Consider the following 230,686-nt stretch of genomic DNA (forward strand, 5'->3'; position numbering starts at 1 on the left):
ATGGTTAAGATTTTTGGAAGAAAGACACCATTGGAATTGAGTTATATGCAAGTGGAGAAAATTTAATTTGTTACGCATATATAGATTCGCCTAGCTTCCATAATTAGGCGAACGTAATTGTTTTAAATTGAACTATAACAATGGCAAAAGAAGTAAGTAAAGTAGTTAAGCTACAAGTTAGGGGAGGTGCAGCGAACCCATCGCCGCCGGTTGGACCCGCTTTAGGTGCTGCCGGAGTTAACATCATGGAGTTCTGTAAGCAGTTTAATGCTCGTACGCAGGACAAACAGGGTAAAGTTTTACCTGTTGTTATCACGGTTTATAGTGACAAGTCATTTGACTTTGTCGTAAAGACACCGCCAGCGGCAGTTCAGCTTTTGGAAGCGGCTAAGATTAAAAGTGGTTCAGGAGAGCCTAACCGTAAAAAGGTAGCAAAGATCACTTGGGATCAGGTGAAGACTATTGCAGAGGACAAAATGCAAGATTTAAATGCGTTTACTGTAGAGTCTGCTATGAGCATGGTTGCAGGTACTGCAAGATCTATGGGTATAACGGTAACAGGTGATAAGCCTTTTTAATCTTAAAAGAATCTAGAAATGGCAAAATTGACAAAAAAGCAAAAAGAAGCTTTAGCAAAAGTAGACAGAAGTAAATTATACTCTGTGGAAGAGGCTTCAGCTTTAGTTAAGGAAATCACTAATGTTAAGTTCGACGCATCTGTAGATTTAGCTGTTCGTTTAGGTGTAGATCCACGTAAAGCTAACCAAATGGTTAGGGGTGTTGTAACACTTCCACACGGAACAGGTAAAGATGTTAAGGTACTTGCGTTAGTAACTCCGGACAAAGAGGAGGAAGCTAAAGCAGCGGGAGCAGATTATGTAGGTTTAGATGAGTATCTACAAAAGATAAAAGACGGTTGGACAGATGTTGATGTAATTATCACTATGCCAAGCGTAATGGGTAAATTAGGTCCACTAGGTCGTATTTTAGGTCCTCGTGGTTTAATGCCTAACCCAAAAACAGGAACCGTTACTATGGATGTAGCTAAAGCGGTTAAAGAAGTTAAGGCTGGTAAGATCGATTTTAAAGTTGATAAGACTGGTATCGTTCATGCAGCTATTGGAAAAGCTTCTTTTTCACCAGAGCAAATTGCAGGTAACGCGAACGAATTAATTTCAACATTAATCAAATTGAAGCCAACTGCAGCTAAGGGAACTTATATCAAGAGTATTTATATCTCTAGTACTATGAGTCCTAGTGTACCGGTAGATCCGAAAGCAGTTTAATTGGTAGTTAGAAATTTTTTTCAAGCATGACAAGAGAAGAAAAATTAACAGTAATAGAAGATTTAACTGCACAGTTAGCTGATAACGCAAACATCTACCTAGCAGATATTTCAGGTTTAGATGCACAAACTACTTCTAATTTAAGAAGAGCTTGTTTTAAAGCGAATATTACGCTTGCAGTTGTAAAGAACACATTGCTTACTAAAGCAATGGAAGCTTCTGATAAAGATTTCGGAGATCTTCCTTCTGTATTAAAAGGGAATACTTCTTTAATGTTTTCTGAAACTGGTAATGGACCAGCTAAGCTTATCAAAGAGTTTAGAAAGAAATCTGAGAAGCCTTTATTGAAAGGTGCTTTTATTGAAGAGGCAGTTTATGTAGGGGATGACCAATTAGATGCCTTGGTTAGCATCAAGTCTAAGGAAGAAGTTATTGGAGATATCATTGGATTACTTCAGTCGCCTGCTAAGAACGTTATTAGCGGTCTTAAATCAGGTGGTGGTAAATTGGCTGGTATTCTTAAGACTTTATCAGAAAAAGAATAAGTACGCACTTAATAATATTTATATTTTAAAATTTTAAAACGATAGAAAAATGGCAGATTTAAAGGATTTTGCAGAAAAATTGGTTAACTTAACAGTTAAAGAAGTAAACGAGTTAGCTGATATCTTAAAAGAGGAATACGGTATAGAGCCTGCTGCTGCTGCTGTAGCTGTAGCTGGTGGTGCTGCTGGTGGAGATGCTGGTGCTGCTGAGGAGAAGTCTGAATTTGACGTAATTCTTAAGTCAGCAGGTGCTTCTAAGTTAGCAGTTGTTAAACTAGTTAAAGAATTAACTGGTTTAGGTCTTAAAGACGCTAAAGAGATGGTAGATGGCGCTCCAAAAGCTATCAAAGAAGGTGTAGCTAAAGATGAGGCTGAAGGTCTTAAGAAGTCTTTAGAAGAAGCCGGAGCTGAAGTAGAGCTTAAGTAAGCATACCAGGCTAAAAACTTACGGTTTAGGTCTTAGGAGAAATGTCCTCAAGACCTAAACCCTTTTGCGTATATAAATATATGCGTATATTACACTAAGGTACTTTAATCAAAATTTTGTCCATTGATGTTCACAAATCAGACTGATAGAATTAATTTCGCTTCTGCTAAGAATACTCCGGAATACCCGGATTTCTTAGACATTCAGATTAAATCGTTTCAAGATTTCTTTCAACTTGAGACTAAATCGGAAGCGAGAACCAATGAAGGATTGTATAACACCTTCATGGAGAACTTTCCCATAACTGATACCCGCAATCAATTTGTACTTGAATTTTTGGATTATTTTATTGATCCTCCTCGCTATAGTATCCAGGAATGTATTGAGAGAGGTCTTACATACAGTGTGCCATTAAAAGCACGTTTGAAACTGTACTGTACAGATCCGGAGCACGAAGATTTTGAAACTATAGTTCAAGATGTATATTTGGGGACCATCCCTTACATGACTCCTAGTGGTACTTTTGTTATCAATGGAGCTGAAAGAGTTGTGGTATCTCAATTACACCGTTCTCCAGGGGTATTCTTTGGGCAATCATTTCACGCAAACGGAACCAAGTTATATTCTGCAAGGGTAATACCATTTAAAGGTTCTTGGATAGAGTTTGCTACCGATATTAACAGCGTTATGTACGCTTATATCGACAGAAAGAAAAAGCTTCCTGTTACCACTTTATTCAGAGCAATCGGATTTGAAAGGGATAAGGATATTTTAGAGATATTCGATCTTGCTGAAGAAATTAAGGTTTCAAAAACAGGGCTTAAAAAATATTTAGGAAGAAAGTTAGCTGCTCGTGTTTTAAATACATGGCATGAAGATTTCGTTGATGAGGATACGGGAGAAGTAGTTTCAATTGAACGTAACGAAATCGTTTTGGACAGGGATACAGTTCTTGAAAAAGATCATATTGAACTCATACTTGAAGCGAATGTTAAGACTATTCTTTTACATAAAGAAGAAAGTTTAACGTCGGATTATGGGATCATTCACAATACATTACAAAAAGACCCTACCAACTCTGAAAAAGAGGCGGTAGAACACATTTACCGTCAGCTACGTAATGCTGAACCACCTGATGAGGAAACTGCCCGAGGTATCATCGACAAGTTATTCTTTTCAGATCAGCGTTATAACTTAGGTGGTGTAGGTCGTTACAGAATGAATAAGAAGTTAGGACTTGATATCTCTATGGATAAGCAGGTGTTAACTAAAGAAGATATCATTACGATCGTTAAGTATTTAATTGAGCTTATCAATTCAAAAGCGGAAGTTGATGATATCGATCACTTGTCAAACCGTCGTGTTCGTACTGTAGGTGAACAATTATCTACACAATTCGGAGTTGGTTTGGCGCGTATGGCACGTACTATTCGTGAGCGTATGAACGTTCGTGATAACGAGGTATTTACACCGATAGATTTGATTAATGCTAAAACGCTTTCTTCGGTTATAAACTCGTTCTTTGGTACGAACCAGTTATCTCAGTTTATGGATCAAACGAACCCATTAGCGGAGATTACACATAAACGTAGATTATCTGCATTAGGACCAGGGGGTCTTTCGAGAGAAAGAGCAGGATTCGAGGTTCGAGATGTTCACTATACACATTATGGTCGTTTGTGTCCAATCGAAACGCCTGAAGGTCCGAATATTGGATTGATTTCATCACTTGGGGTATTTGCTAAGGTGAATGCTATGGGATTCATTGAGACTCCATATAGAAAAGTGGCTGAAGGTAAGGTAGATCTTAGCGAGATCCTTTATTTAAGTGCAGAAGAAGAAGAAGAGAAGAAGATTGCTCAGGCGAATATTCCGCTTAAAGATGACGGAACTATAGACAAAGATCGTGTTATTGCACGTGAGGAAGGTGACTTCCCGGTTGTTGAGCCAACAGCAATTGACTATACTGACGTAGCGCCGAACCAAATAGCGTCTATATCAGCATCTTTAATTCCATTCTTAGAGCACGATGATGCGAACCGTGCCTTAATGGGATCAAACATGATGCGTCAGGCAGTACCATTACTTCGTCCTCAATCACCTATTGTTGGTACAGGATTGGAGCGTCAGGTAGCGTCTGATTCAAGAGTGTTGATTAATGCTGAAGGTTCTGGTGAGGTTGATTACGTTGATGCAACTAAAATTACCATCAAATACGACAGAACTGATGATCAACAATTAGTGAGTTTTGATGATGATTATAAGACCTATGATCTTGTAAAGTTCAGAAAGACGAACCAGGGGACTTCAATTAACTTAAAGCCTATCGTTAAGAAGGGTGATAAAGTTATTAAGAACCAGGTTTTATGTGAAGGATATGCTACACAGCAAGGAGAATTAGCACTTGGAAGAAACCTACAGGTGGCCTTTATGCCATGGAAAGGATATAACTTTGAGGATGCGATTGTTATTTCTGAAAAAGTAGTAAGAGAGGATATCTTTACATCAATTCATATCGATGAGTATTCATTAGAGGTTCGGGACACCAAATTAGGTGCTGAAGAATTGACTAATGATATACCGAATGTTTCTGAAGAGGCTACCAAAGACCTTGATGAGAATGGAATGATCAGAGTTGGTGCTGAAGTTAAACCTGGAGATATTCTAATCGGTAAGATTACTCCAAAAGGAGAGTCTGATCCGACTCCGGAAGAAAAATTATTAAGAGCTATTTTCGGTGATAAAGCGGGTGATGTTAAGGATGCTTCATTAAAAGCGTCTCCGTCATTAAGCGGTGTTGTTATCGATAAGAAATTGTTTTCACGTGCTGTTAAAGACAAGCGCAAGAGAGCAAAGGATAAAGAAGATATAGCAAGATTAGAGGCTGAATATGGAGCTAAGTTTGATGTCTTAAAAGACAGACTTATTGAAAAGTTATTCACGCTGGTAAATGGTAAGACCTGTCAGGGTGTATTTAATGACTTAGGTGAAGAAGTATTGCCAAAAGGTAAGAAGTATACACTTAAGATGTTAAATGGTGTTGATGATTTTGCACATTTAGTTAGTGGTGTTTGGACGACTGATGATAAGACCAATGAACTTGTTAATGATCTTCTTCACAACTATAAGATTAAATTAAACGACCTTCAGGGAGCGTTAAGAAGAGATAAGTTTACGATCTCTGTAGGAGATGAGCTTCCGTCTGGAATCATGAAACTAGCTAAGGTTTATATCGCTAAAAAGCGTAAACTTAAAGTTGGTGATAAGATGGCAGGTCGTCACGGTAACAAGGGTATTGTTGCAAGAATCGTTAGACAAGAAGATATGCCATTCCTTGAAGATGGAACACCTGTTGATATTGTATTGAATCCGCTAGGGGTACCATCTCGTATGAACATTGGTCAGATCTATGAAACCGTATTAGGATGGGCCGGATTAAAATTAGGAAAGAAATTTGCTACGCCTATTTTTGACGGTGCTACATTGGATGAGATCAATGAATTTACTGATGAGGCAGGTATACCTAGATTTGGACATACTTACCTTTACGATGGTGGTACGGGTCAGCGTTTTGACCAGGCTGCTACAGTAGGGGTGATCTACATGTTAAAATTAGGTCACATGGTAGATGATAAGATGCACGCTCGTTCTATTGGACCATACTCACTGATTACGCAACAGCCGCTTGGTGGTAAAGCCCAGTTTGGTGGTCAGCGTTTTGGAGAGATGGAGGTATGGGCACTTGAAGCTTATGGTGCATCAAGTACTTTACGAGAGATCTTAACAGTAAAATCTGATGATGTTATTGGTAGAGCTAAGACGTATGAAACTATTGTTAAAGGGGAAGCGATGCCAGAGCCAGGATTACCTGAATCGTTCAATGTATTAATGCATGAACTTAAGGGACTTGGATTAGACATCAGATTAGAGGAATAAACGTAGTGGGCTTTCATATGCCCACTACCATTTTTTTACATTAAATTACATTATCACCATTTATATCATGGCAAAGACAAAAGATAGGAATACTGTACAGAGGTTTAACAAGATCTCAATCGGTTTGGCTTCTCCAGAGTCAATTTTAGCAGAATCGCATGGTGAAGTTTTAAAGCCAGAAACCATCAACTATCGTACTCATAAACCAGAGCGCGATGGTCTTTTCTGTGAGCGTATTTTTGGACCTGTAAAGGACTACGAATGTGCTTGTGGAAAGTATAAAAGAATCCGATACAAGGGTATTGTTTGTGACCGATGTGGTGTTGAAGTTACCGAGAAAAAGGTACGTAGAGATAGAGTAGGACACATTAACTTAGTGGTGCCAATTGCGCATATTTGGTATTTCCGTTCGCTGCCTAACAAAATAGGATATCTTCTGGGACTTCCTTCTAAGAAACTCGATATGATTATTTACTACGAGCGTTATGTAGTAATTCAGCCGGGTATCGCTAAGGGACCAGAAGGAGAAGAACTTAACAAAATGGATTTCTTAACGGAAGAAGAATATCTAAACATTTTAGATACACTTCCTCAAGAGAACCTTTATTTAGATGATTCTGACCCGAATAAGTTTATTGCTAAAATGGGTGCAGAGTGTCTAATTGATATTTTAAACAGATTAGATTTAAACGAGTTATCATATCAGCTTCGTCATAAAGCTAATACAGAGACTTCAAAGCAACGTAAAACTGAAGCTTTAAAGCGTTTACAAGTTGTTGAAGCTTTCCGTGATGCACAGAAGAACAGAGAGAACAAGCCTGAATGGATGATCATGAAAGTGATTCCTGTAATTCCACCAGAATTACGTCCGTTGGTTCCTTTGGATGGTGGTCGTTTTGCTACCTCGGATTTGAACGATTTATACAGACGTGTTATTATTAGAAATAACCGTTTGAAGCGTTTAATTGAGATTAAAGCACCTGAGGTGATTTTACGTAATGAAAAGCGTATGCTTCAGGAAGCTGTTGATTCATTGTTTGATAACACCAGAAAATCTTCTGCTGTTAAAACTGAATCAAACAGACCGCTTAAATCTTTATCGGATTCATTAAAAGGTAAGCAAGGTCGTTTCCGTCAGAACTTACTAGGTAAGCGTGTGGATTATTCAGCACGTTCGGTAATTGTTGTTGGACCTGAACTTAAGTTATATGAGTGTGGTCTGCCTAAAGATATGGCGGCAGAGCTTTATAAGCCTTTTGTTATCCGTAAGTTGATAGAAAGAGGGATTGTAAAGACTGTTAAATCGGCTAAGAAAATTATAGATAGAAGAGAGCCGGTAGTTTGGGATATTCTTGATAATGTAATTAAAGGACATCCGGTACTACTTAACCGTGCTCCAACCCTTCACCGTTTGGGTATCCAGGCGTTCCAACCTAAATTAATCGAAGGTAAGGCGATTCAGCTTCACCCATTGACATGTACGGCATTTAACGCCGACTTTGATGGTGACCAGATGGCTGTTCACGTTCCACTAGGACCGGAGGCTATTTTAGAAGCGCAATTGTTAATGCTAGGGTCTCATAACATATTGAACCCTGCAAACGGGTCTCCTATTACGGTTCCATCTCAGGATATGGTATTGGGTCTTTACTACATGACTAAAGGTAGAGAGGCCACCCCTGAAAATGGAGTTAAGGGACAAGGAATGACTTTTTATTCTCCAGAGGAGGTAAATATAGCTTATAACGAGCAGCGCGTAACATTGAATGCTTACGTTAAGGTACGTACTAAGGACTTAGACGAAAATGGTGAGTTGGTAACGAAGATTATCGAAACAACTGTTGGTCGAGTATTGTTTAACGAAATGGTTCCTGAGCAAGCAGGTTATATCAACACTGTATTGACTAAAAAATCACTTCGTGACATTATTGGACACGTACTTAAAACTACCGATGTTCCTACCACTGCTGATTTCCTTGATAAGATCAAGAACATGGGATACAACTTTGCATTCCGTGGTGGATTATCATTCAGTTTAGGTGATATTATTATTCCTGATAAGAAATCGACTTTGATCGATGATGCCAATGAGCAGGTTGAAGGAATTATGATGAACTACAACATGGGTCTTATTACCAATAACGAACGTTATAATCAGGTAATTGACGTATGGACTTCTACCAACGCTATGTTGACCGAATTGGCAATGAAACGAATTCGTGAAGATCAACAAGGGTTTAACTCAGTATTTATGATGTTAGATTCTGGTGCGAGGGGTTCAAAAGAGCAGATTCGTCAGTTAACCGGTATGCGTGGTTTGATGGCAAAACCTAAAAAATCGACTGCCGGTGGTGGAGAGATTATTGAAAACCCTATTCTTTCAAACTTTAAAGAGGGTCTTTCAATTCTTGAATACTTTATCTCAACGCACGGTGCTCGTAAGGGTCTTGCGGATACGGCACTTAAAACGGCGGATGCGGGTTATTTAACGCGTCGTTTAGTAGATGTTTCGCAGGATGTTATTGTTAACATCGAAGATTGTGGTACGTTAAGAGGTCTTGAAGTAGAGCCATTGAAGAAGAATGAGGAGATTGTTGAATCTCTGGGAGAACGAATTCTTGGCCGTGTATCATTAAATGATGTTCATGATCCAATTAGTGGAGAATTATTAGTAGCTGCAGGAGAGGAGATATCTGAAGCTGTAGTTAAGAAAATAGATGCTTCCCCAGTGGAGAAAGTAGAAGTACGTTCTCCGTTAACTTGTGAGGCTAAACATGGTATTTGTTCTAAATGTTACGGTAGAAACCTTGCAACCGGTAAGATGGTTCAAAGAGGTGAGGCTGTTGGTGTAGTAGCTGCACAGTCGATTGGAGAACCGGGTACACAGTTAACACTTCGTACGTTCCACGTTGGGGGTATTGCTGGTAACATTTCAGAAGAGAATAAAGTTATTTCTAAATACGATTGTAGAGTTGAAATCGACGATCTTAAATTGGTAACCGGAGAAGATGCTGAAGGAAATGCTTCTGAGATTGTAATATCTCGTACTGCTGAAGTTAAATTCATCGATGAAAAATCTGGAATTACTTTAGGTACCAATAACATTCCTTACGGTTCTACCATTTTTGTTAAAGATGGTCAGAAGGTTTCTAAGGGTGATGCGATCTGTCAGTGGGATCCGTATAACGCGGTGATCATCTCTGAGTTCTCAGGTAAGATTGCTTACGAGAATATTGAGCAAGGTGTAACTTACCAGGTAGAGATCGATGAGCAGACAGGTTTCCAGGAAAAAGTGATTTCTGAATCAAGAAACAGAAAGCTTATTCCAACCTTATTGATCAAAGATGCTAAAGGTAATACATTACGTTCTTACAACTTACCAGTAGGTGCACACTTAATGGTTGATGATGGAGATAAGATCAAGGAAGGTAAGGTATTGGTTAAGATTCCTCGTAAGTCATCTAAAGCAGGTGATATTACCGGAGGTCTTCCACGTGTAACCGAGCTATTCGAAGCGCGTAACCCTTCGAATCCTGCGGTTGTATCTGAGATTGACGGTGTTGTGTCGTTTGGTAAAATCAAGCGTGGTAATCGTGAAATTATCGTTGAATCTAAATTAGGAGATGTTAAGAAGTATCTAGTTAAACTTTCTAACCAGATCTTAGTTCAGGAGAACGATTATGTTAGAGCGGGTATGCCACTTTCTGATGGTGCTATTACTCCGGAAGATATCCTTAAAATCAAAGGGCCTTCTGCAGTACAACAATACCTGGTAAATGAGGTACAGGAAGTATATCGTTTACAGGGTGTAAAAATTAACGATAAGCACTTCGAGGTTGTGGTTCGTCAGATGATGCGTAAAGTAATCATTAACGATCCGGGTGATACTAACTTCTTAGAAAATGAATTGATTCACAAATTCGATTTCATCGAAGAGAACGATCGTATTTTCGGTATGAAGGTAGTAGAGGATGCCGGGGAGTCTGAGAACTTACGTGCGGGACAAATCATTACGCCTCGCGAGTTGAGAGATGAGAACTCTATTCTAAGAAGAAATGATAAAGAGTTGGTAGTAGCAAGAGATGCGGTGCCTGCAGTAGCAACGCCGATCTTACAAGGTATTACCAGAGCATCACTTCAAACGAAGTCATTTATTTCTGCAGCATCGTTCCAGGAAACAACAAAAGTTCTGAATGAGGCGGCTGTAAATGGTAAGGTTGATACTTTAGAAGGATTAAAAGAAAATGTAATTGTTGGTCATAGAATTCCAGCCGGTACAGGTATGAGAGATTACGATAATATTATCGTAGGATCTAAGGAGGAATATAATGAGATAATGGCTGGCAAGGCTAAGGTGAATTTATAATTTGAATTCCAATAAAAAAACCCCGGGTAGCCCCGGGGTTTTGTTTTTTATAGTATATTTAGATTATGAGCGAAAAAGATAAAAATAAACAAGGACAGATTAATATTGAGCTCGATGATAATACAGCTCAAGGGACTTATTCGAATTTGGCAATAATCAACCACTCAGTTTCTGAGTTCGTTGTTGATTTTATTAGTGTAATGCCTGGGGTGCCTAAGGCAAAAGTAAAGAGTAGAATTGTTTTAACTCCTCAGCATGCCAAGCGCTTTCTAAAGGCTTTGCAGGATAATGTTGACAGGTTTGAGAAGGCCCATGGAGAAATCAAGGAATATGAACAACCTCCCATTCCAATGAATTTTGGTCCGACAGGAGAAGCATAAAAAAAGCCTCGCATTTGCGAGGCTTTTTTTATGGTCTATTTTGTTTGTACTACTTGTATTCTGAAACATAATGCAGTTTTACAGTAGGATACTTTTGTTTCATCATTTCAATAGAGAATGGGGAATCGGCCAGAAATACGAGCTGGTCGTGCTTGTCTTTGGCCAGGAATTTTTGCTTTACTCGTTTGAATTCAGCAAACTCTTCATTCTTTGGATCTTCAGGTTCTACCCAACAAGCTTTGTGTACGGGGAAGTTTTCATAGGTACATTTGGCTCCGTATTCATGCTCCAGTCTGTATTGAATAACTTCATATTGAAGTGCTCCTACGGTACCGATCACCTTTCTTCCGTTCATTTCCAGTGTAAATAACTGTGCTACTCCTTCATCCATTAACTGATCGATCCCTTTATTAAGCTGTTTTGCTTTCATTGGGTCGGCATTGTTAATATATCTAAAGTGCTCCGGCGAGAAGCTAGGGATTCCTTTAAAGTTTAGTTGTTCACCTTCGGTAAGTGTATCGCCGATTTTGAAGTTTCCGGTATCGTGCAGGCCTACAATATCGCCGGCATAGGACACATCAACGATTTCTTTTTTCTCAGCGAAAAATGCATTCGGACTGGAGAACTTTAATTTTTTATTATTTCTAACATGCAGGTACGGTTTATTTCTTTCAAAGGTACCTGATACAATTTTAATAAATGCCAAACGGTCTCTATGTTTGGGATCCATGTTTGCATGAATTTTAAATACGAATCCTGTAAAGGTATCTTCATTTGGTTTTACTTCACGCTCTTCAGCATTTTTTGGTCTTGGAGACGGTGCGATGTCAATGAAGCAATCTAATAATTCGCGTACTCCAAAGTTATTTAAGGCTGAACCGAAGAATACGGGTTGAAGTTCTCCTTTTTGATAAGCTTGAGCATCAAATTCCGGATATACTTCATAAACAAGTTCCAGTTCTTCTCTCAGGGTTTCAGCAGATTGATCTCCAATTAACTTTTCGAGTTCTGGGTTGTTTACATCATCGAATGCGATGGTATCTTCAATGCTTGTTTTGCTCTCTCCTGTAAAGAGGTTGATATTCTTTTCCCAAATATTGTATATTCCCTTAAAATCGAAGCCCATTCCGATAGGGAAACTTAATGGTGTAACCTTTAAACCGAGTTTCTGTTCAACCTCATCCAACAGATCAAAGGCGTCTTTACCCTCACGGTCCAGTTTGTTAATGAATACGATCATAGGAATGTTACGCATTCTACAAACTTCAACAAGTTTTTCTGTTTGTTCCTCAACACCTTTCGCTACATCAATCACTACAATAACGCTATCGACTGCGGTGAGTGTTCTGAATGTATCTTCTGCAAAGTCTTTGTGACCCGGCGTATCCAGAATATTGATTTTTTTGTCCTTATAGTTGAATGCTAAAACTGAGGTAGCAACGGAAATACCACGTTGACGTTCAATTTCCATGAAGTCACTGGTGGCTCCTTTTTTAATTTTATTGCTTTTAACAGCACCTGCCTCCTGAATGGCTCCACCAAAAAGTAGCAGTTTTTCTGTTAGCGTCGTTTTACCGGCATCGGGGTGAGAGATAATCCCAAAGGTTCTTCTTTTTGAAATCTCATTAATCAAACTCATATCTTAATCTTCGTGAGGTATTTAATCGGTTTGCAAAATTACTAATTCTGGAAGACTTATTCGCTAATAATATTTGCAATCTACCGTGAAACACTTTTAGGAAAGCATTAAGCTATTTCGTAGTTTTGTTTTCTATCTTTAAGCTATGCAGAAAGAACACGTAATCTTAGTAAACGAAAAGGACGAACCTATAGGTTCTATGGAAAAGATCGAAGCTCATGAAAAAGCTTTGTTACACAGGGCATTTTCCGTTTTTATTATGAATAAAAAAGGGGAAACCATGTTGCAGCAAAGGGCTTTGCATAAATATCATTCTCCCGGCTTGTGGACGAATACTTGTTGCAGCCATCAGCGTGATGGGGAAAGCAATATAGCGGCAGGTAAAAGACGATTGATGGAGGAGATGGGATTTACGGTCGATCATTTGGAAGAGATCTTTTCATTTATATACAAGGCCCCTTTTGATAATGGGTTGACAGAGCATGAATTTGATCATGTTATGATCGGTTATTACGATGAGGAACCCAATATTGTTCCTGATGAAGTTGCTGACTGGAAGTGGATGTCATTGGAGGATATTAAGTCTGACATGGCCTTAAACCCTGGTCACTATACGGAATGGTTTAAAATTATCTTCGATAAATTCTACAATCATCTTTTGCAAAACACTTCCAAATGAGAGTAAAAGTAAGCAGAAAGGCTCATTTTAATGCCGCCCATAGGTTGTACCGTAAAGATTGGAGCTTTGAAAAAAACGATCGTGTTTTTGGGAAGTGTAACAATCCGAATTATCATGGGCATAATTATGAATTGATTGTAAGTGTAACCGGGGCTATTGATCAGGAAACCGGTTATGTAATGGATATCAAGGATCTTAAAGATCTTATAGAAGTGGAAGTTGTATCTGCTTTTGATCATAAAAATTTAAATGAAGATTGTCCGGAGTTTGCTGAATTAAATCCAACTGCAGAGCATATTGCAGTTGTAATATGGAACAAGCTAAGAAATCGTATTAAAAGCGAATTAGACCTGGAGGTTGTTCTTTATGAAACTCCTCGAAATTTTGTTACCTACAGTGGTGGATAGGATGTGTTTTATTGCCTGTAGTGATATTTAAATAAAGGAATACAAATGGCCTGAAGCCATGATTTAAGTTAAAAAAGTAGTTTTAAAATTAAATAAAGTAATAGTTAGTTATAATGAATAATTTATATCCAATAAAGTTTACTCCCATATACAAGGAGCGCCTTTGGGGTGGTACTAAGTTGAAAGATGTTTTAGGTAAAGATGCAGAAGGCGATTTAGTTGGAGAAAGCTGGGAATTGAGTGATGTTGAAGGCGATGTTTCGGTTATCAGTAATGGTGCTATGGCAGGTAAAACCTTAACTGATGCTATTGAAACTATGGGGAAGGAATTGTTAGGACAGAGCGTGATCGATCGTTTTGGGTCTAAGTTTCCTATTCTAATTAAGTTTATAGATGCGAAACAGGATCTTTCGATTCAATTACATCCGAACGATGAATTGGCCCAAAAGCGTCATAATTCATTTGGAAAAACGGAGATGTGGCATGTTATGCAGGCGGATCCAGGTTCTAAACTAATTGTAGGTTTTAATAAGGATGTTGAAAAGGAGGAGTATGTCGAGCATCTTGAGAACAACACGCTATTAGATCTTCTGAACTACGAGGAGGTTGATACCGGAGATACTTTCTTTATTAATACGGGTAAGATACATGCTATTGGTGCCGGAATTTTGTTGGCAGAAATTCAACAAACTTCGGATGTAACCTATAGGGTTTATGATTTTAACCGAAAGGATAAAGACGGGAATACGAGAGAGCTGCACACTGAATTAGCTTTAGATGCTATTGATTATCGAGCCAAAGATGATTTTAAGGTAGCATATACCAAAGAAAAGAATGTTCCTAATAATATGGTAAGCTGTCCTTATTTTACTACGAGTTATATGGATGTTATCGGGGAGTTGGAGCATAAATTAGACAGAGATTCGTTTACTATTTATATGTGTGTCGACGGGGAAGTTGAAATCAGCATCGGAGATTTCAAGGAAACCGTTAAAAAAGGAGAAACTGTTTTAATTCCTGCAGCAATTAGTGAAGTAAATTTAAAAGCGAACAGCGCAAAACTTTTAGAAGTATATATTTAGAAATTAGCGTATTTTTGCAATCAATATAAAAACAAGCAGTTATGGCTAGCATTAGAGATTTAAAAAAGGATATTAATTATGTTTTAGGGGATATTATTGAAGCCGTTTACATTTGGGAGATCGCTTCTAATAAACCAAACTCTGAAGAGGGGGATGCAATTATCAACGAAGCGGTAGATTCTTTTGATGAACTTATCACGAAGATAAATGATAAGAGTGTTGAGGATAGAAAAGCTCATTTAAAGGCAGTTAACAAAGAGTTGGAAGCTAAGGCAAATTCTTTAGTTGAAAAAATTAATAAGCTTAGCTAAAAAAAATAAAAAAGCGTTTGCAAATATGAATTTCAGGTTTATATTTGCAGCCGCAATGCCGATGTAGCTCAGCTGGCTAGAGCAGCTGATTTGTAATCAGCAGGTCGTGGGTTCGAGTCCCTCTATCGGCTCAAGTAAAATGAAAGCTTCTCCAAAACGGGGAAGCTTTTTTTGTTTTACGTCATTACGAGTCTTGCGCTAGTAATGTGTGGCAATCTCATCAATAGTAGTGGCTAAACTTTAAATAGATTCCGTGACAAGTGGGGAGTGACACCTTCTGGTTCTGATTCCTTTTCGCATGGATTCCGTAATGAATACGGAATGACAAAGGTTGGATTCGACTTACTACTCCAGTGGATTCCGTAACAAGTACGGAATGACAGCGAGGGCGGAATAACAATGGACTGAATGCTCCGGTATTTAAATAGTTCAGTAATCTATTCATTTACATGTTATCCGGAGTTACTGCAGGTGGCACAATATTTCTTACCGGTTTGATACTTTTCAGGTACTTAAAAATAGCATGAATATCTTCATCTTTGAGATGTTTAAAGTCTTGCCATGGCATAGGAGGTAATAGCATTCTTCCATTATCTAAGCCTTTAAGTTTTCCTTCGGTAAATGCTTTTTTAAATTGACTTTCGGTCCAGGTTCCTATTCCGGTATCATCGGGAGTCAGGTTTGCTGCGAAAGAGACGCCCCATGGTCCTGCGGTGGCTGTCAGATCTGGATAGAAAATTGCAAATCCGGATTTTATTAGGGTATCATTAAACTTAACAATGGGGCGATCGGAGGGAAATCCTGAAAGCATTAATTCGGGAATCATTTCAGGTCCGTTGGGTCCCATTTTCTTTGGTGAATGACAATGGTTACATCCCATGGCATTTACCAGGTATGCTCCGCGTTCGATTATTTTTTCAGGACTTTCCTCATCGACAGCGAGGTATTCTTTTGCTTTTTTTTGGTTGTCTGCACATGAAATGATCGTGAGGGTACAGCTAATGACAAATAGGCTGATGAAGAATTTAATTGTTTTCATTGGTTTAATTGTTTGGTTGTTTTTACAATTTCATCTGACCAAAGGGGCCGAATGTAACGTTGGTTTTATTTTCAGGGATTCAGTTACAGTGCTGTATGCAATTGACTGAAAGACAATGAAATTAGTTTTTTTTCAGCGCTCTTTTGTTCTCAGTCGTTGAATGGTCATTATTTGCGATTTTTTGAAAGTTTTGATGGGGAATATTATCCGAAAGTCAGGGTGTGATTACCATTTATTTAATGTTTGGCCCTGAGAGTCAATTTATTGGACTGTTCAGGACACGCTAACTTTCTCGTTCACCCTTACTTTGTATTAGTAAAAATCAATACAATAGAAATCATGAGTGCTAAAAAGAAAGTAGTAGTATTAATCAGTAAGGGAATGGATGACGAAAGAGCATCTGTTGCCTGGAGTATTGCTAACGGTGGAATTAAATCAGGACTTGAAGTAAGTATTTTTTTGGTGAGTTCTGGAGTTGATTGGGTGCGGAAGGGAGCTTATAGCTTTGCGCATCTTAATCCAAAGGATCCAACTATGAAGGATATGATCGAAACGGTATTAGCGAATAAGTGTAGAATAATGGTGTGTCCTCCGTGTTCTGCTGTGCGCGGGTACACTGTAGATGATCTTATCGATGGTATTGAGTTAGTAGGGTCTATGGCCTTGCACCAACTCATTCTTGAGGGGGCAGAAACCATATCTATTTAAATAATTAAAATCTATCATCATGGAAAATTTAAAATCTAAGGTGCATTTCTCTAAAGAGGTTATAGCGCAAATAAGTTCGGAAACATTGAATGATATTATTGCTCAGGGGAGCTTTACACTTATCGACGTACGATCTCCCCAGGGGATTGAAAACCAAGGAGGTATTCCGGGAGCTGTTAATATTCCGCTTGAACAGGTTAAAAAGGAAATAGAGGAAAGGGAGTATCATCCTGAGTCGATCCTTAACAGCGACGGACCTTTCTTGTTTTGCTGTACCGGTGGGGTAATGTCTTATATGGCGGCCATTCACGCACAGGAACATGGTATGAAGAACGTACATAATTTAGAGGGTGGCCATTCAGCCTGGAAAAAATTAAATAATCAAAATTAAGGAACCTGGATCCAACATACATTGTTTTATTAATTTAGATTCATCATTACTTCATTTTGGTATTGATGAATCTTTATTAACTGGCAGCCGGTGTTTTTTGTATTCTCCATTTATTAGGTGTAATGCCGTAGGTGGATTTAAAGCTTCTTACAAAATGAGAATCACTTTCAAAACCGCAATCGTAACAAATTTGCTGAATGGTAAAATCTGTATTCAGCATTAGTTCACGAGCAAGATTAAGTCTTTTGGATAAGAGCCATTTTGACGGGGTGGTGTTATAGGCTTTTTTAAAATACCTTTTAAATGTGGAGAGGCTTTTGCCGCACAACCTTGCGTACTCTTCTATATTCAGGTTATAAAAATATTGTTCCTCCATGATCTGTTCTATCGGGTATTCGGATTGTTGAGCAAGGGTAAATAATACATTTTTAATGTTTTTGTTCTTTGGATTCAAACAAATGTTCATGAGCATTTCCCTGAACTTTAGTTCAACAATCTTTTGAGGTGTTTTATTGGGTTCTTTCAGGTAAGAGAAAAATGACTCATACAAGACCCGTAAACTTTCGGTAACATCGATACGGTATATTACCTCCGGGTGTTCCATTTTATGCAATTCGGTGGTTTCGTTACGGATATCATTTTCGATACATTTCTTAATAAAATCGTCTTTCATAAAGAACATCAGGACACAAAAGCTCTCTTCGAAGTACTGTTGATTTTTAAAGGCTCCTTTTCTGATAAAAATGGATTGATCGGCTTGAACGAGGTAATCATTGTCTGGAGTAATCCATTTTTTTTGTCCGTTCAACACGTAGACGATACTATGGCATTCGGACCATGCAGCAAACAGTTCTTCTTTTATAGGGCATTTGAATTCAACAATGAGATAATCCTCGCCTATAATTTTATGGTAGCCCGGTGTTTCAAGAAAGTGTTTGTATGAATCAAACATCTGATATACATGTATTTGTTATATACAAGTTACTAAAAATATAGGTTATTTCATATCCTTAAGGTTTTAGGATCGGTTGTCGATTTTTTATCTCTTTTGCGAATTCAGTCTCTTTGTTCCTCAATTTCTCCAGGAAATCCTGTGAACTTTCCCAGGGATCTTATGAAGGTTTTATTTTCTTATTGCTGATAGGTAAATCCACAGAATGAATAGTAATTGTAAAGGTATTCTAAACCACAGGTATGTTGGACCAGGGCCATTCAGGGTGCCTGTTTGGTAGTTTATCTGTTGGATCGCAGCTTTGATATTAGCGGGTACTATGAGTATAAAGAATACGATGAGGATCCATGCAGTCAGTTGTTGAAACTTTGGGAGTAACAGTGTGATAGCCAACACAATTTCCAGTATACCCGTGGCGATGACCATTTGTGATTTAAAGGGAATTGGATCTGGAATAATGGCCGTCATTCCTTTGGTAAACATAAAGTGTCCGATGGCAGTAAAGATGAGCATGCAAGACATGGAAATTCGAGCTGCAAGTTGGTAATCTATCTGTTTTTTGTTGAGTTTTATAGCAGCGAGTGAAATGATGAATGAAATGATTAAAATAATTAAGGGTTTCATGGTTTCAAATTTTTGGGTAAAATTCGCCATGTTCCCTTTATGAAGCAATGAACCTGGGTTAAGAAATTCGTTTACGGATTCTGCTTAATGCTTGTGGTGTTACTCCGATATAGGAGGCAATGTATTTCAGGGGGATTTCTTTTATGACTTCGGGTTTTTCCGAGAAGAGATCCAGATAGCGCTCTTCAGGTGATTTGTTTAGCAGGGATAATTCTCTTTCTGATTTTTTAATGAATAGTTCTTCGCTTGCTTTTCTACCGATTAGATTACCGATTTCAGTTTCTGCATAAACCGCTTGGAGGTCGTTATAACTAATACGCCAGAAGGAGGAGTCGGTTATTGTTTCGACCCTATATTTTGATGGTGACTGCGTAAGGAAAGAGTCGTAGGCACTAAAAAAATTATGATTGAAGACGAAGGCGAATGTAAGTTCATTTTCTTCTTTAGGTATGTAAAACCTAACCAATCCTGTTTCAATGAAAGAAAGGTAGTTTTCCACTTGTCCCTCCTGAAGGATTGTTTGCTTTTTGGGAAATTCATTATATTCCAGTTTAGAGGCGAAGACTTCCCAATCTCTGTCTGAGATATTAAAATTGTCTTTATAATATTTATGTATAAGTTCCAATGGTAGGGTTTTGAGGATTTAACTCGTTCATCGAGATTTATCTGTTCGTGCTTTTATGTCAGATAAAAGAAGGTGTATCGGTGTATGCTTTAGTAGATTCATCCAAGTTAACTGTCTACTTTGCCAGAAGTTGCCAAGTAGGTTTATGGTGTCCTTAGTATTTTATCCATTTTACGCCCTTTTGCCAATTCATCTACCAATTTATCAAGGTAGCGCACCTGTTTGGTTAGTGGGGTATTAATTTCTTCTATTCTATAGCCGCAGATAACTCCTTTAATGAATTCGGCATTGGGATTTAATGTAGCCTTTTGAAAAAAATCTTTAAAGGTTACTTTTTCCTCAATGAGTTTTTGGAGTTGTTTTTCATCATAGCCGGTAAGCCATTCGATAACTTGATGCAGCTCAGCTTTGGTTCTGCCTTTCTTTTCAACCTTGGTTATATAGTGTGGATATACAGAGGCGAATGTAAGATTGGCTATGCGCTCGTCGTGTTTACTAGTTGTGGTCATAGCTCAAAGTTAATATTTATAAATCAAATGGAACAGTCACAACTTTACAAAGGAAGCAATCTGATTCTTCCTGATGATTAAATTTGGATTACATACGATGCTATCGATTTTATTTTTAAACCTTTTGCGCTATTAAATTCGTAAAAGTCTGAAAACGCGTAAGTTTTTCCGTTTTGCATTTTCAAAACACCATTTACGGCTCCCGCTTTTCCGTGCGATACTATTTGATGAACTATTAATTCAGAAGCCAATTGGGTTTTCATTAGTTCTAATACTTCTGTAAATTTTTCCTTTCCTTCTATTTTTTTGTCACCTATTATACTCCAAGTAATGGTGTCAGTTACACTTTCGATTAGAAAATCGACACTTCCTTTTGCAAAAGCGATATTAAATTTTTTTAGAAATATCATTTTTGGTGAATTTCCACAATCTGGATTTACGGTGATTTTAGTCATTTGACAACTTTACCATTGAGACATTTTATTTGAGGGAATGAACACCAAACATATTTCCTTCAGTATCTGAAGCTAAAATCATATAGCCATATTGACCAAGGGATTGTTTTGATTTAAGTATTTTACCGCCTGCCTTTTCTATTCTGTTTTCTTCTATGGCACAATTTTCACTTCTAAAGTACACGAGTGTTGCATTTCCTCCGGCTTCAATTCCTTCCATTTTGACCAGAGCTCCACTTGCTCCATCTTTCTCCATGTCCATAGGAAAGGCTAACATTTGCATTTCTTCGTCAAGATCCTCAGGTGTTGGTAATTCACTTAATTGTAGGTCGAGAACTTCCTGGTAGAACTTCTGTGCTCGTTTTATGTCATTCACATATATTTCGAACCAAACTACTGGATTTTCAGGTTTCATATTTTTGATTTTTAAGATTATCTTTCTCAAAAGTAACAACCTAAATTAGGATTTTTCCTGTCATATGACAGGAAATTAATCGCTTCGTATTTCTTTTCTAATTCTGCTCAGGGAAGTATCTGTTATCCCTAAATATGATGCTACATGTTTAATGGGAGATTGTTGAATGATTTTGGGTTTATCTTTTATTAAGTTAAGATACCTTTCTGTGGCACTTTTGGTGTGAATATCTATTGAGCGTTGTTTTGAACTAAATAATTGTTTCGACATCCAGGCGCGGCCCCATTCCCGAAGACCTTCAATTTTATGAAATAGTTCCTGGAAAGATTGAAATTCTATTTTCCAGGCTACTCCATTGGTAAGCGCGACGATATTTTCGTTTGTTGGAATTCTTTGAAAAAGGGAAGAGACTTCTATTGAAATTTCATTTTCACCATGAAAATCCGTTGTGATTTCATTTCCATTTAAATCGTGAACAAATGCTCTTAACAGCCCGGATTCAATTAAGTAATATTCATTAGCCATTTTACCATTTTCCAGAAAGACGGTACCTTTTGAAAATCTGATCTTTTGGTGTTCACTTATGATGTCCTTTAAATCGATTTTACTAATTAATGGATGGTTATAGATGGATTGAAAAAAATCGACGTTCATTTTAGTGTTCTTTTAATATTTTGGGAAAGCACTTTCTTTATTTAATTCTACCAGAGTAACGTTTCCTATTACAGTTTGATATACCTGCCAGGTTTAAGATATCAAGATAGTAAAATTGAAAGTTTTTTCATATGTAAAAGTCAGAAATGAACCGGTGAAGGTTGATTGTCCTTAGGTAATGATGTTAATTTATAAAAAAGCCAGCTACTTTTTTTTATAATATGCTTGATCAAAGAAAAGTAGCTGGCCTGGTAGCAAATAAGCCAAAGGATTCACTATTGATACCGCTTAGCTTAAGCTTATTTTACATCAATAACGAATTCATCTCTTGGAATTCTTACTTTCTTCATGGGTTTGATCCAATCTTTTTCATCGTCAGCGTAACCGATATACATCAGGGATACACTTTTTAATCCTAATTTATCTAGTTCTAAAACCTCATCAACTACTTTATTGTCGAATCCTTCAGCAGGGCAGGTGTCTACTTTAAGTTCAGCCGCTTGTGCCAGGGCTAATCCTAATGCAATGTAGGTTTGTCTGGAGGTATGGGCAAAATTGATTTCTTCCGGAAGGTTTAGATATATTTCTTTCAGTTGGTTTGTATAACTACTAAATCGACCACGTGGAAGGTCTCTTTCATCTGTAGTAAAGTCATATACTTCGTCGATTCTTTCTTCTGTATAGTTATCCCAAGCGGCAAAAACCAATACATGAGAACAATCTCGCATAGACTCCGGATTTAATGCTCCGGGAATTAGTTTTTCTTTGATTTCCTGATTTGAAACCAAGATCACTCTAAATTGTTGTAAACCGGATGAGGTTGGAGCTAATCTAGCTGCTTCGATTATCTTTTCTACATTTTCCTCACTTACTTTTTTGTTTGGATCAAATGCTTTTACTGCATGTCTCCACTGGAGATTTTCGATCAATGACATCATATCTCTATTTTAATTTAATTATTTGTTGTATTAAGTTTTATCTCGATATTTCCTTTGGTTGCATTGGAGTATGGACATACTTGATGTGCTTTTTTGGTTAATGATCTGGCTTCATCCAATGAGATCTCAGGTATGTTTACATCCAGTTCTACTGCAAGACCAAAACCACCGCTATCAATCTGGCCAATGCTTACTTTTGCATTTACTGTGGTGGGGCCGGTATTTATTTTTGCTTTATTAATAACCAGGTTTAGTGCGCTGTCAAAACAAGCTGAATACCCTGCAGCAAATAACATTTCGGGATTAGCGTAATCATTGGTTGTTCCTCCCAGAGCTTTAGGGTATCTGATTTCCATATCCAAAACTCCATTTTCGCTTTTTACCCGACCGTTTCTTCCTCCTGATGCTTTGGCAGCTGTTGTATAGATAGTTTTCATTACTATTTATTAATTTGATTTAAGATATTTCCAATTACATTTTGCAATTGTTGTAATTCGTTTGTCGTCATCTTCAGAGATGCTACGATCTGATCTGGGACACAGCTTGCTTTTTCTCTTAGTTTTTTTCCATGCCCGGTTAAACTGATCGTCACGATACGTTCATCTATCTGGTTTCTTTTTCTTTGAATGAGTTTTTTTTGTTCCAGACGTTTTAGTAAAGGCGTCAGGGTACCACTATCTAAATGAAGCTTTGTGCCAATTTCAGAAACATTTTGCCTGCCTTCTTCCCATAATACGATCATGACCAAGTATTGGGGATAGGTTAGATCGAGGTCTTTTAGAATCGGACGATATAGGTTGATTACCTCTTTAGCCAATTGGTAAAGAGGAAAGCAAACCTGGTTCGTTAATTTTAGTTTATCTGACATGATGTATTAAAATAACACTGCAAATATATCACACGATTAAATCGTGCACAACTTAATTTTGAAAAATTTAACTATTGATATTTTTAGAAATGGCGGATCATGAAAGTTTTTGACCCAGCATTAGGGGGTAACATGCATAGCCAGTGAATAGGATTTACCTCATGTTAAGTTTAATTTTATGATCGTTAACAGTGCATATTCTTTTGGTGTTTACGAATGGAGGCTTTGGATAGCCCTGTTAGGTTGAGGCCTATTATTATTCAAGGATGTCTTTCCAATTTTCTTTTTCATTGATAAAGGCCATTACCCAGTCCCAGTATTTAATTCCATTTACCTGGTAGTCACGATTCCGAACACAGTGAGATTTCCCTTTTATTAAAAATCGTTTGAACTGGTCGGGGTATTTTGCATTCAGGTCGTCTGTAGTCTTAACGAGCAAGGATTTATAGTTTTCCGGGGTCATTTTCAGAAAATCACGACCAATAACCTGATCCATATATGACGAGTAGAGTCCGATTTTAATCCCAGGATCTTTCAGCATATCATCATACCAATAGATAAGTTGCCCTGCGCATGGATCACAATTTTTGGGCATGAGTTGACTAAGGTTCCAGGAAGCATCTACCATTTCCCAAAACTCATTATCGGGTTTAAGTAATCCCGGTCCACTTTCATTAAGCACATATATGGCAGCTTTGGGGTAAAGTTCCCTGAGAAGTCTGAGGTGAAGAATAGTTCCATATCCGCCTGCGCTGCAACCGGTAAGAAATATTTTTGAAGTATTCGGGAACTTCTTGTGCGTTAGTTTCAATGCTGCAACACTATTTTTTAGTCCGTTATGCCAATGATCAGTATTATCGTCATCATTATAATCTTGTTTTGTATCGCCCATAAAAACAGAGCCATCGCAATATGGGATTACGACTTGATTCCAATCTTCTGTCAGTCGATCATCGAGTTGGGTTGTAAAATCTGAAATCAGTACGTCCTCCTCTGAGGTATTTGGTTTGCAATGAATCATTCCCGGCCAACACGCACCGCCACCTTGCAGGGATATCATCAGGTTGTTGGATTGTGAAGGTGTTTCCTTAAGGGCTATATAGAATTCGTCACCATAAACACAGTTACAATCGGTTTTTGAGAAGTAGTAGTTTTGCCATCCATCAACTTTTGAGTTTTCCCGGGATGTGACGGGGGTAATATCTCCATACTTTTTCATGAGGGCTTTGTTAGAGGAGCAACCAGGGAGTATGAGCAACGACAAGGTCGTTAATATAAGGGTTAGGAATTTTTTTGACATAACGCAGTTTTTTTATTGTCACTAGTGGTTAGTGAGTGTATTGTTGTAAGGATGCGTTACTAAGTTAAGAAATTAAAAATGGAAGTCGTTAGTAATGAGTGTTTTATGGAGGGGGGATGATGGAGTTTTACAATCTCACAGAAGTTAGTGACTTCCTTTGGTGAGATTGCCACCTCTTGCTATCGCAAGTCTCGCAATGACGTGGTGTTTGCCAGGTGTTATATTCGTATGGTTAATTTTATTTAAACTGAATGGTATTCTTATAAATTTTCCCGTCTTTCATAATAAGTACAAAGTTCTTTGTCGGATCGATAATTAGATCTAGGTTTTGCAGAGGATTACCGTCTACAAGAATCATATCTGCCAGTGCACCTTCTTTAATTACACCTAATTCACCCGGATAGGGATCACGAGGCCCGCAAAATTTGAGCAATTGAGCATTGTTAAATGTTGCCATTTTCAGTACTTCGAATGGCGTATACCAGCGTTGGAGCTTGGCCAGCTGTTTTCCCTGTTTTGCAGCTAATTCTGCGTCGAATAGGACATCAGTACCGAATGCTGTTTTGATATTGTGTTTTTTGGCAAGTCGATAGGCATTTTCTGTCCCTGCTACCATCGCTAATTGCTTGGTTCGTTGGGGGGTTCCTTCCGGAAACGGAATAGCATCCTCATCATCTAAAAAAGGTTGTAAGCAAAGCCAGGCTCCTTTATCCGCTATCATTTTTGCTGTCTCTTCGTCCATCAACTGACCGTGTTCAATACTTTTTACCCCGGCCCGAGAGAGGTTTGTATGGCTTTTGGGGTATATGCGTGAACCATTACGTAGGTATTCCAGGTTTCGGCCACATCTACGGCAGCCTTTAATTCTTCAAAAGTATATTGAGTCACATCCAAGGGGTCGTAAATCGATGCAACGCCACCACCTGCACCCAACTTAACTTGTGTGGCTCCCATTCTGAGCACTGATCTGACACCTTTGATTATTTCTGGAACGCCGTCGGCTATTAACGCATGTCCACTACGTTCAATATAACTCAATGTGGCATTTGGATCATATGGGATTGAAGTTGAAGGTCGGTAGTCTGCATGCCCGGATGTCTGGCTGATCATCGGACCAGTTGGATAAATTCTGGGTCCTAAGTATAAACCCTGGTCAATGGCACATTTGAGGCTGATTGAATTTCCAGAAGCTTCTCGCAGGGAAGTGAAACCCTGCATTAGAAATTTTTCTGCTGTTTTCGCAGCAACCAGATTCAGGTATCCATCCTGGGATGTTAAGCCTGCCTGCTGACTAATGCCGGCGAACATTGGGTGAGCGTGAGCATCAATCAATCCCGGCATCAGTACTTTTCCTTGCGCATTCACCACCTGCGCTGTTTGTGGGATGTTAATTGTTTTTGCAATTTTTGCAATCTTGTTGCCTTCCACAAGAATGCTCATTCCCTCCTGCATCTTTTCGTTTTGCCCGTCAAAAACAGTGGCATTGATGATCAGGATAGTATTCTTTTCAGCTGTTTCCTGTGCTCTTCCTAAAAGGCCATACAGGAATAACATGCATGATAAATAAATTAATCTTTTCATCTGATTGAACTTGATATAATGTAATGCTTTTTCTGAAATCACATGCTCGCAACGGTTTGGCAAATGCATATTGTGTTCTTGTGTCTTTAAGTTATACAGTAAATCTGTTTATGTATTCTAACCAAAAGGCAGCTCATGATATAGAACTTTAGTTTTTGGAATAGAAAAAGTTAAACATATTTCTAAATTAGGTGAAAGTTTCTAGAAATACCATTGAAACGGTTGAATGTGAAATTCAATCGATTAAGTTGTTTGTAGGTAGTGTTTTAGCGAGAGTTTGTAAAATGCGTGACAATTTCATTGAGGCAGGTGACTCCCTTTGGTGAGATTGCCACGTCTTGCTGTCGCAAGTCTTGCAGTGATGTTATGTTTTCAGTTGTAGGTTTTGCAGTGACCATCTTTAGATGTTTAAAAACAAAAAACCGAGCTTGAGGGCTCGGTTTTGAAGTACTGTTATAAAAACGAATGCTATTCTTGTATGCTGTCGTTTTCTTTATTTTGTTCACGAATGGTTTTAATGTATTCGTCTAATTCTTTACCATATTTCGATTTCGCTACCTCTTCCGTCAGTGAATTGTTGATAGAGTCAAGGTATTTTAATCGGGCGTTATATGTTTCTGTCAGGGCTAAGTATGGTGCCAGGTATGAATCTTTGTTATTAAGAATAAAGTTTAAGGTATATAAATATCTTCTTTTGGCATTTTTATCAGATTCGTTTTGTAGTGAATCGAAGGTAGCCGAATCTCCTTTTTTACTGGCTTCTACGCTTTCTTTTAAATAATTTAAGTTTCGATCGTTGAACTTAGAGATCATATCACGGTATTCTTTATACCTTCTGTGTGACTCGGAGCCTTCTATTTTGGCTTCAGCTATAAAGTAGTTACGCGTGGTATTCACAGTCATTTCTCCTGGTTCAGCGAATATTTCGAGCAAGTCATTGTTTTTTATGCCATCTTCTTTTTCAAGTGCTAAATAGATCATTTGAGGACTTTCGATGAAAATGTTAAAGTCAAAATTAGCATCACCGTCAACCACCATGGAGTCTACGATAACAAAAGCACTGCTATCTATTTTTTGTAGATAGAGGGTACCTTTCTTTAATCCGTCTATATTTCCTGTAATATGCAGGTTCTTCTTTTCTTTACTACATGCAACCATTAAGATTATTGCAAAAACAGGCGCTAGTATCTTTTTCATATAATTTAGTTTTTCAACTATTTGTGGTTATAAAGTCTTAAAAAATTCTTAATTCATTGTCTAGCGACAAAAATATTAGAATTCTTCAGAAAACAGAATAGGGATAAAAACTATTTTTGCTTTATTGGACATTTTAATATAAAATTGCTTTAGAAACCCCGGGGGATTATCTATGAAAAATATTTTAGTTATTGAAGATGAGCAAAATGTAGCTGCCTTTATTAAAAAGGGACTCGAAGAAGAGGGCTATAATGTTTTTCTGGCTTATGATGGTACCACGGGCTTAGAACTACTCAAGCAGAGAAAAATTGATGCTGCCGTACTCGACATTATTCTGCCCGGAATTAATGGGTTAGAAATCGTTAAGGAGATTCGCCGGCGGGGATTTGCGGATGTACCTGTAGTGATGCTTACAGCATTGGGTACTACGGAGAATATAGTTACTGGCTTAGATGCCGGTGCTGATGATTACCTGATAAAGCCATTTAAGTTTAAGGAGCTTTTAGCGCGTTTACGTGCGTTGTCGAGAAGAAAGAACCTGTCTGTTGAAACCGATCAACTACTCTCGATCTCGGACCTTGAGTTGGATGTAAATGCGAAAACGGTTAAAAGGAATGGAAAAGAAATTAAGCTTACCTCTACCGAATACCGATTATTAGAGTATTTTTTGAATAACCAGGGAAGAGTATTGTCTCGTATTGACATTCTCGAGAGTGTTTGGGACATTGGTTTTAATATGGGGACCAATGTAGTGGATGTATATGTAAACTATCTTCGAAATAAAATTGAAAAGGGGTACAAATCGAAACTCATCCATACAGTAATCGGTATGGGGTATATAATGAAAGAGGATTATGAAGGTTCGTGATAAAATAACTCAAAATTTCACCATATTAACAAGTTTGCTTTTAATCAGTGTGTTTATACTGATCTACTTTTTTGCACAAAAATATACCCATAACGAGTTTTACCTTCGTTTAAGTCAGCGGGCTACCATCGCATCGCAGTTTCTATTTGAAGAAGATGCCTTAAATGCGAATATTTATAATGAGATCAGGTTAAAGCATTTGCAAATTTTGCCTGAAGAAGAAGAAAAGGTTTTAGCTGTTGATGTGATTAACAAGGTGGTTTTGGAAGAGAATGATTTGAACCTTCCGTCTACATTTTACGAGGTTGCTATAGAGCGGGGATTTGCCCGATATCACTATCACCCGAATGAAGTATTTTATTATGGATTGCTACGGAAATACAAGGGCAATCATTATCTCATTGTGCTCAGTGCGAAAGATATTTATGGAGAGGCTAAACTTACCAATCTTCGTAAAACCCTGGCTATTTGTTTTTTGATTGGGATTTTGCTGACCTATCTATTTGGGCGTTATTATGCTTCTAAAGTCATTAACCCAATTACCGAGATGATCAGGGAGGTGAATAAGATTACGGCCACGAATTTACACATGCGCCTGGAGGATAATGATAACAAAGATGAAATGGGGCAACTGGCGTCAACCTTCAATAATATGCTGGATCGCTTAGAAACTTCTTTTGATCTTCAAAGTAACTTTATAAGTAGTGCTTCTCATGAATTTAAAAATCCACTCACCGCTATTTTAGGAGAGATAGAAATTACGTTGAATCGTGAACGCAGTGGGGAAGAGTACAGGAATTCATTAATTAAGGTGGAAAAGGAAGCTATCAGGCTTGATATTCTGGTGAACGGGTTATTGAAATTAGCGCAGACTGAATTTGATGATAAGGGGTTGGTGATCGAGGAGGTCAGGATTGACGAGCTCGTTATCGGTGTACAAAGAGATTTTGATAATATACATCCGGAAAGTAAAATTATTTTTGACTTTTCGGAATTGCCATCGAATCCTGAAGATCTGGTGGTTCAGGGTAATAAGAGTTTACTTGGGGTTGCTTTTAATAATATATTAGACAACGCGGCAAAATTTTCAATGAATAAGGATGTTTCAGTGAAAATTACTGCCAGAGATCATAATGTGGTGGTCATTATAACTGATCAGGGGGTAGGGATTCCTCCTGACGAACTTAAAAATATCTTTGAGCCCTTCTTCCGGGCCTCAAACGTGAGGGGTGTTAAGGGATTTGGAGTAGGTTTGCCATTAACTTACAGAATTGTAAAATTGCATAGCGGACAATTAAATATTACCTCTGAGGTTGATTCCGGAACCCGGGTTGAGGTGGTGTTACCTCATAGAGATGAGCACATTATAGTAAGAAAATAATTTTTCTAATCTCGCTCTAATCTCCTTTTTAATTACTTCTTAATTCTTCTGGTTATCCTTGCCGTTCGAATTATTTTCTAATCACTTCATTGTGTGTGGATTCGAAAAAAATCAGAACGTGTAATAATAAAAATAAACTATGAAGAATTTTTTTGGAACCTATGTGAAGGCAGCTAAGTACGACATTCCGTCTAGTATTGTCGTTTTCCTGGTAGCTCTTCCTTTGTGTTTGGGGATTGCATTAGCATCCGGAGCTCCTTTATTCGCCGGACTTATTTCGGGTATAGTAGGGGGTATTGTAATTGGGTTGTTGAGTAAATCCAGCTTAAGTGTTAGTGGTCCTGCTGCAGGATTAGTGGTTATTGTTTTAAACGCTGTAGACAGCCTGGGTAGTTATGAGGCATTTTTAATGGCTGTTGTTTTAGCTGGGGTAATTCAGTTAGCACTTGGTTTTCTTAAGGCGGGAATTATCGGTTTGTATTTTCCTTCTTCGGTAATTAAAGGGATGCTGGCAGCTATTGGATTGATTTTAATTTTAAAGCAGTTTCCTTATCTGATTGGTTTCACCGCTGATGCTTTTGGGGATATGAAATTTCTACAATCAGACGGGAGTAATACATTCTCTGATTTCTTTGCTGCTTTTACCCATATGGAGGTAGGTAGCTTAATAATTGGTCTGTTCTCATTATTTTTAATGATTTTCTGGGATCGTCCAATCATCAAAAACAACGGCTTATTGAAGAGGATACCGGCAGGTGTTTTAGTGGTAGTTATGGCTATTGTACTTAACCAGGTATTTGGCTTGATAGCTCCTAACCTAGCAATTGATCCGGTTCATTTGGTTAGTCTTCCAATAATTTCTGAAATGGATTCAATTCAGGAGGTGTTTACTGCACCGAACTTTGGAGTACTTGGGAATCCAACGGTATATGTTACGGCTTTCACTTTAGCGATTGTGGCAAGTTTAGAGACTTTATTAAGCGTTGAAGCTATAGACAAACTGGATCCGTTAAAAAGAAGAACTCCGCAAAATGCTGAGCTAAAGGCCCAGGGGGTTGGTAATATTGTTTCTGGTTTGATTGGAGGACTTCCTATTACTGCAGTAATTGTAAGAAGTTCAGCAAACTTGGACTCAGGTGCCCGTACTAAGATGTCGGCTGTTTATCACGGTATTTTATTATTGGTTGCTGTAGCCGTTTTTCCTATGGTTATGAATATGATTCCATTGTCTGCGCTTGCAGCGATTTTAATCATGGTTGGTTTTAAACTTACTAAACCTTCATTATATAAAGCACAATATTTATTAGGTAAAGATAGATTCATTCCTTTCTTCGTTACTGTTGTTTGTATTTTATTCACGGATCTACTTGTTGGGATCCTGATCGGTATGTCAGTAGGTATCTTCTATGTATTAAGAGCGAACTATAAGGTACCATATTTCTTTAAAGAAGAAAAAGAGGAAAAGGAGAGCAAACCGCTTATCAGAATTGAATTGAGTGAGCATGTTTCATTCTTGAATAAGGCTAGTCTGCAGCTTACTTTTGAGCACCTTCCGGAAAACAGAGAAGTTTTAATAGACGGATCGAGCACCAAGGAGATTGATTATGATGCTTTGGAGGTGATATACAATTTTAAGAATACTGCGCATGAAAAGAATATTGTATGTCATTTCAAGAACATTCCTGAATTTGGTAAGAATGGAGAGATCATACAAAAGCCTAAACTTGAAGTACCTCACAAGAAGTTAGTTGGTAACTTTAAGAAGAGTGCCTAATTAGACGTGTACTAACTACAGGTAGCCGTAGCGGGTTGTTTTTTAAATCCATTATTAAAGGAATTTGCTCAAGGTAGTTAGGTTATAAATGTTACTTATTGAATAATAAAGTTAGTTTGATTAATAAATCGGCAGTTTATTAATTATATCTGCGAAGAGGATACTGTAGGGGGTTTTCCTCTTCGCTTCTTCCAAAAAGCTATTTCTTAAAAATAATATTTTTAAAAATGAAAAACATACTAATACCAATTACAGATAAAAAAATATCCATTACTGATTTAAAGAAAACTGTAGACCCGTATAGGAGTGAAGCGTTAAATGTGGTTTTATTATATATTTCTAAATGTAAAGACCGACCGACAGAATTAATGATCTCTGCTTTGAGGGATACTTTTGAAGATGATGCCCTTGCGGTGTTGATGCCTTTAAAAAGGGAGCTGCTAAAGGAATATAATTATCTCTCTGATTTTAGTGTGATTACTGAATCGAGCTATAAAAGTAAATATGACTCAATTGTAGAAGCCATAGATACTTATCAGGTAGATGTGGTGGCTTTAACACAAGATAAGAGTACAGCAGGTTTGAAGAAGCTATTGGGACTTAATGATAAGGACAGAATAGAAAGTAAATTGTCTGCTAATCCACATGTTGTTTTGGTTTAGAATTTCTTTTATTGAGTCGTCCTAATATAGGTTGACAGTTTTTAAAAAAGTTAAATCAAACCAGAGTAGTTCGCTTCTCTGGTTTTTTTATATGTACAAAATTAGGTGTTTTCATGTTAAGACTTAAATGTGGTCTTACATTATTGTAAGTATCAATAGACTCTTTAACCAGGAGTTCAAGTTCTTTCTTGTTATTGCATTGATAAATTAAAAATTCACTTTTTAAGATACCGTTTATTCTTTCGGCTAATGCATTTTGATAACAGTCATACCCTGTAGTCATGGAAGGTCTGATATTGTTTTTTCTCAATTCCGTTTGATAAACCTCGGAGCAATATTGTAGCCCTCTATCCGAATGATGGATGAGCTTAGTGTCGGTTACTCTATTGTTGATGGCCATTTTAAGAGCCTTGACCACATTATCACTATTCATGTTATCACTTAATTGATACCCCATTATCTTTCTACTGTAGGCGTCAGTAACTAACGATAGATAATGTGTGGCCTTCCTGGATTTCACATAAGTAATATCGCTTACAAAGTACTGTTCTGGCCTGTTGATTACTTGATCCTTCATAAGGTTGTCATGTTTTCTTAACCAGTGTTTGGAATCGGTTGTTTTTGTATAGTTCTTCTTTGGCTTAACAAGTAAGGCTTCTGATCTTAAGTAAGTAAATAGGGCATCTCTACCTATTTTTATACCCTGTAGCCTAAACTCGTCCCTTAGTAGATAATACAGCTTTCGCGTACCTATTCTTGGCATCTGCATACGCAATTGAAGTACTAATGCTTTTATTTTGGCAAGTTCCTTGGCTCGGGACTCCTGACGCTTTATGGACTGATAGAACCCTTGACGAGATATCTCAAACAACCGGCAACAACGTGATAGGCTCACTTCTTGTTCTTGCCTGATGCGTTGGATTGTTGAGATGAAAACTTTTTTCTGATTGAGGTACCATATTGACTGTCTGAGATATCAATCATCGTATTAAGAATCTTGTTCTTTAGTTTTTCATCATCTAACTCACGCTCTAAACGTTTAATTTTCTGTGCAGGTGTTTCTTTGGATTTCATAAATAGGTTTGGTTTGCTCCAGTCTAAGGTACCATGTTTTCTTAACCAAACCAAAACTGTGCTTCTACCTTGAATCCCGTAGTGTTTTTGAGCTTGCTTGTAGGTCATCTCGCCTTTTTCTACCTGCGAGACCACAGCTAATTTAAAGCCTAGGTTATAATCGCGCTGTGTGCGTTTGTTCCCTTTGTTCGTCTTGTCTTTCATAAATAAGTCGTTTTTGTGTCAACTTATATTAGGACGGGACATAATAAATAAAAAGGCCCTGTTTTTAACAGGGCCTTTTTATTTAGATTGAAATAAAGATGACACTAAATGATTTAGAACTCTCAATCAATAGCATCTATTTTTATTACCCATGCTTTCTGCTGCTGCAGTTTCTTACGATACTTTAATGGAATATCAACAATAAATCCATCACCGACTTTTTCCCATTTTAAGGACTCATTGGTGCCTAGTAAAGTAATGGTTGCATTTTGAGAAGGAGTAATAGAAGATAACCACATTTTTGAAGGCATTTGCTTTTCGTTTTCATCAGGGAGATAGATTGCGTACACCGATTTTGTATGACGATTTTGCGTGAGTGCTATTTTTCCTTCACGAAAGGGAGCAATAGCCCTCGATTCGTAAATAGCTTCACCATTGATGTTCATCCACGCTCCGATTCCTTCCATAAGTTCATAAGCTTCCGGATCCAATTCTCCTTCGGGATTCGGAGCTATATTTAAAAGGAAATTACCACCTTTGGCAACAATGTCTACCATGGTGTGAATAATTTTACCTAGTGGCTTATATTCCCGACTTTTTCTCCATGACCAACCATCCTTTGCACTCGTATAACAAGTCTCCCACGGAACCAGCATAGCATGATCAGGAACCCTGTTTTCTGGTGTAATATAGTTTTGGTATGGGCCCTCAACAGCTCTGTCCACCACGATTAATCCTGGTTGCTTATCTCTTGCTTTCTTTGCAATCTCAGCCATTCTTAAATCTTGACTCTGAAGGTTAAATTGCTTAAAACCTTTCATACTTCGGTAAGCCCATAATTCCTGTTCGGTATAGGGTTGTACCCATCCACCATCAAGCCATAGTATGTCAATATTACCATAGTTGGTCATTAACTCATCTATTTGGTTATGGGTATACTGAACAAATTTATCCCATCGCTCGGGATAACGCTCTATGCTATAATTTGGATTTCGATCGGCGGTTGCATTCTCTGGCCACCAAAAGTAAGGTGAGTGCCAGTCAGGTTTTGAAAAATAGGCACCGATCATAAAACCTTCATTTCCAAATTCTTTAAAAATTTCTTTGGTAACATCCGCTTTCGGATGCTTGTGAAAGGGAGTGTTGACTGAGGTTATTTTATAGTCAGAATATTGAGTGTCATACATGGCGAATCCATCGTGATGCTTTGTAGTAAACACAACGTACTTCATGCCAGCTTCCCTGGCTGCTTTTGCCCATTTCTTGGGATTAAACTTTACAGGGTTAAAAGTATGCTGTAGACCTTCATAGTCTTTTTTATATTGCTCGTAATTATCGTTGTTCCTAAAACGCTTAATCCATTCTTCATCCTCACCACAAATGGACCAGGATTCAATAATTCCCCATTGACTGTAGGTGCCCCAATGCATCATTAATCCAAATTTTAGATCTTGCCATTTCGTTAATTTTTCTGACACCTTTGGGTCCGTAACAGGAGTATATTTTTGGTTTTCTTCCTGAGAAAATGAATGCAGGGAAGTTAGTAATAAGAATGCAATTAGCAGTTTAGACGTAATTTGATGTAAATATTTAAGAAGCATATAGTACTATGATTTAAAGAAAGGAACAATATAAATTAAAAAATCAGAAATACAATCGTTTGTTTGATATTGTAAAGTAAATGATAATTTCTGTGAGTATTTACAAGGATTGAATGCGCATACGGTGGTGTCGCTGTAACAAAACGGGATATAGATTCCCGAAAATATTTATAATAGTCAGGAATAACCCCAGAAGTGCATAATTATGGAATATTAAAATTATAACCACAATTTGAATAATGATGAAAGATGCCAGGTGACTGAATTCTGATTGCTTGGTTTGGTAAACGAAACTCTGCAGTCCGGTTCGTTTACCATTAAAATACTTTTTCCTTTGTGTTTTATGCCCCCAGAAGAACAGTAATAATATTTTCTTGAAGAAAGCAATATTGAGGGTATCATATAATTTATTGGTCAATTTTTTGTTTTTAACCTTATAATAGGTTTCGGGAAGCATTTTGTGGGTTGCATAGGCAAATCCTGTAAAAGCAAATACCCCTGTAATGAATAGGGCTAATAATAAAGAAAGAATAAAAATTTCTGTAATCGAATAGTCTTGAGGATGGGTATTGATTAGATTCCTGATTAGATCAAAGGATCGATAAAGAAGAAATACGGAGAATAAAGGAAATAGAATTTTCTTTACAGTCATAGCCATTATTTCATATTTAGCAGTTGAATATACCCTTTTCTTATCTATATACCTATATCTGAAGGAATCCATTTGTGGAAAAGTCGTCTGTAAAGATATCTTGTTGATTTTAGTAACCTTATCAAAATAACCGGTAAAGTGAAGTTAGCAATTAATTAAGTAATTGATAAATATAACTTATTCATACTTAGTCGCTTTCTCTTTTAGATAGAATTCCGTAAATTAATCAGACGTTTATAATAATTATGATTTTATAGTTTTAATCTATTGAAATTAAAAATCGATAATTATTTTTTATGGTAAATTTGAATAGATAAGAAAGAAAAATATAGAACTCAAAAAACCTTAAAAAATGGAAAATAACAAACACATGAGTCATTCATCACATAATTCTAATGGCGAAAGTAAATGTCCGTTCTCTGGAGGGGCACCTAAAAAAGCTGCCGGTGGTGGAGCTAGAAATAGAGACTGGTGGCCCAATCAGTTAAAGGTCAATATCCTGAGGCAACACTCTTCATTATCAAATCCTATGGGTGATGATTTTGATTATGCAAAGGCATTCAAAAGTCTGGATTACGATGCGCTGAAAAAAGATTTAAATGATTTAATGACTGATTCACAAGACTGGTGGCCTGCCGATTTTGGACACTATGGTGGTTTGTTTATACGTATGGCATGGCACAGTGCTGGAACCTATAGAATAGGAGATGGTAGAGGAGGTGCTGGTGCTGGTCAACAAAGGTTTGCACCGCTCAATAGCTGGCCGGATAATGCCAGTTTAGATAAAGCACGCAGGTTGTTATGGCCTATTAAACAAAAATATGGTAAAAAGATCTCTTGGGCAGACTTGATGGTGTTAGCAGGAAATGTAGCTTTGGAGTCCATGGGCTTTAAAACTTTTGGATTTGCAGGAGGTCGTGAAGATGTTTGGGAGCCTGAAGAAGATGTATATTGGGGTTCCGAAACTAATTGGTTAGAAGATAAAAGATATTCAGGAGAACGTGATTTGGAAGATCCTTTGGCTGCGGTGGTAATGGGGTTGATATATGTTGACCCGGAAGGTCCTAACGCTAATGGTGATCCTGTGAGTGCTGCACGCGATATAAGAGAAACCTTCAAGAGAATGGCCATGAATGATGAAGAAACAGTAGCTTTGATTGCTGGAGGTCACTCTTTCGGAAAAACACATGGAGCTGCTGATCCAGGTCAGTATGTAGGTCCCGAGCCAGAAGCTGCTCCTATAGAAGAGCAAGGTTTTGGCTGGAGGAATAGCTATAAATCTGGAAAAGGACCTGATGCAATTACTGGAGGTCCGGAAGTTACCTGGACACAGACACCAACCCAATGGAGTAATTATTTCTTTGAAAACTTGTTTGGCTACGAATGGGAACGAACTAAAAGCCCGGCAGGTGCTATACAATGGGTGGCCAAAAATGCCGAGGCTGCCATACCGGATGCTTTTGACAATACAAAAAAGCACTTGCCAACAATGTTAACTACAGACCTGTCACTTAAATTCGATCCGGAATATGAAAAGATTTCAAGAAGATTCTATGAAAATCCTGATGAGTTTGCCGATGCCTTTGCACGTGCCTGGTTCAAGCTAACTCATCGAGATATGGGACCTAAGGCGAGATATCTCGGACCTGAAGTGCCAGCTGAAGATTTGATCTGGCAAGACCCAATCCCAGAGGTAAACCATGAGGTTGTTAATGCCGAGGATATAAAGTCACTTAAAAATATAATTTCAGAGAGTGGTTTATCGATATCGGAATTAGTGAGTACCGCCTGGGCTTCAGCTTCTACGTACCGGGGTTCAGATAAACGAGGTGGTGCTAATGGTGCCAGAATTCGGTTAACTCCCCAAAAAGATTGGGAAGTAAATAAACCGAAACAATTGGCCAAAGTACTTGAGGTGTTAGAGAATATTCAAAAAGACTTTAACAGTGGAAGTAAAAAGGTTTCAATGGCAGACCTTATTGTTTTAGGTGGTTGTGTAGGTGTTGAAAAGGCAGCTAAAAAAGCAGGTTACGATATTAGTGTTCCTTTTACACCTGGAAGAATGGATGCTTCTCAGGAACAAACGGAAATTGATTCTTTTGCATATTTGGAACCTGTGGCAGATGGATTCCGAAACTACCGTAAAACAAAGTTTCCTGTCTCTACAGAAGAATTATTGATCGATAAGGCTCAGCTATTAACCCTAACAGCTCCTGAGATGACAGTCCTAGTGGGTGGCTTACGGGTGTTAAACACCAATTTTGATGGTTTGGATCATGGAGTTTTTACAGAGCAGCCTGAAGTGCTGACCAATGATTTCTTCATAAACCTGTTAAGCATGGATACCACATGGAAACCAGTGACTGAAGATAATGAGATTTTTGAAGGTCGTGATCGTAACTCAGGAGCACTGAAATGGACAGGCTCGCGTGCCGATTTAATTTTCGGATCAAATTCCGAGTTGAGGGCAGTTGCAGAAGTTTACGGATGTTCAGATAGTAAAGATAAATTCGTACACGATTTTATTGCAGCGTGGAATAAGGTAATGAACCTCGATCGTTTCGATCTTGCCTAAGCAGATTATTAATACTTATAAAATCCTTTAAAGGTGGTCTTCGGACCACCTTTTTTATTAGACTAAAAAAAATATCCCTAAATGCCTATTCAACAAAATGGGCATTACATCACAAAACTACGACCCTTCACACCAAGCCCTGTTTTATAGTCCTTTAGTGCCTTTAAACTGAATAATTTTACCCTATTGAAAATTCATTCTAAAAACATTTTTATGAAAAAACAAATTTGGAAAACTATCTGGCTTTTTAGTTTTATTATAGGGACTTTTAGCCTTAACGGTTGTACAAAAGAAGAATTATTATCGCAGATTCAACATGAATCATTCTCCATCATTTCGGAATACACCAAAACCAAATATCGTATAAACATTATGTATCCCGAAAGATTCAATACGGAAAATAATTACCATACAATATTTCTTTTAGATGGAGATGATTATTTCAATGAAGCAGCGAATGTCATTGCCAGATTAAGTAAGGAAAAAATAGTCCTTGTTGGAATTGGATATGCAGATAAAAATCAGCGAGGTACAGATTATTCTTTTCCTGAAGATAAAGACTTCCCTGGTGATTCAGGTGGTGCTTTGGCATTTCTTAAATTTTTAAACAACGAACTCATTCCATGGGTCGAAATTAATATGGGCATTCATAGTAGTGATAAAACCCTGTTTGGTCATTCTTTGGGAGGGTATTTTGCGCTCTTTACCCTATTTCAGCAAAATCAGACAAATCCGTTCGATAATATCATTGCTGGCAGCTCCAACCTCATGTGGTACAATGCTTACCTATTCGATTTGGAACAGGATTATTATAATACCTTTAAAGGTTTGGAAATAAGATTGTTTCTTGCTGTGGGTGATCTCGAAGGAGCCTCCTTAAACTTGTTTCATGATGCGTTTGTTGAAAAATTAAGGAGTAGATCGTATTCAGGGTTCAGCTTAAATTTTGAACGACTTAAAAATACCTCGCATAGAAATAGTCCTATAGTCACCTTTGAAAACTCAGTTTCAATTTTATTTTAATAAAGTCCTCATGAAAAATCAACTATTCATCATAATAACCTTAATTACATTTAAAACCATTGGTCAAACCCAGTCTTCGGTTAAATACCCGGAGAAAAAAAAGTGGAGGTTGGAGCTTTTATTTACCCAGGATATTCTAAATACCAGCTATGGAGATAATTTTGGTTTCGTATTTAAAGTGAAAAAACCTGCTTTTCAAAAAAAGCATTTTGACCTTTATTATGGGGTTTGTTATCAAAATAGCTATATAGATGAAACCGATAATTTATTTACGAAGGGAATAGATGGCTATACCAAAGACAATGGACTATATATGGTATATGAACTACGCTACCAGCCTTTTCAAAAGAAAAAGTTTTATGTGTCTCTTGAGCCATTTATCGGATTAACCCATTTAAAATCAAAAGGAACTTTACGAATACCTGAACATGATGTCTACCAAAAATATAAGAAAAACTATACGTACTTTAATTATGGGTTGTCCCAATCAATTGGAATTAATATGAATGATTTTAGTATTAGTGGTTTTGCATGGGGATCCTTAAAAGGATTTTTAGACAATGGAAGAAGTCGCCCTGCAGATTTTGATTCACGACTTTTTCTGGGGATTGGCTTAGGCTATTCTTTATAAATATGAAATAGGGAGTATAAAATTATGAAGGTGTAATCTGAGTCCTGATTACACCTTTTCAGAAAGAAAAGCTTCCTTAAATACCTGAAACTTATTTCGTGAAACTGGAACCTCCTCCTTTACTCCATTAAAAATAATCCGATAATTTCGAGCATTTCCGGCAGTAGCCTTAATATTTTTAATATTTACAACATACGATCGATGGGTGCAAATGATAAAAGGAAATTTGTCTAAAGCGTTTTCTAAAGTTTGAATTCCAATTCGATAGGGTTTACAGGCCACCCCGTTAGTGCTTTTGGAATACAAGTCAATATAATTTCCATCGGCCTTTGCAAAGAGAAATTTATCAGTGTCGAGTTCTATTAATTCAGTTTTATTATTGGTTTGAATCCTAACAACATCACCTTCACTGTTTTTGGTAAAATCAATCCTACGCTGTAGTTCTTCATTGAATAAAGAAACTTCCTTTAAGTTTTGTTTTAAAATAAGGGTGTAATTAAACCAAACAATCAAAAATGTAGGTAGCGAGCCAACAGCAACGACATAAAAGGAAGCGTTTATAAACTTTAATAAAAGATTAGTGTTATGATGTTCTTTTTCAATAATATAAGCCATTATGTTATTGCAGACTGCAATAAAGAAAAGCAGAGAAACAATTAAAAGAAACTCTTTGCCGACGGTCCAATGCTCCCTTGTAATTGGATTGAAAAATAACCTGGGTACCAACTCTGTGATAAATAAAATACTGCAAAAACTGGATAAACCGGCCAGGGTGCAAACCTGTATTTTAGAAAGTATAAATTGGCTATTGACCTGATCAATATCCAAGGCAAACCAATTGATCATTGAAATAAGTAGTCCAATTGCAATAGCAACCCCCAAATTTCGTTTAAAATAAAACAAATACGGATAAGGCTTATTGATAATAGGAATTATGTATTGTTGTAACACTAAGTCTAATTTTAGGATCAAAGGTAAAACTTTTAAAAACCCAGAAATGATTTTTACAGGATAACAAAAGTTAAGTTTTTATCACCATTTTATTTTTTATACAATCATAGCCATGGGTGGCAAATTGCCTGAACCAGAATTGGTGTGTCAATTCCGCTTAAAATTCGACTGTTTAGAAATTTTAAAAAAAGTAATAATTGAGTAAAATCATACCATCTATACCTTAGCCGGATCAGTATAAAGAAACTTAAGGTGTTTTCTGAGTATTGAATTCAGCCATAACCGGATAATGGTCAGACAATAGACTTGTATCTTCTTGGTTAAAGAAAGTAACCTTCATACATTTTTTTGCCAACTCCGGATTCGCAAAAATATAATCAATCCGTTGTCGGTTTTTGATTATTGAATTAGCAGTATTGTTGTATTTCCCAATTAACGCCGGAGTAGGAAAAGTGAAATTTTTATTAGAAGGCATTATTGTATTAATACTAACATCAATAGCAGGAATGCTTAAAAACTTTGAAATTACAGCGTAGTCAAACTCTCCAAGTCTTAGGTTTGAGTATTTTTCATTGCTTTTTGATCTATCTTTAAGAGCCGGCTTTGATTCCATCCAGTAGGCATCAAAAGGGGAGAAGGCATTAAAATCACCTAAGATTAAGTAATTTTTATGAGTGTTCTCTGAAATAAGCTTAGTAATGTACTGTGCTTCTTTTAATCTGATATCAGCATCAGAAGGCGAAAGGTGAACTATATAAAAATCAATCCCATAAGTCTCACAATGTAATAAACCATGCCAGAAAGGTTTTTTTATTCGATCTTTTACAATGATGGGTTGATTTGAAGTTATTCCGGTAGGGTATCCTTCTGTCTTTAAAATTGCTACATACTCATGCCCCCATTTCAAAGCATCTTCCTTAAGTTGTTCTTCAGTATAACCACATAATTCCTGTAGTGCTAATACATCCGGATTTTGTGCTTTAACCCATGCCGTTAAATTCGATTTGCGCTCAATGTCTTTACCCCAGTCAAAACCATTCCAGATATTATAGGTCATTATCTTCAAGGAGGATTTCTCTTTTTGTTGAGAATGTCCGATTGTGGAAATACTTGAGATGAATAGGAGGGCAAGTATGAATTTGTTGAGGTTGAGCATCGATGTGTAGCCTTTAATAGTTTTTTGAACAATAGATAAAACTAAATATTTGATGGAAAATGAACAAGTTAAACATACTGGAAAATAAAATCAGGTTTATGAATAAGCAAAAAGCTTAGAGATTTTCAGAATCAATGTACTCGCTTTTCAAGCTTTAGAGACTCCGTCCCATTCGTAACTATAATCTCATAAGTGCCTTTTTTCAAGCCTAGATGGCCTGTCAGATTTCGATTCGTAACTTCGGTTACATCAATTGGAACCGCTAAATCTATGGGCTCTCCCTTTTTATAAGCTAGTAACATTACCGGAAATTCAATTGAAATATCTTTTAAGTTAATGGAAACATTTTTGTTTGCTCCTTGAAAGACCCAATGTGGCCGGTTATTAATATAGGAGGTTAAAGGATGTAAAACAATAAGATCAGCCCAGGCTTCCCTACGTTTATGAGGTAGAGCTTCACCTGTTGTCTTGTTAATAATAACAGAAGATTCATCAATATCAAAAGCTTTCCTGAATGGATGGTTGAATTTCACATCACTTCTTTCACTATAAATCACCTGATTTATAGTTAACGGATCTATTCCGGTATATTCAGTTAAACGTGAGGCCATGGCTTTTTCCCATGATTTATGTTTCCCTTCTAGGACGTGTTCAAAACCACAATGAATTAAAAACTTTTCATTGGGTTTGGTGCTCATATACTTTTGGATGTTCTGGGCTTGTGCGATCTCTCTCTCTTTACCATTTCCCTCACCCGTATTTTCATACGGAAAAAGCTCATAGCCAATAGCTAAAGCCTCACGAATCAAATTTCCGAATTGAGGATCCTTGGTGTAATACCCGGATTCGAGAATGGGATATTTCCTGATATTGATTTCTTTATCCAGGTAACCTCCATTCCCAAGAGCTTCAAGGCCAAGGTTTCTATATCCGAGATCATAGAGCTCTTTAAGAAGAGACTTTGTAAAAACACGGTGAAAAGAGTTGTGATGAGCCTCGTTAATAATAATTACATTGGTTTTCTTAGCTTCTTCAATAATATACTTTTTAGCATTTAGAGTGGCATACAAATCTTTTATAGAATCAATTTGAATGGAATTGTAATTTCGCTCCCTGGTACCCATAGCCAAATCCCATTCAATAAGGGCATTTCTATAATCGCCTTTGTTGGCATAGTTTGCAGCCGATAATTGATGCTTCCAGGGTACAGTGTCTTTAGCAACCTTATTGGCGATTGAAGAAGAAAATTGATAAGGTGTTTTAAAATCATTTTTTTCAGTGATATTTTTCGATGAATGACAATTTGAAAACATAATCATAATAAGACCCACTGAAAAAGTCTTAGAGAATTTTTTTAAATACATGTTGTTGGTTTTGATTGATAAAAACAAATATAACTAAATAATTAGTTTTAACTAATTATTTAGTTTAAATAAGGTGGTTTGAATCTTCAGTACTGTTGTTGAAGAGTTTCATAAACTTTAAGATCAAATTTGGTTTATCTCAAAATTTGAGAGGGTATTATAAGTGGAATATACCTTTCAAATGGTTATTCAGTACTGTCTGGATTGGTTCTTTTTCCAAGTTGGAGTATTTCTCCTGCGAATTTCTCGACGCGTTGCCAATCTGTATATTCTATGGGGTGTTCTGTGCTGGTTGGACCATTGGTGAATAACATAATAAGTTTAATCATTAACTTATCGGTAAATGAATATATGCTATAATCAAGCCTGCCAGCGAAAACTTCTAATAAATTGGGTGACCAATGAATTGACTTAATGAATTTTTGCATATATGGATTGGTATCCGGACTGTTTTTGTCGTTTTTACGAGCGACAAGATTCACAGAAAAAAAGGCCGTATTTATCTTATTTAATTGGTCTGTATGATTAACAACAAAATTTTCAATTAAAGGATGATGCTTCCCGTAGCGAATACTTGAGCCAATAACGAAAATTTCATAATCCGATAGGTGCTTTTGAAATTGGTCAATGGAACATAGGTCTACCTCAATTCCCTCCTGACGAATGATACTGGCCAATTTTTCACAGATTTTTCTGGTTTGACCATCAACTGACGAAAATACAATTCCTATGGGATTCATTTATAAGGTAACGAATTTAAGTGATCGAATCTTTTTTAAGTAAAAAGAAGAGGCGCTTTCCGTATGATCTGCCTGCTTTTTGTAATCGGTTTAGGAGCCAGGGAATTCATGAATCCTCTTAAATGTTCGTGTTACAGTACTGTCCGTATTTAAAAGCTGTAATGTAATTGTGTCTTTATTAATTTTCATATTCCAAAAATTTCGTTGAAGATGCGCACCATACGGTATCAACTCAACCTCAGGTTTATGTCCGTGAACATTATAAACCCCATTAATATTTACTGTACCAGAACTTATAACAAAGCGTTTGTCCCATCTGAAAAATATATAATCACCATCAATTATACGGTCAGGATCTTTAAAATAAGGTCCTGAACCAATTGCCTCATTTAATTTCCATAATCCAAATAATTCATCACCATGAGTCATGGGTAGTTTTAGAGCCTGCTCTAAAATTACTTCAACCATTTGTCCATTCTGAATTCGATTCCATGTCATGGATTTATTATCTATTTCAACCTTAAATGGTTCATTAGAATCATGGATTCCGTTGGTGTTAATAATAGTTAGGGACCCCGTATCTTTATCAAAGTTATAAGTGCCAAAAGAATGCTGCAACCACCCATTACCTGATTCTTGAGTGAAATCGGAATGAAAACGTACCCATCGTGCATCAGGAGTCATTTTTTCATTTCCAACGGTTACTGATTTTATAACCCATTGTCCTTCAATTTTCGATTCGTTTTGGCAACTGATCAGTGATAAAGTGGAGGTGAAGAAGATTAATAATTTCAATTTTATAGAAACATTCATTTCTGTATGATGCTTTTAATATTAGTTCAGGTTGGGTAATTTGGATAATAGTTACCCTGTCATAAATTTAAGAAACTCTAATGAATTTTAATGGGTTGAAAATCACAAGATGATTTTTTAAAATAAGATTCGACATACAAAAAATAGCTTTTCACTGCTCAAGCGTCAAAATCAGGCTGTAACCTTTCTTTTGGGTAGTAATGCAATTAAGCCAAGAACAGGTCCGATGGCTAATACAGCATAAATACTATTCGTGTCAGTCAGGGATCTGATAACATTTACTATTTGAATGCTTACTATGGTAATGCTAAAACCTATGCAGTTAACAATAGTCAGAGCCGTTCCTTTTATTTCAGGACGACTGTTTTGAGCGACTAAAGTAGAGAACAAAGGAGAATCAGCAATCACTACCATCCCCCAAAATAAAAGATAAGCTATAACAAAATCAGGAGCTTTAAGAGAGAAAATCAAGGGTGAGGCTAAGCAGCAGATACATGATAAAAGAAGGGCTGTAAATGCGGTCCGTTTGGTGCCAAGGGCTTCCGCAAGATATCCTCCAATGATGCAGGCCAACCCACCAATTCCAATAATCAGGAATGACAAAAATGGTATATTAAATGCTGCATTCGGATTTGCTAGAAGGTAGGTTTGAAGCATCAACGGTACAAAGGTCCAAAATGCGTAGAGTTCCCACATATGTCCAAAATAGCCAAAGGCAGCCGAACGAAAATCTCGTTGCCTGAATACTTTGAAAAAGGCCGAAAGATCCAATTGCTGACTCTGTTTGCGAAATGGACCATCAGGAACTAAAACCGACATCAAGACACCTCCGGCAATCGCAAGGGTTGAGGTGATCAACAACACAGATTTCCAGGGAAAGTTACCGGTCATGTCTTTCAGTAGATGAGGAAATGCCGTGCCTACCACAAGAGCACCAACGAGATAACCCAGAGACTTGCCAAGGCCTTTTTCAAAATAATCAGAAGCAATCTTCATCCCAACAGGGTAAATTCCAGCTAGAAAAAAACCGGTTAAAAAACGAAAACTCAATATACTGGTAAAACTATTTCCTTCCCAAACGATCCCAAGATTAAACAAAGCCCCCAAAAGCGCTGATGATAAAAACACCTTTGAAGGAGAAAATCGGTCAGCAATAGTTAAAATGGCAAAGATGAGCGTACCTATAATAAATCCGAATTGAACGGCAGAGGTTAAATGCCCTATAGCACTTTCGTTAAGATTGAAATTAATAACTAAATCACGCATTACACCATTTCCAGCAAACCATAAAGAGGTGCAGCAGAACTGTGAAATTACAATAACGGGAAGAATCCTTTTAGATGGTTTCATGGTGCGTTCCTATTTAAGATAGTAATGATCATGAGCTTTTGAACTGTTTTTGATGATTCACTTTTATGTTTCAACGGTCTAAAATATCAATTCACTTGTAAATACTTATAATTAATATACCCGTTCAAAGGTTTTACCATTAAATTTATAGATCCCGCTCGGATTCGCACCACAAAACCACAATGTTCCATTTATGGTTTTATAGATGGTCCAAACCTGACCTGAAGGGAATCCATCTTTTTCAGTGAAATTTGTCAATGAAATACCGTCAAATTTCCAAAGACCGGATTTTACCGTTCCAAACCAAATATTTCCTTTAGAATCTTCCCCTAAAGCAAAGACCCTGTCCAGTGTGTTACCCTTAAAATCATCTTTCTTTATTGATTGTTGCTTGCTGAAATGGATCGTTTTATTTCCATCATATTTGAAAACACCAATACCATTATTTCCAATCCATAAATTTCCATTACGATCCTCCATAATACTTCGAATATGTAAGGCAGCGTTAGCCTCATTCAAACCAAGGTAAGTGTTATCTATAATTTTAAAAGTTGAACCTGTATATCCTATAACAGCTCCGTAGGTACCAAACCATAGGGTCCCGTTTTTTGCCTTGATAAATGGCGTGGTCACTGAAAAGTAATTTTCCTCTCCACCTTTCGGCGCAATTGGGAATTTGCGAAAAGAAAGGGTGCTACCATCGTATTGGTAAACTCCGGGTTGCTCCTCACGTGCATTGTAACCTGTACTTAGATCTCCTTTAAACCACAGGTCATTAGAAGTTGGGGACCATTTATTTTTAAAATCATAGTTTCTTTGGTCATAGACAGTTATATGTTGACCATCATAAAAACTCAATCCCTTCCCACATTCAAACCATATGAGTCCATGTTGGTCTTCATAAATATTACGGACTTGATTGTCACTCAATCCATCAGCGATGGTGAAATATTTGAATTTCCCATTCCTGATCAAACAGACACCTTCGCTATGACTGCCAATCCAGGTGTTGCCTTTAGAATCCTCCAAAACAGAACGAATGCCAGAGGTATATTTGACAAAAGGTCTCGATTGGTTCGTTTGAATATTTTTTTGTGTAGTGTGAATTTTTGAATTAGGTTGACAAAAGCAAGGTAAACTAATGAGTATGAAAATAAGAACAAAAGCCTTTAATTTATATTCATGGGTGCTTTTCATAATGAGGTCAGGATATATTGGTCGTCTTGAAGTTGAAGTGTTTTAGTATTAAAGATAATTAAAAGGGAACAAATGTATTCCCAGCAATTTTTACAACTGGATAAGACGAATTTTAAAAGAAGCTTAAAAGATTGAATCCATGTAAATTGAGATTATTCATCTTTCTCCTGAATCGTGATTTTTCTATTTAATGCATCTACTAACTTGAATAAGGTTTTTTGGAAAGCCTCGAATTCATCTTTGGTAATTGATTCTTCATTAAAGGATGCTAAAATTTTATCAGGTATCTCCTGGGCGTTTTCCTTCATCTCAATCCCTGCATTCGTCAGTGAGATCAATACAGTGCGTTCATCCAAAGGTGAACGAGTTCTTCGTATCAGTTCTTTCTGCTCTAATCGTTTTAACAAAGGGGTAAGGGTGTTGGATTCCAAAAAAAGGCGTTGTCCAATTTCCTTCACACTTTGCTGGTCATATTGCCAGAGAGTTAACATGACTAAATATTGTGGGTATGTAATTCCTAAAATGTTTAAATAAGGAGTGTACATTTTCGTAGTAAAACGCGAAGCAGCATAAAGAGGGAAGCAAAGTTGATTCTCCAAAAACAGCGCTGGTACATCTTTTTTCATCATCATAATATTTTTATAATATCTTTCTCCATCTTTTCAGGAACCGTAGTTGGTGCATACCGCTTCACAGGATTCCCGTTTTTGTCAATTAAGAACTTGGTGAAATTCCATTTAATTTTTCGGCCAAAAATCCCACCCGAAAGTTCAGATTTTAAATATTTAAATAAAGGATGGGCGTTTTTACCATTCACCTCAATTTTTTCAAACATCGGAAAACTTACCCCATAATTGCGTTGACAGAATTCCTGAATTTCATCGGAACTTCCAGATTCCTGATTCGCAAATTGATTGCATGGAAATCCGAGGATTACCAACCCCTGGTCCTTATATTTTTGATATAATTTTTCTAACCCCTCATACTGAGGTGTAAGCCCACATTTACTGGCGGTATTAACTACGATAACAGTTTTATCTTTATAAGCATCTAAACGAATTTTTTCATCATTTAGTTTATCAGCTTCAAAGTCATAAAATGAAAATGTTTCCATATTATCCTTTTATTTTGTTGATGATATGTTTAAGTGCCTCTGTCGACCACAAGGCCCACAGTATAAGTACAGGCTGAAAAAAGAGTCTTATAAGCCTTTTTCGATCCGTATCCAGACCAAAAGCATTTATTTCATGGGTATATTGAGAAATATTACCGGGAAATATTAAAACGTAAAAAATGGCCAGTACAATCCCCACTTTAATCTTATGTTTCACTAAAAACACCATGGCAAGTCCCAGGCAAATCTCAATAATCCCTGAAGACAACACCACAAAATCCATTATTGCAGGATCATTAGATAACCACAATGGCACCTGGGCTAAAAATTCTTCTCTTTGAAAGCTAAGATGCCCTATACCTGCAAGTACCATGAGGGAACCGAGTAGTATTCTTAAGAAATTTTGAATAGATTTCATTTGGTGATCGTAAGTGATTAAATCGTTTGCGACATAAAGGTAAGGATTATTTTATATACTTGAATAAGTAGACTGCAAAACTATATTGATATCGAAATGACACACAAGGTAAACCAAGTTGTACATTACGATTTTATGTTAATTTCTTTGTCGAATAAATTTACTCCTCCTTTTACACCGAAGTCAAGTGTAGTAACAGGATATGCGATCGAAATGCCTTCTTGTTCAAATCGTTTTTTAATGCGAATAATCACAGCATTCATACCCTTACAATAGTCATCATTCGAATTAAACTGTACCCAATATCTGAGCATAAAATTATAAGTTGAATCACCAATGGCTGTAAAGTAAAAATCAATGCCCTCTTCGGGAAGTAGCTCTTCAATTTTCTTTACTTCATCCATGGCAACACTTTTTACCCGCTCAAGATCATCTCCATAAGACACACCACTTCTTAAAATGATTCGTCGCTTCCCCCATGTTGAATAATTTGTAAAGGTGCCATTGTAAATAATCTGATTGGGAATAAAAACCTCTTGCCCGGGCACGGTTTTTACCTTGGTGGTAAGCCAACTGATGTCTACAACCACACCATAATTTCCATCAATTTCTACCCAATCACCAATATTATAAGGCCTTTGTAGATCTACTAAAAGCCCGGAAAACATGTTAGATGCAATGTCCTTAAAGGCAAATCCGGCAACAATACCTACTATACCAGCTCCAGCTAATAATTTCTCCAAAGGTTTTTCCAGTCCTAAAATGTTGAGAGCAAGGAATATTCCCAAGGCAAAAAATAATACATAAAAAGTGGAGGCCAGTATGCGTTCAATATTCAGATAATGATTTTTAAAAACTTTTTTATAAATCCTTAAGCAAAGATTCTTGATCGTATTGGCAATCAGTGCAAAAATAAGGATTACAAGAATCGCCAGAATGAGCTTTGGGATATGATCAATGACGTTATTTTGGAATTCAATCCATACGTTGTTGATGTTTTTAATGATACGCTCCATGTTGCTGTTAATTTATATCAACCTTGTTAAAATGCCATTTGATGGGGTAAAGCATATTAGAATCAGAACCTCCTGAATTGAAGTGGGGTTGTTCTGTCTCTAAGATAATCAATAACATTTATCTTTCCTGATCTAATTTAATAACAGTGCGTATGTTATTCTTTAATTAAGATAAATAATAGTAGTATTACTTGACGTCGGAATGAATGAGGTGCTGAACCTGTACTACAAATTCTTGTGGTTCGTCAATATGAAAACCAATAACTTTATATTCCTTTTTAATACCATAAAGACCATTTAAGGTATGAACGTCTTTTAGATAGATAATTATGTTGTGACTCTCAAGAGCTCCCAATGGAGATAAAGTTCTGGTCAATGTGTCTTTTTTGAGGTCTTTGGTGAAAATGTGTATTGATTTGATGCAGGAATAAGGAATTCGGGTCTCATTCATAATGCCATATCGGAGGCTCATATGCCTACCGTCAAGAGATATAGGTCTTTGGGAAAGCGATTTTACAAACCCTAAAAACTGAATGGCCGTGTAAATACTCAGTCCTGTCAGAATCCAGGCAGCTATGTGACTCCATAAAACAATTAAAAAGTGCATGGCAACAGCTTCAATCAGTATTATAAAAATTAAAGCCCCCATGAGAGCTGGAGATCCACTTTTTAAATGATAACTAAATTCATTTTCTTTCAATGGTCTTCTTTTCCAGCAAATAAAACTATAGTAAAGCACCGCAACCTCTGTGGCAAAGGGTAAAACAAGTCTGCCGGGCAGCACATCATAACAGGTTCTTCTCAAAACATCATAAAAGTCAGGTGAATCACCTTTTAACGCCTTGAATTTTTTTATGGCACGACTAATTTTGATAATAATGAGACTAAAAACAGATAGTTCAATTACAGGTAAAGCCCAGGTTTTGAATAATATTAAATAGGTTTGTTTTTCAATGGGTAGAAAATAAGAACCTGCTAATAGCCCAAAAACTATGAATGGAATCACGGTGAGTTTAGAAACCTTTGTGTTACGAATAAGCAGATAATATATTGCTGGAATGGTGAGTAACAGGTCTGCGGAGATTGCCATACCTAATGTGTCGTTAATGATGATGGACGAAGACGTCATTAACAGAATAAGACTTCCTAGTAAAATTAAAGGGATTCCAAAATTTAAAAGGTTCCTGTTAAATATTTGCGAGCTGTTCATGTTCCGGATTTAATGCTTTTACATATTTTTAAATTATTGTCCAATCGATAGCTCCATCAGAATACGCCAGACATTCATAGGAAGCCATTCATCATAATTTTTTAGATGGTTATATGATGGTAATTTTACCGTATGAGGAATATCAAAAAAAGGAGTCCCTTTTTTGAGCTCCTGTTCTACACCGGCATACAGCGCCCTGAAATAATTTTGCATAAAGGTAACATCACTTCTGTCTCCTTGTACACGCACATGGGCCATATATACCTCTTTAAACTTAAGTTCCTGAATTTTTTCCAGACTTTTAACCCATGCTTTCGGACTGGCATCAGGTAGATAGGCATACAATACCCGATCGGGTACTACCAGATCCACCACAAAAATGGCGTTGTGTTCAGCAAATCGAAACACCGTCATTCCCGCACCATGGTTAGCTCCAAAATAATGTAATTCTAAAACCTGCCCATTTCCAAAATCATAAGACTTATATGCTCCTTCCCAGACTACTGTAGGAGTAATTACATCGGTATGTGGGGGTATATTATTTTTAGCCTCACGATGAGCAATATAAGTGGTTTCCGGATTTTTAAATACCTGGCCTCCACGAATATGATCCCAATGATTATGACTATAGAAAACTTTGGTAATAGGTTTTTGAGTTATTTCTCGAATTGCAGTTAATGTTGCTTCAGCTCTTGCAGAATCCAAAGGGTCAATTACAATAACCTCTTTATCGGTGATGTAGAAACAAGAGAAAGCCCTGTCACCTACAAAATAAAGGTTATCCTTGACCTTTATGGTTTTAATATCTTGAGCACATGTCACATGAGGGAATCCAAAACTAATAACCAGGATAAAAATTATTTTTTTGAGTTCAATCATCTTTTTTCTAATTCTATGGTCCGGTTTGTTTTTGAACTTTTTATAGCGGCATCTAAAATTTTCATAACGATCATGTTGTTTTCTAAGGAAGACGGATCATAGGGCTCAAGAGTTATTTCATTACGTATCACCGCTGCAAAATAGGAGAATGGATCATTCATAGGGGCTTCGTTTTCCGCCAACTCATACGATCTTTCCTGGTAACCATCATAACCTTCAGCTATGCGCATTCGGAGATTATGTCGGTTGTCAGCATAAATAACTCCGGTCAAACCATAGATTTCCATATCCTTTCGTCCTATTGGCCAATTCCAGGAAGCTTGAATTGTAGCATTCGCTTTGGCATAATTGAGTAATATGGTTGCGTCATCATCCACTTTGGGATTATTTTCAGGCTGCAGCTGTTGAGTGACAGCTGTAACAGTTAGTGGAATCTCACCTTGCATTAACCAAGTCATTAAATTCACCCCATAACAACCGAAATCGGTGATGGCACCGCCTCCATTTTCTTTCGGATCTGTCAACCATTCTAAAAACTCCTTATTAACACCTATTTTCTTGGGTCCTTTATGTCCGTCGCGAATGACAACTTTTCGAATAGCGCCAACAGAATCTTTACGTAAGAATTCCATGGCTTTATGATTGGTAGGATACCAGGTGGTTTCATAATTGGTAAGGAGATGAATTCGGTGCTTTTTAGCTAAGGATTGCATTCGTTGTGCATGGTCTAAACTTACAGCCAAAGGCTTTTCTACCATAACATGAATACCACGTGGAGCAGCTTTCTCAACAACCTCCAAATGGTCATATATGGTGCCAAATGCACATACGGCTTCTGGTTTTGTGGCCTCGATCATTTCTTCCATAGTACGATATACCATACTAATTGGAAAATTATTCAGGCGAGCATAACGTTCTGCTAATTCTCTATTGGGTTCAACAATCCCCACAATTTTAATAGTACCCATTTTTTCACTGTCAAAAATCCATTGTACATGTGAATGGGTAAGCCCAACTACACCAATGCTTACAGCCTTATTTTGTGAAAGAAGTTGTGAACTAATAAAAATAGATAGAAGGAGCGGGACTAGTTTTTTTAGGATCATTTAAAGCGTTCTAAGTTGTACAATAACAATAATTCTGAATTGTATAGTTGAATTAATACCTTACTAATTTAGCACATTATCACCGATTATTGTAATGGCTTTGGGTTAATTATAAAACCAATAATTAATTCGCGTCGTTAATTTCAATCCAATACCCATCCGGATCTTGTATAAAGGTTTGCCGCATACCATCAGGACTTTTTTGGGATAAGATGTTATATAACGGTTATGATTAACGATTAAATATTAAGTAGGAGGGGTAAAGCCTTCATCATAAATATACTAAAAAAAGAACCCTTTAAAAATAGTATACCTAATCAGTAGCCTGTCAGGTATAAAGAGACCATATGTTAGAACCCGGCAGGACTACACTGTAATAAAGATGCAGCTTAAGCTTGATAGGTAAGTCGATCCAAGGAAGCTGCTATAAAGAACATAGCCAATAATATCCCTACATAAGGTATCTATTCATTTTCGTTATTGAGAAATCTCAAACCGTTGTATAAGGCCAATAATGGGACCGAGCGATGGTTTTCATGTTCAAAGTACTCCAATTTAAATTGAAGCGGTTCATTAGATTTGCTGTTTAACAACGCATATAAACGATCATGTCTTTTTTTGTTTCGGGCATAATTAGCTTCCCCCTGATTAGCGGTGGCCATGTATATCTTTTTTTTTAAGCATGATGAGCTGACCATTTCAGTTTTCCTTTTCATGGTCTCCTCATCCCACCATATACTTGGGTCTATACAAAGAAAAGCGTCAAAGTTTCTGTGTTCGTCCATATAGGCATTTAAGGTGAGAAGGCCACCCAAAGAATGTCCTATAAGCGTTCTGTGAGGTAATGTTCGGTAACGTTGGTCAACATACGGAATGAGCTCTTTTTCTATGAAATCTAAAAAATTATTACCTCCACCCATCGTATTCGGACGTTTAGTTTTTAGTTTCGTTACAGTAAAATCACGCTCACGGTCAATATTTTCAATAGCGACAATTATAGTCTCCGGCATTAAATAATTTCTGTTGATCCTCGAGCTCATAAAATGAACAGTTCCAGTGGCCGTTTTAAAGAAGGTAGCACCATCTAAAAGAATTATCAGTGGATAGCTCATGTTGTTATGAGCATCATGATAAGAGTCAGGCAGACTTATTAAGCATGTTCTGTCTTCATTGAGAATAGTAGAATTAATGCTAAATTCCTTTACAGGTTGTATGGTGTTTTCGGACTGCCCAAAAAGTGATGATAAACAGCTGAGGTAAAACAAAGCCAGAAGCTTAACAGAGTACTTCATAAGGTGAGTGTTATCGGATGGTATTTAAAAATTGAAAATTATTTATCGTCCTGAGTAAATATAAATAAAACTGCCATAACTTATGATTTAAATGTGTCCTGCTAATTTCGAAGGAGAATAAATTTTTACGATAGTTATTGAACCCACGGTTCCTTTAAAGCAGCATTACTGATATTCTTTCCATCGTATAGACTTAGCCCATTCCAGGTACTAAACCAGATCTGCCCTTTTTTATCTTGGTAAATGCTTTGAATGCCATTGGTAGCTAACCCGTCTTTGGTTGTAAATAGAACAAACTGTTTGCCATCATAGCGATACACTCCGTGATTTTCTGCCGAAAACCAAATATTACCTTCGCTATCTTCCAAAAAGTTATAAGCTTCTATACCTTGAATAAGGCCGTCTTTCGTGAAATTAATAAACTTCCGACCGTCGTATTTGCTGACGCCACCATAATAGGTGCCGATCCAGATATTTCCTTCATGATCTTGTAGCAGATCCGCAACATGGTTATCGGGAAGTCCGTTATTTACTGTGAAAAATTCAAATCCTTTTCCATCATATTTGCTGATGCCATAACCATCAGTAACGAACCATATATGATCATTTAAATCGATAAGAATATCACTGATTCTGTTTTCAGACAACATCGGCTTTGGATCAGATACCTTCGCTTTGTCCACTTTAAAGGTTTCAAATTGATTTCCATCAAACGTGCTCACTCCTCCAACGGTTCCAACCCAAAGGGTGCCAGATTTATCAATGGCCAGGGTCCAGACTTCATCGTTGGCTAACCCATCGGTAACCGTATAGTTGGTAAATGATTTTCCGTTATAACTGGTGAGACCTTCCGATGTTCCCAACCATATAGTGCCTTCCTTATCCTCGATGATCGCTCTTACCGCACTGCCCCCAACTCCATGCTGGGAGGTAAATTGCCTAAGTAATTTATGATCGTAATACAGGACTCCATTATGATTCGTTCCAAACCAAAAATGCCCTTGGTTATCTTGATATATTTGCCAAACGAACTCAGTAATTACCCCATTAAAAGTTGCATGGGATAGCGTGTCTGTTGCTTCTTTTTCAAACATAAGAGGAAGCGAATTGTTGTGATCAGTGGTACTAGATTTTACAGGAGGAACTTCTGAAATTTTATTTGATGTATTATCCTTACATCCCAAAAAGAACAACCATAGGGGCAGGAAGCGTAATAATTTCATATTCAAAGTCATCATAGGATGGTTTATAAAAAATTCATAAATATCAGTTTTGAACCATAGTGCGACAACCCTTAAAAAGAAGATGAATTCGATATAAATGAAAAGATTATATACCAACACCATTTCATGCCTTAGCATAAAAATTAACACCATATTTTAATAGAAGTATGCAATGAATCCGGAAACATATAGTGAAGATACATTATTGGTTTTGAAGACACACTATTTTAAAAACTTTACCTGAGGTAGATAAAAGACATTTTTTTCATTATTAATTCGAATGGTATTGACGAGTATGAAAATTAAGTTGATAAGATATAAAAGTCCAAATGTCATAAAAAAGGTTCTTAAAGAAATAGTTTTCAGAACCCCAACCTTTGAATTGATAAGCAAAACGATAGGAAAGAAAAATAGAATCAGAGTCCATGTTATTTCAAAGTTGATTAGGTTTTTACCAATTTCATTGATGTCCTTGATTTTATCTTTTTTTGCGCTCCAAACTATAAAAGGTATTAATATTCCTAACATAGGGAATAGTAAAAAGCTCAGAGCGGACAAGTTCATAAATGTTAAGTATCTTTTGTCAACTATTATTGAGGAATCCATCAATTCATCCGGATTTACATTTAATCCTTTAATTAATCTGTTTAGAGATTCGCCCGTTGGTTTTGACTCCCCATTTTCAATCCGTTGAATGGTCCTTAAACTTAAACCGGATTTTTCAGCCAAAAGCTCCTGAGACATTCCTTTTTGGCTTCTTAATTCCTTTACTCTGTTGGCTAATAGGTCCTTATCCATTTTCTATAGTTTAATTCTTAATAACAGTTACTTTTTTACGCTGCATGACAATAATAGTAATGACTCCAACTAAATATCCGGGAATTATTTGAATAAATGAGCCATATACAATATGATTCAATAATGCTTGTCCAAAATTACTAAAGTATTGGCCATAATGAGTACCGATTCCCCAATGAGAATCAACCCACCAGGCAATAGCTACCGGAATCCTTGAAATAGGTGAAAGAATGCACAAACTAAATAAAAGAAGAACATAGTGCCTCCTTATCTTATACAATTTTATCCCCCAGTATATGGAAACCCCTATGGTAAACCATAAAAGTCCGATTAGGAAAATGATATTTTCAGAGAGTCCGGTTAATTCGAGGCAATAACGAATTGGAGTAATAGCAATGGCTATCAAGAGTGGGGGTTTTACAAGCTCTAATGCTTGCCGCAATAGAGATTTTTTAATTTTCATTTCCATTAACATATGAATTTAAATAACTGAAACAAAGTTATATAGTCTCCTAAGCATTGATGACGTCATCAATACGACATCTTTACGTCATCTATGCGGAAAACATATCCATACCCGGAAAGTGAATATTTTAGGGGTAAGGTGCCAATAAATAAATCGAGAAGATATGTGAAGTTTAACCTATTGATTCCTTGATAGAAGGGACAAAACTTCATAAAGTAGCCTCATGATAGGTGAGGAATTAATCGATCGGTCTTAGAAATAAAGATCGATAGTTTTTAAAATGCCATGGAATTAGAAATGTATTTCCTAAAACCATTGCTGAAGTAATAATAAGGTTGCCTTGCATATGTAGAGCTATAGAAATTAAAAATATATTGATCACCACAGGCATCATAAGTATACTGGAGATCACCACAAACCGGTTAAAGAATAGCAATACCCCGATAATTATTTGAAGATATCCAATAGCATTCCAATAAAAGCCGGTTTCATACATGGCATTAAAGTAGGCTCCAACCGGATTATCAATGGGCAGGGTCGTAAATTTTACACCTGGAAGTTTCCTGATGCCGGATATTATAAATGTGATTCCCATACCAATCCTTGCACACCAGTACAAAAAAATGAAAGCCTTATTCCGTTTGATTCTGTCAAGTGGATCCATAGAATACTGTTTTCATGTTAGACGATACAGTTCTGAATTTGCTACAATGGTTGAGAGGGATAACAATCTTGGCTATGATTGGAAGTATTTAATCAGAAATAGCCCAACAAAATTTAAACATCTCCGTAATTGTAACAGGAATTAGTCCCAATGTCTAACCATTTCTTTAGAAAATATTGTTTTTCTGAACTCGCCAGGCTTCTTTTCATTCATTAAACTCAAGGGGCCTTTCTCCTTAATTAATTCTTGAAAATGGATCTCTCTGCTGTCATATTGTTCTTTGTCGGTATAGGTGGTAATGAGAATTAAATGAAAAGGTGCCTCTTCAGTATATGGAGTTTCTAAAATTTCATAAGAATGAATATAACCTTTTTCTATAGCCATATTCCTGATTAATTTCCAATTGTTTTGATAGTAATGAATAGCCTCTTGATCGTTATTGTTTAAAATTTCAATAAAATCCATCGTTGAGATCAAGGTGTTTTGTTGGGCATAACTACCATAAAAGCTGAATGTTAATGTAATGAATAACAATAGGGTTTTCATGATTTTTTTATTAAAGTTTAAACAATATGCATATGATCTCACATTAAAATCTGAAATGTTACTAAAAGTAGGTAAATTTCATACTCATCAACCTTTCTGATTAATATACCTTGATAAGTTATTTGTCTATATCAAACAATTCAATGGTATAATCAAATAATGCAGAATCTCCCCATGTACCATGGCCTGGAATTACAATAGCCACCTTCGGGTACTTCAATTTAATTTTACGAATCGTTTCTGACCAGTCATTGACATTCGCATCTACCAGGTTTCCTTTGGATGCTCCAATACTTTTAATAAGACAGCCACCAAAAATAGCCTCATCAACAGGAAAATAGCCTATGATATTGTCTTTGGTATGACCTTCACCATAGTAAGCTGCATAAACTTTCTTATCTCCAATATCGACACTCAAACTATCATCAAATTCATTAATTGGGTTAGAAAACTTTTTCCCGCTTTTCTCAAGTAATTCTATGGTTTGATTACTGGCATAGATTGGTATATGATATTGCTCAAATACAGGAATCCCACCAACACAATCTTCGTGAAAATGAGTTGGGATCAATGCAATTGTTTTACTATGAAGGTCATCAGAAATAAAATTAATTAATTCCAATGAACTTGTGTTGTAGGTAGGGGTATCAAAAATTACAACCTCTTGTTCAATTACAACGAGCATACCATTACAAGCTACTTTTCCATAATCGTTAGTGTTCAAAAAAGAAATGTGTTTATATACGTGTTTTGAAAGTCTCTTAATAATCAAATTTTCAGTCCGATAAACAATTACGCTATCAGTCGAATCGCTGTGGGTGGTATTCGAACTCATTTCTTGTGCTGTCTGAGTGTGTTCAGCTGGTGATCCCTTGCATGAATTGAAGCCAGTTAAAGTAATTAGTGAAAAGGCTATAAATAATTTTGTCATATAGATGTTCTTCTATTTTTTATTTATTGAGGTTATAGGGTTCTTTAGCGAAATGTATATATGTGAATTTAATAAATTTTGTAGAACAATAAGTAGAACAAGAATTTTTGTTTTAAACTGTTGATTGTCAATGTTTTTTATCTTGTTTATTGATTGTATTTTCAGTAGTTTAGTAACTTCATTGGAGAATATTTATTCATTTAATCCCTTAAGTTATGAAACGAATTAAATCTTCTCCCCAAAATTCTTTCTTAACCTCATTTTTGTTAAAAAAATTCCTGAATCTTTTTCGTACTCACATCATCTTAGCTATAAGCTTAATGTTACTTCTTTTTGTTTCCTGCGGAGAAAATGTCAAGGAAAAGAAGGATGGTGAAAGTGATCTGGAATCAGGTTTAATGTTGAGTCATATCGATAGTACCGTAACACCGGGAGATGATTTTTCGGAATTTGCCAACGGTAAATGGTATAAAACTGCTGAAATGTATCCGGGAACTCCGTATAATGGGACCATGATAGAGGTAATCTACAGGGCCGAAGATCAGATAGGAGAAATTCTAAAAGAGGTCGTAAATGGAGGTGATTACCCATCCAATTCTCCTAAGGGACAAATTAAGGCTTTTTATAAAAGCTATATAGACACTTTAACTCGGAATGAACTTGGAGCAAAACCCTTAAAAGAAGGTTTAGATAAAATCTTCGGAACTAAATCAAGTACAGAATTAGCCGGAATGATGGGATTGCCAACCATTCCTTCTATTTTTAGTGGCCAGGTATTTTTAGATTCTAAGAATACGGCACGCTATATTTATTATCTGGAACAGGCAGACTTGGGAATTCCAAGTCAAGAATATTATCTAAAAAAAGATGCGCCTTTTCCGGCCATTCGACAAGCCTATAAAGAATATATAGAAAAGATATTTAGATTAGCAGGAATCGATCAACCTGAAAAACGAGCTAAAACCGTCTTGGATCTGGAATCCGCTATGGCACAGAAGCTTTGGACTAAAACAGAACAGCGTGATAAAAATAAAATGTATCACCTGATGACAGTTGAGGAATTAAAATCTTACGCCCCGGGATTTGATTGGGATGCTTTTTTTGAAGCTAAAAACACGGATAAAATTACAGAGTTGGTGGTACATACCGATACTGCTATTAAAGGAGTTTCAGAAATCTATGGGAATTGCCCATTAGCAGATCTGCAAACACTTACAGCGTTTTACTATATTAATGGTATGGCTTCCCTGCTTTCTGCTGATTTTGAAAATGCAAATTTTGAGTTTTTTAGTAAAACCCTAATGGGAATTCCGCAACAACGTCCATTAGAAACTAAAGCCAAAGCTGCCTCCAATCAGGTTTTGAACTGGCAGTTGGGGAAATTGTATTCTGATAAATATTTAACCCCGGAAATTGAAGAAAAGGCGAATATATTGGTAGATTTTATGAAAAAGGCTATCCTGGCAAAATTAGAGGCTAATGACTGGATGGATGAGCCTACCAAAAAAGAGGCCATTGAGAAATTTAAAAACATACATTGGAAAGTTGGTAAACCAGAGAGATTAATTGATCAGTCAAGTCTTGAATTCAAGGATAATGATTTGGTGGGCAATATTCAAAAAATAAATGTGTGGAAGGCAAATGATGAATTGAACCGTCTGACAGAACCTAAACGCGAATGGGAATGGCTTCGCGAAGAACAAGTTGTAAATGCGTATTATCAGGCAGAAATGAATGATGTGGTTATTCCTATTGGGATTTTACAACCACCTATTTTTGATCCAAAGGCAGATCCGGCCGCCAATTTTGGAGGAATCCTAGCGGTAGTTGGTCATGAGGTTAGTCATGCTTTTGATGATAAAGGAAGTAAGTCGGATGCTAACGGACTATTGCGAAATTGGTGGAGCGAAGAATCAAGGAATGAGTTTGAACGAAGAGCAAATATATTAGTCGATCAATATAATAAATATGAACCGATACCAGGTGTACATCTAAATGGTAATTTAACCTTAGGAGAAAATATTGGTGATATAGGAGGAGTGGCCTTAGCCTATAGCGCATACAGAGAATATGTCAATCAGGAACAAGGAGGTGAAGCCCCTATTATTGATGGACTAACAGGCGATCAGCGTTTTTTCATTGCGTATGCCCAACTATGGAGTTGGATAACTACTGATGCCTATGCACGTCAGGCAGCAATGACAGACCCACATAGCCCCGGTAAATTTCGTGCCAACGGAGTGGTGCGAAATATGGATGTATGGTATGATACATTCAAGGTGCAACCTGGAGATTCTTTATACCTTGCTCCGGATGATAGGGTGCAGATTTGGTAATAATAAACTCTTTAGAAACTTATAATTATAACGTAAAATGAAAAAATATATTAAAGGAATCGCTTTGATAGGCCTATTAATAGGATCATATTCATTAAGCCTGGCTCAGGATTGCGAAGGGTATTATCCGATGACAGAAGGTATACAGTTCGAAACAAAAAATTACGATAAAAAGAACAGATTAAAATCGACAAACCAACATGTAGTTAAAGAGGTTTTTGAAAAAGATGGACAAACCATAGCTGTTGTTCATACAATAACAACAGATGATAAAGGAGAAGAGTTAATAAATACGCAATATGAAGTTGTTTGTGAAGGAGGGAATATCACCGTCAACACCCTTAAAATATTAAAAGAAAAACTCACCGCTACCTTATCAGAGAATGATTCTGATGCCGAAGCCAATGTAACTGGTACAAATTCAGTGATGCCAAATAATATGAGGGTAGGACAAGAATTACCAGATTCAACTATGGAAATGGAAATCATGGCAGGGAGCGTTAAGATGGATTTTGGGGTGAAAAGCTTTAATAAAAAAGTGGTTGCCGAAGAAACCATTAATGTCCCGGCAGGCACCTATGATTGTATGGTAGTTACGGAACACACAGAAACAAAAATGATGATTACTAAAAAGACCACTTCTAAATTATGGTATGCCAAGGGAGTTGGCTTAGTTAAACAAGAAGAATATAATAAAAAGGGCGATCTGGTAGGCCTGACCGTATTGACTAATTTTAAAGATTAATACGCTGCCGATTCCTAATAATGGATTGTTGAAGATTATAAATAGTGACCTTTTCATGTAAAAAAAGCCCCTTCACCATCTTAAACCTTTCCTATGCTGAATTAAATAGATTGTTAATCGAAGGTATCTTTAGTACTGATTTTACAAAAATTAAGGTGATGATCGAAGGTGCAAAACCAATAAATAGTGAAAAGTAAGTTTGATAAGGTTCTTGTAATGCCATATTTCCAGTTTCCTGAAATAAAAGCTGTCCATAAGGTTGGGTATCATAAAAGAGGGTATTAATAAAATTCCAACCCAAATGAAAGCCTAACGGCATCAGTATAGATTTGGTTTTTGCATAGGTATAACCCCAAACATATCCTGTGAAACCAGTAGTGAGTAATACATACAATAAAACTATAATTCTGGAACCAAGGAGGCCATAAGAAAACCAGTGATATACACCAAAAGCCACCGCTGATAAAAAAATAGCCCGGTACATTCCCAATCGTTTAATTAAGAGATATAAAAGAGCTGCACGGAAAATAAGATCTTCCGTTAGAGCCGACTTTAAATGATACCAAAAAGAACCAAAAAGAGAGCGATAATCAAAAGATTGATTTAAGCTCCAGGAGATACCATTAACCTGGGTTTCAATTAGAATGAAAAGTAGTTTAAGAAAAATGATAAAACTTAATCCAATTATAAATTGCTGTAATCCATTCTTGACAGGGCGAAAACCTAAGACACCTAGGTTTTCTTTCTCAAAATAATGTAGCAATAACCACGATACACCAAGGATTATAAGAATACCGATCATATTATGAAACTTTTCCCTTCGACTGGGTTAGTAAACCTATCTTTTTATTTTTCCAGAGCTTGATTAAAATAACCCCCAACAATACATTTACAACAGAGTAATACATCAAAAGCTCAAAATCGGTTTCGGGGAATGTTTTTGATTGAGCGATATAGGCTGTCGCTATCAAAAGAATAATACATATTAGTAAAATCGAAATGGTGACCTCCCTGAAAAACGTTACTCTTTTTTTTGAACCATTAAGTTGATTGTTGTCCAAATCATCTAAGGTGAAATTCAAAAACTTTGAAAGAATTTTTAGCGTAGAAATTCTCGGGGTGACCTCTCCCTTTTCAATACGTTGAATGGAGCGTAGGCTAATATTGGAAATGTCCGCTAAATCCTTTTGTGTATAATTTAATTGAATCCTTTGTTCTTTTACGATTTTGGCTATCATTTGCTGTTTGTCTTTATACATCGTAAAATTATATTTAAAGGTTAAAGAATGAAGTGTCATAGGCACGACATTTATACGTCATTTAATAATTACGGCCATTTGACATGGTGCTAATCCAATTAAAATTAGTCGAAATATTATAAAAAACTAGTTACTTCCAGATAGACCTGAAACGTATAGAGATCAGTTGATTTAGTTGTGTAACAACAATATAAGCATTTTGGTTGGCATCACGACCAACCTCGATATACAAAAGAGTAAATTTCGAGTTTCAGATTTATTATTTCATAAAAGTACTACCACTTACCTCAATAGTCTAATTGGATAAATTTAAGTCTGCTCCAATTCCTGAACTATGGTTTGATGTCTAGCCTCGTTCTTAACTCCGATAAGATCTCAATGTCTTTAGTCCTTATTTTGCCTGATCTGTTTGGAGGACAGTTAAGGATCAGGATATTATCCTGTGCCGTAGCAACCTTATATAAATCAACCAGTTCATCTACAGATTTAAATAGGGTGTCATTCGTATTGTAAAACCAACGTTGACTTATGCAAATGGTAGATTCCCAGGGCATATAATAAGGCTTTCCATTATGGGTAAATACCTTTGGATCGTTCTTCCCCGGCAAATATGGATCCCCCAGTCTAAAATCACTAGGGAAATACCTGACCGGATATCCCTCTTTTTGGTCTTCGGGATACACAGGGTGATGATCCGGATCCTCCGGTAAACCAATAGACCAGTTAACCCCTATTTGGCATTCAGGCTCTCTCGATTTAATGGTTTGGTATATGTCTCCTAATGGCCAGCGATGATTTTCTTTTACCCAACCCCCGTCAAACCAGAATTCTACAATATTTACATGTTTCTGGGTAATGGCTAATAATTCATTTAATTGTTTGACCATATAGGAATTATAAGTGCTGTCCAGTTCGGTGTTTTTTACGTCACCATTTTTATTTCGATCCCATAATGAGTAGTATAAACCCAAGCCAACATCATACTTTTTACATGCTTTAGCTACCGCTTCTATCACATTGGTAGTATTTCCGGAGCTGGCCACATCATAGTCAGTATATTCACTATCCCAAAGACAAAATCCATCGTGATGCTTGGTAATTAAAATAACATATTTCATGCCGGCATCTTTAGCCGTTTTTACCCATTGATCAGCATCGATATCGGATGGTTTGTATGATGAAGCAGGTTTCGTGCCATCAGTCCACTCCATATCATGGAAGGTGTTGATCCCAAAATGAATGAACATCCCATATTGACGTTCAATTTGTTTGCGCTGTGCCTCACTTGGCGTTTCAGAAGAAACAGGTAGAATTTGTTTTTTGGTGTTCGAACATGAGCATAATATACTTGTTGTAAAAAAGACTAAAAATAGGTTTTTCATAAATCGTTTATAATGAACCTGAAATGGTTTGGTTGGATTTAGGTTTATTGAGGAACTAAACTACAAATTTTACTTATATTAAACTAATGAGTAAAAAAACATAAATGCCTAAATATTTATAGAAAGAGACAATCCTTTTTTTACAACCCGATAATTACCAAAAATTGAAGAGGCGAAATTTCTTGTAATTCAAGTTTCTCATTATCATAAAAAGCCTCTGAGGGGATGTAGTAAGACAGGTCACAAGGGATTTTAGTGAAGGTGGCTGTAAAATCTATATTAATGGCTTCGTAATCCTTCAGGTTTATGGTATACTGAAATTCCGATTCTCTGGGTATATATAGCGAAAGAGTATGATCAAAGGCTCGTATTTCCGCATCTGGACTAACATAATCTATAGCCGGAATGTATCGAAATCCCGCTCCGGAAAAATCACCTGTCACCGTAATGCTATCCGGGTCAATAGTGCCATTTTCAATGAGGTTGTTTCCTGCCTCATCTGTGATACGTATGTTTAATTCCGGAAATGCCGGATCAAAAAGTGAACAATCGATCCCATCATCTTTATTAGAACAACTAGCGATAAAGAGTACAAACAGGAGTAAACTTAAAATACACTTCATAAAGCTGTTTTCTAAAAGATGTTAATAGCAGCCATAGGTTGCGTCCAAAGTTATTCCATTAATGAGTAACATCCTGAGGTGTTCCAATTCAAATAAATATAGAATACTAAAAGGCTTAATGGGATACAACTTTCAACCCAACAATCGAACCAATTAAAGTGGTAAGGAATAGTAAACGAAAAAAGGATGCAGGCTCCTTAAAAACTGTAATACCAATGATAACAGTTCCTACAGCACCAATTCCTGTCCAAATAGCATAGGCAGTCCCGATGGGCAAATGTTGAGTTACTTTTATTAAAAGGGCCATACTTATTACTAACGTAATAATAAAACTTCCATACCATAGGTACATCTCATTTCCTGTAGCTTCTTTCGCCTTTCCTAAACAGAAAGCAAAAGCTACCTCAAATAAACCTGCAATAATCAAAAGAATCCAGTTCATCTCCTTAATTTTTTGGCAAAGGTCAGCAATGGAATTGAATAAAAATTTTACAAATGATAAAAAATGTAACCTTAATGCTTTTTCGCTCTTATTCTGCTTAAAGTGACCTGCGTAATGCCCAAATAAGAAGCAATATGCCCTAATTGGACCCGTCTTACTAAGTCGGGATTTTGGATCAAAAGATCTAGGTATCTTTCCTTGGCTGTCCGAAACTGTCTGGAAATAAGTCGCTCCTCTGTTTTTACAAGCTCTTGTTCAGCAAGTCTTCTTCCCCAATTGGCCAAGTGTATGTCTTTATCAAAAAGTTTTTGAAGGTCGGTTGTTTTTATTTGATACAATTCGCATGCTTCCAGTAATTCGATGTCTTCATACCCCTTTTTATTAGCAACATAACTATTCATTGATAGTACAGGATCACCCTCTTTACCAAACCAAAATGTAATGTCGTTATCAGGTGTTTTGGCATACGCTCGAACAATGCCTTTCTTGATAAAGTAAGCTGAATTTTCAACCGTATCAGCCCGAAGTAATATATGTCCCTTCGGAAAACTGACTTCATTAAAGTATTTTTTGAGTGTCTGCTTCGAGGATTCAGGAATCACATATATTTGGTCAAGAATATGGTCAATAGTCATCATATACGGTTGAGGTCTAATTTTTAAGGCTACTTTTTCTTACTTGATTTAGCTTTTGGGTTATATTTCAGGCACAATTGAATCCAATAATTCAGATCCTGATCCAAATCGATCCCTTCAGGTTCTACAAAAACAAAGCCCTTCATAGGGCGTCCCGTAAAGTCCATTTCGCGACAACCTTTTTCTTGTAAGGCCTTATCATAGATTTCCGGATCAATGCGTGCCATCAAATTGTCTTTAACAACTCCTACACACATTTTATCCTCAACCATAAAACAGAGCCCTCCCATCATTTTCTTTTCCTCAAAAGAGATATGCTTCTCTTTAAGGGAAAGCCTGATGCGATCTGCTAAAAAATTATCATATGCCATTTATCCCTATTTATTGTGATGGTTAGTTACTTCTAACAATTTCTAATGCCTTTTTAAATGATTTTACAGAAGTAGTGATATCATGTTCAGTGGTTGCCCAGGAGCAAATGCTAACCCTTATGACTCTTTTACCAGACCACAAAGAACCACCAAGCCAACACGTTCTTAGCTTTTGTATGGTACCTAAAACTCTTTCTGTAAGTTCATCGGTGTCACACCGAACGATTATTTGATTAAAAACCACATCATTTTCCACATAAAACCCCTTTATCTGTGTGATTTCATTCGCAAACTGTTTAGCTCGGTGATGCATGGTTAAAATCATTTCATCTACACCTTGTTTCCCAAGGTGCCTCAGTATGGCCCATAACTCAATAATCCTTGCTCTTCTCGACATTTCCGGAGTAAAGAACATACCATCTCTTTCTGAGCTTTCAATGATATAACTTCCAGACATGTGCAGCGCTGAGGTCATAGCTTCCGGGTCCGAGCATAAAACAATGCCACAGTCATAAGGAGTATTAAGCGTTTTGTGACCATCAACCGCCCATGAAGATGCATGCTCCATTCCTTTCGTTAAGTACTTCAATTCATTTACAGCCCCAGCCCATAATCCGAATGCCCCGTCAATATGTACCCATGCGCCCACTTTATTCGCTTTCTTGCAAATGCGGTCAAAGTCATCAAAAGCCCCACTGTTTACATTTCCCGCTTGAAGAATCAAAATGGTATTTGCGTCTAATTCCGGAATCGAATCATATAAGATCCTGCCTTGATCGTCGACATCTACCCACTCAATATTTTCTGTTCCCAAGCCTAATATTCCGATGGCTTTTAAAACGGTTGAATGTGCTTGTTTACCGGTTACAATTCTGATTTCTGGAGCATTCCTTAGTCCTTTTTTATTGATATCCCATTGATTTCTTTCCAGAATACGATATCTGGCGGCAGCCAAACCACACAAATTCGCGGAAGAGGTTCCACTTACAAAACCTGCAGAGGTATGCTGCGGCAAATTAAATAAATTAATTAGCCATTTTTCAACCACCGATTCTAATTTGCTTCCAATAGGGGAGAGCACATTCATGGCTGGTGCCTGATCCCAATAAGTGCCCAGGTTTTTGGCAGCCAATCCTACAGGAACAACACTACCACATACAAATCCAAAATACCTTCCTCCCAAAGTAGCGGTTGTCGCAGGACTCCCATAAGTGTTTAATTGTTCAATGACGCTGGAAGCCTCCGTAGGGTTTTCAGGGAGTTCTTCGTCGAAAGCAGACAAGTTCTTCAGCGCTGCCTCTGTCGGATAAACCTCCCGGTCAAAAATTCTTTCTAAATATTCATAGGAATACTGTTGGGCCTGGTTAAATATGTTCTTGTTCCTTAGGTCCAGAAACATTTTGTCTTGTAGCTTGCTCATTGTAGTATAATTAATGCGAAAGATGTTGCCTGAGGTTTGTCTTGATAAATGGTTTATAAAACCTTCCGATCAAACCTGTTTTTTATTAATATGAAGATAGCTAAATTTTGTGAGATCTTTCACGACGGAACCATGAAGGTGATTAAAACATATTTAATCACCTTCAGTTGGTTTTTAGTGCATGTTATTTATGCTGACTTCCCAAGCTTTCTACTTTTTTCAACCATTTTGATCTAAATTCATCTTTAGATAATCGTATAGGGCCTATAGCGGTGATACCGACTTTTTTAACGCCAATATAATGCAGGGTTCCTTTTTTCAGGGCATTATGACTCGGGCTGCCATAGTTCAACTTATAGTACCATCCGGGTTGGTCTAAGGTGCATATAAGACGTGCCGTCTTTCCCGTCAGACATTTATCGCTAAATAAGGAGTTTTCTCTTTTCTTAAAGGCAAATCCGGGAAGCAAAACCCGGTCGAGTAAACCTTTCATCATTGCAGGCACAGAACTCCACCAAACAGGATAAACCCAAACTAAATGTTCAGCCCATTTTAAATGGTCCTGAACCATTATCAGATCAGGCTCCAATTCGGTGCGCTTTCGATACCCGAATTGAAGATTAGGGTTAAAGTCTAGATCCCGGATATTTATTTCTTTGACTTCAGCGCCAGACTTTACAGCTCCGTTCTTATAAGCCTCTGCTAGGCCAAAATTAAAACTCTCCTTGTCAGGATGCCCGTTTATAATGAGTATTCTTTTCATAAGTGTATTTAATGTAGGTGAAGAATTAGAGGAATCTTTTTATTTGTGTTTCCAGAATGCTGCCGGTTAATCCCTCTTTTTCGAAGAATTTAAATAAGATAAAAGAGGTAGGAGCGGTTAAAAACGCAGTACAAATCAAGAAGGTAGCAAGCCCCCCAAGGATGGCTAAAACTTGTGTTGCCGTATCTCCAATATATGTGGTGATGCCGCCTTGAGAATGATGAATATAAAGGTAAACATCTATAGAGTAATTGTAAAAACGGCAGGAGGTTTCATAAATGAGCCAGGCTGGATAAAACCACCTTCTTACAGGTACCCACCAGGGGCCCCAAATTGATGTTAATTGTTTGTTGGTTGCTTCCATTTTTTAAATCTTTTTTCAAAGATCAGGGTAACCGAAGCCATATCATTTGATATAGATCAAATTCGTTTTTTAGGGGTTCTTATTCTACTCAAAGTCTCCAGGGTAATTCCCAAATAAGAAGCAATATGGGTTAGCGGAATCCGATTGATAATGTCGGGGTAAATGCTGAGCAGGTGAGTATACCTTTCTTCTGCCTTGTTAAACTGAATCGTATATAAGCGTTCACAGAGACCGAGCATGGTTTCAGTAACGACCTTGCTGATAAAACGTTCGAAGTCATGATGTTTCGCAGTGAGAAGATCCATGGTGTCTTTTGTAAATTCAAGTGCTATAGAATCTTCTACAAATTCGACATAATGAGGACTTGGCTGATCGCTGAAAAAGCTCACAATAGGGGCCATAAACTGTTTTTCGAAAGAAAACCAATCCGATATATCTTTCCCGTCTTTTAAATAATAGGCCCGCGCACAACCTTGTAAAATTAAATGAACCTTTTTGGAGTATTCTCCTTCACGTACTACAACATCTCGCTTTTGGAAGCTTTCAATGTTTGAATGAGCAATTAGTTCCTGGCGACATTCAGGAGATAAAGGAGTATAGATTGCTCCAAGTTCATCTAAGGTTTTTTCAATATTCATGGTTCTAATGGAACTACAATTATTTGGTTTATTTCATGCTATATTAAAGGAATGCAAGTATCGGTAATAGGGTATCATGAAAGCATCCTTCATTCAACTGTGGTGTTCGGATTATGTCCAATCTTAAAATTACAGGAATTAGCAATAAAACACATTTTATTAGCCTCTTCGTGCAATTCATTTGCCTTTTCGATGTTACTGGGATCAGTTATTTTCACCTGGGGGTTGAGCGTAACTGCGGTAAATTTTCCACTACCGTTGGCCATTTCCTCCATAACCCCCGTAGCATGATCCAGATATTCGGTCACCACGATTTTGTGTAAAGAGCATAGATGCAGATACCATAACATATGACAAGCCGATAGCGAGGACAGAAAAAGGTCTTCCGGATTATAGCGGGTCTTATCACCCATAAATGAAGGATCAGATGAACCCGAAATAGCATCGTATTTTCCCTCAGCTATAATGGTATGGTTACGATTATACGAATTGTAATTAAGGGTGCCTTTTCCTTCATTACCCGTCCATTCAACCTTGACTTGGTAGTTGTGTTGTTTCATGCTAGTTTATAAAATTATATTGTTTGCAGTCTTTGCCTGTAATGGGGTCTATCCCCCGAATAATGGCGTATTAAGACCCGGAGTACAACATTTGCATAACGGATCCCAAAGATAACAGCCTTCTTTTAAAAGATTGCAGCGATTCACTAATATTGTTTAAGGTAAGGCTCAACTGGCACCTTAATTGCCGGTGCCTTTATTGCGATAATAGTAATTAATGGCATCCGAATTACTTTCTATAATATCGGGTCTGTTGTCTTTATTCAAATCGGCGAGAATGATATCATAGGTATGAAGTGCTTCATCGCTCAGACTGATTTCCTTCCACGAAGCCCCTTTATTAAAATTCAGAAAGACCTTATTGGGTGACCCTGAATTGGCCACAACGATATCAATACTACCATTCCCGTCTATATCTCCAAGATCCAGAGAATAGGAAGGGTCGGAGGCAGGATCAAAAATCATTTTTCTACCATAGTTTATTTCTTTACTCCCGAAGTAAATAACGTTTGGCTCTTCGATATTCGCAGTAATAATATCCGGATAACCGTCCTGATCAATGTCTGCCACCCCTACAGATCGTGTTTCATCGGTTCCATTGCCAAAAGGAATCTTTTGATTAAAATGTAAACCACCATCATTCAGGTAAATGTAATTTTGTTGACCGTCACGATTGGCTAAAATTAAGTCTTGCTTACCATCCATATTTATGTCAGCTACTTCCACATCGATGGTTGAGTCATCTTTTATTCCGAAGTATACTGTTTCAGTGAACTTTCCTTTTCCATTATTTAAGCATATCTCGTTTTCTTTTCCCCGGTTGGTGATTAAAATATCAATATCCCCATCAGAATCAATATCCGCTGTTTTTAAGTTCCGGGTAGGGGAGTATGGGTTTCCAAAATGATCGGCCCTTATGAAATTTCCTTTGCCGTCATTTAAGTAAAGAGCATTGGGAGCCATATCATTACCAACGGCCACATCCAGATCACCGTCGCCATCAAAATCTGCCAATTCTGTTGCATAACTGGTTTCAGCGATATGGTCCAGTAACTTAGATACGGTAAATATCCCGTGCCCGCTGTTATAGAATACCTTATTATATTCAGGCCAATGCCGTCCGTTAGCAACAATAATATCTATATCCCCGTCATTATCAATATCACCGGCACTTACCGAAGCCGATTTTTTCATGTCGGTACCTAATACATATCTCGAACTTGAAACAAATTCAATTTCCTGACTTAAGATGAAGCATGGTAGCAGTGAGAAAACGTATAACAGATGTTTCATGGTTTTTGGATTGAATGTAATGTTTTGACTTAGATGTTGATATAAATATACTTAAAAGAGAGCAAGGTCTGTGAATTGAACTATGATCTAACTGATTTAAAGAGAATGTAGCTTACAGGGCTTTATTTCCAATTTTCATCGATGATTTGAAAGGTAATTGCTTTGCCCACTTCACTGCCTTCCGCTACCGAAGAAGCTACTCCGCTCCATCCCGTTCTGGCGTCTCCAATGATAAACAATCCTTTAATATCGGTTTCTTTGGAATCGTCAACTTTGTAAATCTCCATTCCCATAAACCCTTCTTCTTTGGGTACTCCCAAAGACTTGGCAAAATCCGTATACTCGGTCGATTTCGTATCAGGTATAAAACCGCCTTCCCTTTCGATGATTTGTCCGCCTTCGAGGGCTATAGATTGTAATATTCCATGGTTAGAATTCAACAGTATGATTTTTTCCTCCATGATGGGGATACCATTCAGTTTAAGATTTTCCACAATAGCCTCATCTAATACCGGTTCTCCATTGGTAAATACAATAACATCATTAGACCAATGCTTGATTTTTTTTGCGAACATAGTTGCCATTGCAGCATCACCGATTACAGCCAGTTTCTTATCTGCCATTTCAAAACCGTCACAAAATGGACAAGGGTAGACGGAGGAGCCATACACCTCTTTCAGGCCCTTAATCCCAATGCTTTCGATATTATCACGGTGTCCCGTTGCGATAATGACTCTTCTGGAATCGTATACAGCGTTTTCTGTTTCAACGCGGAATCCACTTTCATTAGATATTAGCTGCAACGCCTTTTCGTTTTTATAGACCACCGACGGGTACTTGGCCATTTGCTTTTTGGCAGTTTCAAAAATCTCCGTAGGATGTTTTCCATCTTGAGTCAAAAAGCCATGAGAATGTTTTGTAACCATATTTCTTGGTCTCTCCGTATTCAATACAAGTGTTTGTATTCTACTGCGACCTAATACAAGGGCGGCGCTCATTCCAGCAGGACCACCACCAATTATAATAACTTCAAGAGTCTTATTCATGTTTTTATTCTTTCGATTTAACTTGTAAACAACACTGTTCTGTAAGATTTATTACATGGTTTAAATAGCTAATTTAGCAAATGCTTAGCGATTAGGAAATTTATAACCTCTTAGAGAAATTGGGATTCATGAGGAGGCATGCGGTAGCCATTAACTTTTTATGGGGTAAGCCTCACATACTTTAAAAGAGTTCTGTAAATATCTCTTACTTCCGTTGTCCCGTTCTTGGTATCCGAGGTGTTGACAAATACGATAATACCCATATTATGTTCCCTTAAGAAATAAGCGTGAGTAAGAATACCAAAATCACTGCCACTATGACCAATTTTTTCTGAATCCACACTCCAAAAAATCCCTTTTCTAAAATCAGATGAAACCGGATCTTTCATCATTTCCTTGTAACTCTCAGCGGTTAATAAATTATCTTCACCTTCATACCCACGAATCATAGCATTTAAAAACTTACCATAATCAACCACGTTGGTCATGAAATTTCCATCAGGATACGTTATGAGATCGTATTCCGGAATCGGATGTCCATACCAATATAAGGTTGAAGCGTTCTTTGACTCATAACTTTTTCCTCGCCAGCCCGAATTATTCATTTCAAGCGGATTAAGGATATGTTTTTTTATGAAGCTGGTATAACTTTCTCCCGATACCTGTTCAATTATATATGCGGCAATATTAGCTCCCATATTACTGTATTTATAGGTGCTTCCAGGTTTGTTGGTGGAAAAGTTTTGCTTTTCATCATACCATATTTGTCCCCTCACATACTGTTTTTTAATAAATTCACTGAACGTCATCATCTCATTTGCATTGAGCAATTCAACCCATTTTTCTACTTCCAATTTTATATCCTTGTCAGCTAAATGGGTGTAAAACGGCGGGATCTTCTTTTTAAATACATACGTATTTAAATATGTTTCACCATCAAGAATACTGGAAGTGTGATTTGCAAGCTGTTGTATGGTTATGTTGTCACCTGGGAAATTCGGATTAACAATTTTAAACGGTAGGTGTTTATTGATAGGATCATTCAAATTCAATTTTCCAATTTCTTGAGCTTTCATTAAGGCAACGGCAAGCAAGGTTTTTGAAATAGAAGCAATGGGTTGCTCTGTATAACGAGTGTAGGCTATTTGGGATTTTAAATCAGCGTAACCAAAGCCCCCTGAATAGACAAGGCTATCGCTGTTTACAATCGCTACACCAAAGCCAACAACCGAACTTTTTTTACTTAACGCTGTTAACTCCGAAGTGATTGAATCTTTTATACTTTGTGATTTAACCGATACATTAGTAAGTAAGAATAATACAGGAATAATGGATTTGTACATTAAAACGACATTTTACGATAAAAGTAAGACGAGGAGATACTGATTATGTTACATCGTATTTTATTTATAGATATCGGTTTAAGCTATGAGTTGTTACTTATAGACCTTTTTTTTATTCTTGTTCGATTGAATTGATTTGGTCAGATAGTAGACTATAGGAATAAAAATAAGTCCCATCGATATGGGTAAAAACCAAATTCCTAGTCCGTCCGAAATACCGTTTGCGTTTTGAATGGTTCGATATACGATAAGTCCGAATATGATTAAAATCACCAATTTTAAAAGTCGTAGCAATCGGGTTGCAAGGGTATATTGTTGAGCGGCATTTTCTTCGTTAATGGTACCTGGATAATTAAAAAGATGTGGGTGTTTATTCAAAATCGTTAACCCGATGAATAAAAATGACGATATGATAGGTAAGGTCAGAATACTCCCTTTGGTCCCATATCCGTCTGCTTCTCCAGCCCCATTATAATGAATCGGAATAGTTTCTGGTAACGTACTATAATTTAGTAAGGTCAGGATCCAAATTCCTATCAATGCACTCCAACCAATAAATTCAATGACCTTATCAGCCGGCGTTAATGGCAGTTTTATTTTTGGTTGCATACTCATTCATTTACTCTTGATAGGCCCCTGAAGAATAGGTCAATTCATAACTATGGGTATATATTTCAAATACGATTCCAAATGGATCTTCGACATAAACCATTTTATATGGCTTTTCATTCGGATAATATGACCGTATAGGCATTCTTTGTTTTCCTCCGGCCTCAACAATCTTTTTTGTCAAATTTTCTATGTCAGGGTCCTGGACACAAAAATGAAAAAGTCCTGTGTTAAATGGATTGAATTCCGGTGCTTCTTTAATTCCATGTGGGAATGAAAAAAGTTCAATTCCAATGCCGTCAGATGTCGACATATGAGCAATTTCAAATTGCTCCCAATCCTCTCCAAATACATCAATACACATCTGTCCTATAGCAGTTTCCCTCTCTTTCTTAACAGTTGATGGAGGCATAATTACATACCATCCCATAACGCTCTCATAGAAATCAACCGCTTTATTAATATCCGGGACGGTTATTCCAATATGAGAAAAGGATTTTGGATACTTGATTTCTTTCATAATTGTATGTTTAAAATTGATTAAAGTATTAGTTTTTAAAAATTATTCAGGAGAAAAGCTCGGGTATCTTTTCAAATAAGGCTTTGAATTCATATAATATACAATGAGCAATTAAAGGACTTATATTTAGTTAGCGGGAATTTTTCCTTCTTTGTCGGTGGCCAATAAATCTTCAATTACTTTAATTTCATTCGTCGGCTTTTTCGATTTTTCCAGGAAATCAACAAATTCTTTTGAAAATGACTGTCTTCGGAATTGCCACCACTCCTGAATGCCATTCAGATAAAAATAAGAAACAATGGTGTTTTTATTACTTTGCCAGAGCCAAGGCTCAAGAACCTTCATTTTGTTTTGATAGTACAGATTTTCCCAAATACGAAAAAGTTGGATATACATATAATTCGAAGTTCGCTTATCATCTTCTTCTAATGTTTTCCATGATTTGGTTCCTTTCTCGAACAATTTCCCTAAATCATTATTGGCGATGAGTTGATTTAGAAACTCTCTGTTGGAATTCGCAAAAGAGTCGTAAAAGTTAGATCGCACAGCTTGTGTGTTTTTTTTAATTTCTATGGCGAGAAATATGACTGAGATAATGACGCCAATTGAAGTCAATAAACTGATTCCTGTTTCTAAAGTCATAATTTAAATTTTATCCAATGCGTGCCAGGGGTTCGTATAAGTGTCAGTAAACTAAAGTATTAAAGTTAATGTTTTTCGGCTTAGTATGCACGATAGAAAATCGAATTCAAGATCAGGGTTCTATAGATTAGCAAATTCAAACCAAATAGAAATCCCGAGAGGGGCGATAGCTATCGGGATTGTTTACATTTTTTTCCACAATAAAGAGTAAGAGATTATTGCCTAGGTTGGTGAAAGCTATCCTTTTTTGTTTATCCATTGCGATATGTCCCTCATTACTTGCATATCAATGGTTTCAGTAATTTCACCAACTTCTTCGGGTAATCCAGTCCTACAGTTCTGAAATAAATGATTTAGTCCTGGGTAAATTTTAAAAGTACTTTGTATGTTGTTATTGGACTCAAGAAGTGATTTTACACGATTAAAATCGTTTGGATAAACAACAAATAAATCTTTATCTCCTGTAATTGCAAAGACATCACAATTTAGTTTATTTAAAAAGTTCGCATCATTATAATTCCTCATTTCGTCAAGATTTATAGAGTTTACAAACCAATTTAAATTCTCTTCAACCTCTTTTTCAATTTCCTCTTCATTTTTATTGTTTATGTATATATAATCTTTAAGATTATTTTCAATTATTTTTTTAGCCTTTCCTCTTATTTGAGTAATATCCTCACTAGATTTAATTAATTCCCAGATTTGTGATTCAATATTTAATTGCTTTTGAATTTTTTCTTTTTCTACTCCTCTGGCTTCGAGCATAGCTTGGGTTTGAAGTAAAAGACCTTGGTCTGAAGGAAGAGCGTATGGAGACATTAATACTAAAAAGCTACAATCTTCATTTTTCAGGGCTGCCATAGAAGCTACTTTAGTACCTTCACTCTGACCAACGAAACCTACCTTACTTATTTTAACATTTGTTTTAAGATTCTTTAAAGCAGCCCTGGCATCAGAGGCAAAGCTCTTAAGGGTAGCCGTGTCAAATTCTCCAGTTGATTTTCCTACCCCTCTCTTGTCATACCTATACGAGGCAATTCCATTTTTCGCTAAATAATATGCCAGGACACTAAAAAATTTATGGCCTTGATACGTTTGGTCTCGATCCATTTCACCTGTTCCCGCAATTAAGACAACGCCTAAAAAAGGGCCATTCCCTTCAGGTAACGTTAAAGTTCCGGAGAGAACCACGCCTTCCAATTCATTTACGACATTAAGTTCTTTGGTTAAAGATGTTTGTGCATTTATTGCAATGCAAAAAAGGTAAGAAAGAATGGTAAGGTATAGTTTCATTTTCCTAATCGTTATAGTTTTATACAAGACATGGTCCACAAAATCTAAAGGATTCATTTATCTCTAATATAACTATTAATGTTTTATAAATAAAATCACATCGGATCTTATACAGGATGCATCAAATTATAAAATTCAAAGTACTTTCTATGATGAGAAACTTAAGAATGTGTGATGCACAATGTTGTTCCTTTAAATTTCCGCTAGCTCTTTAAGCTTATTTAAGGCTTTTGACCAGGTGGTGTTAAAATAATCATGATAGTCATCTGCGGCATCAGTTGATACGGCTACCGTTGTCACCCCGTTATCCTCATGGAATGAATAATTTTCAAGTCCGCCTGCCCATTCTTCAACCTCAGGACCTTCGGTAATTTCATTTTCACCATCTAAAATTCCGTAATGGCGAATAGAAACAAATCGGTAAGGAATATTGTCAGCAATTTCAGATATCATTCCAACCTTTTTACCATTTTTATCCGTTCCGATAAAGTAGATTTTTGAGCCTTTATCCCAACTTCCCTCATAGGTTGAGGTGGGATTAAATTCGGACGTCCATTGGTTATAGGTTTCAATATTGTTAATACCAAGCATAGTGTTATAAACCTTTTCAGCCGACGCGTTGATGTCTATCTTGAATTCTAGCTTTTTCATGATTTCTATTTTTGGTCTAAAGTTTGATTTTGTCTTTGTGCTATAGCGAATTGGATTTTTTTATGGAAACCCCAAAACCTAAATGGAATATAAAATGTGATTCTTCGTTTTTATATTTCAAGTTTATAAATGAATTCCTCTATTTCCATCTGTCGGGCATTAGCAAACCCTTTGTCGGAGCCTATTTTTATAAAACCACATTTTTCTAATACTTTCTGCGAACCATAATTATCAAAAGCCACTCGTCCGAAAATTGGTCTGGCAGTTTCATCATTAAGAAAGGATTTTAAGGCTGTGGTGGCAATGCCTTGTCCCCAAAAATTTCGATCAATCCAATAGGTGATTTCTGCTACATTGGCCATTACAAACTTAGCAATGCTTCCTACTATGATATTATTAACCGTGATGGTTTGATTATTAACTTCAGGGTCCCCCAACAATTTTGTGTATTTGCTGAGGTAGGCAACTTTGTCAGTCGAGTCTTCTGGCATGAATCCAGCCATGTATCCACCTTCTTCGTCAAGTTGGAATTCAAACAAAATATCTAAATCCGAAATCTTTGTGGGTCTAAGTATGATGTCAGGTTTATTCATTGTTTATTCAAAATTGTCATTGATTCCCAATGATTTTGTTTAGCCGTCAGTTATTTTACTAAAGTTAACGATTTTCAACTTAGATCGTACGTTAACAAATAGATTTCATTAACAGAGTACGATGAGTTAGCGGGCTAAGTTGGGGTTGTAGAATGTTCCAAACAATTATTCATTCCGTTTTAAATTCAGGACTTTTGAGGTGTTCAAAACAATCTGGTTTTGGTTGTTCAAATGGATTATTAAAGAAATCATTGGCAGCTTGCATCGCACATTGATTTCCCCAATTAGTTGTTGGGGTATGCTTCCAACCTTTAAAGACCAGGTGAAAGCTGTTTGTTAAATTAGTCATCATAGCCTCTGTCCATTTAACCGGGGTTTCATTGTCATATTCGCCACTTATGAGTAATACAGGAATATCACTTTTAACGGGTTGATTTTCGATGTCAGGTACTCTTTTTACACTCCAGATGTTACAGATTTCATCATCGAAAACAGCTGGTGATAATCCCTCAACCTGAGAATATTTTGAAGTTTCGGCTTTAATAATTTCCTGTGAGTTGAATGGATGTTCCTCCGAACACCAGACCGATAGCCGCATCCCGACTCCAGCACCATTGCCAGGCTCTTGAAATACATATAAAAGCTGTTCTTTCATGGAAGTTAAATCACCTCTGAGCAACCTGTTTATTTCCAATGGAATACTACTGACATCTCCAGTGGATGCAGAGGTAAATACCGTTATTAAATCCTTTCCTGTCAAATAAAAGGTTTCTGTTTTTCCATTCTTCGGGTTTTCAATAAGCACTTCCAACGGATTTTTGGTCTTCTCTGTTAGATATGTATAGAATCTTGTTTTTAGGTTAGGAAAGGCACTGTTACACTGCTTGTCAGCTTCACAATCCGAAAGAAGCATGTCCACAGATTCTAATAGGTTTTGAACGCTTTCTTCATCATAGTTCACTTCCAAAGGTAGAGGTGAATCCATCACCACGCTTCTAATCCGCTGTGCATAATCCCGCATTAATACCTGTGCGATCTTTGTACTGTAAGACATGGTGAGCAGATTGTACTGTTTGATCCCTAAAACAGTAACCAGATCATTGATGTCAGCAGCTATTTCGTTCGTGTTATACCCATTCAGGTCAACCCCTTTTTTAGTCAATCGATCTCTACAGCTTTTAGCCGCCTTCCTAAGAAGCGAACCGGATTTATTAGCATCAAAATCAGGGAGGTTTATGGTTTTAAGAGCCTGCGACCATTCAGGACAATTTAAAGAAGGACTCGCATAATAGTTCCCTCGTTGCTCTACCAATATAAAGTCTCGGTCGTCCAGATATTTATAATATTTCATATACTGGGCTGATGGCATCGTAGTAGAACCCGGACCCCCAACCGTATATATGATTGGATCAGGTTGAGGATGGTCGCTTCTGCTTTTAAAGATGTAGATGGGAATTTGGATGGTTTTGCTACTTGGGTTATTTCTGTTTTCCAATACCTCCAAATACCCAAAAGTATGCGCCTGTCCCTTGGGGATTTTATGAGTTGTCTTTTTTGATGTTTTAAATTTGGGTTTAAAATCTTGTATTCCCTGCCCGGTACAAACAACTGAAATCAATAAAAAAAGTAAGATGTTCCAAGATTTGATAATCATGTTGAGTGCTGTTTGTATTTCTTATTTCAGTTCGTCTAAGCGCAGTTATGTTATGTAATTTGAATTTCTTACGGTTAGGATACAGTATAAATGTAAGGATAATTCATTTGGGAATTATTTACAACTGCTATACTATTCTTGATCGTTTAGTTTAATCCATTTGAGACGGGTTTTTGGATATTTATTTGTCATTGGATTTAAAATCAGGGTGTCGCCTGAGAATAGATAGTTTCTTTTGGCAACGGTACCTGTCATCTTTTGAAAATTGGCTGATTCAATATGATGTTCAATAATTTTTAAGGAGTCATTTACTTTATATTTTCCAAAATAGACAAAATTGTCAGCCAAATGTCTTAAGTCATTAACCGTTAAGTTATCGAGTCCGCCACTTCCTTCAAAGATGTATTGATCATAGCCTTCCATCACGTGGTGCACACCCATTCCACCTTTTCCATCATAAAGAATAAACCCTTTTCGGTTTTTATAATGGTCTTGCCGGGGTATCCACAAGGAATTTGAATCGCCTTGGGATTCTACCAGGTAAAGCGCCCATCGACCCGTGAATTTATCAAAATCAGATGGTTTATTTTCTTGTTTGCAAGAAAATAACAATGTAATGATCAAGGTAACGTATAGATGTTTCAGACTCATATTTTTAATTATTACCAACGGTTTCGTATGCGAATGTTTACTAGGGTTCGCTCTTAACTTTTAAGTGAATACTTAACATATAATTTAGGTTTCCCGATTGCTGTTAAGATTCAAAATTAAGGCAGAACAGCGATTTCTTATTTCCAACTTTGAGAATAGTAGTTACCCTATCCTTGAGGGACGGAAGCATGAATTTGCACAATTTTCCAAACATTGTCTCGCTTTTCAAGCACTCCGGTAATTCTGACATTATTGATTTCGATGGTTTCGTTTTCAATAACGAGTTCCCAATTAGTTATATCCGCAAACCAGGCTACATTTCCATTCTTGCTAAGATATACATTTAAGTTGGTGGAGTTGATTGTAGCCCTATCAAAGGCTTTAAATTGCGCGATGTGATTTTCTTCCCATTCCGTCCAACTTTTATGAATATCAAACAGCGCTGTGCCAAAACTGAGCATACTATCATCATGTGCCATCACATCAGACATAAGATTGATGTCTTTCTCTTCAAAGGACTGGTAAAATGTATTAACTGTTTTTGTAACCTCCGATTTTTTAGTATCCGAATCTGTTTTAGGCGTACATGATAAGGTGAGACAAATTAGAGTCACAGCTATAAATAGCGTATTTTTTGTTTTCATAATTTGGTTGGTTTTAAATCAAGATTTAAATATAACAGGTTGCATTACCGTTAGTTGTGATTTTAAAGTTAATGATTTTAGCTTTATTCTGAATGTAAGCAAACCGGAGAACCAAAAGAATCTATTCAATTATCCTGAGAGATCTGTTTTTTAAGTGAGGAATCCAGCTTGTCCAGTGAATAGTCGTATCCTCTATGCTATTCCAGTGAACTGGTGCAAGCGAATCGAATTTATGAGATTCACGGGCTCATTTAGAAATTTTATTTTGCGAGCTAAATTTCATTGTAATAGCACCAATAGAATCTTAAACTTTGTTAAACAGGCTAGGTATTAGGTGTTTAATTTTGTCAATACCGAAAGAGAATTTATCTTTGCACCTTTATGAAAACTATTATTCTTCATATAGCAAACGCTCAGGAGTCGGTATAACTGACAGTAAATAGAATTAGATTTTAATTCATTACTGTCGATATTTCTCGTACAACCTATGCAACGGTGACCTTACCGGGACTGCTTGGGTGTAATCACTATTTATTTTATTGTTGGATTGTATTCTCATTTGGGGTCTACCATGATGCACTTGGTGCCAGATAACTTAATTGTAATTATACTTAACGGTTTTTGAAAAGGTCTGAAAGCACTTCTTAATTATATAATATTCAAATTGATAAAAATGAAACATTCATTATATAGAGGTGGTCGAGACAATGAGATCATCGCATTATTTAGACAAACTTTTACCGACTCGGAAAGTGAAAAGGAAGGTAATCACATTGGAACTTTAGTAAAACAGTTCCTTGAACATACACCTAATGAAGGCATACGAGTTTTTATAACCACAAAAGATGATCAAGTAGTTAGTGGGGTGATATTTTCAAAGTTAACTTTTGAAGATTGTAACATCTGTATCTGGCTTCTTTCACCAGCTGCAGTAGTGACTTCTATGCAGGGTAAAGGTGTAGGGCAGGGATTAATCCGTTTTGCACATGATTATCTGAAACAAGAAGGCGTTCAGCAATTGGTTACCTATGGAGATATTAATTTCTATTCAAAAGTGGGCTATAAGCCCATAACCGAAGAAATTATTCCTTCTCCATTAAAGCTTTCATATCCTGAAGGATGGCTTGCACAATCATTGGAAAGTGAACACATTAAGGCAATTTCAGGTAAAGTATATTGTGTTGAAGCAATCAATAGACCAGAGTTGTGGTAAAAATTGAAAATGGGGTAATGGGCAACTGTCATTTCATTTAAACACTAAATTTTATAGCAAATAACAATGAAAAAATACAATATCAAAGACTTAGGTTTTAATCAGGATTTGAGTAGATATAGAAGCGAGAATAACCTTAAATCCTTTAAAACAGGAAGAGTGGTTCTCGAGCATAAGGAGCGATATGCAGTACGAACAGAACAAGGCGAATTAGATTGTGAACTAATAGGTAACTTAAGGTTTACAGCTCAGAACAGGTCTGACTTACCAGCGGTTGGTGATTGGGTAGCGCTGAATGAATATGACACGGCAAAAGGCTTAATACATTCTGTTTATCCAAGAATGAATGTTTTGGAGAGACAGGCAGTAGGGAGAAATGGTGAAAGGCAAATAATAGCTTCAAATATTGACTATGGACTGATTGTACAGGCGGTTAATAGAGATTACAATATCAATCGATTAGAGCGATACCTCACTATTTGTCATTCAGCCAATATTGAGCCTGTTATTATTCTCAACAAGATTGATTTAATTGAGCAAGAACAAAGAAATCATATTCTTAATGAAGTAAGCCATCGTATTAAGGACATCCCGGTATTCACTGTTAGTAACCTTACAGGTGAAGGACTTAACCAAATAAAAACTATGATCAAGGCCGGGAAAACCTATTGTTTACTTGGTTCTTCAGGAGTTGGTAAGTCTACCTTGATGAATAACCTAATTGGTAACTCCATAATGAAAACAGGCGAAATAAGCGAGGCCATAGACAGGGGTAAACACGTTACCACGCACCGAGAGTTAATTGTTCTTGATTCAGGTGGAATTATCATAGATAATCCAGGAATGCGAGAAGTGGGTATAACAGCTAGCTCATCAGGATTAGAACTAACCTTTGAACAGCTTTATGAGTTAGCTGAGGATTGTAGGTTCAATGATTGTAGTCATCAAATTGAAAAGGGGTGTGCAATACTTGCAGCTATAGACTCAGGAGAGTTGAAAGAAGAAACATACCAGAACTTTATGAAACTCGAAAGAGAGCAAGCTCATTTTTCTGCTACAATTCATGAAAAACGGAAGAAGGAAAAAGCCTTTGGGAAAATGATCAAACAGATAGTTAAGCAGAAACATAAGAATAGAAATTAGTAGAAAGAAGGGACGGTCATTTATGACTGTTCCTTACCTTTAAGTCCAAGTTAATCTTGTCAACCTCTTCGCTCTGAACTGTGCCAATCCATTGCCCAATCAATATACATTAGGTTTTCGGCAAAACTCATTGATTCTGCTACGAGAATTAAATATATTTTTGAAGTTTCAAATTGTCCGAAATATTCTTTTATTAAATCATTTTCTTGGGCGATTAGTGATGTTGAAAATGAAAAATAAGAGGGTTGTCGGTATTAAGAGCTTTTCGATAGTACTCAATTATTTTTTGGGGTTTACATTACAGTTAAAAGTTTTTGAGCCTTCAACTTTCTGCTAACGTGATAGTTTTTGAATAGTTACTTGGACGAGTTACTAATTTAGCAAAAAGGGACGAACCAAAGGAAATTTCCATAGCAGTGAATTATAAACTTTGTTAATCCTTGTTATATTTTTTTATTTCGCTAACATACTTTTCCAGTTCAGGTTCATTATTCATTCTTGCGATCTGAATAGCTTGTTCATACCATTTTCTTGATTCTTTAAAATCACCTTTTATCCTGTAATAATTCCCTTTGGCAAAATGTAAAATGGATGCATTCGGAAATTTATGAAGACCTGATTCTATTATTTCAAGAGCATCGGTGAACCGGTTATTATCTGTATAAAAACCAGAAAATCTATTAAACCATCTGGCCTGACGATAGTAATTCTTAATAAAAGTTTTGCCATCGATTTCAGTCATTAACTCATCGAAGAGTATAAAATTATTTTCTTTAAGAGCTTGTAGCAGAAGATAGTGCTTGGTGTCGGAATGAATCTCATCTGAAATATGATATTTTTCACCCCTGGTTTGATAATGTTTTTTAAGACTATCAATACCTCCAAAATCTTTAAACTCCTGGACTGAATAAAACCTTAGTGGGCCATAGTCACTAAAAAATAATTTTAATCCCTCATTTATGGTGGTTAATGGAGTGGTATAATGATTCTCATTATCGGAAAGATTATATTCCCATAGTATATTTTTTACCGGATACTTTTGAAAAATAGAATCTAAAGAAGCCATGGATGCTGCAGCCCAATTTTCAACAGTTCCTAAGGTTGCATATAGTTGTATATCATCTTTAGGTGCTGATTTCAACATTTTGCCTGCCATTTCCAGGCGATCTTTAGAAATATGTGTCGGACTCGATAAAAGAAAGCCATTAAAAAGATGAGGTTTTTGGGCAAAGATTTGAATTCCCAGGCCGGCTGCCATTTCCCATCCAAAATAAATGCGCTCGTCGAGGGTATTAAACCTGGTATTTATTTTGGGAATCAATTCTTCTTCCATGAATTGAATAAATTTAGATGACTCCTTATAAAACAGGTTGCGTCTTTTTACCGGATCTGTATTTATTCCAACAACAATGAATTCAGGTGCCATTTCTTGCCATACAAGATTTTGCTGAAACACAATGCCATTTAAAAAATAACGTTGCCCATCCAGGACATAAAGAACTGGGTATTTATTTGAATTTTTTTCGTAGTCGGCAGGTAAGAAGATTTGGATTTCCCGTTCTTCCTGTAATACATCAGATTTTAAAACTATCGAATGATTAAATAATGTTCCTTCTTTTGTACTTTGAGATACGACTTGATTGAATGTTAAAAGAAGAAATAGTATGAAACAGACTTTTTTCATATCATTTTGGTGTTTAGTGCTAACGGTTTTATATATGATTTAGGAATGGAACAGTTCACAGGATTATTCCGTGAAAGGAATTAGGTTAAATGTATGTATTTCATTTGGTATTATTGGTACAAAACATATCTCGGCGGTTTTAGTCCATTGAGTCGCATATAAACAAGCATTTGTGCTCGGTGGTGGGTTATGTGATCGGCAAGCAATAATAAAATCTGTCTTTTTGTTCGGTCTGCTCCAAAATAGTCCAATCTTTCTTGTAGTCTATTCACGTCAAAATTTGAGATGTACTCTATTGTTTTGTCAAAAGTCTCACTGATTTTGGCAATCATTTCCTTTTTTGATTTGTTATCCACTTTGAGTTCCGTATCGGTATTCCAGTCTCTGGCTTCACGTCCTCCCATCAATGATTGACTATGCCAATCCATGGCCCAACCAATATGCATTAAGTTTTCCGCAAAACTCATTGAATCTGGTGTTGCTTTAAACTCATATTTATTTTCAGGCATAGATTCTGCTACGAGAATTAAATATGTTTTTGAAGTTTCAAGTCGTTCCAAATATTCTTTGATAAAATCATTTTCTTGGGCGATGAGCGATGGTGAAAATGAAAATAATAAAAGGGTTGTTAGCATTATGAGTTTTTTCATAGTAATCAATTTCTTAAAGATTTATAATTCCAAATAAAAATCCCTGATTCCAGATGACTTGCTGGATTCAGATATAGGCGAGAGCAAGCAATTATTTATAGTCATTGTTGTTTACAGGTATTTACCTTTAAAGAATTCTAATTCCCAAGAATTGATCAGCCATGATTAATATTGAACTAAAAAAAATTACTACTAGCAGAGTTAAAATATTAAACTTCCAATTCAGTTGGTGCTTCTTCGAAATTCGATACACTAAAAAAAATAAAATTGCGCTAACAATTATTGACAAGGTGAAAAGTCCCAAACCAAAAAAATCACTGACTCTTCCTTCATCATTAGGTTTAATGAAATTAAAAAAACCAGCCATGACTCTCATGTATAATGGAGTGAACAACAATGGATAGACCAGTTTATTCCAACCTTTTTTCAAAAGAAACATAAAAACAATTAAAGCTTGTAAAATTGTAATTAAAGGTCCAGAAGCGGATATGTAAATTTTATGCCAATCGGTCTGCTCTTGCCCGGTTAAAGGAGATACAGTATTGAGAGTCATAATTGCTTCATATCCCAGAGCTTCACTTGTAACCCAATGGGTAAATTCATGAATAAGCCATGTGAAGAGTACAGCCCCTGCGCTGGCTAATACGTATTTCGCAGTAATTTTTGTGTCAGTCATATTTTAATTGGTGTTCGTATGGTTTAGCTATGATTCTGTTACGTAAAAACCAAAGGAATCCATGAATACCTGATTAACCATCAATATTACATGAATAAAATCTTCGTGGATATTTCGCCGTAAACCGAAGATAGCAAATCTTTGAGATCTTTCCGAGAGGAAGGTTTGGAGCAATGAACTTTATACGATGTTGTGCATTCGCTTTTTTAGTTTTCGACGATTTCCTGGAGCAGTTTAACAAATTCCTCCGGAGAAGACCATTGAGGATTGTGGTCAGCTTCTAATTGCAAAACAATCCATCCCTTTTCCTTAGCACGTTCGGCTTGAGAGGCAAAATCATCATTTTTTGGTTCTTTACCTTTGTCAACCGTCAGGACATAGGTTGTTGGAAGTTTTATCCTCAAAGGGTTTTTAAGAATTATGGTGTCTGTGTAAGTTTTATACGGATGAGGCACATCCTTTGGTGGTTTTTGTCCTTCTGCAACCCAAGTTGGTATTAGATATCCATTTACATTTCTAAAAGGACCTTCATTTTTTATTTTGAAAATGGATGAAATACTCTCACCATTTTCAGGAATGACTGCATCAACATATACAAGTTTCTTTATCCTTTTTGGAATACTGTCAGCTACTCCGGTAATAACCATTCCACCATAGCTATGACCAACTAAAATAACATCATGAAGGTCTTCATAAAGAATTGTATTTACAATATCTGTGATATGTGTTTTTAATCCAATTTCAGGTGATGATAAATGAACTCTTTCACCTTGGCCGGTAAGAGTTGGTCTATAAACTATATTACCATTTTCACTAAGTAATGAGTCCACCTCTTTAAAAGCCCATCCACCACCCCAGGTCCCGTGAACTAAAACAAAAACCGATTTATTGCCGCTTTGGGAATATAAAGTTTGTAAGGATATGGTTAATACGATGCAGGTCAATAATATCCGACAATATTTCATAATACTTAAATTTTAAAAATCATACTTGTTTAAAGGTAACGCACAACGGCTCCGGCTATTAATAGTTGCGATTAATGACACTGTATTGGCTCAGAGTCAAAAACCCTGTAAAGTTTTGTGGTAAGCAGCGCTCTGCCCTGCATAGGAATCAGCTGTATTGGCGGTGTTGCTTAACAATGATAATTAGAACCTGTTATTTTATTAAAATTAGGAATTTAAATTTAGTTGGTTACTGAGAAATTTGTAACAGGCGTTGTTGGCCAATGTTAATTTTAATTTCTCAAATATCTGGAAGGTATTTTTAAGTTTTCAGATTCAATGGTCCATAAAAGACTAACAATCCACCAACGTTTTTGATAGTAAGTCAACTGATAACTATTTATACCCTTTTCTTCCAGTCCTTCAGAGTCCTTGCCATAGAAACTTTGAAATACCTGTGCTATTCCATTGTATTCATCGACAACTTTATAGATTTCCCTTTCAAGATATCCCTCTTCATAGTACGGATCTTTTAATAGTATTAAGAAGTCATCAATGGATACAGTTTCGGCATTTGAGGAATTGGCAACTGTGAGTATTGCTGAAGGATGAAATAAATTTCTAATTGCGGTAGTATCCATTTTTTCTCCCTTTTCAATTGTTATTTGATCAAGAAGTTCATTCACTATTCCATCAATTGAGGAAAGTTTATTTTCTTGCGCTAAAATAATTGTCGGAAATAGTAATAAATAAATTAAGGTTTTAAGATTATTCATGTAGTATTCATTAAGGTTTGCCAACGATTTTGTATATGTTTTGTTACCTTGGTTGAAGACTAAGATAAAAAAATAAGTCTTATAGTGTTTATCCTGAGTGGCTTATCTCTGGGAAAGTCAGTGGTGATGAACTATATGCGGTGTTGTGATTAGATTTTTATGGGACAACGTCAAATTTAGTTTTTACGTTTTTGTCGAATATTGTGGTCATAATTTCTGAATCGATTACTTAAACCTAGGTAATTAAACCTCATAACACCCATTTCTTAATTTTTCTGTTGAGCTTCTTCTCATTGTTCCCAAACCACTTCGCTACGATCGTACCTTCTTTATCAATCAGGAAAAAATACGGCCAGCCATCAATCTGATATACTTCACTGATCTTAGCCTTATCCTTCGCCTCCCATATAGAAGTACATTCAAAATCTATCTTCGCTTTCTCAGCCATTTTTTTCCAATGCGCTTTCGCATCGTCCCAATGAAATGAAATCACCTTTAATTCCTCGGCATACTTTTTCTGTACGCGATTCATTTGCTTATAGGTACCCCAGCAAGGTCCGCAATAGGTGGCGGTAAAATTCAATAATACATATTGCTTACCCCGATAGTCCTCTAAAGCGATCTCCTTACCTTCCTCGTCAATACCAATAAAATTATAGGCTTGATCCCCTTCATCTACCGTCAGATCCTCTTGAGCGTAAACACCCGTTGTAATCAGAAATAAACCAAATATTAAAAATAAAAGCCTTGAGGTCGGACTGCAAGAATAAGTCATAGGTGGAACTGTAATGTCAAATTTAATATGATCGACAATATAGTAAATTTATGATATAATTAGCGTAATAGCCTTACAGTTTGTTCTGGAATTTACACGATAAGAAGTGTTTTTCTTGTAGGACTTACTTCCGTCAGGGGGTACATCTAATAATTCCTCACAATAACGGCTATGAGGTCGATTATATCACCTCCTTAATTTTTGAATGCCCGGCTATTAAACTTTAAAATCAACAAACTGCAGGGCATAACTGTCTTTACCCTTTCGGTCATAGAAATTGTCTTCCGACTTTATAAGATCCTGGCAACACAAAATAACGAACCGCGAACGTTCCGGATGTTCCAATGGGTCACAGGTTAATACAATTTCCCCCATATCCGACTTCCCTTTCTGCACAACAACAGCATCACCGGTGTAAGCCATCGTTTCGTATGTATTTAGGTCGATTTCTACGACGATTACCATCAGTTCCAGGTGGGTAACCCGTTTCTTCAGTCGATCGGAGGGTTCAAGGTTCTTTATATGTAGACTGTTCGTTTCAGTAGCATACATTATTTCACCATGTAATTTCGTAGATAGGGGAGCGCCCGGATTCAGGGCGAAGTCTTTTAATAACTGAAAGCCTTTCCTGAAACCTAATCCCTTAATAAGGCTGCGCTCACCTGGTTCCGATAACGTATCCTCCTTAATGATCCTTGTGAACAACCCGGTTAGCTTTGCATACAACTTGTTTACAGAAGCCTGATAACTAAAATACTTAATTGCTGCATACACTGATTTGGCAGTCAAAGAAGCTTTTCCAAATTCTGAAACATTCTGCTTTACCTCCTTTAAACTAGGCAAGGTTTGGATCATATCCGCGGTGACGGTGACCGTCCTCCTCCTGGTAAAGGTTTTTCCATCCTTGTTGTAATAGGTGGTGTTTCCTATGCTTCCTGATAACCGAACCGGACCTTTTACTTCTCCCATAATCAATAAATTAGCGTTGATGAATAGTTTAATATAACCCTTAATTAAAACGAATCCATGAAATCTTATCTTTTTTCGACGAAAAACACTACATGAAATAGGTTTAATCCTACCGTTAAGGTAGTTTTGTACCCTCTAGGCCCGGTGCAAAGGCATAGATAAGTCATAGATAAGGCATGGATACCATAGGGTTAATATATACCTTCCATGGGGTATAAATAGATGATAATCATGTTGAACCAGGTAAATTATGCCATGAAATAGGGATATATTTGAAGAGAAAAGAATAAAAATCAATACTATTTAAAATATTTCTGCTTTTCGAACGACTATATAGTATAGCGCATCAACCAATTCATGAATCAAAAAGAAAAAAACAGTGTCATTCAACAACTTACCCGAAAGGAGGAAAGTCGCTTGGTGTACTTTTTAAAACAGTGGATTCCTAATAAGGAAGATGCCAAAGACATTGCGCAAGATGTGTTCTATAACCTGGTATTAGGGTTCGAAGAAATAAAAGATATCGATAAAATGACCTCTTGGCTTTATAGCACAGCGAGGTTTAAGGCCATCGACTTCTTACGTAAAAAGAAACCCACCCTGGCTTCGGATATGAACAGGAGCCATGATACTGAAGAACAAGCGAGCGACATCTTTGAATGGCTGCAAGACTACATCCCACCGCAACAAGAGATTGTGATGTGGCAGGAAGAGGTCTATGAAGTATTGGCAAATGCCTTGGCCCGATTACCGGTAGCTCAGCGTGATGCCTTTGTGTTACATGAAATGGAGGGGGTGCCAATGGCAGAAATAGCCAGACAGGAACAGGTATCGGTTAACACCATATTATCGCGTAAGCGTTATGCCGTTACAGCACTAAAAAAAGAATTACAACTATTGTATAACGAACTAAATGATTAAGAATATGAAAGCATTAAAAATTATCGGAGCCGTAATTCTGGGAGTTACACTCGTCGCTTTGTATGTGTTTGTGATTATGCACTTATGGAACTGGTTAATACCTGATATGTTTGGGGTTACCTCTATTACCTATTGGCAGGCAGCCGGACTGTTGCTCCTATTTAAACTATTATTCTTAGGAAACGGTTGGCGATGTAACAAAGATGAATCATCTAAGGATGACGAGGCTTATAAAGCCCACTGGAAGTCAAATTTCAGACAACGGTGGGAAGAAAAATGTAAAACTCAACAACAAAACAATGATGAATAACACTGCAACCACTTTAGATATTATGGTTTTTGCTACAGGTGTTACCTCTGTAGAACAGGCCAATATTATCCTCGAAAAACTCCTTTTACACGATGGAGTAAAACAAGCCAATTTCGATATGGAAGACGTAGACAACATCTTACGAGTAGTCTCCAGTGGCATAACCGAAAGAGAAGTAGAACAAATACTACTACAACAGCGATTGTGGTGCCGCACCCTCGCCTAAAAGGTAAGCCTTGGACAATGGATTCCTCAATATATGCGGAATGACAAAAAGCATGAGAAGCAATTTCTCCCATTTAGGGGTACAGGGGTAAGAAATTGAGATACGTCATTGCGAGCCTTTCGATAGAAAGTCGTGGCAATCTCTTTAATAATAGTAACTATCCTTCAAAAGATCGCCGCACTACACTTCGTTCCGTTCGCGATGACGGTTTGATTATAATGGTTTGAATTAATCCAGATTTTAAACCCTGCCCTAGGGTTTGGCAGGCGAGGATCCACTAATCGCAGTGAGCGTTAAAACCAGCCTTTGTCTGAGCTTCGTCTTGCGAAGTGAGTTTGGCTGGTTTAGTGAATGAGAATTAAGTGGATCGCCGAAAACCTAAGCCTAGCGTTTTTTGGTTCTTTTTTTGGCAATGCAAAAAAGAATGAAAGTGCTTTCTGGTTTTGCGCTAGCAAAAATACCTCTTGACGGGCATCCTTTCTTTTGATTCGTTTTCATTGGATGGGCAATTGCGTAGCAAATCATGAACTCTTAAATAAAGCAATAAGTAAATTGGTGAATAAAAATTCATCATGATTTCATGAAATCCACTTTAAAGCTTCATATATAAACCCTTTTCCCTTAAAAAAGATAACAACCTCTCCCAGGTAATGGTCGAATCCTTCCTTCAATAGATTCCGCAATAAATGCGGAATGACAAAAAGCATGAGAAGCAATTTCTCCCCTTTAGGTGTGCAGGGGTAAGAAATTGAGATACGTCATTGCGAGCCTTGCGATAGTAAGGCGTGGCAATCTCTTCAATGGTAGTTATCAGCCTTCAATAGATTCCGCAACAAGTACGGAATGACAAGGGACTTCGAATTCCTTCCTTCAATAGATTCCCCAATAAATGTGGAATAACATTAGAAAAATAATATTAAGAACCGAAAGTCGAAGGACTAATTCGACTTATTCTGAATCCCCTCATACAAAGAAATAACCTCCTTCATATCAGGCTCACTCCTCATAAATGGCAATCGCTCCTCTTGGGTCGGCATATAACGATACAACCAAGAAACACCCCATTTTTTATAATAAGTATCCTCTTGCTGATAAATCGAATCTGTCAGCGCTTCATCTAAGCTGATAAAACCGTAGCCCCTGTCTTTGAGCAACTTTACCAGTTGAGGTAAATAAGCAGCATTCAACGGATTGTCATGACAGAGGTAGATATGCTTTATATCACGGTTGTAGATCGTATCGCTTAGCTCCTCAAAAAACTCAAAATATTCGAGCGTCTTTTCCACGTAGGTCAAACCAATCGCTTTAGCTTTCTCCGGCTGATTATTATCGAGGTAATATTCATATATATAGTTGAACATCCAGTCCGAGCTTTCTATAGTGAATGGCGTGATCGTATAGTTGTTTGAAGAAAGAAATTCTGCTATCTGCTTGTGCTGTAAGCTGTCCTTCCCCAAGTCATTGAATGGAAACCGAAAATAGGAGAGTGACTTTTCGTATTTCTTAGAAAGTTCGCGGGTGATATAAGCCCCTTTTAAAATGTCTTCAGAAAAAGATTCAAATCCGGCTTCAGAATACCTTGAATGACTAAAGGAATGATTGGCAAGCGTAATATAAGATCTTTGACTCCAGGCATCGAGAAGGGCAAAATTCTTGGCAGTAGCACCTCCTTTATAGATTAATCCTTCGTTAATAAAAATTGCAATAGGAATTTTCAGCGAATCGAGCTGGTCCAGTAAAGGCGTTTGATAATTAGCTTTTTCGTAGGCTCTGGTATTCGGCACATCGTCGATGGTGATTGCCACCGACTTCTGCGCATGAGATTGACAAAAAGTAAGTAGTAGATAAAAAACAAAAAGACCTCTGAAATACATAAAGCATTGATTGTGAATGCTAAAATAACTTCTTTTTAATATTCTGAAAACGATAACTCCTGATAAATTTCCCTTCAGCCTCATTCACCATTAAAGGAGCTCCATTTCTTTTGGCTTGAAAATACCCTTTGAGATTGTGAATAAGCACCTTGGCTTTCTGTTGTTTTATAGCCATTTTAGCCGAAGCGATAACGGTTAGTAAAAAGCCATACCTCATTTTATACATAGCCTCCCCTTGCAATAACTTCGCTTTTTTATTGTATCCTTTCCCCGTCGGTCGTAGGTGTTTTACATTAAGCGATTCGTCTGTAAAAATGTCAAAACCGTGATAACGACATAAGAGCTCATCAACCGTATCCCATCCCATACTACTTTGTAATCCGCCAATTGCTTTAAAGCAGTCTTTGGAATAAGCCTTAAAAGCACCGCGAACATGATCTTTGTTCATAGGGTGGTTTAACAACCATTGTCCATCCGCCGCTTCCTCATAAACAAATCCTCCGGCCAGTCCCACCTTCTTATTTACAGAGAAGATAGCCGCAATACCTTCAAAATAATGAGGAGGTAAGATCAGGTCAGCATCTAGCTTTACGATAAAGTCATAGGCATCATCCAATACTTCCAGTCCTTTTTTAAAAGCATTTACAACTTTGCTACCCGGCATATGCAGCGTAGAAGAGGTCGTGTTTAGTTTCTCTATGAAATCATACTTAACAGTAAAACTGTCAATGATCTGCTCGGTACCATCTGTAGAGTGATCATTAACCACTACTACTTTTTCAGGGAGTAAGGATTGTTGGACTACAGAGTCAAGCGTTAGTTTAAGAAACGCTTCCTCGTTGTGAGCAGGGATAACTACATAATACTTCATGACGACAGTACCTTACTTTTTACGCTCAGCATAAACCATATAATAACGAGGGGTGAAACTACGTAATAGCGGACGAATACCGAGTTTTTTAACCGGATTGGTGAATTTTTCCCTCGCTTTTATTTCCCAGCCAGCCTTTTCTAACAGCCAATCAAACTGCCAGTCTTCGAACTCGTGGTAATGACGGTCCCACATATCAGTTTTACTGCGGTATGCAGGAGCAAACCATAATTTAAGCGGTATGCTGGCCACCAGTTTATCGGCTTTAATATCTTTTAAAACGTTTAAAGGCGCTAATAAATGTTCGAATATTTCGAAGGCTGTTACCACATCGTAGTCAGTGCCTTGAACCGCTTCCGTATGGAGGTCCAGATCTTCTCCTTTGGTGTTGGTAACATTGTACCCCTGTTGTTGCATAATATCGGAGAAGGGATTACTCACACCAAGATCTAAAATCTTGGCAGAAGTATCGATGTGTTCTTTTAAAAAGCTAATGGTGTGCTTATATCGTTTGTTCGGAAAACTGTTCTCGTACATGGTTTTTATCTATGGCTTACAAACATACATAATTTCTCTTCACCAGTATAGTTCTCTCATCAATCTATACAGATAAAGCCAATTACTCCGGTTGCTTCATTATATAGTCATAATCATAAAGGCTTACTTGTCTTTTTCGCCACATCGGACCTTCTAAAAATACAGGGTGGGGGAGTTGTACATCCCAATCACCTAGCTTTTTAAGAAGCGCTTTGGTTATGTCAAGACGCTCCAGTGCCAGGTCGTTTTCTTCAGTAACGTCAGTCGGTAAATGGTATAACTGTGGAAGTCGGTCCGGTAGCCTGATGAGTTTCCAGTCGCCCTCTCGGATAGCCGCACTAATGGTAAAACGCCATTTAAATTCACGTTCAGGAGTTGCATTTTTAGAACCCTGCAGAAAAGGGATAAGGTTTTCTCCCGAAAACGTATCGGCTTCTATGGTTTGTGATCCCCCGGCAAGGGCTACAAATGTGGGAGCCAGGTCTAAGGCCGATACCGGATTCTTATAGGTCTGATTCTTTTCCAAAAGACCGGGGTAACTCATAATAAATGGTACGTGAATACCACCTTCGAGCAGGATACCTTTTTGTCCCCGATACGGCGCATTATTCGACGCATTGGTGGTAACCGGTCCCCCGTTATCACTTATAAAGACAACCAGAGTCTGCTTATCGAGTTTTTCCTTTTTTAAAGTCTCCATGATCCTGCCGACATTCACATCTAAGCGATGTACCATGGCTGCATAAGTTCTACGCTTTTTATCAGCGATGTGCTTATACAATTCAAGATCCGCTTCAGTAGCCTGCATAGGCGTATGAGGGGCGTTGAAAGCAGCATATAAAAAGAAGGGATTATCGCGATGCCTTTTAATAAAGTCAATGCATTCATCACCTTTATCATCCGTTAGATAGGTAATGGCCTGTGGGGTCTTGAAATTACTTTCCAACGGTTCTTTATAACCTTTTCCATTAGGTAAGGCTTCAAAATAATCATGGCCGCCACCAGTATAACCCCAGAATTCATCAAACCCTCTTTTTAACGGATGAAATTGCGGGAGCTTCCCTAAATGCCACTTCCCGATAATACCCGTGGCGTAACCTAATGATTTGAGACGGTCGGCAATGGTGGTTTGACTGACAGGCATCCCGTTATATTCCGGATCAAAACCCGGTTGATTCCCGCCAAGGTTATTGTCATGTCCGAATTCAACCTGGTTCACACCCGTTAAAAGTCCGGCTCTCGACGGACTACAAACTGGGGCAGATACATAACCCTCCGTAAAACGTATGCCGTTTTTAGCCAGGGCATCAATGTATGGTGTCTTAATTTGTTTGCTCCCGTTTATACTTAAATCTCCAAATCCCAGATCGTCGGCTACAATAAGAATAATGTTAGGTTGTTGATCTTTTGTCTGGCCTTGTGCCACTGTTGGGAATATACCCATTAGAAGTATACAGATCATGAATAGTCTTGGCAGCCTCATTTCATAATTATTTAAAGTTTAGAGAATAGCTTAGTTGAGGTAAACATATAATATCTTGAAATGAATGCAAATAGTTTACTACCAGTTTCATGCAGTAACGGTACGAATGAGTCACCATTAATTTTTGCGAGACCGTGACTTTCTTTTGGTATTTTCTTTATTCTTTACATAAATGAGTTTATGACGACTTTTAGAAGTTTCCCGCTCTTCGATTTCAAAGGTTCCCGTCGATTTAATAAGTGGAGTAAGTTTCTGAAAACCGTAGTTTCTGGAATCGAAACTCGGTCTCTTTTTCTGAATAAGATTTCCGACATCACCCAAAAATGCCCAGCCACTCTCGTCCGATAGATCCTCGATTGAAGTTGCTATGAGTTTAATTTCTTTAGACGTCAGCTTGTCGAATGAATCTTTTGCGCTGCTTTTGTCCTCTTCAGTCTCTTTTTTGTTGTTGGTTTTTAATACCTCTACATAGATGAACTTGTCGCAAGCTACTATAAAAGGATCCGGTGTCTTTTTCTCCCCAATACCTAATACATGCATTCCGGCTTCTCTTAACCTGGTGGCCAGTCGGGTGAAGTCACTATCGCTGGAAACCAGGCAAAATCCATTCACCTTTCCGGAATAGAGGATGTCCATAGCGTCGATGATCATAGCTGAATCTGTCGCATTCTTTCCACTCGTATAACTGTATTGTTGTATGGGAGTGATGGCATTTTCCAATAGCATGTTTTTCCATTTGCCAAGTCTGGGGGATGTCCAGTCACCATAGATACGTTTAATGGTCGGATTCCCGTATTTGGCAATCTCTTCCATCATTTCTTTTACATAAGCAGAGGGGATGTTGTCTCCGTCGATAAGGACGGCAATATTTAAATCCATAAACGTTTTATTTATTTGAGTACATGCCTAAGAAAGACATGATTTTCCTCTAAGATACTATTAATTGATGATTTGATATGGAATTCTTCGGATTAACCTCAAATACGGGGATTTTATAATTTTCCTAAGGGAAATAAAGACGTCGGCATTAATGCAAAAACTGACTCCGGCTGCCTTTTACAAAAGCATACGCATCGTCTATTTCAGACACATCAAAATAACGTTCTTGTCTGCCCTTGCTGGCACGCTCAAAAAACAGATTATCTATAGGTACGAGGGCTTTTAAGATTTTTGAATGCGCTACAATGGCAATATGCCCCATATGCTGATAGTTTCTTAAAGACCATAATACATCTTCAAAGAAAGCTTTGGTGCTTGTCTTGGATAATTTCATCTCATCCAGTTTGATCATAACATTGATACTGTCGAAACCTGCATCCCTTTTTTGCTGGAAAAATTTTTGACAAAGCTTTTCGTCGTTCTCTGTAAACCCGTCAATAACCTCCAGGGCCAACACGTTGTTGGTAAATGTTTTTAACTGCTCTACCATTTGATGCTACTTTAAATTATACTTGATTATGAATCTCAGTTACAAGTTAATAGATATAACGTTAGGGAACAAATTATCAGGGCAGACCTTATTATGAATGCCTCAATAATTGATTTTGTCACCTGGCTCATTAATCTTTTAAATATTTAATTCTTCTGCCTATTTCCATGTCTTTAGCCACCGCAGGTTGTAATTTATCACTATCGATGTTAAAGTCATATGTATAAGGAGCATCATGCATCAGGGTAATGGAATTCATGATTAACAAGGCTTCCACCGGATCGGTGCTTTCATAAAGAGCTTTCGTCATTACTGGTGCTGGATCTTCGGATTTCGTAAGGCCCAAAAATTCGGCAGCTCTTACTTTATTGATAAGTTCAGGGTCGGTGCTTAGAATGTTCTCTATAGTTCCGGCCAGTGAAAGAGCCTCCGCTCCAAAAGCACTGCAACTGATTAATGCCCAGTATCTTTTCCATGGGTCCTTAGCTTTCAAAGCCGTTTGAAGTTGCGATTTGACTTCTTCAAAAGGATTTAACGAATAGTCCGCGATGGCAATATAAGTTTCAATGTCACTTTGATGTTTCTTCCCGAAAGCCACCGGATTATCAAATGCTTTTTGCCTTAAATAGAATTCAGGAAAGAAAGAAAGGTCAGGCGTTCTGGTGACCCATTTCTTTAAGCCTTTTCTCAGCGTTAAAAGGGTGTCCTGATAAGCAGAGTCGTTAGCCAGGTTCTTGGTTTCATAGGGGTCGCTCTCCAGGTCGAATAATAATTCGGCCGGTCGCGATTCGAAAAATGCAGCTTGTGCCAGATTTAGAGTGCCTTCCTCATAGCGTTGCTTCCATTCCTGATAAGCCAGTTGACGGTAACGATATTCATTGAATAAGCCGTCGTAATTAAAAGGTTGATAGCTTCTGATATATTTGAACCTCCCTTTGCGATAGCTTCGCACCAGGTCGTACTTTTCGTCAAAACGATCCGCATATCCGAAACTCTCATCTCGGGTGTTTAGCTCTGTCAGGTTTACCCCATCTCCCATAAAAGGCTTACCGTCTATTTGTTCCGGAATAGAAATACCTGCTAAGTTAAGTACCGTAGGAGCCAGGTCAATAAAGTTTACAAAGCCGTCAATGCTGCTACCATGGTTGGCAGGCGCCAGATGTTGGTATTTCTCCGGAACATAAACAACCATAGGAACATGCAACCCGGTTTCATATAAATAACCTTTACTACCCGGTAGCACGCCTCCGTGATCACCGTAATAAAAAATAAAAGTGTTTTCTAATAAGCCATCTTGAGCCAGGTCGTTAACAACAGAACCTACTAATGAATCCAGTTTGACGATCTGGTCGCGGTAGCGAGCATTCGTATATCTGAAAAGTTCAGAGTCAGGATGGTTTGGCAATACGAATACACTGTCCTTGTTAGTGATCGTAGGTCGTTTTTCCAATTGCTCCTTTTTGAAATGTAAACTGCCTTCATGGGTATTAGCAATGTTCTGAACATGAAAGAAAGGTTGTCCGGGCTTTCTGTGCTTCCAGCTAGCCTTTTTTGATGATTCGTCCCATACACTGTCACCTTTAATATAGTTGTAGTCTTCCTTGTTGTTATTGGTGGTATAGTAGCCATGAGCTCTCAGGTAGACAGTAAACATCTGCAGCTGTTCAGGCATAGGAACCAGCTTCATTCTCCGGTGAAACTGAGTGCCCGTTCTTGGCGCATAACATCCGCTGATAATCGTCGAACGAGCCACGCTGCATACAGGAGCATTAGAAAAGGCATGGTTAAACTTAAGACCTTGCTCCGCCAGTTTTTCAATATTCGGAGTGGCAACCCCATGGGGATCAAAAAGTTTCATGTAGTGTTTAGAATTGTCCTCTGAAGTAATCCAGACAATGTTAGGTGGGGGTACGGAAGATTCCTCCTTTGTTTTACATGATGTAAGGTTTAAAACAGTGAAAATTAAAGCGAGAACAGCAAAGTGTTTATGCATGATAGCCAGTTGGTATTGGTCAGTTAGAGCCCAATATAAATAAAAACTGTGATAGGATTAAGTAGACCCTACCACAGTTTAACCATCTAACTATGCGTAATTAAATTATTTTCCGAAAGCCTCGCTCACTTTTTCAAGGAACAACATTTCAGCATAAAACTGCCAGTCAAAATTAAGTGACTGATTGGCCAGGTGAACATGATGATCCTGGTCTAAAATATAATTGTCCGGCTTGTTGAGTTTACGAGTCTTACCGTATACTGTTTCCAGTTCTGCTCTTAAGCTTTTAAACTTTGCTGGTAATTCCTTAACCTCTTTTGCTAAGGCTTCTTTGATTGTTGCATCAGTTGCCATGTCATACTCCTCTAGAGTTAGAAGAGCGCCGGTAGTGAATTGAACCAACTTATTTACTTGTTCATAGATCTCCAGTGTATACTGATTTCTAATGGCTGTAGCTTTTGCTTTTTCAATTTGTTGGGCTATTTTTTCAGTGGCAGCAAATGCGTCCTTTGCTTTTACCAAACGTTCCTGGTGCGCTTCCGACCACTTACCAGGTGCCTCTGCATCAGGCAGGTCGATCACCACCTTGGTCTTCGCTTCTTCGTTACGACTAATATAGTTTCGAGAGTTTCCTTTTAATAAAGCATTTTTCCAATAAGCAACCGGTCCTTCAAGATCGTCAATGAATGCATATGAACTATCAGCCATTTTATTAGAAAATGCTCTTTGTCTGTAAAGCGATTTAATGGCTTCCTTATTCAGCTTATCACCACTCCAGGTATATTCCGCAAAGGCTAAAATACCACGGTTAAATAATTCGAAATGAGGAGAATCATCATCCCAAAGCGTCAGTAATAACCCATTCAGATTGTTCTTGATAGAAGAAACCGCAAAGGATTTAATAGGATCAATATTGCTTTCGTTTTGTGGCATAAGTACCCAACGTGTTTGTCCGGCAGTAGCGCCCATAACCTGTAGGCCATTATCAGTAAACCATTTCATGGCTTTCTTATTTCCGTATATTTCCGGATTCGTATAACTCCATCTCATATAGATGCAGTTTTTAGGGAATTGCTCCAGGAAGTCCTCTAGTTTCTGACCATTAGCAGCCCATAATGAATCTGTTTTTTCAACCGTAAAATTTGTGTTATGCGTAGGGCCATAAACTCCTGCATTTTTTAATGGCATATCATCCCAGAAAATTGGAATACGATTATGCTTTTCAGCAAAGTCAGTTACTTTATTCAACCAGATCAGCTGTAGCTCTAAAGCCGATTTACCGCTGTTTCTTCCGTTGGTGTGTACTTCATCACCTCCAATATGTAAATACTTACCATGGGGAGTCGCTTTAATAGCGTCCTCATAAAGATCAAATTGTACTTCATAGGTCTTTTCATCAAGCGGATTAAAAGCCCAGTCACTTTCAGGATCGTCTCTTAGGGCTTTGTATTCATCATGCTTTAATATAAATGACGCATGACCTAATCCTTGGATTAAGGGGCTGATCTCTATATGTCTCTCCTTTGCATAGTCACTTAATTTGCTCCACTCTTCAATAGTAAAGGCATCCGCAGAAGCAACTACAGGTTGTTGCTCAAACTTCAACTTGTCTTCCATCTCAACAATAATCCCATTAATCTTGTAATGAGCTAATTTATCGATGAGTTTGTAGTAGTAGTCCTTGGTTTCTCTATGATGTTTGATGTCGAGATGGATCGCCCGGTAGGCTAACAGCGGATAGTCTGTAATACTGCAAACAGGCAAATTCACCTGCTGCTCATTGGCATCCATCATGAGTTGTTCTAAACTTTCGAATCCATATAATAATCCGGCTTCGTCCTTCGCAGTAATACGAATCTTGTCTTTGCTGATCTCAAGTTCATATCCTCCGGCATTCATGTCGAGATCAGTGGAAATACTTATTTCAAGTGTGGCATCTGCTTGACTTTCCGAAGCACTCAACTCTTCAGATAGTTCTGTCTTGGGTAAGGCCAGGCCAGCCTGTAAATAATATGACGTTACATCAGAAGGTGCCAGCTCACTCGCTCCATTAACAGTAAACTCCTGAGGTGTAGGCAGTAGTTTAAAATCACCTAATTTGTTTTCCTTCTCTGTGCACGAATTAAAGAGCAATAAAGAGATAATGGAAAAGGCAAATAATCTATTTTTCATAATAAGGTTCGATATGTGTTTTCGTAAAAGTAAACTTGTTTTACGAATACTCAAAATAAAACGAACACTTTAACTTTATGAATAATAAGATTTTGAAAATTTATTAGGCTAATAAACAACTAAACGAAATGAATTAGCATTGATAAACAATTGCATTCAGGTTCATTCCGGCACCTACACTGGCAAACATAATAATATCTCCTTTTTGGATTTGTTGGTTTTCCAGCTGTTGGTTGATGACCATATCAAAGAGGGTAGGGATTGTAGCTACAGAACTGTTCCCTAATTTATGTATGTTCATAGGCATAACTCCCTCAGGAACGGGTGTTTTATAGGCTCTGTAAAACCTTTTAATGATTGCCTCGTCCATCTTTTCATTGGCCTGATGAATGAATACTTTTTTCAGATCCTCAATGGCAACACCGCTTTTCTCCAGACAGCTTTTCATTGCCTTCGGCACCTCCGTAACAGCAAATTCGTAAATCTTTCTTCCGTGCATTTTGATATATCGGGTGTCTTCTTCAATAGACGCATTATAAGACTTCCCAAAGAATAGGAAATAAGCCTCTTCAGCGGCAAAAGTAGCAGATTCATGGGCAAGAATTCCTCCTGGTTCATCGGTATGTTCGATAATCGCAGCACCTGCACCATCAGAATAGATCATAGAATCGCGATCGTGCTTGTCTACAACTCTTGAAAGTGTTTCTGCACCAACAACCAGGCACTTCTTGGCAATTCCTGCTTTGATAAAAGCCTGCGCCTGGATCACTCCCTCTATCCAACCCGGACAACCAAAAATAAGGTCGTAAGCCACACATTTAGGATTCTTAATCCCTAAGGAATGTTTTACCCTAACAGCCAGGCTCGGTAAGGTGTCTCCTTGTACTGTGCCGTGTCTGACATCACCAAAATTGTGGGCTATAATAATATAATCTAAAGTTTCCGGATCTACCTTTGCACTTTCAATAGCTCTTTCAGCAGCAAAATATGCCAGATCGGAAGTATTTAAATGATTCTTGGCATAACGTCGTTCCGCTATTCCCGTAATATCTTTGAACTTATCAATTATGATATCATTTGAAAACTCAAACTTAGCACCATTCTTATCCAGAAATTCGTGTTCTGCAAAATTACTGTTGCATGAAACTTCTGAAGGGATGTAACTCCCTGTACCACTTATCTTAATTCCCATTTTGCTATGTTTAATTTTATGTAAATTTCGGTAATTCGCACTTGTTTTATTATGCGGGCATAATAAATTATACGACGTTCAAATTAATTTCCTCAAGATGAGGATTCCTTTTCGAAAAACAAAAGAGCCCTTCAATTTTCTTTGAAGGGCTCTTGTTTATTGGTGTTTTGAAAGTATTGTTATGCCTCTATGTAAGTTTCGATAGGAGCACAAGTACACATTAAATTACGGTCTCCAAACGCATCATCCACTCTTCTTACCGAAGGCCAAAATTTATTTTCAGCAATGTATTCTAACGGATAAGCAGCTTTTTGTCTGCTATATGGATGCTTCCATTCGTCGTCTGTTAACATTTGAAGGGTGTGAGGTGCATTCTTTAATACGTTATCCTCATCATCTGCTAATGTATCTATCTCTTCTCGGATTGAAAGTAAGGCATCACAAAAACGATCTAGCTCCTGACGGCTTTCACTTTCTGTTGGTTCAACCATAAGGGTTCCTGCAACCGGGAATGAAACCGTTGGAGCATGGAATCCGTAATCGATTAAACGCTTTGCGATATCTACTACTTCAATTCCGTTCTTTTTATAAGGACGACAGTCAACGATCATTTCGTGAGCCGCACGACCACGTTCTCCTGTGTAGAGGATATCGAATTTGGTCTCTAAACGACTTTTGATGTAGTTAGCATTAAGGATTGCATTAATAGTCGATTGCTTTAATCCATCAGCTCCTAGCATCTTGATATAACCATAAGATATTAAGCATACAAGTGAACTACCCCATGGAGCTGCAGAAATAGCTTCAATGGCATTGCTTCCACCTGTAGGAATAACAGGGTTAGATGGTAAAAACTCTACTAAATGCTCCGCTACACATATCGGACCAACACCAGGACCACCACCACCATGAGGAATGGCAAATGTCTTGTGTAGGTTTAGGTGACAAACATCAGCGCCAATAGTAGCAGGATTGGTTAATCCAACTTGGGCATTCATATTCGCTCCATCCATATATACTTGTCCGCCGTTATCGTGAATGATCTGTGTGATCTCCTTGATAGATGATTCAAATACCCCGTGTGTAGATGGGTATGTAACCATTAAAGCAGATAGATTGTCTTTGTGTTTTTCAGCTTTTTCACGTAAGTCATCAACGTCAATATTTCCACGGTCATCAGTTTTGGTAACCACAACCTTCATTCCGGCTAATACCGCCGACGCCGGATTGGTACCGTGGGCAGAAGCTGGAATTAAACAGATGTTTCTGTGTCCTTCACCACGCGATTCGTGATACGAGTGAATAGCCATTAAACCGGCATATTCTCCCTGCGCACCAGAATTTGGCTGTAATGAAGTACCGGCAAAACCGGTAATTACGTTAAGCTGGTGTTCTAATTCTTTCAGTACAGTTTGATACCCTTCAGCCTGCTCTACTGGAACGAATGGGTGAATATTAGCCCATTGCGCCATGCTTAAAGGAAGCATCTCAGTAGCTGCATTCAGCTTCATAGTACACGAACCCAATGAAATCATAGAGTGGTTCAGAGATAAATCTCTACGTTCTAATTTTCTGATATAACGCATCATTTCAGTTTCTGAATGATACGAGTTGAATACTTTTTCCTGTAAGAAAGAAGAACTTCTTTTAGTGCCGTTAATAGTAGAAACATCACTTAGCTCAGTGATTGCCTCAGCTTCTTTACCAGCTACTTCAGCAAAGATCTTTACAATAACATTTAAATCGTCAATATTAGTAGCCTCATTTATAGAAAGTGCTACGTGATTGTCGTCTATATAAAGGAAGTTTACTTCATGACTTTCAGCAGTAGCTTTAACTTTAGCAGCATCAGCTTTAATTAAAAGTGTGTCAAAGTAAGACTTGTTAAGTTGTTCAAATCCTAATTTCTCTAATGAACCAGCCAAAGTAACTGCAGAACCATGTACTTTGTTAGCAATATATTTTAATCCTTCCGGACCGTGATATACTGCATACATACCTGCCATAACCGCTAATAACACTTGCGCTGTACAGATATTAGAAGTCGCTTTATCTCTTTTTATGTGTTGTTCTCTGGTTTGAAGTGCCATTCGAAGTGCACGGTTACCATCTTTGTCTTTAGAAACACCGATGATTCTACCAGGAATGTTACGCTTATATTCTTCTCTTGTTGCAAAATATCCGGCGTGTGGTCCTCCATATCCTAATGGAATACCAAAACGTTGGGTGGTTCCAACCACGACATCCGCATCAAATTCTCCCGGAGGAGTTAATAATACCAAACTTAAGATATCAGCTGCAACAGCAACTTTTATGTCTGAAGCATGAGCCTTTTTTACAAAGTCTTCATAACTTAAAACTTCTCCGTGCTTTGCTGGGTACTGTAGTAGAGATCCGAAGAATTCACCTGAGAAATCGAATTCACTGTGGTTTCCTACAACTAGCTCAATTCCCAATGGTTTTGCCTTGGTCGTTAAAACAGCAAGTGTTTGAGGTAATACTTCTTCAGAAACGAAAAACTTATGGGTGTTTTCTTTTTTCTGTGTTCTGCTTCTTAGGGCAAATAGCATGGTCATTGCTTCTGCAGCAGCAGTAGCTTCATCCAATAATGAAGCATTGGCAAGTGGCATACCGGTAAGATCACAGATCATGGTCTGGAAATTTAATAAAGCCTCTAAACGTCCTTGAGCAATCTCTGCTTGATAAGGAGTATAGGCCGTATACCATCCCGGGTTCTCAAATATATTTCTCTTAATTACTGAAGGGGTGAAAGCCTCGTGATAACCAAGTCCTATATATGATTTGAATAATTTGTTTTTAGATGCCAGTTGAAGCATGTGGTAAGAGTACTCGCTTTCACTTAATCCAACGGGTAGCTCTAAGTCTTTCTTTAACCGTATGCCATCCGGTACGGTTTCATATATTAACTGCTCAATGCTATCAACACCAATGGTTTTTAGCATGTGTTCGATGTCTGTTGCTCTTGGGCCAATATGACGTAATGCAAAAGAATCTGTTTTCATGTGCTCGTTGTTTAATATGTTTTAGTCACATGGAACCTTCGGAATTGTACAAATCAAGAGTTAAAAATGTTTAACTATAGATGACTAAAATCCTATAGGTTTCATTTCCTTTTTAATTGTGTTGTTTTAGTGCGGCAAAAGTACATATTAAAATGGTAAAAAAAACCTTTTTAGGAATCTTGTAACATAAAGTTATAAACCACTGCTTAAGGATATTAACAGTTTCGTTACTTTTGTGGGATGCAATGGATTAAAACGATTTTTAATTTTTATATAGATGCTAGTATTCATGTAGCATTGGCAGTATATGCCTTAATACAGGTAACTTGTATAAACTATAATATCCCTTTCGAAGAAAACCTGAGTATTGCAATACTTTTAGGAGTAATCGTATCCTATAATTTTCTGAAATATGCAGAAGGAGCAGAGAAGTACCTGATTGTAAAAAGGAAGTATACTAAAATCATACAGTTCTTTAGCTTCGCTTGTGCAGGAGGGGCAGTCTATTTTATGATGAAATTGCCATTGCGGACCTGGGTGTTGCTGGGAATCCTTACTTTTATTTCAGCCTTGTATATGATTCCAATCAGTAAAATAGGGAAGAATATAAGAAGTTTGACAGGTATTAAAGTATTTATAGTTGCTTCAGTCTGGGCATTAATTACCGTTGTATTACCCGTGCTGGATAAGCGTCTCGAGATGACAGCTGATTTAGTGGTGGAAACAGTTCAACGCTTTTTGTTTGTGGTGGCTGTTATGGTGCCCTTTGAGATAAGAGATTTGAGTAGAGATGCTCAAAACCTTAAAACGATTCCGCAATTATTAGGAGTTAGAAAGGCTAAAATGTTCGGGATATTGTTGATGCTATTGCTCTATTTGTTTGATTTTTTGAAAGATGAAATTAATATTGGAGAGCATTTGGTGTTGGCCTTTGTAACCATATTGGTAATTGTTTTTGTAGGCCTGGCAAAAGAGAATCAAGGAAAATATTATAGTGCATTCTGGGTTGAGGGTATTCCAATAGTTTGGTGGTTATTGCTATTGTTTTTTTAAAGATTCTGTCTCAATAACTTTTTTCATTACTTCTTTTTGCTCATTAGATAGCGCATTGAGTTTCGCTTTTGAACATAATGAAGTTAACTTGGTATTGTTAGAGGAGTACTTTTTACACATCCCGCAAAGAAGTAGGTGCAAATTTAATTTTAGTTTATCAAGCCAAGTGGCCTCATTGTATTGTGATTTATCGCAAATTATTACTGCTTCATCACAATTGATAAATAGTTTAGACTTTTTCTTCATCATTATATAAATTAAAACCAGTTGCTTTTTAGGCAAGAAGCCAAAGCCGTTCTCGCTCTGTGGATGATTACCCAAAGATTAGACGGTGTGATATTCAACTCATTACAAATTTCTTCGGTATCCATTCCTAAAATAGTTTTCATGGTGAAAACATCCGCTTGCTTTTTAGGGAGCTTATCAATGCACTTCTGGATAGCCAAGCCAAGTTCTTCGTTTTGAATACTATCTTCAATATTCATGCGTCTTTTATCCGCAACCCGCTCCTCAAGCCAGTCTCCCTCACTTTCATCAGAACCAATGGGGAAGTTTATTTTAACTTCAGCCTGCCCTTTAGCTGAATTACTTCTTCGATAATGGTCGATGATTTTTCGTTTGAGGATAGAAACTAACCAGGTGCGTTCTGAGGCATTTCCTCTAAAATTATCAGCCGACTTCAGGGCTGCCAGGAAGGTTTCCTGAACCAAATCCTGGGCTATTTCAGTATCGTTAACTCTTCCTATAGTATAGTTAAAGAGGTAATCGGCATACAGATCTACCCATTCCGAAGGATTTAACGTGTTTTTTGGCATTAGATAATTTTAAGTTGTTCAAATTTATATAAAAACTAGAAATTATTGTTTTGTAACTTTGCTTAAAAACAATAATGAGGTATTTATTATACGTAATTGTGCTAGGGTGCGGTTTTATATTATTTTCAAATCAAGCCAATGCACAAGTTAAAACCAAGTCAATTGAAGAGTATAAACTGAAAAAAGCAGACAAATTTCCTTTGATTGACGTAAGGACTCCTGACGAATATCGAGAGGGGCATTTACCAAATGCTGAAAATGTAAATGTGCTCGATGAGGCTTTTGTAGAAAAGATTCAGGCATACAACAAAAGGAAAAGAATATACCTCTACTGTAGATCCGGAGGAAGAAGCTTAAGGGCCAGTAAAATTTTAGATTCCTTAGGCTTTAAAAAAGTAATTAATCTGGATGGAGGATTTAATGCGTGGTCTGAAGCAGGAAAAAAGATAGAAAATTAAATAAAAAAACTCCCGTAATCGGGAGTTTTTTATGGCTTTATTTTTCAAGTAAACCTGCCCTTCTTAGCAAAGCATCCGGACTAGGTTCTTTCCCTCGGAAACGTTTGTATAATTCCATTGGGTTTTCTGTTCCTCCTCTTGAAAGAATATTGTCTTTGAATAGTTGAGCTACCTTTTTGTCAAAAATGCCCTTTTCCTGAAATAGTTCGAAAGCATCAGCATCAAGTACTTCTGCCCATTTATAACTGTAATATCCGGCAGAATATCCTCCCTGAAAAATATGAGCGAACGCCGTACTCATACAAGTTTCCGGGGTATCCGGGTATATTTTAGTAGATTCGAAGGCTTCGTTCTCATGGGCTTTTACATCTTTTATTGAGGATGGATCAATTCCGTGCCAACTCATGTCAAGCATTCCGAAACTCAATTGTCTGAGGGTCTGCAGGCCTTCCATGAAGTTAGCCGATGCTTTTATCTTCTCCACATATTCCATAGGAATTACTTCGCCGGTTTCATAATGTTTTGCAAAAATGTCTAAGGCTTCCTTCTCGTAACACCAGTTTTCTAAAACTTGACTCGGAAGCTCAACAAAGTCCCAATAAACACTAGTTCCGCTAAGGCTAGGGTAGGTGGTGTTGGCCAGCATTCCGTGTAAAGCATGCCCGAATTCATGGAATAAGGTGGTAACCTCATTGAATGTTAACAGGGATGGTTTTGTTTTTGTCGGCTTTGTGAAATTACACACAATGGAGATGTGCGGACGAGAGTTGTTTTCGTCCTTGATGTACTGATTTTTGTAAACAGTCATCCAGGCCCCGTTTCGTTTTCCCGGTCTTGGATGAAAATCTGCATAAAAGATAGAGATCAGATTCCCGTTTGAGTCATGTACTTTAAAGGTTTTAACTTCTTCGTGGTATTTGTCAATATCGTTGGTTTCCTCAAAATGAAGATCGTATAAGTTGTTGGCTACAGCAAAGACACCATTGATAACATTGTCCAGTTTAAAATATGGCTTTAGTTTTTCATCGTCAAGGTCAAATAGTTTTTGCTTTAATTTTTCAGTATAGTAAGCCCCATCCCATTTTTGTATTTCATCGATCCCATCGATCTCTTTTGCAAATTCCTGTAATTCTTTGAATTCCTTTTTAGCAGCTGGTTTAGCTTTTACAAGCAGATCCTCTAAAAATGAGGTTACCTTTTCAGGAGTTTCTGCCATGCGTTCTTCCAGAACGAAATGTGCATGCGTTTTATAGCCTAATAGCTGAGCTCGTTTAAATCGCAGGTTGGCAATGCTCTTAATAATCTCCTGATTGTCTAAGTCATCGCCGTGAAAACTTTTACTTCCGAATGCCAGACTTAAGGTTTTGCGGAGTTCCCTGTTATCAGCATAGGTCATAAACGGAATATAACTAGGGTAGTTTAGTGTGATAACCCAACCTTCTTTATCCCTTATCTGTGCTTCATGTTTCGCCGCTTCAATGGCTCCTTCGGGAAGACCGCTTAAATCGTTTTCGTCAGTGATATGAAGCTCGTATTTATTGGTTTCCGCAAGTACATTCTCTCCGAAGGTTAAACTTAGTTTAGCAAGTTCCATGTCGATTTCCCGAAGTTCTTTCTTCTTCTCTTCTGGTAAGTTCGCTCCATTACGAGAAAAGCTTTTATACTTCTTGTCCAGAAGCATTTTCTGCTCCGCATTTAGAGAAAGCGAATCTTGATGGTCATACACATGTTTTACACGATCGAACAAGACCTTGTTTAACCGAATGTCATTGCTGAACTCTGAAAGGATAGGAGAGACCTCCTGCGCAATTTTTTGAATCTCATCATTGGTTTCAGCACTGTTCAGGTTAAAGAAAATAGCAGTAACCCTATCCAATTGCTCACCAGAAAATTCCAGGGCTTCAATAGTATTTTTAAAAGAGGGTGTTTCCGGATTTGCAGTGATAGCATCTATTTCTGCTTTGGTTTTTTCAATTTCCTCTTTGATTGAAGGAAGATAATCTTCGGTTTTAATTTTTGTAAAAGGAGCCGTTTGATATGGAGTGTCAAAAGGCTTATTTAGTATAGTACTCATATAATATTCTTTCTTTGATATTATTAAAAATGTAATTAAAGAAATTAGGTGCAAACAAAAAAATCAACAAGAATGCTCGTTGATTTTTTAATATGTTTAGCTTTTAACTTCTTCTGCTCCTTTAATGACCTTCTCTTTTAATCCTTGTTTATAAACCAGTATTTTGTCGAGCACACATTTATCTGAACTTCCTATGATTTGCGCAGCAAGGATACCGGCATTTTTGGCCCCATCAAGGGCAACCGTAGCTACAGGTACACCACCCGGCATTTGAAGAATAGAAAGCACAGAATCCCACCCATCTATTGAATTTCTGCTTTTTACAGGGACACCAATTACAGGGAGTGGAGATAATGAAGCTACCATTCCAGGTAAATGAGCTGCACCACCTGCACCTGCTATAATTACTGAAATTCCTTTTTCGTGAGCTGTTTTACCAAACTCAAACATCTTTTCAGGAGTTCTGTGAGCAGATACAATATCCACTTCTACTTCAATGTCAAATCCTTTTAAAATATCTATTGCTTCTTGCATTATAGGAAGATCGCTGGTGCTCCCCATGATAACTGCTACTTTAGACATATTTTTTTATTTACTAATTACTTGAATCGTTTCTTTTACTTTTTGGGCTACTTTTCTGGCTTCAGTCATATCCTCATTTACGATGGTAACATGTCCCATTTTTCTAAATGGCCGCGTTTCTTTCTTACCATAGATATGAGGAGTAACACCATCCAGTTTCAATATTTCTTCAATATTTTCGTAAACCACGGGTCCTTGATATCCTTCTGCACCTACCAGGTTTACCATGATACCTGCTACTTTACTTTGGGTGCTACCCATCGGCAGATTTAGAATGGCTCTTAAATGCTGCTCGAACTGATTTGTATAACTTGCTTCAATGCTGTAGTGTCCGCTATTATGTGGACGAGGCGCTACTTCATTCACTAAAATGGTGTCATTTTCAGTTTGGAACATTTCAACGGCTAATAAGCCAACGTGATTGAAGGATTCAGAAACTTTAAGTGCTATTCTTTGAGCTTCCTCTGCTACTGACTCCTCGATACGGGCAGGGCATATAACATACTCCACCTGATTGGCTTCAGGATGAAATTCCATTTCCACTACCGGGTAGACGGCGATTTGGCCGTCAGGATTTCTTGCAACTATAACAGCCAGTTCATTTTTAAATGGCACCATTTCCTCTGCAATGCATTCTACATTTGGAAGCGCATCGAGATCTGAATAGCTTTTTACCACCTTAACTCCCTGTCCGTCGTATCCAAAACGAGCGCTTTTCCATACAAATGGAAAATCGAGGGTTTTGTTTCGCACAGCAGCTTGTATTTCTGAAGTGTAGGCAAATCTTGTAAAATCGGCTGTAGGTATTTCTTTGTCTTTATAAAACAGTTTTTGAGTAGCTTTGTTCTGGATGGTTCGAAGGGTTTTAGGAGATGGGAATACTTTTTTCCCTTCATCCTCTAATTTTTCTAGAGCATCTACATTTACATTTTCTATTTCTATGGTAAGAACATCTGCTTTTTTGCCGAATTCATAAACGGTATCAAAATCCATAAGATCACCCTGGTAAAATTCATTGCATGCAATTTTACTGGGCGCTTCATTGCTGGGGTCAAGGATCAGGGTGTAAATATCATATTTACGAGTTTCATAAAGTAACATCTTACCTAGTTGACCACCGCCAAGGATACCAAGCTTAAAATCGGAAGAAAAATAATTCATAAAGCTAACTCTACTTTGTTGTGTTTAATGTTTATAATGGCACAAAAATACGGTTAATTATTAAAACCCCGGTTTAAAAATCGCAATTCAAAAATCAATATGTTATCTTTGCAACTTTATAATTTTAAGCAGGTTTGATAAAACTTCACGACAAATACTTTGTTCCTTATGTTACAGCTACTGAATTAGATGAGGTTGTAAGTGAGCTGGCAAGGAATCTTAAGAGAGATATGGAAGGCGAAGTTCCGGTATTCTTATCGGTGCTTAATGGGTCTTTTATGTTTACTTCTGACTTCGTTAAAAAGTATGATGGAGATTGTGAAGTAAGTTTTATCAAGTTAGCCTCGTATTGTGGAACTGAATCAACAGGAACCGTAAAAGAACTGGTAGGTGTTAACCAGTCACTGAAAGGACGATCAGTAGTCGTGCTTGAAGATATTATTGATTCAGGTAATACCCTGGAGGTTATCTATGATTTGCTGAAGAAAGAAAAGGTAAAGGATTTAAAAATTGTTACCTTGTTTTTTAAACCCGTAGCGTTTACGAAAAAATTAAAAATAGATTATATTGGAAAAGAAATTCCTAATAGATTCATTGTAGGATACGGATTGGATTACGATGAACTGGGAAGGAATTTACCAGAAGTATATCAATTAAAAAGGAAGAAAATGATCAACTTAGTGCTGTTTGGAAAACCTGGAGCAGGTAAAGGAACACAAGCCAATTTTTTAAAAGAGAAGTATAGTTTAAAACATATTTCAACTGGAGATGTGTTTAGATTTAATATCAAAAATGAAACTGAATTAGGGAAATTGGCTAAAACTTATATCGATAATGGAGAGTTAGTTCCTGATGAGGTTACCATTAACATGCTTAAAGCTGAGGTGGAAAAAAACCTTGATGCTGCTGGTTTTATTTTTGACGGTTTTCCAAGAACTACCGCTCAGGCCAAGGCATTAGATGAGTTGATGCAATACGAAGGGATGCAGGTAGATGCTACCATTGCTTTAGAGGCTGATGATGAAGTTTTAATTCAAAGGTTACTTGAGCGAGGTAAAGTAAGTGGAAGAAGTGATGATCAGGATGAGGAAAAGATCAGAAATCGCTTTACTGAATACAATGAGAAAACAGCGCCGCTTACAGAATACTATAAGAAGCAAAATAAGTTTCATAGTATAAATGGAGTTGGAACTATAGAAGATATCACCGAGCGATTAAGCAAAGTGATTGATTCATTGGTTGCTGTTAACACCATGAAAGATAAATAAGCGATCTGCTTAGAGATTTATAATTTCCTCAGAATAGATAAGGGATGACTGAAGGTAATTTTACCGATTATGTAAAAGTTTTTGCCTCTTCAGGCAAAGGAGGTAGAGGTTCTGCCCATTTGAGACGTGAAAAATACGTGGCATTTGGTGGGCCAGATGGTGGTGATGGAGGTAGAGGAGGGCATGTGATCATGCGTGCAAATCCTAACCTTTGGACCTTGATCCATTTTAAATATAAGAAGCATTTTAGAGCCGGCCATGGTGGAGATGGAGGAAAAAGCAGAAGCACAGGTGCCGATGGTGAAGATGTGGTAATGGAGGTGCCTTTAGGTACCGTTGTTCGGAATTCTCAAACCAAAGAAGTACTTTTTGAAATTACGGAAGATAACCAAGAGCAGGTTTTACTTCAAGGAGGAAAGGGCGGATTAGGAAACTGGCATTTTAAAAGTTCTACCAATCAAACTCCTCGTTATGCTCAACCGGGTATTGAAGGCCTGGAAGGTGAGTTTATTCTGGAATTAAAGTTATTGGCGGATGTCGGACTTGTAGGTTTTCCAAATGCTGGGAAGTCTACGTTATTATCTGTTTTAACCGCAGCAAAGCCTAAAATTGCGGATTATCCGTTTACAACTTTAAAACCCAATTTGGGGATTGTGGAGTATCGTGATTACAGGTCGTTTGTAATGGCTGATATTCCAGGTATTATAGAAGGAGCTGCAGAAGGAAAAGGTCTGGGACACTATTTTTTAAGACATATTGAAAGGAATTCGATTCTATTATTCTTAGTTCCGGCAGATGCTGATGATGTGGCTAAAGAATACGATATTCTTTTAAACGAATTGAAAAGGTATAACCCGGAATTGCTCGATAAAGAACGCTTGGTAGCTATATCTAAAAGCGATATGCTTGACGATGAATTAAAGACAGAACTGAAAGCTGAATTAGATGGTCAGTTGAAAGATGTTCCTTATATGTTTATTTCATCAGTCGCTCAAACAGGAATACAAGAACTCAAAGACAGATTATGGGATTTATTAAATCCTGTTGAAGTATAAATCAGGAAAAATGTCTCAGCTTACTGAGACATTTTTTTTATTGGATTTTTAATCTTATTCCTTTCGTATGACCACTAAACTCTGGAGCATACATACTTTGGAGTGTACTAATACCATTAGAAAAGTCACCGGAATTATTTACTCGAAGATTGTATTCAAAAATATAGGTTCCTTTAGGTAAATTATCAAAAAAGAAATGAGTGGCTGTGTCTTTTGTACTTTGGAAATATCCTAAGCCGTCTTGCCATTTATATTCCGATAATACATCGATTGGTTCTAGACTAGCAGCTCTCATGTCTTTTAAATGGATATATTCCATGTCAAATTCAGAAGTGATTTCAATTCTAACAGTAATTAAATCGCCAACATTTAAATTTGTAGAATTGTTAATATGAACTAATTGTTTTCCAGAGTCTGTATTGGTGTTTAAGTAGAGTTCTTTTTTTATAGATAAAGGAGTTCCTTCTGTAGTTTTAATTTTATCCAAATCTTCAAAATATTCCCAATACACACCACCATAGCCAGTCATGTCACTTTTGTTTGCTATAGTAACTTCAGCCATATCAGAAGTTATTTCATCGACTTTCCAATTCAGTTTAAAATATCCTGAACCGGCTTCTTTCTTAACCATGTCCATTTTTTTGGTTTTAATCTTTTCAGACCCGACAGTTATAATTGTATTATCTGAGACGGATAACCAGTCTGAACCTTGCATCAATAATGCGTAAGTAGCTTCAGTTGTTGCTTTGGTAGAATCCCAGCTGTTGGTTCTTTTGTTTTTAAGTAACCAAAGTTTAAGTTCGTCAACAATTTTACTATCTGATTTTATTTCTGAAAAAGCTTCAATGAGTAAGGCCTGTGTTTCTATAGGAGATTGATACCAATACCAACTTGCTTTGTTTTCCTTCCAATACATTCCATTTTCGTCTGATTGAACAGCACTTTCTTGTAAAGAAGTCATAATGTTGTCGGCTACTTGATTAAATTTCATTCTATGCATGTATAATGCAATCATTCCTTTGGTGTAAAGGTTTTGCGATTTCCAGTCTTTTTTACTTTTTTCAATATAGAAGTCAACAATCTTTTTTGTCTCGTAGTTGAAAGGATGTTCGGTTAAATAAAAGCTTCTTAGATACAGGTAGTGAGCTATACCGCTATATAAATGAATTTTACTTTCTTCTTTATTATATTTTTTTAACTTCTTAAAGTTATTCACTAGATCTTTATCCAGGTATTTTATTGCTTTCTCAACCAATGCATTTATTCTGTATTGATATTCAGGTTCTACGTGGAGTTGCTTTAAATGACCAAAACCTGCAACAATGTGCCTGGTGATATAATTGTTGGCTTTTCCACCGGAAAACCATGGGAATGCACCGGATTTAAGCTGAAGATCGTCTAATCTGTTTAAAGTGAAAAGTTCTTGTTCTGCTAATTTAGCTATGTCAAAAAGTTCTCCAAGTCTCTTTTTTTGCTCCGATTCAGATTGAACATCTTTAAGCCAGGGTGTTTCAGCTATTAAGATTGATTTTAATTCTTCGTTTGTTTCCAAAGGTGAATTCACCGTTTTACTTTTTTTCCAACTGTCAAATACTCCATTAATTTTTGGATTACTATTTAAAATATGAGATGCAATACTGTTGGCGTAAAATTTGGAAAAAGTTTGCTCGGCACAATCATATGGGTATTGGATTAAATACGGTAAAGATTTAATGGCGTACCAAGCCGGGTTAGAGGTGTATTCCAAAGAGTATAAATGATTTTGAAGCGTAGAAGATTGATTCTCTTTTAAACCCTCCATTACCACTGTCTGTTTAGATTTTGGTTTTACCCATATTGGTTTAGATTCTGTAACTAGGGCTCTATTAGTAAGTACCGGTAAAATGTTTTCTTCTCCGTCGGAGAAGTTGCCCGATTTAGCAATGATTTTATACTGAAGAGCCTGAATACCTTCAGGAATTGCTAATTTCCAAGATACATTGGTACTTCCTTTAGATGTGGTGTTAAATGTTTTGTTTGGAGATGTGTTTTCAAAAGCTACATCTACGGGTTTTGAGTTAACTGCATCAAATAATTGAAGAACAGAGATACCACTGAGTGTTTGGTTGGTAAGATTGGTGATTTTAGCGGAAAGGGTAATGGTGTCACCTTCTCTTAAGAATCTTGGAGGGTTTGGGATTACCATTAAATCTTTTTGTGTAATAGCTGTTTTTTCTAATGTTCCAACAGCTAGTTCTTTATTATGTGCCAGAAGCATTAATTTCCATTTGGTAAGGGCTTGTGGCGAATTAAAATTAAAACTTACCACCCCATTTTTATCTGTTGTTAAATGAGGTAAGAAAAAAGCAGTTTCTTTTAAATTGTCTCTAGGCTCAACGGCTAGTGATGCTTCAAGTCCTTTTTTGGTAGTAATAACAATAACTCCGTTTACACCTTTTGATCCATATAGAGCGGTAGCGTCTCTGCCTTTAATAACTGTTATATCGACAATATCACTTGGATTCATGGTTAGGTCAATTTCATTCTGAAGAACTCCGTCAATAACATATAATAGTTTATTACCATTTTGTATAGATGAATTACCTCTGATTCTGAAAGTGTTTTCAGAACCATTTAGCTGTTGAACTTCGACACCTGCTACTTGACCTTGTAATTTATCTTGTACAACTTGATAAGACATAACAGAGCCCGTTAAATTCATCTCTCTTTGAATACCCAAAGCGGTAATAACTACTTCCTCCAAATTTTGTGCATCTTCCGTCATTGAAACATTTACGTTGTTGCCTGTTACAATTGCTTCTGTAGAAACCATACCAACAAAAGAAAATACCAGTACATCGTTTTTTTCTGTTTCAATAGTAAAATAACCATCAAAATCTGTTGTTGTTCCTTTAGAGGTGCCTTTAATTAATACGTTAACACCAGGTAGTGGGTCACCATTAGAATCGGTGACTACTCCTTTAATAGCGCCTCCTTTTACCTTTGCACCAACTGAATTTTTTTCTGAATTTCTTAAAGTTTTTTCTTTGGCAAGATTACTCAGATACCTTCTATTGAGATAAACAGATCCATTAAAATCAAAACCAAACCAATTTAAACTTCTGTAGGTTTTATAAGGAGCTATTCTGTGGTTGTAACTATTGTTTAAAAATGTTCTGAAAGACTCGTTAGAGAAATAATTACCTTGACTAATACCCGGAATGTAGTAATAATTATTCTCATTAAAGTTAATATTGGTGTTCCAATTATGTTTTTTAAATTCATCTAAAGAGGCATCGTACATTGAAGCTAATAATTCAGCATCATAGTTTTTGTCAGTTCCGGTAATTTTAAAACTCCATGTTTCTGGTCTATCTGGTGTTAATCTATTTCTAAAGGTTAGTACTTCTATGTTTAAAAGGTTTTCAGATGTTGGCCAAAAAATATTGAATGCGTTACTAAGGAAACGATTATCCTTAACTACGTAGTATTTGATGTTGATATTATCATTTATGTGGTGGTTAATCGGTATGTTAATAATGTTGTTTCCTTTGTTTAGAATTACGGTTTTCTCATAGATGGCTTCTTCTTTGTGAAAAGTACTTAAGTTAAGATATGTAGAGTCTAAAGCAGCTCTGAATAAAAGTTGCACATATCCGTCTTTTGCATAATCATGGTTTACGATCTCATAATTAATTAGGTCGCTGGCAAATGGTAGTTTTCCTTCTTTATCTTTTAGAGTAAACCTTTTTTCAAGCGTAATCGAATCACCCTGCTTATTTACTGCTGTAGAGGTAACTACGTAATATCCGAAATTCCAGTCAGGTAAATTATTTAAGTTTATTTCTGAAGTTCCTTCAGTGTTTAAAGGAGCTTCAAAAACCATTTTGCCTTTCTTCCAGTTTTCTTTTAACTCAGTACTATCATAAGATATATATGGGAATTTTGAAATGAATTCTTCTTTGGTTAAAGTTTGAATGTCAGGAAGTTCCCAAGTCCTGGTTTTTAAGAATCTTTCCGGATGCTGTAACTTAAATATTTTTAAGGTCCCTTTGGAAGGTATAACTTCACCATTTAGATTCTTACTTTCTACTTTAATAGACTCTTTAGATGTAACCTTCATATTTTCATTAAAAGATAAATCTAAAGTTATGTTATGATATCCCAACCTCATTTGAGTTTGAGTATTTCGTGTTTCACCATTAATATCTATAACATCAACATTAATAACGTATTTAAAAATGGGTTTTTCAGATATAGTAAATGTACTGTCTGGAGTAGCTATAAAATCTACATTAAAATTTCCACTATTGTTTGTAGTTGTCGAACCATTTTTAATCACCTGGTTTTGATAATTATAGTTCCTGTGAAGCCAATTGTATTCGGTCTCTCTTTTTACAGTATAGTTTACCTGAGCATTATTTATACTGCTTCCCAAAAAGGCTTCAGCTTTTCCTTTAAGTTGAATGCTATCACCTAACTTGAAGCTTTCCGTGATTGGGTGCATAATTACTTCAAATCTTGGACGTTTATATTCTTCTACAGAAAAGCTTTGTTCGATATAATCAAAATAATCTACATCTTCCCAGAAAGGATCATCATCGCCATCAGGATTAATGTCTTCATCCATCTCTATTGTAAATTCGCCTGTTAAAATAGGGGAGGGGAGCTTAAATTCTCCACTCACTGAACCATATTCATTTGTTTTTAACCTAAATTCTTTTATTTCGTTATAATTGGTGTCGTATGCAGTTACCGTTACATAAACATTGGGTACAATCGAGGAAATACCATTCTTTTTTTGAGTTAGAATACCTTTAAAATAAACTGTTTGTCCGGGCCTGTAGATGCTTCTGTCAAGATATAAATATGGTTTTACGGTCCATTCCTCATCTATATCGTCATCACTACGATTATTATATAAACGATATAATGAGAAGTTGTCTACGAGTGTGTCTTTTGATGAAAATATATAGGATTTAAGGTTTAAATTTTCTTTTAAAGCCTTTTTAAGCTTGAATTCTCCATTAGAATCTGTTAAACCGATTTTGTATATCGTTGAGTCTTTTTTTACCAAAAACTTAATGTTTGGTATAGGTTCTCCGCTTGACCTGTTGATTACTTTAGCTAATAAATTATCATTGTTGTTTCTAGTTAAAAGAGCCATGTTGGTAATAGAAATAGAACCATATCCTAACACATCTTTAAATTCGTCTAATATATCTTCTGTGCTAGCAACCACTATATAATTTCCGATATCGAGTTGAGGTAAATCTAATTCAGTAGTATACTCGTAATAGTCATTTTTATTTGGTAGATGATACCTCGTTATTTTTACAGGCTTAGAATTTTTAATGACTTTTGTAACTATAGAATCCATCCCTAAGTAACTACGATAATATAAACTCTGGTCATACAGAATATCATTAATCCCTACTTTAAAAATTGAAATATTGATTTGTTTTAGGTTTTTAAATGCTACCTGAGATAAAATTGACTGATTTGGAAGATTGTTTTTTTCTAGTTTAAAATTGAAAACAGGATTTTCTATTTTCGATTTTAAAAAACTACAGTAATATGCACCTTCTGATTTTGGGAAATCTTGAATAACCTTTTTACATATCTTCAATGCATCTATACGATTACTATTATTCTTAGAACTGTTATAGTTTGTAGTAGTGTTATAAAGGTTGTTTGCTATCTGATAATTGATAATACCGGCTGCTTCATGATTACCAAATTCTTCTGCTAACATTTTAAGTCTATTGTTATATAGAAGTTTTTTGTTTTCAATCACACTATTTTGTTGTACAAAATTTAAGCGTTCTAATAGTACATCTACATAAGCAAGTGTATCTGATTGTTTTAAATGAAAGTTTTCCAGTTTTTGATATAAGATTAATGTATTTCTATTAGAAAATATGCTATCTGAAGTATCGAATGTTTCTTTTGCAAATTCTTTTGTTGCGCCTAACGCTACAGGGTTATTTATTATAAAACTTAATTTAGGGCGATTGAGATAATACTTTTCAGAACTATAAAAGTCAATGGCTCTGTGTGAAAGAAAATCAAATAAAGTTGGACGATATTTTTGAGACATATCGCTTTTAGTTAGGATGAGTTCAAATTCTGTCAGTGAAAGCTGTTTTAACTTTTCTTCTTCGGCTAACGATTTTCTATAATGTTTTTCAATTTCAGAAGTCAAAGTTTGGAGATCCCAGGTTTTGTAATCATCTGAATTGTTTGTTGAATCGGTTTGAGTCCGTCTCCCGATTTTATATCGATTTTTAGCAGCATATTGATCTAACATTTCTGCATACATAGACTCAAGAATTGCAGTAGTCGGAAATTTTGAATTTTGGATGAGTTGAGAAATATCGCGAATAATCTCATCTTGTGAATCTTCTTTTAGATGGTTTATAAATTTAGAATGATAAAAGAAGCATTTAATTATTTCTGTAGTCTCTCCTTTTCTTGTAGCCTTTTTATAGATTTTGTCAACAATTCCTAGGGCACTTTTGGGTCTTTCCTGTAATTCGTAATTTTCTACTTTGTTCCAATGTTTTTCATATTTTTGGGCGGATGCGAATTGTTGTATTAGGATAATAATAAGCAGGAGTATAACTTTTTTCATTCGAGTGTTTTTAAAGAAGGTGGACTATTCTTTGTACGATATAGTTACTTTTCAGTTAAGTTAATTCTTTAAATTGATTACTGCAAAAAATATTTTCCCTTCAGGAAAAGGACATCCATATTACATGTAGTATATTTACGCTCGCAAAAAAATGATATGCACATACACTTTATAGCAATTGGAGGAAGCGCCATGCATAATCTTGCTTTGGCTTTACTTGAAAAAGGTTATACCATAACCGGTAGTGACGATGTTATTTTTGAACCTTCGAAGTCTCGATTGGAAGCAAAAGGACTGTGTCCGGAAACTTTTGGTTGGTATCCTGAAAAAATAACCTCCGATTTAGATGCTGTAATTTTAGGTATGCATGCAAAGGAAGATAATCCTGAGTTGTTAAAAGCTCAGGAATTAGGAGTTAAAATATACTCTTATCCGGAATTTTTATACGAACAATCAAAAGAGAAAACAAGGGTAGTTATAGGAGGTAGCCATGGGAAAACGACCATAACCTCTATGATTCTTCATGTATTAAATTACCACGATATTGAAGTAGATTACATGGTGGGGGCACAATTAGAAGGATTTGATAATATGGTGCACCTTACGCATGATAATGAATTTATAGTTCTCGAGGGAGATGAATACTTATCTTCACCTATAGACAGAAGACCTAAATTTCATCTATATAAACCCAATATTGCATTGTTAAGTGGTATCGCATGGGATCATATAAATGTTTTTCCTACCTATGAAGGTTATGTCGAACAGTTCAAAATATTTGTAGACAGTATTGTAAGTGGAGGTAGTATTAACTACAATGAAGAAGATGAGGAAGTGAAAAGGGTAGTAGAAGCTTCGGAAAATCAAATCCGAAAAATACCTTACGGAACCCCTGAATATTTTGTAGAAGGGGAGGAAACTTATCTGGAAACGCCTGAAGGTCCAATGCCATTAGAAATATTTGGGGAACATAACCTCAATAACTTGATGGGTGCAAAGTGGATTTGCCAGCATATGGGAGTAGATGAAGATGACTTTTATGAAGCGATAGTTACTTTTAAAGGTGCTGCTAAGCGATTGGAAAAAATAGCAGAATCTGCTACTTCAGTAGCTTATAAAGACTTTGCTCACTCTCCGAGTAAAGTGGCCGCAACCACCAAGGCTGTAAAAGAACAATATCCAAATAGAAAATTAATTGCCTGTGCTGAATTTCATACTTATAGCAGTTTGAATTCGGATTTCCTGAATGAATATAAAGGAGCTTTGGATGCAGCAGATGAAGCTGTAGTTTTTTATTCTCCGGATGCGGTTAAAATAAAGGGATTAACTGAAATTTCTGAAGCGCAAATTTCAGATGCGCTACAAAGAGATGATTTAAAAATATTCACTAACCCGGATGATTTTAAATCGTATTTGTTTTCCTTAGAATTAGATAATACTACGTTGCTTTTAATGAGTAGTGGGAATTATGGCGGACTTAATTTCGACGAGGTCAAAGATCTGATAAAAAGCTGATAATTTAGTCAGACCAAATGCTTGTATCTTCAAATGGATCCCCAGCTAAAATTATGGCCAGGGCAAATGCAGATACTGGGATAGCTATGGTTAACACAGTAGATAGCGATTTGTTTTTTCTGCGAATCTCGTAAATATCTTTCTCCGGCAGGTGTATTTTTATGAAGTGGTCATAATAGGGGGTGTTTACCAGTTGAGATAAACGCTTGGCTTCTCGTGAATTTTTCTTCGTAATACCGAATAAACTATCTTTTTCGATGACGAGTCTCTTAAATCGAAATCGTTCAAGGTTATCGTTTAGCACCAATACTTTGTCTCCTGAGGTTACCGCTTCATCGATACTTGAACTTTGCGATCTGTAAATGCTGCAGCTTTGAAGTAACATTATCGAACTTATAACGAGACAGAAAGATTTGATATGCATTCCGATAACTTTCATCATTAAAACAATTAAAGAGAAAGCATAATTAGGTAGGTCAGGATTGATTGAAAGTCTTAATAATCCATTAATTTACAAAATATTAAGGTCTTAACCTTTAAAATTCTCTAAAATGGATTTTATAAACGATGAGCTATCATTTTTTATATTTTCAATAAGGGCTTCCGTGGCTTTGTTTTGTTCCAGTGTTGATTTGTTTTGTGAAAGTTTAAATTTTCCTTCCCAGCTTGTTATTTCAATTTCAAAACCAACGATATAGTCAAGTAAACTACTCATTTTCTCATGGTCTTCGGGTAATACGTAGTTCGAACTGAACGCTTCCAATTGCTCCGTCATCTTTATTAAAGATGCCTTCAGAGCATGTTTATCCTCAATCAGTTTTAGTTTCCCTTCCACATGAACTTTTATATAATTCCAGGTAGGTAATTGATCATTTTCAAAAAGCGAAGGAGAAATGTAGGAATCCGGCCCATGGAATATAGCCGTTACCTTAGCATTATTTTTAAGGGTGCTCAATTGGGGATTGTAGATATCAATGTGACCTATTAGTTTTCCAAAAGGAAGATTTGGTGTTTTGTAATGTATTAGTGGGATATGTGAGGTAAATACGTTATGGTCTTGTACCGTGATTAAAGTTGCCAGGGGCTTTTGGACAATGACTTTTAAAATATTATTAAAATTCGTTTCTTGAAATTCTTTCGGTGGATATTTCATATGTGCCCTAATGATTAAACACCAAATTGTCTTAGATGGTGGTCTAGATGTTTGTATTGCATTTTACCCCATTGTTCGGAAGTAAATTTTCCAAAGATAGGGTGAATTGGCCATTCGTGCTCAGCTCCTTTTTTATGAAAATCTTCGATGAGATTTTCAAGTGCGTTTTTCTCTTTATCTAAATTCCGTTCATTTTTTACAAGGAACTCTTTGGCTGTTGGAATACCATGACCCCATTTTTTATCGTCGTATAATTTATACCTGAAAATTCTGGCAACACTTCTAACGACGACGTTAGGTCTTTTCAAAGTTAACTCACTTAATGCAAGTCTCAGAGGTCCCTGGCAATGAGCAAGCATTTGACCGGCATTCATTTTGCCCCATTTAGGGGATGAAGTTTGGTCTATTAAGTTTAATCTGTTTTTTATTTCTATCAAAGAAACGGGATCAAAAAGAGATTTCATGTTGTAGTTGCTTTACCACTGAAAAATACAACTTTATTTTTAGTTTACTATATTTATTAAATGAAAGAAAATTCAACATATTTTTCAATAAAAAACTGGAGTGAAGATGACAGGCCACGAGAAAAATTATTATATAAGGGTCGTTCTTCGTTATCAGATGCAGAGCTCATAGCAATTTTAATTGGTAGTGGGAGTAGAGATGAAAGCGCGGTAAGTTTGTCTAAGAGAATATTAGCATCTACCGAAAATAACCTAAATGAACTAGGAAAACTATCTCTTAAAAAGCTTATGGATTTCAAGGGTATAGGAGCTGCCAAAGCAATAACCATAGCTGCGGCCCTCGAACTTGGAAGACGTCGGCGTACCGGAGAATCTTTAGAAAAGAAAAGAATAACCAATAGTCGAACTGTTTTTGAACTCATGCAACCAATTATCGGGGAATTGCCTCACGAAGAATTTTGGATTCTTTATCTCAATAATTCGAATAAGGTTGTTTATAAACTTCAACTGAGTAAAGGAGGGATAACGGGAACCCTGGTAGATGTGCGACTTGTCCTCAAACATGCGCTTGAAATAGGAGCCACATGTATTATTTTAGTGCATAATCATCCATCAGGAACTCTAAGGCCAAGCGAAGCTGACAAACAAATTACCATGAAGTTAAAAGTTGCAGCAAATTGTTTAGATATAAAAGTTTTAGATCATCTTATTGTCACTGAAAAAATGTATTTTAGTTTTGCTGACGAAGGAATGTTATAGATGATACTTGTATACACAGAAAAAAATACGCCGAGATTAAATTATATCTTAAAACACATTTTTACTAAAATGCTGTTGGTAGACGTTCGGACTACCAATGACCCTGAAGAATTTATTGCTTTTATAGGTCCTAAAATAAATTATAGTAAGGGTCAGTTGAATGGCGAGTTTTTTATTCGAGCTCACGATCTTTTATTTGAGCAGGGAATATCAGATGTTGAGGTAGTTGTTCAGGAATGGGATGATGTACCATGCTTTTTTTCTACTTCGGAGCGGAGTCATGTTCCGTTTGATGTTTTTGCTGCGAGCTTTTACCTTTTAAGCAGGTATGAAGAATACCTTCCTCATGTTAAAGATCAGCATGGAAGGTATCCTGCGGAAGAAAGCTTAGCTTATAAACATAAATTCTTAGAATTACCGGTTGTTGATATTTGGGTTGATAAACTTAAATTATTTTTAGAAGCCCATTATCCATCTTTTCAATTTAAAGAAAGAATATACCAGGCCTTCCCTATAGTAGATGTTCCCGTTTTATATAATTACAGGAAAAAAGGAATTATCAGAACCATTGCATCAACCTTGTTAGATTTGGCATATTTTAACCTTAAGGATGTTTTTGAACGTTTTCAGGTTTTATTAGGGGTAAAGAAAGATCCATTTGATAATTTTGATGCTTTGATACAGCTTCATAAGAAAAATAATATTCATGCAATATATTTTTTTCTGATGGGAGACTATTCAACCTATGATAAAAATATCTCAATTAATAATCCTAGTTTCAGAAGGTTGGTGAAATCTGTGGCAGACTACAGTATTGTTTCTTTGATGGCTTCATATGAGGCTTTTGATAATGTTGAAATGTTGAAAATGGAGCGTAAAAGACTGATCAACTTTATTAACCGACCAGTGAAAAGAGTTCGGTGGAGATTTAACCGACTCAATATACCGGAAAGCTACAGGATGATGACCAACGCCGAATTCAATGAGGATTATACGATGGGATATTCTGGGTATCCTGGTTTTAGAGCAGGGACCTGTTCCCCGTTTAATTTTTATGACATAAGTTTTGAGGAGCAACTTCCCGTAAAAGTACTGCCATTTTGTGCTTCACATGTATTGATGCAAAATGCAGCTAATTTTCAACATGTTAAACGGAAGTTGTTAGCTTTAGAGGATTCCGTTCGGAGTGTAAATGGAACCTTTACAGTCGTTTTTTCAAATGAAGTATTGAACCCTCAAACAAGGAATGAACTGTGGAAACTTTATGCAGAAATGTTTTCAAATAAAAATTAAGACGAATGAAAGATCAGGTTACGGATATATTTTTTGATCTTGATCACACCTTGTGGGATTTTGAAAAGAACTCAGCATTAACCTTTAATAAAATCTTATCTGAGTATGGAGTAGCTGTGTCACTTGATGATTTTTTAGCCAGTTACCGGCCCATCAATATGAAGTATTGGAAATTGTACAGGGAAGAGAGAATTATAAAAGAAAATCTTAGATATGGTCGGTTGAAAGAGACCTTTGATGAGCTGGATTATAAAATCGATGATGATTTAATTTATATACTATCAGATAAGTACATTCAGCATCTTCCAGGTTTTAATCATTTATTTAAGGAAGCAATACCTATCCTGGATTACTTAAAACCATCGTATAATTTGCATATAATAACTAATGGATTTGCTGAAGTACAAATAGGGAAATTACATAATTCTAAGATCTCTGATTATTTTATACATGTTATCAATTCAGAAAGTGTAGGGGTTAAAAAACCGAATCCTAAAATTTTTGAACATGCCTTGGAAATGGCTAAGGTTTTGGCCAGTCAGGCTGTGATGATCGGGGATAATTACGAGGCTGATGTTTTAGGGGCAAAAAGTGTAGGGATGCATACGATTCATTTCAACGTGCATAATGATGCAGTTAACGACCAAGATGTTAAAATAGCCAATTTGTTGGAAATTAAGCATTATCTTTAAGATATAAGCCTAATCACTACGTATTATAAATATGATAAAGACTGTACTTAAAATACTAATTTTATGTATGTTTCTATCATCTGTAGGTTCTTGTGTCAAGGACGTGGATTTCGATCAAATTAATGACATTCAGCTTACACCTGTCTTTGAAGGTAGTCTTGTTTTCTTCGATTTGGAAGCAAATAAATTTGTTGAGGAAGGAAGTGAGGTGAGTTCCATAACAGATTTTACCCGTTTGGATGCGTTATCGAGTTCATTTTCTGTGAATAACCTGGTCAGGGCAGATTTACATTTTGAATTTGTGAATACAATTGGCCGAAGTTTTACGCTTACCATAAATTTACTGGATGGGGAACAGCAGGTGCTACGTACTTTGCAATATGATATACCGGCTTCCTCGGGTTCTCAGGTTGAAATTGATGATACAGTAGTCTTTACCGGTGCCAACCTTCAACAAATAACCAATTTGTTAATTATGGAAGTAGAGGTGATGCTAAATAATGGACTTCCTCAATTAGCAGAGACTTCGGAAGGAATGTTAGCAATGAACTCATCAGCAACTTTATATTTGGAGATAGCTGATGAAGAGTAGACTTATGTACATAGTTTTCCTTTCGGCTATTTTGGGTCATACCCAAAACAAACAATTACTTTATGATTTTACCAGGATACCTCAGGTGTTAATGCAGAACCCTGGCGCAGACACTAATTACCAATGGCATGTGGGTTTACCTTTTTTATCTGGAGTGTATTTTAATGCTGGCTCCAGTGGTTTTTCTGTGTATGATGTTTTTGCTGATGATGGTGTTGACATTAATGATAAAATCAGAAATGTTATAAATAAGGCTGATAGTAATGATATTATGACCATAAATGAACAGGTAGAGTTTCTTTATGGAGGGTTTAAAGGGAATTACGGATGGCATGAAGATAATTACTATTCTTTTGGGTGGTATCAGGAACTGAGCCATTTTAATTATTGGCCTAATGACCTTGCTATTTTGGCTTATGATGGGAATCGGAATTATATCGGTGAATCTTTTAATTTAAGTCACGCTTCTGTTAAGGCTGAGTTGGTAAGTGTATTTCATTTTGGGATACAGCGTGAGATGTCTGATCGTTTTACATTAGGAGGGCGTCTTAAGGTTTATTCAGGTATTGCTGATGTTTCGTCAACCAATAATAAAGGACGTTTTTTTACCGAGTTTGGCCAGCGAAATGAATATATACATTCCATTATAGCGGATCTCGAATTACAAACCTCCGGGTACAAGATCATTGATGCCCTTGAAGACGGAGATAATATAGCAGACAACCTTTATCAACGATTTAAAGAACGTGCTTTTTTTGGGGGTAATTTAGGTCTGGGGGTAGACCTGGGTTTTTCCTATCGTTTAGATGATCAATGGAAGTTAACTGCCAGTATCCTCGATTTAGGTTTTATACATCATTCGAAAGATGTTAAAAATTATACGTACAACGGAAGGTATGATTTTGAAGGGCTTGAGTTGTTGTTTCCAGGAGTGGTAGATGACAACAATGATGTATACGATTATTGGCAAAACCTGGTGGATGATCTCAGAGATCTTTATGATACAACTTCAACACGTTATACTACTTTAAGGCCAGTTAAGTTCAATAGCAGTATTTCCTATTCTTTCGGAAGACCTGGCGGTAAAATATGTGATTGCAGGGCTACCTACAGGGATTATGTAAACAAGGTGGGAATGCATTTATTTATGATTCACAGGCCAAGATATCCGCAAACGGCACTCACGGCCTATTACCAAAGACGTTTAACAGACTTCCTTGATGTTAAGGCGACTTATACAATTGATAAATTTTCGTATACGAACCTTGGAATTGGCATTTCTTCTCGTATTGGTAAATTTAATTTCTATATTTTAGCAGATAATCTACTGGAATATGAAAATCTGGCTGAGGCGCACAATGCTTCGGTGCAATTGGGATTAAATTACATAGTTCCAGGTAGGAATTAAAATGAGTGTAAAATAAAAGTAGTTTTATGAAAAAGTTTTTGATTGTATTTTTAATCAGTGCTTATGGGTTTGCTCAGAGTTCGGTAAATGATTATAAATATGTGATCGTTCCTAAAAAATATGAATTCTTAAAGGAAGAGAATAAATACAGATTGAACACCCTTACCAAGTTTATGCTTGAGGAAGGTAACTTTAATGCGGTGTATAGTGACGAAATGCCTGCAGATCTTAGATTAGACCCGTGCAAGGGTTTAAAGGTGGATGTGATTAATAACTCAGGATTGTTTACCACCAAATTGAATGTTGTTTTTAAAGATTGTGGAGACAGAGTAATATTTACTTCAGAAGAAGGAAAAAGTAAGATTAAGGAGTATCAAGGAGCTTATCACGAGGCTTTAAAAAGAGCTTTTGTTTCTGTTAAAGCTCTTAATTATAAGTATCAGCCTAAAGAAGAAAGTGTAACCGTAGCTGCTGTCCCGGCGACGCCTGTCACCCCTGCTGCTAAGGTAGAGAAACCTGTTGTAACGGAAAAGGAAGCTGTAACTCCGGCAGTGGTTAATACGGAGGCCAGGGTAAGTAAGAGTGCTTTAGGTACGTTATATGCGCAGCCAATAGAGAATGGATATCAATTGGTAGATATGTCTCCAAAGGTAGTTATGTATTTAAAAGCTACTTCCCAACAACATATGTACATTGCTCAAAAAGGTTCATTAAGTGGAACTGTATATAAGGATGGCAGCAATTGGTATTTTGAGTTTTATGAAGATGGAAAGTTAAAAAAGGAATTGCTCGATATTAAGTTTTAGTCTATTTAGTACAATTCATTTATATGTTAAAACACCGATGTATAATCGGTGTTTTTTTATGGCTTATACTTGGCTTATGTAGATAATAGAATAAGGATTACATAGGGATAATATGGGGATAATATGGGGATAACATGGGGATAACTATGTAATAAGTAGTCTTATGCCTTGCTTTTTGTAGGTAAATTGCTTAAGGTATTTGTTTAGGTAAAGACTTCAATAGCTACTTTAACTGATACCATGGTTCAGCCGGCATAGAATTATTAAGTTGTTATGGTTTACCATTGATTATATTTAGATTTTGTGTATTTCTTTTTTGAATAGAGTCGTCAATCATACACCTGTAACCTTTGGTTGTCGGGCTTGAGTTCTTTATACGGGTAGTTCCGGGATAGACGATTGTTTGTCTTTTCTGAGAAGAGTGCTTATTAATAGTTGTATTTGTCTTTCCAGCGATTTTTAAGAAACTCTCTTAATGCACTCTCTCGTTGATTATTTCCAGGTTCAAAAAACTTAGTGTTTTTAATTTCATCCGGTAAAAACTCCTGATCCACAAAATTGTTTGCGTAGTTATGGGAGTATTGATAGTCTTTCCCATAACCTATGTCTTTCATTAGTTTGGTAGGAGCATTTCTTAAATGTAAAGGAACAGAAAGGTCTCCGGTCTGTCTTACTTTTTGAATTGCCTCGTTAATGGCCATATACGAAGCATTACTCTTTGGAGATGTGGCTAAATATACAGCGCATTGACTTAAAATGATACGAGCTTCTGGATAGCCGATGGTAGTTACTGCCTGAAAGGTATTGTTCGCCATAATCAGTGCCGTAGGGTTGGCGTTACCAATATCTTCTGATGCTGCAATAAGCATTCTTCTTGCAATAAATTTTACATCTTCACCACCTTCAATCATTCTCGCAAGCCAGTATACAGCCCCGTTTGGGTCACTTCCACGTATTGATTTTATAAAAGCAGAAACGATGTCATAATGCTGTTCGCCGGTTTTGTCGTAAAGGACGGTGTTTTTCTGGACTCTCTGTTGAACGATATCATTGGTGATGACGATATGATCTGAGCCATCAGCATTGATGATTAGTTCAAAGATATTTAATAGTTTTCTCCCGTCACCACCCGAAAGTCTTAGTAGGGCTTCCGTTTCTTTAAGCTCAACATTTTTTTTAGCTAATAGTGTGTCTTTTATTAAAGCACGATGTAATAAGTTTTCCAGGTCTGTTTTGTTGAAAGGATTTAGAATATATACCTGGCATCTTGAGAGTAGGGCGGGGATGACCTCGAAACTTGGATTTTCTGTGGTGGCACCAATTAATGTAACCCATCCTTTTTCAACAGCTGCAAGGAGCGAGTCTTGTTGTGCTTTGCTAAACCTATGAATTTCATCAATAAAGAGAATAGGGTTTTTAGTTGTGAAGAGACCACCGCTCTGCTTGGCCTTTTCTATAACTTCACGTACGTCTTTAACACCACTGCTTATAGCGCTGAGGGTATAAAAGGGTCTTCCACTTTCATTAGCGATAATGTTGGCTAAGGTCGTCTTTCCGGTACCTGGTGGGCCCCAGAGTATTAAAGATGGGATGATGCCATTTTTAATTTGTTGTGTTAACGATCCTGTTGGGCCAATAAGATGCTTCTGACTGATATAGTCATCCAGCGTTTTTGGACGAATACGTTCTGCTAATGGTTCATTCATGCTTTAAAATTACTATATTTCAATTGTAAAAAGGTGTTGAAAACCCAGAAATGCAAACTTAGCATTTATATTTAGGTTTTATTAAAGAAGGAATCCAGGATGAAACGAGATTATGATTTTAAATTTGATACAAGCGTTATAGCGTTGCCATTATTTTTTGTATTATTTATATGGTTGGTGTATTGGTTTGAAATTCGCTTTGGCTATGACTTTACTTCGTATGGGGTTTATCCGCGAACTTTTAAAGGGTTAAGGGGTGTTCTGTTTAGTCCCTTTATTCATAGCTCAATAGAACATTTATATAACAATACAATACCTTCTTTTGTGATGTTGATGGCGGTTCGATATTTTTATCGGGACATTACCATCAAAGTTATCGTTATCGGAATCATTGCCAGTGGAGTTTTAACCTGGTTAATCGGGAGACCTTCTTATCATATAGGAGCCAGCGGATTAATTTATGCCCTGGTTAGTTTTGTTTTTTTTAAAGGAGTCATTACGCGATATTTTCGCTTAGTCGCCCTGTCCCTGATTGTAGTTTTTCTTTATGGGAGTTTTCTATGGTATTTATTTCCTATAGAGGATGGGATTTCCTGGGAAGGTCATTTATCGGGATTTGTGGTAGGGCTACTGATGGCGTTGTTCATAAAACGAAGTATACCGTTAGCAACTAAATATAAGTGGGAAGAGGACGGATACCAAGAGGATAACGATCCTTTTTTAAGACACTTTGATGAGCACGGAAACTTTATTCCTTCAAGTGAATTAGATAAGGATGTCGATTCCAATACGCATACCTTAGAAGCTGGGACACGTATCCATTATCACTATACCAGAAAGAAAGAAATCGGTGAAGATGATCAGTTATGATAAACGTTGTCGAACCACTTCGTATAAGAAGGCTCCACAAGCTACCGAAACGTTCAGGGAACCTATAGAACCATACATAGGTAATTTGGCCTTATGATCGGTTAGCTTTAGAACTGACGGTGAAATACCAACATCTTCTGACCCCATAATGATCGCAGATGGTAATTTGAAATCTATATCGTAGATCATTTGCTCGGTTTTTTCAGTTGCAGCGACCACCTGAATACCTGATGCCTGAAGTTGAAACATCGCATCTTTTATGTGGTCAACTTTACAGATAGGTATGTTAAATGCGGCTCCAGCTGATGTTTTTACCGTGTCTGCATTGATGGGGGCAGCTCCTTTTTTCTGAATGATAATTCCATTAACGCCTGTACATTCTGCTGTTCTTATAATCGCGCCAAAGTTGCGAACATCTGAAAGCTGGTCAAGAATTAAAAATAGTGGGGTTTTGCCGGATTCTATAACCTCGAGTACAAGATCATCAAGATTATGAAATTCTACGGGAGAAATATTGGCAACAACTCCCTGATGGTTTTGTTTAGATAATCTGTTAAGCTTTTCAACAGGAACATAGGAAGCACTGATGCCATTCTTACGAACCAGGGTTTCCAATTCAGCAATTAAATCTCCTCTCAATCCTTTTTGTATAAAAATCTTGTCGATGTCTTTATCACTGTTTATGGCCTCAATAACAGTTCTTATCCCGTATATCTGATATTCCTTTTTCACTTTGGTATCTTTCTTCAGCTTGATTTCAAGGCGTAAAGGTATGAAAAAACCGACTCGAATAGAGTCGGTTTAAATTATTTTGTTGTGAACTGTATTTATAAGCTGTAATAATATTTAACTACAGGAACAAGATCGGCAGGTTCCTTAAGTTTAATGTTGTTATCTTTTAAATACTTTTTGATTTCATCTTTCTTATCTGCAAAAAAGTTCAACACAGAAGATTTATTTAATTTAACCTCCTCGTATTTGTCGTATTTATTCATGACGAATACATTGGTGTCTTGATCGAATTCACCTCCTTTATTATTGTATCTGCTCGATTGCCAACCACTAGCGTTTGGATCTTTAAAATCACTGCTGTATTCAACAATTACTTTTCTGTATGGTGGGTTTGCGATGCAATAGTATTTTGTTTTTTGCTTTGTATCAACGAATTCTGAACTACTGATTTTACTAAAGATATATGTATTATTATCATGATTCAGAACAAAACCCGGGAAGGTGTTTCCATCAACCAGCTTTGGGTCTTCATTGTCATTTTTTCTAAAGAATAATTGGTTGTTGTAGGTGTTGTATATAAGTTGGGTTTGATCCAGAAACTTACCATTTTGGTCTACAACATTACCTTTAGACCAGGATTTAAGAAAGAAAGGACTTCCTTTAGCAGCTACCTGGCTTGAGGTGAAACCATCTGAAATTGATGAGGCACCTCTGTTATTAGTGATTTGTGCTGATGCGAATGTGATCAGCAGCATTAAGCAAATTGTAAATAAATTTTTCATAATGTTTTGAGTATATAGTGGTTAATATACAAAAAAAACCTGCTTGATTATAGCAAGCAGGTTTTTTTAAGAATTCAAATTATTTTTATTGGTTAATCCAAAGAATAGTATCAAGGTTATCTGGTCCTTGTGCAGAAACAGCCGCATTGTAATTCTCTTCGTTAAGAGCTCCTGCCGTAGCAGAATATGCGTGTCTCTGAGGGATTCCAGTTGCATTACTTAATAGATCGTCTGGAGCAGTCAATGGTCTTTCATAACCCATTGCTTTTTGTCTTCTCCATTCAGCCCAGCTATTGTATCCTTGAAGGAACATAGCAACCCACTTTTCATAAGCGATATCTTCTAAAGAAGAATATGGGTTTAATGTAATGTAAGCTGTAGCTTCAGTAGCATCTACACCCCATTGCTCCATAGAAGCAGCAATAGCCTGATCGTATAAAGCAGAAGCATCTTCAGAAGTCCACCCTAAAGCAGCAGCTTCAGCTCTAGCGAATAATACTTCAGAATACGTGTAAATGTAAAGTGGAGCATCACTTTTTGTAATGATATCAGCGGTAATGAATGAATAATCATCAGTAGCTGAGTTTGATTGCCCATAAGGTGCACCAACATAAGTACCTGAATTAGTTGCAGGATCAGCCATTTTCGTTAGTCTTGGATCTTCCGGTACAGTTGGAGTTCCAGAACCAATTAGGGCATCAGCAAAAACATCACTAATTAAATAATCTCTACGACCCTGATCTACGAAATGATCTTGATAAAAGTTATCATTTGTATCCTCGTTTAAGTAAGGGTAGTAAATGTTGTTGGCATTTGAAGAGATAGCATTGTTATACGCTTCATTGAATTTAGCTGAACCTGTTGTAGGATCTGCGTTAGATAAACGTAATGCCATGGTCATTTTAATGGTATTACCAAATTCTCTCCATAATGTCATATCACCATTTAAAAGGTAGTCACCAGTTGGACCGTTACCAGAGTTGATCATTCCCAAAGCGCTGTCGATCTCATCGAATAATCCCATGTAGATAGACTCTTGCGAGTCATACTTTGGATATTGATTTTCTAAACCTTTAATCGCTTCAGTGTAAGGAATCATACCCCATCTGTCAGTCATATGGTGTAGTAAATACACTCTTAAGATGGTTGCTGCAGCAATCTGGTTGCCGTTTGAACCATAAGCCTGAGCATTAACTTTAGTAGCCTCATCCGTATTCAATTCAATAACTTTCTGAAGATCCACCAAAGTAGCATATAAGCCATTAAATCCCCAGTTTAAAGTTTGGTATCTCGATTCCTCATCGTATTGTCCGTTCGATAAATATTGAACGTAACAGTTCGTTGTAGTAGAAGAAACAATCCCGTCTAACGTTCTTTCCGCATTGGTAAGCAATGATGCAGAAGAAGCATCTGTCGGGCTGTTTGGATCTACGTTCATATCTCCAAAATCTACTGTATCACAGGCTGTAAAAGAAAGAGATAAAGCCAGAATACAAAGCCAGATTTTATTTAAATTTATTTTTTTCATTTTCCTATAGCTTTATGTTAGAAAGTTAATTTTACGTTCACACCGAAACTTCTGGTGTTAGGCAACTGCCCACCTTCTGTCCAGTTTACACCGTTTGCCGTTTCTATCTCAGAAGGATCTAGACCTGGGATAGCAGAATCTATTAACCATACATTGTTAGCAAATACCCCTAAATTAACATCAGAGAAAGGAGTTTTCTCGATAAAGGCACTTGGAATAGAGTAGTCTAAACGTAAAGTTCTAAGTTTTACATAAGATGCATCGTATAACCATCTTTCGTGAAGAGCGAATAAACGTCCCCAGTATGTCTGAGCTTCAACATAATATGAAGCCGGCTCTCCTGTGGTAACGTCAGCACCTTCGATCAAGATACCACCTGAATCAGCTCCAGCATCTGCGGCTGGTGTGTACCACCATCCACCTGAACCTACGATAGCATCCCTTTCCGGGTTTCCTAAAGCGTTGTTTCCAACAGTTTCAGCACCTAAACCAGAGTAGTTGTTGAACATTCTCGTAACAGAGAATACTTTACCACCTTTCTGGAAGTCAAAGCTAAATTGGAAACTAAAGTTTTTATAACGTAACGTACCGAATGCACCCCCAGTAAAGTCTGGTAATACATTACCTAAATATTGGTTGGTATCGTATTGAGGACTACCTGTACTAGATAGAAGGATTCTACCTTGGTCGTCTCTTTGGTATGCTCTACCGTAAATAGCTCCCCATTCTTCTCCAACTCTTTCTTGTAATTGAATACCTCTCCAGCTTGAAGATAGAACGTTTACATCAACACCGTCAGCGATTTTATTTACATAACGATTTAAAGTAGCAATGTTGAATGACATATCCCATGAGAAGTTCTCTGTACGAACCGGAGTAACATTTAATGCAACTTCGATACCTTTATAGAACTGCTCTCCCTGGTTATCTCTTGTAGAGCTGTATCCTGTAGAACCATCAAGAGAAATCGGCACAGGTAATTCACTATCTGTTTTTTCGAAATAAGTGAAATCTAAACCGATTCTGTTGCTGAAGAACTGAACTTCACCACCAAGTTCTAATTCTTCTCTAACACCTCCTCTTAGGAATGGATTAGGGTAAGATGATCTTGTTGTTAACGCACCATAGCTGCCGTAAGGAGTTCCTACAGCGTAAGTTTCTGAGTTTGCATATACACCTGGGAAGTTAGGTGCCTGAGCAAGACTCGCTCTTAATTTACCAAACGTTAAAACGTTGTTTTCAGGTAATAATTTACTGAAGATGAAACTCGCTGAACCTCCATAAGTTTCAACTCTGTTGTCCTCTTCGTAAGCAGTAGACTGCCAGTCTAAACGAGCTGAACCGTCTAAGTAAAGGATACCATCGAATAAACCTAAAGACGCTTTTGCGAACATTGATTTTCTTTGTGACTTAGATCTGTAGCTAGATACATTAGGTCTGTCAACAGATGTATTTAAGCTGTAAAAACCTTCAGTAGTTAATCCACCTACAGAGTTTGCATTGATGCTCTTGTAGTTAAATGTACCGATCTCGAAACCTGCACTGGCAGAAAGGTCGATTGCATCAGTAAGATCTGTATCGTAGTTTGCGATACCAAAAATTTCATCTAAGCTATCTGTGCTTTCGCTTTCAGAATAACCTTCAACGCTTAGTCCACCAAAACCAGTTCGGCTGTTTGATTCATAAGTGTTCATTGATCTTCTTACTTCCACTGACGCATTAAAGTCGTCTGTGAATTCATATGACATCCCAATTTTACTAAAGAATGCATTTTTATCCTGGAAGTTTAAGTTTTCATAAACTTCGAAGAAAGGAGAATCCCAAAAAAGAGGTCTGGTGTTGGTAGGACTATTGATGTTCCAAGAAACGAATTCACCATTTCTTTTATAATCTCTCAATCTGTCGATATCCAACTGACGTTGCCACCACTGGTTAAAGTTTGAACCTAAGTTACCATACCCATTATCAGGGAAGTTCTTAGTTTGTCTTAACTGATAGTTAACGTTTGTAAAAGCAGTTAACTTTTCAGTAATATCAAAGGTAGCATTTACGGTACCTTGGATCGTGTTTCTGTCTGAGTTTGGAGAAACACTCTTTCTGTCGATGTTCTGGATCGATGCTCTAATTGAATAATCTTCACCACCTTTAGCAAATGTTAAAGAAGTGTTGTTCACAGAACCAGTCTGGTAAAAATCTTTAACGTTGCTTCCGTTTGGAGAAAAAGGTCTAAGCTTACCAAATTCAGGATCACCTACAATCCATGAATCCCAGTGACGAACCATTTGTCCTTCCATTCTTGGTCCCCAGCTTTCATCTGCATAATATTCAACCATTTGCTGACCGTCGAAAGAAGCCCAGCTTGCAGGGTGTTGTGAAGGGTCATAGGTAAATGTGTTAAAGTCCTGGCTGTAACCACCACCGTACTCATTCTGATAGTCAGGTAATAGGTAAACGTTTTCAATCGTAGAACTGTGGTTTACTGTAACTGAACTTACACCTTCTTTGGCCTTTTTGGTAGTTATGATAATTACACCATTGATACCTTGAGGTCCGTAAAGTGCTGTTGCAGCTGCACCTTTTAACACAGACATTTCTTCGATGTCATCAGTGTTAATGTCTGAAGATGCATTTACTTTAATACCATCAACGATATAAAGTACATTTGAATTACCTCTTAATCTAATTTGAGAGTTACCAAAACCTGTACTTGGAGCACCAACAAACTGAACACCGGCAACTTTACCTGCTAAGGCGTTACTAATGTCTGTTTCTCTGGTTTGTACCAGGTCGTCACCTTTAACGGATTGTTGAGCGAAACCAATACTTTGACTTTCTCTTTTAATACCTAAGGCTGTTACTACAATTCCTTCCAGTTCTTCTGCAGCAACTTCTAACTGTACATTAATAGTGCTGGAAGCACCTACTGATCTTTCTGTCGTTTTCATTCCGACATAAGAGAATACCAATACTTCTCCTGTAGACGCAGTAATTGAATAATTTCCATCGAAGTCTGTCTGAGTACCATTAGAAGTACCTTTGACTAGGATGTTAACGCCAGGTAACGGAAGACCGTCTTGGTCTGTAATGTTACCTGAGATCGTTTTTTCTTGTGCAAGAACGACCTGCACCGCTAACGCTAGGAATAGCGTTAGTAATCCACTAAACTTTGTTCTCATTTGTAAAATTATTTGAATTAGTCGATGCCAAAAGTGGTAAAATGTTGTTAAAAATCCAACTTTTTTTTCTTAAATCTGTTAATTACATCTTAAAATGAAGCTAAATCTGTGTTTTTTTCAGACATGTTTGTAGTCTGTATCTGACTTTTATGTAAAACGCTTTCTGTTTGGAGATTATTAATTTTTTTATTGAGGTTAGGGGGAAGGTTACAAGTGTTGGTTGTCTTTATTTAGTTAAGTGTTTGAAAATGAGATGTTAATGTGATTTTGGTGAAAGCGTTCTTTTTTTTGGGGTTGTATTTGCTGTTCTGTTGATGAGGTTAACTGATTAATTATGATTGAATTGTTATTTTAATTTTAATAAAACTTTAAATTTTAGCAATAATTCAACCACTGAATCGTGGGCGACTGGTCTGTTTTTGGTAACGGTTTTTGAGCAATTTGGGCTCGATCTTAGTGGGTTATTCCGATAGGTTATTTTGTGCAGAAGTTATAATGGGATGTTTGTGTAAATTGAAAAAGCCATTCGGATTGCGAATGGCTTTTAAATCGTTCGTCAGATGATTTTAATGTTCGTCTTCCAGGAAACCGGATCTTTTGTGTCCTCCGAATTGATATACAGTACCGGGGTCCCAGTCAAATTCGGCTTCAAAATAAATGCTGTCAACTACAGTTCCTGTGGCTGATCCTCGTCCGCCATTTTTAATGATTTTTCCATTACTCACGGTGACGGTTCCGCCAGTAATGAGTTCTGGTGCATTTTCAGGACCAGAGAACACCAGGTCATCCAGGTCGGCTTGAACGGTAGTTTTAATTTCGAAAAATGCTCCATGGTCATCAATCCAGAAATTCTCATCATTAGCAGCCGTATTGGAGGTGGTGTATAAGACATATCCTCCGCCGTAGGCAATCGACCCGTCAGGGAAGTATCCTATGATGAACCAATCACCGTTAAAGTCTTTGGTTACGGCTTCGAAATTATCATAATCCTCATACCCTTCGTCATCATTACATGAAATCCAGAGCGTGGAGGTGACTATTGTGATTGCTATAAAAAGAAACTTTTTCATGACTCTATTGATCTTTATTGTTTGTTAAATTCTATGCCAAAAACTCCAAATCCACCGACTCTCATGTTCCATCCTATGGTAGCATCGTCTATGATGAAAGCGCTTGTTTGCGGATCGGTATATTCATCTGCAATTACACTTCCAAAAACAGAAGACTGTTCAGGGATTACTAATGTGGTGCCGTTTACTTGTCCAAAGACAACAGCAATACCATTAGGCGGGAAGGCGTCAGTTATATTGTAAAAGCCATCGGCAACTTTCGTGACTTCTGCGGCTCTGTCCGGATTATTACTTCTCCAATAGGTGCCGCTTAGATCGGTGTTTAACACATCATCGATTGATGAGGTTACGATCACGTTTCTGGTCGTGGTTGCTGAAAATCCATCCGAGTTGGTCGCTGAGTATTCCAGAATATAAAATCCTTCGGTGTTTGGGTCTACCGAACCGGTTACGGATACAGGGATTTCATTTTCGCCTTCATTTGCAATTACCCCGGGATCCGTAAAACCGGATCCTAATTCCGTAATTATGTAAGGTCCGTCAATCACCTCGAAGGTGGGATAATAGGTAATGTTAGACTTGATAGGCGACTTTTCTGAGCATGATAAAGCAATAATCCCAACGGTTATTAGAGTTATTATTTGTTTCATATAAATCTTCATGACTTCTGTTTTTAAATAGCTTTATTCTTGTTTTTGATCCCACCATGCTTTCTCCAATAATGAAGATTTCTGAACCAAATTAGGGTTCCTGGTAACCTCACTATCTGGGTAAAACATTGAGTTAGGCGTTTGTGTTCCCGGAAGTATTGAGTTTATTGACGAAATAAGATTTCCTATACTATAGTCTTGAGCTCCAGGAGCTACAGTTTCGGGGTACTTAGTGCGTTTGACTTCGAAAAAGGCTTCAATGTTGTTGATGTAGGCGAGGGAGGCCCACTTTTGAACCATTACCTGTCTGACTGCAGTTTCGATGTCTCCACTCGCAACATATTCGTAATCTCCGCCGGCAGCAATGAAAGGTTGAGCATCGGCCGGACTGAGTCCGTATGTCATAAATGACATTTCGATCCCGGTATTATATTTAGCGTCTGCTCCACTTCCTCCTGAATATCTTATCAGGGCTTCAGCCTGTAAAAAGTTGCTTTCTGCGACAGTCATGAAGTAAACAGGAGTTTGAGGTTCTATATTAGGTCTTGAAAAGTCTTGTGCCTGATCGTTGACAAAAGATTCCCGATCGCCCTGGTCCAGTCCTCTGAAGGCTGCACCATTGTTTAATCTGTATACGGAACTGATCCTTGGGTCTGAATGAATCAGGTAAAACTGCATCAAAGAATTACTGGCAACATTGTTAACGTCTCCGAGTCGGTCTATTTGTACGTCATAAAAAGGATGACTCTTATTAATCTCTCCATCGTATGCTGCAAACATAGCATCGGAGGTTAAAAAGTTGTCGTCTGCTAATAAGGTGTTAACCGCTGAAGGGTTGGCGCTTGAGGTGTATGCCATTCTTAAATGTAATTTTAACAGAAGGGTGTTGGCGAATTGAACCCAACTATCCATATCAGCCTCATAAATTGCGTCTTGTTGGCCAACGGTCGATTCAACAGGATTGTTCAGGTAGTTGGACTTGGCGCTGTTGATCTCAGAGATTAGACTTTGGTATATGGATTCTCCTGCGTCAGGACTTGGTGTAATATTGTCATTTCCTTGCAAGGCTTCTGTATAAGGGACATCTCCAAATAGATCTGTTAAGACCTGGAAGGTGTAGGCTCTTAAAACAGTTGCGATTAAGACGGAACCTGTTTCGCCTTCTTCTCTGGAAGCATTAATAACGTAGTTTAAGTCATTTAGGCAACCTGCATATAACTCTGACCATAGTCTGTTCGCATAGTCGGTATTTATATTATAGGTGTCTATATTTAGATATTGACTTGCACTCGGTGCCTGCGTGTGATATTGGGCAAAGAAGCCGCCCAGGTTCGTAAGGTCTCCGCCCATTATGGTGGCTAATGAACCTTCAGCTGCCGTAAGGATGTATCTTTTATCAACTTCAGCAGGTGTGTTAGGATTGGTGTTAATGTCTAACTCATCTTTACAAGATACCACCAGAACGAAGAAAAATAATATTTTTAATAATGTTTTCATTTTTATCAATTTTATAATTCTTTATTAGAAGCTAGCTTTTAAAGTGACTCCAATACTCCTTGTACTTGGGTTGGCACTGAATTCTCCAAACTGGCTATTAAGGTCGGTACCGAAGGTAGAGACCTCTGGATCTATATATTGATTACTCTTAGGAGTAAATAATAATAAGTTTCTTCCAACTATGATAATGGATAGCTGGTCTAGTGGGGTTCTTTCGATAACCTTGGCCGGGAATCTATAGCCAAGGGTAACTTCACGCAACTTGATAAATGATTTTTCTATCACATTCTCTCTATCGAGGGCTGTTGCTCTGTAGTAATCGTCCATATGTTCAGTATCTACTGCGATGTCATTTTCCACATAGGTGCCATCCTCAAGTTGTCTCACTGATCCAGGAACGATAAAAGGTTGTCTGTCGTTGATGACCGTGGTAATAGAGTTACCCGTAAACCTTGTGATTTCTGCCGTTCTTGAATACATGAGTCCTCCTTCACGAATGTCGAAGGTAAATCCAAATGATAAACCTTTGTATGAGAATTCATTCGATATACCTAACGTATAGTCGTATTGGGTGTCTCCGTAGACTTCTTTAACGGAGGAGGCAATTGGAACACCATTATTGTCTACAACGATATTTCCGTTAGGGTCTCTTAATGGAACGCTACCTTCCAGTAGCGCTAATGGTTCTCCTTCTTTAGCTATAAGTGAGGTGGTGCTAAGCCCTCCCAGAGCTACCTGATCGATACGTTCATCTAAGGTTTCCAGGATGGCGTCGTTAGTACCGTAGTTGAAGGTAGTTGTCCAGTTAAACCCGTCTATGTTTTTGAAAAAATCTATTCGCAATAAGGCTTCAATACCTTTATTGGAGATGGTACCGATATTTGCGGTTTGATTGGTATAACCAGAAGATGGAGACAGTGGAAGGCTTAAGATCTGATTTTCCACTTTCGCATCGTAGTAGGTAAAGTCTATTCCGATTCTGTTTTTAAAGAACTCTAATTCCGCTCCGATTTCAAACTCTTTTCTTCGTTCAGGTTCAAGGTTTGGATTTTCGGCTCTGTTACCTACCTCAAAAGCATTCAGGCCGCCGGTTGCGAACTGTAGTGTTCTAAAACCCTGGTTGTCTATAGAGCCTGCAACAAATACCGGTAGTATTTGGTATGGGCCTGTGTCAACACCTGTTTCTCCATAACCAGCCCTTATTTTACCGTAGCTGAATATGTTTTTTAAGGGTTCGAAGGTTCTTGTGAAAACCCAGCTGGTATTGATACCTCCATAAAAGACAGATCTGTTTTCCTCGGGAAGGGTGGAGTACCAGTCATTTCTTGCGTTGACTGTTAAATATAACATATCCATGAAAGAAAGACTTGTGCTATTATAAAGTCCTGCCAGTCGCCTTTTGCTAATTGTGGAGTTCACTACGGGTGAGCTCGCTGAGTTGGTAAAGCCATAAAACCCTGGAATGTCCTGAGAAGATACGGTTGCGTTAGAGCTGTTAATGTATCGTTCGTTGTAGTTGAATCCTATGGTTGATTGAAGGTTTAAATCCTCGGTTAGATCAAGGTCTATATTATATAGGATATCGTGATTAATTTGTTTTACGAAATTAATGGTTTCACCATATGAACCTGGTTGTTCTGTACTGGATCCATCATTTGGACTTCCTGGTTCTGCATCTATAATAGGAGTCCAGATTTTTAAATAATCACTGTACTGGTCGAGACCTAATCGGTATGTGAATCTTGACCAATCGTTAAAATCTACGCTCACATCCAGTGACCCGTATATTCTTTCCTTTTTATAGTCACTTCCGTTTTCATTTAAACTGAAGTAAGGGTTTGTAATTCCGTAAGGGGTGTAGTAATTGGAAACGTTGTTAAAAGGATCGTTAATATAATCTTTGAATTCCGTGATATCAAAATCGGTAGGAATTTGCATTAGGTCGTTATAAACAGAAGATGTTTGTCCGGTAGCAACAGCACTACCGTCGGTGCTTACATAATTAAGCGTACCTCCAAATGTTAAGTAGTCTACCTGTGATTGAAACCCTAAGGAAAGTGTGTTTCTTTCGAAGGCATCCGCTTCTGTAGGGTATATACCGTCGCTGGTAGAATTGGAAAATGAAATTCTACCGGTGGTGCTTCCTTTACCCCCGGAAACTGCAACGTTCGTTATGAGGGAGTTTCCGATATCGAAGAAATTTCGTAATTGATCTTCCTGGAATTTATATGGTTTTATTTTTTGGGCATTGTCAACGATATTCCCCCAGGGAATTACACGGCCGTCAAATCTTGGACCCCAGGAACCGTTTTCTATTAGGAAATGTTGCCCGTCCCAACCCTGACCAAAATCTTCCTGGTATTTAGGAGCTCTAAGCATATCTGAAAAGAAGACACTCGTTGAAAAATCTACTTTAAGCTTGTCTGCTTCACCGCGTTTGGTGGTTATAATGATAACCCCGTTTGCTGCCCTTGAACCATATAGAGCTGTACCGGATGCACCTTTTAATACGGTAATGGATTCAATGTCTTCGGGGTTGATATCCCCTGAGCCTCGTCCGAAGTCGAACCCTCCATTAAGGTCGTTGGAAAAGTTTGTGTTATCATTGATAGGAGCGCCATCTACAATATATAGTGGCTGGTTTGATCCTCCCAGGGTACTAAAACCTCTTATGATAACACCTGAGGATGAACCCGGATCGGTAGAAGCGTTTGAGATAACCACACCTGCTACTTTTCCTTTCAGAGCGTTTGAAATGTCGGTTTGAGAACCTTCAGTGATTTCTTCCGAGTTAACGGTTGTGGTGGCAGATCCTACGGAGGATTTTTCTCTTCGGATACCCAGGGCGGTAACTACGACTCCTTCGAGTTCTTCTGCTGCGGCGAGTAGTTGGACGTTCATTTGGTTGGAGGCTCCAACTGTTTGTTCGACGGTCGTTAAGCCTACATAGGAGAAGACCAGAACTTGACCTACGTTAGCATTAATTGTGTAATTACCATCGAAATCGGTTTGCGTACCGGTGGTAGTTCCTTTAATCAAAACATTAACACCAGGTAAGGGTGATCCGAAATCATCGGTAACAGTACCGGTGATGGTTTTTTCTTGCGCAAAGGAGATATATGTCATGCATGAAATGATTAGCAATATAACTTTGCTTAATTTTGTTCCCATGATTTAATAATTTGATTTCTAACTATAAAAATCAGGATTATTCTTTATATTTATCGCTTTTTTATTGTTAATATTTTGATAAATTAACATAATAAATGTTAAAATGTTAAATATAATGTTAGAAAATTAAATAATTTTAATTTCAATATCCTTTGTTTGAGTGGTTTGGTGCTTGTGTTTGCTTTTTAATTATGTTTTTTTATTGTAAATAGTTGTCTTTCAAGTCCTTGGTTTATCTTGAATGTTGTAGCGAAGGTGTTCGAAGAGATTTTTTTTGTGTTTTCAAGATGGTGTTTGGTTCGGTGATGCGCTGTTTTGGGTAATAATAGATTGAGGTGCTTCGGTTTTGCAATTCACATGAAAAGGAACTTTATTGAAAATTAATGTTTTAGGATTTGAATTGTTGGAAAATATTTCTACCTTTGCCACCCTCTAAAAAGAGGCTTTTAACAATTTAAACAATTTTTGTAAAGTAAATTATGCCAACAATTTCACAATTAGTACGAAAAGGAAGGGCCAAGATTACTAAGAAGAGTAAATCGGTTGCTTTGGATTCGTGTCCTCAAAGAAGAGGGGTTTGTACGCGTGTTTACACCACTACACCTAAGAAGCCTAACTCAGCTATGCGTAAAGTAGCAAGGGTTCGTCTTACAAATGGTAATGAGGTGAATGCATACATCCCTGGAGAAGGTCACAACCTCCAAGAGCACTCGATAGTATTAGTAAGAGGCGGAAGGGTTAAAGACTTACCAGGTGTTAGGTATCACATTGTTCGTGGTGCTTTAGATACAGCTGGTGTAGAAGGTAGAACGCAACGTAGATCAAAATACGGTGCAAAACGCCCAAAAGACAAAAAGTAATAACCTTTTAAGAACAAGACATGAGAAAAAGACAGGCGAAAAAAAGACCTCTTTTACCAGATCCAAGGTTTAACGATCAACTAGTGACTCGTTTTGTAAATAACCTAATGTGGGATGGAAAGAAGTCTGTAGCGTTCAAGGTTTTTTATGATGCGATTGATATCGTTGATCAGAAAAAACAAGATGATGAAAAAACTGCTTTAGAGTTATGGAAGGATGCTTTATCTAATGTGATGCCTCACGTAGAAGTACGTAGTCGTCGTGTTGGGGGTGCTACTTTTCAGATTCCTATGCAGATCAGACCAGATAGAAAAGTTTCTATGGCTATGAAATGGTTGATTGGTTATGCGCGTAAGCGTAACGAGAAATCAATGGCTCAGAGATTAGCTTCAGAAATCCTTGCTGCTGCTAAGGAGGAAGGTGCTGCAGTTAAGAAAAGAGTTGATACTCATAAAATGGCAGAAGCGAATAAAGCATTCTCTCACTTTAGATTTTAACATCACAACTAGAATAAAATGGCAAGAGATTTAAAATATACAAGAAATATAGGTATCGCTGCTCACATTGATGCTGGTAAAACAACAACGACGGAGCGTATCTTATTCTATACAGGGGTTTCTCATAAAATTGGAGAGGTGCACGATGGTGCTTCTACAATGGACTGGATGGAGCAAGAGGCTGAAAGAGGTATTACGATTACTTCTGCGGCTACAACTTGTGAGTGGCAGTTTCCAATGGAGAATGGTAAGCCGACTGCGGATGCAAATGCATACCGTTTCAATATTATAGATACTCCGGGACACGTTGATTTTACTGTAGAGGTAAACCGTTCATTGCGTGTACTCGACGGGTTGGTTTTCTTATTTAGTGCAGTTGATGGTGTTGAGCCTCAGTCAGAAACTAACTGGAGATTAGCTGACAACTATAAGGTGCCTCGTATGGGGTTTGTTAACAAGATGGATCGTCAAGGTTCTGATTTCTTGAATGTGTGTAAGCAGGTTCGTGAGATGTTAGGTTCTAAGGCGGTGCCAATCGTGTTACCTATCGGTGATGAAGCAGATTTTAAAGGTATTGTTGACCTTGTTAAGAACAGAGCGGTTGTTTGGCATGAAGATAACTTCGGTTCTACCTTTGATGTGGTTGAGATTCCTGCTGAAATGAAAGATGAGGTTCATCAGTATAGAGCGGAGCTAATAGAGGCTGTTGCTGAATATGATGAGTCTTTAATGGAGAAGTTCTTTGAAGATGAGAGTTCAATAACTGAAGATGAGATTCACGCTGCTTTAAGAGCTGCTGTTATGGACCTTAGTATTATACCTATGGTTTGTGGGTCTTCATTTAAGAATAAGGGGGTACAGTTCTTATTAGACTGTGTTTGTAGATATTTGCCTTCTCCATTGGATAAGGATGATATCGTAGGTACAAACCCTGATACGGATGAGCAAATTACAAGAAAGCCGGATCCTAAGGCTCCGTTTTCTGCGTTAGCATTTAAAATTGCTACCGATCCTTTCGTAGGTAGATTAGCATTCTTCCGTGCGTATTCAGGTCACTTGGATGCAGGTTCGTATGTGTTGAATACGCGTTCAGGTAAAAAAGAGCGTATTTCCCGTATTTATCAGATGCACTCTAACAAGCAGAATGCTATCGATTTTATCGAAGCAGGAGATATTGGTGCAGCTGTAGGGTTTAAAGATATTAAGACTGGTGATACTTTGTCAGATGAGAAGAATCCTATCGTATTAGAAAGTATGGACTTCCCTGATCCGGTAATTGGTATTGCCGTTGAGCCAAAGACTAAAGCAGATGTTGATAAGTTAGGTGTTGCTTTGGCTAAATTGGCTGAAGAGGATCCAACTTTCCAGGTTAAAACTGATGAGGCTTCAGGTCAGACTATTATTTCTGGTATGGGTGAGCTTCACTTAGATATTATTGTTGATCGTCTTAGACGTGAGTTTAAGGTAGAAGTTAACCAAGGTCAGCCTCAGGTTGAGTACAAAGAAGCTATTACTAATTCTGCAGATCATAGAGAGGTTTATAAGAAGCAATCTGGTGGTCGTGGTAAATTTGCTGATATTGTATTTACAATGGAGCCTGCCGAAGAAGGTAAAATAGGTCTTGAGTTTGTAAACACTATCAAAGGTGGTAACATTCCTAAAGAATATGTTCCGTCTGTAGAAAAAGGTTTCAAAGAGGCTATGAAAAATGGTCCTTTAGCTGGATTCGAGATGGATGCTATGAAGGTTACTCTTAAAGATGGTTCTTTCCACCCGGTGGATTCAGATTCACTTTCATTCGAATTGGCCGCTAAAATGGGTTACAAAGCTGCTGCTAAAGCTGCACGTGCTGTACTTATGGAGCCAATCATGAAATTGGAGGTGTTAACTCCAGAGGAAAACATGGGTGATATTGTAGGTGACCTTAACCGTCGTCGTGGTCAGGTGAATAGTATGGGTGACCGTGCGGGAGCTAAGGTTATTAAGGCGGAGGTGCCGTTATCGGAAATGTTCGGATATGTTACTTCATTAAGAACATTGTCTTCTGGTAGAGCAACTTCAACAATGGAATTTTCTCACTACGCGGAGACTCCTTCAAATATAGCTGAAGAAGTGATTAAGAATGCTAAAGGAGTTAACGCTTAATTATTAGAAAGATGAGTCAAAAAATCAGAATTAAATTAAAATCATACGATCATAATCTAGTAGATAAGTCTGCTGAGAAGATTGTAAAGACAGTAAAAACTACTGGAGCGGTTGTTACGGGGCCAATTCCTTTACCAACTCATAAAAAGATCTTTACTGTGTTGCGTTCTCCTCACGTAAACAAAAAATCTAGAGAGCAGTTTCAGTTGAGCTCTTATAAAAGATTATTAGATATCTACAGTTCATCTTCAAAAACTATCGATGCTCTTATGAAGTTAGAGCTTCCTAGTGGAGTTGAGGTAGAGATCAAGGTGTGATAATACATAAGACGATTTAAAGAATCGTTTACATGTCCTGAGCTTTGTGCAAGGGAAAAACGGAGAAAAAATGGATTTCAGGGTTGATCGTATTTTTTTCAGCCCTGAAGTTTTGTAAATAAGTAATATTAATAAATAATAATTATGTCTGGGTTAATTGGTAAGAAAATTGGTATGACCAGTATCTTCGACGAAAACGGTAAAAACTTACCGTGTACAGTAATTGAAGCTGGTCCATGCGTAGTTACCCAAGTCAGAACCAAAGAGGTTGACGGGTATGAAGCTCTTCAGCTTGGTTTCGATGACAAGGCAGAAAAACGTGCTAACAAGGCCGAGTTAGGTCATGCTAAAAAAGCAGGTGTTTCTCCTAAGAAAGCAGTTGTTGAATTCCAAGATTTTGAAGGCGATTATAAATTAGGTGATACCGTAACGGTAGAGAACTTTGTAGAAGGAGAGTTTGTTGACGTATCAGGTACGTCAAAAGGTAAAGGATTCCAAGGTGTTGTTAAGAGACATGGTTTTGCTGGTGTAGGACAAGCTACTCACGGTCAGCATAACCGTCTTAGAGCTCCTGGTTCTATTGGTGCAGCTTCTTATCCTGCGAGAGTATTCAAAGGAATGAGAATGGCTGGAAGAATGGGTGGAGAAAAAGTAACAGTTCAAAACCTGAAGGTATTGAAAGTAGTTCCAGAAAAGAACCTTATCGTTGTTAAAGGTTGTGTTCCTGGACATAAAAACAGTTATGTAATCATTCAGAAGTAATGGAAGTAGCAGTATTAGATATAAACGGAAAAGAAACCGGAAGAAAAGTAACACTTTCTGATTCGGTTTTTGGTGTAGAGCCTAACAATCATGCTATTTACTTAGATGTTAAGCGTTACTTGGCTAATCAACGTCAGGGAACTCACAAGTCTAAAGAAAGAGCTGAGATAGCAGGAAGTACTCGTAAGATAAAGAAGCAAAAAGGTACAGGTACTGCGAGAGCAGGTAGTATCAAGTCTCCTGTATTTGTAGGTGGAGGTAGAATTTTTGGACCAAGACCAAAAGATTATACACAAAAATTAAATAAGAACGTAAAAAGATTAGCTCGTAAATCTGCGCTTACTTTGAAAGCAAAAGAGCAATCTGTAATCGTTTTAGAAGATTTTAATTTCGACGCTCCTAAGACTAAAAATTTCACTAACGTTTTGAATGCTTTGGGGTTAGCCGGTAAAAAATCATTGTTTGTGTTGGGTGATACAAATAATAATGTATATTTGTCGTCACGCAATTTAAAGAGCTCTGAAGTTGTAACTAGCTCAGAATTAAGTACTTACAAGATTGTTAACGCTAACAGTATAGTGCTTTTAGAGGGTTCTTTAGAAGGAATTGAGTCGAACTTAAGTAAATAAGAAGCCAAATGAGTGTGTTGATTAAACCAATTATTACGGAAAAAGTGACCGCTGATAGCGAATTGAATAATCGTTATGGTTTCATCGTTAACCCAAAAGCTAACAAGCTTCAGATTAAAGAAGCTGTTGAGAGTACTTATGGGGTGACTGTTGAAAAAGTTCGTACTATGAATTGCGGTCCTGAAAGAAAAACACGTTACACAAAAACTGGAATTCAGCATGGGAAGACCAATGCTATAAAGAAGGCGATTGTTCAAGTAGCGGAAGGAGATACTATTGATTTATATAGTAATATTTAAGAAAGACTAAGAAATGTCAGTAAGAAAATTAAAGCCAGTTACTCCTGGTCAGCGTTTTAGAGTAGTTAACGGTTATGATGCTGTTACTACTGATAAGCCGGAGAAGAGTTTACTCGCTCCGATAAAAAAATCAGGGGGTAGAAACAACAGAGGTAAAATGACCATGCGTTATTTAGGAGGTGGTCATAAAAGAAAGTATCGTGTGATTGACTTTAAAAGAGCTAAAACAGGTGTTGAGGCTACTGTAGAGTCTATTCAGTACGATCCTAACAGAACTGCATTTATTGCATTGGTGCAATATACGGATGGTGAGAAATCATACATCATTGCTCCAAACGGTTTGCAAGTTGGTCAAACTGTAGTTTCCGGTGCTGGGTCAGCTCCGGAAATCGGTAATGCTATGCCGTTGAGAAATATGCCGCTTGGTACGATTATTTCTTGTATCGAGTTACGTCCTGGTCAAGGTGCTGTAATGGCGCGTTCAGCTGGTGCGTTTGCTCAGTTGATGGCACGTGAAGGTAAGTATGCAGTGGTTAAGTTGCCATCTGGTGAAACCAGATTGGTGTTAGCAGACTGTATGGCTACTATTGGTGCTGTATCTAACTCTGATCATCAATTGTTAGTATCTGGTAAAGCAGGTAGAAGCAGATGGTTAGGTAGAAGACCGAGAACTAGACCGGTTGTGATGAACCCTGTAGATCACCCAATGGGTGGTGGTGAAGGTAGAGCTTCAGGAGGTCACCCAAGATCTAGAAAAGGTTTACCAGCTAAAGGTTATAGAACTCGTTCTAAGACAAAGGCTAGTAACAAGTATATCGTAGAACGTAGAAAGAAATAAAAGTATTAAGAGATGGCACGTTCATTAAAAAAAGGACCTTTTGTTCACTATAGTTTAGAGAAGAAGGTTCAAGCTAATATAGAGTCTGGAAAGAAAACGGTCATTAAAACATGGTCTAGAGCGTCTATGATTACGCCGGACTTTGTTGGTCAAACCATAGCGGTTCACAATGGTCGTCAGTTTGTTCCTGTATATGTAACAGAGAACATGGTAGGACATAAGTTAGGAGAATTTTCACCTACAAGATCTTATAGAGGTCATGCTGGTGCAAAAAATAAAGGAAAAAAATAATAGGAGGCTATGGGAGTTCGTAAAAGAGAAAGAGCAGAGCAAATTAAAGATGCTAAGAAGAATTTAGCTTTTGCTAAGTTGAATAACTGCCCGACTTCACCTCGAAAAATGCGTTTAGTTGCGGATTTAGTAAGAGGTCAGAAAGTTGAAAAAGCACTTGCTATTTTGAAGTTTAGCCAGAAGGAAGCTGCAGGTCGTTTAGAGAAGTTATTGCTATCGGCTATTGCAAACTGGCAGGCTAAGAACGAAGATGCTAGTCTTGAAGACGCAGATCTAATCGTTCAGGAGATCAAAGTTGATGGTGGTAGTATGTTGAAAAGACTTCGTACTGCACCTCAGGGTAGAGCACACAGAATTAGAAAACGTTCTAATCACGTAACTATCGTGCTTGGAGCTAATAATAACACGCAAAGTTAAGGTAGACAATGGGACAAAAAACAAATCCAATAGGAAATCGCCTTGGTGTCATTAGAGGATGGGAATCTAACTGGTACGGAGGTAACGACTACGGCGATAAATTAGCCGAAGACGATAAGATTAGAAAGTATATCCATGCTCGTTTATCTAAAGCTAGCGTATCACGTGTAATCATAGAGCGTACTCTTAAACTTGTAACCGTTACTATCACCACCGCTCGTCCTGGTATCATTATTGGTAAAGGCGGACAGGAGGTAGACAAGCTAAAAGAGGAGCTTAAGAAAATTACTAACAAAGAAGTTCAGATCAATATCTTTGAGATCAAGAGACCAGAGCTTGATGCCAACCTGGTTGCTGCGAGTATCGCTCGTCAGATCGAAAACAGGATTTCTTACAGACGTGCAATCAAAATGGCTATTGCAGCGGCTATGAGAATGAATGCTGAAGGTATTAAAATTCAAATCTCAGGACGATTGAATGGTGCTGAAATGGCAAGATCTGAGGCTTATAAAGAAGGTAGAATTCCTTTGTCTACATTTAGAGCAGATATTGACTATGCTCTAGAGGAAGCTCACACTACTTATGGTAGATTGGGTGTTAAGGTGTGGATTATGAAAGGCGAGGTTTACGGTAAGAGAGAACTTTCACCGTTAACAGGTTTATCTAAGAAACAAGGAGGTAAAGGTTCTGGGAACAAGAAGTCTCGTCGTAGAAAGTAATTTTTTAAAGTAAAGAAAAATGTTACAACCAAAAAGAACAAAATACCGTAAGCAGCAGAAAGGCCGCATGAAAGGTAACTCTCAAAGAGGACATCAGCTTTCAAATGGTATGTTTGGTATAAAGTCTTTAGATTCAAAATTCATTACTTCTCGTCAGATCGAAGCAGCGCGTATTGCAGCTACTCGTTACATGAAAAGAGAAGGTCAGTTGTGGATTAAAATCTTCCCGGACAAGCCAATTACTAAAAAGCCTCTCGAGGTGCGTATGGGTAAAGGTAAAGGTGCTCCAGAATATTGGGCAGCAGTTGTGAAACCAGGTCGAATTATGTTCGAAGTTGGAGGTGTTCCTATGGATGTTGCTAAAGAAGCATTACGTTTAGCAGCTCAAAAGCTTCCTGTAAGAACTAAATTCGTTGTAGCAAGAGATTACTCAGCTTAATTAATTGAAAGATGATTATGAAACAGTCGGAAATTAAAGAATTGTCTGTTGCTGAGCTACAAGAAAAGCTTGGTGAGTTTAAAAAACAGTATGCAGATTTAAAATTGGCTCACGCTGTTACTCCGCTTGAGAATCCACTTCAGTTAAGAGGTGCGAGAAGAACAGTAGCGAGGTTAGCGACAGAGCTTACTAAAAGAGAATTACAATAATTCGATTCTGCTTTAAGATGGAAAAAAGAAGTTTAAGAAAAGAAAGAGTAGGGGTTGTTACAAGTAACAAGATGGAGAAATCTATCGTTGTTTCTGAGGTAAAACGAGTTAAACACCCTATGTACGGTAAGTTCGTGTTGAAAACTAAGAAATATGTTGCGCACGACGAAAAGAACGATTGCAACATTGGTGATACAGTTAAAATAATGGAGACACGTCCATTGAGTAAAACCAAGTGTTGGAGATTAGTTGAAATCATTGAAAGAGCTAAATAAATTATGGTACAACAAGAATCTAGACTAAGAGTAGCTGATAATACCGGAGCTAAAGAAGTACTTACTATCAGAGTTTTAGGGGGTACTAAAAGAAGATATGCTTCTGTTGGCGACAAGATTGTTGTTAGCGTTAAAGAAGCGACTCCGAACGGAAGCGTTAAAAAAGGACAGGTATCTACTGCGGTAGTAGTTCGTACCAAAAAAGAGGTGAGAAGACCTGATGGTTCTTACATCCGTTTCGATGATAATGCTTGTGTATTACTTAACCCTGCTGGTGAAATGCGCGGAACACGTGTATTTGGTCCTGTAGCAAGAGAATTACGAGACAAGCAATTTATGAAAATTGTATCATTAGCACCTGAAGTGCTTTAATACATTAACGTAGAGATGACAAAGCTAAAAATAAAATCAGGAGATACTGTAAGAGTTGTTGCCGGAGACCACAAAGGTGAAGAGGGCAAGGTTGTTACTGTAGATCGTGAGAAGAACAGAGCGATTGTTGAGGGTGTTAATTTAGTGTCTAAACACACTAAGCCTAGTGCACAAAATCCTCAAGGAGGAATCGTTAAGAAAGAAGCTCCTGTTCATATTTCTAACCTTTCGTTGATTGATCCTAAATCTGGAGAAACAACAAGAGTAGGGTATGAAGAGAGAGACGGTAAGAAAGTGAGATTTTCTAAAAAATCTAATGAGGTTATCTAGTTATGGCTTACATTCCAAGATTAAAAACAGAATATAAAGAGCGCATTGTTGCAGCTCTTAGAGAAGAGTACGGTTACGAAAATGTAATGCAAGTTCCAAAACTTGAAAAGATTGTAGTAAGCCGAGGTGTTGGTGCAGCTGTTGCCGACAAGAAACAAATAGACTATGCAGTTGACGAGCTAGGTAAGATTACCGGTCAAAAAGCCGTTTCTACTATGTCTAAAAAGGACGTTGCTTCTTTTAAACTTCGTAAAGGTATGCCGATTGGGGCAAAAGTGACTTTGCGTGCTGAAAGAATGTGGGAATTCTTAGATCGTTTAATCACTACCGCGTTACCACGTGTAAGAGATTTTAACGGGATTAGCGCTACCGGTTTTGATGGTAGAGGTAATTATAACCTAGGTGTAAAGGAACAAATTATTTTTCCTGAAATTGATATTGACAAAGTGCATAAAATTTCAGGTATGGATATTACCTTTGTAACCACCGCTGAAACAGATAAGGAAGCGAAGTCATTATTAAGCGAATTAGGATTACCTTTTAAAAAGAACTAAGACATGGCTAAAGAATCAATGAAAGCCCGTGAGGTTAAGAGACAAAAGTTGGTAGATAAGTACGCTGCTAAACGTAAAGCTTTAAAAGAGGCTGGCGATTATGAAGCGCTACAAAAATTACCAAAAAATGCTTCTCCTGTACGTTTACACAATCGTTGTAAATTAACAGGAAGACCTAAGGGGTATATGCGTACTTTTGGAGTTTCCAGAGTTATGTTCAGAGAAATGGCTAACAAAGGATTGATTCCAGGAGTTAAAAAAGCAAGTTGGTAAAAAATTTTAATTGGTAGCAAGTTCGGTGTTAAGCCGAAAACTGTTACCGCAAATAGATACAGATGTATACAGATCCTATAGCAGATTATTTAACAAGAATCAGAAACGCTAACAGCGCAGGACACAGAGTGGTAGAAATACCAGCTTCAAATTTAAAAAAAGAGATAACAAAGATCCTTTTCGATCAGGGTTATATCCTAAGTTATAAGTTTGAAGATAACAATACCCAGGGTACTATTAAGATAGCTTTAAAGTACGACAAGGTATCAAAAGAGCCTGTAATTAAGAAGATCCGACGTGTGAGTAAACCAGGTTTACGTAAATATGTTGGTAATGCAGAACTTCCACGAGTTTTAAATGGTTTAGGGATTGCAATAGTTTCAACTTCTCATGGAGTGATGACTAGTAAGCAAGCTCAGCAAGAGAACGTAGGTGGAGAAGTTTTATGTTACGTTTACTAATTTATAAAGACAAGAAGAAATGTCAAGAATAGGTAAAAGTCCAATTAACATCCCTGACGGAGTGACTGTAGCTATCGATAACGGTGTAATCACTGTTAAAGGTAAGATGGGCGAATTAACTCAAGAGGTTAAAGACATTACAGTTAAGCAAGAAGAAGGACAATTAATACTTGAGAGACCTAACGATTCTAAAGATATCCGTGCTAAGCACGGTCTTTACAGAGCGTTGCTAAACAATATGATAGAAGGTGTTTCTCAAGGATTTACTAAAGAGTTGGAGTTAGTAGGTGTTGGTTACAGAGCCAGCAACCAGGGTCAGAAGTTAGATCTGGCTGTCGGTTTTTCTCATAACATTGTTTTGGAGTTAGCACCGGAAGTTAAGGTTGAAACAATATCTGAAAAAGGTAAAAACCCTATCGTAAAGCTTACTTCACACGATAAACAATTAGTTGGCCAGGTAGCTGCTAAAATTCGCTCGTTCCGTAAGCCAGAGCCTTACAAAGGTAAAGGTATTAAGTTTGTAGGTGAACAAATTAGAAGAAAAGCAGGTAAATCAGCTTAATAATTAGCGTTATGGCATTAACAAAGACTGAAAGAAGACAGAGAATTAAAAACAGAATTAGAAAAGTGGTTAGCGGATCAGAGGCTAGACCAAGATTATCTGTTTTTAGAAGTAATAAGGAGATCTATGTGCAGTTGATCGATGACACTAATGGTGTTACTTTAGCTGCTGCATCTTCAAGAGATAAAGAAATTAGTTCTGCTGAAGGGACTAAAAGCGAAATTGCTAAACTAGTAGGTAAGGCAATAGCTGAGAAAGCTCTAAAAGCTGGAGTTGATACCATTTCTTTTGATAGAGGAGGGTATTTATATCACGGAAGAGTAAAATCATTAGCTGAAGGAGCTAGAGAAGCAGGACTCAAATTCTAAGAAAACATGTATCAGAATTATAAAAACGTAGAAACAGTGAAGCCGGGCGGACTTGAATTAAAAGACCGTTTGGTAGGTGTGCAAAGAGTTACAAAAGTTACTAAAGGTGGTAGAGCTTTTGGTTTTTCTGCTATAGTTGTAGTAGGTGACGAAAACGGCGTTGTAGGACATGGTTTAGGTAAATCTAAAGAGGTTGCCGATGCTATTTCTAAAGCCGTTGAAGACGCAAAGAAAAACTTAGTTCGAATTCCATTGAATAGCGGTACATTACCTCACGAGCAAAAAGGAAAATACAGTGGTGCAAGAGTATATCTTCAGCCTGCTTCACACGGTACCGGAGTTATTGCTGGTGGTGCTGTGCGTGCAGTACTGGAAGCTGTTGGGGTTCACGATGTATTGTCTAAGTCTCAAGGTTCTTCAAATCCTCATAATGTTGTAAAGGCAACTTTTGATGCTTTATTACAACTTAGAGATGCGAAAACTGTAGCAGCTCAAAGAGGCATATCTCTGGAAAAAGTATTTAAAGGATAAATCAAGGATTACCATGGGAAAGATTAAAGTTACACAAGTAAAAAGCCAAATCAAACGTCCTCAGGATCAGAAGAGAACGTTGGAAGCTCTTGGGCTTAGAAAAATAGGCCAGGTAGTAGAGCATGATACTACGCCAAACATCCTTGGTATGATCAACAAAGTTAAACACTTGGTTTCTGTAGAAGAAGCTTAAAATAACAATAGTAGTTATGAGTTTAGGTAACTTAAAACCTGCTAAAGGTTCAGTACATAAAGACGGAAAAAGAGTTGGTAGAGGACAAGGTTCCGGTAAAGGAGGCACTGCTACTAGAGGTCATAAAGGAGCTAAATCTCGTTCTGGTTATTCTAAGAAAATTGGTTTTGAAGGTGGTCAAATGCCGCTTCAAAGACGTGTTCCTAAATTTGGATTTACAAATATCAACAGAAAGGAATATGTTGGAATCAATTTAAAAAGATTACAGGAGTTAGTTGATAAAGGAGTTGTTACTGATACAGTTGATATGAACGTTTTAGTAAGCAACGGATTAGCTAATAAAAGAGATCTAGTAAAAATATTAGGTGGCGGAGAACTTAATGCTAAATTATCAGTTACAGTTCACAAATTTACTGCTAGCGCCAAAGCGGCTATCGAAGCAGCAGGAGGAGAAGCAGTAAACCTATAACCAACCATTTACCATGAAGAAATTTTTTGATACTTTAAGCAACATTTGGAAGATAGACGAACTTAGAAACAGAATTATACTAACATTAGGATTATTGTTGGTATATCGTTTCGGAGCACACGTAATTTTACCAGGTGTTGATGGCGATCAATTGGCAGCTTTAGATAGTAAAACCAGTAGTGGTTTATTAGGTATATTAGATGCATTTACAGGAGGGGCGTTTGCCAAGGCTTCTGTTTTTGCATTGGGAATTATGCCTTATATCTCAGCTTCAATTGTGGTTCAGCTAATGGGAATAGCTATTCCTTACCTGCAGAAATTACAAAAGGAAGGAGAAAGCGGAAGAAGAACGATCAATCAGATTACACGTTGGTTAACCATCGGTATTTGTATTGTTCAGGCTCCAGCCTACCTTTATGGTTTAGGTGCTTTAGGTGTTCCTGATAGTGCTTTTATATTAGGTAAAGGTTTAGATTTCATAATTCCATCTGTAATTATATTGGTTACAGGTACCATATTTGCTATGTGGCTTGGAGAAAAGATTACTGACAAAGGTATTGGTAATGGTATTTCCTTACTGATCATGATCGGTATTATCGCTCGTTTGCCTCAGTCATTTGCCCAGGAATTTGCATCTAGAGTATCAGAAAATAATGGTGGTTTGATGCTGATTCTTATTGAAGTGATTATTTGGTTTGTGGTAATACTTGCTTGTATTATGCTTGTTATGGCTACGCGCCAGATACCAGTTCAATACGCAAGAAGAACTGCAACCGGAGGATATGAGAAGAATGTAATGGGAGCAAGACAATTTATTCCATTGAAGTTAAATGCTTCTGGGGTAATGCCAATTATTTTTGCTCAGGCCATTATGTTCGTTCCAAGTGCTTTAGCAAGTTTGTCCGATTCTGAAACTGCACAATCAGTACAAGCAGCTTTCGGTGATATTTTCGGATTTTGGTATAACTTGGTATTTGCATTATTAATCATAGTGTTCACGTTCTTTTACACGGCTATCACGGTGCCGACAAATAAAATGGCGGATGATCTTAAAAGAAGTGGTGGTTTTATACCAGGGACGCGTCCAGGTAAGGAAACCGGCGATCTTTTAGATAAAATAATGTCATTAATAACCTTTCCGGGTTCAGTATTTTTAGCGATTATAGCTGTTTTACCAGCTATCGTAGTTAAGATTGTTGGAATTCAGCAGGGTTGGGCATTGTTTTACGGAGGTACATCATTGTTGATTATGGTAGGAGTTGCTATCGATACCATGCAACAGGTAAATTCATACTTGTTGAACAGACACTATGATGGATTAATGAAAACCGGTAAAAATAGAAAAGTTGTAGCTTAATTATGGCAAAACAACCAGCAATAGAACAAGACGGAACTATAATCGAGGCATTGTCTAATGCAATGTTCAGAGTAGAACTTGAAAATGGTCATGTGGTAACAGCACATATCTCAGGTAAGATGCGTATGCATTATATCAAATTATTACCAGGAGATAAGGTGAAACTCGAAATGAGTCCATATGATCTTACTAAAGCAAGAATAACATACAGATATTAAAGATTAGTTAGATGAAAGTAAGAGCATCACTAAAGAAAAGAAGTCCCGAGTGCAAAATTGTGCGTCGTAAGGGGAGATTGTACGTAATTAATAAAAAGAATCCTAGATTTAAACAAAGACAAGGATAGTTATGGCAAGAATCGCAGGGGTAGATTTACCAAAAAATAAAAGAGGTGTAATTGGATTAACTTACATCTTCGGAGTTGGTAAAAGCAGAGCAAAAGAGATTTTAGCTCAAGCTCAAGTAAACGAAGACACTAAAGTATCAGAGTGGGCTGACGATGAAATCGCCAGAATACGTGAAGCTGTTGGTAGCTACAAGATTGAAGGAGAATTACGTTCTGAAGTTCAATTAAACATTAAACGTTTAATGGATATCGGATGCTATAGAGGTATCCGTCACAGAAATGGTTTACCTTTAAGAGGTCAAAAGACCAAGAACAACTCTAGAACGAGAAAAGGTAAGAGAAAAACTGTTGCTAACAAGAAAAAAGCAACTAAATAATTAGACATTAGTCATTAGTGTTTGGTAGTTAGATGAATCTGTTTGAAATAGAAATGTTTAGGATTCTAACAACTAAAAACTAACAACTAGAAACTAAAATAATATGGCAAAGTCAAATACAAAAGCTGCTAAAAAGCGCAATGTTGTAGTAGAAGCTGTTGGAGAAGCACATATCTCAGCAACTTTTAACAATATCATTATCTCTTTAACTAATAAAAAAGGAGATGTGATTTCATGGTCTTCAGCAGGTAAAATGGGATTCAGAGGTTCTAAAAAGAACACTCCTTATGCTGCTCAGGTAGCTGCAGAAGATGCTGCAAAAGTTGCTCAGGAAGCAGGTCTTAGAAAAGTTAAGGTTTACGTTAAAGGTCCTGGTTCAGGTAGAGAGTCTGCGATCAGAACTATCCACAATGCTGGAGTTGAAGTAACAGAAATTATTGATGTTACTCCACTACCGCATAACGGATGTCGTCCACCAAAAAGAAGAAGAGTTTAATTTATTTATTTTAAATTAGAGGATTTTAATATAGGATTATCGAAGGATTGCCTTAATTCATAATCAAAATTCTCATAAACCAATAAGAAATGGCAAGATACACAGGACCAAAAACTAAAATAGCTCGTAAATTCGGAGAAGCTATATTTGGTGATGATAAATCTTTTGAAAAAAGAAATTATCCTCCGGGGCAACACGGAAACTCTAGACGTAGAGGTAAAAAATCTGAATATGCTATTCAGTTAATGGAGAAGCAGAAGGCTAAGTATACTTATGGTATCTTAGAGCGTCAGTTTAGAAACATTTACAAAAAAGCAAACAGTAGTAAAGGTGTTACCGGTGAGGTATTACTACAGTTGTGTGAATCTCGTTTAGACAATGTTGTATATAGAATGGGAATTGCCCCTTCTAGAAGAGCAGCACGTCAATTAGTTTCTCACCGTCACGTTACCGTGAATGGTGAAATCGTAAACATTTCATCTTACCAATTAAAGGCAGGTGATGTTGTTGGCGTTAGAGAAAAGTCTAAGTCTTTAGAGGCTATAGAGAATTCATTGGCTGCTAACTCAAGCGTATATGAGTGGATTACTTGGAATAATGAGAAGAAAGAAGGGACGTTTGTAGCGGTACCGGAGCGTATTCAAATTCCGGAAAACATCAAAGAACAATTAATCGTCGAGTTATACTCTAAATAATAATTAGACAGCAGTCGTACTATGGCAATACTAAATTTTCAAAAGCCCGACAAAGTAATAATGATCGATTCAACCGATTTCGAAGGGAAGTTCGAATTCAGACCTTTGGAACCTGGTTATGGATTGACAGTGGGCAACGCACTACGAAGAGTTCTATTGTCCTCACTAGAGGGTTTTGCAATTACATCAGTAAGAATGGACAATGTAGAACACGAGTTCTCAACCATTGATGGTGTAGTTGAAGACGTTACAGAGATCATCTTGAACCTAAAACAAGTTCGTTTTAAGCGTCAAATAGATGATATCGATAACGAAACAGTATCAATTTCTGTAACAGGCAAAGAACAAATTACTGCTGGAGATTTCCAAAAGTTTATTTCAGGTTTCCAGGTATTAAATCCAGATCTAGTAATCTGTAACCTTGATGCTAAAGTAAACATCAATATGGAGATTACTATTGAAAAGGGTAGAGGGTATGTGCCAGCGGAAGAGAACAAGAAGGCAAATGCGCCTCTTGGAACTATTTTTACTGATGCTATCTATACTCCGATCAAAAACGTTAAGTATAGTATTGAGAACTATCGTGTAGAACAAAAGACAGACTACGAAAAATTAGTTTTCGAAATTGTTTCTGACGGTTCTATACATCCAAAAGATGCCTTAACAGAAGCTGCTAAAATCTTAATTCACCACTTCATGTTATTCTCTGACGAGCGTATCACTTTAGAAGCGGATGAAATTGCACAAACTGAAACATATGATGAGGAATCTCTTCACATGCGTCAGTTGCTTAAGACGAAATTAGTAGATCTTGATCTTTCAGTACGTGCTTTAAACTGTTTAAAAGCTGCAGAAGTAGATACGTTGGGCGATTTGGTTGCGTTTAATAAGAACGACTTAATGAAATTCAGAAACTTTGGTAAAAAGTCTTTAACCGAATTAGAGGAACTTGTGAACAACAAGGGGCTTAGTTTCGGAATGGATTTAGCAAAGTATAAATTAGATAAAGACTAACACCTGCATAGTTTGCGCTCCGTATTAAGCGGATTGAAGCAAGATGAAGGTTAAACGAAAATGTCATGAGACACGGAAAGAAATTTAATCACTTAGGTAGAAAGACTGCTCACAGAAGAGCAATGCTTGCTAATATGGCTAGCTCACTAATAGAGCACAAGCGCATTAACACTACCTTGGCTAAAGCTAAAGCCTTAAAGGTTTTTGTTGAGCCGTTGGTTACTAAGGCAAAACCTAGTAACAACACTGAAACTGATAAGAGAAATCATAACATGCGAATTGCTTTTAGTTATCTAAGAGATAAGCAGGCGGTTAATGAGCTTTTTAAAGAAGTTGGTGTGAAGGTTGGTGATCGTCCAGGAGGATATACCAGAATTATTAAGTTAGGTAATCGTTTGGGAGATAACGCTGATATGGCCATGATCGAGTTTGTAGATTTCAACGATACTTACACAGCTGAAAAAGTTGCTAAGAAATCTACGAGACGTGGTAGAAGCAAGAAGGCTAAGTCTGAGGTTGAAGAAGCTCCGGCACAGGAGAATACTGAAACTAAAGAAACTTCACAAGAATAATGATTAATGTGAACAATCATATTAAAAGGGTAAACGTTTTCGTTTATCCTTTTTTTTTATATTATTTTTGCTAAACTTTTAAACACAATTTGTTAAATGAAGTACCAAGAAAAGAGAAAAGCATTAATTCTTTTAGAAGACGGTACCATTTTTTATGGTAAAGCTGTAGGTGATAAACAAAGCACTGCATTTGGAGAGGTATGTTTTAATACCGGAATGACAGGTTATCAGGAGATTTTTACTGATCCATCTTATTTTGGACAGCTCATGGTGACTACTAACGCGCATATCGGTAATTATGGCGTGTATGAAGAAGATATGGAGTCTGACTCCGTTAAGATAGCTGGATTGATTTGTAAAAATTTCAGTTATGTGCCATCTCGTGCTTTAGCGGATGATTCCCTGGAAAACTTTTTGAATAAGAATAACCTCTTTGCTATTTCTGATGTAGATACAAGAGCGTTGGTTAGTTATATCAGGGATAACGGTGCGATGAATGCCGTAATTTCAACAGAGGTTGATGATATTGAAGGTTTAAAAGCGAAGCTTGCTAAAGTGCCTAGTATGAAAGGACTTGAGTTGGCATCAAGAGTGTCAACCAAAGAACCTTATTTTTATGGGGATGAGAACGCAACGTATAAGATAGCAGCAGTAGATTTTGGAATTAAAACAAATATACTTAGGAATCTTGCTAAAAGAGATTGCTATATAAAAGTTTATCCATACAATGCTACTCTGGAAGATTTGAAATCATGGAATCCTGATGGTTATTTCTTTTCAAATGGACCTGGAGATCCGGAACCTTTAGCATCGGCTATTCAATTGGCAAAGGATATCTTAGAGGAAAATGTACCTTTCTTCGGTATTTGTCTGGGACATCAGATATTATCTTTATCTCAGGGAATTTCTACCTTTAAAATGCATCATGGGCATAGAGGTATAAATCACCCTGTTATTAATCATACTACCGGGAACGGTGAAATTACTTCACAGAACCATGGTTTTGCAATAAGCAGAGAAGATGCTGAGGCTAATCCTGATATTGAAATAACTCACACTCATTTGAATGATGATACTGTGATGGGTATTAAAATAAAAGGAAAGAATGCTTTTTCTGTACAATATCACCCGGAAGCTGGGCCAGGACCTAATGATGCCACCTATTTATTCGACCAATTCATAGATAATATAAAACACCAAAAATTAGAAACAGTATGAGTATAATTATAAACGTGCATGCACGTCAAATACTAGATTCAAGAGGAAATCCAACAGTAGAGGTAGATGTAGTAACTGAGAACGGAATATTAGGAAGAGCTGCTGTTCCTTCGGGAGCGTCTACAGGAGAACACGAAGCGGTGGAACTTAGAGATGGAGGTGATGCCTATATGGGTAAAGGTGTTTCACAAGCTGTTAAAAATGTAAATGAAGATATTGCTGAGGAACTAGTTGGAATGTCGGTTTTTGAACAAAACTTGATTGACCAAACTATGATAGCTTTAGATGGTACGCCGAATAAATCAAAACTTGGAGCAAATGCCATTTTAGGAGTTTCACTTGCCGTAGCTAAAGCTGCAGCAAACGAGTTAGGAATGCCTTTATATCGCTATGTTGGAGGGGTAAGCGCTAATACATTACCTGTGCCAATGATGAACATTATTAACGGTGGTTCACATTCAGATGCACCGATAGCTTTTCAGGAATTTATGGTAATGCCTGTTAAAGCCGAAAGCTTTACGCATGCAATGCAAATGGGTACTGAGATTTTTCACAACCTTAAGAAGGTGCTTCACGATAGAAATTTAAGTACTGCAGTAGGAGATGAAGGAGGTTTTGCTCCGACATTAGACGGTACTGAGGATGCCCTTGATACGATAACAAAGGCTGTTGAAAAGGCAGGTTATAAGATGGGTGACGAAGTAATGATTGCTCTCGATTGTGCCTCTGCGGAGTTTTATGTAGATGGTAAGTATGATTATACCAAGTTCGAGGGTGATAAGGGAGCTGTGAGAACATCTGAAGAACAAGCTCAGTATTTAGCTGATTTATGTGCTAAGTATCCCATTATCTCTATTGAAGATGGAATGGACGAAAATGACTGGGATGGATGGAAAGCCTTAACCGAAAAGATTGGAGATAAAGTTCAGTTGGTTGGAGATGATTTGTTTGTAACTAATGTGGAGCGTTTGTCTAAAGGTGTTGAAAACGGAATTGCAAACTCTATCCTTATCAAGGTAAACCAAATCGGGACCTTAACAGAAACTATTGCTGCTGTTAACATGGCTAAAAATGCTGGTTATACTTCAGTAATGTCTCACCGTTCAGGAGAAACAGAAGATAATACCATTGCAGATTTAGCAGTTGCCCTGAATACGGGTCAGATTAAAACCGGTTCAGCATCACGTAGTGATCGTATGGCAAAGTACAATCAATTATTGCGCATTGAGGAGGAACTAGGTTCTGTAGCTTATTATCCAAAAGATAAAGCTTTCAAAGTAAATTAATTGAATGTTTTAGATATTAAAAGAGCGGGTGTTGTAAAAGCATCCGCTTTTTTTATGGTGTTATAAGGAATAGTAATGAACTTAACCCAATATTAACACATAATTTTGTAAATTCGCAACACTTACAAAAAATTAAAATTCAACTTAACATATGTCAGACACAGCTACTTTAGAGTATGATGGAAAAAAATATGAATTCCCTGTAGTTAAAGGTACTGAAAACGAATTAGCAATTGACATTAAGTCGTTGCGTGCGCAATCAGGTATCATTACGATAGATCCTGGTTACAAGAACACTGGTTCTTGCGAAAGTGCGATTACCTATCTCGATGGTGAGGAGGGAATATTGCGCTATAGAGGTTACTCTATTGAAGATCTTGCTGAAAAGGCAGATTTCTTAGAGGTTTGTTATTTATTGATTTTTGGAGAACTTCCAAACAAAGAGCAATTACATAAGTTTCACGAAGATATCAAGGCACAGTCAATTGTTGCTGAGGATATGAAGAAGATCCTCGATGGTTTTCCTCAGTCTGCGCACCCGATGGGTGTGTTATCGTCATTAACAAGTGCATTGGTTGCTTTTAATGCGTCTTCTGTAAACGTGTCTTCTGAAGAGGAGATGTACAAAGCTATTGTGAAAATATTAGCCAAGTTTCCTGTATTGGTAGCTTGGGCTCACCGTAAAAAAGAAGGTTTACCATTAGAATATGGTGATGATTCACTTGGTTATGTTGAGAACATCGTGAAAATGATGTTTAAAAAGCCTAACAAGGAGTACAAAAAGAATCCAATTGTAATTAATGCTTTGGATAAGCTATTAATATTGCATGCCGATCATGAGCAAAACTGTTCAACTTCGACTGTACGAATTGTTGGATCTTCACATGCTGGATTATTCGCTTCTCTATCTGCTGGAATTTCTGCCCTTTGGGGACCTCTTCATGGTGGTGCCAATCAGGCGGTGATTGAAATGCTTGAAGGTATTAAAAATGATGGGGGAGATACTAAAAAGTATATGGCTAAGGCTAAAGATAAGAATGATCCTTTCAGATTAATGGGCTTTGGGCATAGAGTTTATAAGAATTTTGACCCTAGAGCAAGAATTATCAAAAAGGCTGCAGATGAAGTATTAGGTGACTTAGGAGTGGAAGATCCGGTTCTTGATATTGCAAAAGGTTTGGAAAAAGAAGCTTTAGAAGATCAATATTTTGTAGACAGAAAACTTTATCCGAATGTGGATTTTTATTCAGGAATTATCTATAGAGCCCTTGGAATACCTACGGAAATGTTTACAGTAATGTTTGCATTGGGTCGTTTACCTGGATGGATTGCTCAATGGAGAGAAATGAGATTGAGAAAGGAGCCAATTGGAAGACCACGTCAGGTGTATATAGGTGAAAATCTAAGACCTTTTTTAGACATAGATAAGCGTTAATTATCTAACGAAATATTCATAAAAAAAGCTTCATTTAACAATGGAGCTTTTTTTATATTTGCTCAAACACTAAAAACTATATGTTGAAACTTAATGTAAAAGACGAAACATCGAGGCTTCGTGCAGTTGTTTTGGGCACTGCTAAGAATAATGGTCCAATCCCTACCATTGAGGAAGCGTACGATCCGAAATCTGTTGAACATATTTTAGCAGGAACCTATCCTAAGGAAGAAGATATGATCAAAGAAATGGATGCGTTCGCTGCTGTGTTCGAAAAATATGACGTTAAAGTTTTTAGACCTGAAGTTATTGCGAATTGTAATCAGATTTTCTCCAGAGATATAGCTTTTGTTATCGATGACGTATTTATTAAATCAAATATATTGCCTGATCGCGAAAAAGAGCTCGAGGCTATTCAGTATGTGATAGATCAGATAGCACCGTCTAAAGTTGTAAAACCACCAAAGGAAGTTCATATTGAAGGAGGTGATGTGATGTTATGGGGCGATTTCATTTTTGTTGGTACTTATAAAGGTGAAGATTATCCTGATCATATTACTGCAAGGACTAATATGAATGGAGTAGCCTTTTTAAAGGAGTTGTTTCCTCATAAAACGGTTAAGGAGTTTGATTTGGTCAAGTCCAAAACAGAGGCCAGAGATAATGCTTTGCATCTGGATTGTTGCTTTCAGCCTGTAGGCAATGATAAGGGGATAGTTTATAAAGGAGGATTCAGAAATATTGAAGATTATAATTACCTGGTTGACTTGTTTGGAGAAAATAATTTGTTCCATATCACCCGGGATGAGATGTATTACATGAATAGCAATGTTTTTTCAATTGATAAAGATATTGTGGTTTCAGAACGAAATTTTACACGATTGAATACGTGGCTTAAAGCTCAGGACTTTATTGTGGAAGCAATACCATATGCAGAAATTGCCAAGCAGGAGGGATTACTTCGATGTTCAACTTTACCATTAATCAGAGACTAATGAAAACGCAAATTACCAATACTATTCTAATGATTCGTCCGGTTAATTTCCGAATGAACGAACAAACAGCGGTTAATAATTATTTTCAAACAACGATAGATTTGCAAAATAATGCCATTAATCGCAAAGCCACGGAGGAGTTTGACGTTTTTGTAGAGAAACTCAGAGAGGTGGGGGTCAATGTTATTGTGATAGAAGATACCACAGAGCCAAATACTCCAGATTCTATATTTCCAAATAACTGGATTTCTTTTCATCAGGAGGGAACAGTTGCAGTTTATCCAATGTTTGCTGAAAACAGAAGATTCGAACGTAGAGAAGATGTTTTAGAAAAAATTGAGGAGAATGGTTTTGTTATAGATAATGTTGTGGATTATACGAGTGCTGAGGAGGAAGGAGTTTTTCTTGAGGGTACAGGTAGTTTAATTCTGGATAGGGTAAATAGGAAGGCATATTGCGCTTTATCACCACGTGCTGATGAAGAATTGGTTATTGAATTCTGCGAGGACTTTGAATATACTCCTGTAATTTTTACCGCAAATCAAACAGTGAATGGTAAGCGGCTGCCTATCTATCATACAAATGTTATGATGGCTATCGGAGACACTTTTGCAGTTATTTGTCTTGATACAATTGACGATAAAAAAGAACGAAAAAATGTTGCAAAACATCTTTCGGAAGATGGGAAAGAAATTATTTCAATCACAGAAGCACAAATGCAGCAATTCGCTGGAAACATGTTACAGGTTAAAGGGAACGATGACAGATCTTATTTGGTGATGAGTGAGGCTGCCTATAAATCTTTAACCCCTAATCAGATTTCAAAAATAGAAGCTCATAGTAATATACTATATAGTTCTTTACATACGATAGAAACATGTGGAGGTGGAAGTGCCCGATGTATGATGGCAGAGGTGTTTTTACCAAAAAAAAATTAGTATATTGGCAGAACTAATTAATGTTATACAGATAATTAATGCTTTCCAAGAAAACTAAATACGGACTTAAGGCGCTTACTTATATGGCAAAAAAGGGTGATGGAAAAACACCTATTCTTATTGCTGAAATAGCGGAGCAGGAAAATATTTCTAAAAAGTTTCTTGAGATGATACTCCTACAACTGAAAAACACCGGATTTCTTGGTTCCAAGAAAGGAAAGGGTGGAGGTTATTATTTGCTAAAAGAGCCAAAGGATATTACAGTGGCCGCTTTGATGAGGGTATTAGAGGGACCAATTGCAATGTTGCCATGCGTAAGTTTAAATTTTTACGAGAAATGTGATGATTGTAAAACTGAAGAAGAATGTTCCTTAAACCGCGTTATGGTTGAGGTTAGGGACAATACATTGCGGGTGTTGGAAAATAAAACTTTAGCAGATTTAACAAATTAATAAAAAAAATTTATTCCTTTAGTCTACTAATTCGATAGAGTATTAGTATATTTGACCCCTGATTAGTTAGTTATATTATGATTACAGAGATAATTAGATCGTACAAAACGGGTGCCGGTAAGGACCAGGAAGAATTACAGTCGCCTAAAATAGTTGTTAAGGGATCCAACCATAAGATATCTGTTTTGAAAACAATATCGTGGCGGATTATAGGTACTATCGATACCATGATTATCTCCTATATCTTAACTGGTAATTTCACTGTTGCTCTGGGAATCGGAGGTATTGAAGTTGTTTCGAAAATGATCTTGTATTATTTACATGAAAGAGCCTGGAACAAGATAACAAAAGAATAGATATATGGATATTCAAAAAATAAATTTAGAGTTAAGAGATAAATCGCCGTCAGAAATAGTTGCATGGGCTATCAATTTCGCTCAAAAGCCGGTGGTTACTACTAATTTTAGACCGTATGAGGCGGCAATATTACATGTTGTTTCGAGAGTTAAGCCTGACATTGATGTTGTTTGGTGCGATACCGGTTATAATACGCCTCAGACTTACAAGCATGCAGAACGGATAATTCAGCAATTGAAATTGAATATTGATTTATATGTGCCCAAACAAACTGCGGCCTACAGAGATGCCATTTTTGGTATCCCTGATGTTGACTCACCTTTGCATCAGGTTTTTACGGAGCAGGTAAAACTTGAGCCTTTTCAGAGAGCAATGAATCATCACAAACCCGATGTTTGGTTTACCAATTTACGTAAAGGACAAACGGCACTTAGAGACTCCTTGGATATTGTCTCTCAGGGATCAGATGGTATGTTGAAGGTAAGCCCTTTTTACCATTGGTCAGATGAACAATTAGATGTTTATATGGAGGAACATCAATTAGAGAATGAATTTAAATACTTTGACCCAACCAAAGTACATGCAAATAGAGAATGTGGGTTACATGTAACAACAACTAAAAATTAGATTGCTTATGTCGGTACAGAAACATTTACAGACGTTAGAGGAAGAAAGTATATATATAATCAGAGAAGTAGCCGCTCAGTTTCAAAAGCCGGTGTTATTGTTTTCTGGTGGAAAAGATTCCATAACGATGGCGCATTTAGCCAAAAAGGCCTTTTATCCGGCTAAAATTCCGTTCCCTTTTTTACATATTGATACAGGTCATAATTTTCCTGAAACCATTGAGTTTCGCGATAAATTAATGGATGAGCTTGGTGTTGAGTTAATCGTTCGTTATGTCCAGGATTCAATTGATCAAAATAAAGTGAAGGAGGAAACAGGTAAATATGCCAGCCGTAATTCTTTACAGACTGTGACATTGCTGGATGCCATAGAAGAGCTGGGATATGATGCATGTTTGGGTGGAGCACGAAGGGATGAAGAAAAGAGCAGAGCGAAGGAAAGAATCTTTTCGGTACGCGACGACTTCGGACAGTGGGATGCAAAAATGCAACGTCCGGAATTATTTCAAATTTTGAATGGTAAAATAAACTTTGGAGAAAATGTAAGAGCATTTCCGATTAGTAACTGGACCGAAGAAGATGTTTGGAATTATATTGAGCGTGAGGAATTAGAATTGCCTAGTATATATTTTGCTCACGAGCGAAAAATGGTTAAGCGAGATGGATCTTATCTGGCGCATTCATCGTATTTAAACCTGGTTGAGTCTGATGAAATTGTTGATAAAATAGTCAGATTCAGAACAGTAGGAGATATGACTTGTACAGCAGCAGTTCCATCAACAGCAGATACTATTGAATCTGTGATTAGAGAAAACAAGGCCTCTAAGAGTAGTGAAAGAGGTGCGAGAATAGACGATAAGAGAAGCGAATCAGCTTTAGAATTAAGAAAGAAAGGAGGGTATTTTTAATGGATTTACTAAGAATAAGTACGGCAGGTAGTGTAGATGATGGTAAGAGTACCCTTATTGGGCGTTTACTTTATGACAACAATGCACTTACAAAAGAGCAGGAAGAATTAATTGAAAAGAAAACCGCTGAGAAGGGTTTGCAGGATCTTGATTTTTCAGTTATAACGGATGGTTTGATAGCAGAGCGCGAACAGGGTATTACCATTGATGTTGCTCATATTTATTTCTCTACTCAAGATAGAAAGTTTATCATTGCTGATAGTCCCGGTCATGTTGAGTATACCAGAAATATGGTTACCGGTGCTTCTAATGCTGAAGCCTCTATAATTTTGATTGATGCCAGAAAGGGATTGTTGGAACAGAGCTACAGACACTATTTTATAAGTCAGCTATTGAGATTGCATACTGTTGTTTTCTGTGTGAATAAAATGGATTTAGTTAACTATGATGAAGATGTATTCTTGAAGATTGCAGCTGAGGTAAAGCAAATGACTGCACAGTTTGAGCATAGCACTCCTGAAATTCAGATTATCCCTATTAGTTCGTTAAAAGGTGATAATGTCGTTTTCCCTTCTGGAGAAACATCTTGGTACCAGGGACCAACATTGAATGAAGTACTTCATGAAATTTCTTCGAAAAAAGAGGATGAAAAACCATTTAGGTTTGAGGTTCAGAATGTTTTGCATGTTCAAAATGAAGAATTTGTAGATTTTCGAGGTTATGCGGGTAAAGTTGCAAGTGGTTCCATTAAGAAAGGAGATGAAGTTGTCGTTTTGCCTTCCGGAAATAAATCTACTGTAAAGGAGATTCGGAAATATGATCGAACATTTGATGAAGCCAATGCAGGGGAGTCAATTGTTTTAAGTCTGAATGATGATATTGATGCCAGTAGAGGTACCGTGTTTTCCCTTCCTGATGAAGCACCTTCGAGCGATAAGACTTTAGACGCCACCCTGGTTTGGCTCAATGAGCAAAAAGGAGTTTTTGGTGGAAGATATCAGCTGCAGGCAAGTAGTAGAACCGTGCAGGCCAAGTTGCAACAGATTCATTATGTTGTACCTCCGGAGAAGCCATCGCTTAAAGTTGATGCCTCTGAATTGAAGTTAAATGATATTTCAAGAGTGTCATTTAAACTTGCCCAACCATTATTTGTAGATGCTTATGCAAATAATAAGGCAAATGGAGCATTTATTGTCATAGATACACAAACCAATAACACTGTTGCTGTTGGATTTGTTGAATAAATAGAGTAATTATTTATAATTATTTTTTAAAGGGATGTATTGAGGGATGCATCCTTTTTTTATGGAATAAGTTTTAGAATATCAGTTATGGAGGAGGAGATATATTCAATACCAATAGCAATTACAATAAACCCAATAATTCGAGAGACCGCATTGATTCCGGATGCTCCCAACCATTTTACGATAAGATGAGCACCCCTGAGTATTAAAAATACGCAAGCACAAACACTCAGAATCGCCAGCAAAGTGGTGAAAATTTGAATCGTTTGGTTGTACTCCTGATAATAGCTGATCAAGAGTGATATGGAACCGGGTCCTGCTAACATTGGAATTGCCAATGGGGTTAAAGAAATGTCATCTCGATGAAAGGCATCGTCTTTTACCCTACCATCGATACCTTTGTGTTTTGTAAACTTTCCTGTAAGTAGCGCAAAACCTGAGGAGGTAATGATGAGGCCACCTGCTATTCTTAAGGAGTTAAGACTGATGCCGAAAAAGGACAGTAAATATTTTCCAGTAAAAAAAGATAGTATGAGAATAATTAAAGTGTTAATCGCTGTCCAGAGTGCCGTTCTTGAAAGTGCTGATCTGGATTCATCCTGTGTCAATCCAACAAAAATAGGAACGGTGCCGAGTGGATTTATGACTGAAAATAAGGCCGCAAAAATGTATAGAAATAACTCCATGTTTTTTGCGCAAAATTGAAGTGATTTTCAGTTTAAAAGATTAAAATAGTGTTATTAAAAAGTTGTTATTTAAACGAAGTGTTTCTCTTTAATGATTAATTATAATCATCTAAAAAGTGACTCGATAGATCAGATTTTTTATCTAGAATTTTTCTCATGAACTCATGCGTTTCTTTCGTTTTAGCAGCTACTTTTATATGGTAATGATCGCGATGTATAGAATATTCCTGAGCTCTGCCTTTATACAAGGATAATTTGTAATAGGGGATGATTAAAGCATAAGTTTCGAGTAAAGATCTAAATCGAATGATGATTCCTTTTGGTCTGATTTCAATATTACATGTGTTTATATTGTTGTCAAGCGTAAGTAGGTTTCTAATTTGTAAGCTGGAGGAAGTAATAAATAGTTTAGGCGATCCGGTGCCATTCATTTTTAATCGCTCCCATAAATTAAATGGTTTCCCAACTTCATTGTTTATGCGTTCAAATAAGGATTTATCGTTATAAGAGATGTTAACAAGCACAACAGTTTTTATTTTAAATTTATGCTTTTTAGTTCAATTTATAGTTAATCAAATATTAATAAGAAATCGAAATTAGGTTTTAAACGCTAACGATATTTAAAATCATCAATTAAATGTATCTTTGCACCTCTAAATTCCGAAGTAATGAATATCCAGAACATTTTATCATCAAAGGTAAAAGAAGCAGTAAAAAATATTTTTGAGATCGATATAGATGTGGTAGAGTTTCAGCCTACACGTAAAGATTTTGAAGGTGATATTACTTTAGTTGTTTTTCCGTTGTTAAAACATATTAAAGGAAATCCTGTTCAAATCGGTCAAAAGCTGGGAGCCTATTTAGAAGAGCATGTTTCTGAGGTTAGTCGTTTTAATGTTGTAAGCGGATTCTTGAATTTAGTAATCGATGATTCTTTTTATATCGATTTATTTTACGAAATCAATAACCAAACTGATTTTGGATATGTTACAAATACGGCAAATGAAGCCATCATGGTTGAGTATTCTTCTCCAAATACAAATAAACCACTTCACCTTGGGCACATACGTAATAACTTGTTAGGGTATTCTGTAGCGGAAATATTAAAAGCATCGGGTAAAAAGGTTTATAAAACTCAGATTATCAATGACCGGGGTATTCATATTTGTAAGAGTATGTTGGCCTATCTTAAGTTCGGTAATGGAGAAGTACCTTCGGCTGAGTTGAAAGGGGATAAATTGGCAGGAAACTATTATGTGGCCTTTGACAAAGCATACAAGGCAGAAATCGAAGAAATGGTCGCCAATGGTGTAGATAGAAAAGTAGCAGAAAAAGAGGCTCCATTATTACTTGAAGCTCAGGAAATGTTGCGCAAATGGGAGGCCGGTGATGATGAAGTGGTTGCTTTGTGGAAAAAAATGAACGCTTGGGTATATGAAGGTTTTAATGAAACCTACAAGAACTTAGGAGTTGATTTTGATACCTTATATTACGAAAGCGACACCTATCTTTTAGGTAAGGATGTCATCGCTTCAGGATTGGAAAAGGGTGTTTTTTATAAAAAGGAGGATGGTTCCGTTTGGTGTGATCTTTCAGAGGATGGACTTGATGAAAAGTTGGTGTTAAGGGCAGACGGTACGGCTGTATACATGACTCAGGATATAGGTACCGCAATTCAACGTGTAAAAGATTATCCGGATATCTCGGGAATGGTTTATACCGTAGGGAATGAACAGGATTATCATTTTAAAGTGTTGTTTTTAATTCTCCAGAAATTGGGATATTCATGGGCAGCACATTTATACCATCTTAGTTATGGAATGGTCGACCTTCCAAGTGGAAAAATGAAGAGTAGAGAAGGTACTGTTGTTGATGCAGATGACTTGATGTTAGAGATGGCTAATACAGCAGAAGAGATTTCTGAGGAACTTGGAAAACTGGAGGGGCTCACGGAAAATGCAAAGAAGGAATTATATAAAACAATTGGGATGGGTGCGCTTAAGTACTATATTCTTAAAGTTGATCCTAAAAAGCGCATTTTGTTTGACCCTAAAGAGTCGATCGATTTTCAGGGGAATACAGGGCCTTTTATTCAGTATACCTATGCGAGGATTCAATCGATTTTAAGAAAAGCTGATTTTGATTTTTCACAGCAAGCTACCGTTACTACCTTACATGAAAAGGAGAAGGAATTATTAAAGCAAATTCAGTTATTTCCGGAAACTATTCAAAATGCTGCCGACAACTTTAGTCCTGCGGTAATTGCTAACTATACTTATGACTTGGTTAAAGAGTTCAATTCATTCTATCAGAATGTTTCTATACTAGGTTCGGACAAGGAAAGTGATAAGATCTTCAGAGTTCAATTATCTAAAAAAGTTGGTGAGGTAATAGCTTCATCTTTTAGATTGTTAGGAATTAACGTCCCTGAACGTATGTAAAAAAAATGCCGTTGCAACCTTGTTGCAACGGCTGATTTCAAACTAACCACTTAAACAAATACAAGTATTAATTCAGGTATATATTATAATCAATGTCCATTAGTTTTAAAAATGGATGATTATCTTCAGATACTAAATGTTTTAATTCTTTTACTTCTACCTTGTCCAATAATATCAATAAATTTGATTGGATGGTTGGAATGGGAATCCGCTTCGTAAATATTGAATTCTTATATTCCCTTTCCCAAAATTCAGTATCTGTATTCTTTACATATGCACTAAAGCTTTTAAATTCAACCTTGGTGAAATTAAAATTTAGATTATTGAATAATAAATGATAAATATTATTATACGTGCAGTATAGCAATATTCCATTTTTAGTCTGGTTTACTATTTTAAGAGTTTTACACACTTAATTCTGAATTTTCAATTCAAAAGTAATAAATTTATTTAGACTGGTTAAAAATAAAGCGCTAAAAATAGCAAGGTTTAAATAGATTCTTTCCTAGAAATAAATTCTGAAACTAAAATTAGGAGTAGTTCCCAGAGAGACGTAATCGACTTGTTGAATTTTATTGCTTTTTTCGTCTTCAAGACGATAATAGCGGTCTAAAGTATTTTTTTCATTTAGAATGTTTAATAACGAAACTCCAATAGACCCATTTATACTTTCGGAAAAATCAAATTTGTATGTTGCTGAAAAATCAGTTCTTAAATAGTTTGGTAGATTACTGCTATTTGGTTCTTCGTAATTGATGTAATTTCCCGTGTTGCTAACGGTAACTGAATTGTTCTCCCTGGGTTTTGTGTAGGGTTTGCCTGTGCGCCAATTTGCTCCTAAAGCGAATTTTATACTGTTTAAGGTATAGGTGCCTGCAAATGACATTGAGTGTTTAATGTCAAGGTTATTTGGGAACGTAGCAGGAGTAAGGGACTTGAAGGTGTAATTGTTATTATTGTAGGTGTAGCTTAGCCAGGTGCTAAAAGTTTTAGTCTTTTTATTGATCAGGAACTCAATACCATTAACTTTATAACTTCCACTTGTGCGCTGAAATTGATTTTGATTTTGGAACCCCTGGTTCGACGTGGTAATACCATCTACTTTTTTATAAAAACCTTCAATGGCCATGTATAAATTGTCGTGGTTGTAGTTAAAACCAATGGAGGCCTGTTTACTCTGAGTAACGGGCAAGTCTTTATTGTTGGCAAGTATCCACCTGCGTTTTTCAATTCCCAGAAAATCCCTTTGAAAGTCTATGATCTGGTTCGTTACCTGATTCTTCATTTCGCCGAGAATTTCAACCGAAAATTTAGTATTGAGTCGCTGGTTAAAACTTACTCTGGGTTCTAAAATAAATTTTCCAAAACGTTCAATGTAATTTAATCTTCCTCCTAATTTTAAATATGTATTCTTGTTTGCGGACAGGAAGTTCATTTCGGAAAAGAGCGCATGATTTCGGACTACACCTTTAATTTTACTGTAAAAGAAAGGATTGTTAACGTTTTGAATATTTGTGATCCCAACCTCATAGAATTGATACCCGTTTAATAGAGAAATAGAATGACTTGCTTTATATTTTGTCGTTAATTTTCCACCAAGTTCCAGGACCTCGTTGTTTTGAATCAGTCTCTGATCAGTCTCCAGAGCTAAATTAGTTGCATCGAGGTTATAATTGGTATAATAACCACTTATAGTTGTAGAGAATCGCGTATTCCAATAACTTTTCAGGCTACCTCCAAAAGCAAAATTAGTTTGATCCAAAGAACTTTGTTTGGTTTCAGAAGTGTCTTTTTGTGTAAGGGTTTCTTCATAATCAAGGTGATTGTTCATGGCAATAATATTAGCCCTGAACTGATGTTTTTCATTAGGATCATAAAGTATTTTTAAACTTGTATCATAAAAGAAGAAGTCTTCGCTTTGTGTACTGTTTTTAGCAACTTCTTCATTTTCGAAGTTGGTTATTTTAGTGTCTTGGAAAGCCCTGTCGAAAAAGCTGTTGTAGGTAGGTGTTTTAAGCCAGTCGGTGATTGATCTCCTTGCCGAAACCTGAATTCCCAACTTTTCGTTTAGAGGGATGTGTGCATATCCATCGGTACTTATCAGGTTGAACCCGATGCCCCCAAATGCTTCGCCTTTCAATTGATTGAATGTTTCAATATCTATCGTGCCGCTAACACCATCAGTATAGGAGGCTGAGGTGCCATTTTTAATGATAGATACTTTTTCTGTTAAATGTGGGTTGAAAGCAGATATTAAGCCGAAAAAATGGCCGGATTGATACATCTTGATCCCATCCCACAGCAAAAGATTCTGATCGTTAGTACCGCCTCTAATGTTTATGTTTGATACCGTTTCACTGATACTTTCAACTCCCGGTAAGGCTTGTGCTGTTTGTAATACATCTGGGTCCGTTAGGCCAGGTAATATCCCAAAATCTTCGGTGATTATCTCAATACTCCCACTTCTTTGTTTGGAAAGTCCGTTGGTTAAATACTGATAAACCACTACTTCACTAAGTAATTCTGTTCGGTGATCCATATAGATATGTTCACATGAATCTGGTTTTAGGATTATTTTCTTTACTTCTATGAAGTAATTGTTGTAACCCAGAGACTGAATTTTAACGATGCTGTTTCTTGCTATTTTATTCAATCTGAAATAACCTGATTTATTAGAGATCGTCCCTTTTCCGTTAATGGTGACGGAGGCTCCTTCAATTGGTGAATTTGAAAAAGTTTCATATATATAACCACATATGTCTACAGTAGCACTTTTGGTAATTATATAATTGTTGGAATCTATTTGTTTGATCTCTAAATCTGTATTCCTGATTATATAGTTAAGGGATGCTTCTAGTGATGGTTGAGGCTTATATGCAAGAGTGATATTTGCGATAGTTTCATCCGCATAGGAAAAAGACACCTGGTGCGTAGTTTCAATCTCCTTCAAAGTTTTTATTAATGCAACCTGAGCGACTTCTATATCTTGTCCCAATGAAAAAGAAGTAAAAATAAAGGCGGTAAAGTATATGAGTTTCAGGGCAGCCTTCTTAAATTTAGTCTGCATAAATCACAACCGTTTTGTCATCTTTCAGTTTATACTGTAATTGTAACGGGAGGGTTATGGTTTTTAGTGCCTTGTTAATATCATTATGGTTAAACTCTCCGGTAAAATGATAATTAAGGTCAACATTGTTTGCGCTTATAGTCACATTAAATATACGTTCAAACTCTTTCAGAACCATTTGATATGGAATGCTGCTGAACTTGCTTCTGTTTTGTAGCCAATCTGGTTGGTTTGATAATAAATGATCTTCGTTTTCTGTAACTATCCCGTTAATGACCAGGAATGATTTCCCTTTAGTGATTAGTTTGGTGAGGTCGTTGTATTGGACTCTTACGATCCCTTCAAAGCATTTTATTTCATAGAAATTCTCACGATTCTTAACGTTAAATTGCGTTCCAACGACCGAAACAATTCCATCCTTGGTTATGACATCAAATTTTTCCCCATGGGCCACTTCAAAAAAAGCTTCACCATCTAATTTCAATGCTCTTCTCTTGTTCCATTGTTTTTTACTGTATTCAGCTTTTGAGCTTGCATTTAATTTTACAATGGAATGGTCTGGAAGATTAAAAGTTTCCTTCTTACCCTTCTCTGCAATAACAACAGTATTTGATTCATTGAAGAATAAAACCGTGGTTAGAATTACCGCAATGGTAGCGGCTATACCTGCTATGGCCTTCCAGGGTTTAATCTTTTTTATTTTAGGTTGCTTGTTAGTAAGACCAGTCTTCTTTTTTAAGCTTTCTAATTGCACATCTTCATTATATAAGGGAGATTGAAAAAGTGCAGTTTTTGCTATAATTTTTTCATATACCGATAGATCTTCAAGCTGTTTTAATGCTTGAAGTTCATCGGGAGTAATCTCTCCGCTTAACCATTTGGCAAGTAGGTGCTCTTTATTCATTTTGTAATTTCCTCTAAGTCTTTCAGTCTAACTTCTTATTCTATAACAGGTTAAAATTATAATACCCTACTGTAGAAGTCATATATTTTCAATTTCTTTTCTTAAACTAATCAATGCTCCGCTAATTCGCTTTTCAACAGCTTTTACCGAAATATTTAGCATTTCTGCAATCTCTTTGTATTTTTTCCCGTCGATGCGATTTAACAGGAAGGCGGTCCGTTGTGCTTCCGTAAGATTGGCAATGGCGGTTTGTAGTTTCATCATATACTCTTGTTCTTCGAGTATGAATTGTGGTGTTTCATTTGAGGCTTTATTTTTAGGTTGTTTTTCTGCATATTTTAATACAACCTTTTGGTGAGCGACGGTGTTTAAAAATGCATTATTAGCTACGGTATATAAAAATGACTTTGCCTTTTCGAAAGGTACATTTTTACAGTTAGTCCAGAGCTTTATAAAGGCCTCTTGGGTAATATCATTGGCTTCGTTTTCATTCCCGCATTTGTAAAAAATAAAGTTCCGAATGCTTTTACTATAGGTTCTGAATAGCCTGTTAAAATTGTGTTCTTCGCAAACTGAATTGTTTATTTGGGGCATTGAATTACTTTTGGAGGCTAAATTTATTGATTTTTTTTGAACCCTGTGGGAGGTAGGGTTTATTGTTTGTAATATGTTATTATAATAAACAGGAGTTTATGAAAGTTATAAGAAAGATGAGGCGTAATACGATCATAAGTACAGTTTTTACATGCTTAACTTTAGGAACCTTGGTTTCATGCCAGGAAGAAGTGGAAGATATACGTGAAGGGGAAGAGGAAGCTGTTATCACATCAAATTCTTCTTTGGTGCGGTTAATTCAGCGATCTACAGAAAGTAATGGTTATAAGGATGATTTTTTGGATCACTTTAGTTGTGGTTTCGTTTTGCCACCGTTTTCTGTAATCATTAATGGTACATTGATTGATATTCAGGATGAGGACGATTATCAAATTGCATTTGATATTATAAATGAGTTGGGTAACGAGTATGAAGTTGCTTTTAAATTTCCCCTTAAAATCAGAATGAATAATTATGCGGAGATTCAGGTAAATAATCAGTCTCAGTTTGAAGGTTTGATTTCTGAATGTGAGAACAGTAATGAAGGAGACCAGGGAATTCGGTGCTTAGACTTTCAATATCCTGTTACATTTTACACTTTTAATAACAATAGTGAACAAATAGGTAGTATTAGTGTAGGTATGGATGAAGAGATGTATCTTTTTATGGCGGATTTAAATGCAAGCTTTAGTGCGAGTTTTCAGTACCCGATAACTGTAACATTGTCGGAAGGAGATGCCATTCGGGTACACAACAATTCAGAGCTGGAAACTGTTTTGATAGAAGCGAGAGGTAATTGCTCAGAAAATTAAATGGAATTAATTTACCACATATTTAAAGTTATTTCCTATGAATGTCGATTAGGAAGATTTGCTTTCATTTTAATTTGTAAATTTATCGAAATTTAATTCGAGAAGGTTATCATGAAAAAAGCCCTGTACCTGCTATTGTCGTTGTATATTTTTATTGGATGTTCTAATGATTCATCAACGAATGATGAAGATATTAAAAGAGCTAACCGACAAACAACAGGGGCTTCAGCAAATGACTTTTTATCAGATGATAATTTTAATAGTCTTACCATAGAGTTGATTTATGTAACCGGTTACAGACCGAATCAGTCTTCAATAGATAATTTAGAAAGTTTCATTCAAGAGCGAACTTATAAACCTGGGGGGATTAATTTTGTAGAAAGAGCGATTGCTTCACCGGCAAATTCACCATATACCATTCAGGAAATTGCCGATCTCGAAAATGATTACCGAGAAGAATATAACATGGGGGATAACCTTACCTTAAGCATTATGTTTATTGATGGAAAGTCTGATCAGGATGAGGGGAATTCTGTTGTTTTAGGGACGGCCTACAGAAATACTTCTATGGTTATTTATCAAAACACCCTGGAGCAAAATAGTAATGGAGTAGGTGAACCTGACAGGGTAATGCTTGAATCTACAGTCTTAAGACATGAATTGTCACATTTATTCGGATTGGTCGATTTAGGAACCCCGATGCTTCAGGACCATAAAGATGAGGCAAATGGGCATCATTGTGATGTTCAGGATTGCCTGATGAATTATCAGGTCGAGGCCGGAAGTGTTTTTGATATGGCTTCAGGAGGTACCATTCCTTCATTGGATCCACTATGTTTGGCTGATTTAAAAGCCAATGGAGGTAAATAGTTATTCAATCTTAAATAAAACTTAGCGTTTAATTTTATTAATCTTCGTTACAAATCCTTAAATTTGCGATTCTTAAAGCAAGAAGGATTACTATGTTTGATAATTTAAGTGAAAAACTCGATGGCGCCCTCCATAAATTAAAGGGACATGGTCAGATTACGGAGATCAATATAGCAGAAACGCTAAAAGAAGTGCGACGTGCACTTTTGGATGCCGATGTTAATTATAAGATAGCCAAAGAGTTTACCAACAATGTAAAGGAAAAGGCATTAGGTCAGGACGTATTAAATTCGTTAAAGCCTGGTCAATTGATGGTGAAGTTGGTAAAAGACGAACTGACCCAGCTTATGGGAGGGGATGCTGTAGGTATTAATTTATCGGGAACACCATCTGTAATCTTGATGTCTGGTTTACAAGGGTCGGGTAAAACAACTTTTTCTGGTAAACTGGCAAACTTCCTTAAAAATAAGAAAACAAAGAAACCTTTATTAGTAGCTTGTGATGTATATCGTCCTGCGGCGATTGATCAGTTGCACGTCTTGGGAGAACAACTCAATATTGATGTTTACTCAGATAAGGGGAATTCTGACGCGGTAGCCATAGCGAAGGCCGGTGTGGCTCATGCAAAGGCAAATGGTCATAACGTAGTGATTGTCGATACTGCAGGTCGATTGGGTATCGATGAGCAAATGATGAATGAAATAGGAAACATTCATGCTGCAATCGCACCAAGTGAGACCTTGTTTGTTGTGGATTCAATGACAGGTCAGGATGCTGTGAATACGGCCAAGGCTTTTAATGATGTTCTTGACTTCGATGGGGTTATTTTGACAAAGCTCGATGGAGATACCCGTGGTGGTGCTGCTTTGTCAATTAAATCGGTCGTAGATAAGCCTATTAAGTTTATTGGTACCGGAGAAAAAATGGAGGCTATCGATGTGTTCTATCCGGAGCGTATGGCTGATAGAATCCTTGGAATGGGTGATGTGGTATCCTTGGTTGAACGAGCACAAGAACAATTCGATGAAGAGGAAGCGCGTAAGCTTCAAAAGAAAATAGCCAAGAATAAGTTTGGTTTTGATGATTTCTTGAATCAAATTCAACAGATCAAAAAAATGGGTAACATGAAGGACCTCCTTGGAATGATACCCGGTGCGTCAAAAGCCTTAAAAGGAATAGACATAGATGATGATGCTTTTAAAGGCATCGAAGCTATAATACACTCAATGACTCCTGAAGAACGTTCGAATCCGTCTGTGCTTAATGCTAGCCGTAAAAAGCGAATAGCTAAAGGAAGTGGAACTACCATTCAGCAGGTAAATCAATTATTGAAGCAATTCGATCAGATGGGAAAAATGATGAAAATGATGCAAGGTGGCGGCGGTAAGAAGATGATGCAAATGATGGGTGGAATGAAAGGAATGAGATAAAAAAAAATCAACAGGCTCCCGCATACTTATGCGGGATTCTTTTTTATAGTAATTATAGTAACCAAAACCGATTAACAACACAAAAGATGGAGTTGCTCGACGGAAAAAAGATTTCTAATCAGATTAAAGATGAAATTGCAGCTGAAGTTTCTAAAATGAAAGAAAAAGGGGAGAAGGTTCCTCATTTAGCAGCAGTAATAGTGGGTAGCGATGGCGCTAGTCTAACATATGTTGGTAGTAAAGTGAAAGCATGCGAACGTGTAGGTTTCGAATCTACATTGATTAAAATGCCAAGCACTACCAGTGAAATTGAATTGTTAAAGAAAATAGATGAACTGAACAAAAACGATGATATTGATGGTTTTATAGTTCAGTTACCTTTACCTCCACAAATTGATGAACAAGAGGTTTTGATGGCTATTGACCCTGATAAAGATGTGGATGGGTTTCATCCTATGAACTTTGGGAAGATGGCTTTGGATATGAGTACTTTTATTCCGGCAACACCCTTTGGGATTCTTGAATTATTAGAGCGCTATAATGTTGAAACTAAAGGAAAGCATACGGTAGTAATAGGTCGTTCTCATATTGTAGGTAGGCCAATGAGTATTTTAATGGGGAGAAAAGGATTTCCTGGTAATTCGACTGTAACATTAACACACAGTCATACTAAAAACATTACTCAGATAACCTCTCAAGCCGATATTATTATAACAGCACTTGGAAGACCACACTTTTTAAAAGCAGAAATGATCAAGGATGATGCCGTAATTATTGATGTCGGGATTACAAGAGTTGCGGATGAAAGTACGCCTAAAGGTTACAGAATTGCCGGAGATGTGGATTTTGAGAATGTAAGTAAAAAGGCAAGTTATATTACTCCGGTTCCAGGAGGAGTAGGACCAATGACTATTGCCATGTTGCTGAAAAATACATTATTGGCAAGGGAGCGCCGAAGAACCAAGGAAGGTAAATAGTTAAGAAATTATCTTAATAAAAAAAGGGAAGCAAATGGCTTCCCTTTTTTGTTTTTGGTTAGGATGTGATACGTGATTACATATCGAATTTATATGAAACACCTGCTAACACCTGAAAACCTTGTACCATGTAGTTAGACCAACGGGTGTATTCATTATTTGCAATATTATTTGCTTTGAGGTATACAGAAAACTGATCATTGATGCGATATCCTGCCTTTGCATTAATGTCAAAGAAGCTGTCAAGATCCACTACCTGCATATTAAATGTCTCTCCGGGGTTTGTGCCTGTATCTTGTCTGAAAAGCCCTGAACGTTCACCAGTGTAGAAGATGTTAGCTCCCAGAAACCACTTATTGTTTATCTGGTAATCCATAAATAAAGAACCTTTAATACTCGGCAGGTTCCAGGCCTCTTCTTCATCATCTGTATTGTAGTCTAATATTTCAGCATTTATTCCTAATTGAAAATCTCTGTTTACATCAACGCTGATTTCTCCAAAAACTGAAATGGTAGTTATGTCATCATATATGAGTCCGAAAGAATTCGCATAAGCATACCCTTCAGTATTATAATTTATGGTGCCCGTTTCCGGATTCATGGCAAAGAGCGGTTTGTTTGACTCGTTGATATAAGATCCTCTGAGGTTGTAACTTAAGTTCGGTAAAAACTTCCCCTTTACTCCCACATACCCATCATATGTTTTGTCTGTTGGTAGAATATTTAATGTTGGGGAAATGTATGGGTTTTCCTCTTGAAAACCATGATAAGAATTTTGCTTCAAATCGCCTTCAAGGCCACCGTATACCGTTACATATTCTTGGACTAACCTATATGAAGCAGTAATATTTGGATAGAAGTAAATATCGCTGTCGCTATTTTCTATATCAAATTTATAGGCAACCGTAGCTCCCAGGTTCACAGTTAAGTCATCTTTTAAAATGACCAAATTAGGCGAGGCCTTGGTGATTAGATTGCTGTATTTAAGCTGTTCTGTGGTGTAGTAGTTGCGATCGAATTTACCGTTTAGGTAATCAAGGGAAAGGTTGAGGTTGATCCATTCTTCTCCAACCGGAAGCTCAAATTTTGGATTTAATACGATGTTGCTCTCTCCCGAGCTAAAGGCATCAAAAAAGTATCTTAAGCTTACATCCCCTCCCGTGAAGAAAGAATCTTCAATAACTAAATCGGCACCTAAATTCGCAGTATAGTAACTTTGTTTTTCATCGATACTGTTAAGGGTCGATTCATCGTAAAATCCTAAAGGAACACCATACCAGTTATATAATTGATGGCTAAATCCACCCTCTACACCCCAATCAATATAACGATCGTCTCTATTGTATGCAGCAGCTAATTTTGTTTTGAAAAACTTATCATCCAATTCAACCCCATCAATACCACCTTGTGAAGAATGGTGGTTTAATGAAAAATCTAAAGTTTCGTCTCTGTTTAAAGCGCGACTTGTATAGAAATCTGCCGTAGCATTATTGTAATTCCCAACTGCCAGCGATGCATAAGAATTATAAACGGATTCTCTTGGAGCTCGTTTTAACCCTGTTGCTTTACCTTTGGCGGGTACAAAAGTCGACGCTACCGGTACTGAAAATATATTATACGATATTTTCTTTTTGGCTGCCGTTACAGAGTCATCTAATCTCGGTGTTTCTTTAATTTTAAAGGCATCTGATAATGTCGGAGAATATGGTTTAACAACATTCACCACTTCAGTTCCAATATTTTTTTCTTTCTCTTTCTCTTGAGAAAGCAGTGTAGATGAAGTTGAAAGTATAATTAGGGTTATGAATAGCTTTCGCATACGACGTAAAATTTTTAAATCAATCTATTTTTATAAAACGTGCCATTAATCTTGATCGTTTGGAGATACTGATGAGTTTCTCAACGATTCCTGAGTTTTAATTTTTTGAAGCTCAGTTTCTGCTTCCTCAACAATTTCGGAGTAAGTCGCGAAATTGGTGATTACATTTTCTAGTATGTATGTAGCTTGAAAAGCGTCATCGAGAGCATGGAAGTTCTTAGCCATAATAATAAGTCCTTTGGCTCCAAATTCTTTATATCCTGCATAATCTTTCGCCAGTTTTTGAACAGCAGTATTAGAAGCTTCGTACAACCCGTCCTTATTTTTAAAGTATGCATCGTAGTAAAGAGCCTCCGCAGCTAATGCTCCTGTAGCAATTTTTTGTACCTCCTGATAGGCAGTTTTCGCCAAATCTTCATTATTGGTTTTAATGGCTGAGCGGGCAATCATTATTTGAGCATCACTTTTAATTCTATTGTCTATTTTTGGATTGCTCAGTACTTTTTTTGCATAAGTGAGAGTTTCACTGTAATTCCCCAAATCATAATTGATTTTCATTAGGTTCGATTGTGCAAAAGTTATATTTTGAGGGTAATCGGCCTGTGTTTCTAATTGTTTTAATACAGGGATGGCAGCTTCTTTTTGTTCATTGTCGATATATATTTGACTTAATCTGGCCAGGGCTTGTTCTGTAAATTCATTTCTGTCTTTAATTACATTTTTATAATGTGGAATTGATTTTTCAGGTTCACCTGTATTGAAATAAGATTGAGCTAAATAGAAATTTGCATTTAAAGCATGGCCTCCGTTAGGGAATTGTTTTAAATAATCTTCGAATCCTTTAATTGAGGCTTTGGTTTCACCTTGAACAAACTTACGTTCCGCAGATTCATACGCCGCATTTTCAATTTCGCTATCTGAAATTTCAACAAAATCTAACTGCTTTACCCAGTTGGCATATTCATTTACGCGTCCTTCATCGACATAAATCATTTTAGCCGTAGAGACTGCTTGAACTGCTTCTTGGGTGTCCGGATAGTTTTTAACGACCTGTTTGAATTTTATAAGAGCATCACTGTTCTGACCCCCATTATAATATACAAGTCCTTCTTTGAGTATTGCTTTGGGAACATACGAGCTCATTCTGTATTCTTCAGCCAGTTTATTGTAAGCGGCAATTCCTTTACTTGTTTGATTGTTATTCACATAAGTATTTCCCAGTTCGTAATAGGCATCATCCCTCAATGTAGATTTAGGATAATTGCTTACAAATTTTTCGAGTTCATCAATTTTTTGACTCGTTCTGTCTACGAAGCCATAACTAATGGCTTTTTGAAAGTGAGCATAATCGGTGTCAGCTTCGTTTAATGTAATTGCTTGGTTGTAAAATTCCATTGCAGGCCAGTATTTACTGGTTACAAAATGACTGTCCCCAAGCCTGAGGTAGGCATCGTTTAAACGCTGTAGGTCTTGCTTTTCTTTGGTAGTATATTTTTTAAAATATGCAATGGCCTGATCGTAATTCTTTTGCTTGAAATAAGCATACCCTAAATTATAAAATAAGTGTTTGTATTCGGGTGTTGAAGTGGATGCAGAGTTTTGTTCAAATTGTTTAAATCCAACCACTGCTTCTGAATACTTGTTTAGAATATAATCTGCTTCTGCATTCCAGAAAGTTGCTCTTGCCGTAAAAGATTGGTCTTGAGCTTCTTTAAGAGATTTGTCAAAATAATCAATGGCTTCTTGATAGTTTCCGTCATTCAAAAGTTCAAGTCCACGGTAAAATGCCACTTTCTGATAGGTGGTTTTGCTACTAAAATTTCTATTCTTTTCCAGAAGTTCCAGTGCAGCATCATAATTCTTTGAAGTAATATATGAATCCACCAGGAGTTCCTGTATCTCCTGTTTGTTAGGGCTGTCAGGGTAATTGTTTATAAAGTTTGTGAGTACCTGAGGTACATTTTCATAAGGGTTTCCTATTTCGTAACTCAGCTTGGCATAGTTAAGGGCGGCGTCTTTTTGAATTTGAGCTTCGAAATTCATTTGTGAAGCATTTTTAAAAGCATTTAAGGCTTGTTGCTTCTTGTCGGTTTTAATGTAACATTCAGCAAGGTGATAATATGCGTTTTGAGCAACGGGATCGTTTCCGTCAATGATTTTATTAAATTGCCCAATAGCATTTTCAAAATCATTTTGTTTGTAATATGCATATCCAAGCTGATAGAAGTCTACGTTATTCCATTTGCCGCTTTTACCTTTGTATTCTTTTAAGTACGGAATGGCTTCATTATATTGTTGTAGATTAAAATAACTTTCTCCAATAATTTTATTAAGCTCTGACTTCTCTTTTGGGTCAGCTTTAGGTAATTGTTCCTGGGCCAATGCAATAGCCTTTTTGAAGTCTCCTTTTTTGAAGTTCATGTCGGCTTGATAATAAGAGAGCTTGTCATTTAAATTGTCATTGCCGGAGACTTGACTGAAATAAGAGTCGGCTTCACCATAGTTGTCACTTTCGTAAGCAATATATCCGATATAATATTTTGCTTGTGAACCATATTCTTCTGAAGTAATAACCTGATTAAGGTAGGATTTTGCGTCTTTATATTTTCTGGCTTTAAACAAAGAGTAGCCCTTTTTAAAATTAAAGGTTTCTCTTTCGCTATAGCTCATGCTTTGGTCTTCAGCTTTGTCAAACCATTTGAGTGCATTGGCATATTTACCCTGATCAAAATAATAATTGGCAACATCTATAAAGGCTGAATTACGTTTGGTAGATGTAGGGTAGGTGTCAACAAAGTTTTCCATCAATCGCTCAGCTCCCAGTTGATTTAGCCTGATAGCAGCATTCGCAATATAATAGGAGCAATTTGCCTTGGTTTCAATATCGGTGGTTTTTTCCTGAACTTCACTAAAAATTCTCTGTGAAGCCTGATATTGACGTTCATTGTATAATTCCAGTGCTTTTAGGTAATTCTTAGAGGGGTTGGTATAGATGGCCGATTCTTGAGCGAATCCGGAAAGCGATATTGTAATAATAGAAAGGTAAGCAAGTTTACGAATCTTCATGAAACTCTTCTTTTAAATTTAGGATCAAATATAGGATAACAGTCACACTAATAACGCAATATTTCTAAGATAATTATACAATCAAAATGGTTGTTATCCACTTTTTTCAAACTGCAATAGATTTTTTTAATTGAATAGCAGGGTTGTCTTGAATAAAACCGCCTTTTCAAGACGTTCTAATACTTCGTTTTACTACCTAATTAGCAGTATTTTTCTTCTTTTTTATGAAAAAACAGGTTGTTAATTTAGTGTTAATCAAATATTATTTTGTATAATTCACTTCCGTAATTAATTGAAAGATATTTAATTACGATATATTTTAATTATTGTAAATGTATGTTATAGGATAAAATAAGAAACCAATAATAACTTTATATAACTATGAAAACTAAATTTTATTTAAAAACTGTTTGTCTGTTTGCGCTTCTATTCATTGTTTCATGTTCTAAGGACCAATTCTCGGAAACGGAAGAAGTGTTAGTGCCTGAAGCCGTTGGAAAGCCTGTCGGCAATGAATGGGAGGATAACCCTTATAAACTCAATGTGGTTTATTTTGTTCCCAATGATATGACTCCTGTTTCAAACTATGAATCCCGTATTGAGGAGATTATGTTTGACGCTCAGGAGTTTTTTGCTGTAAATCTTGACAGGGAAGGTTATGGCAGGACTTCCTTTGGGTTGAACATTCGCAAGAATAATGGTAAGCTCAACATCATAACGGTTAATGGCCAACAAGGAAAAAGTGCCTATCCTTATAGTGGTGGCGGTGGTACCGTGATTAATGAGTTAGAAGCTTATTTCAATCAGCATCCTAATGAAAAGAAAAGTGAGCATACGCTTGTATTTTTGCCCTCTACTTCCGGCGATCCATTAAATCCCGGAGGTGTTCCATTTTATGGCTTAGGAAAATATTGTTTCGCTTTAGATTACGAATATTTTGATTTACAATATTTAGGTGAAAATACCAATCTGGGCGACTTAGCGACTAAATGGATCGGTGGGATGGTTCATGAATTAGGACATGGACTCAATGCTCCGCATAATAAAGAGTGGAGTAGTTTACAGGCAACTTTAGGAACTGCTTTAATGGGATCTGGTAATTTTTCATATGGTAAAAATCCAACTTTTATTACAGCTTCTAATGCTTCGATTTTTGCAAATTCACAACCATTTAGAAATGATACCAGATCCGATTGGTATTCTGGTGTTACTGCTAATATTACAAAGTTGAAAGGAAGTGTTCAAAATAATAAGATTGTTATTTCTGGTAATTTCAGCTCTTCAGGAACGGTATCCGCGATTAATGTATGGCATGATCCGTATCCTGCCGGTGGTAATAAAGATTATGACGCACCATCCTTCACCTCAATCCCCATTGGTTCGGATAGTTTATACATTGAGAGTCCCCTGTCTGAATTTTATAATTTGGATGGTCAGTATCAACTTAGGATCGGATTTATCCATGAAAATGGCTCTCGTGTTACCAGAGCTTACGAGTATGAGTTTGTAAATGGCGTTCCTAATATAGAGGTGATTAACACGAAAGATTTATTGGACAGATCAGCATGGTCCATTATTGAGGTAGACAGTGAAGAAGATACCGGAGCTGCTTCTCAAATGTTAGATGGAGACCTGTCGTCTGTTTGGCATACGGAATGGAAGAGTAGTTTGCCTGATCACCCCCATTATTTTGTTTTAGATATGGGTGTGGTAACATCTGTAAAAGGGTTCGCATTCGAAAACAGGTCCAACTTAAATGGAGCGATAAAAGATTTTGAAATGTTTAAAAGCGATGATGGTTCAAATTGGACCAGTCTGGGAACTTATAGTTTGAATCAAGTGCAGAATATACAATATGTAGACTTGTCGGCTACACAGTCTTTCAGGTATATGAAATTAGTTACCCAAAATTCCCACGGAGATTTCAATTATACCCATTTAGCAGAATTAAACGCTTACAGTGATCAGTAAAATATTATGAACCTGGTAGTTTTTAAAAGCATCAATTAAATTTTGGTGCTTTTTTTAGTTCGTTGAATGAATAGATTTTTATAAAAGAAATTTGATCACAATTTTTATTAAAATTTATTGTTAGTACATTTACCATGTAATATTTACACTATGAATCAGGACAAAAATCAAATTCTGGAACTTCGGGATGTTGCAGTTTATCAGCGCGAAAATCTAGTTTTAAGTGAAGTAAACCTAAGTATTGATGAAGGTGAATTTGTGTATTTGATAGGTAAAACAGGAAGTGGTAAGAGTAGTTTTATGAAGACACTTTATGGTGATTTACCACTAACTCAAGGATCAGGTAGTATTGTTGGGTATGATTTAAAAGGGCTAAAAGAAAAAGATATTCCTTTTTTAAGAAGAAAACTTGGGGTGGTATTCCAGGATTTTAAATTATTACCTGACAGGAATGTGAATGAGAACCTGATTTTTGTCCTAAAAGCTACGGGGTGGAAGGACAAGGAGAAAATGAATAAAAAAATAGAAGAGGTGCTGGATAAAGTTGGGATGAAAACCAAAGGCTTCAAATTTCCGCATCAATTGTCTGGGGGGGAGCAACAGCGTGTTGCTATAGCCAGAGCATTACTGAATGATCCTGAACTGATTTTAGCAGATGAACCTACAGGAAACCTTGATCCTCAAACCAGCGTTGAGGTGATGAAAGTGTTACAGGATATCAACAAAAATGGAAGAACCATTTTAATGGCAACCCATGATTATGCTTTATTGTTAAAATATCCGTCCAAGACCTTAAAATGTGACGGGAGTAAGGTTTTTGAAGTGGTACAAAAGAATGTTTAAGCGTCAGTAGCTTTCTTTAACTTAAGTAGGTAAAAACCATTCACTATAAAAATTGCAAGGTTAGTTATAATGATTGGCCAGGAAGTTTGTAGCATAAAACCGTAAGCCACAAATAAAGCACAGCCAATCATGTTTACAGTTCTTAAGGTGGTAATGTTTTTCATTAAGAATGACAACAAAACACCAAGGGAGGCAGCATAGCCTACCCATTCGGTAAGTGGTATTGCTAAAATTTCCATATGGAAGGTGTTAAAATGATGGGTTAACAATTCCATTAAAAGTAAGAAGGAAATATATAAAAACACAAAAAATCCCGAATTAACGGGATTTTTTTATGTTGATTATGATTGACTGAGATTAACCCAGTTCTTTTTCTCTACGCTTACGTTCATTCTCATCTAAGAATATTTTTCTTAAACGGATCGACTCTGGTGTTACTTCAACATATTCATCTTTTTGAATATATTCCAATGCCTCCTCTAAAGAGAATTTAATCGGCGGAGCTAATTTTACTTTATCGTCAGCACCAGCAGAACGAACATTTGATAACTTTTTAGTTTTGGTCACGTTTACAACCATATCATCACCTCGAGAGTTTTCTCCAATTACCTGTCCGGTATAGATGTCTTCACCCGGGTGAATAAAAAACTTACCGCGTTCTTGAAGTTTGTCAAGAGAGTAAGGAATAGCAGTTCCTTTTTCCATAGAGATCAATGAACCGTTTATACGGCCTGGAATGTCCCCTTTAAATGGTTGGTAATCCAGGAAGCGGTGGTTCATTATAGCCTCACCTGCGGTAGCTGTCAATAACTGGTTTCTTAATCCTATAATACCTCTTGAAGGTATGTTGAACTTAAGAATCATACGTTCCCCTTTAGGTTCCATGCTTAGCATTTCACCTTTACGTTGGGTAACCATTTCTACTGCTTTACCAGAAACATTTTCAGGTAAATCAATAGTTAATTCTTCGATAGGTTCACATTTTTCTCCATTAACTTCCTTGATGATTACCTGAGGCTGACCAATTTGCAATTCGTAGCCCTCACGTCTCATGGTTTCTATCAATACAGATAAATGTAAAACCCCTCTACCGAAAACCATAAATTTATCGGCACTTCCGGTTTCTTGAACACGCAGTGCAAGGTTTCGTTCTAATTCTTTTTCTAAACGATCTTTGATGTGTCTGGAAGTTACAAATTTACCTTCTTTACCAAAGAATGGAGAGTCGTTGATAGTAAACAACATACTCATGGTTGGTTCATCAATAGCAATAGTTGGAAGCCCTTCAGGGTTTTCGAAATCTGCAATGGTATCTCCAATTTCAAATCCATCTAAACCAGAAACAGCACAAATGTCACCTGCATTTACTTCCTCAACTTTTTTACGACCCAACCCATCAAATAAATGAACTTCCTTTATTTTAGATTTTACGGTAGTACCATCTCTTTTTACTAAAGAAACATTCATCCCTGGAGTTAATGTTCCTCTTTGTAGCCTTCCAATAGCAATTCTTCCTGTGTATGAAGAAAAGTCAAGTGAAGTTATAAGCATTTGAGTAGACCCTTCTTCAATTTTAGGTGAAGGAATATGAGCTACTACCATATCCAACAATGGTTCGATATTATCAGTAGGAGCATTCCAGTCTTCACTCATCCAATTATTCTTTGCAGAACCATATACTGCAGGGAAGTCTAATTGCCATTCCTCTGCACCTAGTTCGAACATTAAATCAAAAACAGCTTCATGTACTTCGTCAGGAGTACAGTTCTCTTTATCAACCTTATTTACCACAACAAGTGGCTTCAGCTTCATTTCAATAGCCTTTTGAAGTACAAATCGCGTTTGAGGCATCGGTCCTTCAAAGGCATCAACCAATAGTAATACACCATCAGCCATGTTCAATACACGCTCTACCTCCCCACCGAAATCGGCGTGACCCGGAGTATCAATAATGTTAATCTTGGTTCCTTTGTAATTAACCGAAACGTTCTTAGATAAAATTGTAATACCTCTTTCCCGTTCAAGATCATTATTGTCCAAGATTAACTCACCAGTCTCCTGATTATCGCGAAATAATTCGCAATGGTGAAGTATCTTATCAACCAAAGTAGTTTTACCGTGGTCAACGTGTGCAATAATGGCAATGTTTTTAATTGCAGTCATAATAATTCCTCTATATTAAAGCCCTTTTACAGGGAGTTTTGGGCTTAATCAACTGATACCTAGCTGGTAATGGTTATTGAAACCCAGGTTTTTAAGGGCGCAAAGGTACGTTTTATTTTGTCAAATGAGGTAGTTTTGTGAAAATGAATTTTTTAAAGGTAAATAAGATTTAATTACAATTTAAAAATATCACCGAACCGGGCAATGTTGAAACCCTTCGAATTAATTAAATCAACTTGAGGATTACCAGTGTTAAGAACTGGATTTGTGTGGTTAAAGTGAATAAAAAATACTTTTTCTTTTTCATCCTTCGGTAAACTTTTAAGTATATCCATGCTTTCAGTTATAAATGGATGAGGGATTTCAGAAATGTCTCTGTTGTTTATTTCTTCGGCATCATAAAAAGTAGCATCAATAAATGCATAGTCTACTTTGCTGAGCTCTTCAATTAAATTTAAATTCCACTTATGCCATTTATCGATATCGGGAATAAACAGGACTGATTTACCGGGTCCTTTAATACGAAAGCCTGCAGTTTCAGAGTACTCGTCTCTATGTGGAACCTTAAAAGGTGTAACCGTTATGTTTGAACTGATTTTAAGGCTTTTATGATCTGTTAGGGTTTGAAGGTTTATGTTTTGGTTTGAGACCAGCTGACTCCATGGCCCATTCCCCTCAAGGAAAGAATGCATTTTTGGCAATGTATATACCGGGACTAAATTGGCGTTCATGGCCTCTTTTCCTAAATACATAAGACCCGTGTAGTGGCCTATATGTGCATGGGTAATAAATACTCCATCGGGAGTTTGATCAGTTTTGAAAGGAGCATGGTCGTTCAGTAATTTTAATTGAGTAGCGATATCAGGCGTTGCTTCAAATAAATAGGTTTTTCGGTTCGCGGGATCAATGATGCCCAGCGATACAACTTTCCTTTTTTCATCGGGTCGATTGAACAATTCTTTACAACAACTTTTAGTACATCCTATTTGGGGTGATCCGGCATCTTGAATTGTTCCTAATACAATTAATGAAACGTCTGAATTAGGGTTGGTGGTTCTTTGACCCTGTGCAAAAAAAAGATGCATCAGAAAAAGGAAGAGTATAGAAAGTCTCATGTTGGAATTTTTATCGAAGTTCTAAAATACTCAATTTTACTTTGTATATCAAAAATAGATGCTGGAAGTGCCCTGAATGACTTGTTTTTTTATCCTGAAAAATGGAGTGTTTTGATGTAAAGTTATTTTTTTTTGATTTTAAGGGTAGGGTAAAATAGATTATAACTGTTTTTAAATTACTAGTATACAGGCATGTGCTGTTAGAAATAAACTGAAATGTTTAAAATTGTTGAATGACTGCAACAGTTTTTTGCAAGGCCAAAGTGATATTGCACTCTTGGCCTTGTTTTTATATTTCCTCTTTGTAAACGCCTGGATCGTGTTTTTCCATATAATATTCCGGATGTCTTACAGCGGTAAAACCAAATTTTTTATAGAGCCACGGTGCCGTGTCAGTCAGTAGGATCCAGCGTCTAAGTCCTTGCAAGTTAGGGTGGTTTGTAATTACTTCCATCAGCCAGGAGCTTAATCCGAATCCACGGTATACATCCAGTACAAAAACATCGCCCAGATAAGCAATTGTGGCATAGTCTGATATGATTCTGGCAAAACCGACTTGTTCTTCATTTTTGTAGATGCCGAAATTAAGAGAATTAGCTATAGAATATTTAACTGTTTTAAAAGGAATGTCATTGCACCAGCCTGCCTCTGTAGCAAGAAAGGTGTGGATGAGTTCTAGGTTTAATTTATTCCGATCCGTAGAAATTAAAAATTCTCCTTTTGTTACCTCAATAGTGTTCATTTGGCATATTTAATTATTAATAGTTAGTCTCTATCGGGCTGCTTTGATATTCTTCTAAGCTAAATGATAAGAAGAGATGTAGCAATGTTTTCAATTGACCTATTCAAACTTAATGGACTTGGCAGGTGAAATTTTGGTTATAATGTAGGAAGGGATCAATAACATTAATAAACATAATATGAGGGTGCCAATGTTCAGTGCTATGATATGGGTAGCATTAATATATACAGGCGCTTCATTTACATAGTAGTTCGATGGGTCTAGCTTGATAAAACCAAAATGCTTTTGTGCCAGCAAGAGCCCCAGGCCAATAAGATTCCCCCAAATAATACCAATACCTATGAGATAAGTGGCGTTATACAGGAACACTTTTCTGATGCTCCAATTGGTAGAACCCAAAGCTTTGATAATACCGATCATTTGTGTTCGCTCAAGAATAAGTACCAGTAAGGCTGTAATCATATTGATGCCTCCTACCAGGATCATGATACCGATAATAATGGCGATATTCACATCAAAGAGTTTAAGCCATTCAAAGATATGGTAGTACTTGTCAGCTATCGTTTGAGCATCCAAAGTGGGAGGAAGTTTTTCATAAACCTCTATACCCTTTTCCTTGATCGCATCAAAATCGTCAATAAAGACTTCGAAGTTTCCTATTTCGTTTGAAGTCCATTTATTCATTCGCTGAATGTGCCTGAGATCTACAAACATGTAATTGGCATCAAATTCTTGAAACCCACTTTCATAAACCCCAACGATATTCAATTTTAATTGATTAGGTATTTCTGATTCATTCTCCTTTAGAAAGAATGCGTAAAAAGAATCCCCTACCTTAAATTTTAATCTGTTGGCAAGATAAGCTGAAATCAGCACTTCTTCATTTCTACTATTTGAATAATCGGGCAGTCTTCCTTCAATGAGGTATTCTTTGAAAGTGTTCCAGTTGTAGTCTCCACCTACTCCTTTTGCATTAACCCCTTCAAAGGTTTCTTCTGTTCTAATAATTCCCCATTTGGAAGCAACACCCTGAACGTGTTTGATTCCAGACACTGATTTAAAATCCGGGTAAAATTCTTGCCGTATGTCTATCGGAGCTACAGAAGCCTCAGAAGTGTTGTTGTCAAATTTATAAATTTGAATATCACCATTGAACGCTGATACTTTTTCTCGTATCTTGCGCTGTAAGCCAACACCTGTTGCAATGGCAATCATCATCATGATGAGTCCGAGGGCTATAGCTGCTATAGCAATTTTAATTATAGGTCCGGAAACATTATTTTTATGAGATTTTCCGGAGATAAGTCTTTTGGCTATAAAATATTCTAAATTCAAAATTTGAAGTAGTTTATGAAATTCAAAAATACATTTTTATTGTTGTTTTTACTGATGATTTCTTGTGGTAATAGTCATGTCTTACAGCAAGACCCCGAAATAATGAGTAAAGAGGTTCAAGATACTATACGTAAACCAGTTGATAAAATTGTATTGGGAGTCGATAGAACACAGGATTATATACCCAAATTAATTGATAAAAAAGTTGCTGTAGTGGCTAACCAAACATCGGTGATCTTTAAATCAGATACCTCCTATACACATTTGGTGGATTCATTGTTGAATAGCAAGATACAAATAACCAAGGTTTTTGCCCCGGAACATGGGTTCAGAGGAGAGGCTGATGCGGGCGAACATGTTAAAGACGGGAAAGATGCCAAGACAGGATTGCCTCTAATTTCCCTATATGGCTCAAATAAAAAACCAACTAAAGCTCAATTAGCGGATGTCGATATTGTTGTTTTTGATATTCAGGATGTGGGAGTTCGTTTTTACACGTATATATCTACGATGCATTATGTGATGGAAGCTTGTGCGGAAAATAATATTCCTGTTCTGGTTTTTGACAGGCCAAATCCTAATGGAAGCTATATAGACGGACCCACCTTAGAGAAAGAGCACCGAAGTTTTTTAGGAATGCATACAATTCCTTTAGTGCATGGTATGACCATAGCAGAATATGCGAATATGATTAACAATGAAGGATGGTTGAGTAATGGGGTTCAATGTGACCTTGAAGTTGTTCTGATGAAGAATTATTCCAGAAATATGGAATATAGCCTTCCGATTAGACCTTCTCCAAATCTTCCGAATGATAAATCCATAGAATTATATCCGAGTTTAGGATTCTTTGAGGGAACAGATATCAATGCCGGAAGAGGAACGGAGTTTCAGTTTCAACGATATGGCGCACCATTTTTAGATCAGGAAATTTTCACCTTTTCATATACCCCAGTCCCTAATTTTGGAGCCAAAGATCCCAAGCACAATGGAGAACTGTGTTTTGGTGAAGATCTTAGCGAGGAACCTGCTCCTCATAAAGTAGAATTGAAATGGTTGATAAAAGCCTACAAGGGGACAGCCGATAAATTGAAGTTTTTTAAATCAAGGTCCTTTACATTGCATGCAGGTACTGAGGATTTAAGAAAACAAATCGAGGATGGCTGGACCGAAAAGGAGATCCGGGCAACGTGGCAAGAGGGCATCGAAGCATTTAAATTGATTCGAAAAAAATATTTATTATATAATTAGTCAAATTTACCTCCGGCAGGAGGGCGGTATCCATTAAATGGAAGTTTTAGTAACTTTCCGATACGGGTATTGGAATCTACATCAGGATAGCTGTCTACACCGTAAACGAGATCCTTGCTTTCAATTTTGGCAAAGGTTCCAAAAAGTCGGTCCCAAATGGAAAATATATTGCCATAGTTCGTGTCTGTGTATGGTAATAAATAGTGGTGATGGACTTTATGCATATCCGGCGAAACGATGATCCAGCTTATCATATTGTCTATATTTTTGGGCAATCGAATATTTGCATGATTGAACTGGGAACAAACAACTGACAAAGATTGATAAAGCATGAGTATTCCCACGGGGGCTCCTAATATAAAAACACCAAGGGTGGTGAAAACGAATCGAATAATACTTTCACCAGGATGGTGTCGGTTGGCGGTTGTGGTATCTACGTGGTTGTCGGTATGGTGGATCAGGTGAAACAGCCATAAAGGTTTTATTTTATGCTGCACCCAATGCGCTAAATAGGCTCCTGTTAAATCCAGTAGCAGAACACCCAAAAGAATCGTAGCCCAAAGGGGTAGGCTTAGCCATTGCAATACCCCGAAATTGTTTTTTATGGTCCAGTCACTGGTCAATAATAAAATGAAAGCCAGAATGAAATTGACAAGAATGGTGGTTAGTGTAAAAAAAATATTGGGCCATGCATGTTTCAGTTTCTTGTAGTTGAATCTGAAAAGTGGTGTAGCATATTCCAATAACCAGAAAAAAGTGATCCCACTAACTAAAATAAGACTGCGATGGGAAGATGGTATGGTCGAAAAATAGTCGATAATAGTTTCCATGTGAACAAGATACTATTTTTTTAGATTACTTTTTGTGTGGGTTTTTTAGTGAAAATCATTGGCCTTGTTCATGTTAATCCAGCTGGTTTGAATTTGCGGTTAAGCCAGGCAATGAATATGAAAAAACAGGCAATATATTCGCTAAGAACTTATTTGAAGGCCTTGGAGTATGATGTGTAAGTGTAAAAATGAAGTCTCATTACCGTGCAGCAACACGGGGTTTTAAAGGAGTTATTTCGGTAGGCGTTTTTTCATTTCTTCAACAATATTAAATGCCGCCGGACAGATGGCAGTATTTTTTAAGGTGAGGTTGGTAATCTGATGAAATTTTTTTCTATCCGTATGCGGGTATTCTCTACAGGCTTTTGGCCGCACGTCATAGATTAAACAATAATTATCATGATCCAGAAAGGTGCAAGGTACACTTTGAAGAATGTAGTCGTTGTCTTCATCGATCGTTAGATACTGATCTATAAATTGCTGTGGTTTGAGCTTGAGGTGTTTGGCAATACGTTCAATATCCGCATTGGTAAAAAGTGGACCTGTTGTTTTACAGCAATTGGCACAAGTTAAGCAGTCGGTTTTACTAAATTCTTCATCGTGGAGCTCTTGCATGAGCTGATCAAGATTTTTAGGGGGCTTTTTCTTAAGCTTCGAAAAATACTTTTTATTTTCTTTATGCTTATCTTTGGCCAGTTGTGGGAGTTGTTTTAGGAAATCGTCCATTTGCTATCATTATGCCTTTGATGCAAAAGTAATATCTTTTGATGGATCTAATATAGTATTCTCCGTAATGTAATGTTTGTTAATTTATGAAAGACCTTTTTGGAAAAGCAATCCTTGATTATCAATTGGGGAATTATACTGAGGATATCAAAACGGAAACCTCTATTTCAGAAGAGGATGATTTACCATTACCATATTTGTTTCGTGCTTATGACGAAATGCCAGCAATTGAAAAGAAAGCAATGGATCTTTCAAAGGGCAGGGTGTTAGATGTAGGTTGTGGAGCTGGTAGTCATTCTTTGTATCTTCAAAATGAGAAGCATTTGGAAGTGATGGCAATTGATGTCTCTGAGGGTGCGGTAAAAGCATCTGAATTAAGAGGACTCAAAAATGTTCGGCTGCAAGACGTAATGAAATTAGAAGGAGAGCAATTTGATACCATCTTATTGTTGATGAATGGTGCTGGAATGTGCGGCCGGTTAAATCGAATATCTACATTTTTAAATAAGTTGAAAAACTTGCTAAAAAAGGACGGACAGATTTTAATGGATTCTTCGGATATCGTTTATATGTTTGATCAGGATGGTGATGGCGGGTACTGGATTCCTACCGACATGGATTATTATGGAGAGGTTGATTATTACGTGCGCTATAAAGGGGAAGAGGAACCACCGATAGATTGGCTCTATATAGATTATAATACGCTGCAAAATGCAGCACAAGCTAACGGATTTAATTGTGAGCTTGTGCAGGAAGGAAAACATTATGATTATTTGGCAAAATTAACGATTGCCTGATTAGGAGTTAGCCTTAAGTACGATTCTGTATCGTGCCTTACCATCCTCCAAATGTTTTAAGGCATCGTTTATTCGACTCATTGGGAATTCCTCTGTTGTTGGGTATATGTTATGTCGTACACAGAATTCTATCATAGTTCTGGAAAGGGCAGGGCTTCCGATAGGGCTTCCACCAACCGATTTTTCCCCCATAATTAAACTGAAAGCAGGAATGGCCATGGGTTCTAAAACCGCACCAACATTGTGAAAGGTCCCTTTGGGAGCTAACACTCCTAAATAGGCATTCCAGTCCAACGTTACATTAGTAGTGTTTAAGATAAAATTCAGACTTCCGGCGATACTTTCCAATTCTTTAGGGTCTCTCGAGTTGATGACATGATGTGCACCCATTTCCAGAATTTCGTCTTTTTTAGCAGGATTTGAACTGAAGGCTGTGACATCACATCCCCAGTGGTGCAAAAATTTTATGGCCATATGTCCCAAACCTCCTATCCCGATTACACCCACTTTATCTGTAGGTTTCACATCTGCCAGAAGGATGGGGTTAAAAACGGTAATGCCTCCACAAAAAAGTGGACCTGCTTTGCTCATGTCTATATTTTTCGGTAATGGTATTGCTGCCGACCAATGACACCTTACTTTGTCTGCAAATCCTCCATGTCTGTTCACAATAGTAGATTCAGCGGTATTGCAAAGATGATGATCACCATTCATACATTGATTACAATGCATGCAGGCTCCGGAAATCCAGCCAAGTCCAACAAGATCACCTTCTTTAAGGTTTTTTGCATCTGTTCCAACGGCGGTTATTTCCCCGGTAACTTCATGTCCGGGTACAAAGGGGTAGGTTGTCATTCCCCATTCGTTATTTAGCATACTTAAATCCGAATGACATAGACCGCAGTAATGCACTTTGATCTCCACTTCTTCATTTTTAAGTTTCTCAAATTGGTATTCGAAAGGTTCTAGTGCGCCACCAGCGGAATGAGCGGCATAGGCTTTTACAGTACTCATTGTTTTTTGGTTTTAAGAAGTGAATAGGTAATCTGTTGATTGTCAAATCACTTAAAGATACAAAAAACAAGGTAGAGAACAGCTAATTAGAAGTGCTCAAGGCGTTAAATAATTCTTAAGGAATGTTGAGGTATTTGTGTGTTTGCAGAGAAATTTTCCATTTTGGATGGGTCATTACATAATCGACAATCTCCGGCATCATCTTTTCTCTTCGGCTCCATTCAGGTTGTAGGTATAACTCACAAGACTCTCTGACTTTTGCTGCTTGTTCTTCAGCAAATTTGAAATCGTGTTGATTGTAAACAATCACCTTAAGTTCGTCAGCAGCATTGTAGACCTCTTCCTTTGGGAGCTTCATTTTTTTAGGGGAGAGGCAAATCCAATCCCAAACCCCGGTTAAAGGATAAGCTCCAGAGGTTTCAATATGAGTTTTAAGACCTCTTTCTTTCAGCCTTTGGGTTAGAGGATCCATGTTCCAGGTGAGTGGTTCACCTCCTGTTATAACGATCGTATTTGCATATTTAACCGCATTGTCTACGATACTGGTTATTTCAGTAGGAGGGTGGGTTTCTGCATTCCAGCTTTCCTTGACATCACACCAGTGGCATCCGACGTCACAGCCGCCCACACGTATAAAATATGCGGCAGTACCTGTGTGATGACCTTCACCCTGAATCGTGTAGAATTCCTCCATCAAAGGAAGCATTTCTCCTTTTTCGACTAACTCCATTGTAGCTGTTGTAATCATGCGGCAAAGATAGTGATAGTTTATACTTTAGTACTTAAACACAGTAGTTTATTTCTATACCACATTAAATATTACCAATGCGTATAAGGCGAACCTTAGAAATCTTAAAGTACCATAAAGCGTAACATATCTGAAAGGGAAACTAATGATGCCCGCTGCAACGCAGGTTATAGAAAACGGAATCGGTAGAAGCGCTCCTACAATGATTAGAAATCCGCCCCATTTAGCTGTGTTTTTCAAATGCTTTTGCATTTTAACTTCCAGATAGCGATGGACAGAAGGTATTTTAGTAATAGCAACACCGATGAAATAAGAAATCAAACCTCCGATATAGGAAAGAACGGCTAAAATAGAAAGGAATAAGATCGGTTTAGCGGTTTTCCCAGCCCAGGCAATAAATATCTCAGGGGGTATTAAACCTAATAATGACTCTGAAACAAAGAAAATAGTGAACACCCCTTCCGGAGGAAGTGTTTGTGTCATTTCTTTGAAAAAAGTATTAAGGTCAAAAATAAAATAATCGATGGCAAAAATGGCACCAATAACCAAGGCAATAGGTAACAATGCTTTTTTTACACTTTTCCATACAAATTCGTAAAAACCTGTATATTGGTAATATTGGTGTAATAACTTAGCCTTCGATTTTTTTCTTTTTACGTTTGTTCTTTCCATGCAAAAAATTCAAGCAATCTTTTTGAATAGGTCCCAAAAATAGGGCAACAAAGATAGTTATAGTTTTTCGCAGAACATACCGCTTTAACTTTATTTTATAGAGCTTTAACACTATGCATTCCTTATGTTTAAGTGGCAATTGTATGATTCTTTGTCAAAGAGCAAGAAACCAGGTTGGTAATATCGTGGAATTTGTTGACGAAGATTTTCAGGAATTCGATGGTATTGATTTTAATAACAACTTCTCAGGCTTTAGATGATGTTTGAGTATTGGTGTGTCTCCCTGTTCTCGTTCTGAATGCGTTATGCAAGTTCATCGGAGCTCCAATTTGTATTGATATACAAGGAACGTACCTTAAGCTGGCCAGACAATATTTTTTTGAATTGCTATTTTTTTCTCCAGGTTCAAATGAAATAAAGATCCTTTAATTTTTAGTGTATTGAAAGGAGTGGTTTTTTGATTTGAGGTTGCCATTTTTGTTTTTAAATCTCATTGAATAAGGGCTTTAGTGGTGAATGATAGGTGTTGATTTTTTCGTTGCCTGTGAATTTTCAATCTTGAATAAAATTACCTTATTTTTATAGAAAATTAAATATCAGTGAAGAACAATTCTTTTTTTGATCATATAGAACAGGGATATACCACTAAAGGGGAATTTATTACTTTAGGGTCTGCCATGTACCAGGGTGAAACTGTTTCCAATGCTTTTGTGAAAATACCTCTAAAAACCTTAAACAGGCACGGCTTAATCGCAGGTGCTACTGGTACTGGAAAAACCAAAAGCCTGCAGGTAATGGCTGAAAACCTCTCTGAAAAAGGAATACCGGTTTTGTTGATGGATCTTAAAGGTGATTTAAGTGGTCTGGCTCAATCTGGAGAGGAAAAAAGTTTTATTACAGAACGGCATGAAAAGATAGGAATGCCCTATACACCTCAGCCTTTTCCAGTCGAATTGTTTACACTTTCTGAGCAAAATGGCGTGAGATTGAGGGCTACAGTTTCGGAATTTGGTCCCGTGCTTTTGTCGAGAATTTTAGATCTGTCAGATACGCAACAGGGGATATTGGCGGTAGTTTTTAAATATTGTGATGATCATAAGTTACCACTCTTGGACCTGAAGGATTTAAAAAAAGTGCTCCAGTATGCTACTGGTGATGGCCGAGATGATTTTCAGGAAACGTACGGACGGGTTTCTACCGCTTCTACGGGGGCTATAATGAGAAAGATTATAGCTTTGGAACAGCAAGGTGCTGAGTTTTTCTTTGGTGAAAAATCTTTTGATGTAAATGATCTGTGCAGGGTAGATGAGCAGGGTAGAGGGTTTATTAACATAGTGCGTTTAACTGATATCCAAGACCGCCCTACCTTATTTTCTACCTTTATGTTGAGTCTTCTGGCAGAAATTTATGATACATTTCCGGAACAGGGAGACGCCGACAGACCAGAACTGATATTTTTTATCGATGAGGCACATCTTATATTTAAGGAAGCTTCCGATGCTTTACTGGATCAAATAGAAAGTATTGTTAAATTAATACGTTCAAAAGGAATCGGACTCTATTTTGTGACTCAAAACCCTACTGATGTACCGGAAGAGGTGTTGGCGCAATTAGGATTGAAGGTTCAACATGCTTTAAGGGCATTTACGGCTAAAGATCGTAAGGCTATAAAATTAGCTGCTCAAAATTACCCTGAGACAGATTTTTATGAAACCGAAGAGATATTAACAAGTTTAGGTATAGGTGAAGCTTTGGTAACGGCTTTAGATGAAAAAGGTCGACCTACTCCTTTGGCTGCAACTATGATGCGGGCACCGATGAGCAGGATGGATGTATTAAATGATACAGAGTTGAAAGCAGTCCTTGAAAAGTCAACGCTTATTCCAAAGTATAATGAGGTGGTCGATCGCGAGAGTGCCTATGAGCTGCTCAATGAAAAGATAGCGAAAGCCACACAAGAAGAAGCTCAACAAGAAGCAAAGGAAGCTCAGAAAAAAAGAGCTCGAGCTTCGAGCAGGTCTTCTTCCGGGATGAATCCTATTTTAAAAGTGCTTACAAGTGCTACTTTTATTCGCGGGGTGTTTGGAATTTTGAATAAGGTAATGAAAAAATAAAAGTGTATATAACACATATTCCTGATGAATATAGTCTCTCAATTTTTATATATAAAAAGAGCAAAGGATCGTTTAAAAGCGAAGACGGGTCAAACTGAGTTTTCCAAGAGAGAACTCGTAGGAGAAGTACGTGCGCTTCAGGTAGAATTTGCACATGCCGTTAAAGAGGTGCTCTTTATCATTATTGGTGTTTTTTCAGCTGGTTTTGGATTGAACGGTTTTTTGCTCCCTAATCAATTTATCGATGGAGGAGCTACAGGAATCTCCTTATTGTTACAAGTGATTTCTAATTTTTCTTTAGGAATATTGTTATTGATTGTGAATTTGCCATTTCTCATCTTAGGAGCTAAGACGATAAGCAAAAAGTTCGCGATTAAAAGTATACTTGCAATTATGGCATTGGCCATTGTAGTCCACTTTGTACCGTATCCGACCATTACGGACGACAAGCTGTTAATTGCTGTTTTTGGTGGTTTTTTTCTGGGACTTGGAATTGGAATGGCTATGAGAGGAGGCGGTGTGATTGATGGTACAGAAGTTTTGGCTATTTACTTAAGCAGAAAGCTGCATCTTACTGTGGGGGATGTGTTGTTGATTATTAATATTATTATTTTCTCCGTTGGGGCCTACTTGCTTTCTGTCGAGACAGCACTATATGCCATATTGACTTATCTGGCTGCAGCTAAAACAGTCGATTTTGTAGTGGATGGTGTCGAGGAGTATATTGGGGTAACCATAGTTTCAGGGAAAAGTGAGGAAATAAGAATAATGTTAACCGAAAAAATGGGGAGGGCATGTACAATCTACCAGGGAAGAAGAGGGTATAGTAAATATGGAGAAGAACGTATAGCGACCGAAATCATTTACACAGTTGTAACTCGATTGGAGTTAGCAAGATTAAGTACTGAAATTGATAAAATTGATAAAAAAGCTTTTGTGGTCATGGATATTGTCAAAGATATTAAAGGCGGAATGATCAAGAAAAAGCCGTTAAAGTAAGATTGGGATTATGACCAGGAAATATACAGTACAAAAGTCACCATTTGTAGTCCCGACTACAGATGGTAAGCTCATTGAAGAACATTTTGGAGCAGCTTCTAAAGGTGGTGAGCAATTAAGTATAGCGCATATGATAGCACCACCAAAGTGGAGTGAACCCTTTCAGACCCCTGAGTTTGATGAATATACCTATGTCATAAGGGGTAAAAAACAATTTGTGGTAGATGGGGAAACCATTGTTTTGGAGGCCGGTCAATCCATTAAGATTGAAAAAAATACCCGGGTACAATATTCTAATCCTTTTGATGAGGAATGTGAATATATGGCGATATGTATGCCTGCATTTTCGATTGATAAGGTGAATAGGGAAAATGATTAATTCGTTCCTACCAATTTTTTGAGCTTTTCAGAGAGAGAAAACAGGTATTGTAACAAGTCGATTACCAGATGTGCTTCTTTTAATCTGCTTCTGGTCTCTTCGGTGATGACCAGGTTTCCTAATGAAATTTCTTCTTGTCTTTTCTTTATAAGTTCCGCATAATGAGACTTAATCTGGTTGATAGCCTCTCGGTGTTTGAGGCTGTCAGATGTTGCAATATGATTACCCTTCAGTAATTGAATCGATTCGTTAAGGATTTTAATGATTTCATCAATGTAGTCATTAAAGTCATTCGAGGCTGATGAGGTATGGTGGTTTTGAATATAAGTTCCGATGGCTGCAGTTGATGATAAAAAGGTGTGTTGAATGACTACAGCTTCGTATAATACCATAAAGTTTTTTTGTTTCGATTTAGGTTCCTGAGCCATGCGCTGAAAGGTGGCCATTAAATTACCAATGGCTAAAAATGCTTCCTTTCGCGAAATAACATATGAAGTGCTTTTGCCTTCCTTGTTATTGTAAAGCGACTTTACTTCTTTCAGGTAGTTGATGTTTGATTCAATCGATTTTATAAGGAGGTCATTGTGGTAATAGAACTCCCAGGCTGGCCATAAAGTGTAATTAGCAACGATAGCTAAACCGGCACCGATTAAGGTGTCTATAATACGGTATTGAATAACTTCAAAAGCATTCGGCTGTAAAAGAGCATACACAAAAACGATGTTGAGTGTGATGAAAGTGGCGGACGCTTTGTAATTCTGTTGTATAAAGGAAAATCCCATGGTCATCGAGACCAGGATAATAGCGATGTACACGTAAATATTTTGAGTAAGAACAATAATGGCCACAGCAATGAGTCCTCCAATCAGGGTCCCTGCAATACGTTGTTTCGATCTTTCTTTGGTAAGCCCATAATTTGGCCGCATGATTACAATAATGGTTAAAATAATCCAATAGGCATTTTGTATCGAAAAAAGGCTGCCAATTAAAAATCCAGCTAAAACTGTAATGGTTAAGCGTAAGGAATGTTTAAAAATGGGCGATTTAAACGAAAGATTCTCTTTTAGCGTATTGATGCTATAATCTTGGGGAGTAAGTAATTTTTTATTCGGAGATTTTTGTTCTTTTTCGGTTTGTTTTAAGGTGATGGTCAATACTCTTTTTATATTCTTGATCTTCTCGGCTTGCTGTTCGATGTAATCGTAAAGATTTCGAAGCAGTAATATCTTATCCCGGTTTTGTTCAACATCAACCGAGGCTTTGTAATTTTCGATATCATTATGAGCCGTTGCGAGTAAGGTGTCAAGGTCTGCTCCTCGGATACTGCCATTTTTTTTTGAAATTTTAACTGAAAGGATTTCCAGCTCTATAGCTATATTTTGAGAAATGGCTGCAAAACTTTTAATAATGTTTTTATTGTCTTTTTTAAAGTTTTTATCAATGGTTTTGTAGTTCATCGGGTTGGCGATGGCCAATTCCAGCATATCGATCAGTTCGATAAATACCATTAACTGCTTTTTGATATAATTGGTGGATCCGGATTTAATACGGGCATTGAGTAAAACCGACCTTAAAGACTCGTGCTTTTCGTTTAATTCTGTTTGTAATTGAAATAGTTTTTTTAAAAGCTCTTTTCTTTCACTATCATCTACAAGAATTAATTCAGCTCTTGTATTGAGATAGTCTGCAGTTAATCTCATTACCTCCGAAAGAAGTTGCATGCTGAACTGAGTCGGATTTATGAGTGAATAGGCTGTTGATAATAACAAGTACCATAGTCCTCCTAAGGCAGTAACTCCTGCGTGTAAAATAATATCATGGCCCGTTCTTAAATGAGCCATGCTTATTGCTATGGCCAGGAGGCCTGACAGCGATACCAGAGATGCTCTGAAACCATAAACTGAAATATAAGCATAGAAGAAGACCAGGACAAGCAGCGTTATACTGATCAGGATGTAATTCTGGTACGTAAGGTTGATTAAAATGATATTAATCACTGCAAAAATAATCGCAGCAAGAACTCCGTAAAGTTTGTGTTTCGTGTTACCCGGGATGTCGGGAACCGAGGTTAGTAAAACTCCAAACGCCAATGAGGCTCCCATTTCAATTTTACCAGCAAAATAGCTTATAGCAATAGCCGTAACCGCAGCTAAAGTAATTAGTAGGCCTTTGGCGAATTGAAAGCTTTTGAAAAATTGGGTTACTTCCTTTAGCATTATGATCTCTTAGCTTTACAAAGTTAAAATACTCTTTCGTTTTAATTCCTATACGATCCCAATAAAGTTGAAGTTATATCGGCATTTCTTGTAAGATTACTGAAACAAAATTAACTTTGGGCAGCTGTTAAAAAAAAGACGTTATATTTACATTACTAAAAGATAAACAGTTTTTTAGTATTAGAAATAACCTGCCTGCTGATAACAGATGTACACTTAAAAAACTAAAACTAACTCAAAAAACAGGGATGAAGAAAATTTGTTTACTCTTTCTCGCATTCGCAATGTCATGTACCAAAAAGGAGAAAATTGACCTTTTAGTTACCAATGCAAATATTTATACTGTGGATTCAGCTTTTAGCAAGGCTGAAGCAATGGCTGTAAAGAACGGTAAAATTATGGCAGTTGGCCTTAACGAAGAGCTTACAGAAATTTATGAAAGTCAAAGAATTTTAGATGCTAAAGGGAAAACCATACTTCCCGGGCTTATAGACGCCCATTGTCATTTTTTTGGTTTGGGGCTTAATCAGCAGATGGTAGACCTTTTAGACACGAAGAGTTATGAAGAGGTGTTGCAAAAGGTTGTTGCTTTTCAGAAGGAAAAACAAAAGGATTTTATTTTCGGAAGGGGATGGGATCAAAATGATTGGGAGGAAAAAATATTCCCGAATAAGGATAGGTTAGATAAGTTGTTTCCTGATACTCCCGTTGTTTTACAGCGGATAGATGGACACGCATATCTGGTAAATCAAAAGGCCTTAGATCTTGCCGGAATAACAAAGGAAACTAAAGTTTCAGGAGGAGAGATCGTGATTGAGGATGGAGCCCTTACCGGAGTTTTAATAGACAATCCAATGGCTATGATCGATGCGATTGTACCGGATATTAGCAGAGCAGACCAGGCAAAAGCTTTGCTGGATGCCCAAGCGTTATGTTTGGATTTTGGATTGACCACAGTGAGTGATGCTGGACTTGACAGAGAGGTTATTGAGTTGATTGATAGTATGCAGCAACAAGGAGATCTAAAAATGAGAGTTTATGCCATGGTAAGTAATAATAAAGAAAACCTTGATTTTTATTTGCCTAAAGGAATTATTAAAACGGACCATCTCAATGTAAGATCAGTAAAGGTTTATGGAGATGGAGCCTTGGGCTCAAGAGGAGCAGCCTTGAAAGAGGAGTATTCGGACAAACACCATCATTTTGGAGCTATGGTTACTTCCGTGGACGAAATTCATGACCTGGCAACACGAATTGCTGCTTCTGATTATCAAATGAATACACATGCTATAGGAGACTCCGCTAATGCAGTCGTTTTGAAAGCTTATGAGGCTGCTTTAACAGGAAAATCAGATCGACGCTGGCGAATTGAACATGCCCAGGTAATCGATGGAGAGGATTTTAATTATTTTAGTAAAGGGATTATACCATCGGTACAGCCTACACATGCCACAAGTGATATGTATTGGGCTGAGGATAGGTTGGGAGAAGATCGGATTGAGAGGGCTTATGCATATAAAACGCTTTTGAATAAATCTGGGGTACTTGCTTTAGGTACTGATTTTCCGGTAGAGAAAGTGAGCCCGTTTTTAACTTTTTATGCGGCCGTAGCTCGCAAGGATCTTGAGGATTATCCTAAAAACGGATTTCAAACCAAAGATGCATTAACAAGAGAAGAAACCCTGAAAGGGATGACCATATGGGCCGCTTTTGCGAATTTTGAAGAGCAAGAGAAAGGTAGTTTGGAGCCTGGTAAATTTGCAGATTTTATTATCCTTGACAAGGATATTATGCAAGTTCCTATAGAGGAGGTTCCTGATCTGCAAGTAGAGCATACCTATTTAGGAGGGGAGTTGATGCCGAAAAAAGAATAGTGTTGCTAAGTAGCATATTGATATAAAAAAGCACCTCATTGAGGTGCTTTTTTATTTTTAAATCTGAAAGATCTACAGGCCAAATGGGATGGCTACTCTGGTAGTGTCCCAACCTAAAACCATATCGATTTTATTGTCATCTTCTTTTTTAAATGCAATGGAGAAAGCTTCCAAAGATTCGTTGCCCTGAGCCACAGGTACTGTAATTCTGGCAACATCATTGGCTTCCTTGTACGAATAGGCTCCCCAAACATCTGTATCATTGTTTAGGATGATCGTCCAGTCGTTAGCTCCAGGAATGGTGTACAAGGTGTAGGTTCCAGCTTTTACTGGTTTGTCTCCAAACATAACATCCTGGTAAAATCGAATTTCCGTAGCTTCGTTAGCTCCTGTTCTCCAAACTTTTTCAAAAGGAACTAAATTCCCAAAGACACTTCGTCCTTTCATCAGCGGTCTTGAATAGATAACTTTGATACTGGGCGCTGCATTGCGATCAGTTTTGTAGTATGCAATGTCTGCAACACTCTTGTCAATTCCGCTAAATTTCTGAGCACTAATTTCGTTGAAAGCTAATAAAGCCGTAAATAGTGTGATTACTAAGGTTAGTTTTTTCATTTGTAGTTAATTTTATTTAAGACAATAAAGGTAATTAGTTAAAATGGTTTCTTCCTATAGTGGTTTAGTTAATGTTTTTTTAAAAAAGGAGACTTACAAATTGTAATAGGTTGTAGCATGATTTAATGTTTGAAGTTTCTTTTTGTGTGTAATCGCGTATGTTTAGTTTTTAATAGTAACTCATAATGATGTTTTGGTTTTTAAATTGAAACTATAATCTAATATTTGCCTTGTAATTATAAATGATATAAAAGCAATATTGATATGTGTGGAATTGTTTGTGCATTCGATTTAAAAGAGCAAGCGGAGGTTCTAAGACCTCAATTGTTAGAAATGAGTAAAAAATTACGTCATAGAGGTCCTGATTGGAGTGGGATATATAGTAATGATAAGGCAGTTATGGCGCATGAGCGTTTGGCTATCGTTGATCCCGCATCAGGAGGTCAACCGCTCCTTAGTGAAGATGAGAAGTTTGTTTTGGCGGCCAATGGTGAGATTTATAACCATAGAGAGCTGCGTAAGCAATTTGAAGGTAGATACAATTTTCAGACACAGTCTGATTGTGAGGTGATCCTTGCTTTATATCAGGAGAAGGGGCCAGGATTTATCGATGAGATGAATGGTATTTTTGGGTTCGCTCTATACGATGTTGATAAAGATGAATATTTTGTGGCCAGAGATCATATGGGGATCATTCCGCTCTATATTGGTTGGGACCAAAATGGAACTTTCTATGTGGCTTCTGAATTGAAAGCTTTAGAAGGAATTTGTACTAAAATTGAAATTTTTCCTCCGGGACATTACCTGCACAGTTCAGATGGTGAGTTGAAACGTTGGTATACTCGCGACTGGACCGAATTTGAAACGGTTAAGGAGGCAGAGACAAGTATAGAAAAGGTTCGTCAGGCATTGGAGGATGCAGTTCACAGACAATTAATGAGCGACGTTCCATATGGGGTGCTTCTTTCAGGAGGATTGGATTCTTCTGTGACTTCGGCAATAGCAAAAAAATATTCCGAAAAAAGAATTGAAAGTGATGATACAGATCAGGCTTGGTGGCCTCGACTGCATTCTTTCTCTGTAGGTTTGGAAGGTTCACCTGATTTGGCTGCGGCTAAAAAGGTTGCCGATCATATCGGAACTGTACATCATGAAATTAAATTCACGATACAGGAAGGTCTGGATGCCATAAAAGATGTGATCTATCATTTGGAGACCTACGATATTACAACTGTCAGGGCTTCTACTCCAATGTATTTAATGGCAAGAGTAATTAAGTCGATGGGGATTAAAATGGTCTTATCGGGTGAAGGAGCTGATGAGCTGTTTGGAGGGTATCTGTATTTCCATAAAGCACCTACCGCTAAAGATTTTCACGATGAAACAGTTCGTAAGTTAGATAAGCTTTATCAGTATGATTGCTTGAGGGCTAACAAGTCTTTGGCAGCATGGGGAATTGAAGGTCGTGTGCCGTTCTTGGATAAAGAGTTTATTGATGTAGCAATGAGTATTAACCCTCAGGATAAAATGATAAATGGAGAGCGCATGGAAAAATGGGTTATCCGAAAGGCGTTTGAGTCCTATATTCCTGAAAGTGTTGCCTGGAGACAAAAGGAGCAATTTTCTGATGGAGTTGGGTATAGCTGGATAGATACCTTGAAAGAATTAGTGGAAGCCGAGGTTTCGGATGAGCAGCTGGCCAATGCTAAATTCAGATTCCCGATCCAGACGCCAAGATCGAAAGAAGAATATTACTATCGCACAATATTTGCTGAACACTTTCCTTCTGATACGGCTGCTTTAACAGTGCCTTCAGTGCCTTCGGTGGCTTGTAGTACACCAATTGCACTAGAGTGGGATGAAGCATTTAAGAACATGAACGAGCCTTCTGGAAGAGCAATTAGCAATGTTCATACTGATGCCTACGTGAGTTAAATTGTAGAATGTCTGATATAGTTTTAAAGGCGCCGTATTCTTACGGCGCTTTTTTTGTTGAGTTTTCACAAGTTTTTGTTAATAACTTGGAAGGTTTTATGTTTTTCATAACCTTGTTTTCACCTATAGTTTGCTATATTTGTCTGTTGCGCAAAATGTTTAAAAAACATCGAATTTATGAGTGAAGAAGTAACTAAAAAACAGTATTCGGCCGATAGTATACAGGCGTTAGAAGGTATAGAGCACGTTCGTATGCGTCCTTCAATGTATATTGGTGATGTTGGTCCGCGAGGTTTACACCATTTAGTATATGAGGTTGTCGATAACTCGATAGATGAGGCATTGGCCGGACATTGTGATACCATTAGAGTAACTATAAATGAGGATAATTCTATTACCGTTGAGGATAACGGTCGTGGGATCCCTGTAGATATACATAAAAAGGAAGGCGTGTCGGCACTGGAGGTTGTAATGACTAAAATTGGTGCCGGTGGTAAGTTTGATAAAGATTCATATAAAGTATCCGGTGGTTTACACGGTGTAGGTGTATCTTGTGTGAATGCTTTGTCAGATCACCTGAAGGCTACGGTGTATCGAGATGGCAAGATATGGGAGCAGGAGTATGAAAGAGGGAAGTCTGTATACCCGGTCAAAGCGGTAGGAGAGACTGATTTACGAGGTACTGTAGTAACTTTTCAGCCTGATGCTTCAATATTTCAGCAGACCACAGAGTACAATTATGATACATTGGCCTCGCGTATGCGCGAATTGGCTTATCTGAATAAAGGAATCAAAATAACCCTGACGGATAAACGTCATACCAACGAAAAGGGTGAGTTTGAAGGTGAAGAATTTCATTCGGAAGAAGGGTTAAAAGAATTTATTCGATTCCTCGATGGAAATCGTGAATCGATCATTGCAGATGTAGTTTCAATGGAAGGAGAGAAAAATGGTATACCTGTAGAGGTTGCCATGGTTTACAATTCTTCTTTTAGTGAAAACCTGCATTCTTATGTTAACAATATTAATACCCATGAGGGTGGTACACATTTATCTGGATTTAGGAGAGGTTTAACCACTACGTTAAAGAAATATGCCGATAACTCCGGGATGCTGGATAAACTAAAGTTTGACATTGCTGGTGATGATTTTAGAGAGGGGTTGACGGCAATTGTTTCAGTAAAAGTTGCTGAACCGCAATTTGAAGGTCAGACCAAAACCAAATTGGGTAATAGAGAGGTGACTTCGGCAGTTTCTCAGGCTGTGTCTGAAATGCTGGAGAATTATCTCGAAGAGCATCCGAATGATGCCAAGACTATCGTGCAAAAAGTTATTATGGCGGCGCAGGCACGTCATGCCGCCCGTAAGGCGCGTGAAATGGTGCAGCGTAAAACCGTAATGAGTGGTGGTGGTCTTCCAGGTAAATTATCGGATTGTTCAGAGACAGACCCTGAAAAATGCGAAATCTTTCTTGTCGAGGGAGACTCGGCAGGTGGAACTGCTAAACAAGGGCGAGATCGAAATTTTCAGGCTATTCTTCCATTGAGGGGTAAAATTCTGAATGTTGAAAAGGCAATGCATCACAAGGTTTTTGAGAATGAAGAGATCAAAAATATTTTTACTGCTTTAGGGGTAACTATAGGAACCGAAGAAGATAGTAAAGCATTGAATCTGGAAAAGCTTCGCTATCATAAAGTGGTTATCATGTGTGATGCGGATGTCGATGGTTCTCACATTGCAACCTTAATTTTGACCTTCTTCTTCAGGTATATGAAAGAACTTATTGAAAATGGTCACGTATATATTGCAACTCCTCCGTTGTATTTAGTTAAAAAAGGAGCAAAAAAGACCTATGCCTGGAGTGATAAAGAACGCGATAGATTAGCTCAGGAGTTTGGAGGTTCGGTGAATATTCAACGTTATAAGGGTCTTGGAGAGATGAACGCAGAGCAATTGTGGGACACGACCATGAATCCTGAGTTTAGAACTCTTCGTCAGGTAACCATTGATAATGGTTCTGAAGCCGACAGAATATTCTCAATGTTGATGGGAGATGAGGTACCACCTCGTAGAGAATTTATTGAAAAAAATGCAGCTTATGCTAATATTGATGCATAAGAAATAACATAAAATTGTTGTAAAAAACTCACGAGAACTCTCGTGAGTTTTTTTATTTTAGCCATCCCAAATCAAAACAATTATGAAGAAAATTCTATCTATTGCCTTTATGTGTGCAGGGCTATTTACGAGCGCACAACAAAACATTAATGATTTGCTAGCAGCCGGTATCGATGATGCCGAACGTTATACCAACGATTATTTAGCTCCTGCTGCCGAAGGGTTAATGTACGGAATGAACAACGGTTGGTTCAACTCTGCAGAAGTAAAACCATTCTTAGGATTTGAGATTTCTTTAATTGGAAACGCAAGTCCGATTAAGGATAATAAAAAGTCTTTCACTTTAGATACCTCACAATATGAAAACCTACAGTTTGTCGATGGCAGTGTGAGTAAAGAAGTTGCTACAGCTTTAGGAGACCTTCAGGGAATAGAGGTGTTTGTTGACGGAGGCCAACCGGGTACTTTTGACGACGCTGTTTTCGAACTACCTTCTGGTTTGTCGGCAGAAAACATTGATTTTATTCCCACAGCAATGTTGCAGGCAAGTGTAGGACTTATAAAACATACGGAGGTGAAAGTTCGATTATTGCCTAAAACCTCCTATGACGACGCTTCCCTGGCCTATTATGGCTTTGGGTTGCAGCATGAGTTATCGGAATGGTTGCCGGGTAATAATTTGATGCCGGTAGCGATTTCAGGTTTAATAGCGTATTCTCATCTAAATGGTGAATATGACTTTACGGATACCCAAATCGTCGATGGAGAAAATCAGCGCTTTGAAACCAAAGCGGATACCTGGGTTTTTAATTTGATCGCTTCAACCAAATTACCGGTGATAAATTTTTATGGAAGTGTAGGGTATTTGACTGGTAAATCGAATACGGATATTTTAGGAACCTATGTGGTTGAGCAAGGGCCTTTACAATCAGAAACTGTAGTGGATCCATTCTCAATAGCAAAAAGCGCATCAGGAGTTAAAGCCACACTCGGTACGAAGCTGAAAATTAGCTTTTTCCGCATTAACGCAGATTATACTTTTGGGGAGTTCGATAGTTTCAATCTGGGGATTAATTTTGGATTCAGGTAAAAGAAGAAATTATAACAAAGTTTAAATAAAAGGAGTCCAAAAGACTCCTTTTTTCATGCTATAAACTATGGATAATCAATAAATTTAACGAACTTTGCTACCGTTTTTAAAAATTATCAAATAATAAAATATATCATATGAAAGTTACAGTAGTAGGTGCAGGTGCCGTTGGAGCAAGTTGTGCTGAATATATTGCGATTAAAGATTTTGCTTCAGAAGTTGTTTTAGTAGATATTAAAGAAGGCGTTGCCGAAGGGAAGGCAATGGACCTTATGCAGACAGCTTCATTGAATGGTTTTGATACCAAAATTACAGGTTCTACAAATGATTATTCTAAAACAGCAGATAGTGATATTGCTGTAATTACAAGTGGTATTCCTCGTAAACCTGGTATGACGCGTGAAGAGCTTATCGGTATTAATGCTGGTATTGTAAAATCAGTTACTGAAAGTCTTTTAGCGCATTCTCCGAATGCAATTATTATTGTGGTTAGTAATCCGATGGATACTATGACCTATTTAGCGCATAAAGTTACAGACCTTCCAAAGAATCGTATCATTGGAATGGGAGGTGCTTTAGACAGTGCACGATTCAAGTATAGATTGGCAGAAGCCTTGGGGGCTCCAATTTCTGATGTTGACGGAATGGTGATCGGAGGTCATAGTGATACCGGAATGATTCCTTTAACGCGTTTGGCGACAAGAAACAGTGTTCCTGTTTCTAAATTCCTTTCTGAAGAGCGTTTAAATCAGGTAATGGAAGATACTAAAGTAGGTGGTGCTACCCTGACTAAATTGTTAGGAACCAGTGCTTGGTATGCACCAGGAGCTGCTGTTTCAGCAATGGTTCAGGCAATTGCTTGTGATCAGAAGAAAATGTTCCCTTGCTCATGTTTCTTAGAAGGAGAGTATGGACTGAATGATATTTCTATTGGAGTTCCTGCTATTATCGGTAGAAACGGTATTGAAGAAATCGTAGAGATCGAGCTGGATGAAGCAGAAAAAGCGAAGTTAACTTCAAGCGCCGAAGCAGTAAGTAAAACGAACGGAGCATTAAGTGATATTTTGAAATAATGCTTACAATACTTTCAAAAAAATCCTGCTGAATTGTTTTCATGCAGGATTTTTTGTATAGTAACCTTAAAATAAATTGGTTTATCATCGTGTAAATTTTATATTTGCTCGTTTTTAAAATTTGACTATTAAATAAAATTTAGGATGCAAAACAAGGGACTTATTAGGCTTTTTGCTATTTTATTTGGTATCGTAAGTATCTATCAACTATCATTTACTTTCGTTATCAATAAAGTAGAAGGAGAAGCCGAAGATTTTGCTGTGAACAAAATTACTTCTGATGAAGATAATTACGTAGCAAAAAGAGAGGCAGAGGAAGCAAGTTATTTAGATTCTATTGGCAATCAAACCGTTTATAATATCGGAGTTGCTAGCTTTACTTACAACGAAGCTAAGGAAAAGGAGCTAAACAAAGGACTCGATCTTAAAGGTGGAATTAACGTAATTCTTCAGATTTCTGTAAAGGATATCTTGAAAGGATTAGCTAATAACTCTAAAGATCCGGTTTTTAATAAAGCCTTAGACGAGGCTAGCGAAGCTTCAAAAAATAGCCAGGATACTTATATTGACTTATTCTTCGAAAAATTCACTGAAGTTTCAGCCGGAAGTACCAAGTTAGCTTCCCCGGATATATTTGCAAACAAAGCGTTAAGCAATGATATCAACTTCCAGATGACAGATGAGGAAGCTCGTCCCGTTATCCGCAGAAAAGTAGACGAATCTATTACATCTGCTTTTGAGGTTCTTCGTAAGCGTATTGATAAGTTTGGTGTTACGCAACCAAACATTCAGCGTTTAGGGAACTCTGGTAGAATTTTAGTAGAGTTACCGGGTGCTAAGGATATCGATCGTGTTAAAGGTTTATTACAGAGTACTGCACAGTTAGAATTCTGGGAAACATTTAAGGCAGACCAGGTATTACCTTATTTAGTTACTGCAGACGAAATACTTAAAGGTATTGTCGATACTGATAAAACAGTAGCTGAGCCGGAGCAGGAAGAAACTGAAATAGACTCATTACTTTCAGATATCGCTACAGATTCTTTAGACGTAGCACAATCAAACCCGTTATTGAGCTTAATGGTACAGCCAGGTTTCCAGGGAAGCCCGGTGGTTGCTACCTTCGCTTTAAAAGATACGGCAGAGGTAAACGGATACCTGAAAATGCCTCAGGTGCAAGCTGCAAGACCAACCGAATTGCAGACTGCTAAACTAGTTTGGGGTAAGCCTGCAAAAGATTCTGAGGTTATTGAATTATATGCTTTAAAATCTAACAGAGAGGGGATCCCTCCATTAAGTGGTAGTGTTATTACTGATGCTTCACAAAGTTATGATTTAGGAAACAGACCATCAGTTTCTATGCAAATGGATGGTAAAGGAGCAAGAATATGGGAAGAGCTTACAGGAAAAGCTTTCAGAGAGCAAGGAAATATTGCTATTGTTCTTGATAATATCGTTTATTCTGCACCTGGTGTAAGTAGTGGGCCAATTAGCGGAGGTAACTCTGAAATATCAGGTGACTTTACCCTGAATGAGGCAATTGACTTAGCAAACGTGTTAAGAGCAGGTAAATTACCAGCATCAGCAGATATTATTTCGTCTGCGGTGGTTGGACCATCACTAGGTCATGAAGCAATTAGCAGTGGTATGATGTCGTTCATCATTGCGATGATTATTGTGCTTATCTGGATGATCTTCTATTATGGTAAGGCGGGTATCTTCTCAGACATCGCTCTGTCATTCAATATATTGTTAATTTTTGGTGTCCTTGCAGGGCTCGGAGCCGTATTAACATTACCTGGTATTGCCGGTATTGTATTAACAATAGGTATGGCGGTCGATGCCAACGTAATTATATATGAACGTATTAAAGAAGAGGTCTTAAAAGGTAAAGGCAAGAAACAAGCAATAGATGATGGTTTCAAAAATGCATTGTCTTCAATTCTCGATGCTAATATTACAACAGGTCTTACCGCTTTAATATTATTGGTTTTTGGAACCGGACCAATTCAAGGTTTTGCAACTACCTTATTAATAGGTATTGTTACATCACTATTTACAGCCATTTTTGTAACGCGTTTACTTATCGAGTGGTATACTGAGAAGAAAGGAAAATCTCTAGATTTCTATACCGGAGCAACTAAGAACCTGTTTAAAAATGTGAATATTGATTTCTTGTCAAAACGTAAGGTAGCTTATATTGTTTCAGGAATTGCATTGGTAGTAAGTTTAGGATCTTTATTCAGTTTAGGTCTTAACCAAGGTGTAGACTTTGTTGGAGGACGTTCTTATCAGGTTCGTTTCGAACACCCCGTAAACCCTTCTGAAATAGATTCAGAATTAGATGCTGTTTTCGGAAGTACAGAAGTAAAAACATTTGGTGGAGCAAATCAGATTAAGGTTACTACAAAATATAAAGTTGACGAAGAAGCAACCGAAGTTGATCAGGAAATTCAACAGAAATTATATGATGCATTGCAAAAATACTTACCTGAAGGAACTACTTATGAGCAGTTCTTAGGTGGAAGTGAAGATGCTAAGATTGGTATACTTCAGTCAATTAAGGTAGGGCCAACCATTGCGGATGATATTAAGAAAAATGCAGTTTGGGCAATTCTAGGATCGTTGGCAATTGTATTTATGTATATATTATTGCGTTTCAGCAGATGGCAGTTCTCTTTAGGTGCTGTAGCTGCAGTATTCCACGATGTGATCATTGTATTGGGTATATTCTCATTAACCTATAAGTTTATGCCTTTCAATATGGAGATCGATCAGGCTTTCATTGCGGCAATACTTACCGTAATTGGTTACTCCCTGAATGATACCGTAATTATCTTTGATAGAATTAGAGAGGTAATTAGCGAAAAGGGCTGGAGTGCTGGTGATAATGTGAATTCAGCATTAAACAGTACTTTAGGAAGAACCTTGAATACGTCAATGACCACCTTGGTGGTAATGATCACTATATTTATTTTCGGAGGTGAATCGTTAAGAGGATTTATGTTCGCTATGATTATAGGTATTGGAGTTGGTACATATTCATCATTGTTTATTGCAACACCAGTCATGTATGATACTTTAAAAAAGTCAATAACTGACGGAAAGAAGAAAGAGAATTAAATAGATTTCTAATCATACAAAAAAGGCCCTTTGTTTCTTCAAAGGGCCTTTTTTTATGTAGCTTGCTCCTGTTTAACCATTGTTGAATCTTCCTCACTTTTAGTGATGCCGTTCAGGAGTCCCTTAAATACGAAAGCATGAAAAGGCAAGACACTATACCAATACAAACGACCGCCAAGTCCTTTAGGTCTGAAGGTAGCTGTTTGAATTAACGTATTGCCTTGCGTTTTAAACTCTAACCATGCCTCTCCCGGCAATTTCATTTCGGCAAATAATAATAAACGACCTTCTTCTTTATTCGCATAGAGGACACGCCAAAAATCGAGCGCATCTCCAGCTTCTAGGTCTGTTTCATTAGTTCTCCCTCGTCTGAGTCCCACACCCCCTACCAGCTTATCCATAAATCCTCTTAACTTCCAAAGTTTATTGCCATAATACCAACCATTTTTACCGCCCAATTTCCAGAGCTTTTCAATACATTCTTTACGATCTTTAAAAGACTGGCTTCTTTTATCGACGAAACATCCATATTGTGGTACATTGATAAAGTCGGAAATATTAAAATTGAGTCTGCCGCTGATTAATGAATCCTTCCAGCTGGAAACTATTTCGTTACTGTCAATTTTAGCAAAGGCCTTTTCTAAAGCTCTTTGGTAACTAATAGGCGTGATATTTAGTATTTTGTTTAAATCGTCATTTCTGCATATAACTTCAACTTTCATACTGTTAACCAGGGCAACAGCTAATTTGTATGAGGTAGAGGTGACAAAGTATAGCCAATACGAAGACAGCCTCGGTGTCATTACAGGAACTGTCCATATGTATCGTTTTAAACCCCGTACTTTGGCATATCCAAGAAGCATATTTTTATAGGAAAGGATGTCAGTGCCCCCTATATCAAAGTTCTTATTGAACGTTTTTTCATTACCTAAGGTTAAACTCAAAAACTTAAGTACATCAGAGATGCCTATTGGTTGACACTTTGTTTGTACCCATTTTGGAGTTATCATTGCCGGAAGTTTTTCTGTTAAATCACGTATGATCTCAAAAGAAGCACTACCCGATCCAATAATTATTCCAGCTCGCAAGGTGGTGAAATTATAATTTCCTTTAGCTAATTCATCCTCTACATTTTTACGTGAGGTGAGGTGTTTCGATAACTCTTCTTCATTGATAATACCACTCAGATAGATTACATGTTTTACCGAGGTATGATTTATAACCTCTCTAAAGTTAATGGCTGATGCTTTCTCCAGAGCAACATAATCATCTGCTACAGACATAGAATGTACCAGGTAATAAGCGGCATCAATGTCTGTTGGTATGTTACCTAACGTTTCCGGCTCCAGCAAATCAAATTCAGCAATTTCAATGGCTTCTAATACGGATGTTGGTGGTTGAAAACGGGCTTTATCCCGGACGCCGCAAACAACGGTATGCCCTTGGGCTATTAATACAGGGAGTAGTCGTTTCCCAATGTAACCCGTAGCACCAGTTAATAATACCTTCATAAACCACCTTTTCTATAAAGTTACTAAAAAACCGAGTGAATTAAAGAGATATCTGTTTTGTATCTGGCAGGATGCTTTTTTAGGATGCGTTAAAAATATCGTTATTTAAATATGTCAGGTTTTTATTTTTTATATATATTTAAAAAAAGTTTACAAATAGGAAATTATATAAAATTAATATTATGAATGACAGAAGAGCCTTTCTTAAGGGGGCATTAGCCACAAGTATTGTGATTTCACTACCATCGGCGGCATTTAGCTTATTTGATAAAGGAAATAAGGCCCTTAGAGTTGGTATGATTACGGATTTACATGAAGATATAATGCATGATGGTTTGTTGCGTATGGAGGCTTTTCTTAAGGTGATGAAGCGTAAAAAACCGGATGCATTGATACAGTTAGGAGATTTTGCCTATCCGGGAGATAAGAATAAGGAAGTAATAGAACTTTTTAATAATGCACATCCAAATACCTTACATGTGATCGGAAATCACGATATGGATGCCGGATATACCAGGGAACAATGTGTAGATTATTGGGGAATGCCAGATCGCTTTTATGTCAGAAAAATTAATGGGGTCAGTTTTGTGGTCCTGGATGGTAATGACAAAGGGTCTCCAGTACATAAAGGTGGTTATGCTTCTTATATAAATGAAATGCAATACCAATGGTTGGAACAGCAATTAGAGCAAATTGATGGTCCTGTCGTGATCGTTTCGCATCAACCCTTGGCCGGAGCTTATGCTATTGATAATGCTGAACAAGTTCAAGGATTATTAGCTAAACATTCCGATAAAATATTGGTGGCCGTAAACGGGCATACCCATATAGATGCCCATTTGGAGGTGCAGGGAATTCATTACGTACATATTAATTCAGCTTCGTATTATTGGGTGGGGGGTAAATTTCAACATGATAGTTATGATGAGTCAATTTTAAAGGAACATAAATATATTTCCTATACCTGTCCTTATAAAGAAGCGTTATTTACCTTGATGACAATCGACCCAAAAAGTCGAACCATTTCATTCTCAGGTAAAACCAGCAGGTGGGTTGGTGAAAGTCCGGAAGAATTAGGGTTTGAAGGATATGAAAATGCAATCCCGGGAAAAGAAATTGTTCCGGAAATCAGAAAAAGAGAAATAAAGAGCTAGCCTGGCATGATCAATAGAGACTTTTCTTTTAATCCGGAGCTTCCTGTTTAATAAGGACTATTGCTTTATAATTAATGCGAGGTTTTAATGTGGTTTAGCTAATAGGTTTTGGATTTTGTGAGAATTGCTATCCTGGTCCATATTGAAAAAATACTGTAGTTGCCATTGCTGGGTTTTGATTGCCTGTTTAGAAGACGTCGTATCCCAGGGTGGGTAGACCCTAAAGCCTCTTTTGCCTTCTTTTTGGTCAGTGCCAATGATTCCTTTTTGTAATAAAATTATTTTTGGGAATATGAATTGTCCTGATTGATTTCCGTTTTGCGTCGTAATCATATAAAAATCTATGGCATCACTTTCATGCAATGGTTCAGTAATACCTTCATTATTGCGTTTCCAGCAGGTTACAAATTGTCCGACCTTTTTAGGGGTTGTTTTTGCTTTCCTGTAAAGAATGCGATGATGGTTTAACTTAAATTGACAGGCATTGTATTCTTTGCTTTCAGTTTCAGTTATAAATTCAGAGATGTAAAGCTCAGATGGGGTATAAACCTCATTGATAATTATTACTAATTCGGGAGGCATATTTTTAATTGTTTAGGTCAGATTGATCTAATGATCTGCTTGGGGTTGGGTCGTTTTCTTTAATTCGTTTACGACATTTTTGCTCAATATCGAATACCTTATTTATTTGAGAAATATAGATGATATCCGGTACAAACTGTTCACTTTTGTTTTTACCACGTTTCATTTTTCCGGTTCTTAACTCCATTTCGATATTTCCATAATTTCCTTTATTACTAACTCTCATGTTGCCGGAAAATTGCTCCCAGTCTTTAATGGTGGTATTGCCTCTTCTATATTTGATGAATCGGGTAGGGGTGCCCACAAAGTAGCCACCTTTTTGCAGGAGTTGAACAATGGCTGCAATTAACAGGAAGATGCCAACAACAACAAACAATCCTATAATAAGACTGGGTGCCAGGATGGTTTCCCAGTTTTCTAAACTTCCTGTTACCGGAATGTCATTTTGTTTAAAATGAACTTCTTTTCCTTGTATAATCGGTACGATAAAAGCAATCACAAAAATACTTATGAAAACATTCCAAAAGCCTGCAAATGCTAATAGAGTAAGTCCTTTTCTTCTGGGGAAGTTCTTTTTACTCTTAACTATAAAATCAGTAGGCTCAGACCCTATAATTGTTCTTAAATCTTTTGGAATGGCATTTCTGTTCATAAAGTAAAGATACTAAGAATGATTTAAGCCGATCTGAATGGAGCTACTCAAATATTGGAATGGATGAACAGGGGAATGAAAAATCGAAAAGCATCGTATTACAAATGGACGTTAATCGTTTAAAATCTTAGTTTCAAATCCATCAATACTTTCAGTATTTTTTGCTTCCCAATATGCTTCAATTCCTGTTGATCCTTTTTCTTTAGCCCATTCCGTAAGTGTGGTACGCTCCTCCTTAAAGTCCATTAAAGGAACTCCAAATCCGCAAGAAGTTTGCACCAGATCTACTTCCATTTCTATGATTTGTCTGGAACCATCGTTGTGGTCAAAAAGGGTAATATATTCATGGAATTTTTCATCTCTCTTATGAAAGATTTTAGCGGTTCCGTATAGTCTTAAAATTAGTGGAGGGCCTTCAAAAGCACAAAACATGATAGTCATCCGTTGGTTCTTTAAAAGGTGGGCCGCCGTTTCATTACCACTACCGGTAAGATTGAGCCACACAATTTTATTTTCGTTTATAACCCTAAAGGAGTCTGTGCCTTTGGGAGAAATGTTTACCCTTCCTTCATCAGCTGCAGTTCCCACAAAAAATACTTTTTGCGATTCTATAAACTTTTTAAGTCGGGGTTTTATACTGTCTAATTTTCGTCCCATTGTTTTTGATAAAATTGATAATTATAAAGATATTACTTTTTAATTTTTTTAACCATCGTATACATTCCCCGGTATTCATCTTTCATAAATTCAGAATTAAACTTAAAATGGTTTACGATTTCAAATTCCATTTTTTGGTAAAAGTTAAGAGCAGCTTGTTGGGTGTCCATAGCCTCTAACCAGAGTATAGTCTCTTGCTGAGAGCAAAATTCTTTTTCTACCCATTGAATGAGTTGTTTTCCGATTCCCTTACCTTGTACTGAAGGAGAAAGGTATATGCGTTGAAGTTTTACGCTCTTTATATCATTACATTCATGTAGAGCCTCGTTAAGTAAAACTCTTAAAATACCAATAGCTTCCGATCCGTACCAAATTAAATAGTATTTAGAATTAGGGTTAGCTAACTCTTTTTTAAAATTTTCCGGATTGTATAATAAATTTAGATAGCGCTCACCCTCATCTGGCCATAAATGCTTATATACAGGCGGGTAAATTTGTTTCATAAGTTGAAACAATTGCCGATGATCTTGTGTGCGAAGTGTTGAAAGCTTTAGAATGTCTGTTAAATACTTCATGAAACGCTTTAACTATTCCACCATACTTTTATTGCAATACCCGGATTTATCAAAATCTCTGATGTTTATAGAAATAATGGGTGTTTCCGGGAACATTTCTTTTAATGCTTTTACAATACTTCTTGATAAATTATTTTTTTGTTCCTCAGTACGCCCTTCCATGATATTGCCAAATACATGAATAAAGTCCTTGGTGTCTCCTCCCACATTGTAATAGATGTAAGGATTAATGCGGACTTTGATGTCACCCTTAGCAAACAGGTTCGTGGCATCAGTGGTGTTGTAAACGGTTTCAATAATAGCTTCTGGACGTTGATGTTCAATTATAGGTTGCGAACACTCAATAATAAAATGAGGCATGATCGTTATGTTTTTATTAATTCCTAAGATAAAAATACTGCCTTTACCTTGAAGAATAACTACCAATGTTATTTAAGTAATGTTAAATTTTAAGCTCCCTGGCGAACTTTTCTAATCCGCCTTTCACTTGTGGCGGGATCTCCTCATCAGCAATCCAGGTATGTATGTTTCCTAAATATTCCATGCCTAAATATTTGGCACTTTCTTCAAAAGGCATCGTGAATCCTTTTTTTAATTCGGCATCCGATCCACAGCTTAAAACAGCCATGTTTTTGCCTTTTAATTGCTTTCCGATTGATTTTTCTGTTTTCAGGCAATCCGTAATACGATCGAAAAAGTTTTTCATGATCCCGCTCATGGTATACCAATAGATAGGGGTTGCGAAGATTATAGTGTCGTATTTGGTAACAATCTCTTTTATGGTAGGTATGAAATCATCATTCTTGTACCTGTAGTCATAATGGTAAGGATGAATGTTTTTGGTATTTAGGTCGACAACCTCAAAACCAAAGTTGTTTTGTAAAAAAGAGGTCATCCGATTGGTGTTCCCATTACTTCTCGAGCTTCCCTGGATAATAACTGTTTTCTTGTTCATCATGTGTCTTTTTAATTATGAGAACAAAGGTATGTGGAGCCGTTTTAGCAAACAATAAGGGGCAAATTATGCCCCATTATAAGTTTTCTCCAAATTCAGTAAGTGATTCAAATACAATAACTAATTTCGATCCTAAAGGTGTGATGCTATATTCAGTTCTCTTTGGGTATACATCAAAATCTTTCTTATGTATGAGCCCGTCGTTCAACATTTCTCCCAGCTGTTGGGTTAAAGCTCTTTTGGAAGCTTCCGGTAAGCCTTGTTGAATATCTTTTAATCGTAGATTATGTTGAAGTAGTGTACTTAAAATGGCAGGCTTCCATTTGCCTGAAATAACATGTAAGGCTTTTTCAATGGCGCAGTCATTTTTTAAGGGCGTTTTTCGCTGGTAAGTACTCATACTTTTTGTGTTTACGGATACTCATTATTTAACATCCAATCTATAGCCGCTTCTTCTGTGTTAAAGGTTTTGAGGATATAATGTTTTGGGGTGTGTTCTATGACAAAAGGGACAACCGTATTTTTAGGGGTGTCGACAAGGACAGCAAACTTTTTGCCACCAAACTGATCTTCTCTTGTATCGAAATAAGCAATGATTTTTTTATGGTCAGCTAAATTTACATTTAAATTGGCATCTCTGTAATCTAATATAAAGCCATTAACGTCTTTTGGAATGAGGTTGTTTTTAATAGCCAGATTCCAGGATTCAAAAATGTCTTCGATACTGATATTACCGTAGTGGGCTCGATAAAGAATTCGAGTGTTTGGGTCGTAGTAATATTTGTATTTTTCATTCATAGCTGTAAAAATATAAAACTATGTACTGTCAATCGTTAAAATTTTGCATTTTTCACTGATATGGAACTCAGTGGTTTTAAAGTCATCACCAGAATACGTATTTAAGCTGAATTCGTTTTTTCATACTTTGGTATTTTGTTATTTTTAGGCATGAATTTAGAACAATACATCCGCGATATTCCAGATTTTCCAAAACCAGGTGTGGTTTTTAAGGATATCACTCCTTTGTTAAACGACTGTGATGCTTATAATTATACAGTAGGACAGCTTTTAAAGCTTATAGGAGACCAGAAGATCGATAAGGTTATCGGAGTAGAGAGTAGAGGTTTTTTCTTTGGCATGTTATTGGCACAAAATCTTAAAGCAGGGTTTATACCGGTACGGAAGCCGAATAAATTACCTCATAAAACACTGGCCCAATCCTACGATCTCGAATATGGATCAGATGCTGTAGAAATACATGCCGATGCGATTCATAAAGGAGATAAAATTTTAATACATGATGATGTGCTAGCCACCGGTGGAACTGCTGGTGCAGTATGTCAATTAGTAAAAGAGCTGGGAGGTGAAATTGTTCAATGCAACTTTTTAATGGAACTTACATTTTTAAATGGGAGGGAGAAACTTGACGGTCATCCTGTCGCTTCTTTACTGAAGTATTAATCAAGTGCATTTTTTGTTACGTAGGCACGCCAACCTATAATAGCCAATTGCCACTTTTTAGCCTTGCTCACATCGAGTCGCTGTTTGGTAAAAGAGGGGAGTAGCACTTTATTTAATTTTGCCAATGCCTTAAAAAATGCTTTTTTCATAAATAAATAAGCCTTGAGTTTTCAAGGCTTAAACTACAAAATTTTGTTTATATAGCGTCGTATTAATTAGTGGCAATTGATCTGGCTACAAGTATACCGTCTACCTTACCAATGATAATGTTGGGAATTCCGTCAGGATTGCGCGATGAATCCCAGGTGGCACTCCCGGCAAATTTATTTTCTTTTGATGTATTGGAAACAATTTTAATGGCAGTGATATGCCCGTTTTCATTACGCTCGATACCTGAAATATGATACTCAATTCCTTTTTTCATTAAATCGTCAACATAAGCTTGTATTAATTTGTCGGAGGTACGCTTAGTGATTACAAAGCTACTATGGTCTAAAGGAACTCCTACAGCTAAATTCATATTCTTCTGCGCAGAGTTTTCTTCAGCATTCACACCAACAGATAGTTTCCATGGACTTGCAGCTGTTTTGCTGTTTTTAACCGAGTCGGTTGGATGCCCTTCGACAACTTTCTTCTGTATGCCATATACAACCGTGTCTTTAGTTTGTGTAGCTCCTGTAAAACCTTGAATGGCAACCTTAGCGGGCGTGTTGTTTTTTTGTGGAGAAGAGGAGCCTTGTTGTTTAGTTTTTTGGTTGGTTTTTGCCTTTTTGGTGGTAATGAGTATAACTCCATTTTTTCCTTTTTCTCCATAAACCCGGGTGGCATTTTCTCCTTTAAGGATCTTTACACTTTCAATTTGGTCCGGTGTAATTGTATTTACATTAAAATCTGGCTTTTTTTCTACCCCATCTACCACTATTAATGATTTGATGGTGTTCAGTGTATTGGTGATATTGGTTTCCCCTTGTTTATAAGTTGAAATCTCTATCACGCCATCTTTTCCTTTAGCCCCGTAACGATCAATGGCGTCTTTTCCCTTTAGAATATTCATATGTTTTATTTCTTCCGGCGCAATACTTTTTGGGTCGTAATTGTCTTGTATCTTACCATCTATAACAATTAAGGATGCATCGATTTGATGTTTTGTAATTCCCGGAGCAGTTTTGTAACCAATCTCTTTTATCTTACCATTAGCGTCAAACTCAAAGCTGAAAACCAAATGGCCTATAGGAATTATCCCTTCTATGGATGTCGAACCACTATTTCCGTCCGGACCTTTAAAATTAGAAGCAATGGCTATGATTTCTCCTTTTTCATTACGTTTTACATTGAAGAAAGTGAGTGTTCCGCCGTATTCTTCTTTAAAGGTTCTTACAAAATAGTCGAGCTTTTCATCACTGGTGTTTCTGTTTACCATAAAAATTCTTGATCGATCGTTAACAGGTCCGTATCCCGTTACATAATCTCCGGCTTCATCATATACGTGAAATTTGAAAGCGGGTATGCCATTTTCATGGGTGCCACTATTGTATTTTCCACGACTACCAGTGGATTCAAAAGAAGAATTCAGGCTAACGATTTCATTATTGGCATTGCGATTAACTTCATTAAAAGTTAACGCTATGCCTGTATTTTCTTTTATGAACCTTATTTGTTCGCTTAAATAGGTGTCGGTTGAATTTTTGTCGACAACGACATTGAAAGCTGTTTGTTTACTGCTTGAGGTCGTTTTGATCTGCGCTATAGTTTCTGTATTGAGCGTGTAAATAAACAGAACTAACAACGGGACTACCGATAGATATTTCCATAAAAACAGGCGCTTCGATTTTTGTTTGTTCAGCATAACGATTCGTTTTTTGATTGATGAATTAAAGGTATTGATGATGTTTAATTGATGAATATTGATATTGGATGATTGTTCCAATAAGAGGTATTGGTATTCTTTTTTATTACCCCATACTTCCAGGGTGGCTTTGTCTGCTATAAATTCAAGATTTTCATTAGTTGCCTTTTTGTAAAGCCAGGCAATCGGATTGAACCATTGAAAAATGCAAATTAAATGCGTTAAGAGCATATCGGCAGAATGTTTTTGAAAAGCATGTGCCTTTTCGTGACTCAGTACCGCGTCCAACTCTGCATCAGTGATGGTACTGTTGATGACAATATAATTGAAGAAGGAAAACGGAGCTTCCACGCAATCCGCTTCAATAATGGTGTATTGATCTGTTTTGTAACGGGTTCCTGATTTAAGGACTCTTACTAATGAGAGCAACTGTATGATAAATCTGGAAGCAAAAAATAACACCCCGATGCCATAAATGATTTGC

Annotated in this window: 230 protein-coding genes, 1 tRNA gene and 1 pseudogene (2 of these 232 only partly in view); 103 read left to right on the top strand and 129 right to left on the bottom strand. The window is 37.1% G+C overall.

Going from position 1 to position 230,686, the window contains the following annotated elements; all coding sequences use genetic code 11:
• The 8 genes from nusG to BM361_RS10490 all read left to right on the top strand — a co-directional run.
• Positions 1–66 carry the 3' portion of a transcription termination/antitermination protein NusG gene (gene nusG, locus BM361_RS10455; protein WP_038261281.1) on the top strand. Its footprint begins 486 nt before the window's first position, so 66 of the gene's 552 nt are visible here — the last part of the coding sequence; its start codon lies off the left edge, out of view; the stop codon is at positions 64–66.
• 74 nt (positions 67–140) lie between these two features.
• Positions 141–578 (top strand): 50S ribosomal protein L11, encoded by a 438-nt coding sequence (gene rplK / locus BM361_RS10460; RefSeq protein WP_038261283.1) that lies wholly within the window; start codon positions 141–143, stop codon positions 576–578.
• An 18-nt stretch (positions 579–596) separates the two neighbouring features.
• Entirely contained in the window at positions 597–1,286 is a 690-nt protein-coding gene (gene rplA, locus BM361_RS10465; protein WP_038261286.1) for a 50S ribosomal protein L1, read from the top strand.
• Between the two features lie 26 nt (positions 1,287–1,312).
• Positions 1,313–1,831, top strand: coding sequence for a 50S ribosomal protein L10 (gene rplJ / locus BM361_RS10470; RefSeq protein WP_038261288.1), 519 nt, complete (start codon positions 1,313–1,315; stop codon positions 1,829–1,831).
• 49 nt (positions 1,832–1,880) lie between these two features.
• Positions 1,881–2,258: a 50S ribosomal protein L7/L12 gene (rplL, locus tag BM361_RS10475; protein WP_038261291.1), complete on the top strand. Its 378-nt coding sequence runs from the start codon at positions 1,881–1,883 to the stop codon at positions 2,256–2,258.
• A gap of 126 nt (positions 2,259–2,384) precedes the next feature.
• On the top strand, positions 2,385–6,194 hold the full coding sequence (rpoB, locus tag BM361_RS10480) for a DNA-directed RNA polymerase subunit beta (protein ID WP_038261294.1): 3,810 nt from the start codon (positions 2,385–2,387) through the stop codon (positions 6,192–6,194).
• A gap of 67 nt (positions 6,195–6,261) precedes the next feature.
• A complete protein-coding gene (rpoC, locus tag BM361_RS10485) occupies positions 6,262–10,560 on the top strand; it encodes a DNA-directed RNA polymerase subunit beta' (protein ID WP_038261297.1) in 4,299 nt (1,432 codons plus the stop codon).
• A 65-nt stretch (positions 10,561–10,625) separates the two neighbouring features.
• Positions 10,626–10,940, top strand: a complete 315-nt coding sequence (locus BM361_RS10490) for a DUF3467 domain-containing protein (protein WP_038261299.1) — start codon at positions 10,626–10,628, stop codon at positions 10,938–10,940.
• Between the two features lie 49 nt (positions 10,941–10,989).
• On the opposite strand, the gene BM361_RS10495 is transcribed toward BM361_RS10490, so the two are convergent.
• The gene (locus BM361_RS10495; protein WP_038261308.1) at positions 10,990–12,579 is read right to left on the bottom strand and encodes a peptide chain release factor 3; all 1,590 of its coding nucleotides are present in this window, start codon (positions 12,577–12,579) and stop codon (positions 10,990–10,992) included.
• A 145-nt stretch (positions 12,580–12,724) separates the two neighbouring features.
• On the opposite strand from BM361_RS10495, the gene idi reads away from it, so the two are divergent.
• The 5 genes from idi to BM361_RS10520 all read left to right on the top strand — a co-directional run bounded on the left by idi (position 12,725) and on the right by BM361_RS10520 (position 15,189).
• Positions 12,725–13,258: an isopentenyl-diphosphate Delta-isomerase gene (gene idi / locus BM361_RS10500; protein ID WP_074978709.1), complete on the top strand. Its 534-nt coding sequence runs from the start codon at positions 12,725–12,727 to the stop codon at positions 13,256–13,258.
• The gene (locus BM361_RS10505) at positions 13,255–13,665 is read left to right on the top strand and encodes a 6-pyruvoyl trahydropterin synthase family protein (protein ID WP_074978710.1); all 411 of its coding nucleotides are present in this window, start codon (positions 13,255–13,257) and stop codon (positions 13,663–13,665) included. The genes idi and BM361_RS10505 overlap by 4 nt, the downstream gene beginning before the upstream one ends.
• Positions 13,666–13,778: 113 nt before the next feature.
• A complete protein-coding gene (locus BM361_RS10510; protein ID WP_038261318.1) occupies positions 13,779–14,747 on the top strand; it encodes a type I phosphomannose isomerase catalytic subunit in 969 nt (322 codons plus the stop codon).
• A gap of 41 nt (positions 14,748–14,788) precedes the next feature.
• A complete protein-coding gene (locus tag BM361_RS10515; protein WP_038261321.1) occupies positions 14,789–15,058 on the top strand; it encodes a hypothetical protein in 270 nt (89 codons plus the stop codon).
• Between the two features lie 57 nt (positions 15,059–15,115).
• A tRNA-Thr gene (locus BM361_RS10520) sits at positions 15,116–15,189 on the top strand.
• Positions 15,190–15,503: 314 nt separating this feature from the next.
• Here BM361_RS10520 and BM361_RS10525 read toward each other — a convergent pair.
• A complete protein-coding gene (locus tag BM361_RS10525; RefSeq protein WP_074978712.1) occupies positions 15,504–16,097 on the bottom strand; it encodes a c-type cytochrome in 594 nt (197 codons plus the stop codon).
• Between the two features lie 339 nt (positions 16,098–16,436).
• Between BM361_RS10525 and BM361_RS10530 the strand changes: the two genes are divergently transcribed.
• On the top strand, positions 16,437–16,805 hold the full coding sequence (locus BM361_RS10530; protein WP_074978713.1) for a DsrE family protein: 369 nt from the start codon (positions 16,437–16,439) through the stop codon (positions 16,803–16,805).
• Between the two features lie 19 nt (positions 16,806–16,824).
• Positions 16,825–17,196, top strand: coding sequence for a rhodanese-like domain-containing protein (locus BM361_RS10535; protein ID WP_074978715.1), 372 nt, complete (start codon positions 16,825–16,827; stop codon positions 17,194–17,196).
• A gap of 76 nt (positions 17,197–17,272) precedes the next feature.
• Here the strand turns inward: BM361_RS10535 and BM361_RS10540 are convergent, their stop codons facing one another.
• The 13 genes and pseudogenes from BM361_RS10540 to BM361_RS10600 all read right to left on the bottom strand — a co-directional run bounded on the left by BM361_RS10540 (position 17,273) and on the right by BM361_RS10600 (position 27,314).
• Complete coding sequence (locus tag BM361_RS10540) at positions 17,273–18,148, bottom strand: helix-turn-helix domain-containing protein (protein WP_074978717.1); 876 nt, start codon at positions 18,146–18,148, stop codon at positions 17,273–17,275.
• Between the two features lie 171 nt (positions 18,149–18,319).
• On the bottom strand, positions 18,320–18,772 hold the full coding sequence (locus BM361_RS10545; RefSeq protein ID WP_074979043.1) for a DoxX family protein: 453 nt from the start codon (positions 18,770–18,772) through the stop codon (positions 18,320–18,322).
• A 58-nt stretch (positions 18,773–18,830) separates the two neighbouring features.
• Positions 18,831–19,397, bottom strand: a complete 567-nt coding sequence (locus BM361_RS10550; RefSeq protein ID WP_074978718.1) for a Crp/Fnr family transcriptional regulator — start codon at positions 19,395–19,397, stop codon at positions 18,831–18,833.
• A 143-nt stretch (positions 19,398–19,540) separates the two neighbouring features.
• Complete coding sequence (locus tag BM361_RS10555) at positions 19,541–19,906, bottom strand: DUF2200 domain-containing protein (protein ID WP_074978720.1); 366 nt, start codon at positions 19,904–19,906, stop codon at positions 19,541–19,543.
• A 77-nt stretch (positions 19,907–19,983) separates the two neighbouring features.
• On the bottom strand, positions 19,984–20,361 hold the full coding sequence (locus BM361_RS10560) for a nuclear transport factor 2 family protein (protein WP_074978721.1): 378 nt from the start codon (positions 20,359–20,361) through the stop codon (positions 19,984–19,986).
• 25 nt (positions 20,362–20,386) lie between these two features.
• Positions 20,387–20,776, bottom strand: a complete 390-nt coding sequence (locus BM361_RS10565; protein WP_038261347.1) for a VOC family protein — start codon at positions 20,774–20,776, stop codon at positions 20,387–20,389.
• 75 nt (positions 20,777–20,851) lie between these two features.
• Complete coding sequence (locus BM361_RS10570) at positions 20,852–21,430, bottom strand: Crp/Fnr family transcriptional regulator (RefSeq protein ID WP_074978723.1); 579 nt, start codon at positions 21,428–21,430, stop codon at positions 20,852–20,854.
• A gap of 299 nt (positions 21,431–21,729) precedes the next feature.
• On the bottom strand, positions 21,730–22,365 hold the full coding sequence (locus BM361_RS10575; RefSeq protein ID WP_038261352.1) for a nitroreductase family protein: 636 nt from the start codon (positions 22,363–22,365) through the stop codon (positions 21,730–21,732).
• Positions 22,366–22,382: 17 nt separating this feature from the next.
• On the bottom strand, positions 22,383–22,805 hold the full coding sequence (locus BM361_RS10580) for an organic hydroperoxide resistance protein (RefSeq protein WP_038261355.1): 423 nt from the start codon (positions 22,803–22,805) through the stop codon (positions 22,383–22,385).
• 2 nt (positions 22,806–22,807) lie between these two features.
• Positions 22,808–23,236 carry a MarR family winged helix-turn-helix transcriptional regulator gene (locus tag BM361_RS10585; protein WP_074978725.1) on the bottom strand — a complete coding sequence of 143 codons (429 nt, stop codon included), beginning with the start codon at positions 23,234–23,236 and terminating at the stop codon, positions 22,808–22,810.
• Between the two features lie 256 nt (positions 23,237–23,492).
• A complete protein-coding gene (locus BM361_RS10590) occupies positions 23,493–24,536 on the bottom strand; it encodes a pectin acetylesterase-family hydrolase (RefSeq protein ID WP_083425924.1) in 1,044 nt (347 codons plus the stop codon).
• Between the two features lie 238 nt (positions 24,537–24,774).
• A pseudogene (locus BM361_RS17240) lies at positions 24,775–26,186 on the bottom strand (amidohydrolase family protein).
• A 399-nt stretch (positions 26,187–26,585) separates the two neighbouring features.
• Positions 26,586–27,314, bottom strand: a complete 729-nt coding sequence (locus BM361_RS10600) for a DUF4369 domain-containing protein (RefSeq protein ID WP_038261363.1) — start codon at positions 27,312–27,314, stop codon at positions 26,586–26,588.
• Positions 27,315–27,486: 172 nt separating this feature from the next.
• Between BM361_RS10600 and BM361_RS10605 the strand changes: the two genes are divergently transcribed.
• The 4 genes from BM361_RS10605 to BM361_RS10620 all read left to right on the top strand — a co-directional run bounded on the left by BM361_RS10605 (position 27,487) and on the right by BM361_RS10620 (position 31,999).
• A complete protein-coding gene (locus tag BM361_RS10605; RefSeq protein ID WP_074978728.1) occupies positions 27,487–28,182 on the top strand; it encodes a response regulator transcription factor in 696 nt (231 codons plus the stop codon).
• On the top strand, positions 28,169–29,563 hold the full coding sequence (locus BM361_RS10610) for a sensor histidine kinase (protein WP_038261370.1): 1,395 nt from the start codon (positions 28,169–28,171) through the stop codon (positions 29,561–29,563). Before BM361_RS10605 ends, BM361_RS10610 begins: the two co-directional genes overlap by 14 nt.
• A 139-nt stretch (positions 29,564–29,702) precedes the next feature.
• Positions 29,703–31,337 (top strand): SulP family inorganic anion transporter, encoded by a 1,635-nt coding sequence (locus BM361_RS10615; RefSeq protein ID WP_074978729.1) that lies wholly within the window; start codon positions 29,703–29,705, stop codon positions 31,335–31,337.
• Positions 31,338–31,564: 227 nt separating this feature from the next.
• Positions 31,565–31,999: a hypothetical protein gene (locus tag BM361_RS10620; RefSeq protein WP_074978731.1), complete on the top strand. Its 435-nt coding sequence runs from the start codon at positions 31,565–31,567 to the stop codon at positions 31,997–31,999.
• Between the two features lie 55 nt (positions 32,000–32,054).
• On the opposite strand, the gene BM361_RS10625 is transcribed toward BM361_RS10620, so the two are convergent.
• The 3 genes from BM361_RS10625 to BM361_RS10640 all read right to left on the bottom strand — a co-directional run bounded on the left by BM361_RS10625 (position 32,055) and on the right by BM361_RS10640 (position 35,530).
• Positions 32,055–33,277 (bottom strand): IS3 family transposase gene (locus tag BM361_RS10625; RefSeq protein ID WP_139226703.1). Its coding sequence is split into 2 segments (ribosomal slippage): positions 32,055–32,935 and positions 32,935–33,277, totalling 1,224 coding nucleotides; the frame shifts between segments, so codons are not numbered across the junction.
• A 122-nt stretch (positions 33,278–33,399) separates the two neighbouring features.
• A complete protein-coding gene (locus BM361_RS10635; protein ID WP_074978734.1) occupies positions 33,400–34,878 on the bottom strand; it encodes an alpha-L-fucosidase in 1,479 nt (492 codons plus the stop codon).
• A 100-nt stretch (positions 34,879–34,978) separates the two neighbouring features.
• The gene (locus BM361_RS10640; RefSeq protein ID WP_074979045.1) at positions 34,979–35,530 is read right to left on the bottom strand and encodes a glycosyl-4,4'-diaponeurosporenoate acyltransferase CrtO family protein; all 552 of its coding nucleotides are present in this window, start codon (positions 35,528–35,530) and stop codon (positions 34,979–34,981) included.
• Positions 35,531–35,882: 352 nt separating this feature from the next.
• Here BM361_RS10640 and katG point away from each other — a divergent pair, with 352 nt between their 5' ends.
• From katG to BM361_RS10655, 3 genes are all read left to right on the top strand, one after another.
• Complete coding sequence (katG, locus tag BM361_RS10645) at positions 35,883–38,105, top strand: catalase/peroxidase HPI (RefSeq protein ID WP_074978736.1); 2,223 nt, start codon at positions 35,883–35,885, stop codon at positions 38,103–38,105.
• 213 nt (positions 38,106–38,318) lie between these two features.
• Entirely contained in the window at positions 38,319–39,128 is an 810-nt protein-coding gene (locus BM361_RS10650; protein ID WP_074978738.1) for an alpha/beta hydrolase, read from the top strand.
• A 10-nt stretch (positions 39,129–39,138) separates the two neighbouring features.
• Positions 39,139–39,759, top strand: a complete 621-nt coding sequence (locus BM361_RS10655; RefSeq protein WP_074978739.1) for a hypothetical protein — start codon at positions 39,139–39,141, stop codon at positions 39,757–39,759.
• Between the two features lie 48 nt (positions 39,760–39,807).
• On the opposite strand, the gene BM361_RS10660 is transcribed toward BM361_RS10655, so the two are convergent.
• The 21 genes from BM361_RS10660 to bla all read right to left on the bottom strand — a co-directional run bounded on the left by BM361_RS10660 (position 39,808) and on the right by bla (position 58,897).
• A complete protein-coding gene (locus tag BM361_RS10660) occupies positions 39,808–40,731 on the bottom strand; it encodes a LytTR family DNA-binding domain-containing protein (protein WP_139226704.1) in 924 nt (307 codons plus the stop codon).
• Between the two features lie 226 nt (positions 40,732–40,957).
• Entirely contained in the window at positions 40,958–41,866 is a 909-nt protein-coding gene (locus tag BM361_RS10665) for an endonuclease/exonuclease/phosphatase family protein (protein ID WP_074978742.1), read from the bottom strand.
• A 131-nt stretch (positions 41,867–41,997) separates the two neighbouring features.
• Positions 41,998–43,230, bottom strand: a complete 1,233-nt coding sequence (locus BM361_RS10670; protein ID WP_074978744.1) for a hypothetical protein — start codon at positions 43,228–43,230, stop codon at positions 41,998–42,000.
• 185 nt (positions 43,231–43,415) lie between these two features.
• Positions 43,416–43,970, bottom strand: a complete 555-nt coding sequence (gene hemG / locus BM361_RS10675; protein WP_038260573.1) for a menaquinone-dependent protoporphyrinogen IX dehydrogenase — start codon at positions 43,968–43,970, stop codon at positions 43,416–43,418.
• A 90-nt stretch (positions 43,971–44,060) separates the two neighbouring features.
• Positions 44,061–44,783, bottom strand: a complete 723-nt coding sequence (locus tag BM361_RS10680; protein ID WP_074978746.1) for a hypothetical protein — start codon at positions 44,781–44,783, stop codon at positions 44,061–44,063.
• 171 nt (positions 44,784–44,954) lie between these two features.
• Positions 44,955–46,133, bottom strand: coding sequence for an MFS transporter (locus tag BM361_RS10685; RefSeq protein WP_074978748.1), 1,179 nt, complete (start codon positions 46,131–46,133; stop codon positions 44,955–44,957).
• A 111-nt stretch (positions 46,134–46,244) separates the two neighbouring features.
• Positions 46,245–47,330 carry a ligand-binding sensor domain-containing protein gene (locus BM361_RS10690; protein ID WP_074978750.1) on the bottom strand — a complete coding sequence of 362 codons (1,086 nt, stop codon included), beginning with the start codon at positions 47,328–47,330 and terminating at the stop codon, positions 46,245–46,247.
• A 152-nt stretch (positions 47,331–47,482) separates the two neighbouring features.
• Positions 47,483–47,962 (bottom strand): MarR family winged helix-turn-helix transcriptional regulator, encoded by a 480-nt coding sequence (locus tag BM361_RS10695; RefSeq protein WP_254785803.1) that lies wholly within the window; start codon positions 47,960–47,962, stop codon positions 47,483–47,485.
• Positions 47,959–48,444 (bottom strand): glutathione peroxidase, encoded by a 486-nt coding sequence (locus BM361_RS10700; RefSeq protein ID WP_074978751.1) that lies wholly within the window; start codon positions 48,442–48,444, stop codon positions 47,959–47,961. Before BM361_RS10700 ends, BM361_RS10695 begins: the two co-directional genes overlap by 4 nt.
• A 1-nt stretch (position 48,445) precedes the next feature.
• Complete coding sequence (locus tag BM361_RS10705) at positions 48,446–48,862, bottom strand: DoxX family protein (RefSeq protein WP_074978753.1); 417 nt, start codon at positions 48,860–48,862, stop codon at positions 48,446–48,448.
• Between the two features lie 125 nt (positions 48,863–48,987).
• Positions 48,988–49,878 carry a mechanosensitive ion channel family protein gene (locus tag BM361_RS10710; RefSeq protein ID WP_074978755.1) on the bottom strand — a complete coding sequence of 297 codons (891 nt, stop codon included), beginning with the start codon at positions 49,876–49,878 and terminating at the stop codon, positions 48,988–48,990.
• Between the two features lie 187 nt (positions 49,879–50,065).
• Positions 50,066–51,088 carry a hypothetical protein gene (locus tag BM361_RS10715; RefSeq protein WP_074978757.1) on the bottom strand — a complete coding sequence of 341 codons (1,023 nt, stop codon included), beginning with the start codon at positions 51,086–51,088 and terminating at the stop codon, positions 50,066–50,068.
• 33 nt (positions 51,089–51,121) lie between these two features.
• Positions 51,122–51,967 carry an MBL fold metallo-hydrolase gene (locus tag BM361_RS10720; protein WP_074978758.1) on the bottom strand — a complete coding sequence of 282 codons (846 nt, stop codon included), beginning with the start codon at positions 51,965–51,967 and terminating at the stop codon, positions 51,122–51,124.
• Positions 51,964–53,073 (bottom strand): Gfo/Idh/MocA family protein, encoded by a 1,110-nt coding sequence (locus tag BM361_RS10725; RefSeq protein ID WP_074978760.1) that lies wholly within the window; start codon positions 53,071–53,073, stop codon positions 51,964–51,966. Before BM361_RS10725 ends, BM361_RS10720 begins: the two co-directional genes overlap by 4 nt.
• 464 nt (positions 53,074–53,537) lie before the next feature.
• Positions 53,538–54,365, bottom strand: coding sequence for an alpha/beta hydrolase (locus BM361_RS10730; RefSeq protein ID WP_074978761.1), 828 nt, complete (start codon positions 54,363–54,365; stop codon positions 53,538–53,540).
• A 134-nt stretch (positions 54,366–54,499) separates the two neighbouring features.
• The gene (locus BM361_RS10735; protein ID WP_175496576.1) at positions 54,500–55,603 is read right to left on the bottom strand and encodes a ligand-binding sensor domain-containing protein; all 1,104 of its coding nucleotides are present in this window, start codon (positions 55,601–55,603) and stop codon (positions 54,500–54,502) included.
• 207 nt (positions 55,604–55,810) lie between these two features.
• Positions 55,811–56,386: a helix-turn-helix domain-containing protein gene (locus BM361_RS10740; protein ID WP_074978763.1), complete on the bottom strand. Its 576-nt coding sequence runs from the start codon at positions 56,384–56,386 to the stop codon at positions 55,811–55,813.
• A gap of 10 nt (positions 56,387–56,396) precedes the next feature.
• The gene (locus BM361_RS10745) at positions 56,397–56,855 is read right to left on the bottom strand and encodes a hypothetical protein (protein ID WP_139226705.1); all 459 of its coding nucleotides are present in this window, start codon (positions 56,853–56,855) and stop codon (positions 56,397–56,399) included.
• A gap of 235 nt (positions 56,856–57,090) precedes the next feature.
• Complete coding sequence (locus BM361_RS10750) at positions 57,091–57,516, bottom strand: DoxX family membrane protein (RefSeq protein ID WP_083425926.1); 426 nt, start codon at positions 57,514–57,516, stop codon at positions 57,091–57,093.
• A gap of 141 nt (positions 57,517–57,657) precedes the next feature.
• Positions 57,658–58,062: a hypothetical protein gene (locus BM361_RS10755; protein ID WP_074978769.1), complete on the bottom strand. Its 405-nt coding sequence runs from the start codon at positions 58,060–58,062 to the stop codon at positions 57,658–57,660.
• Positions 58,063–58,180: 118 nt separating this feature from the next.
• A complete protein-coding gene (gene bla, locus BM361_RS10760) occupies positions 58,181–58,897 on the bottom strand; it encodes a subclass B1 metallo-beta-lactamase (RefSeq protein ID WP_394364646.1) in 717 nt (238 codons plus the stop codon).
• 311 nt (positions 58,898–59,208) lie between these two features.
• On the opposite strand from bla, the gene BM361_RS10765 reads away from it, so the two are divergent.
• Positions 59,209–61,329 (top strand): M13 family metallopeptidase, encoded by a 2,121-nt coding sequence (locus BM361_RS10765; RefSeq protein WP_074978773.1) that lies wholly within the window; start codon positions 59,209–59,211, stop codon positions 61,327–61,329.
• 37 nt (positions 61,330–61,366) lie between these two features.
• Positions 61,367–62,074, top strand: a complete 708-nt coding sequence (locus tag BM361_RS10770; protein ID WP_074978774.1) for a TapB family protein — start codon at positions 61,367–61,369, stop codon at positions 62,072–62,074.
• A 91-nt stretch (positions 62,075–62,165) separates the two neighbouring features.
• On the opposite strand, the gene BM361_RS10775 is transcribed toward BM361_RS10770, so the two are convergent.
• The 24 genes from BM361_RS10775 to BM361_RS10890 form a co-directional block, all read right to left on the bottom strand.
• Positions 62,166–62,876 carry a CPBP family intramembrane glutamic endopeptidase gene (locus BM361_RS10775; protein ID WP_074978776.1) on the bottom strand — a complete coding sequence of 237 codons (711 nt, stop codon included), beginning with the start codon at positions 62,874–62,876 and terminating at the stop codon, positions 62,166–62,168.
• Between the two features lies 1 nt (position 62,877).
• On the bottom strand, positions 62,878–63,372 hold the full coding sequence (locus BM361_RS10780; RefSeq protein WP_083425927.1) for a helix-turn-helix domain-containing protein: 495 nt from the start codon (positions 63,370–63,372) through the stop codon (positions 62,878–62,880).
• Between the two features lie 293 nt (positions 63,373–63,665).
• On the bottom strand, positions 63,666–64,715 hold the full coding sequence (locus tag BM361_RS10785; RefSeq protein WP_074978779.1) for an alpha-L-fucosidase: 1,050 nt from the start codon (positions 64,713–64,715) through the stop codon (positions 63,666–63,668).
• A gap of 140 nt (positions 64,716–64,855) precedes the next feature.
• Positions 64,856–65,338 (bottom strand): hypothetical protein, encoded by a 483-nt coding sequence (locus BM361_RS10790; protein ID WP_074978781.1) that lies wholly within the window; start codon positions 65,336–65,338, stop codon positions 64,856–64,858.
• Positions 65,339–65,453: 115 nt separating this feature from the next.
• Positions 65,454–65,780, bottom strand: a complete 327-nt coding sequence (locus BM361_RS10795; protein ID WP_038260609.1) for a DMT family transporter — start codon at positions 65,778–65,780, stop codon at positions 65,454–65,456.
• Positions 65,781–65,851: 71 nt separating this feature from the next.
• Entirely contained in the window at positions 65,852–66,415 is a 564-nt protein-coding gene (locus tag BM361_RS10800; RefSeq protein WP_074979049.1) for a Crp/Fnr family transcriptional regulator, read from the bottom strand.
• A 29-nt stretch (positions 66,416–66,444) separates the two neighbouring features.
• On the bottom strand, positions 66,445–66,786 hold the full coding sequence (locus BM361_RS10805) for a TfoX/Sxy family protein (RefSeq protein WP_074978783.1): 342 nt from the start codon (positions 66,784–66,786) through the stop codon (positions 66,445–66,447).
• A 22-nt stretch (positions 66,787–66,808) separates the two neighbouring features.
• Positions 66,809–68,206, bottom strand: a complete 1,398-nt coding sequence (locus BM361_RS10810; protein WP_074978785.1) for a pyridoxal phosphate-dependent decarboxylase family protein — start codon at positions 68,204–68,206, stop codon at positions 66,809–66,811.
• A 184-nt stretch (positions 68,207–68,390) separates the two neighbouring features.
• On the bottom strand, positions 68,391–68,969 hold the full coding sequence (locus tag BM361_RS10815) for an NAD(P)H-dependent oxidoreductase (protein WP_074978787.1): 579 nt from the start codon (positions 68,967–68,969) through the stop codon (positions 68,391–68,393).
• A gap of 25 nt (positions 68,970–68,994) precedes the next feature.
• A complete protein-coding gene (locus tag BM361_RS10820; RefSeq protein ID WP_074978789.1) occupies positions 68,995–69,333 on the bottom strand; it encodes a hypothetical protein in 339 nt (112 codons plus the stop codon).
• 56 nt (positions 69,334–69,389) lie between these two features.
• Positions 69,390–69,971, bottom strand: coding sequence for a Crp/Fnr family transcriptional regulator (locus BM361_RS10825; protein WP_074978792.1), 582 nt, complete (start codon positions 69,969–69,971; stop codon positions 69,390–69,392).
• A gap of 89 nt (positions 69,972–70,060) precedes the next feature.
• The gene (locus BM361_RS10830; protein ID WP_074978794.1) at positions 70,061–70,531 is read right to left on the bottom strand and encodes an OsmC family protein; all 471 of its coding nucleotides are present in this window, start codon (positions 70,529–70,531) and stop codon (positions 70,061–70,063) included.
• Positions 70,532–70,711: 180 nt separating this feature from the next.
• Positions 70,712–71,824, bottom strand: coding sequence for an FG-GAP repeat domain-containing protein (locus BM361_RS10835; protein WP_074978795.1), 1,113 nt, complete (start codon positions 71,822–71,824; stop codon positions 70,712–70,714).
• Positions 71,825–71,946: 122 nt separating this feature from the next.
• Positions 71,947–72,870, bottom strand: coding sequence for an NAD(P)/FAD-dependent oxidoreductase (locus tag BM361_RS10840; RefSeq protein WP_074978797.1), 924 nt, complete (start codon positions 72,868–72,870; stop codon positions 71,947–71,949).
• 158 nt (positions 72,871–73,028) lie between these two features.
• Positions 73,029–74,213: a serine hydrolase domain-containing protein gene (locus BM361_RS10845; RefSeq protein ID WP_074978798.1), complete on the bottom strand. Its 1,185-nt coding sequence runs from the start codon at positions 74,211–74,213 to the stop codon at positions 73,029–73,031.
• 93 nt (positions 74,214–74,306) lie between these two features.
• A complete protein-coding gene (locus BM361_RS10850; RefSeq protein ID WP_254785805.1) occupies positions 74,307–74,822 on the bottom strand; it encodes a DUF1648 domain-containing protein in 516 nt (171 codons plus the stop codon).
• A 10-nt stretch (positions 74,823–74,832) separates the two neighbouring features.
• A complete protein-coding gene (locus BM361_RS10855) occupies positions 74,833–75,342 on the bottom strand; it encodes a lactoylglutathione lyase family protein (RefSeq protein ID WP_074978802.1) in 510 nt (169 codons plus the stop codon).
• A gap of 126 nt (positions 75,343–75,468) precedes the next feature.
• A complete protein-coding gene (locus tag BM361_RS10860) occupies positions 75,469–75,984 on the bottom strand; it encodes a hypothetical protein (RefSeq protein WP_074978804.1) in 516 nt (171 codons plus the stop codon).
• Positions 75,985–76,221: 237 nt separating this feature from the next.
• Complete coding sequence (locus BM361_RS10865) at positions 76,222–77,277, bottom strand: alpha/beta hydrolase family protein (protein ID WP_175496578.1); 1,056 nt, start codon at positions 77,275–77,277, stop codon at positions 76,222–76,224.
• Between the two features lie 192 nt (positions 77,278–77,469).
• Complete coding sequence (locus BM361_RS10870; RefSeq protein ID WP_038261743.1) at positions 77,470–77,928, bottom strand: SRPBCC family protein; 459 nt, start codon at positions 77,926–77,928, stop codon at positions 77,470–77,472.
• A 110-nt stretch (positions 77,929–78,038) separates the two neighbouring features.
• Entirely contained in the window at positions 78,039–78,521 is a 483-nt protein-coding gene (locus tag BM361_RS10875; protein ID WP_074978807.1) for a GNAT family N-acetyltransferase, read from the bottom strand.
• A gap of 169 nt (positions 78,522–78,690) precedes the next feature.
• On the bottom strand, positions 78,691–80,175 hold the full coding sequence (locus BM361_RS10880; protein ID WP_074978809.1) for an alpha/beta fold hydrolase: 1,485 nt from the start codon (positions 80,173–80,175) through the stop codon (positions 78,691–78,693).
• A 132-nt stretch (positions 80,176–80,307) separates the two neighbouring features.
• Complete coding sequence (locus tag BM361_RS10885; RefSeq protein WP_074978819.1) at positions 80,308–80,826, bottom strand: lipocalin-like domain-containing protein; 519 nt, start codon at positions 80,824–80,826, stop codon at positions 80,308–80,310.
• Positions 80,827–80,993: 167 nt separating this feature from the next.
• Entirely contained in the window at positions 80,994–81,470 is a 477-nt protein-coding gene (locus BM361_RS10890; protein ID WP_074978821.1) for a nuclear transport factor 2 family protein, read from the bottom strand.
• A gap of 673 nt (positions 81,471–82,143) precedes the next feature.
• On the opposite strand from BM361_RS10890, the gene BM361_RS10895 reads away from it, so the two are divergent.
• Together BM361_RS10895 and rsgA are read left to right on the top strand one after the other, a co-directional pair.
• Complete coding sequence (locus tag BM361_RS10895; RefSeq protein ID WP_074978822.1) at positions 82,144–82,683, top strand: GNAT family N-acetyltransferase; 540 nt, start codon at positions 82,144–82,146, stop codon at positions 82,681–82,683.
• A 66-nt stretch (positions 82,684–82,749) separates the two neighbouring features.
• The gene (gene rsgA / locus BM361_RS10900) at positions 82,750–83,826 is read left to right on the top strand and encodes a ribosome small subunit-dependent GTPase A (RefSeq protein WP_074978823.1); all 1,077 of its coding nucleotides are present in this window, start codon (positions 82,750–82,752) and stop codon (positions 83,824–83,826) included.
• A 433-nt stretch (positions 83,827–84,259) separates the two neighbouring features.
• Here the strand turns inward: rsgA and BM361_RS10905 are convergent, their stop codons facing one another.
• The 7 genes from BM361_RS10905 to BM361_RS10935 all read right to left on the bottom strand — a co-directional run bounded on the left by BM361_RS10905 (position 84,260) and on the right by BM361_RS10935 (position 90,300).
• Entirely contained in the window at positions 84,260–85,510 is a 1,251-nt protein-coding gene (locus tag BM361_RS10905) for an alpha/beta hydrolase (protein WP_074978825.1), read from the bottom strand.
• Between the two features lie 110 nt (positions 85,511–85,620).
• A complete protein-coding gene (locus BM361_RS10910) occupies positions 85,621–86,160 on the bottom strand; it encodes a DinB family protein (protein WP_074978828.1) in 540 nt (179 codons plus the stop codon).
• A 127-nt stretch (positions 86,161–86,287) separates the two neighbouring features.
• Positions 86,288–86,836 (bottom strand): hypothetical protein, encoded by a 549-nt coding sequence (locus BM361_RS10915; RefSeq protein WP_074978830.1) that lies wholly within the window; start codon positions 86,834–86,836, stop codon positions 86,288–86,290.
• Positions 86,837–87,042: 206 nt separating this feature from the next.
• Positions 87,043–87,801 carry an alpha/beta fold hydrolase gene (locus BM361_RS10920; RefSeq protein WP_083425928.1) on the bottom strand — a complete coding sequence of 253 codons (759 nt, stop codon included), beginning with the start codon at positions 87,799–87,801 and terminating at the stop codon, positions 87,043–87,045.
• Between the two features lie 272 nt (positions 87,802–88,073).
• Positions 88,074–88,556 carry a hypothetical protein gene (locus BM361_RS10925; protein WP_074978832.1) on the bottom strand — a complete coding sequence of 161 codons (483 nt, stop codon included), beginning with the start codon at positions 88,554–88,556 and terminating at the stop codon, positions 88,074–88,076.
• Between the two features lie 250 nt (positions 88,557–88,806).
• Positions 88,807–89,331, bottom strand: coding sequence for a TlpA family protein disulfide reductase (locus BM361_RS10930; protein WP_074978835.1), 525 nt, complete (start codon positions 89,329–89,331; stop codon positions 88,807–88,809).
• Positions 89,332–89,547: 216 nt separating this feature from the next.
• Positions 89,548–90,300: a hypothetical protein gene (locus BM361_RS10935; protein ID WP_074978836.1), complete on the bottom strand. Its 753-nt coding sequence runs from the start codon at positions 90,298–90,300 to the stop codon at positions 89,548–89,550.
• Between the two features lie 357 nt (positions 90,301–90,657).
• On the opposite strand from BM361_RS10935, the gene BM361_RS10940 reads away from it, so the two are divergent.
• The 3 genes from BM361_RS10940 to BM361_RS10950 are packed head-to-tail and all read left to right on the top strand — an operon-like array spanning position 90,658 to position 91,757.
• Positions 90,658–91,221: an RNA polymerase sigma factor gene (locus BM361_RS10940; RefSeq protein WP_074978837.1), complete on the top strand. Its 564-nt coding sequence runs from the start codon at positions 90,658–90,660 to the stop codon at positions 91,219–91,221.
• A gap of 4 nt (positions 91,222–91,225) precedes the next feature.
• Positions 91,226–91,531, top strand: a complete 306-nt coding sequence (locus BM361_RS10945) for a hypothetical protein (protein ID WP_139226706.1) — start codon at positions 91,226–91,228, stop codon at positions 91,529–91,531.
• Complete coding sequence (locus BM361_RS10950) at positions 91,521–91,757, top strand: hypothetical protein (RefSeq protein WP_083425929.1); 237 nt, start codon at positions 91,521–91,523, stop codon at positions 91,755–91,757. Before BM361_RS10945 ends, BM361_RS10950 begins: the two co-directional genes overlap by 11 nt.
• 938 nt (positions 91,758–92,695) lie before the next feature.
• Here the strand turns inward: BM361_RS10950 and BM361_RS10955 are convergent.
• From BM361_RS10955 to gcvP, 10 genes are all read right to left on the bottom strand, one after another.
• Positions 92,696–93,715 (bottom strand): polysaccharide deacetylase family protein, encoded by a 1,020-nt coding sequence (locus BM361_RS10955; protein WP_254785807.1) that lies wholly within the window; start codon positions 93,713–93,715, stop codon positions 92,696–92,698.
• Positions 93,651–94,502: a glycosyltransferase family 2 protein gene (locus BM361_RS10960; protein WP_074978841.1), complete on the bottom strand. Its 852-nt coding sequence runs from the start codon at positions 94,500–94,502 to the stop codon at positions 93,651–93,653. Before BM361_RS10960 ends, BM361_RS10955 begins: the two co-directional genes overlap by 65 nt.
• Before the next feature lie 12 nt (positions 94,503–94,514).
• On the bottom strand, positions 94,515–95,039 hold the full coding sequence (locus BM361_RS10965) for a methyltransferase domain-containing protein (protein ID WP_038260673.1): 525 nt from the start codon (positions 95,037–95,039) through the stop codon (positions 94,515–94,517).
• Between the two features lie 82 nt (positions 95,040–95,121).
• Positions 95,122–96,522 (bottom strand): sulfatase-like hydrolase/transferase, encoded by a 1,401-nt coding sequence (locus tag BM361_RS10970; protein WP_083425930.1) that lies wholly within the window; start codon positions 96,520–96,522, stop codon positions 95,122–95,124.
• A 117-nt stretch (positions 96,523–96,639) separates the two neighbouring features.
• Positions 96,640–97,401, bottom strand: coding sequence for an NYN domain-containing protein (locus BM361_RS10975; RefSeq protein ID WP_074978842.1), 762 nt, complete (start codon positions 97,399–97,401; stop codon positions 96,640–96,642).
• Positions 97,402–97,549: 148 nt separating this feature from the next.
• Entirely contained in the window at positions 97,550–97,951 is a 402-nt protein-coding gene (locus tag BM361_RS10980; protein WP_074978844.1) for a SpoIIAA family protein, read from the bottom strand.
• 130 nt (positions 97,952–98,081) lie between these two features.
• Positions 98,082–99,944 (bottom strand): sulfatase family protein, encoded by a 1,863-nt coding sequence (locus BM361_RS10985; protein WP_074978845.1) that lies wholly within the window; start codon positions 99,942–99,944, stop codon positions 98,082–98,084.
• 105 nt (positions 99,945–100,049) lie between these two features.
• Positions 100,050–102,116, bottom strand: a complete 2,067-nt coding sequence (locus tag BM361_RS10990; protein WP_074978847.1) for a glycoside hydrolase family 20 zincin-like fold domain-containing protein — start codon at positions 102,114–102,116, stop codon at positions 100,050–100,052.
• A gap of 133 nt (positions 102,117–102,249) precedes the next feature.
• On the bottom strand, positions 102,250–103,308 hold the full coding sequence (locus BM361_RS10995) for a 3-oxoacyl-ACP synthase III family protein (RefSeq protein ID WP_074978850.1): 1,059 nt from the start codon (positions 103,306–103,308) through the stop codon (positions 102,250–102,252).
• Positions 103,309–103,487: 179 nt separating this feature from the next.
• The gene (gcvP, locus tag BM361_RS11000) at positions 103,488–106,331 is read right to left on the bottom strand and encodes an aminomethyl-transferring glycine dehydrogenase (protein ID WP_074978852.1); all 2,844 of its coding nucleotides are present in this window, start codon (positions 106,329–106,331) and stop codon (positions 103,488–103,490) included.
• Between the two features lie 240 nt (positions 106,332–106,571).
• Between gcvP and BM361_RS11005 the strand changes: the two genes are divergently transcribed.
• On the top strand, positions 106,572–107,384 hold the full coding sequence (locus BM361_RS11005) for a UbiA prenyltransferase family protein (protein ID WP_074978854.1): 813 nt from the start codon (positions 106,572–106,574) through the stop codon (positions 107,382–107,384).
• Here the strand turns inward: BM361_RS11005 and BM361_RS11010 are convergent.
• Entirely contained in the window at positions 107,370–107,633 is a 264-nt protein-coding gene (locus tag BM361_RS11010; RefSeq protein ID WP_083425931.1) for a hypothetical protein, read from the bottom strand. The genes BM361_RS11005 and BM361_RS11010 overlap by 15 nt on opposite strands.
• A gap of 8 nt (positions 107,634–107,641) precedes the next feature.
• A complete protein-coding gene (locus BM361_RS11015) occupies positions 107,642–108,199 on the bottom strand; it encodes a sigma-70 family RNA polymerase sigma factor (protein ID WP_038260705.1) in 558 nt (185 codons plus the stop codon).
• Positions 108,200–108,273: 74 nt separating this feature from the next.
• On the opposite strand from BM361_RS11015, the gene BM361_RS11020 reads away from it, so the two are divergent.
• Positions 108,274–108,657: a rhodanese-like domain-containing protein gene (locus BM361_RS11020; protein WP_074978855.1), complete on the top strand. Its 384-nt coding sequence runs from the start codon at positions 108,274–108,276 to the stop codon at positions 108,655–108,657.
• Between the two features lie 37 nt (positions 108,658–108,694).
• Here BM361_RS11020 and BM361_RS11025 read toward each other — a convergent pair whose 3' ends face one another.
• The 3 genes from BM361_RS11025 to BM361_RS11035 all read right to left on the bottom strand — a co-directional run bounded on the left by BM361_RS11025 (position 108,695) and on the right by BM361_RS11035 (position 112,474).
• On the bottom strand, positions 108,695–110,731 hold the full coding sequence (locus BM361_RS11025; protein ID WP_074978856.1) for a M3 family metallopeptidase: 2,037 nt from the start codon (positions 110,729–110,731) through the stop codon (positions 108,695–108,697).
• Between the two features lie 96 nt (positions 110,732–110,827).
• Positions 110,828–111,313 carry a 5-(carboxyamino)imidazole ribonucleotide mutase gene (gene purE / locus BM361_RS11030; RefSeq protein ID WP_074978857.1) on the bottom strand — a complete coding sequence of 162 codons (486 nt, stop codon included), beginning with the start codon at positions 111,311–111,313 and terminating at the stop codon, positions 110,828–110,830.
• 6 nt (positions 111,314–111,319) lie between these two features.
• A complete protein-coding gene (locus BM361_RS11035) occupies positions 111,320–112,474 on the bottom strand; it encodes a 5-(carboxyamino)imidazole ribonucleotide synthase (RefSeq protein WP_074978858.1) in 1,155 nt (384 codons plus the stop codon).
• A gap of 134 nt (positions 112,475–112,608) precedes the next feature.
• Between BM361_RS11035 and BM361_RS11040 the strand changes: the two genes are divergently transcribed.
• Both BM361_RS11040 and obgE read left to right on the top strand, forming a co-directional pair.
• A complete protein-coding gene (locus tag BM361_RS11040; RefSeq protein ID WP_074978859.1) occupies positions 112,609–113,742 on the top strand; it encodes an adenylate kinase in 1,134 nt (377 codons plus the stop codon).
• 44 nt (positions 113,743–113,786) lie between these two features.
• On the top strand, positions 113,787–114,797 hold the full coding sequence (gene obgE, locus BM361_RS11045; RefSeq protein ID WP_038260722.1) for a GTPase ObgE: 1,011 nt from the start codon (positions 113,787–113,789) through the stop codon (positions 114,795–114,797).
• Positions 114,798–114,834: 37 nt separating this feature from the next.
• On the opposite strand, the gene BM361_RS11050 is transcribed toward obgE, so the two are convergent.
• Positions 114,835–121,410 carry an alpha-2-macroglobulin family protein gene (locus BM361_RS11050; RefSeq protein WP_074978860.1) on the bottom strand — a complete coding sequence of 2,192 codons (6,576 nt, stop codon included), beginning with the start codon at positions 121,408–121,410 and terminating at the stop codon, positions 114,835–114,837.
• A gap of 156 nt (positions 121,411–121,566) precedes the next feature.
• On the opposite strand from BM361_RS11050, the gene BM361_RS11055 reads away from it, so the two are divergent.
• Positions 121,567–122,925: a UDP-N-acetylmuramate--L-alanine ligase gene (locus BM361_RS11055; RefSeq protein WP_074978861.1), complete on the top strand. Its 1,359-nt coding sequence runs from the start codon at positions 121,567–121,569 to the stop codon at positions 122,923–122,925.
• A gap of 4 nt (positions 122,926–122,929) precedes the next feature.
• Here BM361_RS11055 and BM361_RS11060 read toward each other — a convergent pair whose 3' ends face one another.
• The 3 genes from BM361_RS11060 to BM361_RS11070 form a co-directional block, all read right to left on the bottom strand.
• Positions 122,930–123,367 carry a hypothetical protein gene (locus BM361_RS11060; protein ID WP_217643773.1) on the bottom strand — a complete coding sequence of 146 codons (438 nt, stop codon included), beginning with the start codon at positions 123,365–123,367 and terminating at the stop codon, positions 122,930–122,932.
• Positions 123,368–123,454: 87 nt separating this feature from the next.
• Positions 123,455–124,078, bottom strand: coding sequence for an FMN-binding negative transcriptional regulator (locus BM361_RS11065; RefSeq protein WP_074978863.1), 624 nt, complete (start codon positions 124,076–124,078; stop codon positions 123,455–123,457).
• 14 nt (positions 124,079–124,092) lie between these two features.
• The gene (locus BM361_RS11070; protein ID WP_074978864.1) at positions 124,093–124,542 is read right to left on the bottom strand and encodes a DUF1569 domain-containing protein; all 450 of its coding nucleotides are present in this window, start codon (positions 124,540–124,542) and stop codon (positions 124,093–124,095) included.
• 60 nt (positions 124,543–124,602) lie between these two features.
• On the opposite strand from BM361_RS11070, the gene radC reads away from it, so the two are divergent.
• The 6 genes from radC (at position 124,603) to BM361_RS11100 (ending at position 130,092) form a co-directional block, all read left to right on the top strand.
• Complete coding sequence (gene radC, locus BM361_RS11075) at positions 124,603–125,301, top strand: RadC family protein (RefSeq protein WP_074978866.1); 699 nt, start codon at positions 124,603–124,605, stop codon at positions 125,299–125,301.
• A 69-nt stretch (positions 125,302–125,370) separates the two neighbouring features.
• Positions 125,371–126,594, top strand: coding sequence for a polysaccharide deacetylase family protein (locus BM361_RS11080; protein WP_254785809.1), 1,224 nt, complete (start codon positions 125,371–125,373; stop codon positions 126,592–126,594).
• Positions 126,595–126,599: 5 nt separating this feature from the next.
• Positions 126,600–127,286 (top strand): YjjG family noncanonical pyrimidine nucleotidase, encoded by a 687-nt coding sequence (locus tag BM361_RS11085; protein ID WP_074978869.1) that lies wholly within the window; start codon positions 126,600–126,602, stop codon positions 127,284–127,286.
• Positions 127,287–127,353: 67 nt separating this feature from the next.
• Complete coding sequence (locus BM361_RS11090; RefSeq protein ID WP_051413337.1) at positions 127,354–127,878, top strand: hypothetical protein; 525 nt, start codon at positions 127,354–127,356, stop codon at positions 127,876–127,878.
• 4 nt (positions 127,879–127,882) lie between these two features.
• On the top strand, positions 127,883–129,286 hold the full coding sequence (locus BM361_RS11095) for a DUF5723 family protein (RefSeq protein ID WP_254785811.1): 1,404 nt from the start codon (positions 127,883–127,885) through the stop codon (positions 129,284–129,286).
• 26 nt (positions 129,287–129,312) lie between these two features.
• Complete coding sequence (locus tag BM361_RS11100; protein WP_074978872.1) at positions 129,313–130,092, top strand: hypothetical protein; 780 nt, start codon at positions 129,313–129,315, stop codon at positions 130,090–130,092.
• A 428-nt stretch (positions 130,093–130,520) separates the two neighbouring features.
• On the opposite strand, the gene BM361_RS11105 is transcribed toward BM361_RS11100, so the two are convergent.
• A complete protein-coding gene (locus BM361_RS11105; RefSeq protein ID WP_074978873.1) occupies positions 130,521–131,798 on the bottom strand; it encodes a replication-associated recombination protein A in 1,278 nt (425 codons plus the stop codon).
• Between the two features lie 99 nt (positions 131,799–131,897).
• Here BM361_RS11105 and BM361_RS11110 point away from each other — a divergent pair, with 99 nt between their 5' ends.
• The gene (locus tag BM361_RS11110; protein WP_074978875.1) at positions 131,898–132,668 is read left to right on the top strand and encodes a rhomboid family intramembrane serine protease; all 771 of its coding nucleotides are present in this window, start codon (positions 131,898–131,900) and stop codon (positions 132,666–132,668) included.
• Here the strand turns inward: BM361_RS11110 and rlmB are convergent.
• The 8 genes from rlmB to BM361_RS11150 all read right to left on the bottom strand — a co-directional run bounded on the left by rlmB (position 132,663) and on the right by BM361_RS11150 (position 145,229).
• The gene (gene rlmB, locus BM361_RS11115) at positions 132,663–133,400 is read right to left on the bottom strand and encodes a 23S rRNA (guanosine(2251)-2'-O)-methyltransferase RlmB (RefSeq protein WP_038260753.1); all 738 of its coding nucleotides are present in this window, start codon (positions 133,398–133,400) and stop codon (positions 132,663–132,665) included. The genes BM361_RS11110 and rlmB overlap by 6 nt on opposite strands.
• Positions 133,401–133,495: 95 nt before the next feature.
• Positions 133,496–134,182, bottom strand: a complete 687-nt coding sequence (locus BM361_RS11120) for a hypothetical protein (RefSeq protein ID WP_139226708.1) — start codon at positions 134,180–134,182, stop codon at positions 133,496–133,498.
• 85 nt (positions 134,183–134,267) lie between these two features.
• Complete coding sequence (locus BM361_RS11125) at positions 134,268–135,710, bottom strand: SusD/RagB family nutrient-binding outer membrane lipoprotein (RefSeq protein WP_074978878.1); 1,443 nt, start codon at positions 135,708–135,710, stop codon at positions 134,268–134,270.
• 17 nt (positions 135,711–135,727) lie between these two features.
• Positions 135,728–138,886 carry a SusC/RagA family TonB-linked outer membrane protein gene (locus BM361_RS11130; RefSeq protein ID WP_074978880.1) on the bottom strand — a complete coding sequence of 1,053 codons (3,159 nt, stop codon included), beginning with the start codon at positions 138,884–138,886 and terminating at the stop codon, positions 135,728–135,730.
• Positions 138,887–139,452: 566 nt separating this feature from the next.
• Complete coding sequence (locus BM361_RS11135; protein WP_074978882.1) at positions 139,453–139,956, bottom strand: lipid-binding protein; 504 nt, start codon at positions 139,954–139,956, stop codon at positions 139,453–139,455.
• Between the two features lie 14 nt (positions 139,957–139,970).
• Positions 139,971–140,606 carry an immunoglobulin-like domain-containing protein gene (locus BM361_RS11140; RefSeq protein ID WP_051413338.1) on the bottom strand — a complete coding sequence of 212 codons (636 nt, stop codon included), beginning with the start codon at positions 140,604–140,606 and terminating at the stop codon, positions 139,971–139,973.
• A 33-nt stretch (positions 140,607–140,639) separates the two neighbouring features.
• Positions 140,640–142,103: a SusD/RagB family nutrient-binding outer membrane lipoprotein gene (locus tag BM361_RS11145; RefSeq protein ID WP_074979057.1), complete on the bottom strand. Its 1,464-nt coding sequence runs from the start codon at positions 142,101–142,103 to the stop codon at positions 140,640–140,642.
• A 24-nt stretch (positions 142,104–142,127) separates the two neighbouring features.
• Positions 142,128–145,229, bottom strand: a complete 3,102-nt coding sequence (locus tag BM361_RS11150; protein ID WP_083425936.1) for a SusC/RagA family TonB-linked outer membrane protein — start codon at positions 145,227–145,229, stop codon at positions 142,128–142,130.
• 524 nt (positions 145,230–145,753) lie between these two features.
• On the opposite strand from BM361_RS11150, the gene rpsL reads away from it, so the two are divergent.
• The 42 genes from rpsL to BM361_RS11360 all read left to right on the top strand — a co-directional run bounded on the left by rpsL (position 145,754) and on the right by BM361_RS11360 (position 172,400).
• Positions 145,754–146,134 (top strand): 30S ribosomal protein S12, encoded by a 381-nt coding sequence (gene rpsL, locus BM361_RS11155; RefSeq protein ID WP_038260773.1) that lies wholly within the window; start codon positions 145,754–145,756, stop codon positions 146,132–146,134.
• 20 nt (positions 146,135–146,154) lie between these two features.
• Complete coding sequence (rpsG, locus tag BM361_RS11160; RefSeq protein WP_038260775.1) at positions 146,155–146,631, top strand: 30S ribosomal protein S7; 477 nt, start codon at positions 146,155–146,157, stop codon at positions 146,629–146,631.
• A gap of 18 nt (positions 146,632–146,649) precedes the next feature.
• Positions 146,650–148,776, top strand: a complete 2,127-nt coding sequence (fusA, locus tag BM361_RS11165; RefSeq protein WP_038260777.1) for an elongation factor G — start codon at positions 146,650–146,652, stop codon at positions 148,774–148,776.
• A gap of 11 nt (positions 148,777–148,787) precedes the next feature.
• Entirely contained in the window at positions 148,788–149,093 is a 306-nt protein-coding gene (gene rpsJ, locus BM361_RS11170) for a 30S ribosomal protein S10 (protein WP_007094989.1), read from the top strand.
• Between the two features lie 144 nt (positions 149,094–149,237).
• The gene (gene rplC, locus BM361_RS11175) at positions 149,238–149,855 is read left to right on the top strand and encodes a 50S ribosomal protein L3 (protein ID WP_038260780.1); all 618 of its coding nucleotides are present in this window, start codon (positions 149,238–149,240) and stop codon (positions 149,853–149,855) included.
• Positions 149,855–150,484: a 50S ribosomal protein L4 gene (gene rplD, locus BM361_RS11180; RefSeq protein WP_038260782.1), complete on the top strand. Its 630-nt coding sequence runs from the start codon at positions 149,855–149,857 to the stop codon at positions 150,482–150,484. The genes rplC and rplD overlap by 1 nt, the downstream gene beginning before the upstream one ends.
• An 8-nt stretch (positions 150,485–150,492) precedes the next feature.
• Positions 150,493–150,783, top strand: a complete 291-nt coding sequence (gene rplW / locus BM361_RS11185) for a 50S ribosomal protein L23 (RefSeq protein WP_074978886.1) — start codon at positions 150,493–150,495, stop codon at positions 150,781–150,783.
• 13 nt (positions 150,784–150,796) lie between these two features.
• Positions 150,797–151,621 (top strand): 50S ribosomal protein L2, encoded by an 825-nt coding sequence (rplB, locus tag BM361_RS11190; RefSeq protein WP_038260788.1) that lies wholly within the window; start codon positions 150,797–150,799, stop codon positions 151,619–151,621.
• 12 nt (positions 151,622–151,633) lie between these two features.
• Positions 151,634–151,912 (top strand): 30S ribosomal protein S19, encoded by a 279-nt coding sequence (gene rpsS, locus BM361_RS11195; protein WP_038260791.1) that lies wholly within the window; start codon positions 151,634–151,636, stop codon positions 151,910–151,912.
• A gap of 9 nt (positions 151,913–151,921) precedes the next feature.
• Complete coding sequence (gene rplV / locus BM361_RS11200; RefSeq protein WP_038260794.1) at positions 151,922–152,329, top strand: 50S ribosomal protein L22; 408 nt, start codon at positions 151,922–151,924, stop codon at positions 152,327–152,329.
• 8 nt (positions 152,330–152,337) lie between these two features.
• Positions 152,338–153,048: a 30S ribosomal protein S3 gene (gene rpsC, locus BM361_RS11205; RefSeq protein ID WP_038260797.1), complete on the top strand. Its 711-nt coding sequence runs from the start codon at positions 152,338–152,340 to the stop codon at positions 153,046–153,048.
• A gap of 19 nt (positions 153,049–153,067) precedes the next feature.
• A complete protein-coding gene (gene rplP / locus BM361_RS11210; protein WP_038260800.1) occupies positions 153,068–153,487 on the top strand; it encodes a 50S ribosomal protein L16 in 420 nt (139 codons plus the stop codon).
• A gap of 17 nt (positions 153,488–153,504) precedes the next feature.
• Positions 153,505–153,696 (top strand): 50S ribosomal protein L29, encoded by a 192-nt coding sequence (gene rpmC, locus BM361_RS11215; RefSeq protein WP_038261763.1) that lies wholly within the window; start codon positions 153,505–153,507, stop codon positions 153,694–153,696.
• A 17-nt stretch (positions 153,697–153,713) separates the two neighbouring features.
• Positions 153,714–153,971 (top strand): 30S ribosomal protein S17, encoded by a 258-nt coding sequence (rpsQ, locus tag BM361_RS11220; RefSeq protein ID WP_038260803.1) that lies wholly within the window; start codon positions 153,714–153,716, stop codon positions 153,969–153,971.
• Positions 153,972–153,974: 3 nt separating this feature from the next.
• Complete coding sequence (gene rplN / locus BM361_RS11225; RefSeq protein WP_038260806.1) at positions 153,975–154,343, top strand: 50S ribosomal protein L14; 369 nt, start codon at positions 153,975–153,977, stop codon at positions 154,341–154,343.
• 15 nt (positions 154,344–154,358) lie between these two features.
• Positions 154,359–154,673 carry a 50S ribosomal protein L24 gene (rplX, locus tag BM361_RS11230; protein ID WP_038260808.1) on the top strand — a complete coding sequence of 105 codons (315 nt, stop codon included), beginning with the start codon at positions 154,359–154,361 and terminating at the stop codon, positions 154,671–154,673.
• Between the two features lie 2 nt (positions 154,674–154,675).
• Positions 154,676–155,227, top strand: coding sequence for a 50S ribosomal protein L5 (rplE, locus tag BM361_RS11235; RefSeq protein WP_074978888.1), 552 nt, complete (start codon positions 154,676–154,678; stop codon positions 155,225–155,227).
• Between the two features lie 3 nt (positions 155,228–155,230).
• Positions 155,231–155,500, top strand: a complete 270-nt coding sequence (rpsN, locus tag BM361_RS11240) for a 30S ribosomal protein S14 (protein ID WP_038260814.1) — start codon at positions 155,231–155,233, stop codon at positions 155,498–155,500.
• A 62-nt stretch (positions 155,501–155,562) separates the two neighbouring features.
• A complete protein-coding gene (rpsH, locus tag BM361_RS11245) occupies positions 155,563–155,961 on the top strand; it encodes a 30S ribosomal protein S8 (RefSeq protein WP_038260817.1) in 399 nt (132 codons plus the stop codon).
• Positions 155,962–155,980: 19 nt separating this feature from the next.
• Positions 155,981–156,523 (top strand): 50S ribosomal protein L6, encoded by a 543-nt coding sequence (gene rplF / locus BM361_RS11250; RefSeq protein ID WP_038260820.1) that lies wholly within the window; start codon positions 155,981–155,983, stop codon positions 156,521–156,523.
• Between the two features lie 11 nt (positions 156,524–156,534).
• Entirely contained in the window at positions 156,535–156,891 is a 357-nt protein-coding gene (rplR, locus tag BM361_RS11255; RefSeq protein ID WP_038260823.1) for a 50S ribosomal protein L18, read from the top strand.
• 6 nt (positions 156,892–156,897) lie between these two features.
• Positions 156,898–157,422: a 30S ribosomal protein S5 gene (rpsE, locus tag BM361_RS11260; protein ID WP_038260826.1), complete on the top strand. Its 525-nt coding sequence runs from the start codon at positions 156,898–156,900 to the stop codon at positions 157,420–157,422.
• A 13-nt stretch (positions 157,423–157,435) separates the two neighbouring features.
• Positions 157,436–157,615, top strand: coding sequence for a 50S ribosomal protein L30 (rpmD, locus tag BM361_RS11265; protein WP_038260829.1), 180 nt, complete (start codon positions 157,436–157,438; stop codon positions 157,613–157,615).
• 16 nt (positions 157,616–157,631) lie between these two features.
• A complete protein-coding gene (gene rplO / locus BM361_RS11270) occupies positions 157,632–158,084 on the top strand; it encodes a 50S ribosomal protein L15 (protein ID WP_038260832.1) in 453 nt (150 codons plus the stop codon).
• A 13-nt stretch (positions 158,085–158,097) separates the two neighbouring features.
• The gene (secY, locus tag BM361_RS11275) at positions 158,098–159,441 is read left to right on the top strand and encodes a preprotein translocase subunit SecY (RefSeq protein ID WP_074978890.1); all 1,344 of its coding nucleotides are present in this window, start codon (positions 158,098–158,100) and stop codon (positions 159,439–159,441) included.
• Between the two features lie 2 nt (positions 159,442–159,443).
• Entirely contained in the window at positions 159,444–159,659 is a 216-nt protein-coding gene (infA, locus tag BM361_RS11280; RefSeq protein ID WP_014031991.1) for a translation initiation factor IF-1, read from the top strand.
• An 11-nt stretch (positions 159,660–159,670) separates the two neighbouring features.
• Entirely contained in the window at positions 159,671–159,787 is a 117-nt protein-coding gene (ykgO, locus tag BM361_RS11285; protein ID WP_074978891.1) for a type B 50S ribosomal protein L36, read from the top strand.
• A 2-nt stretch (positions 159,788–159,789) separates the two neighbouring features.
• On the top strand, positions 159,790–160,164 hold the full coding sequence (gene rpsM, locus BM361_RS11290; protein WP_038260842.1) for a 30S ribosomal protein S13: 375 nt from the start codon (positions 159,790–159,792) through the stop codon (positions 160,162–160,164).
• A gap of 103 nt (positions 160,165–160,267) precedes the next feature.
• Positions 160,268–160,660, top strand: coding sequence for a 30S ribosomal protein S11 (rpsK, locus tag BM361_RS11295; protein WP_038260844.1), 393 nt, complete (start codon positions 160,268–160,270; stop codon positions 160,658–160,660).
• An 89-nt stretch (positions 160,661–160,749) separates the two neighbouring features.
• Positions 160,750–161,355, top strand: a complete 606-nt coding sequence (gene rpsD / locus BM361_RS11300; protein ID WP_038260847.1) for a 30S ribosomal protein S4 — start codon at positions 160,750–160,752, stop codon at positions 161,353–161,355.
• Positions 161,356–161,376: 21 nt separating this feature from the next.
• Positions 161,377–162,369 (top strand): DNA-directed RNA polymerase subunit alpha, encoded by a 993-nt coding sequence (locus BM361_RS11305; protein ID WP_038260850.1) that lies wholly within the window; start codon positions 161,377–161,379, stop codon positions 162,367–162,369.
• 65 nt (positions 162,370–162,434) lie between these two features.
• Positions 162,435–162,941 carry a 50S ribosomal protein L17 gene (rplQ, locus tag BM361_RS11310; protein WP_038260853.1) on the top strand — a complete coding sequence of 169 codons (507 nt, stop codon included), beginning with the start codon at positions 162,435–162,437 and terminating at the stop codon, positions 162,939–162,941.
• Positions 162,942–163,037: 96 nt separating this feature from the next.
• Positions 163,038–164,159, top strand: coding sequence for a glutamine-hydrolyzing carbamoyl-phosphate synthase small subunit (carA, locus tag BM361_RS11315; RefSeq protein WP_074978893.1), 1,122 nt, complete (start codon positions 163,038–163,040; stop codon positions 164,157–164,159).
• A complete protein-coding gene (gene eno / locus BM361_RS11320; protein WP_038260858.1) occupies positions 164,156–165,445 on the top strand; it encodes a phosphopyruvate hydratase in 1,290 nt (429 codons plus the stop codon). The genes carA and eno overlap by 4 nt, the downstream gene beginning before the upstream one ends.
• A gap of 151 nt (positions 165,446–165,596) precedes the next feature.
• Positions 165,597–166,880: a citrate synthase gene (locus tag BM361_RS11325; protein ID WP_038260860.1), complete on the top strand. Its 1,284-nt coding sequence runs from the start codon at positions 165,597–165,599 to the stop codon at positions 166,878–166,880.
• Between the two features lie 80 nt (positions 166,881–166,960).
• Positions 166,961–167,875: a dimethylarginine dimethylaminohydrolase family protein gene (locus BM361_RS11330; protein WP_074978895.1), complete on the top strand. Its 915-nt coding sequence runs from the start codon at positions 166,961–166,963 to the stop codon at positions 167,873–167,875.
• Positions 167,875–168,813, top strand: coding sequence for a citrulline utilization hydrolase CtlX (gene ctlX, locus BM361_RS11335; protein WP_074978896.1), 939 nt, complete (start codon positions 167,875–167,877; stop codon positions 168,811–168,813). Before BM361_RS11330 ends, ctlX begins: the two co-directional genes overlap by 1 nt.
• 38 nt (positions 168,814–168,851) lie before the next feature.
• Positions 168,852–169,265 carry an RrF2 family transcriptional regulator gene (locus BM361_RS11340; RefSeq protein WP_038260868.1) on the top strand — a complete coding sequence of 138 codons (414 nt, stop codon included), beginning with the start codon at positions 168,852–168,854 and terminating at the stop codon, positions 169,263–169,265.
• Positions 169,266–169,342: 77 nt separating this feature from the next.
• Positions 169,343–169,621, top strand: coding sequence for a DUF2061 domain-containing protein (locus tag BM361_RS11345; protein WP_083425932.1), 279 nt, complete (start codon positions 169,343–169,345; stop codon positions 169,619–169,621).
• 4 nt (positions 169,622–169,625) lie between these two features.
• Positions 169,626–170,249 carry a phosphoadenosine phosphosulfate reductase domain-containing protein gene (locus tag BM361_RS11350; protein ID WP_074978897.1) on the top strand — a complete coding sequence of 208 codons (624 nt, stop codon included), beginning with the start codon at positions 169,626–169,628 and terminating at the stop codon, positions 170,247–170,249.
• Between the two features lie 7 nt (positions 170,250–170,256).
• Positions 170,257–171,156: a sulfate adenylyltransferase subunit CysD gene (cysD, locus tag BM361_RS11355; RefSeq protein ID WP_074978899.1), complete on the top strand. Its 900-nt coding sequence runs from the start codon at positions 170,257–170,259 to the stop codon at positions 171,154–171,156.
• Positions 171,156–172,400 carry a sulfate adenylyltransferase subunit 1 gene (locus tag BM361_RS11360; protein ID WP_074978901.1) on the top strand — a complete coding sequence of 415 codons (1,245 nt, stop codon included), beginning with the start codon at positions 171,156–171,158 and terminating at the stop codon, positions 172,398–172,400. The genes cysD and BM361_RS11360 overlap by 1 nt, the downstream gene beginning before the upstream one ends.
• Positions 172,401–172,459: 59 nt before the next feature.
• On the opposite strand, the gene BM361_RS11365 is transcribed toward BM361_RS11360, so the two are convergent.
• Positions 172,460–173,086: a MarC family protein gene (locus BM361_RS11365; protein ID WP_074978903.1), complete on the bottom strand. Its 627-nt coding sequence runs from the start codon at positions 173,084–173,086 to the stop codon at positions 172,460–172,462.
• Between the two features lie 95 nt (positions 173,087–173,181).
• On the bottom strand, positions 173,182–173,610 hold the full coding sequence (locus tag BM361_RS11370) for a hypothetical protein (RefSeq protein ID WP_038260884.1): 429 nt from the start codon (positions 173,608–173,610) through the stop codon (positions 173,182–173,184).
• A gap of 144 nt (positions 173,611–173,754) precedes the next feature.
• Here BM361_RS11370 and argS point away from each other — a divergent pair, with 144 nt between their 5' ends.
• The gene (gene argS / locus BM361_RS11375; protein WP_074978904.1) at positions 173,755–175,527 is read left to right on the top strand and encodes an arginine--tRNA ligase; all 1,773 of its coding nucleotides are present in this window, start codon (positions 173,755–173,757) and stop codon (positions 175,525–175,527) included.
• A 67-nt stretch (positions 175,528–175,594) separates the two neighbouring features.
• Here argS and BM361_RS11380 read toward each other — a convergent pair whose 3' ends face one another.
• From BM361_RS11380 to BM361_RS11395, 4 genes are all read right to left on the bottom strand, one after another.
• The gene (locus BM361_RS11380) at positions 175,595–175,939 is read right to left on the bottom strand and encodes a DUF6686 family protein (RefSeq protein ID WP_074978906.1); all 345 of its coding nucleotides are present in this window, start codon (positions 175,937–175,939) and stop codon (positions 175,595–175,597) included.
• 93 nt (positions 175,940–176,032) lie between these two features.
• Positions 176,033–178,594, bottom strand: a complete 2,562-nt coding sequence (locus BM361_RS11385) for a TonB-dependent receptor (protein WP_074978907.1) — start codon at positions 178,592–178,594, stop codon at positions 176,033–176,035.
• Entirely contained in the window at positions 178,584–179,498 is a 915-nt protein-coding gene (locus BM361_RS11390) for a FecR family protein (RefSeq protein WP_074978909.1), read from the bottom strand. The genes BM361_RS11385 and BM361_RS11390 overlap by 11 nt, the downstream gene beginning before the upstream one ends.
• Positions 179,499–179,576: 78 nt before the next feature.
• Entirely contained in the window at positions 179,577–180,092 is a 516-nt protein-coding gene (locus BM361_RS11395; RefSeq protein WP_074978911.1) for an RNA polymerase sigma factor, read from the bottom strand.
• Between the two features lie 98 nt (positions 180,093–180,190).
• Here BM361_RS11395 and BM361_RS11400 point away from each other — a divergent pair, with 98 nt between their 5' ends.
• The 4 genes from BM361_RS11400 to BM361_RS11415 all read left to right on the top strand — a co-directional run bounded on the left by BM361_RS11400 (position 180,191) and on the right by BM361_RS11415 (position 184,181).
• A complete protein-coding gene (locus BM361_RS11400) occupies positions 180,191–180,904 on the top strand; it encodes a hypothetical protein (protein WP_074978912.1) in 714 nt (237 codons plus the stop codon).
• Positions 180,905–181,015: 111 nt separating this feature from the next.
• Entirely contained in the window at positions 181,016–181,774 is a 759-nt protein-coding gene (locus BM361_RS11405) for a zinc metalloprotease (protein ID WP_038260903.1), read from the top strand.
• Positions 181,775–181,866: 92 nt separating this feature from the next.
• On the top strand, positions 181,867–183,204 hold the full coding sequence (ffh, locus tag BM361_RS11410; RefSeq protein ID WP_074978914.1) for a signal recognition particle protein: 1,338 nt from the start codon (positions 181,867–181,869) through the stop codon (positions 183,202–183,204).
• Positions 183,205–183,290: 86 nt separating this feature from the next.
• Positions 183,291–184,181 (top strand): bifunctional 5,10-methylenetetrahydrofolate dehydrogenase/5,10-methenyltetrahydrofolate cyclohydrolase, encoded by an 891-nt coding sequence (locus BM361_RS11415; RefSeq protein WP_038260910.1) that lies wholly within the window; start codon positions 183,291–183,293, stop codon positions 184,179–184,181.
• Positions 184,182–184,257: 76 nt separating this feature from the next.
• Here BM361_RS11415 and BM361_RS11420 read toward each other — a convergent pair whose 3' ends face one another.
• Together BM361_RS11420 and BM361_RS11425 are read right to left on the bottom strand one after the other, a co-directional pair.
• The gene (locus BM361_RS11420) at positions 184,258–186,000 is read right to left on the bottom strand and encodes a TonB-dependent receptor (protein WP_074978915.1); all 1,743 of its coding nucleotides are present in this window, start codon (positions 185,998–186,000) and stop codon (positions 184,258–184,260) included.
• A 45-nt stretch (positions 186,001–186,045) separates the two neighbouring features.
• Positions 186,046–189,066: a tetratricopeptide repeat protein gene (locus tag BM361_RS11425; protein WP_074978917.1), complete on the bottom strand. Its 3,021-nt coding sequence runs from the start codon at positions 189,064–189,066 to the stop codon at positions 186,046–186,048.
• A gap of 381 nt (positions 189,067–189,447) precedes the next feature.
• On the opposite strand from BM361_RS11425, the gene BM361_RS11430 reads away from it, so the two are divergent.
• Positions 189,448–191,037, top strand: coding sequence for a discoidin domain-containing protein (locus tag BM361_RS11430; protein WP_074978918.1), 1,590 nt, complete (start codon positions 189,448–189,450; stop codon positions 191,035–191,037).
• Positions 191,038–191,187: 150 nt separating this feature from the next.
• A complete protein-coding gene (locus BM361_RS11435; RefSeq protein WP_038260921.1) occupies positions 191,188–191,880 on the top strand; it encodes a cell division ATP-binding protein FtsE in 693 nt (230 codons plus the stop codon).
• On the opposite strand, the gene BM361_RS11440 is transcribed toward BM361_RS11435, so the two are convergent.
• The 5 genes from BM361_RS11440 to BM361_RS11460 all read right to left on the bottom strand — a co-directional run bounded on the left by BM361_RS11440 (position 191,877) and on the right by BM361_RS11460 (position 197,235).
• Complete coding sequence (locus BM361_RS11440) at positions 191,877–192,119, bottom strand: uroporphyrinogen decarboxylase (protein ID WP_074979059.1); 243 nt, start codon at positions 192,117–192,119, stop codon at positions 191,877–191,879. The genes BM361_RS11435 and BM361_RS11440 overlap by 4 nt on opposite strands.
• Positions 192,120–192,237: 118 nt before the next feature.
• Complete coding sequence (gene typA, locus BM361_RS11445) at positions 192,238–194,043, bottom strand: translational GTPase TypA (protein ID WP_038260923.1); 1,806 nt, start codon at positions 194,041–194,043, stop codon at positions 192,238–192,240.
• Between the two features lie 173 nt (positions 194,044–194,216).
• A complete protein-coding gene (locus tag BM361_RS11450) occupies positions 194,217–195,158 on the bottom strand; it encodes an MBL fold metallo-hydrolase (RefSeq protein WP_074978920.1) in 942 nt (313 codons plus the stop codon).
• Positions 195,159–195,447: 289 nt separating this feature from the next.
• Positions 195,448–195,900, bottom strand: coding sequence for a GNAT family N-acetyltransferase (locus tag BM361_RS11455; RefSeq protein ID WP_074978922.1), 453 nt, complete (start codon positions 195,898–195,900; stop codon positions 195,448–195,450).
• A 99-nt stretch (positions 195,901–195,999) separates the two neighbouring features.
• Positions 196,000–197,235: an ABC transporter permease gene (locus BM361_RS11460; protein ID WP_074978924.1), complete on the bottom strand. Its 1,236-nt coding sequence runs from the start codon at positions 197,233–197,235 to the stop codon at positions 196,000–196,002.
• Between the two features lie 15 nt (positions 197,236–197,250).
• Here BM361_RS11460 and BM361_RS11465 point away from each other — a divergent pair, with 15 nt between their 5' ends.
• Positions 197,251–198,486, top strand: coding sequence for an exo-beta-N-acetylmuramidase NamZ family protein (locus BM361_RS11465; protein ID WP_074978925.1), 1,236 nt, complete (start codon positions 197,251–197,253; stop codon positions 198,484–198,486).
• On the opposite strand, the gene BM361_RS11470 is transcribed toward BM361_RS11465, so the two are convergent.
• On the bottom strand, positions 198,483–199,316 hold the full coding sequence (locus BM361_RS11470; protein WP_074978927.1) for a sterol desaturase family protein: 834 nt from the start codon (positions 199,314–199,316) through the stop codon (positions 198,483–198,485). The genes BM361_RS11465 and BM361_RS11470 overlap by 4 nt on opposite strands.
• A gap of 231 nt (positions 199,317–199,547) precedes the next feature.
• A complete protein-coding gene (locus BM361_RS11475; RefSeq protein WP_074978929.1) occupies positions 199,548–200,042 on the bottom strand; it encodes a YkgJ family cysteine cluster protein in 495 nt (164 codons plus the stop codon).
• 86 nt (positions 200,043–200,128) lie between these two features.
• Between BM361_RS11475 and BM361_RS11480 the strand changes: the two genes are divergently transcribed.
• Positions 200,129–200,839: a class I SAM-dependent methyltransferase gene (locus BM361_RS11480; RefSeq protein WP_038260942.1), complete on the top strand. Its 711-nt coding sequence runs from the start codon at positions 200,129–200,131 to the stop codon at positions 200,837–200,839.
• Here the strand turns inward: BM361_RS11480 and ahr are convergent, their stop codons facing one another.
• From ahr to BM361_RS11495, 3 genes are all read right to left on the bottom strand, one after another.
• Complete coding sequence (gene ahr, locus BM361_RS11485; RefSeq protein WP_074978930.1) at positions 200,840–201,853, bottom strand: NADPH-dependent aldehyde reductase Ahr; 1,014 nt, start codon at positions 201,851–201,853, stop codon at positions 200,840–200,842. It lies immediately after the preceding gene.
• Between the two features lie 115 nt (positions 201,854–201,968).
• The gene (locus BM361_RS11490; RefSeq protein ID WP_254785813.1) at positions 201,969–202,583 is read right to left on the bottom strand and encodes a 7-carboxy-7-deazaguanine synthase QueE; all 615 of its coding nucleotides are present in this window, start codon (positions 202,581–202,583) and stop codon (positions 201,969–201,971) included.
• A 72-nt stretch (positions 202,584–202,655) separates the two neighbouring features.
• On the bottom strand, positions 202,656–203,273 hold the full coding sequence (locus BM361_RS11495) for a YqaA family protein (RefSeq protein WP_074978933.1): 618 nt from the start codon (positions 203,271–203,273) through the stop codon (positions 202,656–202,658).
• A 599-nt stretch (positions 203,274–203,872) separates the two neighbouring features.
• On the opposite strand from BM361_RS11495, the gene BM361_RS11500 reads away from it, so the two are divergent.
• Genes BM361_RS11500 through BM361_RS11510 form a run of 3 tightly spaced genes read left to right on the top strand, consistent with a single transcriptional unit; the run spans position 203,873 to position 206,765 of the window.
• Entirely contained in the window at positions 203,873–205,387 is a 1,515-nt protein-coding gene (locus BM361_RS11500; RefSeq protein WP_394364644.1) for a helicase HerA-like domain-containing protein, read from the top strand.
• 24 nt (positions 205,388–205,411) lie between these two features.
• Complete coding sequence (locus BM361_RS11505) at positions 205,412–206,386, top strand: YitT family protein (RefSeq protein WP_074978937.1); 975 nt, start codon at positions 205,412–205,414, stop codon at positions 206,384–206,386.
• Between the two features lie 10 nt (positions 206,387–206,396).
• On the top strand, positions 206,397–206,765 hold the full coding sequence (locus BM361_RS11510) for a cupin domain-containing protein (protein ID WP_038260957.1): 369 nt from the start codon (positions 206,397–206,399) through the stop codon (positions 206,763–206,765).
• Here the strand turns inward: BM361_RS11510 and BM361_RS11515 are convergent.
• Positions 206,762–208,981: an FUSC family protein gene (locus BM361_RS11515; protein ID WP_074978939.1), complete on the bottom strand. Its 2,220-nt coding sequence runs from the start codon at positions 208,979–208,981 to the stop codon at positions 206,762–206,764. The genes BM361_RS11510 and BM361_RS11515 overlap by 4 nt on opposite strands.
• A gap of 248 nt (positions 208,982–209,229) precedes the next feature.
• On the opposite strand from BM361_RS11515, the gene BM361_RS11520 reads away from it, so the two are divergent.
• Entirely contained in the window at positions 209,230–210,855 is a 1,626-nt protein-coding gene (locus BM361_RS11520) for an amidohydrolase (protein WP_074978940.1), read from the top strand.
• Positions 210,856–210,927: 72 nt separating this feature from the next.
• Here BM361_RS11520 and BM361_RS11525 read toward each other — a convergent pair whose 3' ends face one another.
• Positions 210,928–211,470, bottom strand: coding sequence for a DUF2911 domain-containing protein (locus tag BM361_RS11525; protein WP_038260963.1), 543 nt, complete (start codon positions 211,468–211,470; stop codon positions 210,928–210,930).
• A 264-nt stretch (positions 211,471–211,734) separates the two neighbouring features.
• On the opposite strand from BM361_RS11525, the gene asnB reads away from it, so the two are divergent.
• The 5 genes from asnB to secDF all read left to right on the top strand — a co-directional run bounded on the left by asnB (position 211,735) and on the right by secDF (position 220,809).
• Positions 211,735–213,405 (top strand): asparagine synthase B, encoded by a 1,671-nt coding sequence (asnB, locus tag BM361_RS11530; RefSeq protein ID WP_074978942.1) that lies wholly within the window; start codon positions 211,735–211,737, stop codon positions 213,403–213,405.
• 177 nt (positions 213,406–213,582) lie between these two features.
• The gene (gyrB, locus tag BM361_RS11535; protein WP_038260966.1) at positions 213,583–215,523 is read left to right on the top strand and encodes a DNA topoisomerase (ATP-hydrolyzing) subunit B; all 1,941 of its coding nucleotides are present in this window, start codon (positions 213,583–213,585) and stop codon (positions 215,521–215,523) included.
• Between the two features lie 82 nt (positions 215,524–215,605).
• Entirely contained in the window at positions 215,606–216,613 is a 1,008-nt protein-coding gene (locus BM361_RS11540; RefSeq protein ID WP_074978943.1) for a DUF6588 family protein, read from the top strand.
• A 137-nt stretch (positions 216,614–216,750) separates the two neighbouring features.
• A complete protein-coding gene (gene mdh, locus BM361_RS11545; RefSeq protein ID WP_038260970.1) occupies positions 216,751–217,686 on the top strand; it encodes a malate dehydrogenase in 936 nt (311 codons plus the stop codon).
• A 144-nt stretch (positions 217,687–217,830) separates the two neighbouring features.
• Positions 217,831–220,809: a protein translocase subunit SecDF gene (gene secDF / locus BM361_RS11550; RefSeq protein ID WP_038260972.1), complete on the top strand. Its 2,979-nt coding sequence runs from the start codon at positions 217,831–217,833 to the stop codon at positions 220,807–220,809.
• A gap of 53 nt (positions 220,810–220,862) precedes the next feature.
• Here secDF and BM361_RS11555 read toward each other — a convergent pair whose 3' ends face one another.
• Positions 220,863–222,320 (bottom strand): SDR family oxidoreductase, encoded by a 1,458-nt coding sequence (locus tag BM361_RS11555; protein WP_074978945.1) that lies wholly within the window; start codon positions 222,318–222,320, stop codon positions 220,863–220,865.
• A 182-nt stretch (positions 222,321–222,502) separates the two neighbouring features.
• Here BM361_RS11555 and BM361_RS11560 point away from each other — a divergent pair, with 182 nt between their 5' ends.
• Positions 222,503–223,474 carry a metallophosphoesterase family protein gene (locus tag BM361_RS11560; RefSeq protein WP_074978947.1) on the top strand — a complete coding sequence of 324 codons (972 nt, stop codon included), beginning with the start codon at positions 222,503–222,505 and terminating at the stop codon, positions 223,472–223,474.
• An 84-nt stretch (positions 223,475–223,558) separates the two neighbouring features.
• On the opposite strand, the gene BM361_RS11565 is transcribed toward BM361_RS11560, so the two are convergent.
• From BM361_RS11565 to BM361_RS11600, 8 genes are all read right to left on the bottom strand, one after another.
• Positions 223,559–224,056: a MepB family protein gene (locus BM361_RS11565; RefSeq protein WP_074978949.1), complete on the bottom strand. Its 498-nt coding sequence runs from the start codon at positions 224,054–224,056 to the stop codon at positions 223,559–223,561.
• A 4-nt stretch (positions 224,057–224,060) separates the two neighbouring features.
• Complete coding sequence (locus BM361_RS11570) at positions 224,061–224,708, bottom strand: hypothetical protein (protein ID WP_074978950.1); 648 nt, start codon at positions 224,706–224,708, stop codon at positions 224,061–224,063.
• Between the two features lie 111 nt (positions 224,709–224,819).
• Positions 224,820–225,365, bottom strand: a complete 546-nt coding sequence (locus BM361_RS11575; RefSeq protein ID WP_074978952.1) for a pyridoxamine 5'-phosphate oxidase family protein — start codon at positions 225,363–225,365, stop codon at positions 224,820–224,822.
• Between the two features lie 32 nt (positions 225,366–225,397).
• A complete protein-coding gene (locus BM361_RS11580; protein ID WP_083425933.1) occupies positions 225,398–225,940 on the bottom strand; it encodes a GNAT family N-acetyltransferase in 543 nt (180 codons plus the stop codon).
• A 12-nt stretch (positions 225,941–225,952) separates the two neighbouring features.
• A complete protein-coding gene (locus BM361_RS11585) occupies positions 225,953–226,300 on the bottom strand; it encodes a 5-carboxymethyl-2-hydroxymuconate Delta-isomerase (protein ID WP_074979061.1) in 348 nt (115 codons plus the stop codon).
• Between the two features lie 82 nt (positions 226,301–226,382).
• Positions 226,383–226,898, bottom strand: coding sequence for a flavodoxin family protein (locus tag BM361_RS11590; RefSeq protein ID WP_254785816.1), 516 nt, complete (start codon positions 226,896–226,898; stop codon positions 226,383–226,385).
• 73 nt (positions 226,899–226,971) lie between these two features.
• The gene (locus BM361_RS11595) at positions 226,972–227,295 is read right to left on the bottom strand and encodes a winged helix-turn-helix transcriptional regulator (RefSeq protein ID WP_074978956.1); all 324 of its coding nucleotides are present in this window, start codon (positions 227,293–227,295) and stop codon (positions 226,972–226,974) included.
• An 11-nt stretch (positions 227,296–227,306) separates the two neighbouring features.
• Positions 227,307–227,693 (bottom strand): hypothetical protein, encoded by a 387-nt coding sequence (locus tag BM361_RS11600; protein WP_074978957.1) that lies wholly within the window; start codon positions 227,691–227,693, stop codon positions 227,307–227,309.
• 150 nt (positions 227,694–227,843) lie between these two features.
• Here BM361_RS11600 and BM361_RS11605 point away from each other — a divergent pair, with 150 nt between their 5' ends.
• The gene (locus tag BM361_RS11605) at positions 227,844–228,356 is read left to right on the top strand and encodes an adenine phosphoribosyltransferase (RefSeq protein ID WP_074978959.1); all 513 of its coding nucleotides are present in this window, start codon (positions 227,844–227,846) and stop codon (positions 228,354–228,356) included.
• Here BM361_RS11605 and BM361_RS11610 read toward each other — a convergent pair.
• Positions 228,353–228,505 (bottom strand): hypothetical protein, encoded by a 153-nt coding sequence (locus BM361_RS11610; RefSeq protein ID WP_038260991.1) that lies wholly within the window; start codon positions 228,503–228,505, stop codon positions 228,353–228,355. The genes BM361_RS11605 and BM361_RS11610 overlap by 4 nt on opposite strands.
• Positions 228,506–228,567: 62 nt before the next feature.
• Positions 228,568–230,686: the 3' portion of a M56 family metallopeptidase gene (locus BM361_RS11615; RefSeq protein WP_074978960.1), read on the bottom strand. 278 nt of this gene lie beyond the right edge of the window; only the last 2,119 of its 2,397 coding nucleotides appear in the window; its start codon lies off the right edge, out of view — the gene reads right to left on this strand; its stop codon occupies positions 228,568–228,570.

It is taken from the genome of Zhouia amylolytica (assembly GCF_900116365.1).
Classification (GTDB): Bacteria; Bacteroidota; Bacteroidia; order Flavobacteriales; family Flavobacteriaceae; genus Zhouia; species Zhouia amylolytica.

What these genes read in the sequence shown, in the direction of transcription:
- rplK (WP_038261283.1), top strand. Translation starts at nt 141, where the DNA reads ATGGCAAAAGAAGTAAGTAAAGTAGTTAAGCTACAAGTTAGGGGAGGT.
- rplA (WP_038261286.1), top strand. Translation starts at nt 597, where the DNA reads ATGGCAAAATTGACAAAAAAGCAAAAAGAAGCTTTAGCAAAAGTAGAC.
- rplJ (WP_038261288.1), top strand. Translation starts at nt 1,313, where the DNA reads ATGACAAGAGAAGAAAAATTAACAGTAATAGAAGATTTAACTGCACAG.
- rplL (WP_038261291.1), top strand. Translation starts at nt 1,881, where the DNA reads ATGGCAGATTTAAAGGATTTTGCAGAAAAATTGGTTAACTTAACAGTT.
- rpoB (WP_038261294.1), top strand. Translation starts at nt 2,385, where the DNA reads ATGTTCACAAATCAGACTGATAGAATTAATTTCGCTTCTGCTAAGAAT.
- rpoC (WP_038261297.1), top strand. Translation starts at nt 6,262, where the DNA reads ATGGCAAAGACAAAAGATAGGAATACTGTACAGAGGTTTAACAAGATC.
- BM361_RS10490 (WP_038261299.1), top strand. Translation starts at nt 10,626, where the DNA reads ATGAGCGAAAAAGATAAAAATAAACAAGGACAGATTAATATTGAGCTC.
- BM361_RS10495 (WP_038261308.1), bottom strand. Translation starts at nt 12,579, where the DNA reads ATGAGTTTGATTAATGAGATTTCAAAAAGAAGAACCTTTGGGATTATC.
- idi (WP_074978709.1), top strand. Translation starts at nt 12,725, where the DNA reads ATGCAGAAAGAACACGTAATCTTAGTAAACGAAAAGGACGAACCTATA.
- BM361_RS10505 (WP_074978710.1), top strand. Translation starts at nt 13,255, where the DNA reads ATGAGAGTAAAAGTAAGCAGAAAGGCTCATTTTAATGCCGCCCATAGG.
- BM361_RS10510 (WP_038261318.1), top strand. Translation starts at nt 13,779, where the DNA reads ATGAATAATTTATATCCAATAAAGTTTACTCCCATATACAAGGAGCGC.
- BM361_RS10515 (WP_038261321.1), top strand. Translation starts at nt 14,789, where the DNA reads ATGGCTAGCATTAGAGATTTAAAAAAGGATATTAATTATGTTTTAGGG.
- BM361_RS10525 (WP_074978712.1), bottom strand. Translation starts at nt 16,097, where the DNA reads ATGAAAACAATTAAATTCTTCATCAGCCTATTTGTCATTAGCTGTACC.
- BM361_RS10530 (WP_074978713.1), top strand. Translation starts at nt 16,437, where the DNA reads ATGAGTGCTAAAAAGAAAGTAGTAGTATTAATCAGTAAGGGAATGGAT.
- BM361_RS10535 (WP_074978715.1), top strand. Translation starts at nt 16,825, where the DNA reads ATGGAAAATTTAAAATCTAAGGTGCATTTCTCTAAAGAGGTTATAGCG.
- BM361_RS10540 (WP_074978717.1), bottom strand. Translation starts at nt 18,148, where the DNA reads ATGTTTGATTCATACAAACACTTTCTTGAAACACCGGGCTACCATAAA.
- BM361_RS10545 (WP_074979043.1), bottom strand. Translation starts at nt 18,772, where the DNA reads ATGAAACCCTTAATTATTTTAATCATTTCATTCATCATTTCACTCGCT.
- BM361_RS10555 (WP_074978720.1), bottom strand. Translation starts at nt 19,906, where the DNA reads ATGACCACAACTAGTAAACACGACGAGCGCATAGCCAATCTTACATTC.
- BM361_RS10560 (WP_074978721.1), bottom strand. Translation starts at nt 20,361, where the DNA reads ATGACTAAAATCACCGTAAATCCAGATTGTGGAAATTCACCAAAAATG.
- BM361_RS10565 (WP_038261347.1), bottom strand. Translation starts at nt 20,776, where the DNA reads ATGAAACCTGAAAATCCAGTAGTTTGGTTCGAAATATATGTGAATGAC.
- BM361_RS10570 (WP_074978723.1), bottom strand. Translation starts at nt 21,430, where the DNA reads ATGAACGTCGATTTTTTTCAATCCATCTATAACCATCCATTAATTAGT.
- BM361_RS10575 (WP_038261352.1), bottom strand. Translation starts at nt 22,365, where the DNA reads ATGTCATTGATCGAAAATCTCCAGTGGAGACATGCAGTAAAAGCATTT.
- BM361_RS10580 (WP_038261355.1), bottom strand. Translation starts at nt 22,805, where the DNA reads ATGAAAACTATCTATACAACAGCTGCCAAAGCATCAGGAGGAAGAAAC.
- BM361_RS10585 (WP_074978725.1), bottom strand. Translation starts at nt 23,236, where the DNA reads ATGTCAGATAAACTAAAATTAACGAACCAGGTTTGCTTTCCTCTTTAC.
- BM361_RS10590 (WP_083425924.1), bottom strand. Translation starts at nt 24,536, where the DNA reads ATGTCAAAAAAATTCCTAACCCTTATATTAACGACCTTGTCGTTGCTC.
- BM361_RS10600 (WP_038261363.1), bottom strand. Translation starts at nt 27,314, where the DNA reads ATGAAAAAGATACTAGCGCCTGTTTTTGCAATAATCTTAATGGTTGCA.
- BM361_RS10605 (WP_074978728.1), top strand. Translation starts at nt 27,487, where the DNA reads ATGAAAAATATTTTAGTTATTGAAGATGAGCAAAATGTAGCTGCCTTT.
- BM361_RS10610 (WP_038261370.1), top strand. Translation starts at nt 28,169, where the DNA reads ATGAAGGTTCGTGATAAAATAACTCAAAATTTCACCATATTAACAAGT.
- BM361_RS10615 (WP_074978729.1), top strand. Translation starts at nt 29,703, where the DNA reads ATGAAGAATTTTTTTGGAACCTATGTGAAGGCAGCTAAGTACGACATT.
- BM361_RS10620 (WP_074978731.1), top strand. Translation starts at nt 31,565, where the DNA reads ATGAAAAACATACTAATACCAATTACAGATAAAAAAATATCCATTACT.
- BM361_RS10635 (WP_074978734.1), bottom strand. Translation starts at nt 34,878, where the DNA reads ATGCTTCTTAAATATTTACATCAAATTACGTCTAAACTGCTAATTGCA.
- BM361_RS10640 (WP_074979045.1), bottom strand. Translation starts at nt 35,530, where the DNA reads ATGACTGTAAAGAAAATTCTATTTCCTTTATTCTCCGTATTTCTTCTT.
- katG (WP_074978736.1), top strand. Translation starts at nt 35,883, where the DNA reads ATGGAAAATAACAAACACATGAGTCATTCATCACATAATTCTAATGGC.
- BM361_RS10650 (WP_074978738.1), top strand. Translation starts at nt 38,319, where the DNA reads ATGAAAAAACAAATTTGGAAAACTATCTGGCTTTTTAGTTTTATTATA.
- BM361_RS10655 (WP_074978739.1), top strand. Translation starts at nt 39,139, where the DNA reads ATGAAAAATCAACTATTCATCATAATAACCTTAATTACATTTAAAACC.
- BM361_RS10665 (WP_074978742.1), bottom strand. Translation starts at nt 41,866, where the DNA reads ATGCTCAACCTCAACAAATTCATACTTGCCCTCCTATTCATCTCAAGT.
- BM361_RS10670 (WP_074978744.1), bottom strand. Translation starts at nt 43,230, where the DNA reads ATGTATTTAAAAAAATTCTCTAAGACTTTTTCAGTGGGTCTTATTATG.
- hemG (WP_038260573.1), bottom strand. Translation starts at nt 43,970, where the DNA reads ATGAATCCCATAGGAATTGTATTTTCGTCAGTTGATGGTCAAACCAGA.
- BM361_RS10680 (WP_074978746.1), bottom strand. Translation starts at nt 44,783, where the DNA reads ATGAATGTTTCTATAAAATTGAAATTATTAATCTTCTTCACCTCCACT.
- BM361_RS10685 (WP_074978748.1), bottom strand. Translation starts at nt 46,133, where the DNA reads ATGAAACCATCTAAAAGGATTCTTCCCGTTATTGTAATTTCACAGTTC.
- BM361_RS10690 (WP_074978750.1), bottom strand. Translation starts at nt 47,330, where the DNA reads ATGAAAAGCACCCATGAATATAAATTAAAGGCTTTTGTTCTTATTTTC.
- BM361_RS10695 (WP_254785803.1), bottom strand. Translation starts at nt 47,962, where the DNA reads ATGATGATGAAAAAAGATGTACCAGCGCTGTTTTTGGAGAATCAACTT.
- BM361_RS10700 (WP_074978751.1), bottom strand. Translation starts at nt 48,444, where the DNA reads ATGGAAACATTTTCATTTTATGACTTTGAAGCTGATAAACTAAATGAT.
- BM361_RS10705 (WP_074978753.1), bottom strand. Translation starts at nt 48,862, where the DNA reads ATGAAATCTATTCAAAATTTCTTAAGAATACTACTCGGTTCCCTCATG.
- BM361_RS10710 (WP_074978755.1), bottom strand. Translation starts at nt 49,878, where the DNA reads ATGGAGCGTATCATTAAAAACATCAACAACGTATGGATTGAATTCCAA.
- BM361_RS10715 (WP_074978757.1), bottom strand. Translation starts at nt 51,088, where the DNA reads ATGAACAGCTCGCAAATATTTAACAGGAACCTTTTAAATTTTGGAATC.
- BM361_RS10720 (WP_074978758.1), bottom strand. Translation starts at nt 51,967, where the DNA reads ATGATTGAACTCAAAAAAATAATTTTTATCCTGGTTATTAGTTTTGGA.
- BM361_RS10725 (WP_074978760.1), bottom strand. Translation starts at nt 53,073, where the DNA reads ATGATCCTAAAAAAACTAGTCCCGCTCCTTCTATCTATTTTTATTAGT.
- BM361_RS10730 (WP_074978761.1), bottom strand. Translation starts at nt 54,365, where the DNA reads ATGAAGTACTCTGTTAAGCTTCTGGCTTTGTTTTACCTCAGCTGTTTA.
- BM361_RS10735 (WP_175496576.1), bottom strand. Translation starts at nt 55,603, where the DNA reads ATGATGACTTTGAATATGAAATTATTACGCTTCCTGCCCCTATGGTTG.
- BM361_RS10740 (WP_074978763.1), bottom strand. Translation starts at nt 56,386, where the DNA reads ATGGATAAGGACCTATTAGCCAACAGAGTAAAGGAATTAAGAAGCCAA.
- BM361_RS10745 (WP_139226705.1), bottom strand. Translation starts at nt 56,855, where the DNA reads ATGGAAATGAAAATTAAAAAATCTCTATTGCGGCAAGCATTAGAGCTT.
- BM361_RS10750 (WP_083425926.1), bottom strand. Translation starts at nt 57,516, where the DNA reads ATGGATCCACTTGACAGAATCAAACGGAATAAGGCTTTCATTTTTTTG.
- BM361_RS10755 (WP_074978769.1), bottom strand. Translation starts at nt 58,062, where the DNA reads ATGAAAACCCTATTGTTATTCATTACATTAACATTCAGCTTTTATGGT.
- bla (WP_394364646.1), bottom strand. Translation starts at nt 58,897, where the DNA reads ATGAGTTCGAATACCACCCACAGCGATTCGACTGATAGCGTAATTGTT.
- BM361_RS10765 (WP_074978773.1), top strand. Translation starts at nt 59,209, where the DNA reads ATGAAACGAATTAAATCTTCTCCCCAAAATTCTTTCTTAACCTCATTT.
- BM361_RS10770 (WP_074978774.1), top strand. Translation starts at nt 61,367, where the DNA reads ATGAAAAAATATATTAAAGGAATCGCTTTGATAGGCCTATTAATAGGA.
- BM361_RS10775 (WP_074978776.1), bottom strand. Translation starts at nt 62,876, where the DNA reads ATGATCGGTATTCTTATAATCCTTGGTGTATCGTGGTTATTGCTACAT.
- BM361_RS10780 (WP_083425927.1), bottom strand. Translation starts at nt 63,372, where the DNA reads ATGACACTTCATTCTTTAACCTTTAAATATAATTTTACGATGTATAAA.
- BM361_RS10785 (WP_074978779.1), bottom strand. Translation starts at nt 64,715, where the DNA reads ATGAAAAACCTATTTTTAGTCTTTTTTACAACAAGTATATTATGCTCA.
- BM361_RS10790 (WP_074978781.1), bottom strand. Translation starts at nt 65,338, where the DNA reads ATGAAGTGTATTTTAAGTTTACTCCTGTTTGTACTCTTTATCGCTAGT.
- BM361_RS10795 (WP_038260609.1), bottom strand. Translation starts at nt 65,780, where the DNA reads ATGAACTGGATTCTTTTGATTATTGCAGGTTTATTTGAGGTAGCTTTT.
- BM361_RS10800 (WP_074979049.1), bottom strand. Translation starts at nt 66,415, where the DNA reads ATGACTATTGACCATATTCTTGACCAAATATATGTGATTCCTGAATCC.
- BM361_RS10805 (WP_074978783.1), bottom strand. Translation starts at nt 66,786, where the DNA reads ATGGCATATGATAATTTTTTAGCAGATCGCATCAGGCTTTCCCTTAAA.
- BM361_RS10810 (WP_074978785.1), bottom strand. Translation starts at nt 68,206, where the DNA reads ATGAGCAAGCTACAAGACAAAATGTTTCTGGACCTAAGGAACAAGAAC.
- BM361_RS10815 (WP_074978787.1), bottom strand. Translation starts at nt 68,969, where the DNA reads ATGAAAAGAATACTCATTATAAACGGGCATCCTGACAAGGAGAGTTTT.
- BM361_RS10820 (WP_074978789.1), bottom strand. Translation starts at nt 69,333, where the DNA reads ATGGAAGCAACCAACAAACAATTAACATCAATTTGGGGCCCCTGGTGG.
- BM361_RS10825 (WP_074978792.1), bottom strand. Translation starts at nt 69,971, where the DNA reads ATGAATATTGAAAAAACCTTAGATGAACTTGGAGCAATCTATACTCCT.
- BM361_RS10830 (WP_074978794.1), bottom strand. Translation starts at nt 70,531, where the DNA reads ATGAAACAACACAACTACCAAGTCAAGGTTGAATGGACGGGTAATGAA.
- BM361_RS10835 (WP_074978795.1), bottom strand. Translation starts at nt 71,824, where the DNA reads ATGAAACATCTGTTATACGTTTTCTCACTGCTACCATGCTTCATCTTA.
- BM361_RS10840 (WP_074978797.1), bottom strand. Translation starts at nt 72,870, where the DNA reads ATGAATAAGACTCTTGAAGTTATTATAATTGGTGGTGGTCCTGCTGGA.
- BM361_RS10845 (WP_074978798.1), bottom strand. Translation starts at nt 74,213, where the DNA reads ATGTACAAATCCATTATTCCTGTATTATTCTTACTTACTAATGTATCG.
- BM361_RS10850 (WP_254785805.1), bottom strand. Translation starts at nt 74,822, where the DNA reads ATGCAACCAAAAATAAAACTGCCATTAACGCCGGCTGATAAGGTCATT.
- BM361_RS10855 (WP_074978802.1), bottom strand. Translation starts at nt 75,342, where the DNA reads ATGAAAGAAATCAAGTATCCAAAATCCTTTTCTCATATTGGAATAACC.
- BM361_RS10860 (WP_074978804.1), bottom strand. Translation starts at nt 75,984, where the DNA reads ATGACTTTAGAAACAGGAATCAGTTTATTGACTTCAATTGGCGTCATT.
- BM361_RS10865 (WP_175496578.1), bottom strand. Translation starts at nt 77,277, where the DNA reads ATGAAACTATACCTTACCATTCTTTCTTACCTTTTTTGCATTGCAATA.
- BM361_RS10870 (WP_038261743.1), bottom strand. Translation starts at nt 77,928, where the DNA reads ATGAAAAAGCTAGAATTCAAGATAGACATCAACGCGTCGGCTGAAAAG.
- BM361_RS10875 (WP_074978807.1), bottom strand. Translation starts at nt 78,521, where the DNA reads ATGAATAAACCTGACATCATACTTAGACCCACAAAGATTTCGGATTTA.
- BM361_RS10880 (WP_074978809.1), bottom strand. Translation starts at nt 80,175, where the DNA reads ATGATTATCAAATCTTGGAACATCTTACTTTTTTTATTGATTTCAGTT.
- BM361_RS10885 (WP_074978819.1), bottom strand. Translation starts at nt 80,826, where the DNA reads ATGAGTCTGAAACATCTATACGTTACCTTGATCATTACATTGTTATTT.
- BM361_RS10890 (WP_074978821.1), bottom strand. Translation starts at nt 81,470, where the DNA reads ATGAAAACAAAAAATACGCTATTTATAGCTGTGACTCTAATTTGTCTC.
- BM361_RS10895 (WP_074978822.1), top strand. Translation starts at nt 82,144, where the DNA reads ATGAAACATTCATTATATAGAGGTGGTCGAGACAATGAGATCATCGCA.
- rsgA (WP_074978823.1), top strand. Translation starts at nt 82,750, where the DNA reads ATGAAAAAATACAATATCAAAGACTTAGGTTTTAATCAGGATTTGAGT.
- BM361_RS10905 (WP_074978825.1), bottom strand. Translation starts at nt 85,510, where the DNA reads ATGAAAAAAGTCTGTTTCATACTATTTCTTCTTTTAACATTCAATCAA.
- BM361_RS10910 (WP_074978828.1), bottom strand. Translation starts at nt 86,160, where the DNA reads ATGAAAAAACTCATAATGCTAACAACCCTTTTATTATTTTCATTTTCA.
- BM361_RS10915 (WP_074978830.1), bottom strand. Translation starts at nt 86,836, where the DNA reads ATGACTGACACAAAAATTACTGCGAAATACGTATTAGCCAGCGCAGGG.
- BM361_RS10920 (WP_083425928.1), bottom strand. Translation starts at nt 87,801, where the DNA reads ATGAAATATTGTCGGATATTATTGACCTGCATCGTATTAACCATATCC.
- BM361_RS10925 (WP_074978832.1), bottom strand. Translation starts at nt 88,556, where the DNA reads ATGAATAATCTTAAAACCTTAATTTATTTATTACTATTTCCGACAATT.
- BM361_RS10930 (WP_074978835.1), bottom strand. Translation starts at nt 89,331, where the DNA reads ATGACTTATTCTTGCAGTCCGACCTCAAGGCTTTTATTTTTAATATTT.
- BM361_RS10935 (WP_074978836.1), bottom strand. Translation starts at nt 90,300, where the DNA reads ATGGGAGAAGTAAAAGGTCCGGTTCGGTTATCAGGAAGCATAGGAAAC.
- BM361_RS10940 (WP_074978837.1), top strand. Translation starts at nt 90,658, where the DNA reads ATGAATCAAAAAGAAAAAAACAGTGTCATTCAACAACTTACCCGAAAG.
- BM361_RS10945 (WP_139226706.1), top strand. Translation starts at nt 91,226, where the DNA reads ATGAAAGCATTAAAAATTATCGGAGCCGTAATTCTGGGAGTTACACTC.
- BM361_RS10950 (WP_083425929.1), top strand. Translation starts at nt 91,521, where the DNA reads ATGATGAATAACACTGCAACCACTTTAGATATTATGGTTTTTGCTACA.
- BM361_RS10955 (WP_254785807.1), bottom strand. Translation starts at nt 93,715, where the DNA reads ATGAGGCTGAAGGGAAATTTATCAGGAGTTATCGTTTTCAGAATATTA.
- BM361_RS10960 (WP_074978841.1), bottom strand. Translation starts at nt 94,502, where the DNA reads ATGAAGTATTATGTAGTTATCCCTGCTCACAACGAGGAAGCGTTTCTT.
- BM361_RS10965 (WP_038260673.1), bottom strand. Translation starts at nt 95,039, where the DNA reads ATGTACGAGAACAGTTTTCCGAACAAACGATATAAGCACACCATTAGC.
- BM361_RS10970 (WP_083425930.1), bottom strand. Translation starts at nt 96,522, where the DNA reads ATGAGGCTGCCAAGACTATTCATGATCTGTATACTTCTAATGGGTATA.
- BM361_RS10975 (WP_074978842.1), bottom strand. Translation starts at nt 97,401, where the DNA reads ATGGATTTAAATATTGCCGTCCTTATCGACGGAGACAACATCCCCTCT.
- BM361_RS10980 (WP_074978844.1), bottom strand. Translation starts at nt 97,951, where the DNA reads ATGGTAGAGCAGTTAAAAACATTTACCAACAACGTGTTGGCCCTGGAG.
- BM361_RS10985 (WP_074978845.1), bottom strand. Translation starts at nt 99,944, where the DNA reads ATGCATAAACACTTTGCTGTTCTCGCTTTAATTTTCACTGTTTTAAAC.
- BM361_RS10990 (WP_074978847.1), bottom strand. Translation starts at nt 102,116, where the DNA reads ATGAAAAATAGATTATTTGCCTTTTCCATTATCTCTTTATTGCTCTTT.
- BM361_RS10995 (WP_074978850.1), bottom strand. Translation starts at nt 103,308, where the DNA reads ATGGGAATTAAGATAAGTGGTACAGGGAGTTACATCCCTTCAGAAGTT.
- gcvP (WP_074978852.1), bottom strand. Translation starts at nt 106,331, where the DNA reads ATGAAAACAGATTCTTTTGCATTACGTCATATTGGCCCAAGAGCAACA.
- BM361_RS11005 (WP_074978854.1), top strand. Translation starts at nt 106,572, where the DNA reads ATGCAATGGATTAAAACGATTTTTAATTTTTATATAGATGCTAGTATT.
- BM361_RS11010 (WP_083425931.1), bottom strand. Translation starts at nt 107,633, where the DNA reads ATGATGAAGAAAAAGTCTAAACTATTTATCAATTGTGATGAAGCAGTA.
- BM361_RS11015 (WP_038260705.1), bottom strand. Translation starts at nt 108,199, where the DNA reads ATGCCAAAAAACACGTTAAATCCTTCGGAATGGGTAGATCTGTATGCC.
- BM361_RS11020 (WP_074978855.1), top strand. Translation starts at nt 108,274, where the DNA reads ATGAGGTATTTATTATACGTAATTGTGCTAGGGTGCGGTTTTATATTA.
- BM361_RS11025 (WP_074978856.1), bottom strand. Translation starts at nt 110,731, where the DNA reads ATGAGTACTATACTAAATAAGCCTTTTGACACTCCATATCAAACGGCT.
- purE (WP_074978857.1), bottom strand. Translation starts at nt 111,313, where the DNA reads ATGTCTAAAGTAGCAGTTATCATGGGGAGCACCAGCGATCTTCCTATA.
- BM361_RS11035 (WP_074978858.1), bottom strand. Translation starts at nt 112,474, where the DNA reads ATGAATTATTTTTCTTCCGATTTTAAGCTTGGTATCCTTGGCGGTGGT.
- obgE (WP_038260722.1), top strand. Translation starts at nt 113,787, where the DNA reads ATGACTGAAGGTAATTTTACCGATTATGTAAAAGTTTTTGCCTCTTCA.
- BM361_RS11050 (WP_074978860.1), bottom strand. Translation starts at nt 121,410, where the DNA reads ATGAAAAAAGTTATACTCCTGCTTATTATTATCCTAATACAACAATTC.
- BM361_RS11055 (WP_074978861.1), top strand. Translation starts at nt 121,567, where the DNA reads ATGCACATACACTTTATAGCAATTGGAGGAAGCGCCATGCATAATCTT.
- BM361_RS11060 (WP_217643773.1), bottom strand. Translation starts at nt 123,367, where the DNA reads ATGATGAAAGTTATCGGAATGCATATCAAATCTTTCTGTCTCGTTATA.
- BM361_RS11065 (WP_074978863.1), bottom strand. Translation starts at nt 124,078, where the DNA reads ATGAAATATCCACCGAAAGAATTTCAAGAAACGAATTTTAATAATATT.
- BM361_RS11070 (WP_074978864.1), bottom strand. Translation starts at nt 124,542, where the DNA reads ATGAAATCTCTTTTTGATCCCGTTTCTTTGATAGAAATAAAAAACAGA.
- radC (WP_074978866.1), top strand. Translation starts at nt 124,603, where the DNA reads ATGAAAGAAAATTCAACATATTTTTCAATAAAAAACTGGAGTGAAGAT.
- BM361_RS11080 (WP_254785809.1), top strand. Translation starts at nt 125,371, where the DNA reads ATGCTGTTGGTAGACGTTCGGACTACCAATGACCCTGAAGAATTTATT.
- BM361_RS11085 (WP_074978869.1), top strand. Translation starts at nt 126,600, where the DNA reads ATGAAAGATCAGGTTACGGATATATTTTTTGATCTTGATCACACCTTG.
- BM361_RS11090 (WP_051413337.1), top strand. Translation starts at nt 127,354, where the DNA reads ATGTTTCTATCATCTGTAGGTTCTTGTGTCAAGGACGTGGATTTCGAT.
- BM361_RS11095 (WP_254785811.1), top strand. Translation starts at nt 127,883, where the DNA reads ATGTACATAGTTTTCCTTTCGGCTATTTTGGGTCATACCCAAAACAAA.
- BM361_RS11100 (WP_074978872.1), top strand. Translation starts at nt 129,313, where the DNA reads ATGAAAAAGTTTTTGATTGTATTTTTAATCAGTGCTTATGGGTTTGCT.
- BM361_RS11105 (WP_074978873.1), bottom strand. Translation starts at nt 131,798, where the DNA reads ATGAATGAACCATTAGCAGAACGTATTCGTCCAAAAACGCTGGATGAC.
- BM361_RS11110 (WP_074978875.1), top strand. Translation starts at nt 131,898, where the DNA reads ATGAAACGAGATTATGATTTTAAATTTGATACAAGCGTTATAGCGTTG.
- BM361_RS11120 (WP_139226708.1), bottom strand. Translation starts at nt 134,182, where the DNA reads ATGAAAAATTTATTTACAATTTGCTTAATGCTGCTGATCACATTCGCA.
- BM361_RS11125 (WP_074978878.1), bottom strand. Translation starts at nt 135,710, where the DNA reads ATGAAAAAAATAAATTTAAATAAAATCTGGCTTTGTATTCTGGCTTTA.
- BM361_RS11130 (WP_074978880.1), bottom strand. Translation starts at nt 138,886, where the DNA reads ATGAGAACAAAGTTTAGTGGATTACTAACGCTATTCCTAGCGTTAGCG.
- BM361_RS11135 (WP_074978882.1), bottom strand. Translation starts at nt 139,956, where the DNA reads ATGAAAAAGTTTCTTTTTATAGCAATCACAATAGTCACCTCCACGCTC.
- BM361_RS11140 (WP_051413338.1), bottom strand. Translation starts at nt 140,606, where the DNA reads ATGAAACAAATAATAACTCTAATAACCGTTGGGATTATTGCTTTATCA.
- BM361_RS11145 (WP_074979057.1), bottom strand. Translation starts at nt 142,103, where the DNA reads ATGAAAACATTATTAAAAATATTATTTTTCTTCGTTCTGGTGGTATCT.
- BM361_RS11150 (WP_083425936.1), bottom strand. Translation starts at nt 145,229, where the DNA reads ATGACATATATCTCCTTTGCGCAAGAAAAAACCATCACCGGTACTGTT.
- rpsL (WP_038260773.1), top strand. Translation starts at nt 145,754, where the DNA reads ATGCCAACAATTTCACAATTAGTACGAAAAGGAAGGGCCAAGATTACT.
- rpsG (WP_038260775.1), top strand. Translation starts at nt 146,155, where the DNA reads ATGAGAAAAAGACAGGCGAAAAAAAGACCTCTTTTACCAGATCCAAGG.
- fusA (WP_038260777.1), top strand. Translation starts at nt 146,650, where the DNA reads ATGGCAAGAGATTTAAAATATACAAGAAATATAGGTATCGCTGCTCAC.
- rpsJ (WP_007094989.1), top strand. Translation starts at nt 148,788, where the DNA reads ATGAGTCAAAAAATCAGAATTAAATTAAAATCATACGATCATAATCTA.
- rplC (WP_038260780.1), top strand. Translation starts at nt 149,238, where the DNA reads ATGTCTGGGTTAATTGGTAAGAAAATTGGTATGACCAGTATCTTCGAC.
- rplD (WP_038260782.1), top strand. Translation starts at nt 149,855, where the DNA reads ATGGAAGTAGCAGTATTAGATATAAACGGAAAAGAAACCGGAAGAAAA.
- rplW (WP_074978886.1), top strand. Translation starts at nt 150,493, where the DNA reads ATGAGTGTGTTGATTAAACCAATTATTACGGAAAAAGTGACCGCTGAT.
- rplB (WP_038260788.1), top strand. Translation starts at nt 150,797, where the DNA reads ATGTCAGTAAGAAAATTAAAGCCAGTTACTCCTGGTCAGCGTTTTAGA.
- rpsS (WP_038260791.1), top strand. Translation starts at nt 151,634, where the DNA reads ATGGCACGTTCATTAAAAAAAGGACCTTTTGTTCACTATAGTTTAGAG.
- rplV (WP_038260794.1), top strand. Translation starts at nt 151,922, where the DNA reads ATGGGAGTTCGTAAAAGAGAAAGAGCAGAGCAAATTAAAGATGCTAAG.
- rpsC (WP_038260797.1), top strand. Translation starts at nt 152,338, where the DNA reads ATGGGACAAAAAACAAATCCAATAGGAAATCGCCTTGGTGTCATTAGA.
- rplP (WP_038260800.1), top strand. Translation starts at nt 153,068, where the DNA reads ATGTTACAACCAAAAAGAACAAAATACCGTAAGCAGCAGAAAGGCCGC.
- rpmC (WP_038261763.1), top strand. Translation starts at nt 153,505, where the DNA reads ATGAAACAGTCGGAAATTAAAGAATTGTCTGTTGCTGAGCTACAAGAA.
- rpsQ (WP_038260803.1), top strand. Translation starts at nt 153,714, where the DNA reads ATGGAAAAAAGAAGTTTAAGAAAAGAAAGAGTAGGGGTTGTTACAAGT.
- rplN (WP_038260806.1), top strand. Translation starts at nt 153,975, where the DNA reads ATGGTACAACAAGAATCTAGACTAAGAGTAGCTGATAATACCGGAGCT.
- rplX (WP_038260808.1), top strand. Translation starts at nt 154,359, where the DNA reads ATGACAAAGCTAAAAATAAAATCAGGAGATACTGTAAGAGTTGTTGCC.
- rplE (WP_074978888.1), top strand. Translation starts at nt 154,676, where the DNA reads ATGGCTTACATTCCAAGATTAAAAACAGAATATAAAGAGCGCATTGTT.
- rpsN (WP_038260814.1), top strand. Translation starts at nt 155,231, where the DNA reads ATGGCTAAAGAATCAATGAAAGCCCGTGAGGTTAAGAGACAAAAGTTG.
- rpsH (WP_038260817.1), top strand. Translation starts at nt 155,563, where the DNA reads ATGTATACAGATCCTATAGCAGATTATTTAACAAGAATCAGAAACGCT.
- rplF (WP_038260820.1), top strand. Translation starts at nt 155,981, where the DNA reads ATGTCAAGAATAGGTAAAAGTCCAATTAACATCCCTGACGGAGTGACT.
- rplR (WP_038260823.1), top strand. Translation starts at nt 156,535, where the DNA reads ATGGCATTAACAAAGACTGAAAGAAGACAGAGAATTAAAAACAGAATT.
- rpsE (WP_038260826.1), top strand. Translation starts at nt 156,898, where the DNA reads ATGTATCAGAATTATAAAAACGTAGAAACAGTGAAGCCGGGCGGACTT.
- rpmD (WP_038260829.1), top strand. Translation starts at nt 157,436, where the DNA reads ATGGGAAAGATTAAAGTTACACAAGTAAAAAGCCAAATCAAACGTCCT.
- rplO (WP_038260832.1), top strand. Translation starts at nt 157,632, where the DNA reads ATGAGTTTAGGTAACTTAAAACCTGCTAAAGGTTCAGTACATAAAGAC.
- secY (WP_074978890.1), top strand. Translation starts at nt 158,098, where the DNA reads ATGAAGAAATTTTTTGATACTTTAAGCAACATTTGGAAGATAGACGAA.
- infA (WP_014031991.1), top strand. Translation starts at nt 159,444, where the DNA reads ATGGCAAAACAACCAGCAATAGAACAAGACGGAACTATAATCGAGGCA.
- ykgO (WP_074978891.1), top strand. Translation starts at nt 159,671, where the DNA reads ATGAAAGTAAGAGCATCACTAAAGAAAAGAAGTCCCGAGTGCAAAATT.
- rpsM (WP_038260842.1), top strand. Translation starts at nt 159,790, where the DNA reads ATGGCAAGAATCGCAGGGGTAGATTTACCAAAAAATAAAAGAGGTGTA.
- rpsK (WP_038260844.1), top strand. Translation starts at nt 160,268, where the DNA reads ATGGCAAAGTCAAATACAAAAGCTGCTAAAAAGCGCAATGTTGTAGTA.
- rpsD (WP_038260847.1), top strand. Translation starts at nt 160,750, where the DNA reads ATGGCAAGATACACAGGACCAAAAACTAAAATAGCTCGTAAATTCGGA.
- BM361_RS11305 (WP_038260850.1), top strand. Translation starts at nt 161,377, where the DNA reads ATGGCAATACTAAATTTTCAAAAGCCCGACAAAGTAATAATGATCGAT.
- rplQ (WP_038260853.1), top strand. Translation starts at nt 162,435, where the DNA reads ATGAGACACGGAAAGAAATTTAATCACTTAGGTAGAAAGACTGCTCAC.
- carA (WP_074978893.1), top strand. Translation starts at nt 163,038, where the DNA reads ATGAAGTACCAAGAAAAGAGAAAAGCATTAATTCTTTTAGAAGACGGT.
- eno (WP_038260858.1), top strand. Translation starts at nt 164,156, where the DNA reads ATGAGTATAATTATAAACGTGCATGCACGTCAAATACTAGATTCAAGA.
- BM361_RS11325 (WP_038260860.1), top strand. Translation starts at nt 165,597, where the DNA reads ATGTCAGACACAGCTACTTTAGAGTATGATGGAAAAAAATATGAATTC.
- BM361_RS11330 (WP_074978895.1), top strand. Translation starts at nt 166,961, where the DNA reads ATGTTGAAACTTAATGTAAAAGACGAAACATCGAGGCTTCGTGCAGTT.
- ctlX (WP_074978896.1), top strand. Translation starts at nt 167,875, where the DNA reads ATGAAAACGCAAATTACCAATACTATTCTAATGATTCGTCCGGTTAAT.
- BM361_RS11340 (WP_038260868.1), top strand. Translation starts at nt 168,852, where the DNA reads ATGCTTTCCAAGAAAACTAAATACGGACTTAAGGCGCTTACTTATATG.
- BM361_RS11345 (WP_083425932.1), top strand. Translation starts at nt 169,343, where the DNA reads ATGATTACAGAGATAATTAGATCGTACAAAACGGGTGCCGGTAAGGAC.
- BM361_RS11350 (WP_074978897.1), top strand. Translation starts at nt 169,626, where the DNA reads ATGGATATTCAAAAAATAAATTTAGAGTTAAGAGATAAATCGCCGTCA.
- cysD (WP_074978899.1), top strand. Translation starts at nt 170,257, where the DNA reads ATGTCGGTACAGAAACATTTACAGACGTTAGAGGAAGAAAGTATATAT.
- BM361_RS11360 (WP_074978901.1), top strand. Translation starts at nt 171,156, where the DNA reads ATGGATTTACTAAGAATAAGTACGGCAGGTAGTGTAGATGATGGTAAG.
- BM361_RS11365 (WP_074978903.1), bottom strand. Translation starts at nt 173,086, where the DNA reads ATGGAGTTATTTCTATACATTTTTGCGGCCTTATTTTCAGTCATAAAT.
- argS (WP_074978904.1), top strand. Translation starts at nt 173,755, where the DNA reads ATGAATATCCAGAACATTTTATCATCAAAGGTAAAAGAAGCAGTAAAA.
- BM361_RS11385 (WP_074978907.1), bottom strand. Translation starts at nt 178,594, where the DNA reads ATGCAGACTAAATTTAAGAAGGCTGCCCTGAAACTCATATACTTTACC.
- BM361_RS11390 (WP_074978909.1), bottom strand. Translation starts at nt 179,498, where the DNA reads ATGAATAAAGAGCACCTACTTGCCAAATGGTTAAGCGGAGAGATTACT.
- BM361_RS11395 (WP_074978911.1), bottom strand. Translation starts at nt 180,092, where the DNA reads ATGCCCCAAATAAACAATTCAGTTTGCGAAGAACACAATTTTAACAGG.
- BM361_RS11400 (WP_074978912.1), top strand. Translation starts at nt 180,191, where the DNA reads ATGAAAGTTATAAGAAAGATGAGGCGTAATACGATCATAAGTACAGTT.
- BM361_RS11405 (WP_038260903.1), top strand. Translation starts at nt 181,016, where the DNA reads ATGAAAAAAGCCCTGTACCTGCTATTGTCGTTGTATATTTTTATTGGA.
- ffh (WP_074978914.1), top strand. Translation starts at nt 181,867, where the DNA reads ATGTTTGATAATTTAAGTGAAAAACTCGATGGCGCCCTCCATAAATTA.
- BM361_RS11415 (WP_038260910.1), top strand. Translation starts at nt 183,291, where the DNA reads ATGGAGTTGCTCGACGGAAAAAAGATTTCTAATCAGATTAAAGATGAA.
- BM361_RS11420 (WP_074978915.1), bottom strand. Translation starts at nt 186,000, where the DNA reads ATGCGAAAGCTATTCATAACCCTAATTATACTTTCAACTTCATCTACA.
- BM361_RS11425 (WP_074978917.1), bottom strand. Translation starts at nt 189,066, where the DNA reads ATGAAGATTCGTAAACTTGCTTACCTTTCTATTATTACAATATCGCTT.
- BM361_RS11430 (WP_074978918.1), top strand. Translation starts at nt 189,448, where the DNA reads ATGAAAACTAAATTTTATTTAAAAACTGTTTGTCTGTTTGCGCTTCTA.
- BM361_RS11435 (WP_038260921.1), top strand. Translation starts at nt 191,188, where the DNA reads ATGAATCAGGACAAAAATCAAATTCTGGAACTTCGGGATGTTGCAGTT.
- BM361_RS11440 (WP_074979059.1), bottom strand. Translation starts at nt 192,119, where the DNA reads ATGGAAATTTTAGCAATACCACTTACCGAATGGGTAGGCTATGCTGCC.
- typA (WP_038260923.1), bottom strand. Translation starts at nt 194,043, where the DNA reads ATGACTGCAATTAAAAACATTGCCATTATTGCACACGTTGACCACGGT.
- BM361_RS11450 (WP_074978920.1), bottom strand. Translation starts at nt 195,158, where the DNA reads ATGAGACTTTCTATACTCTTCCTTTTTCTGATGCATCTTTTTTTTGCA.
- BM361_RS11455 (WP_074978922.1), bottom strand. Translation starts at nt 195,900, where the DNA reads ATGAACACTATTGAGGTAACAAAAGGAGAATTTTTAATTTCTACGGAT.
- BM361_RS11465 (WP_074978925.1), top strand. Translation starts at nt 197,251, where the DNA reads ATGAAATTCAAAAATACATTTTTATTGTTGTTTTTACTGATGATTTCT.
- BM361_RS11470 (WP_074978927.1), bottom strand. Translation starts at nt 199,316, where the DNA reads ATGGAAACTATTATCGACTATTTTTCGACCATACCATCTTCCCATCGC.
- BM361_RS11475 (WP_074978929.1), bottom strand. Translation starts at nt 200,042, where the DNA reads ATGGACGATTTCCTAAAACAACTCCCACAACTGGCCAAAGATAAGCAT.
- BM361_RS11480 (WP_038260942.1), top strand. Translation starts at nt 200,129, where the DNA reads ATGAAAGACCTTTTTGGAAAAGCAATCCTTGATTATCAATTGGGGAAT.
- ahr (WP_074978930.1), bottom strand. Translation starts at nt 201,853, where the DNA reads ATGAGTACTGTAAAAGCCTATGCCGCTCATTCCGCTGGTGGCGCACTA.
- BM361_RS11490 (WP_254785813.1), bottom strand. Translation starts at nt 202,583, where the DNA reads ATGGAGTTAGTCGAAAAAGGAGAAATGCTTCCTTTGATGGAGGAATTC.
- BM361_RS11495 (WP_074978933.1), bottom strand. Translation starts at nt 203,273, where the DNA reads ATGGAAAGAACAAACGTAAAAAGAAAAAAATCGAAGGCTAAGTTATTA.
- BM361_RS11505 (WP_074978937.1), top strand. Translation starts at nt 205,412, where the DNA reads ATGAATATAGTCTCTCAATTTTTATATATAAAAAGAGCAAAGGATCGT.
- BM361_RS11510 (WP_038260957.1), top strand. Translation starts at nt 206,397, where the DNA reads ATGACCAGGAAATATACAGTACAAAAGTCACCATTTGTAGTCCCGACT.
- BM361_RS11515 (WP_074978939.1), bottom strand. Translation starts at nt 208,981, where the DNA reads ATGCTAAAGGAAGTAACCCAATTTTTCAAAAGCTTTCAATTCGCCAAA.
- BM361_RS11520 (WP_074978940.1), top strand. Translation starts at nt 209,230, where the DNA reads ATGAAGAAAATTTGTTTACTCTTTCTCGCATTCGCAATGTCATGTACC.
- BM361_RS11525 (WP_038260963.1), bottom strand. Translation starts at nt 211,470, where the DNA reads ATGAAAAAACTAACCTTAGTAATCACACTATTTACGGCTTTATTAGCT.
- asnB (WP_074978942.1), top strand. Translation starts at nt 211,735, where the DNA reads ATGTGTGGAATTGTTTGTGCATTCGATTTAAAAGAGCAAGCGGAGGTT.
- gyrB (WP_038260966.1), top strand. Translation starts at nt 213,583, where the DNA reads ATGAGTGAAGAAGTAACTAAAAAACAGTATTCGGCCGATAGTATACAG.
- BM361_RS11540 (WP_074978943.1), top strand. Translation starts at nt 215,606, where the DNA reads ATGAAGAAAATTCTATCTATTGCCTTTATGTGTGCAGGGCTATTTACG.
- mdh (WP_038260970.1), top strand. Translation starts at nt 216,751, where the DNA reads ATGAAAGTTACAGTAGTAGGTGCAGGTGCCGTTGGAGCAAGTTGTGCT.
- secDF (WP_038260972.1), top strand. Translation starts at nt 217,831, where the DNA reads ATGCAAAACAAGGGACTTATTAGGCTTTTTGCTATTTTATTTGGTATC.
- BM361_RS11555 (WP_074978945.1), bottom strand. Translation starts at nt 222,320, where the DNA reads ATGAAGGTATTATTAACTGGTGCTACGGGTTACATTGGGAAACGACTA.
- BM361_RS11560 (WP_074978947.1), top strand. Translation starts at nt 222,503, where the DNA reads ATGAATGACAGAAGAGCCTTTCTTAAGGGGGCATTAGCCACAAGTATT.
- BM361_RS11565 (WP_074978949.1), bottom strand. Translation starts at nt 224,056, where the DNA reads ATGCCTCCCGAATTAGTAATAATTATCAATGAGGTTTATACCCCATCT.
- BM361_RS11570 (WP_074978950.1), bottom strand. Translation starts at nt 224,708, where the DNA reads ATGAACAGAAATGCCATTCCAAAAGATTTAAGAACAATTATAGGGTCT.
- BM361_RS11575 (WP_074978952.1), bottom strand. Translation starts at nt 225,365, where the DNA reads ATGGGACGAAAATTAGACAGTATAAAACCCCGACTTAAAAAGTTTATA.
- BM361_RS11580 (WP_083425933.1), bottom strand. Translation starts at nt 225,940, where the DNA reads ATGAAGTATTTAACAGACATTCTAAAGCTTTCAACACTTCGCACACAA.
- BM361_RS11585 (WP_074979061.1), bottom strand. Translation starts at nt 226,300, where the DNA reads ATGCCTCATTTTATTATTGAGTGTTCGCAACCTATAATTGAACATCAA.
- BM361_RS11590 (WP_254785816.1), bottom strand. Translation starts at nt 226,898, where the DNA reads ATGATGAACAAGAAAACAGTTATTATCCAGGGAAGCTCGAGAAGTAAT.
- BM361_RS11595 (WP_074978956.1), bottom strand. Translation starts at nt 227,295, where the DNA reads ATGAGTACTTACCAGCGAAAAACGCCCTTAAAAAATGACTGCGCCATT.
- BM361_RS11600 (WP_074978957.1), bottom strand. Translation starts at nt 227,693, where the DNA reads ATGAATGAAAAATACAAATATTACTACGACCCAAACACTCGAATTCTT.
- BM361_RS11605 (WP_074978959.1), top strand. Translation starts at nt 227,844, where the DNA reads ATGAATTTAGAACAATACATCCGCGATATTCCAGATTTTCCAAAACCA.
- BM361_RS11610 (WP_038260991.1), bottom strand. Translation starts at nt 228,505, where the DNA reads ATGAAAAAAGCATTTTTTAAGGCATTGGCAAAATTAAATAAAGTGCTA.